The sequence below is a fragment of the Streptomyces malachitofuscus genome (genome assembly GCF_055571035.1).
In genome coordinates this window covers 1-230,686 of sequence record NZ_JBVIGA010000005.1, presented here as the reverse complement: position 1 = coordinate 230,686, position 230,686 = coordinate 1, and the positions used below count along the sequence as shown (strand labels likewise).

Here is a 230,686-nt window from a genome sequence, read left to right as displayed (position 1 = left end):
CGTACCCGGCGAGGTCCTCGGCCGGCCAGCCCAGCTTCAGCAGCGTCTGCTTGATCTGCCCGCGCTCCGAGGGATGCACGACGACGGTGTCCGGGTCGATCCGGGCGCCGACGAGCGGCGCGATCCGCTTCGAGCGCAGCACCTCCTCCAGCACCGGCCGGTCGGTGCTGGTGAGCACCAGTCCGTGCGCCGGGTGCTTGACCAGGCTGAGCCGGCCGTAGCGGTCCATGGTGTCGGCGATGTCGACGAGCAGCGCGTGCGGCACCGGGTAGCGGCTGTACTGCACCAGCGCGTCCACGACCTGCTCGGCGTCGTGCCCGGCCGCCCGCGCGTTCCACAGGCCGAGCGGGGTCACCCGGTAGGTGTGGATGTGCTCGGGCGCACGCTCCAGCTCGGCGAAGGGCGCGATGACCCGGCGGCAGTCGTCGGCCTGCTCGTGGTCGACCTCGAGGAGCAGGGTCTTGTCGGACTGGACGATGAGCGGACCATTCACGCGCGGCTGCCTTTCTGCGGCTCGGCGACGGACGCGGCCGGGCACTGCACGGCCAAACGTCCAGTTTGCCTGATCGCAGGCTTTCGCGGTCCTGAGCGGGCCGCGCTACTTCGGTGCGGCCGGCGTGAGCTTGTTCACCAGCGGTCCCTCCACGGACGGGACGCGCCGGGCCGGCCCCGGGGACGAGGGACCGGCCCGCCGCGAACGAGAAACGAGAAACGGATCAGAACGCGAAACGGATCAGAACGCGAAACGGATCAGAACGCGAAACGGATCAGAACGCGAAACGGTCGGAACGCGAAACGGTCGGAACGCGGAGAACTTCCCTTCTGTCGCGTGCGAACGGGTCACGATGGTCTGCGCGCCCGTTCAGGACACCCGGTGGCTGCCCCACGGCCGGCCGCACCATGCGGAGGCGGCCGGAGCCTCGCTCGTCAGGTGGACATGCCGGGCGTGGCGTGCATGAAGCCCGCCGTACACCCGAACGGGTCAGCTTTCCTCGTCCGCCAGCTCCGCGACCCCCGTGATCCTGTGGAGCGGATACGTACGGACCTCGTCGGCGGTGTGGTCGTACGCCGTGACGAAGCCGCCCTCGACGCGCACCGGCGCGATCACGCGCTGGCTCGCCGCGCCCTCGGCGTTGACGTACCCGATCCACAGGGCCTCGCCGGTGAGGACCGCCGCCTGCATGGTGGCGAGGGTCTCGGCGGCGGTCGTACGGGGCAGTTCGCCACTCCGGCCGGAACGGTCATCGGAGGCCGGTTTGCGCGGGGCGGTGGAGGCGAGATCGCCGGCGCGGATGGCGCGGATCGCCGCCGTCAGCAGGGTGCCGTCGGGGACGGGCGGCCCGTCCGGGACCGGCTCCGGCGGCGTGCGCGGCGGGGTGCGGCGGGCGTCGGCCCGGGCGATCAGGACATCGCCCTCGGCGGACTCGGCGGCCGGTGCGAAGCCCATCGCGCGCAGCCCCTCCAGCAGGCGGGCCGGGTCGGCCTGGGCCGCCAGCACGGTCGGCGCGAGCCGGCGCAGTCCCAGCCCCGCGGCCCGCTTGTCGGCGAGGATCTCGCTGAGCACGGCGTCGTCGTCGCAGCGGACGTACGCGGAGGCGGCGCCCACCCGCAGGTGCCCGTGCCGGCGGGCCACGTCGTCGATCAGATACGCCAGCGGCTGCGGCACCGGCGTACGGGAGTGCGCGGCCAGGAAGGCGTGCAGGTCGGCGGCGGTCCGCCCGGCGTCGAGCGCGCGCCGGACCGAGCCGGGCGTGAACCGGTAGACCGTCGCGCCACCCTTCGATTCCACGTCCGCGAGAACACCCAGCATGTCGGCGAGCGGCCGCTCCAGCGGGCCCGGCGCCACCGCCGTCAGATCGGCCTGGAGCAGGACGTGGTCCAGCGGCTCCGGCAGCAGCGGTGCGAGCAGACGGGCGGCGGCAGCGGCGGCGGTGGCCTGTTCGGCGGGGGAGAGCGGCGCGGGCGGCGGGGCGGGCCGGTGGTGCACGGGCAGCTTGTCGCCGGGCCCCTCGGGCTCCGCCTCCGCCCGCCGGGGCGCGGGCGCGCCGATCAGCGCCCGCCCGTGCGTGGAGAGGGCACCCCGCCCGGTCACCCCCAGCATCTCCGCCTCGGTCAGCGCCCACCGCGCGAGCCGCGCCCGCGGATCGTCGCCGCCGTCCCCCGGATCGCGCCCACCCGGGACACCGGCGTACCCGCCCGTCGAACCACGCCCGCCCGTGCCGGGATACCCGGCGGCAGGGCCGGCAGGCTCACGTCCGCCCGGGCCGGCGCGGTACCCGGCTGCCTCACGCCGGCCCGCGCCCGCGGGTTCCCCCGCCCCGCCCCGGCGGCCGTCCGCCGGCGCACCGGCCCCCGCGCCGCCCCGTCCCGCGCGCGGCGGCCGTTCCCAGGACAGCCGGGCCAGTACCGAGTCACCGGCCGGCGCGGCCCCCTCCGGGAGGGCGGCCAGCAGGGTCAGCACCCGGTGCCGTACCTCCGGTGCCGCCGAGCGGTCCAGGCCCGGCCCCAGTGCCGACAGCGTGTGGTCCTTCGCGTCCCGCCCGCCGACCAGCCCCGCCGTCCGTGTCGCCGCCAGCCACGCCGTGGCCAGCCGCGCCCACCGTTCCTCCGGGGGCTGCTCGCGCCACTCGTCGTACGCGGGCGTCGCCGCGTACCGCTCGTCGTCCCCCACTGCCTTGAGGGCGTGGGAGGTACCCTCACCCCCGTCGGAGGCGACCAGACCGGCCGCGTAGGCCAGTTCGACCCAGAACGCGGCCACCGGCTCGGTCACGTCGAGGGCCACGGCGGTCCGCTTCAGGTCCCGCACGCTCAGCCCGCCGGCCCGCAGCACCGCCGGGCCGCCCTCGTGCCACTCCTTCAGCAGCTCCTCGACCGTCGCCAGCGCCGTGTACGCCTGCCCGGCCGCCGTCGCGTCCACAACCTGTGGACGGTGCGTGGCGGCGGCCTCGACGGGCGGCGGCACCGGCTCCGGCGTCCGGTGCGCCCGCCCCGCCCGCAGCCGCAGCGCCACCTCGCGCGGCAGGACCACCGTCCCCGGCGCCGTCGGCAGCAGCAGCCCCCGGTCCAGCAGCCAGCGCAGCCGGGGCGCGGGATCGGCGGTGACCTGCCCGTACGGCGGGCCCCAGACCAGCCGCTCCAGCACCTCGACGGACTCGGCCGGTGCCTCGTCGAGCAGCGCGGACATCCGCGCGGGATCGTTGAACAGCGCGGTCAGATCGGCCACGGCGGACACCGCGTCGTGCGTGGACGGCAGCCCCGCGGTCACCACGATCTCCTGGATCCGCCCCGGCGACATCCCCGCGGTGGCCTCCCGCACCGTCGGGCCCAGCCCGGTCGGCGACGGGTGCTGCGGCGACGGCGCCAGCAGCTCACGGGCCGTGCGGACCAGCCGCAGCCGGTCGTCACCGCCCCACACCAGGGCCTGTTCGCGCAGCACGGCGAGGGTGTGCGGCAACGCGGCGGAGACGGCCGGGTCACCGTCGTCGCCCGCCAGCAGCCCGAGGAGTTCGTCGTACGTCGCCGGATCCGCGGCCACCGCCAGCGCCTGGGCGGTCTGCAGCGCGAACCGGTCCAGTCGCTCCAGCGCCCGCACGACCGAGGCCCGGGTACCGGCACGGGTGGCGAGCTGGGTGAGATCGGTGGGCACGGGCGTGATGAGATCCGGCCGGCTGCGCAGCAGCGCGGCCAGGGAGACGTCGTCCCGCCCCCGAAGGGCCTCGGCGAGGGATCGGGGGGCCGCCGCGGGATTCTCCTCGGTGCTCATCCGCCTCACGTTAGCGGGTGGGCACGTCCGTGGCGTGGCGGGAGTTGGGTCGGCCGGGCCGCCACGCGGTACCGTCGGGCGACGGTGTCCCAACGCATCCGTCCCGGAGGGGACTTCGTGGGTATCGAGAGTGACCAGGTCGTCTACGAGTATCTGAGCCGCGTCGGCGATGTCGCGCAGCAGCGACAGCTGCCGTCGGCGGCCCGCATGCGGCTGGTCGCCGAACTGCGGGACGAGATCGACCGGCGGCGGGCGAAGGCCGTGGTCGATTCCCCCGCCGCGGTGCGCCGCATCATCTCCCGCATCGGTACGCCGACCGAGGTCGTCTCGGCGGCCGAGGGCACGGCGGCGGGGGGTTCGCCGGGGGAAGGGCCGAAGGGTTCCGCGGCGCCCGCGGCGGTGCCGGTGCAGCGGGAGGGTGAGCAGCGGCCCAAGGGTGTGCTGCGCCGGGTCGTCCCCCGGCCGCGCCCGGCCGAGCCGGCGGGTCCCGCACCGGCCGACGTGCCGTCGCCGCCGCACCGGGCCGGCACCGACGAACTCGGGGACAGTGCCGGGCAGCCCGACTGGTGGCGGGTCGACAACAGTGCCTTCGGCATCGGTGACGACGTGCCGGGCTTCGTGGGGGGTGTGGAGATTCCGGAGCTGCTTCGGGCTCCCGCCCCGGCTGCGGGTCCGGCTGCGGCTCCGGCGACGAAGGAGGAGCCGTCCGAGCCGGACACGTCCGTCGAGGCGGTCGTCGCGGGGGAGGCGGAGGAGGCCGTCGCGCCACGTCGGCGCCTGCTGCGGCTGCCGTCCCGGCGTTGGAGCAATCCTCTGCTGCTGCTGGCCGCCGCGTCGCTGGTCGCGGGGGCCGTGCTCGGCAACTGGTTCGCCCTGATCCTCGGGTGGCTCATCGCGTGGGCCTCGCGTCGGCTGACTCCGGCGGAGTCGAAGTGGGCGGTCGTCGTCATTCCCGGGCTCGCGCTCACGGGTGGGGTGGTCTGGCTGTGGGGAAGGGCGGCGGAGCGGTGGGGTGCGGCGATCGCCGAGGGTGAGATGAACGCGGCGATGGCGGAGACGTGGCCGTGGGTCATTCGGGGGGCGGCGGTTTCGTCCGCGCTGTTTCTTGTGTGGCGGTCCCAGCGGCGGCGCTGACGGGCGTTTGCAGGGGCCCGGTGATGCGGCTTGGACAACTGCGTCGGCGGCTCACGGCGCTGGGGGAGGCACGACTGCCCGCAGCTGCCTGGCTGCACAATGGGGCGCATGGCCTTGATGACCTCGCGCTCGCTCACCGTCGGTTTTGATCTTGACATGACGCTCATCGACTCGCGGCCCGGGATCCGGGACTGCTACCGGGCGCTGGCGGAGCGGACGGGGACGTACATCGACGCCGATCTCGCGGTGAGCCGGCTCGGGCCGCCGCTGGCGGACGAGCTGGCCAACTGGTTCCCGGCCGAGCGGGTCGACGAGGTCGCGGACCTGTACCGGGAGATGTACCCGGAGTACGCCATCACCCCCACGCTCGCCATGCCGGGCGCCCGTGCGGCGATATCGGCCGTCCGGGAAACGGGCGGGCGGGCGATCGTCGTCACGGCGAAGTACGAGCCCAACGCCAAGCTGCACCTGGCCCACCTCGGTATCGAACCGGACGCCGTGATCGGCGGCCTGTGGGCCGAGCAGAAGGCGCTGGCGCTGCGCGAGCACGAGGCCGCCGTCTATGTCGGCGACCACGTGGGCGATGTGCGCGGCGCGCGGGCCGCCGGTGCGCTGTCCGTCGCGGTGGCCGGCGGACCGTGCGACGCGACGGAGCTGCGCGAGGCCGGCGCGGACGTCGTCCTCGCCGATCTGACGGAATTCCCGCGATGGTTTTCGGACTACTGCTCGGACGGCAGCGCGGCGCGCGCCTGACGCCGCCCCGCCGCGGCCGAACGCAGTACCCCCGCGCCGGCCATCAGGAATCCGACGCCCATGAGCATGCTCAATCCGAACATGTACGTCGGAAAGGGCGACGTTCCGAGGAACAGCGGGGCCACAGTGACCAGAGTGGCCACGGCACCGACGAAGAAGACGATGGCACCGGCACGGACCAGACCGTCGCCGGGGGCGGTGGAATTCGCTTGGGTTTTGTCACGCACCGGACCAGGGTAGTTCCCAGCGCGAGAGGAACAACCGGGTGACGTCTTGTCACCGGCCTGAAGACCATTAGCCTTGGTACCGGCGGGTCATCGGGCCCGCCCGAGTGCTATGTAGAGCCGTTTTCAGAAGCAGTTTTCCCGACGAGTACGAGGACGAGGACAGACGTGCCCACCGGCAAGGTCAAGTGGTTCAACAGTGAGAAGGGCTTCGGCTTTCTCTCCCGCGACGACGGCGGCGACGTCTTCGTGCATTCCTCGGTCCTCCCCGCCGGAGTCGAGGCCCTCAAGCCGGGCCAGCGCGTGGAGTTCGGCGTGGTCGCCGGGCAGCGCGGCGACCAGGCCCTGTCCCTGACCATCCTCGACCCGACCCCGTCGGTCGCGGCGGCCCAGCGCAAGAAGCCCGACGAGCTGGCGTCCATCGTCCAGGACCTGACGACCCTTCTGGAGAGCATCACGCCGTCCCTGGAGCGGGGCCGCTACCCCGACCGCGCGGCCGGCAAGAAGATCGCCGGGCTGCTCCGCGCGGTCGCCGACCAGCTGGACGTGTAGGCCTTTCAGGGAAACCGCAGCGCGTCCGGGCCGAGGGGCGGCACCAGTCCCTCGGCCGCCGCGCGCGTGAGCAGCCCCCGTACGGCCGCGTAGCCGTCCTCGCCGAGGCCGGCCGTGAACTCGTTGACGTAGAGCCCGATGTGCTGGTCGGCGACGGCCGGGTCCATCTCCTGCGCGTGCTCCATGACATACGGCCGCGACGCCTCGGGGTCGTCCCACGCCGCCCGTACGGACGTACGAATGGAGTCGGCGAGCCGCGTCAGCGTCTCCTCGCCCAGCGACCGCCTGGCGATGATCGCGCCCAGCGGGATCGGCAGCCCGGTGGTGGCCTCCCAGTGCTCACCCATGTCGGCCAGCTTGTGCAGCCCGTAGCCCTGGTACGTGAAGCGCGCCTCGTGGATCACGAGCCCCGCGTCGACCTTCCCGTCCCGTACGGCGGGCATGATCTCGTGGAACGGCATCACCACGATCTCCCCCACCCCTCCGGGCACCACGTCCGCAGCCCACAGCCGGAACAGCAGATACGCCGTCGACCGCTCGCTGGGCACCGCGACGGTACGGCCGGTCAGGTCCACCCCGGCCTTCCTGGTCAGCACCAGGGGCCCGCAGCCCCGTCCCAGGGCGCCTCCGCAGGGCAGCAGCGCGTACGCGTCGAGCACGTACGGCAGCACCGCGTACGACACCTTCAGCACATCGAGCTCGCCGCGCTCGGCCATGCCGTTGGTGACGTCGATGTCGGCGAAGGTCACGTCGAGGGCGGGCGCGCCGGGGACGCGGCCGTGGGCGAGGGCGTCGAAGACGAAGGTGTCGTTCGGGCAGGGGGAGTAGGCGATCCGCAGCCGCTGCTGCTCGCCGGTGTGCTCACTGGTGGTCATGGTGGATCCAACTCTCCAGGACGGGCGCGAGCTTCCCGAAGCCCTCGGTGAGGGCGCTCAGGGCGTCGCCGATGCGCCAGGCGGCGCGGTCGCGCGGGCCGACGGGGTTCGACACCGCCCGCACCTCCAGCACGGGCCGCCCCTGGGCGACGGCCGCCTCGGCCACGCCGAAGCCCTCCATGCCCTCGGCCAGGGCGCCCGGGTGCCGGGCGCGCAGCGCGGCGGCGCGGTCGGCGGTGCCGGTGACAGTGGAGACGGTGAGGACGGTGCCGGGGCGGGCGCCGGTCACACGGACGGCCTCCCGCACGAGCGACCTCGGGGAGCGATGTGCGACGTGCCCGAAGCCCAGCTCGGTGACGGGGAGGAAGCCGTCCGCCGTCTCGGCGCCGAGATCGGCCACGGCGATCGTGTCGGAGACGACGAGTGAGCCGAGCGGCGCGTCGGGCTGGAACCCGCCGCCGATACCGGCGCACACGACGAGTCCGTAGGGGGTGCCGTCGAGCGCGGCGGCGGTGAGCGCGGTGGCGGTGGAGGCGGCGGCCGCGGCGGGGCCGACACCGGTGGCCAGCAGATCGCACCCGCCGTCCGTGCGGACCAGGCTCACTCCAGGAAGGCGCACCTGCCCGGTGTCCCCGGGGAACGCCTCGGCCACCGCGTCCCGCTCGACGGGGACCGCGGTGGCCACGAGAACGCGTACCGACGACGTGATCAGTCGTCCTGCTTCTTCAGCCGGAACGACCACAGACCCGTGGTCTCGTTCTCGCCCTCCTTGATCGACACCAGGGTCGAGTCGCCCTGGGCGCCGTACTGGGCGTTGAAGAACACGCTGCCCGGGATGGCCTGGTAGGTCTTCTTGCTGGACTCCACCAGCGGCTGACCGTTCATCAGGATGGTCCAGCCCTGGTCGGCGATGTCCGGGTCGACACCGAAGCGCACGGTCTCGGCGGGGTCGACGGTGATCTCGTCGACGCCCTTGTCCTTGAGGCACTTGTTGAGGGCCTCGCTGTTCAGCGCCTCGCCCTCGCCGCCGCAGGTGGCCTCGGAGCTCACCGAGTCACTGCCCACCGTGATGGTGGCCATCGACGTCGGCTTGTCACAGGCGGCCAGGACGAGCAGTCCGGCCGATACGGCGCCGGCGGCGGCGACGGCACGGCGGCGTCGCACAGCGCGGTGTCTCAGAGCGGCTGCGCCGCGGGGCAACGTGGTCATGGCCGAAGGCTATCGGGCAGGTGTGCCACGCTCCCCACGTGGGGTACGGCGTGGCCGGAGCGTTACGCCACTCGCGCCCGCCCTCCGTGCCCCTGCCGGGCCGAGCGGAGCAGCCCGCGCACGGTGGTCAGCCAGCCCGTCGCGACGATCGCCGCGCCCGCGGCCAGCCCCAGGGGCCCGATCAGGGGCATCGCGATGCCGATGGCGCCGCCCAGCACCCACGACATCTGCAGCAGCGTCTCCGACCGGGCGAACGCCGAGGTCCGCACCAGTTCGGGTACGTCCCGCTGGATCAGCGCGTCCAGCGACAGTTTGGCCAGCGCCTGCGCGAACCCGGCGATGGCGGCGAGACACGCCACCACCACCGCGCCGAAGAACGCCGCGGCCACGATCGCCGCGCTCAGCACACAGGCCACCACCGTCACGATGATGATCTCCGGGGCGCGGGACCGCAGCCCCGCCCCCACCGCCGTACCGAGCGCGTTGCCCGTGCCGGCCGCCACACCCACGATGCCGAGCGACACCGCGGCGCTCTGACCGGACATCGGGTGCTCGCGCAGCAGGAACGCCAGGAAGAAGATCAGGAAGCCGGTGAGGCAGCGGATGGAGGCGTTGGCGGCCAGCGCGTGGGTGACGGCCGGGCCGACCGTGCGCAGCCCGGGACGCTTCTCCGTCTTGCGGTGCGGGCCGTGCAGGTGCTGCTCGTCGGCGGCGAGCAGCGCCACGGCCTCCCCCTTGGCGGAGTCGACCTTCGGCGGCAGCCGGAAGGACAGCAGCATCCCCGTCACGAACAGCGCGAACGCCCCGTACAGCGGCCAGCGCGGCCCGATCTGGTGCAGGCCCGCCCCGATGGGCGCGGCGATCCCGGTCGCGAGGAGGCCGCCGAGGGTGACCCGCGAGTTCGCCTTCACCAGGGAGAAGGCGGGCGGCAGCAGCCGTGGCACGACCGCGCTTCTGACCACCCCGTACGCCTTCGAGGCGACCAGGACGCCCAGCGCGGCCGGGTACAGCTCGAGTCCGCCGGTGACGACCGCGCCGGACAGGACGAGCGCGAGCAGCGCCCGGGCGAGCATCGCGCCGGCCATGGCGGCACGGCGGCCGTGCGGCAGCCGGTCCAGGAGGGGGCCGACCACCGGTGCGAGGAGGGTGAACGGTGCCATGGTGATGGCGAGGTACAGGGCGACACGCCCGCGCGCCTCGTCCGTCGGCACGGAGAAGAAGACGGTGGACGCCAGCGCGACGGTGATCATGACGTCGCCGGCACCGTTCACGCCGTGCAGCTCGATCAGCTTGCCGAGCCCGGACTCCCCGGCGCCGTGCGCATGGGTCGCCCGGCGGATTCCGCGGGCGGTCTTCGTCACCGGGAAGCGCAGGGCGCGTCCGCACGCGCGAAGGCGGCCGCCCGCCCGGCCCGTGCCGGGGCGTCGGCCGCTCCCCTTGACCCCTTCCGCCCCACCGGCCCCGGTGGCGCCGTGGGGTGTCCTCGCGGTTGCCACGACGTCATAGTGCCCCGAGAAGGCGGTGCATAGTGCCGTATCCGCCAGGGAGGGCACCCGGGGTGCGGCTGTACGGCGCAACCCCGGGCCGGCCGGCCCGGCCCGGCGGGGGCCGTCGCGGGGCCGTCGGAACACGCCGCGGAAGTGGAGTGCCGTCTCCCGGAAACCGGCGCGCGGAACCCGGGAACCACCGTCGGTGTAGGCCCAGGGCACGCGAGCAGGTAGCGTGCGTATCTCAGCCATCCCGCAGAATGGATGGAGGCGCGCCCGAGCACGTTGTGGCGCGGACGTCGACGCGGTCCCGCTGTCCGCTCCGTCCGCCCCCCGCGCTGGGAGTGGCGCACTCGTGAGACGGCGTAGGAGAGAAGCGATACCTGTGAGCGCAGCGACAACGCGAAGCCGCACCCCCGACCGTCTGTGCGCCGAGGCCGTCGACCTCGCCCGCGCCGCAGCCGAGGAGGCCGCCGCACCCGGGGTCGTGGGGGAGCACGAGGGGCTGCTCTCCGAGGGCGACCGCGTCGTCACGCACTTCTTCGGGTGCCGGGAGCCCGGCTACCGCGGCTGGCGCTGGGCCGTCACCGTCGCCCGCGCCTCCCGCGCCAAGATCGTCACGGTCGACGAGACGGTGCTGCTGCCCGGCCCCGACGCGGTCCTCGCACCGGAGTGGGTGCCGTGGAGCGAGCGGCTGCGCCCAGGCGACATGGGCCCCGGCGACCTCCTCCCCACCGACGCCGAGGACCTCCGGCTGGAACCGGGCTTCTCCGGCGAGGAGGAGCCGCCGCCGAACTCCGCGGTCTCCGAGGAGCTGGCCGACCTGGTGGAGGCGGAGGACGCCGAGGTCACCGCGGGCCCCCCGGCCCACCTCGCGGAGGCCCCGTCCCGCGGCTCGATCGCGGCGGTCGCCGAGGAACTCGGCATGCGCCGCGCCCGGGTGCTGTCGCGCTACGGCCTGCACGCCGCCGCCGACCGCTGGGAGGAGTCGTACGGCGCGAAGACCCCCATGGCGCAGGCGGCCCCGGCCTCCTGCATGTCGTGCGGCTTCCTCGCTCCGATCGGCGGCTCCCTGGGGCAGGCCTTCGGCGTGTGCGCCAACGAGTTCTCCCCGGCCGACGGCCGGGTGGTCTCCCTCGGCTACGGCTGCGGCGGCCACTCCGAGGCCGCGGTCATGCCGAAGCCCCCGCAGCCGGCTCCGCCGGTCGTCGACGAGACCCGGGTCGACCCCTTCCCGCTCCGCCCGTCCGCCGACTCGGGCTCGGTCCCGGCGACGGAGGACGCGTCGTCGGCGGAGCTGGGGCACTCGTAGCGGGCGGCAGGCCGGCCTTTCGGGGCTGCCCTCTCGGGGCTCTCAGGGCTGCTTCTCGATGTCCTTCATCGAGGTCGGGCCCATCTGCCGGGCGCTGGCGTACTCGGGCATCGTCATGGGCTTGTCGAAGAGGAAGAACGACTGGTTCGTCCCCACGGTGAACTCCATGTACGCGCCGGTCGTGGCATCGAAACCGTAGTAGGCGTGGCACATCGAGCCCGCCGAGTACGTGCCGTCCATGCCGGGCTGCGGCAGGACCGCCACGCCGTGGGACGAGGTCTCCATCCGCTCGGTCGGGGTGAGCATCTTGCAGCGGGGGACCGGCAGGCCCTTCATGATGAAGTACCCGTACTCGCCCCTGGCGTTCTGGATGTAGACGTACGAGAGCTTGCCCCGCTTGCCCCAGGTCTCGACCCACTGGTTGATCGCCTCACGGGTCGGCGAGTACTCCATGCGGCCCGCGGGCTGCCGCGCCACGAGTTGGTCGTAGCCGTCCTGCTTGGCCTTGTTCTCCTTGTCCTGACTGGAGTCGTCGGTGCAGGAGGCCAGCCCCAGGCCCAGGGCGAGCACCGAGACGGCTGTCAGGACGACGCGTGGAATCCTGCGCATGATCGGTTGTCCCCTTCCCGGGATCAGTCGGTGCAGGTCGTGCTCTCGGCGGCGGTGTCGAGCCGGTAGGGCAGGCCCTTGTCCCGGAAGGGCGCGCGGTGCTCCTGCGCGGCCTTGGTGTTGTAGTCGTTCACGGACTCGATCCGGGTGGCCCTCAGCGCGGTGATCGACTGGTCGATCTGGTTCCTGCGCGCGTCCGCCGCCGTCCCGCGCTCCTGCTGGAGCACCCGGATCGTCCCTTCGGCGTTCTGCACGGCCTCGCACAGGTCGAAGAACTCCTCGTAGGTGGTGAGGCGGAACGCGCCGGACCCGACGGTCCTCTCCCGCTCCTCGACCTCGCCGCGGAACGGCGCGGTGATCCACCCGGCGCCTCCGAAGACGAACACCCCGGCCACGTAGACGGCCGCCAGACCGACGACCCCGCCGACGGCCCATGCGCCGGTTCGTGCTCCCTGTCGCAGCTGCCCCATGACTTCCCCTTTCTCCGGCGGCCCGCCGGAGACGTGGAACCCTCACTCGGTCATGTGCTTTGTGGAGAATCGTTGAACGATACTCCTGGAGAACAACCCGTCACACCCTCTGTTTTTCGCCAACTTCGCGTCTGCCGCTGCGAGATGTGAGTCGGGGGTCGTGTCGGCGCGGGCGCGTGCGCGGGGCACATGGGTCGGCCGACCGGCCTGAGCAGGGCTTTAACAGTCGCCTCAGGTTCGCTCACTAGGAAGTCGGCATCCAGATAAGCGATGCAACCCCTATGCAGGAGGTCAGTGATGGCAGCTCACACAGCGCCGCCCGGGAGAGCGCCGGCCGGCCGGTTGGCAGGCCGGTGGGTGCCATGGTTGGTGATCGGCCTGTGGCTGGTGCTGGCGGCCGGCATGGTGCCGCTGAGCGGAAAGCTGAGCTCGGTCACCACCGACAGCGCCGTGGACACCCTGCCGGCCGGTGCCGAGTCCACCAAGGTGGCGGCGCTGGACGACCGTCTCCCCGGCGGTGAGGACAGCACGTTCGTCTTCGTGTACCACCGGGCCGACGGCATGACCGACGCCGACCGCGCGACGGTCGAGCGCCACTACGACATGCTGGCCAAGCAGTACCCGCCGAAGGAGAAGGAGGCGGCCGACGAGGACGACGAGGGCTCACCGACGAGCCTCTCCACCGACCGCAAGGCGATGACGTTCACCCTCGACGTGAGCACGGCCTACGGCCCACCGGAGGAGATCGTCGGCCCGTTGCGTGACGCCGCGAAGGACCGCCCCTCCGGCCTGGAACTCGACGTGACCGGCCCGGGCGCGATCGACGGCGACATGGACGCCGTCTTCGACGGCATCGACACACAGGTCCTTCTCACCACCATCGCCGTCGTCACGCTCCTGCTCATCCTCACCTACCGCAGCCCGGTGTTGTGGATCATCCCGCTGGTGACCGTCGGCGCGGCCGCACTGACCTCGATGGGGACCGTCTACCTGCTCGTCAAGGGCTTCGGCATCGTGGTCAACGACCAGAACTCGGCGCTGCTGACGATCCTGGTGTTCGGCGTCGGCACGGACTACGCGCTGTTGCTCATCGCCCGTTATCGGGAGGCACTGCACCACCATGAGAACGTCCGGGTCGCGATGCTCCACGCGCTGCGCAGCGCGGCGCCGGCCATCGTCGCGTCCGCGGCCACCGTCGTCGCCGGCCTGCTCTGCCTGCTCGTCGCGGACCTGAACAGCACCAGCGGCTTGGGCCCGATCGGTGCGGCCGGCGTCCTGTGCGCGCTGGTGGCCATGCTGACGCTGTTCCCGGCGGTGCTCGTGGTGCTCGGCAGGCGGATCTTCTGGCCGGCCATCCCGCGGTTCAGCACGGCCGTGGAGGAGAAGCCGGGGATGTGGGGACGGCTCGGCACCGCCATCAACCGCCGCCGGTGGGCGGCGATGCTCGGCTCGCTCGGAGTCCTCGGCGTGCTCGCCCTCGGGCTGGCGGGCAACAGCGGCGCCCTGCGGGAGCAGGACCAGTTCCTGTCAACACCGGAGTCGGTCACCGGCTTCACCCTTCTCCGCGAACACTTCCCGGAGCTCGGCGGTCAGCCGATGACGGTCTTCACGCGGCCGGCGCACCAGGAGAAGGTGCTCGACGTCGTCAAGGACACCCCAGGCGTGGCCATGGCCGTCCCGGAGGAGACCGTCGGTGGCTGGGCCAACATCTCCGTGTTCCCGAAGGACGCGCCGGACACCGCCGCGGAGTACGACACGATCAAGCGGGTGCGTACCGCCGTGCACACGGTGAACGGGGCGGAGGCGATCGTCGGCGGGCCGAGCGCGGAGAACCTCGACACCGAGGTGACCACCCGGCGTGACGAGAAGCTGGTGATCCCGCTGGTGCTCGTCGTCGTCCTGATCATTCTCGGGCTGCTGCTGCGCGCGATCCTGGCCCCGCTGGTCCTGATGGCCACCGTGATCGTCTCCTTCGCCGCGGCCTTCGGCGGCAGCGTGTTCGTCTTCGACACGATCCTCGGGTTCAAGGGCATCGACTATTCGGTGCCGCTGCTGGCATTCCTGTTCCTGGTGGCGATCGGCGTCGACTACAACATCTTCCTGACCAGCCGGGCCCGGGAGGAGACCATGCGCCTCGGCACCAGAGAAGGCATGCTCAAAGCCCTCTCGGCCACCGGTGGCGTCATCACCTCGGCAGGCGTGGTCCTGGCGGCCACGTTCGGGGTCCTCGTCACACTTCCGCTGGTGATGCTGGTCGAGGTCGGGTTCCTGGTGGCCTTCGGCGTGCTGCTCGACGCCCTGCTGGTGCGGTCGGTCCTGGTACCCGCCCTCACCTTGCTGATCGGACGGCGGATGTGGTGGCCGAGCCGGCTGGCCCGGCCGACGGCGGAGCTGCCGGACGGTCAACAGCCGCTCGTCGACAAGGAGATGTCCACGCTGCAACGGTGAGCGCGGCGGCACGGACGAGATCCGGGACGGGCCCCAGGCCCGTCCCGGATCTTTCTCGTGGGCCCGACGGTCACCGCCCTCTGGTCCGGCGCCACGCGCCGGGGTCGGGACCGGCGCGTCGCGGTGTCCTGCTCCGGTGGTGGGCCGCGCGGGGCCTACCCAGGCCCGCCGTCCTGAGGCCTGCGCGGCACCACCGCCGCTGAGCCCGACGCGTCGCGATGCCCTGCCCCGGCGGTGGGCCGCGCGGGGCCGTCTCCAGGCCCGCCGCCCCACGTCCGGCGCCGTACCGCCGGGGCGGTCAGTGCAGCCCGGCGTCCTCCCCGGCGGTGGGCCGCGCGGGCGGGGCCGCGGCCGGAAGGTCGAGCCGAAGCAGCGCGCCACCGCGTGCGGAGCGGGCGACGGTGGCCCGGCCGCCGTGGGCGTCGACGACCCGCTGCACGATCGACAGTCCCAGACCGGATCCCGGCAACGCCCGGGCGCTGTCGGCACGGTAGAACCGGTCGAACACCCGCGGTACGTCGGCGGCGTCGATGCCCGGCCCGGCGTCGTCGACCTCGAGCACCGCCGAGGCGCCCTCGGCACGCAGCCGGACCTGGACCGGCTGGTCCGCGGGGGACCACTTGCCGGCGTTGTCGATGAGGTTGAGCACCGCTCGCTCGAGCGCAGCGGGACGCCCGCTCACCCACACGGAGTTCACGTCGAGCGCGATCTCGATGTCGGGCACGCGGGAACGCGCCCGGGTCGCGGCGGCCACCACCACGTCGGCGAGGTCGAGCACCTCGGTGCTCTCGTCGCTGACGTCACCGCGCGCCAGGTCGGTCAGCTCGGCGACGAGGGTGCCCAACTCGGCCACCTGGGCGCCGAGATCGTTGAGCAGCCGGGTCCGGCTCTCCGCCGGCAGTGCGCTGTCCAGAGTGCCGCGCCGATCGAGCCGGATCAGCAGCTCGACGTTGAGGCGCAGGCTGGTGAGCGGGGTCTTGAGCTCGTGGGCGGCGTCCTCGGCGAGCAGCCGCTGAGCCTGCCGGGAGTCCCGGAGCGCGGCGAGCATGTCGTTGATCGACTGGATCAGCCGCCGGATCTCCCCACCGCCCTCATTCGGGATGTCGGCGTCGAGATCCCGGGTGTGCGCGACACGTACCGCGGCGGCGGTCAGCCGGTCGATCGGTGTCAGCCCGGTCCGCGCCACGGTCCGCCCGACAAGGGCACCGCCGGCCACGCAGAACAGTCCGATCAGCAACATGCCGAACCCGAGCTCGTTGATCGGGCCGTCGTCGGCGGCGCGGGCCACCTGAACCGCGCCGTCGCCCGCCCGCAGCGTGTAGATGAGGTAGCCCTCTTCGCTGTCGTTCGACTCCATCAGGTCGGCCGACGCGCCCTGCGCGACCCGCCCGGCCTGCTCGCTGACCGGGGGCAGCGAGGGCTGATCGGCCGGTGTCCGGATCGAGCCGTCGGACAGGATGACCCGCACCAGCCGACCGGATCCGGGATACGGCGGTAGCTGGACCTGCGCCGGACCGGCGCGCTCCGCGCTCGCCGCCAGGACGCGGGAGTCTGCGCGCAGCTGATCCTCGACGGTGTCCCGCAGCTCCCAGGCCAGTAGCTCGGTGGCCACCTGGAAGGCCACGAACACGCTGACCGCGATGGCCGTCGCCGCGATCACCGTCAGCCTGGTCCGCAGGGACCGCCGGCGCCACCATCGGGTCAGCCGGCGCGGTTTCCGGCCGGTGTGCCTGCTCACGGAGGAGTCTCCCGCAACGTGTATCCCAGGCCGCGCAGCGTGTAGATCAATCGCGGCTCACCCTCGGCCTCCATCTTGCGGCGCAGGTAGCTCACGTACACCTGGAGGTTGTTGGCGGTGGCGCTCATGTCGAAGCCCCAGACCGCCTCGAACAGCGCGTCGCGGGTCAGGACCCGGGTCGCGTTGCGCATGAGGACCTGCAGGAGGGAGAACTCCGTCCGGGTCAGGCGCAGCGGCCGCCCGCCCCGCCACGCCTCGAACCTGTCGGGATCAAGACGGACGTCGGCGAACGACAGGATCTGCGACTCCTCGTCGGTCGGCGTGCGCCGACGCAGCAGGGCCCGCACCCGGGCCAGCAACTCCTCGGTGGCGAACGGCTTGGGCAGGTAGTCGTCGGCGCCCGCGTCCAGCCCTGTGACCCGGTCGGAGACCTGATCACGGGCGGTCAGCATCAGCACCGGCAGATCCCGGCCCGCGGCCCGCAACCGCCGGCAGGTCTCCAGCCCGCCGAGGCGGGGCATCATCACGTCGAGGATCAGCAGATCCAGCGTGTCACCGTCGGCCCCACCAACCTCGTCGAGCACGGCGAGACCGTTGGCGACGGTGCTGGTGTCGTACCCCTCGACCTGGAGCACCCGCTCCAGCGACTCACGGATGGCCGCTTCATCATCCGCGATCATGATCCGCACGCCGGCCCGCCCCCTTCCAGTGGATGTTTTTGCCGCTCATTGTCCTTGGACAACCTGAGGCCTGCATTAGAGCGTGCCTCCGCTGCACGACGACTCGACCCCGAGCCGGCGCGGGGCCGTCCTCGGGGTCGGGGTGCGTCTGCGGGCGTGCGTCAGAGGTTGACGCCGTTGGCGCGCAGGAACTTCGCCGGGTCCACGGCGGTGCCGTAGTTCGGGGTGGTGCGGATCTCGAAGTGCAGGTGGGGACCGCTGGAGTTGCCGGTGTTGCCGGACAGGGCGATCTTCTGGCCGGTCTTGACGACCTGGCCGACCTTCACGTTGACCGAGGACAGGTGGGCGTACTGGGAGTACGTCTTGTTGCCGTGCTTGATGACGACGGCGTTGCCGTAGGCGGGGCCGTCTCCGGCGCCGTTGCCGCCGGCCTTGACGACGGTGCCGCCGTGGGTGGCGACGACCGGGGTGCCGGTCGGGACGGCGTAGTCCTGGCCGGAGTGCTTGGAGGCCCACATGCCGCCGTTCTGGGCGAAGCTCGCGGACAGCTTGTAGCTCTTCACCGGGGAGACCCAGGACGCCTGCTTCTTCGCGGCGGCGGCCTTGGCGGTCTTCGCGGCCTTCTGGGCCTTGACGGCCTGCGTCTTCGCGGCCTCGGCCTGGGCGGCGGCCTGCGCCTGGACGGCGGTGGCGGTACCGGACACGGCCGTGCTCTCGGCGGCGGCGACCGCGACCCCGGCTCCCAGGACGACCGTGGTGCCCAGTCCGGCGGCCAGGACGGCCGCACGGGTGCGGGTGGCGGACGTACGGGGGAAACGGGACGTGACGCGCTCGAACATCGAAACCTCATGGGGGAGGGGACGGGGGATGCCATCCGGCGGAGCGGGTCCGTGCCGCGATGGCTGTTCCTTGGTAGCCCGCCCCTCCCAAAAGCCGCAAAGGTGTGACCTACGACGAAAGGCCGTAGGTCAGGCATGAGATGCACATCTCTTGACGGAGGGGTCTCTACGGGGTGAAACCCCCCATTTCAAGCTGATCGATCAGAACTATGCGCTAAATGTCCGTTTTGGTGGAGGGTGCTTCACGACTATTCCGGGTAGTACCGGATGTTCCGCCTGTGGAGCATGTCACCGGGAGGCCGGCCCGAATGTGGCCTGCGTCTCCGGAACCCTCGCGCTTTCCCCCTCAGGTCAGGCGAGGAAGTCCACCAGCAGACGGTTCGGCTCGGCCGGCCGCTCCGTGGGGATCGAGTGCTGGGCCCTCCCGCGGGTGCGGTGAGTACGCGGGCCGCCGTCCGGGCGTGCGCGCCCCCTCGTGGCGGAGCGGTACCTTCGACCTCACGCCGATCAGGGCCGATGAGGAGAGTCAACGTGAGCAAGTTCGTGCGGCCCGCCGCCGAGGGTGCCGATCCGTTCGGTACGGCGCGTCTGCGGCGCGGGGTCCTGGACGCCTGGGCCACCAGCCCCGCCCGCTTCCGTGAGGACGCCAACGCCGAGGAGGACCTCGTCCTCGGCGGGTACCGGGACCGTCTCGTCGTCGAGCTCGCGCAGAACGCCGCCGACGCCGCCGCCCGGGCCGGCGTGCCGGGACGGCTCCGGCTCACCCTGCGCGACGGCGTCCTCGTCGCCGCCAACACCGGCGCCCCGCTGGACACGGCCGGCGTCGAGTCGCTGTCCACGCTGCGCGCCTCCGCCAAGCGGGACGAGTCCGAGCGGGCGGTGGGACGGTTCGGGGTCGGGTTCGCCGCCGTCCTCGCCGTCACCGACGAGCCCGCCGTCGTCGGGCGGCACGGCGGGGTGCGGTGGTCGCTGGCCGAGGCCCGGGAGCTCGCCGGGGACACCGCGCGGCACAGTCCCGGCCTGGGGGACGAGATCCGCCGCCGGGACGGACACGTACCGCTGCTCCGGCTGCCCTTCGCCGCCGAGGGCACCGCGCCCGCCCCGTACGACACGGCCGTCATCCTGCCGCTGCGCGACACGGCCGCCGCCGACCTCGCCGAGCGGCTGCTCGAAGCCGTCGACGACGCCCTGCTGCTCGCCCTGCCGGGCCTCCAGGACGTCGTCGTCGAGATCGGCGACGCGGCACCCCGCACCCTGACCCGGCGCGGAGAGGACGGGCTCACCGTCGTCGAGGACTCCCGGGCCGGCGTCACCCGGTGGCGCACCGCCGCCGCGCACGGGCCGCTCACCCCCGACCTGCTCGCCGACCGGCCGGTCGAGGAGCGGCTGCGGCCGCACTGGTCGGTCACCTGGGCCGTGCCCGTGGACGCCGACGGCGCTCCCGCGCGGCCCCGCACCGCCGCCGTCGTGCACGCGCCGACCCCGAGCGACGAGCCCCTCGGCGTGCCCGCCCTGCTCATCGCCTCCCTCCCGCTGGACTCCACCCGCCGGCACGCCGCGCCCGGCCCGCTCACCGACTTCCTCGTGCAGCGCGCCGCCGACGCCTACGCCGGGCTGCTCGCCGACTGGCGTCCGGTGACCGCCGGGATCATCGACCTCGTGCCCGGCCCGCTCGGCAAGGGCGAACTGGACGGGGCCCTGCGCCGGGCCATCCTCGAACGGCTGCCGCGCACCTCGTTCCTGCCGCCGGCGGTACCGCCGCCCGAGCAGGACACCGACTCCGGGCTGCCCGAGTCGCTGCGGCCCCGGGACGCGGAGGTCGCGGAGGGCGCGGGGGCCGACACCGTACGCGTGCTGGCCGAGGTCCTCCCCACGCTGCTGCCCGCCGGCCTGGAACGCCGGGCCGAGCTGCGCACGCTCGGTGTCGCCCGGGTGCCGCTCACCGAGGCGATCGACCGGCTGGCCGGTCTGGAGAAGTCCCCCGACTGGTGGCGGCGGCTGTACGACACCCTCGCCGGAGTCGACCCGGACCGGCTGTCCGGGCTGCCGGTGCCGCTGGCCGGGGAGTCCGCCGAGGGCTTCGGCTCCGGAGCGGCGCGCACCACCATCGGCCCGCGCCAGGTGCTGCTGCCCGGAGCGGAGGCCACCCGGATCGACCCCGAGGTGCTGGCCCGGCTCGGCCTCAAGGTCGCCCACCCGGACGCCGCGCACCCCCTGCTGGAAAAGCTCGGCGCCCTCCCCGCCACCCCGCGCGCGGTCCTCACCACCCCGCAGGTACGGGCCGCCGTCGCCGCCTCCCTGGACGACGAGGGCGGCGTGAACTGGGAGGAGGACGCCCTCGACGCCGAGGAACTCGCCGACACCGTGCTCGGGCTGGTGCGCGACGCCGGACTCGAACCCGGTGACGAGCCGTGGCTCGGCGCCCTCGCCCTCCCCGACGAGGACGGCGAGCTGTCCCCGGCCTGTGAACTCGTCTTCCCCGGCGGCCCCTTCGCGCAGGTCATGCGGGAGGACGAGCTGGCATCCGTGGACGTCGAACTGGCCGGGAAGTGGGGCGAACAGCCGCTCGCCGCGTGCGGGGTGCTGGTGGACTTCGCGCTGATCCGCGCCACGGACGTGGTGCTCGACCCGGACGAACTCGAGCCCCGCGAGGGCGACTTCGCCGAGCCCGACGACCCGGGCCTGCTGGACGCCGTGGACGTGTGGAGCGAGGACGTCCTCGACCGCTTCCCGGACAGTCCCGTCCCGCCGGTCGCCACCGAGATCGTCGCCGTGCGCGACCTCGACCTCGTGGACGACGACCGGTGGCCGCAGGCCCTCGCCCTGCTGTCCCAGCCCCCGCTGCGCGACGCGCTCGTCCAGCCCGTACGGATCCTGCTGCACGACGGCACCCACGAGGTCGTACGGCCGTACACCGCGTGGTGGCTGCGCGGGCACCCGGTGATCGGCGGGCGCCGCCCCGCCGGACTGCGGGCGGCCGGCAGCGACCCGCTGCTGCGGGGCCTGTACGAGGAGGCCGACGCGACCGGGTTCGAGGACGAGCAGGTGCTGCGGGCACTGGGCGTACGCACCTCCGTGGCCGCGCTCCTCGACGAGCCCGGCGGTGCGGCGGAACTGCTCGACCGCCTCGCGGATCCCGACCGCCCGGTCACGGCCGCCCAGTTGCACGGCCTGTACGGGGCGCTGGCGGAGCTGGACCCCGAGCAGGTGACCCTGCCGGACGATCTGCGAGCGGTGGTCGACGGGCGGGTCGAGGTCGTGGACGCGGCGGACGCGGTGGTCGTCGACTCGCCCGATCTGCTGCCGTTCACCTCGGGCGTGCCGCTGCTGCCGGTCCGGCCGGCGCGGGCCGCCGAGCTGGCGGAGCTGTTCCAGGTGCGGCGGCTGAGCGAGTCCGTCACCGGGGAGGTGCACTCCGAGGGCACCGAGCACGACGTGCCGGATGCGGTGCGGGTGCTGCTGGGGGCGGGGACGCCGGCGTCGTACGTGGAGCACGAGGAGCTCGTCGTCGACGGGGTGGAGATCGACTGGCGGCTGACGGACGACGGTGTGCTGCACGCGGCGACGCTGGAGGGGGTGGCGGCGGGGCTGGCGTGGGCGGCGGGGCAGTGGCCGCGGCGCTTCGAGGTGGCGGCGCTGCTGGAGGATCCGTCCCGGACGGAGGAACTGGCCCGCGACCGCTGGTTCGACTGACCCCTCACACCCCGGCCGCGGATGGGTTGTGGCTGGTCGCGCAGTTCCCCGCGCCCCTGGGGCGGGCCTCTTGTGTGTCGGCCGCGGGCCCGTCGTGGCTTGTCGCGCAGTTCCCCGCGCCCCTAGGGGGTTTCGGTGGGCGATGCCTGCAGCACCCGCGTCCCCCTGGGGGCAGGGGCTTGGGTGGGCGGCACCTGCAACTTCCCAGGGGCGCGGGGCCTGTGCGATCAGCCCCACGCACTCGCAGCCGGAGCACGGTGGGTTGGGCCTCTTGGGGGCGCGGGGCCTGTGCGATCAGCCCCACGCACTCGCAGCCGGAGCACGGTGGGTTGGGCCTCTTGGGGGCGCGGGGAACTGCGCGATCAGCCCCACGCACCCGCAGCCGAACTGCGAGCGGGTCGGGCCCGGAACCCCGCCCCGGCCGCCCGCCAAGGGCTACGCCGGGAACCGGCGGTCCACCCACCGCCACAGAACCTCCAGCACCCCCGCCGCACACACCGCGATGCCCGTCGCGACCCACGGCATGGTCATGCCGACCAGCTTCAGCGCGAAGAACTCCTGCAGCCACGGCACCACCAGCACCAGCAGGAACGCCCCGCCCATCGCCGCCACCAGCCCGATCCGCCACCACGTGTACGGCCGGGCGATGATCGCCAGTACCCAGATCGAGATCAGGAACAGCGTCAGCGTCGCCGCGCTCGTCTCCGCGTCCAGCGCGCCCGCGCCCGTGTAGTGCTCCCGGGCGATCAGATACGTCGTGAACGTCGCCGCCGCGGCCAGCACCCCGCCCGGGACGGCGTACCGCATGACCCGCCGTACGAAGTGGGGGCGGGCGCGTTCCTTGTTGGGGGCGAGGGCGAGGAAGAACGCCGGGACGCCGATGGTGAGCGTGGACAGCAGGGTGAGGTGGCGCGGCAGGAAGGGGTACTCCACCTGCGAGAGCACCACCAGCACCGCCAGCAGCACCGAGTACACGGTCTTCACCAGGAACAGCGTCGCGACCCGGGTGATGTTGCCGATCACCCGGCGGCCCTCCGCCACCACCGACGGCAGCGTGGCGAAGCTGTTGTTCAGCAGCACGATCTGGGCGACCGCCCGTGTGGCCTCGGAGCCGGAGCCCATCGCCACACCGATGTCCGCGTCCTTGAGCGCCAGCACGTCGTTCACGCCGTCCCCGGTCATCGCGACGGTGTGCCCGTTGGCCTGGAGCGCGCCCACCATGTTCCGCTTCTGCTGCGGGGTGACCCGTCCGAACACCGTGCCCCGGTCCAGCTCCTCGGCCATGGCGTCCCGGTCGGCGGGCAGCCGGCGCGCGTCCACCGTCGTACCGGACAGGCCCAGCTTGGACGCGACCGCGCCGACCGACACCGCGTTGTCGCCGGAGATGACCTTGGCGCGGACGTCCTGCTCGGCGAAGTAGCGCAGGGTGTCGGCCGCGTCGGGGCGCAGCCGCTGCTCCAGCACCACCAGCGCGGCTGGCCGTACGCCCTCGACGGCGGCGGGGTCGTCGACGTCCACACCGGCCCGGGCGCGGGCGAGCAGCAGGACCCGCAGCCCCTGCTCGTTCATCCGCTCCGTCTCGGCCAGCGCCGGGTCGCCGGGGTCCAGCAGGACGTCGGGAGCGCCCAGCAGCCAGGTGACGGCCCCGGAACCGGCCGTCTCCTCGAACGTCGCGCCGCTGTACTTGCGGGCGGAGGAGAAGGGCAGCGTGTCGGTGAGGCGCCAGTCGGTGGTGTCCGGATACGCGTCGATGATCGCCTGCAGGGAGGCGTTCGGGCGTGGGTCCGCCGAGCCGAGCTCACCCAGCACCCTGCGCAGGTACGCCTCGTCCCCGTCCCCGAGCACCCGCAGCTCGGTGACGTCCATGCCGCCCTCGGTGAGCGTGCCGGTCTTGTCCAGGCAGACCGTGTCGACCCGGGCCAGCCCTTCGATCGCGGGCAGTTCCTGCACCAGGCACTGCTTGCGCCCCAGCCGGATCACGCCGATCGCGAAGGCGACGGAGGTGAGCAGCACCAGCCCCTCGGGGACCATCGGCACGATCCCGCCGACCGTGCGCGCGACGGAGTTCTTCAGCTCGTTGTCCTTGACCACGAGCTGGCTGATGATCAGGCCGATCGCGGTCGGGACCATCATCCACGTCACGTACTTGAGGATCGTGGAGATGCCGCTGCGCAGCTCGGAGTGGACGAGGGTGAAGCGGGACGCCTCCTCGGCGAGCTGCGCCGCGTAGGCCTCGCGCCCCACCCTGGTCGCCTGGAAGGAGCCGCCGCCCGCGACGACGAAGCTGCCGGACATGACCTGGTCCCCTGGCTGCTTGACCACGGGGTCGGCCTCGCCGGTGAGCAGCGACTCGTCGATCTCCAGGCCGTCCGCCTCGACGACCACCCCGTCGACGACGACCTTGTCCCCCGGCCCGATCTCGATCAGGTCGTCCAGCACGATCTCGGAGGTGCCGACCTCCGCCGCCGTCCCGTCCCTGCGCACGGTGGGCCGTACCTCGCCGATCAGGGCGAGGGAGTCGAGGGTCTTCTTGGCCCGCCACTCCTGGACGATGCCGATGCCGGTGTTGGCGAGGATCACGAAGCCGAACAGGCTGTCCTGGATGGGCGCGACGATCAGCATGATCACCCAGAGCACGCCGATGATCGCGTTGAACCGGGTGAAGACGTTGGCGCGGACGATCTCGGTGAGGGAGCGGCTGCTGCGCACCGGCACGTCGTTGACCTGGCCGCGCGCCACCCGCTGAGCCACTTCCGCGCTGGTCAGCCCGGTCGCCGGTGAGGTGACCGTGGCGGGGGGCGCGGCGTCGGGCCGGGCGCCCGCATCGAGATGCGTCATGCATCCGACGGTACGTGCGGATTTGGTGCTTCACCCACCCGAAGGGCGGAAGTTCAGACCTGGGGAGGACGGTGCCGGGCGGCCGTAGTGCCGTGGTCGTACGGCCGTCGTACGGACGGCAGTTGGTGGTCCGGGGGCCTGGCCGTCTCAGTCGGCCGACGGGGCGGGGGAGTGGTCCGGCACGGAGTCGTCGCCCGTCTCCTCGGTCTGGACCCGCTTGAGCGCGGCGTCCCGCCTGCGGACGTACCAGATGCCGATGAAGCCGAGCCCGCCGCCGGCCAGGCAGGTCCACAGCCACCAGGTGTGACCGTGCTCGTCGAACCAGCCGTAGAACGGCAGCTGCACCAGGAACAGGACGAACCAGAGGATCGTGCCGCCGATGATGGTGGCGACCACGGGGCCCTCCAGGGGCTCCGGCGCCTCGTGCTTGGGGGATCCCGAAAAAAGCCCGGCCATGCGGACAAGCTTACGAGGGCGGAGCGGGTGGGGTGCGCCGCACCGGGGCAGCGGCCCGGCCGCACTGTTCTACGCGCGGAGATAGCGTCGACGGCGCTATATGTTCATACTGAATCCGTTTGTCTCTGACCGCTTTCATTCGTAGAAAACACCAAAGGGCTTTGGGGGAAGCCCGCCGGTGATGAGGTCCTCGCATGTCCACGTCGGCCCCCGCCAAGGCCCCCACCCCCGAGCAGCCGGGGTCCGGTGCCGCGTCCGGCGCCCTCGACCGCTACTTCCGGATCACCGAGCGCGGCAGCACCCTGCCCCGTGAGATCCGCGGCGGTTTCGCCACCTTCTTCGCGATGGCCTACATCATCGTGCTGAACCCGATCATCCTGGGCAGCGCGAAGGACATGTACGGCAACCAGCTCGACAACGGTCAGCTGGTCACCGCGACCGCCCTGACCGCGGCGTTCACCACGCTCCTCATGGGTGTCATCGGCAACGTCCCGATCGCGCTGGCCGCGGGCCTCGGGGTGAACTCGGTCGTCGCGCTCCAGCTCGCGCCGCGCATGTCGTGGCCGGACGCCATGGGCATGGTGGTGCTGGCCGGGTTCGTCGTCATGCTGCTGGTCGCCACCGGTCTGCGCGAGCGCGTGATGAACGCCGTCCCGTTCGGGCTGCGCAAGGCCATCGCCATCGGTATCGGCCTGTTCATCATGCTGATCGGGCTGGTCGACGCCGGCTTCGTCTCCCGGATCCCGGACGTCGCCCAGACCACCGTCCCGCTCCAGCTGGGCACCGGCGGCCACCTCAACGGCTGGCCCGTCCTCGTCTTCGTCCTCGGCGTCCTGCTCACGCTGGCGCTGATCGTGCGCAAGGTGCCCGGCGCGATCCTCGTCTCCATCGTGGCGATGACGGTCGTGGCCATGGTCATCGACGCCGTCGCCGACGTCCCCTCCTGGGGGCTCACCACGCCCACGTGGCCCGGCAACCCGGTCGCCACCCCCGACTTCGGTCTGATCGGCGAGGTCAGCCTGTTCGGCGGCTTCGGCAAGGTCGGGATGCTGACCGGTGTGCTGTTCGTCTTCACCGTGCTGCTGTCGTGCTTCTTCGACGCGATGGGCACGATCATGGGCGTCTCGGACGAGGCCAAGCTGACCGACGCGCAGGGCCAGATGCCCGGCATCAACAAGGTGCTGTTCATCGACGGTGTCGCGGTCGCGGCGGGCGGCGCCAGCTCCTCCTCGGCCACCACCGCGTTCGTGGAGTCCACGGCCGGGGTCGGCGAGGGCGCGCGGACCGGCTTCGCCAACGTGGTCACCGGCGGGCTGTTCGCGGTGGCGCTGTTCCTCACGCCCGTCGCCACGATGGTCCCGTCCCAGGCGGCGACCCCCGCGCTGCTCGCGGTGGGCTTCCTGATCCTGGCCGGTTCGGTCAAGGAGATCGACTGGGCCGACTACACGATCGCCATCCCCGCCTTCGTGACGATGGTGATGATGCCGTTCACCTACTCGATCACCAACGGCATCGGCATGGGCTTCATCACCTTCGCGGTGCTGCGCCTGGCGGCCGGCCGCGGCCGGGAGGTCCCGCCGGCGATGTACGCGGTGGCTGCGGTCTTCGCCTTCTACTACCTGATGCCGGCGCTGGGCCTGACCTGATGCGGGCACCGGGCCCGGCCTGATGAGGACACCGGGCCCGACCTGATGCGGCCGCGGGCCCCTCAGGTGACCCCGTAGAACTTCTCCGTCTCCTCGACGGCGGTACGGAACCGCTGGTCGAAGTCATCGCGCATGAGCGTCCGGACGACATAGTCCTGGACGCTCATGCCGCGTTTCGCGGCATGCTCCCGGAGCCGTTCGAGCAGTTCGCGGTCGATGCGCAGGCTGAGCACGTCGGTCCCCATGGGCACGAGCGTTGCCGCACGGCGCGGTGCGGTGGGTCAGGTTTCGCCGACGGATCACTCATATGGGTGATCCCGCGTGACGGCAGTGGCCGGTGTCACGGCGATCGCGCGCGTCCCGGGTGGTATTTAGCGAGAGTAATGAGTTACTCTAAAGAACATGCCGGACTTCAGCCATGGCGACGACGCAGCCGCCGTGAACGCCCTCCGATCCGCCGTGATGCGGCTGTCCCGTCGGCTCAAGCACCAACGCGTCGACGAGTCGCTCAGCCCCACCGAGATGTCGGTGCTCGGCACCCTGGCCCGTTGCGGCCGCGCCACCCCGGGTGAGCTGGCCCGCAAGGAACACGTCCAGCCGCCGTCCATGACCCGCATCGTGGCCCTGCTGGCGGCCAAGGGCCTCGTCCGCCTGGAGCCCCACCCCGACGACCGGCGCCAGAAGGTCGTCACGCAGACCGAGCAGGCCGAGGCGATGCTCGAGGAGAGCCGCCGCAAGCGGAACGCGTTCCTGGCGTCCCTGGTGGAGGACCTCGACGAGGACGAGTGGGCGAAGCTCCGCGCCGCCGCCCCCGTGCTGGAGAAGCTCGCACACATCTGACGCGCACGCATCCGAGGAGATGACCCCCTTTGAGTACGGGATCCGGAGCAGCTTCCGCCCCCGCACCTGAACCCCACGACACCCCGGCCGCCCTCGACACCCCCGCCCGCAGGAACTCGATGTTCTCCTCGCTGAGGGTCAGGAACTACCGCCTGTTCTTCCTCGGCCAGGTCGTCTCCAACATCGGCACCTGGATGCAGCGCATCGCCCAGGACTGGCTCGTGCTCAGCCTCACCGGCTCCTCGGCCGCCGTCGGGATCACCACCGCCCTGCAGTTCCTGCCGATGCTGCTGTTCGGCCTGTACGGCGGCGTCCTCGTCGACCGGCTGCGCAAGCGGTCCACGCTCTTCGTCACCCAGTCCGCGATGGCGCTCACCGCGCTCGCGCTCGCCGTCCTCACCCTGACCGGCCGCGTCGAGGTCTGGCACATCTACGTCGCCGCCTTCGCCCTCGGCCTCGCCACGGTCGTCGACAACCCGGCCCGGCAGGCCTTCGTCTCCGAGCTCGTCGGCCCCGGCCAGCTGCACAACGCGGTCAGCCTGAACTCCGCGAACTTCCAGTCCGCCCGCCTGGTCGGCCCCGCCGTCGCGGGCCTTCTCATCACCGGTGTCGGCACCGGCTGGGCGTTCCTCCTCAACGGCCTGTCCTTCGTCGCACCGCTGGCCGGCCTGCTGATGATGCGCTCCCGCGAGCTGTACGCCGTCGAGCGCGCCCCACGCGGCAAGGGACAGCTCCGGGAGGGCCTGCGCTATGTCGCCGGACGGCCCGAACTGGTCTGGCCCATCGTCCTGGTCGGCTTCATCGGCACGTTCGCCTTCAACTTCCCCGTCTACCTCACGGCCTTCGCCGACGACGTCTTCCACGGCGGCGCGGGCGTCTACAGCATGTTCAACACGCTGATGGCGGTCGGCTCCGTCTCCGGCGCCCTGCTCGCCGCCCGGCGCGGCACGGCCCGGCTGCGGCTGCTGATCCTGGCCGCGCTGGCCTTCGGCACGCTGGAGATCCTCGCCGCCGCCTCGCCGCAGCTGTGGATGTTCGCCCTGCTCATGGTGCCGCTGGGCCTGTTCTCGATGACGGTCAACGTGACCACCAACACCAGTCTCCAGATGGCCACCGACCCGGCGGTGCGCGGCCGCGTCATGGCCCTCTACATGATGGTCTTCCTCGGCGGCTCCCCGGTCGGCGCCCCGATCGTCGGCTGGGTCACCGACACCTACGGCGCCCGCGTCGGCTTCGCGGCCGGCGGCGCGGTCGCGGTCGCCGCGGCGGCCGTCATCGGCCTGATCCTGGCGAGGGTCGGCGGCCTGCGGCTGTCGGTGGCCTGGCACGCGGGCCACCCCCGCATCCGCTTCGTACCACGCGAGCGTCAGAAGGCGCTTGCTCCCGTGGCATGAGGGCCACCGGGCCCCACGGTCAGTCGCGGGGGAACTCGTCCGTCTTGAGGACGAGGCCGACGGACGTCCGCGTCAGGTCGATCTCCTCGCCGAAGCCGAAGCTGATGTCGCCGTGGTAGGTGCCGTCCTTCGGCAGCGTGTGCAGGTGCCATTGGGCGGTGTACGGATCGACGATCGATGTGCCCCCCGACGATCTCGGTCTTGTAACCCTCGGGGATGGGCATCTTCTCCAGCCACTCGAACATCATGTCGAGTGTGAGCTCGTCGCCGCTCTCGGCCATCTCGATCCTGTCTTCGAGGACGGTCATCGTGGCGCTCCTCCTCGGCCGCCACTCGATGTGTACAGCCGCGCAGTACAACGATACGCACGGCGACCAGGGCACGCGTGAGCGTACGCACGTTCCCCTGTGAGACTGGACGTATGAGACTCTTCGCCGCCGTGTTGCCGCCCGAGGACGTGGTCCGGGCGCTCGCTGTCGAGGTGGGGCGGCTGAAGGAACTGCCCGGGGCCGACGGGATGCGGTGGACCGGGCGGGCCGGGTGGCACTTCACGCTCGCCTTCTACGGGGAGGTGGACGACGAGCTGGTGCCGGAGCTCACGGCGCGGCTGGAGCGGGCCGCGGCGCGCACCGCACCGTTCCCGCTGGCGTTGTCCGGTGGCGGTCAGTTCGGGCGGGGCCGGGCGCTGTGGGCCGGTGCGGAAGGGGATCTGCGCACCATGCGGCTGCTGGCCGAGCGGACCGAGGCCGCCGCGCGGAAGGCGGGCGTGCCGATGGACGAGCACCGCCGCTACAAGGCGCACCTGACCGTCGCCCGCAGCCGGGACGCCGTCGACGTACGGCGATATGTGCAGGCCCTTCACGAGTTCCGCAGCCGCACCTGGACCATGGACGAGCTGGTGCTGGTGCGCAGCAGCCTGCCGAGGTCCGGGACACCGGGCGAGCAGCCCCGTTACGAGGCGGTCGCCCGCCGGGCACTGGGCGCGGGCGGTTAGGCTCGACGGCGTGGACCCGAAGACCCGGAACCGGATCATGGCCGGTGCGCTCGTATTGATGTTCGTCGTCGTGGCGCTGGCGGCGGCGCTCGGGAAATAGCGCCGCCGCCGGCCGTCACGGCGTGCCCGGTACTACCAGGCGAACGCCTCCGGCGACGGCCCAGGTCCCGGGAAGATCTCGTCCAGCGAGGTCAGCAGCTCCTCGCTCAGCTCCAGCTCGACCGCCCGCAGCGCGGACGCGAGCTGGGCGGCGGTGCGCGGACCGACGATCGGGCCGGTCACCCCGGGCCGGGTGAGCAGCCAGGCCAGCGCGGCCTCGCCGGGCTCGATGCCGTGCTTGTCGAGCAGGTCCTCGTACGCCTGGATCCGGGCGCGCGCGGCGGGGTCGGCGAGGGTGTCGGCGGCCCGCCCGGAGGCGCGGCGACCGCCCTCGGCCTCCTTCCTGATCACACCGCCCAGCAGACCGCCGTGCAGCGGTGACCACGGGATGACGCCGAGCCCGTAGTCCTGCGCGGCCGGGATGACCTCCATCTCGGCGCGGCGTTCGGCGAGGTTGTACAGGCACTGCTCGCTGACCAGCCCGATGGTCCCGCCGCGGCGGGCGGCGATCTCGTTGGCCTGGGCGATCTTGTAGCCGGGGAAGTTCGAGGAACCGACGTAGAGGATCTTGCCCTGCTGGATCAGGACGTCGATCGCCTGCCAGATCTCCTCGAAGGGAGTGCTCCGGTCGATGTGGTGGAACTGGTAGACGTCGATGTAGTCGGTCCCCAGCCGCTTCAGCGAGGCGTCGACCGCGCGCCGGATGTTCACCGCGGACAGCTTGTCGTGGTTGGGCCAGGCCTCGCCGTCGGCGGCCATGTTCCCGTACACCTTGGTCGCGAGGACCACCTTGTCGCGGCGTTCCCCGCCCTTGGCGAACCAGCTGCCGATGATGCTCTCCGTGCGGCCCTTGTTCTCGCCCCAGCCGTACACGTTGGCGGTGTCGAAGAAGTTGATCCCGGCGTCCAGCGCCGCGTCCATGATGGTGTGGCTGTCGGCCTCGTCGGTCTGCGGACCGAAGTTCATCGTCCCGAGGACGAGGCGGCTGACCTTGAGTCCCGTGCGTCCGAGCTGCGTGTACTTCATGGTCGTCAAGCCAACGGCTTGGAGCGCGCTCTATGCAAGAGGACTCAGTCGTGAGGGAAGCCGTCGGTCTTGAGGACGAGGCCCACATGGGTGGTGGTCATGTCGACCTCCCCGCCGTAGTTGATGGACGTGTCGCTCACGTAGGTGCCGTTCTTGGGGTGGGTGAACAGGCGGCACTTGCGGACGTAGGGATCGGCGATCAGATAGACCGGCACCTCTGCGAGGGCGTACGCGGTCTTCTTGGGGTCATAGTCGTTGCGCGCGGTGTCCTTCGAGATGACCTCGGCGACGAACTCCACATCCTGGTAGCGCCACTTGCCCTTGTCGTCCTTCTGCGCTCCGTCCCTGATCTTCGCCACGTCCGGGCAGAACCCGTTCCGGTAACCGGGAAAGTCGATGCGGACATCCGAGAACAGCCTGGCCTCTCGCCCGAACCGGTCTTCCAGAGCCCAAAGGATCATGCGGATGGTTTCCCAGTGGATGTCCCGCTGCGGTGCCATGTAGACGGCCCCCCCGACGATTTCGACCTTGTATCCCTCGGGGACGGGCATCTTCCCGAGCCGGTCGAACATCTCGTCGAGCTGGCGCGTGTTGTCGCTCTCGGCCATCGCGATCCTGTCGTCAAGGACGGTCATCGTGGCGCTCCTCCCCGGCCGCCCACGGACGAGTGCGGCCGCGCGGTACAACGATACGCACGGTGAGCAGGACACGGGGCCGGGCGCATATGCCAGAACACCCGGGTCGCTACACCGCCCCGTACGGCCCGCCCAGCCCCCACCCGTGCCACATCGCCTCCGCGAACGCCCCCGCGATCTTGTGCTCGCCGGTTTCGTTGGGGTGGGTGCCGTCGTAGGTGTCCGTGTGGAAGTCGTACGACGCCGGTGGCGGGACCAGCAGGAGCGGGGAGTCCGGCTCGTCCAGGTCGGCGGCGGTCTTCGCCAGAAGTTCGTTGAAGTGCGCGACCTGTTCGGCGAAGGGCGCGTCGGCCTCCACCCGGATGTTGCGGATCACCGGCATGACGGCCACGCGGACGCGCGGGTTGGCGGCCCGCGCCCCGGCGACGAACGCGCGGACGTTGTCCGCCGTCTGCTCGGCGTTGGTGTAGAAGCCCAGGTCGATCAAACCCAGCGACACCAGCAGCACATCCGCCCGGCAGCAGCGCACGTGCTCGCCGATCAGCGGCGCCATGTGGTGCCAGCCCTCGCCCCAGCCGGCCAGGTGGCCGCGGGGGAAGTCCGGGTCGGCGTACGCGTACGACGTGGGCGCGTCCGTCGACGGGTCGTGGAGCGTCTCGCGCGGGCCCACCAGCGTGAAGGGGCGGTCGTACGCCGTGCACAAGTGCTGCCACAGCCGGTAGCGCCAGGTGTGTTCACCCGCGCTCCCGATCGTCATCGAGTCACCTACGGGCATGAACCTGAGCACACGATCATCATGGACGATCGGCACGGACACCGCGATGTGAGCCCGGACACCCGCCGTGAAGTGCGCCGGACAATGGCAGTCTTGGGTCATGCGCCGACCTCTCGCCCTGCTCGCCGCCGCCCTTCTCGCACTCACGGGTGCGCTCGCCGTGCCCGCCTCCGCCGCCGACGGCGACGACGGTTTCGCGATCAAGGACCCGCGCATCACCGAGTCCAGCGGGCTCGCCGCCTCCCGTCTGCACCCCGGCGTCCACTGGACGCACAACGACAGCGACGACGGCCCCTACCTCTACGCCGTCGACGGCGCGACCGGCGAGACCGTCGCCCGCCTCACCCTCACCGGCGTGGGTACGCCCAGGGACGTCGAGGCCATCTCGGTCGGACCCGGCAACAAGATCTTCGTCGGGGACATCGGGGACAACCTCGGCGGCTCGTGGCCGTACGTGTGGATCTACGAACTCCCCGAGCCCGAACGGCTTCAGGACGCGACCGTGCGGGCCACGCAGTACGTCGTGAAGTACTCCGACGGGGCCCGGGACGCCGAGTCGATGGTCGTGCACCCGAAGACCGGGCGCGTGTACATCATCGACAAGAAGGAGGAGGGCGGGCACCTGTACGAGGGGCCCGCGAAGCTCTCGGCGGAAGGCGACAACGTGTTCCGGCCGGTCGCCCCCGTCGAGCTGTGGGCCACCGACGCCGCGCTCTCCCCGGACGGCCAGGACCTCGCCGTACGCGGCTACTTCGGGGGCATCCACTACGCCTGGAACGGCGGGAAGCTCCAGCGCAAGGGACGGCTGAGCGTGCCGCTCCAGGGGCAGGGCGAGTCCGTCACCTACTCCGCCGACGGGTCCCGGCTGCTGTTCGGCAGCGAGGGCACGGAGAGCCCGGTCGAGTCCCGGGAGGCTCCCGGCGGCGGGGACGGGGACGAGGGCGCCGGCGGGAGCGGCGCGCGGGCGGAGGGCGGGAAGAACACCGCCGGTGAGGGGGGCGGGGACACCGTCAAGGTCGGCGGCGCCGTCGCGGTGGCCGTCGTCGTCGCGATCCTGTTCGGGCTGACGCGGCGGCGTCGCCGGGGCTGAGCCGGACGCCGTTCAGGCGCCCTCACCCGCCGTCCGCCGGGCGACGAACACCTCCAGGCCGTCCAGGATGCGCTGCAGCCCGAACTCGAAGTGGTCGAAGTCCGGGCCGAAGGTGTCCTCGGAGAGCCCGGCCAGGACGGGGTAGCGCCCGCTGAGCATGGCCTTCTCCAGGGCCGGCCGCTGGGCCTCCCAGAACTGCGCGTCCGTCAGCCCCGAGCTGCGCTCGGCCTCCTCCTGGTACAGCTGGGTACGGGCGGCCCCGACCACATACCCGTCGATCATCATGATCGCCGACAGCAGTTCGGGGTCGGACAGGCCCATCGGCTTGATCCGGGAGAGCACCTTCTCCATGCCGTCCAGGGCGCTCGGGCCGAGGATCGGGCGGGACTGGTTGACCTCCAGCAGCCAGGGGTGGCGCCGGTACAGGGCGAGGGTGGCCCGGCCCAGCGCCTCCAGAGCCGGCCGCCAGCCGCCGTCGCCGAGGTCCGCGGGATTGTCCGAGGCGCGCTGCACCCGGTCCAGCATCAGGTCGAGCAGCTCCGCCTTGCCGGGGACGTAGCGGTACAGGGACATCGTGCCGGTGCCCAGCTCCGTGGCGATCCGGCGCATCGACAGCGCGCCGATCCCGTCGCGGTCGGCGACCTCGACGGCGGCCTCCACGATGCGCTCCAGCGTGAGCCCCGGTTTCGGCCCCCGGCTGGGCCGTGGGCCCGTGTCCCACAGCAGGTCGAGGGTGCGGGCGATGTCGCCGCTGCCGCTGGTCTCCGTACCGCCCGTGCCGCTGCTCATGGGGGCAGTTTAGATCCGCGCCGAAAAACTGAGTACGCTGTACGCGCCATCGGGTACGGTGTACTCAGTTATTGGAAGGGGGACCCATGGAGAACGACGACGGCTGCGCCGTCCGGGCCGAGGGACTGGAGAAGCGCTACGGCGACAAGCGCGCCCTCGACGGCTTCGACCTCACCGTCCGCGAGGGCACCGTGCACGGACTGCTCGGACCGAACGGCGCCGGCAAGACCACCGCCGTGCGCATCCTGTCGACGCTGATCCGGCTCGACGGCGGGCGTGCCGCCGTGGCCGGGCTCGACGTCGCCCGCCGGCCGCGCGAGGTGCGGGCCCGGATCGGCCTCACCGGTCAGTACGCGGCCGTGGACGAGGTGCTCACCGGACGGCAGAACCTGGAGATGTTCGGCAGGCTGTTCCACCTGGGCGCCCGCCACGCCAGGGCGCGGGCCGCCGAGCTGCTGGAGCGGTTCGGCCTGACCGACGCCGCCGACAAGGGCGTCGGCGACTACAGCGGCGGCATGCGGCGCCGCCTCGACCTCGCCGCCTCGATGATCCTCGCGCCGGCGGTGCTGTTCCTCGACGAACCGACGACGGGGCTCGACCCCCGCAGCCGCGGCGAAGTCTGGGAGTCCGTACGGGCGTTGGTGGCCGACGGCACGACCGTGCTGCTGACCACGCAGTATCTGGAGGAGGCCGACCGGCTCGCCTCCCGGATCACCGTCATCGACCAGGGCCGGGCCATCGCCGACGACACCCCGGACGGGCTGAAGAACCTGGTCGGCGGCGACCGCATCGAGGTGGTGGTCGCCGAACGCTCCGAGATCCCGCGCGTGGCGAAGGTCGTCGCCCGGGTCGCCGACGGCGAACCCGAGTCGGACGACACCGAGTTGCGGGTGCACGCGCCCGTGACCGACCGGGTGGCCGCGCTGACGGATGTCGCGCGCACCCTCCAGGACGAGGGCGTACGGATCGAGGACATCGGGCTGCGCAGGCCCAGCCTCGACGACGTGTTCCTGCGCCTGACCGGACACCGCACGGAGAAGAAGGAGGCAGCGGCATGAGCGCGCTCGACCCGGCCGTCCCGGCCCCGCGCGGCCGCGCGTACTGGGCGCTCGCGGACTGCTGGAACATCGTCCGCCGGGGCCTGACCCACTACCAGCGCCAGCCCGTCAACATCGCCTGGCAGCTGGGCTTCCCGATCCTGTCGGTCCTGCTGTACGGCTATGTCTTCGGCAGCGCGATGCAGGTGCCCGGGGGCGGCGACTACAAGGACTTCCTGATGCCGGGCATGTTCGTGATGACCATGGCCTTCGGCTTCATCAACACCGCGACCGTCGTGGTGCACGACTCCACCAAGGGAGTCATCGACCGCTTCCGCTCCATGCCGATGGCCTCCTCGGCGGTGGTGGCGGGCCGCGGGGTGACCGATCTGATCGTCGCCTGCGCCGAGTTGGCCATCCTGGTGCTGACGGCGCTCGCCATGGGCTGGCGCCCGGACGGCGGCTGGGGCTTCCTCGCCGCGTTCGGGCTGCTGCTGTGGCTGCGGTTCGCGCTGATCTGGCTCGGCGTCTGGCTGGGCCTGCTGGTGCCCAACCCGGAGGCCGCCGGCGGCCTGTTCGCGGTCGCGTTCCCGCTGACGATGATCTCCAGCATCTTCGTCGCCCCGCAGCTCATGCCGGACTGGCTGGGCTGGGTGGCGGCCTGGAACCCGATCTCCTCGACGGCCGCCGCGACCCGTGAACTGTTCGGCACCCCGGTCGGCGGCGGCGACTCCTGGGTCGAACAGCACGCCCTGCTGATGGCGGGCGTGTGGCCGGTCGTCCTGACGGCGGTCTTCCTGCCGGTCGCGGTACGCAGGTTCCAGCGGCTCAGCCGGTGAGGCACGCCCCCGGCTGAACGGTTGACACACCGCCCGTCCCGCTCGGCCGGCGGGACGGGCCACAGTCATAGTCCAGTCGCATATTCACTCGACCGGCTGAACCGGTCCTCGTTCCGCGGCGGACCTGACGTAGGTCCAACTACGTTCCGGCATAGGGTCGGTTCACCGCATGACACGTTGCATCAGATCTTCCGCAAGGAGCCGGATCTGTTCGCGCGCCTCTGGGCGAGGGCCCGGCCCGTGAGTACTGGAGGAAGCTGATGGAGGCGTACACCCCGGTCTTCCCAGGCAACGGCACAGTGATGGAAGAAGCGTGGCACAAGGTGCACGCCGACGGCGAGGCGCGGGGCGAGGCCAAGGCCGTGCTTCGGGTGCTTCGCGCGCGAGGTGTCGAGGTCTCCGATGAAGGGCGCCCGGCACCGTCTGCCGGGCGCCCTTCGGCGGTGTGCGGAAGAATCAGAGCTGCTCGATGACGTAGTCGACGCACTTCGTCAGGGCCTCGACGTCCGCCGGGTCGATCGCCGGGAACATCGCGACGCGGAGCTGGTTGCGGCCCAGCTTGCGGTACGGCTCGGTGTCGACGACGCCGTTGGCGCGCAGGACCTTGGCGACGGCGGCGGCGTCGATCTCGTCCGTGAAGTCGATCGTGCCGATGACCTGTGAGCGCTTGGCCGGGTCGGAGACGAACGGGGTGGCGTACTTGGTCTCGTCCGCCCAGGCGTACAGCCGGGTCGAGGAGTCCTTCGTGCGGGCCGTGGACCAGTCGAGGCCGCCCTGGCCGTTGAGCCACTCCAGCTGCTCGTTCAGCAGGAACAGGGTGGCCAGCGCCGGGGTGTTGTACGTCTGGTTCTTGCGGGAGTTGTCGATCGCCGTGGGGAGCGAGAAGAACTCCGGGACGTGGCGGCCGCTCGCGTGGATCCGCTCGGCGCGCTCGATCGCGGCCGGGGAGAAGACGCCGATCCACAGGCCGCCGTCGGAGGCGAAGGACTTCTGCGGGGCGAAGTAGTAGACGTCCGTCTCGGCGATGTCGACCGGGAGGCCGCCCGCGCCGGAGGTGGCGTCCACCAGGACCAGGGCGCCCTCGTCGGCACCGGCCACCCGCCGGATCGGCATGGCGACACCGGTGGAGGTCTCGTTGTGGGTGAGGGCGTAGACGTCCACGCCCGCCTCGGCGGCCGCCTCCGGGTGCGTGCCCGGGTCGGCGGAGATCACGGTGGGCTCGGCGAGCCACGGGGCGAGCTTGGCCGCCTTGGCGAACTTGGAGCTGAACTCACCGAAGCTGAGGTGCTGCGACTTGTTCTCGATCAGACCGTGCGTCGCGATGTCCCAGAACGCGGTGGAGCCGCCGTTGCCGAGGACCACCTCGTATCCCTCGGGGAGGGAGAACAGCTCGGAGATGCCCTCGCGCACCTTGCCGACCAGGTTCTTCACGGGCGCCTGGCGGTGGGAGGTGCCGAGCAGGGACGTGCCGGTCGCGGCCAGGGCGTCCAGCGCCTCCGTCCGCACCTTGGAGGGACCCGCGCCGAAACGACCGTCGGCGGGCTTGATGTCAGCGGGAATCTGGATCTCGGCCACGAACGGAGCCTAGCGGCTGAGGGAAACCCCGGCGAAACATCGTCCGTCCGCTGAGACGGGGGGTGGACGGGCCGGGGGGAGGCCCGTCCACCCCCCGCGCCGCTCACCCGCCGAGCGTCACCGGCAGCTCGAACAGGTCGTTCTGGGTGACCACCGGCTTGTTGCGCAGCTCGCTCGCGGGAACCGCCAGGTCGAGCCGCGGGAAGCGGGCGTACAGGGCGGGGAGCGCCACACCGGCCTCCAGTCGGGACAGCGCCGCGCCGGGGCACACGTGCGGGCCGTGACCGAAGGAGATGTGCCGGTTGGCACTCTCCCGGGTGATGTCGAACTCGCCGGCCGTGGGGCCGTGCGCCTTCTCGTCCCGGCCGATCGCGGCGTACGACACGATCAGCGCGTCCCCGGCCGGCAGGACCTTGTCCCCGACCGGTACGTCCTCCGTCGCGAACCGGATCAGCACATGGGACGTCGGCGTCGAGTGCCGCAGCGTCTCCTCGACCACCGCCGACCAGTCCGCCTTGCCGGAGAGCACCATCTCCCGCTGCTCCGGGTGGGTGGAGAGGTTCACCACCGCGTTGACGATGAGGGAGATCGTCGTCTCGTGACCGGCCGCCACCATCAGCTGCAGCGTGGCGACGATCTCCTCGTCGGTGAGGCTGTCGCCGTCCTCCGACGCCTGGATGAGCGCGGAGGTCAGGTCGTCGCCCGGGTTCTCGCGCTTGCTCGCGACCGTCTCGGCCATGATCCCGGCCAGCTCGGTCAGCGTGGCGATGACCTCCTCCGGCGGGGTCTGCGTGGAGAAGAACTTCTCGAACAGCTCCTTCAGCCGCGGCAGCCGCTCCTCCGCGAGACCCATCAGATCGGCGATGACGTACATCGGCAGCGGGTAGGCGAACACCGCCTTCAGATCGAGCGTGTCACCGGGCTGCGCGGCCACCTGGTCCAGCAGACCCTCGGTCAGCTCCGTGATCCGCTCCCGCATCCGCTCCACCCTGCGGGGCGTGAGCGCCTGCGCGACCAGCGTGCGCAGCCGGCGGTGGTCGGCGCCGTCCACGGTGAGCATCGAGCGGGGCGGGTTGGCCAGCCCGATCAGCGGCCAGTCGGGGGCTATCTCGCCGCGCTGCCAGGCACCCCAGACGTTGATGTCCTTCACCAGCCGCGGGTCGGTGAGCAGCTTCTTCGCCTCGGCGTGGTGCGTGACCGCCCACACCGGTACGCCGCCCGGCAGGGTCACGGCGGCCAGCGGCCCCGCCGCCCGCAGCGCCGCGCTCTCCGCGTCCAGGTCGGAGACGAAGGGGTCGAGAGGGATACGGGTCTGTTCGGTGCCCGTCGTCGTGGTGTCCGTACCAGCCGTCATGCGCGCGTGCCTCCAAGGGCGGGAGTGGGAGTGAAGGTGACCGGGAGCTCGGACAGCCCGCGCAGCCACGGCGAGGGGCGGCGGGTGAGGCTCGCCGCCGGCACCGCGAGGTCGATGTCCGGCAGCCGGTCCAGGACGACCTCGATGCCGGTCCGCGCGATCACCTCGGCGATCTCCTGCGCCGGGAACGGGCAGCGGTGCTCCCCGTGACCGAACGAGAAGTGGGCGCTGTTGCCGCCGGTCAGCGCCGAACCGTCGGTGCGCACCTGGGGATCGGAGTTGGCACCCTGGAGGCCGAGCAGCAGCATGTCACCGCCGCGAATGCGGCGCCCGCCGAGCTGGGTGTCGCGGGACGCCCAGCGGGCGGCCACGTTCTGGGTCGGGGTGTCCTCCCACAGCACCTCGTTCATCGCCTCGGCGATGCTGTTGCGGCCGCCGAACAGGGAGGCGGCGAACCGGCCGTCGGTGAGCATCAGATGCAGCGAGTTGCCCATCCAGTCGGCGGTCGGCTGGTGCCCGGCCGCCATCATCACCATCAGGTCCTGGACGATCTCCTCCTCGGTGAACCCCGAGGCGTCGGCGAGCATCCGGGACGCGACGTCCTCGGCCGGCTCCTTCTTCCGCTCGGCCACCAGCTCCGTCATCGACGTGAACAGATGGATCTGGCCCGCGAGCGCCCGCTCCCGCCCGTCGATCATGTCGTTGAGGGCGGTGACCAGGGCCGGACCCGCCTCGTCGGGGAAGCCGTAGAGCCGCGCCAGCACCCGCACCGGCAGCAGCATCGCGTACTCGCCGATGATGTCGGCGCTCCCCCTGGGGCAGATGGCGTCGATCAGCTCGTCCGCGAACTTCTCGGCGTAGCCGCGCAGTTCGTACGGATCGACCGCCTCCAGCGCGTTCACCAGCATCCCGGCCCGCTCGCGGTGCCGCTCACCGACGGTGTACAGGATCGACGGCTGCCTGCGGCCGATCATCGGCAGCAGCGGCCAGTCGTCGGGGATGTTGTCCCACTGGTTCCACAGCTCGGAGTCGCGGCTGAACAGCACCGGATCGCCGGTGATCTGGTGCAGCTCGCGGTAGCCGAGCACCAGCCAGGCCGGTGCGTCGCCGTCGAGCACCACCGGCACGACGCTGCCGTGCTCGCGCCGCATCTCCCGGTACACCCGGGCCGGGTCGTCCTGGAGCAGGGATCCCTGGAAGCGGACGGCGTTGGGGAGGGAGGCGGGACTCACACCAGCTCCTGACGGGAGGCTCGGGCCGGATCGGCGTACAGGCTCTGGATGTGCTCGACCAGGGTGATCAGCACGATCTTGCTGGACTCCCGGGAGCGCGCGTCGCAGTTCACCAGCGGTACATGGGGGTCGAGGTCGAGGGCCTCGCGGATCTGCTGGGGAGTGAAGGTGGGACCGCCGAAGTCGTTGCAGGCCACGATGAACGGCGTGCCGTGCTTCTCCAGCCGGTCGATGGCGTACCAGGAGTCGTCGATGCGCCGGGTGTCGACCAGCACGACCGCGCCGAGCGTCCCGGAGAACAGCCGGTCCCACAGGAACCAGAAGCGTTCCTGACCGGGCGCGCCGAACAGGTACAGCACGTTGTGCGCGTCCAGGGTGATGCGGCCGAAGTCGAAGGCGACGGTGGTCGCGGTCTTGCCGCGCACGCCGCTGATGTCGTCGACGGCCTCGCCGGCCTGGGTCATCGTCTCCTCGGTGTTGAGGGGACGGATCTCGCTGACCGAGCGGACCATCGTCGTCTTGCCGGCGCCGAAGCCGCCCACGACCACGATCTTCAGGCCGTTGTCGGCCGACGCGCCGAGCGGCGTACGGGTCTCGGCCGTGGGGCGCGTCTCAGAGGTTGCGGAGTCCAACGAGCACCTGCTCCAGGATGTCGGGGTCGGGTACGGCGGCCTTGCGGGGGTGACGGGCGCTGACCCGTCCCGCCGCCAGGAGGTCGGAGAGCAGGATCCGCGTGATGCTGACGGGCAGTTTCAGCTCGGCCGCGATCTCCACGACCGCCGTGGGGCGCTCGGTCAGCCGCAGGATCGCCGTGTGCTCGGACTGCATGCCCGGCACCGGATCGCATTCGGCGACGACCAGGGTCACCAGGTCGAAGGGGTTGTCGGGCCCGGACCGGCTGCGCCCCCCGGTGAGGGTGTACAGCCGGTCGGGGGCGTCGTCCCTGCCGGGCCTGCTCATGAGCTGCGCGGCAGGGCGGTCAGGTGCTCGCCGAGCTGTTCCACGAGTTCGCTCATGTTGTGCCCGATGAGTCCGGCGTCCGCCTCCTCGGTGGTGACCACGGCCAGATGCGCGCCCTGACCGGCCTCCACGATGAACAGCACACCCCCGTAGAACTCGGTCATCGCCGAGCGCACCCCGCCGCTGCCGTCGCCGAACTCGACGGAGGCGCCGTGCGACAGGGACTGGATGCCGGCGGCGATGGCGGCGAGCTGGTCGGCCTGGTCGGCGGAGAGCTCCGGGGTGCGGCACAGTTTCAGGCCGTCACGGGAGAGCACGAGCGCGTGCCGCGCGCCCGGCGTGCGCTCCAACAGGCCCTCAAGCAGCCAGGTGAGCTTCTCGTCGGCGGTCGTCGTGCCGGTCATGAGGTGGTGTCGCCTTCCGGGGTCACGGGGGTGGGCTGTGCTGCGGGGGTCGCTTCGGGGGTGGTGCGGGTGTCGCCCGTGCTCGGGGCGGTCGGTGCGTGCGCGGGAGTACCGGTGTCCGGGGCGGCCTGCGTGTGCGCGGGAGTACCGGTGTCCGGGGCGGCCGTGTCGTCCGAGGTGGGGGCGCGCACGGCCTGGCGGAAGCTGCTGAAGCGGGCGGTGCGGGCTCTTGTCTCCTCGGCCGTGGGAGCGGGCCGGGCGTCGGGGGCGGGGCCGGCGCCCGCACGCGTGCGTTCGGCCTCGGCGAGGGTCCGGCCGCGGCGCCGGCGGGGCAGTACCAGCGGCGGCGCGGGCGCGGAGTCGGGGGACGGGGACTCGTGGGTCGGGACCGGGTCGGGGTCGAGGTCGGCTCCGGCGCGGGCGGCGGCGTAGGAGGGGGCGGGGCGGGTGTTCTCGCGGTGCGCCGGACGGTCGGCGGGCGCGGCGCCACGGGTGGTGCCGCTGCCGTCGCCGTCCCTGTCGTCGTGCGCGGTGGCGTGGCCGGTCTCCGGTTCGGGCCGGCCGGGGGTGAGGGCCGGGTCGGTGTCCGGGCGGTCGTCCGTGTCCGCCGGACCAGCCGGGTCCGCCGGGCTCTCCGGGCCGGCCGGGGGCGTGGACGCCGGTGTGGTGGCGCGGGACGCCGGGGTGGCGGTGCCCGCCGCCGGGGTCGTCGGCGGTGCGTCCGGCGGGACGAGGATGTCCTGCGGGACGAGCACCAGGACCCCCGTGCCGCCGCGGGCCGAGGGACGGTAGGAGACCCGGAGCCCGTACCGCCGGGCCAGCCGGCCGACCACCGCGAGACCGAGGCGGGTGCCGGTCAGGCCCCCGAGCTCGGCGGACTCCCCGGAGACGGCGCGTTCGGCGCGGCGCAGTTGCGCCTCGCCCATGACGAGCCCGCTGTCCTCGACGGACACGATGACCCCGGCCGGGACCTCCTCGACGTACACGTGGACCTCGGCGGTCGGCGGCGAGAAGTTCGCGGCGTTGTCGAGGAGTTCGGCGAGCGCGTGCATCACGCCCTCGGCGGCGTGGCCCGCGACCGCGGCGTCGCTGGCGGAATGCACCCGGACCCGCTGGTAGCCGCTGATCCGGCCCATGGCGCCGCGCAGGATCGACTCCATGGCGATGGGCCTGGCCCAGCGGCGGCCGGAGCGGGCGCCGGTGAGGACGGCGACGGAGTCGGCGAGCCTGCCCGCCTGCGCGGTGCGGTGGTCGAGGTGGAGCAGGTCGGCGAGGACCTCCTCGTCGTGGTGCTTCTCCTCCATCGCGCGCAGGTCGGCGAGCATGCCGGTGGACAGCGCCTGCATCCGCCCGGCCGCGTTGGCGGTCGCCGAGAGGGCGGCGGCGCGGACGCCGTTGGCCTCGCGCAGCTTGGCGGCGAGCCGCTTGTTCTCCCCGGTGAGCCGGACCTGGTCCTGCGCGATGCGGTCGCGCTCGACGTTCAGCCGGTCGCGCTCCTCGGCGTGCTCCCGGGTCAACCGCGCGACGTCGGCGCTGCGCTCGTCGGCCAGACGGCGCAGTTCCCCTTCGTGCCGTTCGGCGGCGCGGGCGAGTTCGGCGGCGTGCTCGTCGGTGAGCCGGGCCTGCTCGTCCGCGTGCTCCTGCGTCAACCGGGCGACAGTGAGGGCGTGTTGTTCGGCGAGGCGGTCGCGCTCCGCGGCCAGGGTCTCGGCGAGGTGGTTACGCTCCTGGTCCAGCTCGGCGGACAACCGGGCGCGTTCACGGGTGAGTTCGCCGGTGAGCCGCTCGTGCTGCCGACGGGACTCCTCCGTCAGCCGGGACCGTTCCTGGAGCAGCCGGCCGACGTCCTCGGTGACGGCCTCCAGCCGCGCCCGTGCCGCACGCGCGGACAGGACGGCGTGCGTGGCCAGGGCGGCGGCCGCGCACAGCAGCACGGCGGCGACCGTCCCGGTGACCGCAACGGCACCGATCGCGGCGTCCGGGACGAGGAAGACGGCGGCGAGAACGGCGAGCGCGCCGACGGCCGCGGTGAGCAGGGGGACGGGCAGCAGACTGCGGGGGGTGGGGCGGTCACCGGGGAGCAGGGGGGAGGTCATCAATCAGGGTCCTCGGTCGGGTCCTCGGTCGGTCCGCGGGCGTGCGCCGTCGTGGCTGCGCGGCCCTCGGGCGGGTTCGATGGGACGCCGGACCTGATTCTGGGGTCGCTTCTCGAACGAGGTCCGACAACTGCGCGCAACTCGCGGTCACTATATGAGAATTCGTGTTCGCCTTGGGAAGATTCAGCTTCCGTTCTGGGCAAATACCGAGATTCCCGGGGCGGCCGGGGGGGCTGCGGGCCGTGCGCGCCGGCGCCGGCGCCCGGCCCCCGGAGGCATCCTGAAGGCATGACGGATCACCGGGAACTGCCGGCCGCACTGCGGGCCGCCGTGCGCGGCGAGGTCGACTTCGGCACGACCGCGCGTGCGCTGACCACGATGGATGCCTCGAACTACCGGCGGGTGCCGCTCGGCGTGGTGGCCCCACGCGACGCCGACGACGTGGCGGCGGTGCTGTCGGTGTGCCGGGCGCACGGCGTTCCCGTGGTGCCGCGCGGCGGCGGTACGTCGATCGCGGGGCAGGCGACCGGCACGGGCGTGGTGCTCGACTTCACACGGCACATGAACCGTCTGCTGTCCCTCGACGCGGAGGCCCGCACGGCCGTGGTCCAGCCGGGGCTGGTCCTCGACCGGCTCCAGGAGGCCGCCGCCCCGCACGGCCTGCGTTTCGGACCGGACCCCTCCACCCACAGCCGCTGCACCCTCGGCGGCATGATCGGCAACAACTCCTGCGGCTCCCACTCGGTGGCCTGGGGCACGACCGCCGACAGTGTGCGCGAACTGTCGGTCGTCACCCCGCGCGGGGACCGGCTGCGCCCGGCACGGGCGTGGGCGGGCGCCCCGGCGGGACTGCGCGAACTCGTCGACGGCGAACTGGCCCGCCTGCGCACGGGCTTCCCCGACCTTCCCCGCCGGATCTCCGGTTACGCGCTGGACGCGCTGCTGCCCGAGAACGGCGCCGATGTCGCGCGCTCCTTCTGCGGCTCGGAGGGCACGCTGGGCGTGCTCACGGAAGCGGTGGTGGATCTCGTACGCGCCCCCCGCGCGCGTGCGCTCGCCGTGCTGGCGTACGCGGACGAGAGCGGGGCCGCGGAGGCGGCGGCGGGGTTGTTGGCGTTCGGCCCACTGACCGTGGAGGGCATGGCGGCGGACCTGGTGCCCGCCCCGTCCACCGGGGGTCTCCCGCGCGGGGGCGCCTGGCTGTTCGTGGAGACCGGCGGCGACACCGGGGCGGAGGCACGCGCGCGTGCGGAGACGATCGTCCGCGCGGCCGACGTCGTGGACTCCCTGATCGTCACCGACCCCGCGCGGCAACGCGCCCTGTGGCGGATCCGCGAGGACGCGAGCGGTACGGCGACGAGGATGCCGGACGGCACGGAGGCCTGGCCCGGCTGGGAGGACTGCGCGGTGCCGCCGGCCCGGCTCGGCGCGTACCTCCGCGACTTCCGGGCGCTCCTGGCCGACCACGGCCTGCGCGGCACCCCCTACGGCCATTTCGGGGACGGCTGCATCCACGTCCGCATCGACTTCGACCTGCTGACCGGCCCGGGCGTCGCCCGCTTCCGGCGCTTCTCGGAGGAACTGGCCGACCTGGTCGTCTCCCACGGCGGCTCGCTCTCCGGCGAACACGGCGACGGACAGGCCCGCGCCGAGCTGCTGCCCCGCATGTACGGCCCGGAGACAGTTGCCCTCTTCGAGCGCGTCAAAGCCGTCTGGGACCCCGACGACCTGCTCAACCCGGGCATGCTGGTCCGCCCGGCCCCCCTGGACGCCGACCTGCGCTTCTCCGTCCTCCCTCGCGAACCGGTGGACGTCGCCTTCGGCTACCCCGCCGACGGCGGCGACTTCTCGGCGGCCGTGCGCCGCTGCGTGGGCGTGGCCAAGTGCCGTACGGCCTCCGTGTCGGGGCCCGCGGTGATGTGCCCGTCGTTCCGCGCGACGGGCGAGGAACAGCACTCCACGCGCGGACGCGCCCGCCTGCTGCACGAGATGCTCGCGGGCGAGCTGGTGACCGACGGCTGGCGCTCGACGGAGGTACGGGACGCCCTGGACCTGTGCCTGTCCTGCAAGGGCTGCCGCTCGGACTGCCCGGTCGAGGTCGACATGGCCACGTACAAGGCGGAGTTCCTCCACCACCACTACGCGGGCCGCCGCCGCCCGGCCGCCCACTACGCGATGGGGTGGCTGCCGGTGTGGCTGAACCTGGTCGCGCGGACGAGGACGGCGGGCGTGCTCAACGCCCTGGCCTCCGTGGGCCCGCTCGCTCGGACCGCCAAGCGACTGGGTGGGATCGCGGGGGAGCGGAAGATCCCCCGGGTGGAGGGAGAGACGTTCACGCGGTGGTGGCGGGGCCGGCGCGTGCCCCCGCGCGGCGACGGCAAGCTGGTCGTCCTCTGGCCCGACACGTTCACGGAGCACCTGTCGCCGTCCGTGGGCCGCGCGGCGGCACGCGTCCTCGAGGCGGCGGGCCTGCGCGTGGCCCTGCCCCCGACCCTGCGGCTCTCCCGCCGCCCGGTGGGCGACGCCCGCTCCCGCTCGGCCCTCTCCCTGCTGACGGCCCGCAGGGCCCGCGTCTGCTGCGGCCTGACCTACATCTCCACCGGCCAGCTGGACCGCGCCCGCGCGGTGCTGCGCCGCACGCTCGACCTCCTCGAACCGGTCCTGGCCACGGACGCCCCCCTGGTCGTCCTGGAACCGAGCTGCGCGGCGACCCTGCGCACGGACGCCCCGGAACTCCTCCACGACGACCCCCGCGCGGCGCGGCTGGCCGCACGGGTCCTCACCTTCGCGGAAACCCTGGAGCGGCACGCCCCGGACTGGACCCCGCCGACCCTGAACCGCCCGGTCACCGGCCAGACCCACTGCCACCAGCACGCGGTACTGGGCGAGGCCGCCGACCGCCGACTGCGTGCGGCGGCGGGCCTCACCGGCGAACTGACGGGCGGCTGCTGCGGCCTGGCCGGCAACTTCGGCTTCGAGAACGGCCACTACGACGTCTCGGCCGCCTGCGCGGAGGACCGGCTCCTGCCGTCGGTACGCGACGCACCGGAGGACGCGGTCGTCCTCGCCGACGGCTTCTCCTGCCGCACGCAACTGGAACAACTGGCCGGCGTACGGGGCCGGCACCTGGCGGAGGTGCTGGCGGCCGCTCTGGACGACTAGACGAGCAGCCGCCGCCCCGGTGTTGTGAACGCGCTCAGTTGAGCCGCCGCAACCTCCCTCCCCGGCTCTCCGCGACCCGCAGCGCGTCCGCGAGGGCGTGGGTGAGGCATTCGGCGAGGTGGCGGAGTTCACCGCGCGGTGTGCCGGGCAGCAGTTCCCGGGCGTGGGCGAGCAGCTCCCGCCCCATCCCGAGCTGCACGGCCTCGGTGGCGTCGGCCAGCCGGGAGACGGTCCCGCCGTGCTCGTCGCTGATCAGGTAGCAGGCCTTGCCGCCGGCTCCGGACCACGGCAGCAGACGCGGTTCGCGCGGTTCGCTCATGCCGCCTGCCTCTCCTGGAACCAGGAGACGGTGACGTACGGGCGTACGGCCACGGTCTCGGCTCCGTCGAGAAGGGTGTGGAGCCCGTACGGGCTGCGGTGGGAGGGGAGAGCCGGTCGGGTCGTCGCCGGTGGACGCGAGGTCGGTGCGACCGGCAGCACCGCGCGGGGGCCGGTACGACGGTGTACCCCGCGCGGGTTCAGCAGCAGGTCCACCCATGCGAGGAGGCGGCCGATAAGGTCGGTCATGTCATCAGCTCCATTGGTCAGCTGGTGGCCACACCCCGGGATGGCGGCATCCATCGCCGGGGCTATTTCACAACCCTACTATGGTCTACTGCGGTATGAGCGGTGTACTGCGTATCGCGCAGGGTGCTGCTGTCAACGCATGGTGGTCCGGTGATGGAGTTTGCTGCCGACATCCCGCGCTGGCGCCAAGTGGCCGAGGTGATTCGCCGCCGTATCGAGGACGGCACCTATCCGCCGCGCACGCGTATCCCGTCCGTCGTGGAGATCACGGCGGAATTCGGCATCGCGGCGGTGACCGCCCAGAAGGTGCACAAGGGTCTGCGCGCGGAAGGGCTCATCTACACGGAACCCGGCCTCGGCTCTTTCGTCGCCCAGCGGCCGGAGACTGCGGCGGAGGAGCACACGAAGTAGGGGTGGAACCGCACGGGGAGCAGGTTTTCCACAGGCCTCCGAGGACCTGCCGGGGCGCCGCTAACGTTGCCGCCCAGCCGGCAACTTCCATACGCCCTCCGAGGGTTCGCCATCACGACGGGCCGGAAAACTCACGCCTTCCGACGCCCCCGAGATCCCTCGCAACCAGAGCGCGTTACGGACGATGCAGGCATATCCACTGTAGCCCCGCGCGCCCTTGCGTGGGGGTCGTTCGCTGACGCAGCCGCAGACTCTGTTCGTGGGCCGGACCGTGGCTGTTGAGCCGCCTCCTGCCGCGTCGGGACACGGTTCAGCCCTGTTGCCTGGGCTTTTGCGCTGAGGCGAAAGGGCGTCGACGGCGTCGTGGACGGTGGGTGAGCATGGCGGCGCACGGACGTGACCGATTCGACGTAGGGGGACCTGTGACATTCCGTTCGACCCGATCCCGCCTGGCCGCCGCCGCCGTGACCACCGTGGTCGCCGGCGCCCTGGCGATCAGCGCCTCGCCGGCATCCGCCAGCATCTCCGACGGATACGTCTCGGGAGGCGGCGACTTCACGAACGACTGGGGGGACGAGGGTGAGATCTCGCAGTCGCGTTACGCCAACTCCAACGCCACCTGTCTGTGGCAGCAGATCCTCTGGGCGGAGGGCGCGGAGGAGAGCAACGGCACTCCGTACGACGCCTCGGACATCGATGGCATGTTCGGCCCGAACACCGCCCACGCGACCAAAGACCTGCAGGAACGCTGGCCCCTGAAGTACGTGGACGGGAAGGTCGGCAACGAGACCTGGGGCTACGCCGACAGCAACCTGTACTTCTACGACTACGCCTACGAATACGCCTTCGGGGGCAAGATCCTGCGCTACTCGGGCGACGCGCGCACCTTCTATCTGGTTCGGGCCGCAAACGGCTCCTACGTGTTCTGGGAGGGCTCGACGAACGACAACGGCAATTACCGGTTCGCCTCGTACACGAGTCGGACCTGCGGCTGACGGCCGTAGGCCGGGGCGGCCCGTCTCTCTCAGAGGGCGGGCCTCACCGGCCGGGGGAGCTTCAGGTCAGGGGACCGTCTCTCCCCGCACCAGCGGGTGGCACACCGGCTGGACGCCCTCCGGGAGGTCGTCCGGGCGGCACCAACGGGCCTCGAGGATCTCGAAGGGATCGAGGCGCAGTTCGCCGCCGAGCAGGCGGGCCTCGTAGGCCACCTCCATGCGGGTGCGGAAACCGCTGTTCAGCATGACGAGGCGGCCCGTCTCGACGTCCAGGCCGGTCTCCTCCTTGACCTCGCGCACCACCGTCGCCCGGAAGTCCTCGCCCTTGCGGGCGAAGCCGCTCGGCAGGCCCCACTGGCGGCCCGGCGGCCACATCCGGTGCCGCAGCAGCAGCACCCTCCCCTCGTCGTCGCGCACCACGCCGGTCACGCCGACCACGAACTTGGCGTGCATCAGCCACATGATGCGGCTCTGTAGCGGGCGCAGGAGTCGCCAGAGACGGACGAGAAGACGTCGCACAGGGCCTCGGATGCTGGGAACGGACAGGGGTGCCACCAGTAAAAACCGTACCCGGTGGGGTCCACGTCGTGGACGGAGTTGACCGAGGCGGCACGCGAGCCTCATCGTCAGGCATATAAACGCTTTACGGTGCTGACTTAGTTCAATACGCTGGACCGGACAGTCCAGCAAGTCGCACACTCGGTACAGCCATGTCTCCGCTCCGACGTCCCTGGAAGGCACCGTGACCACCCCCAGCGCCGCCACCCCGTCCACCGCCTCCGGGGCGGGCCACGCTCCCGCGTCCACGCCGGCCGGCGTTCCGCGAGGCCGGGGTTCCCTGGGGCCCGTCGGGCTGGTCCTCGCCGGCGGGGTCTCCGTGCAGTTCGGCGGGGCGCTGGCGGTGACGCTGATGCCGCGGGCGGGCGCGCTCGGGGTCGTGTCGCTGCGGCTGCTGGTGGCCGCGCTCGTGCTGATCGTGCTGTGCCGGCCCCGGTTGCGCGGGCACTCGCGCGCCGACTGGGGCACGGTGATCGTCTTCGGCGTCGCCATGGCCGCGATGAACGGCCTCTTCTACCAGTCCGTCGCCCGCATTCCACTCGGCCCCGCGGTCACGCTCGAGGTTCTCGGCCCGCTCGCCCTGTCCGTCCTGGCCTCACGGCGGGCGGTCAACATCGTGTGGGCCGCGCTGGCCCTCACCGGCGTGTTCCTCCTGGGCGGAGGAGGCTTCAGCGGCCTCGACCCGCTGGGCGTCGCCTTCGCACTGGGCGCCGGCGCCATGTGGGCGGCGTACATCATCTTCAGCGCGCGTACGGGGCGACGCTTCCCCCAGGCGGACGGGCTCGCCCTCGCGATGGGTGTGGCGGCGATTCTCTTCCTGCCGCTGGGCATCGCCGAGTCCGGTACGAAGCTCCTGGACCCGACCGTCCTCGCCCTGGGCGCCGCGGTCGCGGTGCTGTCCTCGGTGCTCCCGTACACCCTCGAACTCCTCGCCCTGCGCCGCCTGCCCGCCTCCACGTTCGCGATCCTGATGAGCCTGGAACCGGCCCTCGCGGCCACCGCGGGCTTCCTGATCCTCGACCAGGCCCTCTCCACCGCGGAGGCCGCCGCCATCGCCCTGGTCATCGCGGCGAGCATGGGCGCGGTGCGGACGCAGGTGGGGCGAGGGAAGGCCAAGGGGGCGAAGGCTCTCTCCTGACGATCGCCGGGCGTGGCGCGTCAGGACCAGAGTCGCTCACGTCTCTCGAAGGGAAACAGCGCCATGAGCGTGCAGCACGGTGAGAACGTCGGCGATCGTCCGCTCATCCCTCGCCCGGAGCGAACACCGGTGCCCTGCGGTCTGCCTGTACGGTCGTGGCCCCTGGCCTCCTGGCGGCGTACGACAGGGCGAAGGACCAGGCGCTCGCGGAGGCCGTGGAGCACGGCTCACCGGGACCGGTGCACGCCTACCTGAGCCGCTGGGCCGCTCTGATCGAGATCGAACGTCACCCGGCCACCGCCAGGGAGTACCACCGCGCGGAGTACCTCGCCCGAATCGCCACCACGGCGGACGAGGCCCGCCGGCACCTCGGGACGGCGAGTTCCCTCTACCGCGCGGCCGCCAAGGCGTGCACAGGGAGGGCCTGACCGCACGGAGTCGCCTAGAGCCGCACCGAAAGGTTGCCCACAGTGGCCGTTATGGTCAGCTCGCCACCGATGGCGTGGAGGTATGCCGCCATGGTTGAGGTGTCCAAGCGGGCGGTGCCGCGCTCGATCTGACTGACCCGCCCCTGAGTGACGCCCATCGCCGCGGCGACCTGGACCTGGGTGAAGCCTTGCGCCTTGCGCAGCGCGGCCAGTTCGTGCCCGCGCTCCGCGTCGACCATCTCCGCCTTGATGGCGTCGATGCGCTCGCGCTTCTCGGGGGTGATGTCGGCCGTCAGGTCGTCCATGGAACCAAGCTTCATGTTCCCCGTCCTTCCTTCTTCTCCTGCTCCAGCGCCTCAAGGTAGGCCGTGAACCTGTCGTCCGCCTCTTTGATTGCCCGGGGGTACCAGGCCGCCCATTGGCGCCCGGCGGCCTTGTTCCCCGCCACCAGGAAGATCGCCCGCCGCTCGGGATCGAAGACGAACAGCAGCCTGATACTCACCGTTCCGCCGCTGCGTGGGCGTAACTCCCGCATGTTCCGGTAGCGACTTTTCTCGATCGCACCGACTGTTGGCCGGCGCAGCGCGGGCCCCACCTCTTGAAGGCGTTCCAAGGCGGCTATCACGTGCAGATGGCTGTCAGGGTCCTCCTTGGCGAGCGTTTTGATCCAGTCCAGCACATCTTCGAAGAAGCGCAGCTCATAGGGTTCGGCCACAACGAAAAAATTAGCACAGACTAATATTCGCAGGCAAGTGGTCACTTTGCGTCCGGCTTCAGGTTGGCGCCCTGAATCCAGCAAGCACGCTTGCTTGTTTTCGGTACCGCTGCCATGCTCCACGCAACCGCGCCGCACACCGCCGTGTACGTGTCCCGAGGGGAGCGCCTCGTGTCCGATCCGACGCCCGTGATCGACGATCTGCGTGAGGAGAGCGAGGAGCTCGACCGGCTCGTGGCCGGGCTCGGGGACGAGGGGTGGGGGCGGGACACGCCCGCCGCCGGATGGACCGTCGCCCATCAGATCGCCCACCTCGCCTGGACCGACCACTCCGCGCTGCTCGCCGTCACCGACGCGGACGCGTTCCAGGCGCTGGTCGAGCGGGCCCTCACCGCACCCCACACCTTCGTCGACGACGGTGCCGAGGAGTACGCCCGGTCCGCGCCCGCCGAGCTGCTCGCGCGGTGGCGTGAGGGGCGTGCGGCGCTGGAGAAGGCGCTGCGGGAGGCCCCGGCCGGGGCGCGGTTCCCCTGGTACGGGCCGCCCATGTCCGCCGCCTCCATGGCCACCGCCCGTCTCATGGAGACCTGGGCCCACGGACAGGACGTGGCGGACACGATCGGTGTGATGCGGCCACCCAGCGACCGGCTCCGGCATGTGGCCTGGCTCGGGGTGCGCACCCGGGACTTCGCCTACGGCGTGCACGGGCTCACCCCGCCCGCCGAGCCGTTCCGGGTCGAGCTCGCCGCGCCCGGGGGCGGGACCTGGGCGTACGGGCCCGAGGACGCGGCCCAGCGGGTCACCGGGCCCGCGCTCGACTTCTGCCTGCTCGTCACCCAGCGCGCCCACCGCGCGGACCTCGCCCTCACCGCCGACGGCCCCGACGCCGACCGCTGGCTGGACATCGCCCAGGCCTTCGCCGGGCCGGCCGGCGGCGGACGGGAGCCGAAGGAGAGCACCCGGTGACCCTGCGCATCGGCAACTTCTCCGGCTTCTACGGCGACCGCCTCGACGCCCTCCGCGAGATGCTCACCGGCGGCGAGCTCGACGTCCTCACCGGCGACTACCTCGCCGAACTGACCATGCTCATCCTCGCCCGCGACCGGCTCAAGGACCCCTCCGCCGGGTACGCCCGCACCTTCCTGCGCCAACTGGAGGAGTGCCTCGGGCTCGCCCACGAGAAGGGCGTCAGGATCGTCACCAACGCGGGCGGGCTCAACCCGGGCGGCCTCGCCGGCGCCGTACGGGCCCTCGCGGGCCGGCTCGGCATCCCCGTGCGGGTCGCCCATGTCGAGGGCGACGACCTCACCGCGCGGTACCCCGGGAGCCTCGCGGCCCACGCCTACCTCGGCGGCTTCGGCATCGCGGAATGCCTCCGCGCGGGCGCCGACGTGGTCGTCACCGGGCGCGTCACCGACGCCGCCCTCGTCACCGGGCCGGCCGCCGCCCACTTCGGCTGGGCGGCGACGGACCACGACCGGCTCGCGGGAGCCGTCGTCGCCGGGCATGTGCTGGAGTGCGGGACCCAGGCCACCGGCGGGAACTACGCCTTCTTCACCGAACACCCGCCCGGCGCACTCCGCCGGCCCGGCTTCCCCCTCGCCGAGATCCACGCCGACGGCACCAGTGTCATCACCAAGCACCCCGGCACCGGCGGCTTCGTCGACGTCGGCACCGTCACCGCCCAGCTGCTCTACGAGACCGGCGGCGCCCGGTACGCCGGACCGGACGTCACCGCCCGGCTGGACACCGTACGGCTGCGGCAGGACGGGCCCGACCGGGTGCGCGTCGAAGGGGTACGGGGCGAGGCCCCGCCGCCCACGCTGAAGGTCGGGCTCAACCGGCTCGGGGGCTTCCGCAACGAGGTCGTGTTCGTGCTCACCGGGCTCGACATCGAGGCCAAGGCCGCCCTCGTCGAAGAGCAGATGGGCGACGCGCTCGCCAAGTCACCGCCCGCCGAGGTGCGCTGGGAGCTCGCCCGCACCGACCGGCCCGACGCCGACACCGAGGAGACCGCCAGCGCCCTGCTGCGGCTCGTCGTACGGGATCCCTCCCAGGAAGCCGTCGGACGAGTGCTGAGCGGGGCCGCCATCGAGCTGGCGCTGGCCGGCTACCCCGGATTCCACGTCATGGCGCCACCGGGAAAGGGCTCCCCCTATGGGGTCTTCGAGGATGTGTACGTCCCCCATGGCGACGTCGACCATGTGGCCGTCCTCCACGACGGACGCCGTGTCCCCGTGGCCCCGGCCCACGACACCGCCGTACTCGAGGACGTACCGGAGCCCGCCCTCCCCGAGCCGCTGCCCGCCTGCCCCACCACCAGAGCGCCCCTCGGGCTCCTCGCCGGCGCCCGCAGCGGCGACAAGGGCGGGAACGCCAACGTCGGTGTCTGGGTGCGCCAGGACGACGCCTGGCGGTGGCTCGCGCACGAACTCACCGTCGAGCGGTTCCGGGAGCTGATTCCCGAGGCCGCCGCCCTGCCCGTCACCCGGCACGTACTGCCCCGCCTGCGCGCCCTGAACTTCGTCGTCGAGGGCATCCTCGGCGAGGGCGTCGCCGCGCAGGCCCGTTTCGATCCGCAGGCCAAGGCGCTCGGCGAATGGCTGCGCTCCCGGCACCTCGACATCCCGGAGGCCCTCCTGTGACGGTCCTCGAATCCGCCCTGAACACCGCGGACCCGGAGTACCGCGCGAACCGCGACGCCATGCTCGCCAAGCTCGCCGAACTCGACGCCGAGCACGCCAAGGCCCTCGCGGGCGGCGGCGAGAAGTACGTCGAACGGCACCGCAAGCGCGGCAAGCTCCTCGCCCGCGAACGCATCGAACTGCTCCTCGACCCCGACACGCCCTTCCTGGAACTGTCCCCGCTGGCGGGCTGGGGCAGCGAGTACACCGTCGGCGCCTCCCTCGTCACCGGCATCGGCGTCGTCGAGGGCGTGGAGTGCCTCATCACCGCCAACGACCCGACCGTGCGCGGCGGCGCCAGCAACCCGTGGAGCCTGAAGAAGGCCCTGCGCGCCAACGACATCGCGCTCGCCAACCGGCTGCCCTGCATCAGCCTCGTCGAGTCCGGCGGCGCCGACCTGCCCTCCCAAAAGGAGATCTTCATCCCCGGCGGCGCCATCTTCCGGGACCTCACCCGGCTGTCGGCGGCCGGCATCCCCACCGTCGCCGTCGTCTTCGGCAACTCCACCGCGGGCGGCGCGTACATCCCCGGCATGTCCGACCACGTGATCATGGTCAAGGAGCGGGCGAAGGTGTTCCTCGGCGGCCCGCCCCTGGTGAAGATGGCGACGGGGGAGGAGAGCGACGACGAGTCCCTGGGCGGCGCCGAGATGCACGCGCGCGTGTCGGGCCTCGCCGACTACTTCGCCGTCGACGAGCCCGACGCGCTCCGCCAGGCCCGCCGCGTCGTCGCCCGCCTCAACCACCGCAAGGCCTACGACGATCCGGGACCGGCCGCCCCGCCCAAGTACGACGAGGACGAACTCCTCGGCATCGTCCCCGGCGACCTCAAGATCCCCTTCGACCCGCGCGAGGTCGTCGCGCGGATCGTCGACTCCTCCGACTTCGACGAGTTCAAACCCCTTTACGGCACCAGCCTCACCACCGGCTGGGCCGCCCTCCACGGCCACCCCGTCGGCATCCTCGCCAACGCCCAGGGCGTCCTCTTCAGCGAGGAGTCCCAGAAGGCCGCCCAGTTCATCCAGCTCGCCAACCAGCGCGACATCCCCCTGCTCTTCCTGCACAACACCACCGGCTACATGGTCGGCAAGGAGTACGAGCAGGGCGGCATCATCAAGCACGGCGCCATGATGATCAACGCGGTCAGCAACTCCCGCGTCCCCCACCTGTCCGTCCTCATGGGCGCCTCCTACGGCGCCGGCCACTACGGCATGTGCGGCCGCGCCTACGACCCCCGCTTCCTCTTCGCCTGGCCCAGCGCCAAGTCCGCCGTCATGGGCCCGCAGCAGCTCGCCGGCGTGCTGTCCATCGTCGCCCGCCAGTCCGCCGCCGCGAAGGGACGGCCGTACGACGACGAGGCGGACGCGGCCCTGCGCGCCATGGTGGAGCAGCAGATCGAGTCCGAGTCGCTGCCGATGTTCCTCTCCGGACGCCTCTACGACGACGGCGTCATCGACCCGCGCGACACCCGAACCGTCCTCGGCCTGTGCCTGTCCGCGATCCACACCGCCCCCTACGAGGGCGCGCGCGGCGGCTTCGGCGTCTTCCGGATGTGAGGCCCATGATCACGACCCTCCTGGTGGCGAACCGCGGCGAGATCGCCTGCCGTGTCATGCGCACCTGCCGCGCGATGGGCATCCGGACCGTCGCCGTGCACTCGGACCCCGACGCCGGCGCCCTCCACACCCGCGAGGCCGACGCCGCCGTACGCCTGCCGGGGGCGACGCCCGCCGACACCTACCTGCGCGGCGACCTCATCGTGAAGGCCGCCCTCAGCGCCGGAGCCGACGCCGTGCACCCCGGCTACGGCTTCCTCTCCGAGAACCCCGACTTCGCGCGGGCCGTGCAGGACGCCGGCCTGATCTGGATCGGCCCGCCCCCCGAGGCGATCGAGGCGATGGCGTCCAAGACGCGCGCCAAACAGCTCATGGGCATCGAACCCCTGCGCGACGTCACGGAGGCCGACCTGCCCGTCCTGGTGAAGGCGACGGCGGGCGGCGGCGGACGCGGCATGCGCGTCGTACGGCGCCTCGCCGACCTGGACGGCGAACTGGCCGCCGCCCGCGCGGAGGCCGCGAGCGCCTTCGGCGACGGCGAGGTGTTCGTCGAACCGTACGTGGAAGGCGCCCGCCACGTGGAGGTGCAGGTGCTCGCCGACACCCACGACACGCAGTGGGTGCTCGGCACCCGCGACTGCACCCTCCAGCGCCGCCACCAGAAGGTGATCGAGGAGGCCCCGGCGCCCCACCTCGCCCCGGGGGTCACCGAACACCTGTACCACCTCGCCCTACGTGCCGCCCGCGCCGTCGGCTACGTCGGCGCGGGAACCGTCGAGTTCCTCGTCGCCGACGACCGGGTCCACTTCCTGGAGATGAACACCCGCCTTCAGGTGGAACACCCCGTGACGGAGGCGGTGTGCGGCGTCGACCTCGTCGCCGAGCAGATCCGCATCGCCGAGGGCCACGCGCTGGGCGACGGGCCGCCCGCCATCCGCGGACACGCCGTCGAGGCCCGCCTCTACGCCGAGGACCCCGCCCAGGACTGGGCACCGCAGACCGGCAGGCTGCACCGCCTCTCCGTCCCCGACTCCGTACGCCTGGACACCGGCTACACCGACGGCGACGACATCGGCGTCCACTACGACCCCCTGCTCGCCAAGGTCGTCGCCCACGCACCCACCCGCGCGGAGGCGATCCGCAAGCTCGCCTCCGCCCTCGACCGCGCGGTGATCCACGGCCCCCGCACCAACCGGGACCTCCTCGTCCGCTCCCTGCGCCACGAGGAATTCACCGAAGGGCGCATGGACACCGGGTTCTACGACCGGCACCTGCCCGCACTGACCGCCCCCGCCCCCGACCCGCACGCCCCGCTCGCCGCCGCCCTCGCCGACGCCCACGGCCGCTCCCGCTTCGGCGGCTGGCGCAACCTGGCCTCGCAGCCCCAGATCAAGCGGTACCTCATGGACGGCGAGGAGCACGAGGTCCGCTACCGGCACACCCGCGAGGGCCTGGCCGCCGACGGCGTCCAGGTCGTGCACGCCGACGCGGACCTGGTGATCCTCGACGTGGACGGCGTACGACGCCGCTACGAGGTCAGCCGGTACGACGACCGCGTGTACGCGGGCACCACCGCCCTCACCGCCCTGCCCCGCTTCCCCGACCCCACCGCCCAGCACGCCCCCGGCTCCCTCCTCGCCCCCATGCCGGGCACGGTCGTCCGCGTCGCCGAGGGCCTCGAAGAGGGCAGCCACGTGGAAGCTGGACAGCCCCTCCTCTGGCTGGAGGCAATGAAGATGCAACACAAGATCACAGCCCCGGTCACGGGAACACTGACCACCCTCAGCGCCACACCGGGACAGCAAGTGGACCCCGGGACCCTTCTGGCAATCGTGGAAGCAACTCCCTGAGGGGCGCGGGGAACTGCGCGAGGCACCCCGACGAACCCGCACCCTCCCGTCGACCTGAAGTCCCGCCCCCTTAGGAGCCCTCATGCCGTTGATCGAATCAGAAGAGCACAAGGCCCTCCGCGCAGCGGTCGCCGCGTTCGCGAACAACCACCCCCGCGCCACCCACACCACCGACGCCCGCGCCTTCTGGCAGGAAGCAGCCAAGCTCGGCTACATCGGCGTCAACCTGCCGGAGGCATACGGCGGCGGTGGCGGCGGCATCACCGAACTCTCCCTCGTCCTCGAAGAGATGGGCGCCGCCGGCAACCCCCTGCTGATGATGATCGTCTCCCCGGCGATCTGCGGCACCGTCATCTCCCGCTTCGGCACCGAGGCCCAGAAACGCCAGTGGCTGCCCGCCCTCGCCGACGGCAGCCGCCTGATGGCCTTCGGCATCACCGAACCCGACGCCGGCTCCAACTCCCACCGCATCACCACCACCGCCCGGCGCGACCCCGACAGCGGCGACTGGATCCTCACCGGCCGCAAGGTGTTCGTCTCCGGAGTCGACATCGCCGACGCCACCCTCATCGTGGGCCGCACCGCGGACGCCCGCACCGGCAAGCTCAAGCCCTGCCTGTTCATCGTCCCGCGCGACGCCGAGGGCTTCCAGCGCCGCCCCATCGACATGGAACTCAACGCCGTAGAGAAGCAGTTCGAGCTCGTCCTCGACGACGTACGGCTGCCCGCCGACGCCCTCGTCGGCGACGAGGACGCCGGCCTGCTCCAGCTCTTCGCCGGCCTCAACCCCGAACGCATCATGACCGCCGCGTTCGCGATCGGCATGGGCCGCCACGCACTGACCCGCGCCCTCGCCTACGCGCGTGAACGCACCGTCTGGAACGCTCCCATCGGCGCCCACCAGGCGATCGCCCACCCCCTCGCCCAGGCGCACATCGACCTCGAACTCGCCCGCCTGATGATGCAGAAGGCCGCCCACCTCTACGACACCGGCGACGACATCGGCGCGGGCGAGGCCGCCAACATGGCCAAGTACGCGGCCGCCGAAGCCTGCGTCAAGGCCGTCGACCAGGCCGTGCACACCCTCGGCGGCAACGGCCTCACCCGCGAGTACGGGCTCGGCGCGCTGATAACCGCCGCGCGCGTGTCTCGTATTGCTCCGGTGAGCCGGGAGATGATTCTCAACTACGTCTCCCACCAGACCCTGGGCCTGCCCAAGTCGTACTAGGCACCGGCCCCCGGCCGTCTTGGAGGAACCATGTTCCGCAGCGAGTACGCAGACGTCGAACCGGTCGAACTCCCCATCCACGACGCCGTGCTCGGCCGTGCCGCCGAGTTCGGCAGCGCCCCGGCACTGATCGACGGCACCGACGGCACCACCCTCACCTACGAACAGGTCGACCGCTTCCACCGCCGGGTCGCCGCCGCCCTCGCCGAAGCCGGCGTACGCAAGGGGGACGTGCTCGCCCTGCACAGCCCCAACACCATCGCCTTCCCCACCGCGTTCTACGCGGCCACCCGCGCCGGCGCCTCCGTCACCACCGTGCACCCCCTCGCGACCGCCGAGGAGTTCGGCAAACAGCTCAAGGACTCCGCGGCCCGCTGGATCGTCACCGTCTCCCCGCTGCTCGAAACCGCGCGCAGGGCCGCCGAACTCGCGGGCGGCGTCCAGGAGATCTTCGTCTGCGACAGCGCACCCGGACACCGCTCACTGATCGACATGCTGGCCTCCACCGCCCCCGAACCGGCGGTCGACATCGACCCCGCCGAGGACGTCGCCGCACTGCCCTACTCCTCCGGCACCACCGGCATCCCCAAAGGCGTGATGCTCACCCACCGGCAGATCGCCACCAACCTCGCCCAGCTCCAGCCGCTGATCAGCACGGGTCCAGGGGACCGCATCCTCGCCGTCCTGCCGTTCTTCCACATCTACGGACTGACGGCCCTCATGAACGCGCCCCTGCGCCAGGGCGCCACCGTCGTCGTCCTGCCCCGCTTCGACCTGGAAACCTTCCTCGCGGCCATCCAGAACCACCGCATCACCGGCCTCTACGTGGCCCCGCCCATCGTGCTCGCCCTCGCCAAACACCCCCTGGTCGCCCAGTACGACCTGACCTCCCTGCAGCACATCATCAGCGCCGCCGCACCCCTGGACGCAAGCCTCGCCGCCGCCTGCTCCAGGCGGCTCGGACTGCCACCCGTCGGGCAGGCGTACGGCATGACCGAACTGTCGCCGGGCACCCACGTCGTCCCCCTGGACGCCATGAACGACGCACCCCCCGGCACCGTCGGCAAACTCATCGCAGGCACCGAGATGCGGATCGTCTCCCTCGACGACCCCGCCAAGGACCTCGGCCCCGGCGAATCCGGCGAAATACTCATCCGCGGCCCCCAGGTCATGAAGGGCTACCTCGGCCGCCCCGACGCCACCGCCGCCATGATCGACGGTGGGGGAGGCTGGCTGCACACCGGAGACGTCGGCCACGTCGACGACGAAGGCTGGCTCTTCGTCGTCGACCGCGTCAAGGAACTCATCAAGTACAAGGGCTTCCAGGTCGCCCCCGCCGAACTCGAGGCCCTGCTCCTCACCCACCCCGGCATCGCCGACGCCGCCGTCATCGGCGTCTACAACGACGACGGCAACGAAGTCCCGCACGCCTACGTCGTCCGCCAGCCGTCCGCCCCGGACCTCACCGAAGGCGAGATCATGATGTACGTCGCCGAACACGTCGCCCCCTACAAGCGGGTCCGGCACGTCACCTTCATCGACGGCGTCCCCCGCGCCGCCTCCGGGAAGATCCTGCGCCGCGAACTCCGCGCGACGCACAAGGAGCCCTCGTGACCCTGATCGGCCGCACCCGCGCACGGGGCGTCGAAACGCTCACCCTCGACGCCCCGGAACGCCGCAACGCCCTCTCCGCCGCCCTCGTCGGCGAACTGGCCGCCGCGCTCACCGACGCCGGCAAGGACACCGGCGTCCGCGCGGTCGTCCTCACCCACACCGGCACCACCTTCAGCGCGGGCGCCGACCTGCGCGACCCGCCCCCGCCCGGAGCCCTCGTGGACCTCCTGCGGCAGATCGTCGAACTGCCCAAACCCGTCGTCGCGCGGATCACCGGACACGTCCGCGCCGGCGGGCTCGGCCTCCTCGCCGCCTGCGACATCTCCGTCGCCTCGCACACCGCCACCTTCGCCTTCACCGAGGTCCGCATCGGCGTCGCCCCGGCCGTCATCTCCCTGCCGCTGCTGCCCCGCACCGACCCGCGCGCACTCGCCCGCTACTACCTCACCGGCGAACGCCTCGACACCGCCGAAGCAGCCCGCATCGGCCTGCTCACCACCGCCGGCGAGGACGTCGACGACACCCTCGCCCCCATCCTCGACGGCCTGCGCGCATCCGCCCCCGAAGCCCTGGCCGAGACGAAACGGCTGCTCACGGCTAAGGTGCTGGAGACCTTCGACCGGGACGCGGCCGACCTGACCGCGCTCTCGGCCCGCCTCTTCTCCTCCGCCCACGCGCGCGAGGGAATGACGGCCTTCCTCGAACGACGGGATCCGGAATGGGTGGTGTGAGCACGGCCGACCGTGCCGAACGAGTCCCCAAGCAGGACCGCAGCCGGGCCACCCGGCAGCGACTCCTGGAAGCCGCCGTGGCCTGCCTCGCCGAACACGGCTGGGCGGGCTCAACGGTCTCCGTCGTCGCCGAACGCGCCGGCGTCTCCCGCGGAGCCGCCCAGCACCACTTCCCGACCCGCGAGGACCTCTTCACCGCCGCCGTCGAGTACGTCGCCGAAGAACGCTCCACCGCCCTGCGCGCCCTCTTCGCCGACGGCCCCGACGGCCCCGAAGGCGCCGCCGCGAGCGACCGCCGCGCGGTCGTCGCCGCCCTCGTCGACCTCTACACCGGACCCCTCTTCCGCGCGGCACTCCACCTGTGGGTCGCCGCCACCAACGAGGAACAGCTCCGCCCCCGCGTCACCGAACTCGAACTGCGCGTCGGCCGCGAGTCCCACCGCATCGCCGTCGACCTCCTCGGCGCCGACGAATCCCGCCCCGGCGTCCGCGAAACCGTCCAGGGCCTCCTCGACATGGCCCGCGGCCTCGGCCTCGCCAACCTCCTCAGCGACGACACCGCCCGCCGCGAACGGGTCGTGAACCAGTGGGCCGCCCTGCTGGAGCAGGCCCTGCGCTGACCCGCCCCCGGATCACGGAGCGAGCCGCTCCACCCTCCAGCCACCGCCCGCCTCGGCCACGTACCGCAGACGGTCGTGCAGACGGTTCTCCCGGCCCTGCCAGAACTCCACCGACCCCGGCACCACCCGGAAACCGCCCCAGTGCGGCGGCACCGGCACCTGCTCACCCTCCGGATGGCGCGCCGCCAGCCCCGCATAGGACGCGTCCAGCTCCTCACGGCCCGCGATCACCGACGACTGACCACTGGCCCACGCCCCCAGCTGGGAACCGTGCGGACGGGTACGGAAATAGGCCGCCGTCTCGTCCCGCCCCGTACGGTGCGCGACACCGGTCACGATGACCTGCCGCGCCATCGGATGCCACGGGAACAACAAGGACACATGCGGATTCGCGGCCAGGTCACGGCCCTTACGGGACTCATAGTTCGTGTAGAAGACGAAACCCTCGTCGTCGAAGTGCTTCAACAGCACCGTCCGCGAACTCGGCCGCCCCTCCGCGTCCGCCGTCGACACGATCATGGCGTTCGGCTCGAACAGCCCGCCGTCCGTCGCGGCCTGCTTGAACCAGCGCGCGAACTGCTCCACGGGCGTCGCGGCCAGGTCGGTCTCGGCAAGCCCCTCGGTCCGGTACTGCTTGCGCATCGCGGCCAGATGGAAGGGAACGGCATCTCGGTCGGTCACGCCGTCATCCTCCCCCATGCGCACGGCCCCGGGGACAGCGGTGGCCTTCATCACCCCATGGCACTCAGTGCCGCGAACCCTCCCCAAAGATGGCACCCGGGGATATCGTGCAGGCACTGATCCGGTTGGGTGACCGCCAGCCGGGCATCACAGGGATGACGTCCCGGACCGCGAGTCCACGCAGCGTGACCGCGGATCCACCGGACGCACCCGACCGCACCGGCTTGACCGACACATGGTCGTCCCATCCCACAACACCATCTGTCACCCACCTCACGAGGAGCCGCCTGATGTCCGACTTCGTACCCGGGCTCGAAGGAGTCGTCGCGTTCGAGACGGAGATCGCCGAACCGGACAAGGAGGGCGGCGCCCTCCGCTACCGGGGCGTCGACATCGAGGACCTGGTCGGGCACGTCTCCTTCGGCAACGTCTGGGGCCTGCTCGTCGACGGAGCGTTCAACCCGGGCCTGCCGCCCGCGGAACCCTTCCCCATCCCCGTGCACTCCGGTGACATCCGCGTCGACGTCCAGTCCGCCCTCGCCATGCTCGCCCCCGTATGGGGCCTCAAACCGCTCCTCGACATCGATGCCGAACAGGCCCGCGACGACCTCGCACGCGCCGCCGTCATGGCCCTCTCCTACGTCGCCCAGTCCGCGCGCGGCCAGGGCCTGCCCATGGTCCCCCAGCGCGAGATCGACAAGGCCGACTCCATCGTCGAACGCTTCATGATCCGCTGGCGCGGCGAACCCGACCCCCGGCACGTCGCCGCCGTCGACGCCTACTGGACCTCGGCCGCCGAGCACGGCATGAACGCCTCCACCTTCACCGCCCGCGTCATCGCCTCCACGGGCGCGGACGTCGCCGCCGCCCTCTCCGGAGCCGTGGGCGCCATGTCAGGACCCCTGCACGGCGGCGCCCCCTCCCGCGTGCTGCACATGATCGAGGAGATAGAACGCACCGGGGACGCCGAGGCCTACGTCAAGCAGGCCCTCGACAAGGGCGAACGCCTCATGGGCTTCGGCCACCGCGTCTACCGCGCGGAGGACCCCCGCGCCCGCGTCCTGCGGCGCACCGCCCGCGAGCTGGGCGCCCCGCGCTTCGAGGTCGCCGAGGCCTTGGAGAAGGCCGCCCTGGCCGAACTGCACGCCCGCCGCCCCGACCGGGTACTGGCCACCAACGTCGAGTTCTGGGCCGCCATCGTGCTGGACTTCGCCGAGGTCCCGGCGCACATGTTCACCTCGATGTTCACCTGCGCCCGCACCGCCGGCTGGTCGGCCCACATCCTGGAGCAGAAGCGCACCGGCCGCCTGGTCCGCCCGTCGGCCCGCTACGTCGGCCCGGGCACCCGCGACCCACGCGAGATCGAGGGCTACGAGGACATCGCCCGCTGAACACCGGCGGCCCCCTGAAAACGCAGACGACCCGCGAGCCTGGTTCCCCCCTCGGGGGGAGCCGGCCGGACGTTACCGGCGACTCGCGGGTCGGGTGACTGCGTTGGATTAGGCCGGCTGCACGCGTCGCTCGCGCGCTGGCTCGGCACCGCACCGGGTGTGGTGACGGGCCACTAGCCCGCAGCCACCTCCGACGTCCGGTATGCATACATGCTCCGAACCACCTCCTTCCTCGGTAACCCAAACCCTAGGAAGTGCCGGATCCCGAATCAACCGGTTTTCCGAAGGGGTCTTTCCTCAGGAGCCCGTCTGCTTCGTCCAACGGGACCTTGACCGCTCTGCAGTGGACCATGAGGCTGCCGGCCCTCCGACCGGACGGAGTAGTCGTACCCGTCGCCCCGCTGAAGCATCCGCAGGTTCCAGTGGGCGACGTTGAGCCGTCCCATCGGCGTCCTGAGACTGTGCTGGCCTCTCGCACGCACCGAGATGCGTCCCGTCCATGTGCCCGCCCACCGGCCGTTCGGCACACTGGCCCGTACGAGGTCCCCGGTGATGAAACCGAAGTGCTGCTTGGCGCGAGATCTCAGGAGCCGCGGGAATCCGAACCGGTCCGGGGTGGTCCGCGCGTAGGAGCCGCGTCCCGTGGCTCTCACCACGAGGACCTGTGCGGGGAACCGCACGATGGCATCCCCGCGCGCGTGGTCCAGCGGTCCTACGGACAGCGCGTCGAGGGTGTGTGTCTTGCCCAGCCCCATGGCGGTGCGGTTCTCCTTCGTCTCGGTGCCCGGACGACCCTGCAGGGGTTTGCCGAGGGCGCTCAGTGCGTCGATGAGCTGCCAGCGGGTCGCGTTCATGGCGGCGGCGTCGTGGAGTGGCGTTCTCACCTGCTGGAGGATCGTTTCCAGACGGTCGGGACGGTGGACGAGGAAGGTTTCGACGGGGCCGTTGCCTTTGGCCTGGTTGCAGGGGACGCAGGCGAGGACGAGGTTGGAGAGGCGGTTCGAGCCTCCGCGGCTGCGGGGCCGAAGGTGGTCTTTGTTCAGGGGCACGTCGGTGGCGTCGCAGTAGGCGCAGGCGCTGTTCCATTTGGCGTGCAGATAGGCGCGGGCGTCGGTGCCGGCGAGTGGTCCCTGCTGGTACTCGGCCCCTGTGAGGGGTCGGCCCGCGCTCATGGAGTGGGTGTCAAAGGCGACAAGCTCCACGTGAATCTCGGTGACGGGCGCGTAGCGGCACAGGCGTCCGGCCGTGGAGACGGTCGTATCGACGCGGTGGCGCAGGGACGGCGGCAGCCATCCTGTCGGGTGACGTCGGTTGTGTGAGCGTGGTGTGCGATAGCGGGTGTTGGCCGAGCGGCGCCGGTGTCGGTATCCGGCGCGCTGTCGCATGCACAGTCGGATGTGATCGGGGCGGTGGTGGAGCTCGACCGAGATGAGCCCGCGTCGAACGGTCACGATGGTGCCGTGCTCGTTGCGCTCCTTCTTCTCGTCGGTGAGGACGAGGCCGGTGCCTTGGGAGCCGGGGTCGATGCGGAGCTGTACGCCGTCCACGTCCGACTCGGCGAACGTTCGGTCCTTCAGCCGGATGGTGAAGGGCGTCTGTCGGGCGACCACGGCCCGGCTCTGTGCGAGTAGTGCGCGGGCACGGGCGGGGTGGCAGGGCATGAGGGGGTGCCCGTCCTTGCAGAGGACGAAGACCCGGCCTGCGCCGATGCCACCGGGATACGGCGTGCTGTCGTGCGGGGGAGCGTCACCGCTCCCGTTCTCTGCCGCCTGCGCCGCCGTGGCGGTGCTCTTGGCGTGACGCCGACGGGCCCCGGTGCTGTGCCCGTCGGTCTCCCCTCGCCCATGTTCCCTGCCGGTGCCCCGCTCGGTGGCGGGGTGTCCGTGAGCCGTTTCGTCCCTGCTCCCAGGGGTGTCTGCTCCCACGGATTCCAGAGCAGGCTGCTGAGGAAGCACAGCCTGGTGGGTCCGCTCGCCTGCGGGAAACGTAGTCATCGGGGCACCTCCCTGATCCTTCGGATCGTGATGACTGGGGCTGGTCACTCTGCGTCTGCCTCTTGCATGGGCAGGCGTCGGTCCGGGGACCGAGGAGCGAGTGACCTCCCTTCCTCAAGTACGCCGTCGACGCTAGTCGGCTGAGATCTCCCGGATGGCTCGATGCGCTCGAGGTCGTCCCTTCGTGCGAATGTTCCGTTTTCTCGAATGTGCGGCCGATCGTGCTGGTAGTGCCGCGTCAGGCGGTCCTGGAGGTGCCCGGTCGCTCAAGGGCCCGGGGTGGAGGGGGTCAGGGGTGGTTGAGGGTGGTCAGGAAGGGTTCGATGGCGGCGAGCCAGGCTTCGGGCTGGTCGTAGTGGACGAGGTGGCCGGCGTCGGCGACCTCGGCGTACTGGCCGTGGGGGAGGACGCGGACCATTTCCTGGGCCTCGGCGCGGCCGAGTTCGCCGTCGAGGCCGCGGACCACCAGGGCGGGGCACCGCACCTGGGCCAGTTCCTCCCAGTGGGCGTCGTACACCCAGGTCTCGCGGGAGCGGAGCATCTGGTCCGGGTCGAAGACGGGGCGCCAGCCGTCGGGGGACTCGGCCATCACCTCGGCGTAGAACTCGCCGCGGGCGGGGTTGGGCCGCTCGACCCAGGGGTCGTCCTCGCCGAACCACTTGCGTACGTCGGCGAGGGTGGCGAAGGGGACCGGCCAGGCCTTGAACCACTCGGCCCACTCGCGCTGGGAGGCGGCTCCGAGGGCGGAGGCCCGCATGTCGCAGATGATCAGGCCGTTGACCAGGTCGGGGCGCTTGGCGGCGAGTTGCCAGGCGGTCAGGGCGCCCATCGCGTGGCCGATGAGGACGGTGGGTCCGAGGCCGAGCTGCTCGAGGGCGGCCTCGGCGTCGTCGACGTAGGCGTCGCGGGTGAAGGACGCCTTGGAGGGTTTGTCGCTGCGGCCGTGGCCGCGCTGGTCGAGGGCGACCGCGCGGTAGCGCGCGGAGAGCCGGCGGGCGGTGGACGCCCAGTGCGAGGCGCGGCCCATCAGGCCGTGGAGTAACAGCACGCCGGGCGTGTTCGGTGCGGTGGTCGCGGTCGGTTCGGCGCCGTTCTTGGGTGGGTCGCCGAATTCCCAGGCGGCGAGCCGTACGCCGTCCGCCCCGGTCACGTCGATGCGTCGCGCCATGGTCCTGGCACCCCCCAAGCTCGCTGCCTGCCCACTGCCTGTGTCCTGGCTCTGCCCGTTGCCACTGCCCGCAGATTATCGAATGTCTATTCGAAAATACCTTCTTGCCCGGCAACACCCCTCGATCGAGTGACCTCCGTCGGGGATTGATCGCCGCGGCCCAGGGGAGATCTTCAGCGGGAGGCGGACCGCTCGGGGAAACCGGTCCGAGGGGAATGACCCTGAGAGCTCGGGGCTCCGGGTCAGCACAGGGGAGGACAGGCCCCGGCGCCACGCGGCGCCGGGGCTCCTCACGTGGTCACGGCACATCGTCCCGCCCCTCCCCGGCCGGGGTGACATCGCTGTCGGCCCGGCCAAGAGCCCCTCAGGTCATATGCCTCACGCGACAGCCTTGCACGCGTTTCCGGCGAGCGCTGCGATTCGACGTACTGGATCTTCGATTCGGCGCGTTCACACCGGCAGGCGCGAACCGTTCGCCCGGTGCGGTCAGGGCTTGGCGACGAACACGTGCGAGGCCACCTCGTTCTCCAGCTCGGCCGCCTCGCCGCTGCTGCCCACCAGCACCCCGCCCGCCGACTCCGTCACGCTCACCACCGAGCCGGGCTGTACGCCCGCCCGGCGCAGCGTGTACATCAGCTGCGCGTCGGTCTGGATCGGTTCGCCGATCCGGCGCACGACGACCGTCTTGCCCTCGGCGCCCGGGTCGAGGTCGGCCAGGGACACCATGCCCTCGTCGAGGAAGGGGTCGGCGCCGTCCTTCTCGCCCAGTTCCTCGAGCCCGGGGATCGGGTTGCCGTAGGGGGACTCGGTCGGGTGCCGCAGCAGCTCCAGCACGCGGCGCTCGACGGCCTCGCTCATCACGTGCTCCCAGCGGCAGGCCTCGGCGTGGACCTGCTCCCACTCCAGGCCGATCACATCGACCAGGAGGCACTCCGCGAGCCGGTGTTTGCGCATCACACGCGTGGCCAGCCGGCGGCCCTCCTCGGTGAGCTCGAGGTGGCGGTCGGCGGCGACGGACACCAGGCCGTCGCGCTCCATGCGCGCCACCGTCTGGCTGACCGTCGGCCCGCTCTGGTCAAGCCGCTCGGCGATCCGGGCGCGCATGGGGACCACACCTTCCTCCTCCAGCTCGAGGATGGTGCGGAGATACATCTCCGTGGTGTCGATCAGTCCGGACATACATGCCCCTTGATGAGATCTGCGGATTGGCTCTGCCGGAGGCCGGCCTGCTCACCGGCGCGTGCGCTGGCCCAGGACTCAATTCTTACGCATACGGCTGACAACCGGGTCCCGCTGTGGAAACGAGGGGTGCGCACGCCGGAGAACGGGGCCGCCGGGCGCCGTATTGACACGGCACTGGTCCAGACCGCACGGTGATCCGCAACACTTCACCGCGAAGGGATGCCGCATGAGCGACCGCACGCCGGCCGGTCAGTTCCTCGACGCCGCGATCGACCTGCTGCGGCGGATCCGCGACGAGGAGGCCGATGCCGTGGCGGCCGCGGGCGCGATGCTGGCCGACACGGTCGCGGAAGGCGGCCGTCTCTTCGCGTTCGGTGCCGGGCACTCCTCGCTCGCCGCGCAGGACCTCGTGTACCGCGCGGGTGGACTCGCCCTGATGAACCTGCTCGCCGTGCCGGGTGCGGTGGGTGTCGACGTGCGGCCGGCGACGCTGGGCTCCGCCCTGGAGCGTGTCGACGGGCTCGCGGGCGTCGTGCTCGAGTCCTCGCCGCTCCGCGCGGGTGACGCGCTGCTGATCATCTCCCTGTCCGGGCGGAACGCGCTGCCCGTGGAGATGGCCATGAGGGCCCGCGAGCTGGGTGTGCGGGTGATCGGCGTGACGTCGGTGGCGTACGCGGCGCAGACGTCGTCCCGGCATTCGTCGGGGACGTTCCTGAAGGACCACTGTGATCTGGTGCTGGACTCCGGTGTCGCGGTCGGTGACGCGGAGCTGACGCACGACAAGGTGCCCGCGCCGTTCGCTCCGGCGTCGACGGTGGTGACGACGGCGCTGCTGCAGGCGGTGATGGCCACCGCGGCGGCGGGGCTGGCCGACCGCGGGATCGAGCCGCCGTTGCTCCGCTCGGGCAATGTGGACGGCGGTCACGAGTGGAACGCGCGCGTCTTCGAGGAGTACGCGGACCGGATCTTCTACGGCCACTGAGTTCGCCCCCGCTGCCCCTTCCCCGTCCCGACCTCCGGGGGCGCCGGCCCCGGACCCCCGGCTCCTCGAACGCCGGAGGGGCTGACCTGCCGGCCAGGGACGGTCAGTGGTCCGGGCGGGCGAGGGACGCCAGGTCCAGGGATGTGGCGATGTGGACCGCGACGTCTTCCGCGTACATGGCGTCGGAGCGTTCGAACGCGTGACGCCCCGCCCCCCGCAGAAACGTCACAGCACCGAGCGTCCGTCCCCGGCTCCGCAGCACGGTGCACAGCGCGTGCACCGCGTCCGGCGGCCACTGCCGCGCCACCGCCCACGCCCGGGCGTCCTCCGCGGACAGGGAACCCGCCCCGGCCCGCACCGAGCCCGCCCGCTCCACGCACTGCACCGCGGGATGTCCCTCGCCGTACCGCACCGGCAGTCCCGCCCGCCCGTCGATCCTGGTGGGGCCCGGCGCGCCGGACGGTGTCGCGGCGACCCGGACCAGCCGCACCCGGTCCGCGTCGTCCGCACCGTCGGCCACGCGGTCGATCAGCGCGTGGTCGGCGAATCCGGCGAGGGCGAAGTCGAGGTGGACCGTCGCCGCCTCCGCCGGATCCTCGCACTCCGCCGCCGCGCGCGCCGCGCGGTGCAGTTGCTGCGCGCGGAAGCGCAGCAGCGAGGCCTCCTGCTCGCCCTGCCGTGACTCGGTCACGTCCTGGAACAGCCACCCGACGCCGAGCGGCACCGGCTCCTCCGCGAGCGGCGACGCCAGCCGCACGAACCCGCTCCGCCAGCACCGCCGCCGCTCGCCCTCCGGCGTGCGCACGCTCACCCACAGCTCGGCCGGTGCCGGCGGCGCGCCCTCGGCGAGCACATGGGTGAGGGCGCTCTCCAGCTCCTCCACGCCCTGCGCCAGCAGTTCCCCCAGTGGCCGCCCCAGCACGGACGTCCGCCCGGCGCCCAGCGCCCGCGCGGCGTGCGCGTTCACCACCGCGGGCCGCAGATCGGCGTCGACCAGGACGACGCCCCAGCTCGCGTCCTCCAGGAGTGCCTCGCTCAGTGCGATCGACCGCTCCAGATCGATCTGCGCGTGCACCTCGCTGAACGCGCAGTACACGCCCGCCGGTTTGCCGTCGGGTCCGCGCACGGCCGCGGACTGGGTCCGCACCAGCACCCGGCCGCCGTCCTTCGTCAGCAGCGCGAACTCGTTCACCTGTCGACCCGGCGCGTCCATGGCCGACATCAGCCGCGCCTCGACCTCCTCGGCGTCCGCGCGGCGCACGGCCCACCCGGCGAACCCGGCCCGTCCCACGGCCTCGGCCGCGGTCCAGCCGAGGATCCGCTCCGCCTCACGGTTCCAGTGCGTCACCACGCCGTCCGCGTCGAAGGCACACAGGGCGGCGTCCATGCCGTCGAGGAGCGCGGCGAGGAGGTCGGAGCCGTCCGATCCCTCCCGCGCGGGCTCGGGCTCGTCCGGCCCCAGCTCGTCGGTGGCCCCACTGCGCCGGGAAGCACTCACCTGAACCCCCTGCAGGCTGCGTCCGCACGTACGGCACGACGGTTCTCTCACTTGCAATCATTCAACTTGAACGTGACTCAGCGCACATCGGCTTCTCGACAAGATTGAGGGAATTGTTGTACGAGAGAGCCGCGTCACCCCGTTCACATGGGAAAAGGCGCCGGCCGAGGCGTTCGCCGGGCGTCGCTGCCGCCGGGCAGAACATACCGCTCGACCTCGTCGGGCAGGGCGGCCGCTCAGCCCCGGCTGACCGCCGTGATGATCTCCGGCAGCCGCCGGGCCGTCTGCGGTGCGGCCAGGCGCAGTCCCAGCAGGGTCAGGACGGCCCCGTAGGCCGTGCCGACCGGCAGCAGCAGCCAGAGCAGGTCCTGGCCGGCGGCGTCGACGTTCAGCCAGATCGTGAGGGCGACGACGGGGACGCACAGCACCGCCGCCGCGACCATTCCGCCGAAGATCGAGATCCAGGCCAGGCCGACCTGGCCGGGGGCGACGTTCTTGTAGCCCTCCTGCGGGATGGAGTACGGGAACCGGGCCGAGGTCCACGCGCCCGTCGCGAGCATCGCGCCGAGCAGGGCGAAGGACAGGCCGAGGGCCTCCGGCAGCCGCGCCCAGTCGTCCAGCACGGCCGTCGTCAGCACGGTGACGAGCGCGGAGTAGGGCAGGGTGACCAGCAGCAGGGTCAGTGCGCGGGCGCGCAGTTCGACGTACGCGTCCCGGGTGGAGGAGATGGTCATCGCGACCATCCAGAACGCGGAGGTGTCCTGCCCGAACTGGTTGTACATCATGATGCCGAGCATTCCGGCGGCGAAGCAGGCGATGTACACCGAGCCGGTGCCCTGCCAGGCGTTGAACACCGGCACGATCAGTCCGATCGCCAGCGAGGTGACCCAGGCGGTCTTGGTCTTCGGGTCGCGCCAGATGTAGAGCAGGCTGCGCTGCACGGCCGTACCGGTGCGGCCCGGGGGCAGCAGCCGGGCGAGCCCGGTCGACGACCGTTCGCGGACCGCCGCGTCGCCCGCCTGGAGGGTGGAACCGTCCGGGGAGGTCATCAGCCGCGTCAGCGACCGCGACCACAGCACCAGCAGCACCGCCAACGCCGCCGCGCTCGCCGCCAGTTGAGCCGCCGCGACCCCGTACGACCCCTCACCGGCCGCGTGCACCGCGCCGAGCGCCGACGCCGGCGGGAACCAGCGCAGCACGTCCGCCACCGGGGCCAGCTGCTCCAGGCCGGACGAACCCAGGCGCCGCACCCCGAAGTTGACCACCTGCGCGCCGACGGCGATCACCAGTCCGCTGAGCACCGCGAGGTCCCGGCCCTTGCGGCTCGTCAGCAGCCGTACGTTGGCCGTGGCGACCGCCCGGGCCAGCGCCACGCACACCAGCAGCGCCAGTGGCACGGCGGGCACGCCCACGGCGAACGCCGCCCCGCCGTGGGCGACGGCGATCACCGAACCGGTGAGCAGGCACAGTGTGAACAGCGGCCCGATGCCGATCAGCGAGGCCGCGAGCAGGGCCCGCACCAGGGCCCGCGGCCGCAGCGGCAGCATCACCAGCCGGGTCGGATCGAGGGTCTCGTCGCCGCCGGGGAAGAACAGCGGCATCACCGCCCAGCCCAGCGCCAGCACCGCCACGACAAGGACGACCAGCGACTCGACGTGGTCGTACCCGCGCAGCGCGATCAGCCCGACCAGCTGGAGCGCGGCGACGAGCAGGGCGGCGACGGCGGAGGCGATGTACGCCGCTCTGCGGCCGCCGGACTGCCGCAGGCCGTTGCGCAGCAGGGACAGCTTCAGCCGTACGAAGACGGCGGTGACCGCGGCCCCGCTCACCGGGAGCCGCCGCCCAGCCAGTCGAGGCCGGAGCCGGCGTCGCGGCTGTCGGCGCCGACGAGTTCCAGGAACGCCCGCTGGAGCGAGGGCGCGTCGCCGCGCACCTCGGCGAGGGGGCCGTGGGCGCGGATGCGGCCGGCGGCCATCACCGCCACCCAGTCGCACAGCGACTCGACGAGCTCCATGACGTGGGAGGAGAACACCACCGTGGCGCCGGACGCCGTGTACCGCTCCAGCACGCCCCGGATGGTCTGCGCGGAGACCGGGTCGACGCCTTCGAACGGCTCGTCGAGGAAGAGGACTTCGGGGTTGTGCAGCAGGGCGGCGGCGAGGCCGGTCTTCTTGCGCATGCCGGTCGAGTAGTCGACGACGAGCTTGTGCTGGGCACCGGCGAGGTCGAGGACGTCCAGCAGCTGGGTGGCCCGCCGGTCGACCTCGTCACCGGGCAGACCCCGCAGCCGCCCCGTGTAGGCGAGCAGTTCACGCCCCGACAGCCGCTCGAAGAGCCGCAGCCCCTCCGGCAGCACCCCGATCCGGGCCTTGACCTCGACCGGGTCCCGCCACACGTCGTGCCCGACGACCTCGACGGTCCCCTGATCCGGCCGCAGCAGCCCGGTCACCATGGACAACGTGGTGGTCTTCCCCGCGCCGTTGGGGCCGACCAGCCCGATGAACCGCCCGGCGGGCAGCTCCAGATCGATCCCGCCCACGGCGACCTGCTGTCCGAACCGCTTCCAGAGCCCCTGCACACGTACGGCAACAGTTCCCACCACGACTCCCTCCGCCGGCTGGAAGCGTAGGGCACGTCGGCGGGCGCGCCGCCCCTACCGGTCCCTGCCGCAGGCGTAGGCCAGCGGCGACACCAACTCCTCGGCGTCCGGCAGCCATCGGTTGACCGGGGTGGGCCGGCAGGCCCACTGCACGGCCCCGCGGCATCCGAACCGGGTGGGCGGGGCGGCCACGTACGCGCCCTCCCCGAGGACCGTCAGGTCCAGCGACGCCACCGTCCACCCCAGCCTGCGCACCAGGTCGGGAACCTTCGCTGCCGCCCCCGGCAGCACGAAGAACTCCATCCGCCGGTCCGGTGTGAGCGTCACGGGACCCAGCGTCAGCTCCATGCGCTCCATCCGCGCGAGCGCCAGGAAGCCGGCCGTCTCGGGCACGGAGATCGCGTCGAAGGTCCGCCCGGTGGGCAGCAGGATCGAGGCGGCCGGCTGCTTCTGCCACATCCGCCGGGCGACGGTGGCGCTGCCGGTCGCCTGGGCCGCCCAGTCAGGGCGTGCCGGGTGCGCGCCGGGGGCCGGGCACGCCGCGACACCGCACGAGCAGCCGTGCACCCCGTCCACGACCTCCAGCCAGGTGCCCGGGAACACGTCCCAGTGCCGTTCCTCCGCGTAGCGAACGGCGGTGTCCAGCAGCGATTCCCCGCGCTGCTTCGGGATCTGTACGGCGTCGGCGCCCGCGATCGTCTCTTCCACGATGAACACAACTACGGCCGTCACCAGGGGTTACGCCCGCCCGTGTGCGCGGGGGAGGAGCATCGGTTCCGTCTTTGGGGCGCATGGGTGCATCCGTGGGGGCGCGCGCGAGGATCCGCGTCCGCGCATGGGTAGCCAGGAGAGGGGCCGGCAACAGCCGTTACCCCGGCAATCCTCACATGCTTCGCATTGTCGGCACGTCGGCGGGGCATTGATCTTCACGGCCGGTTCTTCTCGCCGGGACGTGAGAAGTACGGCCGCGGAAGAACGTCAACCCGGTGCGTGGGCAGGCACCGCAGCCTCAGGGGGTACGCCATGGCCGCAAGGCCTCTCGTCGCGCGGCAGCCGAACGAACGGCTGCAGGCGCTCATCCAGGAAGCCGGATGCTCCAACGCCGGGCTGGCCCGCAGGGTCAACATGTGCGGCGCCGAGCACGGCCTCGATCTGCGCTACGACAAGACGTCGGTGGCGCGCTGGCTGCGCGGGCAGCAGCCGCGGGGGCGGGCACCGGCGATCATCGCGGAGGCCCTGGGCCGCAAGCTGGGCCGTACGGTCACCATCGACGAGATCGGCATGGCCAACGGCAAGAACCTCGCGTCGGGTGTCGGTCTCCAGTTCTCGCCGACGGTACTGGGGGCCATCGAGCAGGTCTGCGAGCTGTGGCGCAGCGACGTGGGGCGGCGGGACTTCCTGTCCGGCTCCTCCGTGGCGGCGTCCGCGCTGGTGGAGCCGAGCCGCGACTGGCTGATCTCCGGACCGGACGGGCAGGTGGCGCGTTCCGCGGGCCCGCGCGTGGGCCAGTCCGACGTCGCGGCGGTGCGGTCGATGACGCAGGCGCTGGTCGACCTGGACCACCAGTACGGCAGCGGGCATGTGCGCCCGGTCGTGGTGCATTACCTCAACAGCGTGGTCTCGGGGATGCTGGCGGGTTCGTACCGGGAGGCCGTGGGCCGGGACCTGTTCGCCGCGGTCGCGCGGCTGACCGAGCTGGCCGGGTACATGGCCGTGGACACCGGGCAGCCGGGGCTCGCGCAGCGCTACTACATCCAGGCGCTGCGGCTGGCGCAGGCGGCGGGCGACCGCGGTTACGGCGGGTATGTGCTCGCCGCCTCCATGAGCCATCTCGCGGCGCAGCTCGGGAACCCGCGCGAGATCGCGCAGTTGGCGCGGGCGGCGCAGGAGGGCGCGCGGGGGCGCGTGACGCCCCGCGCGGAGTCGATGTTCCTCGCGGCGGAGGCGCGCGGGCACGCGCTGATGGGCGACGCGCACGCCGCGCAGGCGGCTGCGGGGCGGGCCGTGGGCGCCATGGAGGCCGCCGATCCCGCCTCGGGCGACGACCCGGCGTGGATCGCGCACTTCGACGAGGCGTATCTGGCCGACGAGTTGGCGCACTGCCACCGGGACCTCGGACAGGCAGAGGCCGCCGGGCGGTGCGCCCGCCAGTCCCTGGAGGGGCATCCCGAGTCGCGGGCCCGGCGGCGGGCGATCGGCTATGTGCTGCTGGCCACGGCCCAGGTGCAGCAGCGCGAGATCGAACAGGCCTGCAGCACGGGCCTGAAGGCGGCCGGGCTGCTCCACGGGCTCCGGTCCAACCGGGGCGCCGAGTATCTGGAGGACCTCCAGCAGCGTCTGGAGCCGTACCGGGAGGAGCCGGTGGTACGGGAGTTCGGGGCGCGCATGGAGCTCCAGGCGGCGGCGTGACGCCGGTGAGCGGCCGGGGCGACGGGGGAGGAGGGGATGGGGGAGGAGGCGGCGTAACCAGCTGGCGGTGACCTGGTTTTGTTACCGCGCTCACAGGGCATGAGGTCGGGTTCTGTGCTGCGTGGCACCGGGCTCCGGGGACCCGGTAGCGTGAGCCGACGATTCACAAGGTCCCCCATTGGTAGGAGTCCCGGTGACGCAGAGTGGACAGGGCGAGGAGCCCTCGGCGCGCCCCGCGCGCGAAGGCATCGTGCTGCCCTCCGACGGTGGTGAGCCCCTGCTGCCGGGCATGACGGCCGGACCGGTCGCGCCGGGCGGCGGCGCGGAGGGCCGGCCCTCCGCCGGAGGCTTCCCCGCCTCGGCCCCGCCCGGCGGCCAGACCTGGGGCACGCCGTGGGGCCCCGACCAGCAGAACCCGGGACCGCCGGCGGGCCAGGACTGGACGTCCCCGTCCGACGGCGGCCCGTGGGGCACGCCCGAAGGGTCCTCCTGGGACGACCGGAACGCTCCCCGGGGCGGCGCCCAGGGCGCCGGCCCGCTGCCGCCCGAGAACGCCCCGGCCCGGCCCGACCCGGGCTACGGCACCCACCCGGGCGCGGACCCCTCGTCGGCCGGGCATGGTTCCGGCGGTGCGTACGGCGCCGATGCCTCGTCTCTGGGGCATGGTGCGGGCGGTGCGTACGGCGCCGGTCCTTCGTCGGCCGGGCATGGTTCCGGCGGCTCGTACGGCGCCGGTCCTTCGTCCGTCGGGCATGGTTCCGGCGGTGCGTACGGCGCCGATGCCTCGTCTCTGGGGCATGGTGCGGGCGGTGCGTACGGCGCCGGTCCTTCGTCCGTCGGGCACGGTTCCGGCGGCTCGTACGGCGCGGACGCGTCGGCCGGGCACGGCGGGCACCCCCCGTACGGTTCCGGCGCCGGTTACGGTGACCGGCCCGGCGGGCACGGCGCTTCGGCCCCGCTGCCGCCTGGCGCCGACCACTCCGGCCACGGCCCGCACGGCGCCGGACACGGCGCTCCCGCCCCGCACGCGTACGGCTCCCCGGCCGGTGGCGTGCCCGACGGGCCGGAGGGGGCCACCCAGTTCCTGCCGCCGGTGCCCGCGGGCGGCGCCGACGAGGGGGCGACGCAGTACATACCCCCGGTGGGCCCGGGCGCGCTGCCGCCCGAGATGCCCGCCACGCACGACTCCGAGGCCACCCGGTACCTGGGGCTCCCTCCGCAGGACGCACCCGGCGCGGGCACCCCGGACGCCGAGGCCACGCAGTACATCGCCCCCGTGACCGACCAGCCCCCCGGGCAGCCGTACGGCGCCCCCGCCCCGCCGGCCGGCGAGGGCAACCGGCAGCCCCCCGCCGAGTTCGACAACCTCTTCCGCAGTGACGACGGCGGCCCGGCCGGGTCCACCCAGCAGCTTCCGCGCGTGGAGTACGGCGGGCCCGCGCCGGCCGCACCCGCCCCGCGCCCGGCCGCACCGGCCGGCAGCGGCAGGGGCGGACGCGGCGGCGGCTCCGGCACCCGCATACCGGTCATCGCGGCGGTGGGCATCGGCATCGCCGTCCTCGGCGTCGGCGCGGGCGCCCTGCTCGGCAGCGGCGGCGGTGACGACGACAGCGGCAACCAGACCGTGTCCGCCACCGCGCCCGCGACCGAGGAGGCGTCTCCCTCGCCGTCCGTGGACCCCGCCCGTGAGCAGGCCGTGGAGCTGGACAAGCTGCTGGCCGACAGCGGTGCCAGCCGCACCGCCGTGATCAACGCGGTCGCCGATGTGAAGGCCTGCCGCGACCTCGGCGCGGCCGCCAAGGACCTGCGGGACGCGGCCGGGCAGCGCAGCCGGCTGGTGACCGACCTCTCCGCCCTCTCCGTGGACAAGCTGCCGGAGCACCAGGCCCTGACCAGCGCCCTCACCAAGGCGTGGCAGGCGTCCGCCTCGGCCGACAACCACTACGCGGCCTGGGCCGACCAGGTGGCCGGTGCCAAGGGCAAGTTCTGCAAGAAGGGTCAGGCCCGCGCGACCAAGCAGACCCAGGCGGGCAACCGGGCCAGCGGCACCGCGACCACGGAGAAGGGCAGGGCGGCGCAGCTGTGGAACACGATCGCCAAGCAGTACGGCCTGACCGAACGGCAGCCGACCCAGCTCTGACCGGCCCCGGAGGGCCGGCGGCCGTCACAGGTCCGCGTTCCGCAGGGTCTTCGTCACATCGGTGAAGCCCTTGCGGGCCGCGACCAGCCGGCCGTTCTCGACCACCTGCAGGGTCACGTGCGCGTTGACCAGCCGGGGGAAGCCGACGGCGGCCAGCTCGTCCTGGAACTTCCACTGCAGGGTGGGTGTGAGCCCGCCCGTGTCGGCCTTCAGCCCGCCGTCCAGCGCCCCGCTCACCGTGTCGGCGGTCACCGCGCCGTCGCCGAGCGACTCGACGGCCTGACGGAACACGGTGTAGGCGATCCACGTGGTCTGCACCCCGGCGTCGGCCGGGTCGATCCGGTTGTCGCCGAACGCCTCCTGCTCGATCACCTTCTTCATCCCGTTCCAGCGGGCGTCGTTCGCCGCCGGGTACCAGCCGGTGACGTACGAGCCCTCGTACGGCCCCGACGCCCCGCCGGACGCGTCCACGGTCGTCTGGTCGACGCTGCCCAGCACGGTCGCCGTGCGCACGTCGGGGTGGTCGGCGCGGGCCCGCCGGAAGGAGTCCATGAAGATGCCCGTGCGGTCGCCGAGCGCGGGTACGACACAGCCCTGCTCGCCGGGGACGGCGGTCGCCCGCCGCAGGGCACGGTCCACCTGGTGCTGGTAGGAGGTGGCGGTCTCCGCGGCGCGCTGGTCGCCGGTGGACTCGTGCCCGCCCGCCCGCAGGCCCGAGTCGAGCAGCGGGGGCAGCTGGTCGCCCGCGATGCTGTCGGGCCGGATCAGGGTGACCGGACCGCAGGTGTCGGCGAGGGTGCGGCCCAGCCCGGCCAGCAGCGCCGGCTGGCCTCCGTTGACGGGGTAGGACAGAGGGCTGGTGAACTCGTCGTTGGTGATGCCGTAGCCGCCGATGTACGGGATGCCGGCGCTCTCCAGGGTGGGCAGGAACGCGTCGGCGTACTGGCTGTAGGAGCCGACGACCGCGACGGCCTCCTCCTCGACGGCGCGCCGGGCGCACCGCGAGGCGGTCACGGCGTCGTTCTTCTCGTTGCAGGTCAGCACGTTCAGCCGGCGCCCGTCGATACCGCCCTGAGCGTTGATCCAGCGGGCGTACGCCTGGGCGAACGCGGGCATTCCGGGCTTGTTGGTGGCACCGGTGTTCTCGGGCGCCCAGGTCATCACGGTGATGGTGTCGTCCCCGGAGCCCCCCGTGGCACCGGGGACGATCCCGCACCCGGCGGCGAGCGACGCGCACGCCGCCAGGGCGCCCGCGGTCAGGGCGCTGGCCCGGACGGGCCGGGTGAGGAGGCGGGGGAGGAAGGTGCTGCGGGTCTGTCGCCTGCCGGTCATGCTCCCGCACGATTCCGCCACACGGCCAACCGCCGAGTGACCTTGGGTCAACGCATGGTGACGGGGAGGTGAATTGCGGGGTCCCCTGCCGCCCGTGGGACACGGAAACGTACGATCGACGACCGTGCAAGGTTCGGAGAACTCTTCCCGTCGCGGCCGTCGCTCCTCCACCATGGGCGGCATGCCACTCAACGACATGCCATGGTGGCGCTGGCGCAGCAATGTGCGCTCCGCGCTGCACATGCTCTCCGACCCGGGTTTCCAGCGGGACGTCTGGCTGGCCGGCGTGCCCGGCTACGGGGACGTCACCGACGCCGTCTACCGGCTGGTCGAGGACACCTGGCTGGACAACTGGTCCGCCGAGAAGTACGTCGGAACGATCTTCCGCGACTCCCAGGAGGCGGCGCTCGTCGACACCGCGGTGCTGCGCGTGCTGCGGATCATGCACCAGGTCGGGCCCGACGCGCCGGTGACCGCGTACCTCGAGAACGAGGGATGGCCGGAGGCGGTGCGGGCCGCGAGGGACGCCCATGTGCGGATGGCGACCAGCGACGGCGAGGACCCCGACGCCCCGCCGAGCACCCTCGAGGTGCTGCGGATCCTGACCCGGTCCGCCTAGCGGGACGGTCGGCCGGGCGCGACGCCGCGTGTGGGACCCTTTTCTGCATGAGCGAGCAGTCCACCCGAGCCGCGGCACCGGCCGACCAGTACGTTCTCACCCTGTTCTGCCCCGACAAGCAGGGCATCGTGCACGCCGTGTCGAGCTATCTGTTCATGACCGGCTGCAACATCGAGGACAGTCAGCAGTTCGGTGACCACGACACGGGACTGTTCTTCATGCGCGTCCACTTCTCCGCGGACGCCCCGGTGACCGTGGAGAAGCTGCGGGCGAGCTTCGCCGCGATCGGTGACTCCTTCCAGATGGACTGGCAGATCAACCGGGCCGACGAGAAGATGCGGATCCTGCTCATGGTCAGCAGGTTCGGGCACTGTCTGAACGACCTGCTGTTCCGCGCGCGGACCGGGGCACTGCCCGTGGAGATCGCCGGAGTGGTGTCCAATCACACCGATTTCGCCGAGCTGGTGGCTTCGTACAACATTCCCTTCCACCACATTCCGGTGCCGAAGGACGGCAAGCCGGAGGCCGAGGCCAGGCTGCTGGAGATCGTGCGCGAGGAGAAGGTCGAACTCGTCGTCCTCGCCCGCTACATGCAGGTGCTCTCCGACGACCTGTGCAAGCAGCTCTCCGGGCGGATCATCAACATCCACCACTCCTTCCTGCCGAGCTTCAAGGGCGCGAAGCCGTACCACCAGGCGCACATGCGGGGCGTGAAGCTCATCGGCGCGACCGCGCACTATGTCACCGCCGACCTCGACGAGGGCCCGATCATCGAGCAGGAGGTCGAGCGGGTGGGCCACGACGTCACCCCCGAGGGGCTGGTCGCGGTCGGGCGGGACGTGGAGTGCCAGGCGCTGGCGCGGGCGGTGAAGTGGCACGCGGAGCGGAGGATTCTGCTCAACGGCCGCAGGACTGTGGTTTTCGCGTAGGGGCCGGGGGTTCTGTTTCGTCGGCGGCTGCGGGCAGTCGGTGGCTGGTCGCGCCCACGCGGCGGAGCCGCACATCGATACAGCCCCGCGCCCCTGAGGTGGGTTCACTGGACCCACGTGAAAGGGGCGCGGGGAACTGCGCGAACGGCTCCCACCGGCCCGCAGCCGCCGACGAAACGCAACCCCCTACATACGGCTCATGCTCGCCGCGGCGAACAGCACGTCCCTGATCGCCTCGCGGTCACCGACCTGACCCGCCGCCGCCTCCCGCGGAGCGACATGGCCCGCCGCGAGCCTGCAGAACTCCGCGCCGTCGAGGGCGACATGGGCCACCTCGTGCTCGGCGGAGCCCTTCGCCGCGGGTGAGTCCAGCGGGATCAGCCACTCCCCGCCCCCGGATCCCTCGATCTCCAGCCGCAGGCTGCGTCCGGGCTCGCCTGCGGCGACCAGACGGCGTTCGACGGGGGCGGCCAGTCCGTGCAGCCGACGGTGTTCCAGCACGGCGGGGAGCATCCGTGCGGCGAGGTCGACCATGCGGTGCAGATGCCGTCCGGAGGGCGGCTCGTAGGGGTAGTCCACCGCCTCGGCGATGTCCTCCGCGTGCACCCAGCACTCGAAGGCGCGGTCCAGCATCGCGTCGTGCAGCGGCAGTTCGAAGTCGCCGTACGGCACGGTCATCCGCCCGGTCCCGCTGCCCGTGAACGACACCGTCCGTACGAGCGCGTGGCTCTGCTCGCGCCAGGGCCCGCGGACGGAGCGGGTGGGCGGGAAGTGGGCGGCCCGCCAGTAGGCCTCGGTCCGGTCCGACGGGGTGGGCCGGGCGGGTGCGACGTCACCGAGCGGGTCGTCCAGGCCGAGGGCGACCGCGACCAGCCCGTCGACCGTCAGCAGATGCGCGATCACCCCGGCGACGGTGGTGCGGCGGGTGCTCGCCTCGTCGGCTTCGTACCAGCGCAGCCGCACCGGCGCGTGCCACTCGGAGTCGCCGAAGTCCTGGAGCAGCGCGTCCAGCCGCGCGCTCTCGGCGTCGTAGCCGGCCGCCCACTCCGGTACGGGGATGCGCGCCGGGCGCCGTTCCAGACAGGAGTCGAGGACGCGGGAGCGCAGGCCGGGGTCCAGGTCGAGGCTCTCGGGCCGGTGGAGCAGGCCGACCGCCTCGCGCAACCGCAGCGCCTCGTCCGCGCAGGGTCCGCAGTCGCCCAGGTGCTCCTCCACGGCCTCCGCCTCCGCGGGCGCGCACGCGGCCAGTGCCCAGGCGCCCAGCAGCGACTTCAACACCTGGTGCTCCAGCACGAGGGTCGTACCGTCCGGCCCGTTCGCGGCGCGGTGCTCGTCGGTCACGCGGCACCCCCGATTCCGGGCGGGGCGCCCGGGGCCTCGGTGTCGTGGGCGGTGGCCAGCAGCTGCAGGCCGAGGCGGAGCCGGCGGCGGGCCTCGTCGTCGGTGACGCCGAGATCGACGGCGGTCTGGTGGTAGTCCCGGCGCTGGAAGTAGGCCAGTTCGAGGGCGGCCCGCAGGGGCGCCGGCATGGACTGGACGATGTAGTCGGCGCGGGCGGCCACCGAGGCGTGCCGCACCTTGCGCTCCAATTCCTCCGGGGTGCCGAGGCCGCCCCGGGCGAGCGCCGCGGTCTCGGTGGTGCGCAGCCGCTGCACGGCCAGCCGGTTGGTCAGCGCGGCGAGCCAGCTGCGCAGCGTGCCCTGCTTGGGATCGTAGGAGTCCGGGTGCTCCCAGACGTGTGCGAAGACGTCGCGGGTGATGCCGTCGGCCGCGTGTTCGTCGCCGACGACGCGGTGGGCGAGGCCGTGGACGAGGGAGGCGAACCGGTCGTAGAGCTCTCCGAGCGCGGCCGCCTCCCCGCGCGCCAGCCGCTGCTGCATCTTGCGGTCCCAGCGGGGCGGTACGTCCCTTTTCGGCATGCGGCCCCTCACCCCCTGTTCCTCCCCCGGAACCCCGGGCCGGTCGGTGCGCGGGGTCGGCGTGTGGCCGGCGACCCCATGAATGTAGTCGGCATGAACGAGGGCGCACGCCCCTTTATGGCAATGTGCGCCCCCGACGGAGCCGCAGGTGGTATGGGGCCGCCGGGGCACGTCGGACGTGGTTCGGGCCACGCCTACCCCTCCTCACGCCGATCGGAACCGATCGAATCGGATCGAAGACGACTAGAACAAGCCCTTTCTGTTCGGAAATCGTTTCCGGGGCCGTGTTTCAGGGAACGGCCGGTGGGCAGCCGCGCTGCAAGGAAGCGTAGGTACTGCTTCCGTTTTCGTGAGCGAGGGGCGTGGTGGTGACCTTCAAAGTGACCGATCAAGAGCACGGCGAGTGGGCCGTGCTCCGGGTGTCGGGCGAGCTGGATCTGGTGACGTCCCCGGTGCTGCGCCAGCGGGTGCACGACGTGGTGGCCGAGGGCCGGCACAGCCTCGTCCTCGATCTCTCCGAGGTGTGGTTCTGCGACTCCAGCGGGGTGGGCGTGCTCATAGCCTCCCGCCGTCTGCTGCGCTCCTGTCAGGGCAGCCTGCGGCTGATCCTCCCCGCGCGGGGGGCCGCCGACGGCAGCCACGTCAACAAGGTGCTCGGCGCCCTCGGTGTCCGCCGCCTCTTCGAGATCCACCCGGACGTCCCGTCCGCGGTCGACGAGGACTCCCGTCCGCTGTCGGCCTGATCCCCGCCGGCCGGCCGGCGCGCGCCGGGGCACCGCTCACACGTGTCACACGGTTGTCCCGTTATTCCCCCGGTCTTGGTCCAGGCGCCGTTTTCGGGCTCCCCGACGGCCTCCCACCACGTACGCTCCCTGCGAGACGACCCCACTGACCTAAGGCGGCCTGAAAGAGACATGGTCACCAGCGAGTACGAGCGCAGGATCGCGGCACGGTTCGCCCTCTTCGACCAGGACGGCAACGGTTACATCGACCGCGAGGACTTCAGCGGAGCGGCCAAGGCGCTGCTCGCCGAGTTCGGCACCGCCGCCCGCTCCGACCGGGGCCAGGCCCTGTACATCGGCGCCGAGGCGTTCTGGCAGGGCATGGCGGGCATCGCGGACCGGGACGGCGACCAGCGCATCACGCGCGAGGAGTTCGTGAACGGCGCCGTCAAGCGGCTGCGGGACAACCCGGACCGGTTCGCCGAGATCGCCCGTCCCTTCCTGCACGCGGTGCTCGCCGTCGCCGACACCGCCGGCGACGACGCGGTCGGCGTCGAGAACACCGCCCGCGTGCTCAAGGTGCTCGGCCTCGCCGAGGACCTCGCCGCGACGGTCGCCGCCACGCTGGACACCGACGGCGACGGCAGGATCGACGAGGAGGAGATCGTCCGGGCCTTCGCCCGCTACTTCACCGTCCCCGAGTGACGCGCCCCGCGAGGATGTCGCGGATCGTGGCATTTCCGTGATCACGGAGCGTTGAGGCGGACTTTGTGTCCTTCGCGTGACTCGTCACGGCCCGGAGTCGGACGTCCGCTCCGGTACCTTGTGTGGGATGCGAGTCGTTGTGAGCACGCACCGCGGCGGAGTCGCCCCCGAGGCGACTCCGTCTCCGCTGGTGCCTGCGGTTGCTCGCCGGGTGTCCGGGCCTTCTGCCGACGCCTGTTCGACCTCCCGCCGCGAGCGTCGCACAGTATGCCGCACGGGTACTCCTTCGCGCTGGAATATGCCCGAAGCGCTTGTTGGCGTGACTGTACGTCAACCATGCTGTCCCATAAGGGATTCACGTTCCGTGACTCCTGCCCGGGCCATTGTTCTGGCCATGCAGAAAATGGCTACGATCGTGGCTCTCGTGAGGCGCGAGTCCAAGTGTCCGCCGGTTCGGATGGTGTGAGCGGTGCAGGTGCTTCAAGTGCAGTTGGAGATCCGGCCCGACCCCGCTGAGGTGGGACGGGCCCGGCGGTGGGCACGCTCACGGCTGGCCGGGTCCGGCATAGGGGTCGACGAACCACTGGCCGAGACGCTGATCCTGCTCGTCTCGGAGCTCGTCACCAACGCCGTGGTGCACACCGGCTGTCCGGCCGTGCTGCGGCTCTCCCTGCCGGACGCGGAGGCGGCCGAGGAGGCCATCGTCCGCCTGGAGGTGGCCGACCGCAGCGACCGGGCACCGGTGCCGCGCTGCGTGGACGGCGAGTCGACCGGCGGGCGCGGGCTCGCCCTTGTGGACGGCCTGGCCGACCGCTGGGGCTGGAGCGCCGAGGGTGCCGGCAAGCGCATCTGGTGCGAGCTGGACCGCTGCGTGGGGGGATCCGAGGCCGCGCCGGCCTGTGGCGGGGGAGTCACGGCGTACGACGGGCTGGCCTACGAGGCGGTGTGAGTACACCCCGGTGTACGGGGGCACGGTGAGCCGGCCGTGCGGGGTGACGGCCGGGCCGGTGCGCCGGGTGTGCTTCCGTGCGCGGTCCCCGCAAACAGGGCGTATGTCGCATCCAGCCCCTTCTCACCCGAATCGGTGTTGACGCGTCGTGACCGGTTGATCACGCTGTTCGTCAGCGATTCGCCGCGAGGGGACGACGAGGGCCCGACGACGGGAGCCCTCGGCGAGTGTGGGTCGTGATGCGGCGTCGGTCCCCCCGGGGCCGGGGGGAACCCGGACGGGGCGCCGGAGCCGAAGAGCGGTGCGGCGCTGCCGTGCTCGGGGTGGACAGCGCCGCACCGCCACAGGGTCGCCCCGGTTGTCCACAGGGTGTGGACAATTATCCGCTCATCCCGCGGCTATCCGCTCATCTCGTGGCCGACGCCGCCACCGGCCCGTCCTGCCGCCCCCCGGCCGCCCGGAAGGTCCGCCGGTACGCCGTCGGGGTCACCCCCAGCGCCGCCTGGAGGTGCTGCCGCATCGACTGCGCCGTCCCGAACCCGGCGTCCCGCGCCACCTGGTCCACGGAGAGATCGGTGGACTCCAGCAGCTGCCGGGCCCGTTCCACCCGCTGGCGCGTCAGCCACTGCCCCGGACTCACCCCGGCCTCCTCCCGGAAACGGCGGGTGAAGGTGCGGACCGACATCGCCTCCCGCGCGGCCAGGTCCCGCAGCTGGATCGGCTCGTGCAGCCGGCCGAGGGCCCATGCGCGGGCGGCGCTCGTCGACGCCTGCTGCGCGTCGGGCACCGGCCGCTGGATGTACTGCGCCTGCCCGCCGTCCCGGTGCGGCGGCACGACCGTCCGCCGGGCCACGTCGTTGGCCACCTCGGCGCCGTGGTCGCGCCGCACCATGTGCAGGCACAGGTCGATCCCGGCCGCGACGCCCGCCGACGTCAGGATGTCGCCGTCGTCGATGTACAGCACGTCCGGGTCGACCTCGACGCGCGGGAAGAGCCGCTGGAGGCGCTCGGCGTCCGCCCAGTGCGTGGTCGCGCGGCGCCCGTCGAGGTGGCCAGCGGCGGCGAGGACGTAGACACCGGTGCAGATGGACGCGATCCGGGTGCCGGGCCGGATCAGGGCGAGGGCGGCGGCCAGTTCGCCGGTCAGCTCGCCGCGCTCGTAGACCGGGCCGAGTTCGTAGGAGGCCGGGATGATCACCGTGTCGGCGGTGGCGAGGGCCTCGGGGCCGTGGGCGACGTCGATCGTGAAGTCGGCGTCGGTCTCGACCGGGCCGGGTGGCCGGACCGAGCAGGTGACGACCTCGTACAGCCGCCGCCCCCTGCCGTCACGCGGGCGGCCGAAGATGCGGTGCGGAATGCCCGTCTCGAAGGGCAGCAGGCCGTCGAGGGCGAGCACGACGACCCGGTGGGGCCGGACGTCGCCGGACGGGGGCGCGGACGGGGGCGCGGACTGGACCGGATCCATGGCCCGATCCTAGCGAATGCTGTCCTTCGGGCCACTCGATGTGAGGGCCCGCCGCACCGGAAGCTCTATGGCGTGACCCAGACAAGCGAGACAGCCGCCGTCGTGGAGCCGCCCGCGGGCGGCCGCAAGCCCGCCCGCACCCGTGTGCACCGCGCGTGGTTCGTCGCCGCCGTCACGTTCGTGACGATCATCGGCGCCGCCGCCTTCCGTTCCGTGCCGGGCCTGTTCATCGACCCGCTGCACGAGGAGTTCGGCTGGTCGCGCGGCACGATCGGCGCGGCGGTCTCCGTGAACCTCGCGCTGTACGGGCTCACCGCGCCCTTCGCGGCCGCGCTGATGGACCGGTACGGCATCCGCCGGGTGGTCGCGGCCGCCCTCACCGTGATCGCGCTCGGCTCGGGCCTGACGGTGTGGATGACCGCGGCCTGGCAACTGATGCTGTGCTGGGGCCTGCTGGTCGGTCTCGGCTCCGGTTCGATGGCGCTGGCCTTCGCCGCGACCGTCACCAACCGCTGGTTCACCGAACGCCGGGGCCTGGTCACCGGCATCCTCACCGCCGCGTCCGCCTCCGGGCAGCTGATCTTCCTGCCCGTGCTGTCCTGGATCGTCGACCGGCACGACTGGCGCCCGGCGGCCGTCACCGTGGCCCTCGCCGCCCTCGCGGTGGTTCCCTTCGTCTGGCTGCTGCTGCACGACCACCCGGCCGACGTGGGGCAGAAGCCGTACGGGGCCAAGGAGTTCGTGCCCAAGCCCGCACCCGTGCCGGGGGCCGCCCGGCGGGCGGTGACCGTGCTGTTCTCGGCGGTGCGGACCGGGCCCTTCTGGCTGCTCGCCGGCACCTTCGCGATCTGCGGTGCCTCGACGAACGGGCTGATCCAGACCCACTTCGTGCCGGCCTCCCACGACCACGGTATGCCGATCACCACCGCGGCGTCGCTGCTGGCCGTCATCGGGGTCTTCGACGTCGTCGGAACGGTGGCCTCGGGGTGGTTCACCGACCGGTTCGACTCACGGCGGCTGCTGGCCGTGTACTACGCGCTGCGCGGGGTCTCGCTGCTGTTCCTGCCGCTGCTGCTGGGGCCGAGCGTGCATCCGCCGATGCTGTTCTTCATCGTGTTCTACGGGCTGGACTGGGTCGCCACCGTGCCGCCGACGCTGGCGCTGTGCCGGGAGCACTACGGGGACGACAGCCCGATCGTCTTCGGCTGGGTGCTCGCCTCCCATCAGGTGGGGGCGGCCGTGGTGGCCTTCGCGGGCGGTGTCGCCCGGGACGTGTTCGGGTCGTACGACGTGGTCTGGTACGCGTCGGGCGCGCTGTGCGCGGCGGCGGCGCTGATGGCGCTGGTGATCAGGAAGCGGCCGGCCGCGCCGCTCGCGGTGGCGTGACCGGTCGCGCTCACCTCCGCGTGACCGGTCGCGCTCACATCCGGGGGAGGCGGGAGGCCTCTCCCGTGCGGGCGATCGCCTTCGCCATGCGCTGTGCGTCCAGGGCCAGTTCACGGAGGTTGCCGCTGATCGGGTTCGTGTACCCCGTGAAGTGCAGGCCCGGAGCATGGGGCGCGGTACGGGGGCCGTGGACCACGGGTCTGCCGCGCTCGTCGAGGACGTCGAGTCCGCCGACCAGCTTCTCCAGCCCTCGCGTGTAACCCGTGGCCGCGACGACCACCTCCGGAGCGATGCGCTCACCGTCCGCCAGGACGACCCGCCCCTCCTCGAACCCCTCCACCGCCGCGACGACCTCGACCGTCCCCTTGCGTACGGCGTCGATCAGACCGACGTCCTGCACGGGGATGGCCCCCTCCCGCACCCGGGTGTAGAGACCCGCGTCGGGCCGGGGCAGACCCTGCGCCGACAGGTCCGGCAGCGCCACCCGCGCCTGGACCCGGGACAGCCGGTCGACGAGACCGACCGGCAGCCGCCGCACCAGGATCCCCGAGTACTGCGCGGGCCACCCCGCGGTCGAGCGGCGCACGATGTGCGGCGGGGTGCGCACCGCCAGCCGTACGCGCGAGGCGCCGCCCTCCACGAGGTCCACGGCGATCTCGGCACCCGTGTTGCCGACGCCCACGACGAGCACGTCCCGGCCGGCGTAGGGCTTCGGCTCGCGGTAGGCGGACGCGTGCAGGAACTCACCGGTGTACGTGTCCCGTCCGGGCCAGTCGGGGACGCGCGGGGTGTGGTTGTAGCCCGTGGCGACGACGACCGCCGCGCCGGTCAGCTCCCGGCCCCCGGTGGCGTGCAGCAGCCAGCCCCTGTGGTCGGGGGCGCGCTCGATCCGGGAGACCTCGACACCGGTGACGATCTCCAGACGGTGGTGCTCGGCGTACTTCTCCAGGTACCGGACCACGTCGTCCCGGGCCACCCACCGCCCGAACCGGCGCGGCATCGGGAGCCCGGGCAGGGCGGACATCCGCCGGGTGGTGTGCAGGCGCAGCCGGTCGTAGTGGCGCCGCCAGGAGTCGCCGACGTGGTCGGACCGTTCCAGGACGACGGCCCGTATTCCCCGCGCGCGCAGGGCGTGTGCGGCGGCCAGTCCGCCCGGTCCGCCGCCGATGACGTAGACGGGGCGGTCCGCCGGGGTCGGTGCGGTGGGCTGCGCGGATGCGGAGGATCCGGGGGCGTCGGACGGGTCGGAGACGTCGGTCATGAGCGCGAGCGTAATCCGGCACCTGGTTGATGGGTATCGGTCAAGACCGGAATTGGTTGCGGATCGATCACGCCTGTGGGAATCGCGCGCTTGCATGTGCGGCGGGGGGCGGCGTGAGACGCGCCGTGCGCCGACGTCTCCCCCCGGAGGCTCCGCCCCGGACCCCCGGCCCTTGCCCACCCACCACCCGACTCGGTGGGGTGAGAGGTGGGCGTCTCCTGGGCGCTCTGCCCCCCGGACCCCCGGGGCTTGTGTCCGCCCGCCACCCGGCTCGGTGGGTTGGGAGGCGGGCGTCTTTCAGGGGCTTCGTCCCGGGCCTTCGGTCTGTGTCCGCCCATGACCTGGCTCGGGTGGGTCGAGAGGTGGGCGTCTCCGGGGGGCTCTGCCCCCCGGACCCCCGGGGCTTGTGTCCGCCCGCCACCCGGCTCGGTGGGTTGGGAGGTGGCTCCTTCCAAGGGCTCCGCCCTCGGGCGTCCCCGGGGCTCCGGGGTGGTCCCGGGCTCAGGGCCACAGCAGGTCCCTCGTCCAGGCCTCCGCCTCCCGCCGGTAGCGCAGGCGGATGTGGCGGCGGTCGGGGTCGCCCTGGAAGAACTCCACCTCGTCCGGGCGGAGGCGGTACATGGTCCAGGACGGGGCCGGGGTATCCGGCGCGCCGCGGGCCTGCTGCCAGGCGGCTTCCGAGGCGTGGGCCAGTTCCTCCGGCGAGGCGAGGACCTCGCTCTGCCGGCCGGTCAGGGCGGCGGCCAGCGCCCCGGTGGAGCGGGCGTGCAGGTCCGCCTGGGCCTCCTCGGCCGGGGCGACGCCGACGGGCCCGCGCACACGTACCTGGCGGCCCAGCACCGGCCAGTAGAAGGCCAGCGCGGCGTACGGGCGGCCGGCGAGGTGGCCGCCCTTGCGGCTGTGCGCGTGGGTCGCGAAGGACCAGCCCTTCTCGTCCGCGCCGCGCAGCATCACGATCCGCACGTCCGGCAGGCCCTCCGCGTCCGCCGTTGCCAGCGACATGGTGTGCGGCTCGGCCTGCCCGGCCACCGCCGCCTCCGCCAGCCACCGGGCGAACAGCGGCAGCGGCGCGGCGGGCGCGGCGTCCGGATCGAGGGGCGGCAGGTCGGTGACCGCCGGGTCCCACACCCGCAGGGACCTCAGCAGCTCGTGGAGATCGGGTTCCATGCCGCGATTGTCGTGCGTCCGGCCCGGTCAGATCGACCCGAGGTCCGAGGACACCCACCGCTCGGGCCGCATCCGCACGATGACCTGCTCGCCGTGGTTCTTCCAGGCGAAGTCGACGTACCCCTCGACCTTGTCGGCCGGCAGATAGCGGGCGGAGATCTCCCGGAGCAGCTCGATCGTGGCCGGGGTGGTGTCGATCACCGGGCCCTCGACGGAGACGTAGCGGATCGTGGGTTCGAGGCGGTCCACCAGGAGCGAGAACCGTCCCGCCGCGCCGATCAGCCGGTTCTTGCGCGAGTCGAGGCCGGTGATGATCCACACGTCGCCGCCGGGCGCGTACTGGTACCAGATCGGCACGGTGAGCGGGGCGCGGCCGTCCCCCGCGTCCACCGCGAGCGCGGCGACATGGGGTTCGGCCAGGAAGGCCTCACGCTCTTCGCGGTTCAGGGCCATGGCGGGTTCCTCCTGCGACGTCTGCGTCGGGTGCTCGGGCATGCGCTTCCGCCGACTCCAACACCGGCCGGGCGGCGGCATGTTCCTCCGCACGTCCCGGGCGACGCGACGGGCGGCGGTCCACCGAGTGGGCCGCCGCCCGTATGACAGGAATCGCGGGTGCGCGCGGGACGTGTGCGCCGTCGGCCGGCTACTTCGTCGGCTTTCTGCCGGTGACCCCCAGGTGCACCAACAGCGCCAGGTTGGGTTTGAGCTCCGCCTGCTTCACGCCCCAGGAGGAGAAACCTTTCTGGTGTGAGGCGACGGCCGCGAGCATGGCGACCAGGGAGCCCGCGATCGCGCCGGGGTTCACGTCCTTGTCGATCCGTCCCTTGGCCTGCAACTCGGCGACGGAGTCGGCCAGTGAGGTGTTCACCGAGTTCAGGACCTTCATGCGGATCTTGTAGAAACGCTTGTCGCCCTCGGCCGCGCCGAGGTCCACGACCCGCAGGATCGCGTCGTGGCGCCGCCAGAACTCCAGGAAGCCGTCGACGAGTTCCTGGGCGGTCTGCCAGCCGGCCCGCCCGGCCCAGGAGCGGCCCTCCACCAGTTCCGTCAACCCGCCGCTCTCGGCCGCCATTTCCTCGGCGAGCTCCAGAACGGCGCCCTCGACGTCCGGGAAGTACTGGTAGAAGGTCGCCGGCGAAGTCCCCGCGCGGCGGGCCACATCGATGACTTTGACATCCCGGTAGGGGGAGGAGCTGAGCATCTCGCTGAGGCAGTCGAGCAGCTTCTGCCGGGTCGCCTGCCCACGCCGGCCGGCCACGCGGCCGTCGACGGTACGCACTTGTCCTGTCATGCCGTCAGCTTACCGACGGGTGATCCGAGCGCGATTCGGCCGACTGCAAATGGGGTGCGCGGGTGCGGGAACGCTGGTGTGCCTGGTCTGCGGGGTGCGGCCGGCGCCGTTAGTTTGGCGGCATGGCCGAAAACAGGGCATCGGAGTACTCGGAGGGCACCCCGTGCTGGGTGGACGCGCAGCTTCCCGACGTGGCGGCGGGCAAGCGGTTCTACGGTGAGCTCTTCGGGTGGACCTTCGAGGATCAGCCGCAGGGCGGCGTGCGGGCGCTGAAGGACGGGGATCCCGTCGCCTCCCTGGCGCACAAGACGGACGGCCGGCTGCCCACGGTGTGGACGGTGTCCTTCGCCACCCCGGACGCCGAGGCGCTGTGCGGGCGGATCCGCGCGGGCGGCGGGCAGGTCGTCTCCCCGCCACTGCCCTTCGGCGACCTGGGCCTCACGGCGCTGGTCACCGACCCCGAGGGCGCCGTGTTCGCCCTGTGGCAGGGGGCGCGGACCCCCGGCTTCGGCCGCCGGCACGAGCCGGGCACCTTCACCTGGGTGCAGCTCTACACCCGGGACACGGAGACCGCGAACACCTTCTACGGCGACCTCTTCCACGACGCCCTGTTCGGCCCGGACGCGGACCCCGACTTCGGCCGGGCGCCGGTGTCCGACGTCTTCGCCGCCGAGATGCCGCCCCACTTCCTCGTCCACTTCGCCGTCGAGGACCTTCAGGCCGGTCTGGCGGAGGTGGCCCGGCTCGGCGGGAGGGTGCAGGTTCCGCCCTTCGAGACGTCCTACGGCACGGCGGCCGTGGTCACCGACAATCAGGGGGCGTCCTTCGCGCTGCTGCGCCGTTGAGCCATTTCCGCCCCTCGTTTCGTATGTCAACCTGGACACCCGATTTGTCGGCCGGTTCGCAACCGGGGCGCCGGACAGGAAGAATCGGGGTGCGTGCCGCCACGGCGGTGCGGTGGTGAGACGCTGCACTACGGTCGCGCACAGGTGGCGGCGCGACGCGTACGGGGAGGTGGCAGGCAAGTGGTGGATCAGCTGACGCAGCACGATCCGCGGCGTATCGGGCCGTTCGAGGTGCTGGGGCGGCTGGGAGCCGGCGGCATGGGGCTGGTCTATCTCGCGCGCTCGGCGTCCGGCCGGCGGGTGGCGATCAAGACGGTGCGGACCGAACTGGCCGAGGACCAGCTCTTCCGTGTCCGCTTCACGCGCGAGGTGGAGGCGGCCCGCGCGGTCTCCGGTTTCTACACGGCGGCCGTCGTGGACGCCGACCCGCGCGCCGCCGTGCCGTGGCTGGCCACCGCGTACGTCCCCGCGCCCTCGCTCGAGGAGATAGTGAACGAGTGCGGGCCGCTGCCGGCCCAGGCGGTGCGCTGGCTCGCGGCGGGCGTCGCGGAGGCGCTCCAGTCGATCCACGGCGCCGGACTGGTCCACCGCGACCTCAAGCCCTCCAACGTCCTCGTCGTCGAGGACGGCCCCCGGGTGATCGACTTCGGTATCGCGTCCGGCGTCTCGAACACCCGTCTGACGATGACGAACGTCGCCGTCGGCACCCCCGCCTACATGTCCCCGGAGCAGGCCAAGGACTCCCGCAGCGTCACCGGTGCCAGCGACGTCTTCTCGCTCGGCTCGATGCTGGTCTTCGCCGCCACCGGCCACCCGCCCTTCCACGGCGCCAACCCGGTCGAGACCGTCTTCATGCTGCTGCGTGAGGGCCCGGACCTCGACGGCCTCCCGGAGGAGCTGCGTCCGCTCATCGAGGCCTGTATGCAGATGGAGGCCACGGCCCGGCCCAACCCCGCCGACCTCCAGGCCCAGCTCGCCCCGCACCTCTTCGGTTCCGGGTCCGACGACAGCGGTACGGCGTCGGCCTGGCTGCCCGAGCGGGCGGTGAGCCTGATCGAGGCCCGCCGCGGCGGACGCCCGGCGCCCAAGCCCGCGCACGGGTCCGGCCGCAGCGCCGGCGGCGCCCGTCCCCACGTGCCGCCCCCGCCCCCGCACGACCCCGTCGTCCCGCCGCCCCCGTCCAGGCCCGGGCCGGTCCCGGTGGGCGCCCCCGACACCGGCCCGGTACGGCTGGCCGGCGCCATGGTCCCCATCGGCCCCGGCCCGCGCGTCGCCGACGCGCGCGCGGCCGCCGCCAAGGCACCGCCGCCCGCGGCCGCCCTGGCCGCCAGCTGGTCCAAGCCCCGCCCCGGCGTCAACGGCGCCGACCCTGCCGTACCGGCGCCCGCCGCGGCGCCGGAGCACCCCAGCGGCTGGCGTCCGTGGCGCTTCCGCATGTCCAACGACGTCTGGGGCACCCCGGCCGTCGACGGCGACCTCGTCTACGTGACCTCCTTCGAGGTGCACGCCCTGGACGTCGCCACCGGGCGGCGCCGCTTCAAGACCCGGGACGTCGCCTGGTCGATGGCGGTCGCCGACGGCCGTATCCACGCCTCCGACGGCCCCACCCTCTTCGCCCTCGACGCCCGTGAGGGCGGCGACCTGTGGCGGCTGTCCACGGACGCCTGGGTGTACTCCCTCAAGGCCGACCGCGGCACCGTCGTCACCGGCACCCGCGGCGGCGGCGTCCAGGCGTGGGAGGCGTCGACCGGGCAGAAGCTGTGGGAGGTCACCGGCTGCCAGACCGACTTCGAGTCCCCGGAGGCCGGACCGTCCGTCCACGACGGCACCGTCTACGTCTGGCAGGACGCCCGGCTGCGGGCCCTGGACGCCCGCACCGGCGACGAGCGCTGGTCGTACCCCATCGGCGACGCGGCCTCGTGCGGCGGCGTGCCGGTCCGCCTCACCCACGCCCCCGACGGATACGTCTACGTCTCCGCCGGCACCCGCGTCCTCGCCCTGGAGGCCGCCTCCGGGCACGTCCGCTGGCACTTCGAGGCCCCGGCGGTCTTCCTGTGCCCGCCCACCTTCGTCCCGGGCCCCGCGGTGACCGGCGGCGGGGTGTACCTCGCCGACTACCTCGGCACGGTCTACGCCCTCGACGCCACCGACGGCCGCGACCGCTGGCGCATCGCCACCGAGTCCCGCGCCTCGATCGAACCGGTCCTGGTCGCCGCCGGCCACGTCCACGTGGGCAGTGGCAAGGGGCTGTACACCCTGGACGCGGTGACGGGCACGCCCAAGTGGCGCTTCCAGTCCGGCGGCGAGATCGTCGGCGCCCCCGCGGTGGCCGAGGGCCGCATCCACTTCGGCTCCAGCGACCACCTGCTGTACACCCTGAAGGCCGACGACGGCCGCCTGAGATGGAAGCTGGCGACCGGCGGCGAGATCACCGGCTCCCCGGTGGTCCGGGACGGCGTGGTGTACGCGTGCAGCAAGGACCGCTGTGTGTACGCGCTGGACGCGGAGAAGGGAACCGGCACGGCCCGCACCGCATAGGCGGGACGGCCGTCGTGCCGGTCGCACGGAAGGGGCGTCGGACGGCGGCCGCCGCTGTGGGGAGCGGCCCGGTCACCGCTCTCAGGGCAGACGCTACGCCGGGTACGCGACGGTCGCCAGATGGTGTCATGCTCATGACATAAGGCTCGCCGGCGCCCGCCGGCCTCCGGACACACGTCGGCCGCGACGGCTTCCCCTCCGAGCCGTCGCGGCCGATCCCCGTGCGGGAAGGACGGCTACTTGCCGCCGTCGAGGTCCAGGGCCGGCGGAGCCGGTGCGTGGTTGTCCATCGTGCGGATGTCGCCGTCCGCCGGCGGGGCCGGTGCGTGGTTGTCCATCGTGCGGATGTCGCCGTCCGCCGGCGGGGCGGGCGCGTGGTTGTCCATCGTGGTGATCTCTTCGTCCTGCTTCTTCTCGGCGTCGCTCATGTGGGCCTCTCCCCGTGTGCGAGTGATGTCTCGGGTCGTCCTCGTCCGGCAACTCCCCCGCGGGCCGCCGGACGAGGACGGTGCGGGACTCACCCTAGGAGGAGAGCCCCGCCGACCCGTCTGCCCCCCGACACGACGGATCGGTGGGCACACCCTTGCAGGGAGCCATAAACGTTCGCTGAACGTCCTGGAAAGGGGCTGCTCAGGCCGCGGATGCCGGACTGATCCGGGCCCGTACCCCGTCGGCCTCCGCAGCGCCGGTCTGCTCGTACAAGGCCAGGGCCTCACGCCAGCAGGCCCGCGCACGGTCCACCTGGGCCAGCGCGTCGAGCGACTCACCCAGCGTCGTCAGGACGTTGGCCCGCATCCGGTCGCCGCCGATGCAGCCGACGGCGAGCGCCTGCTCGGCGTGCTGAGCCGCACTGGCGGGCAGCCGGGCGGCCAAGTAGGCCTGGGCGATGCGGAAGTGGGTCGTTCCCTCCCAGAGCCGCTGCCGGTTCGTCCGGAAGATCCGCAGCGCCTCGGTGAGTTCCGTGAGTGCCTCGGTGGCCCGCCCGGCCGCGGTGTGGGCCAGCCCCAGGGCATAACGGGCGTTGGCGAGGCGGAGCGTCAGTCCCAGCCGGTCGTAGATGCGGATGCCCTCCTGCGCGAGCCGTATGGCATGCGCGGTGTTGCCCATGGCCAGGTGGACGCGGGAGAGGTTGCACAGGGCGCTCGCCTCGAGGGGGGCGTTGCCGTCGCTCCGCGAGCCGTCGATGGCCGCCAGGAGGTGTTCCTCCGCGTCGCTGTTGCGCCCCTGGATCAACGCGATGATGCCGCGGTCGTTGCCGGCCCAGTAGAGCGGGATGAAGTCCCCGGCCGCCTGTGCCAGCTCAACGGCCCGGCTCGCCTCCTCCTCGGCCTCGTCGTACCGGCCGGCGACCAGGTGCACATTGATCAGTGCCGTACGCGCTCTTCCTTCGGCCCTGCGGTCCCCTGCCGCCTGTGCCGCCTTCACGGCGGCGACCACGGCGGATTCGTACTGCTTGGAGTTGGCTCCCGATTCGCCCAGGTCCTTGGCGGCCCACAACAGGTCGATGCCACGGCGCAGCCGGCTGCCCGAGCAGGCCTGCCGTGCGCTGGAGAGAAGGGGGTTGGCCTCCGAGTACAGCCAGTCGAGGGCGTCCTGCCGTTCGCCGAACCGCAGTCCGTCGTACCGGGTCGGTTCGAGGCCGTCGATGAGCCGGTCGCCCGGACGCTCGACCGCGTACACCCCCGCCGTCGTCGCCAGATAGAAGTCCAGCAACCGGGACAGCGCCGACTCCCTCTCGGCCGGCGGCTGTTCGTCCCGTTCGGCGCACGCACGCGCGTAGAGCCGCACCAGATCATGGAAGCGGTACCGGCCCGGCGCCGCCGACTCCAGCAGGGACGTGTCGACCAGGGACTCCAGCAGGTCCTCCGTGTCCTCCGGAGGGAGGTCCAGCACCGCCGCCGCGGCGGCGAGGGAGATGTCCGGGCCGTCCGCGAGCCCCAGCAGGCGGAAGGCGCGGGCCTGGGCGGGCTCCAGCTGCCCGTAGCCCAGCTCGAACGTGGCCTTGACGGCCAGGTCGCCCGCCTGGAGTTCGTCCAGACGGCGGCGTTCGTCGGCGAGCTTGGCCGCCAGGACCGAGACCGTCCACGTCCTCCTCGCCGCCAGGCGGGACGCGGCGATGCGGATCGCCAGCGGCAGGAAACCGCACGCCGCCACGACGTCCAGGGCCGCCTCGCGCTCCGCGGCGACACGCTCCTCGCCGACGATCTTCGTGAAGAGCGCCAGTGCCTCCTCCGGCGACATCACGTCCAGGTCGACCAGATGGGCCCCGGCCAGATCCACCATCCGCACCCGGGAGGTCACCAGCGCCGCGCAGCCCTCCGTACCGGGCAGCAGGGGGCGCACCTGCGCCGCGTCGCGCGCGTTGTCCAGCAGGACCAGGACCCTGCGGCCGTCCAGGGCCGAGCGGTACAGGGCCGCCCGCTCCTCCAGGGTGTCCGGGATCGCCGAGTCCGCCGTGCCGAGGGCGCGCAGGAAGGAGCCCAGGACCGTCTCCGGTTCCGCGGCCCGCGCACCGGCGCCCTGGAGGTCGACGTAGAGCTGGCCGTCGGGGAAGGCCGTGCGGGCCTGGTGGGCCACGTGGACCGCGAGGGTCGTCTTGCCGACGCCGCCGATGCCGGCCAGCGCCGACACCGCCATCACCCGGCCCTCGTCGCCGGACGCCGACGCCAGTACGTCGCTGAGCTCCCGTACGAAGGACGCGCGGCCGGTGAAGTCCGGCACCGTCGCCGGGAGCTGGGCGGGGCGGACGGGAGCCGCCGACGGCTCCGCGATCGGGGCGGACGGCTCCGCCAGGCCCGGGTCGGCCCGCAGGATGCGCTGCTGGAGTTCCTGGAGTCCCGGGCGCGGGTCCACGCCCAGTTCGTCGGCGAGCAGGCGGCGGGTGTCCGCGTACACCGCGAGGGCCTCCGCCTGGCGGCCGCTGCGGTAGAGGGCGAGCATCAGCAGCTCGCGCAGGCGCTCACGCAGCGGGTGCGCGGCCGTGAGCGCCGTGAGCTCCGAGACCGCCTCGGCGTGGCAGCCCTGCTCGAGGTCCATGTCCAGGCGGGATTCCAGGAGTTGGAGACGCCACTCCTCCAGGCGGACCCGCTGGGCCTCCGCATAGGGGCCCGGCACCGCCGCCAGTGTCTCGCCGTCCCAGAGGGCCAGGGCGCGGTTGAGCACGTCGCGCGCGTGGCACAGGTCCCCGGTGTTGCGGGCCTTCTCCGCCTCCGCCGCCAGCTCCTGCGCCGCCGCCAGGTCCAGCGCCCGGTCGCCGAGCCCGCGCACCGCGTAGCCGCCGGACTCGCTGACCAGGACCCCGGGATCCAGTGCCTTCCGCAGCCGGGAGGCGTAGGTGCGCACCGCCGCCAGCGCCTGCGACGGCGGCTCCTCGCCCCACAGGGCGTCGATCAGCTCGGCCGCCGTGGCCGTACGGCCCTCGCGGAGCAACAGAGCGGCGAGCAGAGCGCGTTGCTGGGGGCTGCCGGTGGCGACCGGCTCGTCGTCGCGCCAGGCGCGCACCGGGCCGAGCACGGCGAAACGCAGCGCCCCCGGCTCCGCCGAGGAGCCAGGACGCGGCTGCTCCGGCCCTCGCGGTACACCGTCCATGCCGTCCCCCCTGTGCATCCTGAGCAACTACGCCAGTTTGCCTTCTCCTGACCGAATGCGTCAGCTCTGCGAGACGCCGATCACACGGGGAGCGGCGGGCCCCCACCGAGCCCACACATCTTCGTCCTCAACCGTCCAGATCCACCCGCACCGTCAGCAACCCCGCCCCGAAGGCCCGTACGGCCAGGCTGTTGAAGCGGGGCAGCGTGCGCAGCCGGGCCACGGGGCCGTCGTCGGGCAGCAGATGGGCGGTCCCGGTGTGCCAGCGGCCCCGGATGCGCACCCGCACCCGGGGGTCGGCCTTGATGTTGCGCACGTACTGCGACCGTTCGCCGAACTCCGACACCAGCCAGAACGAGTCGCCGACCCGCCGCCCGCCCACCGGAGTCGGCCGGGGGAGCCCGGAGACCCGTCCCGTGGTCTCGAGCAGGGTCTGGAACGGCAGCCGGCGCAGGACCGGGTTCCCGATCCGGCGCTGGAAGGCGGTGGCGGCGCGGTACTTGCGTTCGGCGTGAGAAGTCATGGTGCGCCGAGCCTACCGGCGGCCCAGGAAGACCGGGTTGGTGAAGGCGGCCAGGGCTCCGGGCAGCGGCCCGGCGGCCGCCTCGTGCCGCAACTCGGCGCGCACATAGGCGGCGTACGACGGTGTGGTCCGCCACTCCACCACCCCGGCGCCCGACACCGGCAACGGGGAGGTGGTGTGCAGTACGCCCTGGTCGGTCACCAGCCGGACCGTGCAGCGCGGGGCGCCGGTGACCTCCAGACGGACGGTGACCGGGGTGTCCTGGTCCACCCGCAGGCGCTCGCCGATGCCGGCGTGCCCGCCGCGCCCGCCGGACGCGGTGAGGGCGAGCGAGACGGCGGCGGACTCGGCGACGTAGGAACGGCCCGCGCGGATGCCGTCCAGGACCGCCTCGCGGGTCAGGCCGTCGGCGAGGACGACGGTCTGCGGGCGGCCGACGACGTCCGGGTCGCGGTGGGCGTCGCTGCCGCCCATCGCCGGGATCCAGCCGCGCCCGTCCCGCACGGACGCCACGAGCATGCCGTCCCAGTCGGCCAGCGCCACCTCGTCGTCGGGCGTGTAGGGGCCGTTCCACACCTCCACCGCGTCCACATCGCCGAAGCCGAACTTCCAGGTGCAGCCGATGCAGGTGGCGTGCGGGTGCGCCGGGACGACCAGGCCGCCCGCGCGGCGGATGTGGCGGGCGAACCGGCCGAAGCGGTTGTCACGGGCGCGGTAGCGCCAGTCGACGAAGGTGCCGGGGTCCGTGCCGATCGCCACCACGTGCCCGTTGCGGGTGGTGACCTCCTCGCCGAGCAGCACCAGCAGGTCGTCCCCGGCGGCGTCGGCCCAATGGGCGTGCGCGGAGTGGGTGTTGTGCTCGCTGCTGTTGATGAAGTCGAGGCCGGCCGCGCGGGCGAGCGCGGCGATCTCGGCGGGGGTGCGGCGCCCGTCGGAGTACCAGGAGTGCAGATGGCAGTCGCCCCGGTACCAGGCCCGCCCCCGCCCCTTCGCCCGCTCCGGCGGGTACACGGGCCGCACCGCCCGGCCCGGCTCCCCGTACGTCAGCGTCACGGTGACCTCGTACGACAGTCCCTGCGGGGCCACCGTGTACGGGCCCAGCGCGATGTGCCAGGTGCCCTCGCGCACCGGGCCGGGGAGGTAGCCGGGGGTGGCGTCGTCGGCGCGCAGGAAGAACTCCGTGCGCGCCCCGCCCGACCAGCCCCTGAAGCCCCGGCCGCCGAGCTCGGTGCCGCGTTCGTCGAAGATGCCGATGTCGAGGGCGTTTCCGGTGGTGCCGGCCGGCACGGTGGGCCGGTCGTAGGTGTAGGCGACCTTGATCTCGCGGACGCCGTCCGGCACCTCGACCGGGACGTACACGAAGTCGGGGGCGCCCGGGGAGAGGGTCCCGCGCACCGTCCTCGTCTGCCGGCGGCCGCCCTCCGCCGCGGATGCGAAGCTCACGCTCCCCCACGTGAGCGCGGCGGCGGCGCCCGTCAGGAAGACGGCGCGCCGCCCGATTCCGGCCTGATGCTCCTCGCACATGCTGCTGCTCCCAGGGTGTCGGTGATGACAGGGCTTGGGTGGTGCAGGGGTGGTGCGGTGCAACCTTTGTATTGAGCAGTGAACTCCCTTGGAAGGGAAGGGAATCAGCAGATATCGGGGTGGCGCGCCTGGCCAATGCCGACCGGTCGGTATGGACAGGAGGGGCCGGCCCGGGTATGCATGGGGCGTCGTCCGCGTACGAAAGGCCGCCCATGCGCATCGCCGTCACGATCTTCCTCACCGACGAGACGATCACCCCCGTCCGGCTCGCCCGTGAGCTGGAGCAGCGGGGATTCGCCGGGCTGTACCTGCCCGAGCACACGCACATCCCCGTCGAGCGGACCAGCCCGTACCCGGCGGGCGGGGAACTGCCGCGGGAGTACGGCCGCACGCTGGACCCCTTCGTCGCGCTCGGGCAGGCCGCTGCCGTCACCGAGCGGCTCGGGCTGGGCACCGGCATCACCCTCGCCGCGCAGCACGACCCGATCGACCTGGCCAAGCAGGTCGCGACCCTGGACCACCTCTCCGGCGGACGGTTCACGCTCGGCCTCGGGTTCGGCTGGAACGTGGAGGAGGCCGCCGACCACGGGGTCACATGGCGTACCCGGCGCGAGCTGGTGCGTGACCGGATGGGCCTGATGCGGGCGCTGTGGTCGGAGGAACCGACCGCGTACGAGGGCGAGTTCGGGAGTGTACGGGCGAGCTTCGCGCACCCCAAGCCGGTGCAGAAGCCGCGCGGTCCGGTGGTCGGCCCGCGCACACTGGTCGGCGGGGCGGCCGGGCCGAAGCTGTTCGCGCACATCTGCGAGTACGCCGACGGCTGGCTGCCGATCGGCGGGCGGGGACTGACCGAGTCGCTGCCCCTGCTGCGCACCGCCTGGGCCGGCGCGGGCCGCGACCCGGGCGCCCTCCAGGTCGTGCCGTACGCCGTCCTGCCCAGCGCGGGGAAGCTGGCGCACTTCGCGGAGCTGGGCATCGAGGAGGTCGTGGTGCAGCTGCCCCCGGAGGGGGAGGCGGAGGTGCTGCGGGCGCTGGACGCCGTCCAGCCGTTCGTGGACGGCCAGGGGTCCTGATCATCCCGAACGTATGCTCAAAGGATGACGACTTCCGCGACCACCGGAACCGGCGGCCCGACCGAGAACTCCCTGCGCCGCGCCCTCAGACGCGCCCGGGACGGCGTCTCCCTGGACGCCGCCGAGGCGGCGGTGCTGCTCCAGGCGCGCGGTGAGCACCTGCGGGACCTCTCCGCGTCGGCCGCCCGGGTCCGGGACGCGGGCCTGGAGGCGGCCGGCCGGCCCGGGGTCATCACCTACTCGAAGAGCGTCTTCGTCCCGCTGACCCGGCTGTGCCGGGACAAGTGCCACTACTGCACGTTCGTCACCGTGCCCGGCAAGCTGCGCCGGGCCGGGCACGGGATGTTCATGTCGCCGGACGAGGTGCTGGACATCGCCCGCAAGGGTGCCGCCCTCGGTTGCAAGGAAGCCCTCATCACCCTGGGCGACAAGCCCGAGGACCGCTGGCCCGAGGCGCGCGAGTGGCTCGACGCGCACGGCTACGACGACACGATCGCCTACGTCCGCGCGATCTCGATCCGCATCCTGGAGGAGACCGGCCTCCTCCCGCACCTCAACCCGGGCGTCATGACCTGGACGGACTTCCAGCGCCTGAAGCCGGTCGCGCCGTCGATGGGCATGATGCTGGAGACCACCGCGACCCGCCTGTGGTCCGAGCCCGGCGGCCCCCACCACGGCTCCCCGGACAAGGAGCCGGCCGTGCGGCTCCGGGTCCTGGAGGACGCGGGCCGCTCCTCGGTGCCCTTCACCTCCGGCATCCTCATCGGCATCGGCGAGACGTACGAGGAGCGGGCCGAGTCCCTCTTCGCGCTGCGGAAGATCGCCCGCGCCCACCACGGCATCCAGGAACTGATCATCCAGAACTTCCGCGCCAAGCCGGACACCGCGATGCGCGGCATGCCGGACGCGGAGCTGGACGAGCTGGTCGCCACGGTCGCCGTGGCCCGGCACGTCCTCGGCCCGTCCGCCTGCCTCCAGGCCCCGCCCAACCTGGTCGACTCCGAGTACGAGCGGCTGATCGCGGCCGGCATCGACGACTGGGGCGGCGTCTCCCCGCTCACCATCGACCACGTCAACCCCGAGCGCCCGTGGCCGCAGATCGAGGAACTGGCCGAGCGGTCCCGGGCGGCCGGGTTCGAGCTGCGCGAACGCCTCTGCGTCTACCCGGAGTTCGTCCGGCGCGGCGAGCCCTGGCTGGACCCGCGGCTGCGCCCGCACGTGGCCGCCCTCGCCGATCCGGAGACCGGACTCGCGCGCCCGGACGCGCTTGTCGAGGGGCTGCCCTGGCAGGAGCCGGACGAGGCGTTCACCGCGGCCGGCCGCACCGACCTGCACCGCACCATCGACACCGAGGGACGCACCGCCGACCGCCGCGACGACTTCGACGAGGTGTACGGCGACTGGGACGCCCTGCGCGAGGCCGCCGCCCCCGGCATGGTCCCCGAGCGCATCGACACCGATGTGCGCGAGGCCCTGCGCACGGCGGCCGACGACCCGACGCGGCTGACCGACGCGGAGGCGCTCGCGCTGCTGCACGCCGACGGTCCGGCGCTGGACGCGCTGTGCCGGGTGGCGGACGACGTGCGCAGGTCGGCGGTGGGCGACGACGTGACGTACATCGTCACCCGCAACATCAACTTCACCAACGTCTGCTACACCGGCTGCCGTTTCTGCGCCTTCGCCCAGCGCCGCACGGACGCCGACGCCTACACGCTCTCGCTCGACCAGGTCGCCGACCGCGCCCAGCAGGCCTGGGACGTGGGCGCGGTGGAGGTCTGCATGCAGGGCGGGATCCACCCGGACCTGCCCGGGACGGCGTACTTCGACATCGCCAAGGCGGTCAAGGAACGCGTCCCCGGCATGCATGTGCACGCCTTCTCCCCGATGGAGGTGGTGAACGGCGCGAGCCGCACCGGCCTGTCGATCCGGGAGTGGCTGACGGCCGCGAAGGAGGCCGGGCTCGACACCATCCCCGGCACGGCGGCGGAGATCCTCGACGACGAGGTCCGCTGGATCCTGACCAAGGGCAAACTGCCGGCGGCCACCTGGATCGAGGTGGTGACCACGGCCCACGAGCTGGGCATCCGCTCCTCGTCCACGATGATGTACGGCCATGTCGACCAGCCGCGCCACTGGCTGGGCCATCTGCGGACCCTGGCGGACATCCAGCGGCGGACGGGCGGCTTCACGGAGTTCGTGACCCTGCCCTTCGTGCACACCAACGCCCCCGTCTACCTGGCCGGGATCGCCCGCCCGGGCCCGACGGTCCGCGACAACCGCGCGGTCACGGCGATGGCGAGGCTGCTGCTGCACCCCTGGATCCCCAACATCCAGACGAGCTGGGTGAAACTGGGCGCGGAGGGCGCGGCGGAGATGCTCCGCTCCGGGGCGAACGATCTGGGCGGCACGCTGATGGAGGAGACGATCTCGCGCATGGCGGGCTCGTCCTACGGCTCCTACAAGTCGGTCAGGGACCTGATAGCGGTGGCGGAGGCGGCGGGCCGCCCGGCGAGGCCGCGCACCACGCTGTACGGCGAGGTCCCGGAGGAACGCCGCCGTGCCGCGGAGGCCTCGGACGGCCATCTGCCGGAGCTGTTGCCGGTCCTGGACTGAGACGGGCCCCGGCGACGCCGGCGGTAGGATGATCCGACGCGCGTTCGGGACCCGTAGCTGAGGAGATGCGTACCGGTGTCTGCCCGTCTTCCTTCGTGGGCCTGGGTGACCGGGCTGACCACGGGGGCGATAGCCGTGGTGGCGGCGCTGGCCGTCCAGGCGGACCAGGGGACGAAGCCCACCGCGGCCACCAGCCGGCCGAGCGCGTCGGCCACGGCGGACGCCAAGCCGTCCGCCGGGCCGGAGGAGAAGAAGCCGGCGGCGGTCCCCGCGGACTCGGGCACCGGCCGCCGGATCGTCTACTCCCTCGGGCAGAAGCGCGTCTGGCTGGTCGACGCCAGCGACGCGCCCCGCCGCTCCTTCGTGGTCTGGCCGGGCACCGTCTCCCCGGACCCCGGCAGCTACGCGATCGGCACCCGCACCGAGGCCACGACGGGCAGCGACGGCGTCCCGGTGGAGCACATCGTCTACTTCGCCGCGAAGTCCGGCATCTCCGTGGCCTTCTCCAACGCGGTCGACGGCTCCTCGCCCCCGCCCCCGGCCCCGGACGCGAAAACCGGCGGAATCCGCGTGTCCAAGGCCGACGGCAAGGCCCTGTGGACCTTCGCCACGGCGGGCACGACGGTACGGGTGGTCGAGTAACCGGGCGCCTCAGACCTTCGCGGCCCCTACGCGTGGATGCTGGGCCGTGAGCAGGCCGATGTCCTCTGCGTGCGGGGGAACTTCGACGGAGTTCGCCGTGACGGCTGACAGGGGGCCGAGGAGCGTCGGAACGACAACCGGCGCATTCCGTCGTGACGCCCCTCGGTCATGGGCCCGCCCGCTCCACGCGGTCGCGCCGATCGTCGAGGACGACAGTCAGGTCGGGCCAGTGCTCGGACCACCGCGCCAGATCGTCCGTGGTCAAGGACCATCCCGGGCGCAGGGCCCGGTCCGGCAGGAAGCGGACGCAGGTCCCGGTGGTCCCGTCGGTCTCGCTGGGCTCCAGATCGGTGACCGGGACGCCGTGCTCATAGCGCTGGGTCCAGGATCCGTTGATGCGGCGGTTGGTATGGATCAGCCACTCGCTCAGCGCCGCGACGACGGACATGCCGCGACGCGGATGTCCGTCCGGTAGCCGTTGCGTCTCCGGGAGATCGAAGAACCGAAGGTCCTTCGTGGCCATGACGGGCTTCTTCACCACCCGGCCGTGCTCGTCGGTCCGGGTGTCGGTGCCCCGGCCGTCGTCCTTCACCGACACGGAGCCGTCGGTGTGCAACGTGATCACGCAGCGTCCGCCGCCCCGGCTCGCCGCCTCGTCAGCGGCATAGGCAATGACCTCCAGAACAAGGTGTCCCGGCCCGCCCGGAGCGAACTCCGCGGGCTTCCGGCGGATCCGGCGGAGATGGTCCGCGTCCACGGTGCCGTGCCAGTCGTGCGTGGTGTTGACCCAAGAAGCCCGTGATCCATCCATCCGGCCAGTATCCGTCGGGGATCTCGTTCAGGCGGCCGCGATCACGGGCCGGTCCTTGGGCCGCTGCCGGGGCAGTTCGGCGTGCCGTACCGCGTCGGAGGCCAAGGCGATGGCCCCGCCCAGGCCGCCGAAGACCCCGCACGCGACGAACACCGGGGCGGCGCCCCAGGCTCCGATGGCGGCACCGACCAGCGGATAGCTGAGGGGGGCGAGACCGACCATGGTGAGCATGACGACGGAGGTGACCCGGCCGAGACAGGCCGGGTCCGCCGCCGTCTGGATGAGGGCGTTGTCCAGACCGCCGAAGACTCCCGCACACAGTCCGATGACCGCGGCCAGCACCACGGCGAGCCACAGGGCAGGCACCAGGGCGATCGTGGCCGCACCCGCGCAGGCCACGAGCAGCGTCCCCGCCATCATCAGGCCGGCCCGGGGCAGCCAGCCGGCGATCGCCAGCAGCGCGGCGCCGGCCGCAGCACCGGCACCGAAGCCGCCGACGATCCAGCCGTAGCCGGCCGGGCCCCAGCCGCGCTCGGCGTTGAGGAGCACCATGCCGACGTTGAGGGTGCCGGTGAGGCCGAGTTCGCAGACGGCGCCGGCGACGACGAGCGGGCCGATGAGGCGGTGGCGGCGGATGTAGCGCAGGCCGTCGAGCAGGTCCTGCCGCGCGCTGCCGGGCTCCGGCCGTACCGCGTCGGGCGCCCCGAGGGGCCGTATCCGTAGCGTCAGCAGCAGGGGCAGGGACAGGGCGATGAGCAGTCCGGCGACGGTGAAGGCGGCCGCGGGTCCGCCCAGTCCCATGGCCAGGCCGCCGATCGGCGGGCCCGCGATCTGGCCGAGACGCATCGACAGCGAACGCATGCCGGTGACCCGGGCCAGCTGGTCAGGGGCGGTGATCCGGGGCGGGAGAGCACCGACAGCGGGTACGAACAGCGCGTCCACGGCGCCGAAGACGAGCGCCACCGCGACCAGGATCCACAAGGCCGGAGCCGTCAGCGCGATACCGGCGGCCACCGCCAGGATGAGGAGACAGCGCAGCGCGTCGCTGCCGAGAATCACCCGGCGGGGGTCGAACCGGTCGGCCACCACACCCCCACCGAGCATCAGCAGCGCTCGTGGTACCGCCCCGGCGGCCATCACGAGGCCGACTTCGGTAGGACCGGCGGCCTTCTGGGCGGACCAGGCCAGGGCGACGAAGTACACGCTGTCGCCCATGAGGGAGACGGTGTAGGCGGTGAGCCAGCGCAGCACATTGCCGTCGCGGTGGGCCGGTGTGGAGGCGGGTCCGGGCAGGGCTGTCTCCGAGGTGGTGGCCATCGTGGGCTCCAGTACGTCGTGGATGCGGCCGGGTCAGGGCCGGAAGGGAAAGCCGTAGAGGTGCACGGACACGTGCTCGCGGCCCTCGGTGTCGTCGGCCGCCTTGGCGGCCCTGCCGCGCTCCCGCCAGCGCCGGGCCAGCGCCTCGAGTTCATCGCTCATCTCGGCGAGTTCGGCCGGGGTGAGGTCGAGCAGCCACTCGGAGCTGAAGGACGCATCGGTCCACGCCTTCCCCCAGGCGGACTTCTGGTCGAGATACGTGCGGTACTGGGCGACTCGGGTGTCGAAGATCCCTCGGGTCACCGCGCCGACGACGGCGGCGCCCTCGGGTGTGTCCGCGAAGTCCGAGTCGCGGAAGCCCCAGCCCTCCTCGGATGCCACCTGCCACCACCGCTCACGGCCGTCGGAGCCCTGGCCGCTGGCCTGGCTCACGAACCCGTGCTCGGCCAGCTTGCGCAAGTGGTAGCTGACCAGCGACGGCGTCTCGTCGACATGCTCGGCGAGCTGAGAAGCGGTCGCGGTGCCCGCCGCGTACAGCAGCCGGTACAGCTGCATCCGCAGTGGATTCATGACCGCCCTCAACCGTGACAGGTCGGTGATCTGCTCGGGCCTGTGCTTCGGTCGCATGCCCTCACCGTAGGTCTGAAGCGAAAACTTCGCAATATTCGCTTCATAAGTGGGCGCCGACCGGCGCCCGCGCGTCCGTGCGCCCAATCAGGTTCTGATGCTCCTCGACCCACTGATACCGACCGCTTCCGATCAATCGGGTCACATTCCGCATACCGATCCGCCCCCTGAACCGACCGTCCTCGTTCGATTACAGTGCTGGGCGTTGTACGTACGGACGGCGCCCGGGAGGTCATGGTGGCTGGTACGGCCGGGCCCGTGTGGGGGCGCCGTGAGCAGCAGGACTTCCGCAGCCGGGTGCGCGGCACACTGCTCGGGGTGGCCGTCGGGGACGCGCTGGGCGCGCCCGTGGACGGCATGGCGGTCGACGGGATCCGTGAGGCGCACGGCGCGGAGGGCGTCACCGACCTCGCCTCCGCATACGGCCGGCGCGGCGCCGTCACCCACCACACCCAGCTCACCCTGTTCTCCGTGGACGGGCTGATCCGAGCCCAGGTGCGGCGCGACACCGGTGCCTGGCACCCGCCGACCGATCTGCACCGGGCGTATCTGCGCTGGGCCACCACCCAGCGGGACTGGGGCCCGGACGAACGGCGCAAGGAGGACGGCTGGCTGGCGCGCGAGGAATGGCTGTACGCCCGCCGGGACCCCGCGCGCACACTGCTGCTCGGGCTCGGCGACGAGACCATGGGGACGCCGGACGCGCCGAAGAACCCCGGTGAGGCCGGGCCGGAGGCCGCCGCCCGGTCCGCGCCCTTCGGGCTGCTCGTCGGCTGGGAGCCGCAGCTCGTCGCGCAGCTCGCGGTGGAGTGCGCGGCCCAGACCCACGGCCATCCGGTCGCCTGCCTCGCGGCGGGCGCGTACGCCGTGATCGTGCACGCGCTGGCCCGCGGCGAGAGCGTGGACACGGCGGTGCAGCGCACGCTCGCCCTGCTGGCCGCGCGGCCGGGTCACCAGCCGGTGTCGGACGCGCTCCAGCACGCGCTGGGCGCCGTACGGCAGGGGATGCCCACTTCGGAACGGGTGACGGAGCTGGTCGGGAAGGCCACCGCCGAGGGGCTGGTCGCCGCCGCGGTGTACTGCGCGCTGGTGGGGGAGGACGTACGGCACGGGCTGTGCCTGGCGGTGAACCACGACGGGCCCAGCGCGGCGGCCGGTGCGCTGACCGGCGGGCTGCTCGGCGCCCTGCACGGCGAGACCGCCCTCCCGCCCGCCTGGCTGGCCGAGCTGGAGGGCCGCCCCACGATCCTGGAGCTCGCCGACGACTTCGCGATGGAGATGACCCAGGGACCCGCGCTGCACGGTCCGGCGGGTTCTTCGCCGGCGTGGCTGACGCGGTACCCGCGCGGCGCCTGAGCCGGGTTTCCTTCGCCCCCGCCGCCCCTTCCCGTCCCGTCCCTGGGGGCTGCGCCCCCAGACCCCCATTCGCGCAGTTCCCCGCGCCCCTTAGGGGCGCGGGGAACTGCGCGAGCCACCACCCACCCACCCGCGCGTTCGGGGTCGAAGGGGCAGCGCCCCTTGTGGACGGGACGGGAAGGGGCGGCGGGGGCGGAAACTACGCCTGATCCCGCACCGGCGCGGTGGATGGCAGCGCCACCGCAGCACCGTCGTCGTCCGTGTTGACGCGCTCGATGATCGCCATCCGCCCGGGCGTGTCCTCCGGCTTCACGTAGCCGATCACCACGTACAGGACCAGCGAGACCGCCAGCGGTATCGAGACCTGGTACTCCAGCGGCACCCCGCCCTCGACCGCCCAGTTGATCGGGTAGTTCACCAGCCAGAACGCCACCAGCCCCAGCGCCCAGCTGGTCAGCGCCGCCGTCGGACCGGACCGCCGGAACGGCCGCAGCAGTCCCAGCATCATCGGGATCGCGATCGGTCCCATCAGACCGGCCACCCACTTGATGACGACCGTGATGATGTCCTTGAAGGTCGGCGAGTCGACCTGCGTCGCCACCGCCATGGACAGACCGAGGAACACCACCGTCGTCACGCGGGCCGCGATCAGACCGGACCGCTCGCCCCACATCCGCGCCTTCGCGGACAGCACCGGCGCCACGTCACGGGTGAACACCGCCGCGATGGCGTTGGCGTCCGAGGAGCACATGGCCATCGTGTGGGAGAAGAAGCCGACGATGACCAGGCCCAGCAGCCCGTGCGGCAGCAGCTGCTCGGTCATCAGGGCGTAGGAGTCGGAGCCGTCCGCCTTCTGGGACTCCACCAGCAGCGGCGACATCCACATCGGGAAGAACAGGATCACCGGCCAGACCAGCCACAGCACCGCCGACAGCCGGGCCGAGCGCTCCGCCTGGCGGGCGTCGGGGGTGGCCATGTAGCGCTGGGCCTGGTTGAGCATGCCGCCGTTGTACTCGAACAGCTTGATGAAGAGGAACGCCAGCAGGAAGACCGTGCCGTACGGTCCGACCAGCGGTTCGCCGTGGCCCTGGAGCTCCGGCTCGTCCCACGCGCCGAAGAAGCCGCCGTGGTCGCCGAGCTCGAGGACCACCGCGACGAACATGGCGACACCGGCCAGCAGCTGGATGATGAACTGTCCGAGTTCGGTCAGCGCGTCCGCCCACAGGCCGCCGATGGTGCAGTAGATCGCCGTGACGACGCCGGTGATGAGGATGCCCTGGTTGAGCGAGACGCCGGTGAACACCGACAGCAGGGTGGCGATCGCGGCCCACTTCGCGCCCACGTCCACGATCTTCAGCAGCATGCCGGACCAGGCCAGCGCCTGCTGGGTCTTCAGGTCGTAGCGGTTCTTCAGGTACTCCAGCGGTGAGGCCACATGGAGCCGGGAGCGCAGCCGGTTGATGCGCGGGGCGAACAGCTTCGAGCCGATGGCGATGCCGAAGGCGATCGGGAACGACCAGGTGACGAAGGACGTGACGCCGTAGGTGTAGGCGATGCCCGCGTACCCGGTGAACATCACCGCGCTGTAGCCCGACATGTGGTGGGAGATGCCGGAGAGCCACCAGGGCATCTTGCCGCCGGCCGTGAAGAAGTCGCTGACGTTGTCCACCCGTTTGTGCGACCAGACACCGATGGCGACCATCACGGCGAAGTAGCCGATGAGAACCGCCCAGTCGAGACCGTTCATGTCCCCCCTTTCCAGGGTCCGCCTTGTGAACACCACTCAGCTGGTTGGCACTTCGCCTGAGCGGGGTAGGGACGTGGAGGGCCGCGAAGTGCCCGCTCATCGTGGGCGGGGTGGCGCGGGCACGACAAGAAAGCGTCGAGTCAAGAGCAGGCAAAAACGTTCGTATGGCTGAATGACGTTCATGTGGGCGAACTTACGAGAGGCGTGTCGGATCGGTCCGACCGCTGTCGGGTCACCGGGTCAGCGCAGTTCCTGCGGGCAGGGCGTGCCCCGCTGCCCCCACTTGTACGGAGCCGCCAGGCGGTACGTCCCGGGCTCCGGCGCGAGCAGCATCGTCCACTGGTCGCCGTTCGCGTCCTCCTCCGTCTCCATCAGACAGCCGTGGACGTTGTCGTACGTCCTCGGCTCACCCTCCGGACGGTTCTCGGACTCCTCCGTCTCCCGCGGAGGCTCCAGCGCCGAGCCCTCGGCGTCGACGAGGCCGAGCCACGGGGAGTAGGGGACCCGGATCAGGATCCGGCCCGCCTTCTCCACCCGCAGCGTCCACTCGCCCTGCTCGGCCCGCTCCACCACGGTGTTCGGCTCCGCCAGCGGGGTCGGTGCCTCCACCTCGAACAGCTGCCAGTTGGCGTCGCCCCAGATCTGCGTCAGATAGGGCAGCCCGCGCTGCACCAGCTCCCGCTCCCGCTGGCCGCCGTCACCGTCCGGCTCGTCCTTCGGCAGCACCACGAAGTGCACGCCCCAGCGCTTCAGCCACTCGCGGTAGTTCGCCGAGTTGAGGGTGTCGTCGTAGAAGAGCGGGTTGCGCTCCATGTCGGCCTGCCGGTTCCAGCCCCGGGCCAGATTGACGTACGGGGCCAGGGCGGACGCCTCGCGGTGCGAGCGGGCCGGGACGACCTCCACGCGGCCCCGCTCGGCGCCGACCTCCTGGAGCTCGTTCACCAGCGGCGCCAATTCGCGCGCCCAGGAGGCACGGGGAGTGGTGTGCACGACGTCGTCGACCGACTTGAAGCCGATCCAGCCGAAGAACCCGACGACGGCGACGACGAGCACGTACCACTTGCGGGACTTCGGCACCGTGAACGGCAGCGCCGCCACCAGCACCACACCGCCGAACAGCATCGCCAGCCGCGTCATGTTCGAGCCGATCTGCGAACTGATCAGCCAGACCAGCACGATCCCCAGCCCGTACACGGCGGCCGTGATCCGTACGGTCCTCCACTCGGCCGGCACCAGCAGGTACACCAGGACGGAGTACAGCAGCGGCAGCACCACCGAGCCGATGCCCATCGGCTGCGTCCCCGAGAACGGGAACAGCCAGGCCGACACCGCCACCACCGCGCTCGGCGCCACGCCCAGCGCCCACGCCCCCGGCCGGCGCTTCTGCAGGAACAGCGCCACCGCCACCAGGCCCACGAACAGCCCCGCGACCGGCGAGGCCATCGTGGCCAGCGCCGCCAGCGGGGCCGCGCACAGGGCCTTCGCCCAGCGCTTGTAACGCCATCGGTGGGGCCAGCAGAAGACGACCGCGACCGCGCCCAGCGCGAACATCGTGCCCAGCCCGTACGTCACCCGCCCCGAGGCGGCGTTGCACAGCAGCGCGAACACGCCGGTGAGCGCGGCCCACAGGGGGTTGCGCACCTCCCGGCTGCGCATGAGCACCAGCGTCAGCAGCCCGGCCGACACCGTCCCCGCGATCATCATCGTCGTCCGCACCCCGAGCACGGACATCAGATAAGGCGACACCACGCTGTACGACACCGGGTGCATCCCGCCGTACCAGGCGAGGTTGTACGCGGAGTCCGGGTGCCGGCCGACGAACTCGGCCCACGCGTCCTGCGCCGCGAGATCGCCGCCGCTGTTGGCGAACGTGAAGAACCAGACGATGTGCAGCAGGCCGGCGAGAGCGGTGACGGACAGCACGGGGTGCCGGAGCATGCGGGCGCGCACGGCGAGGACGGCCGCCATGGGGGCCATGGGGGCCTTCGGGGCGCCGGCGGTGTCACCGGCGGTGTCACCGGAGGAACCGGCGGGGTCGCCGGAGGCGCCGGTGGTGTCCTCGGCATCCTCGGCGGGACGCTGTGTTCCGGACACGGGTATTCGCGGACCGGGTCCCGGACCGGGATCGGCGTCGTCGGCGCGTGTCGGCTCCGCTGTGGCCACCTGAAGGCACTCCCCGTGTCCGTTCCTTGTCCGTTTTGCTGCCCGTTTCGTGACGCTAGCACGCACCCCGCAGGCCGTCGCCCGGGTGGGCGTGGGCCCGCGGGGTGCGGGTGCGCTGCGCCGTTTCCCGCTCAGGCGATACGGGTCAGCTTGTCCGTGAAGCCGGGCTCCACGAGGTCCTCCTGGAGGGCGACCGGGACCTTGACGGCACTGCTGGTGCCGTCGCCCACGGTGAGCGTGCCCACCTTCGTGCCGGCCTTCGCCCGGTGCGGCACCTCGTCCGCGGCGAACGTCAGCTTCACCGACAGGCCCGCCCAGCCGACGGCCTTGACGTCCTCGGTGACGACCACCGGCGTACGGCCGCCCAGACCGTCGTCCACGTACCCGACGACCTCCCCCTTCTTCATGATCGTCGCCGCCTCCAGAGCACCCTGCGCGGCACGGATCAGCTCGTCGCCTGCGGTGAGGGCGGCGGACAGGATGGTGTTGTCCTTGCCGCCCGCGGGCTGGCGCACGACGGCGCCGACGATGGTGCGGGTCTCCCCGTCGACGTCCTTCTTCGCGGCGAACACGAGGTTGCCGAGCGCGGAGGTGGTGGTGCCGGTCTTGATGCCGACGACGTTGTTGTGGCCGACCAACTGGTTCCAGTTGGAGTGATTGGTGCCCTTGTAGTCGTCGTACGACATCATCGCGGCGACCTCGCGGAACGCGGGCTGCTTCATGGCTTCCCTGGCCAGCTTCACCTGGTCCACGGCCGTGCTCACGGTGGTGTCGTTCAGACCCGAGGGGTCGGTGTACGTCGTGTTGGTCATGCCGAGGTCCGCCGCGGCCTTGTTCATCTTCTCGACGAACGCCTTCTCGGACCCCGCGTCCCAGCGGGCCAGCAGCCGCGCCACGTTGTTCGCGGACGCGATCAGGATGGCCTCGACCGCCTCCCGCTGGGAGATCTCGTCGCCCGCGGTGACGTCGACGGTCGACTCCTGGCCGGCGTCGGACTGCTTCTCGGCGAGCTCGTCGATCTTGAGCATCGGGCCCTCGGCGCCGCTCTTGAGCGGGTGGTCGCGCAGGATCACGTACGCCGTCATGACCTTGGCGACACTGGCGATCGGTACGGGCTTCTGCTCGCCGGACGAGCCGAACGTGCCGATCCCCTGCACGTCGAGCGCCGCCTGACCGGCCGCCGGCCACGGAATCTCGGGCTTGCCGCCCTCGAAGGTGTAGCTGTCCCGGGCGGTGAGTTCCAGCGCAGGGGCGGGCAGCGGGCGGACGTTCTGCGCGATCGCGAAGGCGATCACCAGCAGCAGGACCAGCGGCGTCCAGATCTTGACCCGTCGCACGGCCGTCCGCAGCGGTGTCTGCGGGGGCGGCGGCGTGTTGGTGAGCTCGGCCAGCAGGTCCAGCGGCGGCTTGGGCGGCAGGGGCTGCTGCGTCGTCCGCTCCGGCCCGACCTGCGGGAGCGAGGTGGTGGCCTCGGCGGCCGGAGGCGGCACGGCGCCCGGGGGCTTGCGCACGGCCGGGTCGTCGAGTCCCTTCAGCGCGACGAACTTGCTGGTCCGCTCGGCCTCGTTCTCCGTGGCGCCCTGCTCCCCGGACCGGGCGCCCGCGTCACCGAGCTTGAGCATGGTGGTGGGCTGGTCGACGGAACGCTGCCGGGTCCGGAAGACGGCGGTGGGGTGATCGACGGCGGGGGGCGAACCGCCGCCGTCGCCGTCCTTGGACGGGCCCGCGTCGCCGCCGGTCGGCGCCGGGGCGTCGCCGTCCCCGGCGTCCTGGCCGTCACCGCCGGACCCGGACGCGGTGCCCGCGTCACCGGCGTCCGGTGCGTCGTCCTGACGGGTGGTCGCGGCACCGGTGTCCTCGGCGTCGTCCGGGGCCGCGTCGGCCTCGGCCTCGGGCCGGTCCTCCGGCACGGACGCGGATCCGGCGACGGGGGCGTCGCCCGTGTCCGGGGCGTCGTCCGCGCGGGCGGTGGGGGTGTCGTCGGCGTCCGGGGCGTGGTCCTGACGGGTGGTCGCGGCACCGGTGTCCTCGGCGTCGTCCGCGCGGGCGGTGCCCGCGTCATCGGCGTCCGGGGGGCTGTCCGCGCGGGCGGTTTCGGTGTCGTCGGAGGCGGTGGCCGTGTCGGCGTCCGCCGCTGCGTCCGCGCGGCCGTCCTCGTCGCCCGCCGGGGCGGCGGACGCCCCGGCCCCGGACGAGTCGTGCGCCCCCTCGCCGGAGCCGTCGTCGGTGTCACCCGTGGGCGGGTCCGTGAGGGCGCTGGAGGCGTCCTCGGCGTCCTCCCCGGCGCGGGACGCGCCGTCGGCGGCGGTTTCCTCTTCCCCGGCTTCCCTGGCGTCGGAGGCGCCGCGGGGGGCCGGGTCGGTGTCGGTGTCCGCGGAGGCGTCACCCGGGGCCGGCTTCCCGCCGGTGTCCGTGGAGGTGTCGTCACAGGCGGTGTCCGTGCCGGCGTCCTCGTCGGCCTTCGGGGAGGCCCCGTCCGCCCCGGGGGAGGACGCGTCGGCGTCGTCCTCGTCCGGCTCCGCCGAGCGGACCCACGTGGCGACCGCCTCGCGCAGCCGGGCGTCACCCCCGTGGGGCTCGCCCTCCTCCGCGGAGGACGCGTCGGCGCGCACCGAGAGCACCCGGGTGGCCGTGTCGGCGGGCCGGCGGGGCTCCGGGGGCTCGGCCTCGCGGGCCACCGCCAAGCGGGGATCCCGCTTCCCGGGAACCGGACCCGCGCTCCCCGACGTCGGTTCTGCCGACGACTCGCGCTGCTTCGACCTGTCGGGGGACTCGCCCGCCACCGATGCCTCCTCCATGCGCCGCACGCACCGCGTGCGCCATCCGAACCGTGAACCGCCCGCCCGCGACAGCACTCCACCGCGCTGTCCGAACCATGTACCAGTGTCCTGTGTGCGGGCTTACCCCACGCGGTAGACGAGAACGACATACCTACCGGTTCCACTACGAACCGGTCACGCACCCTCGACAGACCAATGTGAGAGGGGTCACCCTGTCATTCATCCACGCGGGGAGGCATGGATGGGCAGGAGCCGCAGAACACTTCCGGAGGAGCTTCTGCTGCTGGCACTGGACCCGGCCACGGGTACCACTGCACAGCCGCAGTCGCTCGACCTCGGTCTGGCCGGAGCACAGCTAGTGGAGCTGGCGCTGGCCGGACGGATAGCCCCAGACGGGGATCGTATCGCCGTGGTGGTGCCACGGCCGACTGGAGACCCAACACTGGACTGCGCGTTGGAGTTGCTGCGGAGGCGCGGCGCTCCTGTGCGGGCGGTCCACTGGATCGGCGGGCCGCGTCTCGGGCTCCGCCAGACCTACCTCTCGCATCTGGAGCGGTGCGGCATGGTGCATGCCGTGGCCGGACAGATGTGCGGGGTGCTGCCGACGACTCGCTACCAGGCGACGGACACCGAGATCAGCCGGGAGATCAGGGCCCGGCTGGACTCCGCGATCCGCACCGGCGTCCCGCCGGACCCGCGGACCGCGGCGCTCGCCGCACTGGCGCACGCGGTGGGCCTCGGCAAGCACCTGTACCCGGGGAACGAGGGACGCTCCTCGCGCTCCCGGTTGCGGGATCTGATCCGGCACGACCCGATGGGCGGGCTCGTCGCGCATGCCGTGATGGACGTCCAGAACGGTGCGGCGGCCCAGCCGCGCCGCAGCTCCGCACCGGCGGGCCGGCAGGTCGCCGGCGGCAGGGGCGCGACGGAACCCGCCCGAGGCGTTCCGGCGCAACCACGCCGCGGATCCATGGCACGCGCCGTGGCCCACTGAGCCGTCACGTCCCCCCAGGGCCGAACGGCACGGCACGCCACGGATCCACGGCACCGCAGGACCCGGTCACGGGAGCCGCTGTCCGAGCGGGGCGGAGAGAACACACGGGCTCTCTCCGCCCCGCTCGGCGCGCCCCCGTCCGGCCCCAACACCCGCCACCGGTACCTGAAGTGGCGTGTACCCGTCGTATATCCACCGTTTCCCAGCGGTAGGAAGCACCTTGGTGGCAGTCTGCTCATCAGCAGACACGCAAAGTGGCAAGTACGAGGCACGCAGCCGGAGGTGCACGTCCCGTGGCGTCCAATGTCAATCCCACCGTCAGGCGGCGCCGACTCGGCCAGGAGCTGCGCAGGCTCCGTGAGCTCAAGGGCATGACGGCCGAGGAGGTGGCGGAGCGGCTGCTGGTGTCGCAGTCGAAGATCAGCCGCCTGGAGAACGGCCGGCGCAGCATCAGCCAGCGCGATGTGCGCGACCTGTGCGGGGTGTACGAGGTCGAGGACCAGCGGATCGTCGAGTCGCTGATGCAGATGGCCAAGGACTCCCGGCAGCAGGGCTGGTGGCACGCGTTCGGCGACATCCCGTACAGCGTCTACATCGGCCTGGAGACGGACGCGGAGTCGCTGCGCGTCTACGAACCCCAGATCATCACCGGGCTGTTGCAGACCCGCGCTTACGCGGAGGCGATCGTGCAGGGCGGTTCGCCGGAGTCGTCCGAGCAGGAGAACGACAAGCGGGTCGAGGTCCGGCTGCGCAGGCAGAGCCGTATCACCGCGGACAAGGACCCGCTGCGGCTGTGGATCGTGCTGGACGAGGCGGCGCTGCACCGGGTCGTGGGGAGCAGGCAGGTCATGCGGGAACAGCTCGAGCACGTCATGGAGCTGTCCCAGCTGCCGCACGTCACCGTGCAGGTGCTGCCGTTCGAGGTCGGCGCGCACGCCGGCATCAACGGCCAGTACTCGATCCTGGAGTTCGCCGACGCGGCCGATTCGAGCGTGGTGTACATCGAGGGCGTCACCAGCGACCTGTACCTGGAGAAGCCGCACGACGTGCAGAAGTACACGGTGATGTACGAGCATCTGCGGGCGCAGTCGCTGAACGTGGAACAGTCCCGTCAGCTGGTGGAACGCCTCGCGAAGGACTACGCACGCTGAGTCGTGGTCAGTTGTGGGGCGGAACCCTACACCGCAAGGATGTTGGGCGGTAAGTCCCACCTGGAATATGCCACCCGGTCGAGTGAACGACTGCTCCGGAAGAAGAGGGTGACGAGTAGCGTCGATCACGCCAACCAGCAGCGAGGGTTGGCGAAATCCGTTCTGCGGTCCACGCCGGATGCGCAGGTCGGTGACAGCAACTCAGCATCTGGCTACGGAGCGAACATGGCAATTCGTCTGGGCACCACGGAAACGTGGACGACGTCCTCCTACACCAACAACAACGGCGCGTGCGTGATGGTCAGGTCGACCACCGAGGCGGCGCTGGAACTCGGGGACACCAAGGTTCCCGAGGGTCCGAAGCTGGCCTTCCCCGCGGACGCGTGGAGCGCCTTCGTGGCCTCGGTCAAGGACTGACCCCGCACCGTCGCAGGCACCACCGACAGGGCCCTCTCGACCAGTTCGCCGTCCTAGCCGAGAGGGCTCGGCCGGTGTCCGGCCGGGTCAGCCCCCGGCGGGCGGCCCCACCGGGAAGGCCACGTCGCACACCGGGTCGTCGGGACCCGCGGCAGGCCAGTCCCCGAAGTACACCTCCCGGCAGGGGCCCGTCGGCGTCAGCCCCTGCGTCGTCATCCACGCCTCCACCGCCTCGAACGCGGCCAGGATCTGCGGATGCGCCACCTGCGCCTTGGTGATCCGGGTGCGGGCCAGCCGCAGCGCCGGCTCCACCCGCACCTTCGTCCCGAAGGCCCTGCCCGGCCCGTCCGCCCACGCGCGTGCCGCCGCCTCGTCGGCGACCGGCACGCACGCCTCCGCGGGGCCGTCGCTCTCCATGGACACCTCGGCGTGGTACGCCACGAACGGAGTCCCCGCCACGCCGCCGCACTCCCCGGCCGCCTCCACCAGCCGGCCCAGCGACGCCCCGATCCACGCCGGCAGCTCCTCCGGCGTCACATGCCGTGACTCGGTGATCAGCACCTGCGCCGGCACGTCCACCGTGTCGACCACGAACTTCCCGTACATCTCGGAGCTCCTCCCCGACAGCCGTCCACGGAGGTACTCGGCGAGCGTCCGCTGCCCGGCGTGCCGTGCCTCGACGTCCGCCCAGTACGCGGCGAGCCGCTCGGCCCGCGCCGTACCGTCGCCCGCGTCGAGCACCTCGGCGATCCGGGCGAGCGGCATGTCCAGCTGGCGCAACAGCGCCACCAGCCGGGCCCGTTCGATCTGACCGGCCCGGTAGAAGCGGTAACCGGTGGCCTCGTCGACCCGCGCCGGGGCCAGCAGCCCCAGCCGGCCGTACAGCCGCAGCGCCTTGGCCGACAGCCGGGCCCGCGCCGCGAACGCCCCGATGGAGAGCAGTTCCTCGTCCACGCCGCCATCCTCCGTCACCGGGCGGCTCTTCCGCCCGGCGGGAGGAACGCTCGTCCCTGCCCCAGGGGCAAGGTCAACGGTCAGCCGATCGCCTTCTCCACCGCCGCCACGAGCTCCGCCGACTCCGGCTCGGTCTGCGGCGAGAAGCGGGCGACGACCTCGCCGTCCCGCCCGATCAGGAACTTCTCGAAGTTCCAGCGGATGTCCCCGCTGTGCCCCTCGGCGTCGGCGTGACCGACCAGCCGCTCGTAGAGCGCGTGCCGGCCCTCCCCGTTGACCTCCACCTTCTCGGTCATCGGGAAGGTCACGCCGTACGTCGCCGAACAGAACTCGGCGATCTCCTCCGCGCTGCCCGGCTCCTGACCGAGGAACTGGTTGCAGGGCACGCCGAGCACGGTGAAGCCCCGCTCCGCGTACTGCTCGTGCAGCCGCTCAAGACCGGCGTACTGCGGGGTCAGCCCGCACTTGGAGGCCACGTTCACGACGAGCACGGCCCGGCCCGCGTACTGGGCGAGGTCCGCCGGACCGCCGTTCAGGGCGCCGATCTCGACGTCGAGGGGAGAAGTGCCGTTGTTCGCTTCAGTCGTCATGAGCCGACCCTAGCCCCGGACCACGGTCCTTCCCCGACCGGCCCGGCCTCGGCGAGGACCTCCCCGGCCGCCGTCCGCACGTACAGCACCGACCGGCCCGCCCTGCCGCACCGCTCCACGAGCCCCGCGTCCAGCAGCACCCGCAGATGCCGGCCGACCGAGCCCAGCCCCTGCCCGGTCACCGCGACGAGATGGCTGGTGCTCATCGGGGAGCCGAGCAGCAGCAGCACCCGCGCCCGCGCGGTCCCGAGCAGCGCGCCCAGGCCCGCCGGCACCCGTCCCTGGTCGCGGTCGCCGGCCAGCGCGCCCGCGCACGGGTACACGAGCGCGTACCGTCGCGTCCCCTCCGACGACACCCAGCCCACCCGCTGCGCGGTCACCGGCACGAACAGCAGCTCGGCCCCGGAGATCTCACGCGGCGGCAGCTCGTGCGCGTTGACCTGGAGCCGGTTGCCGCCGAGCCAGCGTGTCCCCGGCCGCAGCGCGTCCAGCACCGTCGCCCAGCCGCCCCGGCCCACCTGCGCCACCCGGGCCACCACATCGGCCTCCAGGACCCGCCGGCGCCGCGCCCAGGAGGGGCGTACGGCGTCCTCCCAGACGTGGGTGAGCAGGTCCGCGGCGCGTTCCGCCAGGTCGTCGCGGTCCAGCGGGGCGGGGAGCGGGCCGCCCAGGGAGACCCGCAGCTGCGCGCGGGCGTCGGCGGGCGGCACCGTACGCACCCGCGCGACCTCCTCCTCGAAGCTCTCGTCACCTCGCGGCGTGACGGTCAGGAAGTCCGCGATCCACACCGTCCCGAGCGCGGACGGCACGAGCAGGGCGGTCACCGGATCGGCGGCCAGCCGTGCCCGGTAGGCGGGTAGATGGGCGTCGAGCCACGCCCGCTCGCCGGGGTGCGCGGCCCGTGCCGCGTGCAGCAGCCGCAGGCTCGCGAAGGTCTCGGCGAGCGGCGAGAGCACGAACCGGCTCCCGGCGAGGGTGTCCGCACTGATCTGCCACCAGCCCACGACCGTCCGCCTCCCCGACCTTTCGCCCCGGCGCGAAACATTAACGACCGCCCCCGCGCCCTCCAAAGACTCCGCGCATGCGCAGCTACCGGGACCTCTTCCGCACCCCCGAGTTCACCCCGCTCCTCCTCGCCGCCTCCGCTCACACCATGGCCCGTACGACGAGCGGCCTGGCCCTGGCCACCCTCGTCCACCGGGAGACCGCCTCACCCCTGCTGTCCGCGCTGAGCATGTTCGGCCCGTCCCTCGCGCACGTCCTCGGCGCCACGCTGTTCATGTCGGCCGCCGACCGCCTCCCGCCCCGGGCCACCATGACCGGCACGGCGCTCGCCTTCGCCGCCGCCACCGCCGCGCTCGCCCTGCCCGGTCTGCCCGTCACCGCGGTGTTCGCGATCCTCCTCCTCACCGGGCTGGTGGCATCGGTGGGTGGGGGAGTCGGCTGGGGCCTGCTGAACGAGATCCTCCCCGGGGACGGCTATCTCCTGGGCCGCTCGGCCTTCAACATGATGAACGGCGTGCTGCAGATCACCGGCTTCGCGACGGGCGGAGTCCTGGTCGCACTCCTCTCCCCGCGCCCGACGCTGCTGGCGGCGGCGGCCCTGTACCTCACGGCGGCGCTCGTCGCCCGCCTCGGCCTGACCCGCCGCCCGCCGCGCGCCGCCGGCCGGCCCTCCGTACGGGCCACCTGGGCGGCCAATGCCCGGCTCTGGTCGTCCCCGCCCCGCCGCCATGTCTACCTCGGCCTGTGGATCCCCAACGGCCTGGTCGTCGGCTGCGAGTCCCTCTACGTGTCCTACGCCCCCGACGCCGCCGGCACCCTCTTCGCCTGCGCGGCCGTGGGCATGCTCGCCGGTGACGTGGCGGTGGGCCGGCTGATCCCGCCCGGCCGCCGCCGACGGCTGGCCACCCCGCTCCTGCTGCTCCTCGCCACGCCGTACCTGCTCTTCGTCCTCCACCCGCCCCTGCCCGTGGCCGCCGCCCTGGCCGCCGTGGCCTCCGCCGGCTTCGGGGCGAGCCTGGTGCAGCAGGAGCGCCTGATGAGCCTCACCCCGCCGGAGCTCTCCGGCCACGCCCTCGGCCTGCACTCCTCCGGCATGCTCACGATGCAGGGCACCGGCGCGGCCCTGGCCGGCGGCCTCGCCGAGCTCACCTCGCCCCCGGCCGCGATGACCACCCTGGCCCTGGCGTCGTCCGCGGTGACGCTGCTCCTCGCCGCCACCGCGCCGGGACGCCGTCCGGCGTGAGCCACCCCCACCGCTCCTACCGGTCCTCCTCCGGAGCCTCCCCCTCCAGCAGCCGCTCCGCGATGTCGTCCGCCCACGTCTGGGCCCAGCGGCGGAGGTCCTCGATCGCCGGGGCGTCCAGGCCGTGGGCGCGGAACCCGCCGTCGTCGAGCCATTCCGTGCCGGTCAGGCGGGACTGGAGCTCGGCGAGGTCGAAGGTGTCGGGCGCGTGCCGCCGGCCGAGCTCCTCCAGCTCCGGAGGGCTCCACCGGTCCGCCACCGCGTGGACGTCGACGAGGTCACGGGGCAGGCCCCGGTCCGCGAGCGCGCGTACGGTCGTACCGGTCAGATCCTCCAGGGAGAGCGCCGGACCGGCCTCCGTCTCCACCGCCGGCCGCCACAGCACCTCCTTGCGGAGATCCACCTGCCACCGAGCCCCCGACGCGGGGTCCCCGACGACCAGCCGTGCCGCCAGCGGATCGACGAGCGGCTCCTCGACCGCCCACCCCCGCCGCTCCAGCCCCGCCCGCACACCGCCGGCGATCTCCGCCATGTCCGCGGGATGCTCGGTGGCCAGGTCCATCCCGCGGCTGATCCGGGCCGCCACCAGCCCGTGCGCCCGCACGGCGTCCCCACCGGCCAGCACCAGGGCGTACGGCGCCCCGACGGCCAGCACGTCACCCGCCAGCCGCCCACGCACGGCGTCCGCATCCACGCCGACCGGGGGTGAGGTCATACGCCGATTATCGCCGCCGGTGGCGTCCGCGCAGGAGCGACGACTGGCGGGCGGACCGGATCGGGGCCGCACCGGCGGGGAGAACCCCACGGTGATGCGGCGGCTGACGGCGGGGTTCGCGGTGATCGGGGACGTCCAGTTCCTGCCCGGATACTCGGTTCTCCTCGCGGACGATCCAGGGGCGCGGCGGCTGTCGGAGCTGCCGAGAGCGAAGCGGCTGTCGTTCCTGGCCGACGTGGACCTGCTCGGCGAGGCGGTCGAGCGGGCCTGCCGACGGCTGGACCCCGCCTTCCGGCGGGTCAACCTCGAGATCCTGGGCACCACGGACCCGTTTCTGCACGCGCACGTCCGGCCGCGCTTCGACTGGGAGCCTGCCGGCCTGGTGGGCCACCCGGTCTGGCTGTACCCGCGTGACCGGTGCAGCGACGAGCGCCACCGTCCCGGCCCGCGGCACGACCCACTGCGGGCGGCGATCGGCGACGAACCGGACCGGCTGCGCGCCACGTCCGTATGACGGGCGCCGCGGCTCCGTCGCTCAGTCCCCCCGTACGACGAAGTACTGGTCGCGGGTGTCCGCGCAGGGTTCCTGGACGGCTTCGACACCCTCGGCCGCGTCGCGGCCGGCGGTGCCGACGCACTGGCCGTGCCGCTCCGTACGGAACCGGAAGCCGGAGCCGTCCGGGGCGGGCTCCACACGGAACAGGGTCGCCCCGGTGCAGTCGTCGCGCGGCTCGATCATGCCCTTGACAGGCCCACCGTCCATGACGGTCAGACAGCCCTTGCCCATCTCCGGGTGGTGCCACTGGACGCGGTACCGGCCCTCACCGGCCGGTTCGAGGTAGGTGCGCGGCACCGGAGCCTGCGCACACGGGAGGTGCACGGCCACGGCGCTGCCGTAGGCGCCGGCCCGGTCCCGTCCGTCGGTGAGGCACAGGTCGGTCTCGCCGGCGGGGCGGATGGTGACCCAGCCGTCGGTGGGGGTCCGCTCCGTGTCGGTCCCCGGACCGTCGGGCAGCAGACCCCACACGCCGACGGCGAGCAGCGGAAGCGCGAGCGCGGACGCGATCACCGTCAGGAGCCGGTGGTCGCGCCGTTGTGGCGCGGGCTCCTCCGGCGAGGGCGAGGGCGAGTCCGGCGGCGAGTCCGGGGGCGGGTCCGCGGGTTCGGCGGGAACCGGCCGCGGCCCCGCCGCGGCGATCCGCTCCCTCGCCTCCAGCCAGGCGTCGACCCGCTCCCCGTCCCCGCAGGCGCGTACGAACGCCGCCAGGACCTCGGGCCGCGGCAGCCCGGGGCGCCTGAGGACGTCGGCCAGCGTGCTGCGCGCGAGCACCTCGCCGTTGCGGGCGGCCTGCTCCTCCAGCTCGCGGTACGTCAGCCCCGACAGCTTCTTGAGCTGTTTCATCGACTCGACGAAACCGGCGGCGTCCCGTGCCGCGTAAGGAGACAGCTCACGCAGGTTCCCCATGGACGCCATCTTGCGGCGGTCGTTGCACGGAGAGCAACGGCGAAATCCGCCATGCCACGGGCGTCCCGCGCGGGTCAGGCGGCCCAGCTTCCGTTGGACAGGGCGTCCGAGCGGAAGTGGAAGTAGAACTGTGTGCCGTCGGGGACGCCGTACTCGATCACGTTCCACTCACCGCCCCGGGCGAGCGTGTAGCCCGAGGGGCAGTCGCTGCCACCGGAGGCCGTTTCGAAGCACACCATGACGTAACGGTTGGTCCTGGGCTTGATGTTGATGTCGGCGCAGTTGCCCGACGTCACGAACAACCGGCCGGCCGGGACGTCGGCGATCCCGGCCGCCTTGGAGTAGTTCTTCGCGCTCCCGTAGCAGGAGGCGGCCCGTTCCTCGCCGGCCTGGGCGGCCGGGGCGAGGGTGACCACCCCGGCGAGCAGCGAGGCGGCCAGGGTGCCGTAGGCGAGGCGCTTGCGGATGGTCACGGTGGTCCCTCTCGACGTCGGAGGGCGCCGCCGTACCCGGTACGGACGGGCGACGCCTGCGGCCTGCGCACCGGACGCGGGCTCGGGACCGTGAACTCCCCCGTCGCCACGGCCCCTTGCCCGGCCGGCCGTCACCAAGACTCCCGACACCGGCCGGCGGGATCAACACCGGCCGGCTGTCCCGGACAGCGCCGGGCTGTCCGGGCAGGTCGGAGCCGTGCCACCGCCCTGTCCGGGACAGCGCGCCCGTGACCGTCAGACTGCCGTCGTGTCCTTCACGTACGGCGGTTGCGTCGCCGGCACCGGCGCCACCGCCGGTCCTCCTTCACCGAGCCCGAACCGGGCGTGGAACCGGCGCAGGAACGGCGGCGCGTACCAGGCCCGGCGGCCCAGCAGGCGCATCGCGGCGGGGACGAGCACACCGCGTACCGCGAGAGCGTCGATGAGGATGGCAAGCCCGCTGCCCAGGCCGAACATCTGCATGAAGCTGATCTCCGCGGTGCCGAAGGCGAAGAAGCTCACCGCGAGCAGGAAGGCCGCCGCGCTGACGATGCGTCCGGTGTGCCCGAGCCCGTCGGCCACCGCGGACACGTTGTCCTGGCCCAGGTCGTGGAGTTCCTTGATGCGGCTGGTCACGAACACCTCGTAGTCCATCGACAGGCCGAAGGCGATGCAGAACATCAGCACCGTCATCGACATCTCCATCGGCTGGGCCGTGAAGCCGAGCAGGGAGGAGAGGTTGCCGTCCTGGAAGATCCAGGTCATGACGCCGAGGGTGGCCGCCAGGCTGACGACGTTGAGGACCAGCGCCCGCAGAGGCTGCACGACACTGCCGGTGAACAGGAAGAGCAGCACGAAGGTGGTGAGGACGATCAGGCCCACGGCGAAGGGCAGCCGGTCGCCGATGGAGTCCCTGGTGTCGACCAACTGGGCGTCGGTTCCGCCCACCAAGGGCTGTGTCCCCGCGGGCGGGGCGACCTCCCTCACCTCCTCGACCAGGTTCTGGGCCGCGTCCGACCTCGGCGTCAGGGTGCTCACCACGGTGATCCGCTGGGCGTCGGGCCGGCCGAGGGCCGGGTGGGCGCCGCCGGTTTCCGTGGGGTTCCCCTCGGCGTAGGTGCCCGTGCTGGTCTCGACCCGCAGGACCCCTGTGAGCCGGGACAGTTCGGCCGCGTACGACTCCAACGGGCCCTTGTCCACGACCTCGTCGATGACGATGTGCAGCGCGGAGTCGTCGCGGCCGGTGAAGTTCTCCCGCAGTGCCGTGGCGACCTGGCGGCTCCCGGCGTCCTCGGGCAGTACGCGTTCGTCCGAGGTGCCGAAGGTGATGCCCAGCAGTGGGGCCGCCGCCAGCAGCAGGACGGCGAGCGCGGGCAGCGCGGTCAGCGCCGGCCGCCGCATCACGGTGCGGGCCAGCCGCCCCCACATCGGCGCCCGGGCGTCGGCGCGCCCCCGCTTCACCCACGGAAGCCGGCCGCTGTTGACGCGGTGACCCAGCACGACGAGCAGGGCCGGCATCACGAACAGCGTGCCGAGGGCCGCGACGGCCACGACACCGACCCCGGCGAAGCCGAAGGAGCGGAGGAAGTACTGCGGGAACACCAGCAGCGCCCCGAGCGCCGCCGCCACGGTCGCGGCGGAGAAGGCGACGGTGCGTCCCGCGGTGTTCACCGTGCGCCGCACGGCGTCGTCCACGCTCGCGCCCGTCGCGAGCTGCTCGCGGAAGCGGCTGACCATCAACAGCGCGTAGTCGATGCCCAGTCCGAGGCCCAGGGCCGTGGTGAGGTTGGTCGCGGTGTCGGCGACGTCGGTGACTTCGGCGAGGAGGGAGAGCTGGGCGAACGAACCGAGCACGGCGATGACGGCGACGGCCAGCGGCAGCAGGGCCGCGACCAGGCTGCCGAACACGAACAGCAGCAGGAGCAGGGTCAGCGGTATGGCGATGGCCTCGGCCAGGATCAGATCGTCGACCACCTGCGTCGACAGGTCGCTGCCCACGGCCGCGCCGCCCCCGGCCCGGACGGTGAGCCCGCCCTCGCGGGTGCCGGTGTAGGTGTCGATCAGTTCCGTGGCGTTCTTCCGCTGCTGCGTCTCGTCACCCGTCACATGGGCCAGCACCATGGCCTCGCCGCCGTCCCGGGACAGCAGTCCGGGGCTGCCCGTCTCCCAGTAGGAGACGACGTTGGTGAGTCCCTTCTCCTCCTTCAGCGCGGCGACCAGCGCCTCCGCGCTCCGCCTCGCGGCGGGTGCGTCGACACGGCCGTCAAAGGCGCGGACCAGCAGGACGAGGTTCGTCTCCCCGCCGAACTTCTCGTCGATGACCTTCGCCGCCCGGGTGGACGGGGAAGCGGGATCGTCGAAGCCGCCGCCGAGCAGCTTGCTGAACGCGCCCGCGCCCACCACGCCCATGAGCGCCACCGCCACGACGGTCACGACGAGTACCAGCCGGGACCGGCGTATCGCCAATTCGGCCAAACGTTCGAACACGTCACATCTCCTTCTGCGTCCACAAGGGTGGGTGGGAGCGACGCGTGTCCGCCGGGCGCACAGAGGGGCCGGCGCAGTGCTCCGCGGAGCCCTCGTCCCTTCGGAGCGGGTGCGGTGCCGCACGCTTCGTCGCCGGGAGCGACGCTAGTCAGGCGGCAGATATTTGAGCAGCAGGAGATTTTTCTGACACTGTCAGATGTTTCTGTCGCCATGCAAGGGAATGTGACATTCCGTCGCCTGATGCGTCGTAGGCTCTGCCGCATGCCCGCAGACGTACACATGACCGCCGCGCCGCTCTCCCTGCGACAGCGGCGCCGGGCCGTCGCCACCCGGGAGATCGTGGACGCCGCCGAGCGCCACCTCGACGCGCACGGACCCGGAGCCCTGTCCCTGCGCGCCGTCGCCCGCAGCCTCGGCATGACCGTCCAGGCCCTCTACCACTACTTCCCGAACCGGGACGCCCTCGTCACCGTCCTCATCGCCAAGGCGTACGACGACATGGCCGACGCCGTGCAGACCGCCGTCGACACCGTCGCCGGCGAGTCGGCCGTGCCGCGCTTCGTCACGGCGGCCGAGGGCTACCGCCGCTGGGCCGTCGACCACCCGGAACGGTTCCAGCTCCTGTACGGCACGCCGCTGCGGGACTACGAGGCACCCGCGGGGGGCCCCACCACCCGGGCCATGCGCAGGATGGGCGCGCTCTTCCGGCACGAACTGTTCGGCGGCTTCACCACCGAGCAGCTCGCCGCGGCCGACACCCACGCCCTCTCGCCCGCGCTCCGCACCCGACTGGAGTTCCTGCCGGCGGACGACGACGGCACCGAAGCCCTGCCGCCCGCCGCGACCATGCTGCTCCTGAGCGGGTGGGGACACATGCACGGCCTGGTCGTCCTCGAGGTGTTCGGGCACACCTCTTTCATCGGCGGCGATCACCAGGCCGAGATCTTCCGCGTGTCGATGCACCACCTGCTCACGGAGATCCACAGCCGGATCCCCGCGGCACCGCCCGGTGTCGGTGCCTGTCCCTGAACCCCAGGCCAGTCCGTCGGGCTGTCACGGTCGGGCCTGTCCCGTTTGTCGCGACTCGTGTGGGCACTCAGTGTGGAACCGATGAGCCGGTGAGAGGAGTCCCGATGACAACCGTCTTCGTGCGGGGAGGTCGGCGCGCTTTCGCGGCGGCCGCTCTTGCGATCGCGGTGACCGCGGGTGGATGCGGGGGTGATGACTTCTCTCTGCCGGAGTGGGACGCGCCAGGGCAGAACGCCCGCGTCGGCGACCTCATGATCCGGTACGCGCATGTGGCTGAACCGCGGGGTGAGCCGTGGCAGGCCGGCGACGATGTTCCGGCATATGTGTGGCTCTACAACAAGGGTGGCGAAACTGACAGGCTCGTGGGGGCGAGCACGCCGAACGCAGCCTCGGTGGACATCGTCGACTCTGACGGCAAACCGCTCGCGGACGGTGTGGACCTGCCCGCGAACCAGCTCGTGGAGCTGGAGCCGAACGCATCCCACCTGGTGCTGCGGGATGTGCGCGAAACGATCAGGGGTGGCGACTTCATGAAGTTCACCATGCGGTTCGACCAGGCCGGATCGGTTACCTTCAATATCCAGTCGCAGATCCCCGCCTATGACGAGAGCCCCTCCACCGCTCATTGAGTCAACGCATCGCTTGTCGGCGGCCGGGCGGGCTGCTGCAGACCGGCAGTGCCGGGACGATCAGTCGCATGGAGCTTCGCGGGAGGCCGACGGTCCGCCGGTGACCCGGTGGACCGCGGCGGACGGGAACAGGGCCTGGCTGCCGACGACGTGCGAGTCGCCGTAGAAAGAGTGCAGGACCGCCGTCTCGTGGGCACGGGCGAGGACGAGTCCCTCGGCCACCTGGCGCGCGTAGCGCATGGAGCCGGCGAGCTCAGGGGTGATCGAGTCCGCGGAGAGCAGCCGGGCATGCGCGTCGCGCAGCAGTGCGTCGGGGGTCGAGTGATCCGCATTCATTCCGCCGACCCTACGGAAGCGGCACGGGGCCCGACGATCCGCCCTGACCTGGTTGAATCCCGCATCATCCTCCGTACGTCCGGAGGGATCCGCTCCACCACGGGAGCAGAATCGAAACCATGGCAACACGCGGCACACTCCGGATCCACCTCGGCGCGGCACCGGGCGTCGGCAAGACCTACGCCATGCTGTCCGAGGCGCACCGGCGGGTGGAACGTGGCACCGACTGCGTGATCGGCTTCGTGGAGCACCACGACCGGCCCCGCACCCGGGCGCTGCTGGAGGGCCTGGAGGAGGTGCCGCGCAGACGGCTCGAGCATCGGCGGGCCTTCCGCACGGAGATGGACCTGGACGCGGTGCTGGCCCGGCGCCCCGAGGTCGTCCTCGTCGACGAGCTCGCCCACACCAACGTCCCGGGCTCCCGCCACACCAAGCGCTGGCAGGACGTGGAGGAGCTGCTCGCGGCCGGGATCGACGTGATCTCCACCGTCGACATCCAGCACCTGGAGTCGCTCGGCGACGTCGTCGAGTCCATCACGGGCGTGCGCCAGCAGGAGACCGTGCCGGACGAGGTGGTGCGCCGGGCCGAACAGGTCGAGCTGGTCGACATGACCCCCGAGGCGCTGCGCCGCCGGATCGCCCACGGCAACGTCCACCGGCCCGACGAGGTCGACGCGGCCCTGTCCAACTACTTCCGCCCCGGCAATCTCACCGCCCTGCGCGAGCTGGCCCTGCTCTGGGTGGCGGACCGGGTCGACGAGCACCTCCAGCAGTACCGCAGTGAGCACGGGGTCCGCGCGATCTGGGGCTCGCGCGAGCGGATCGTGGTCGGCCTGACCGGAGGACCCGAGGGCCGGACGCTGATACGGCGGGCGGTGCGCCTCGCCGAGAAGGGCGCCGGAGGCGAGGTCCTCGCGCTCTACGTCGCCCGCAGCGACGGACTGACCGCCGCCTCGCCCGGGGAACTGGCCGTCCAGCGCACGCTGGTGGAGGACCTGGGCGGCAGCTTCCACCACGTGGTCGGCGACGACATCCCGACCGCGCTGCTGGAGTTCGCCCGCGGGGTGAACGCCACCCAGATAGTGCTCGGCGCCTCCCGGCGCAAGGGCTGGCAGTACGTGCTCGGCCCCGGCGTGGGCGCCACCGTGGCCCGTGACTCCGGGCCCGACCTGGACGTCCACCTCATCACGCACGACGAGGTGGGCAAGGGCCGCGGCCTGCCGGCCGCCCGGGGCGCGGAACTGGGCCGGTCCCGTGTCGCGGCCGGCTGGCTGGTCGGTGTGCTCGGGCCCGTCCTGCTGACCCTGCTGCTGCGCACCGCCCTGCCCGATGTGGGCCTGGCCAACGACATGCTGCTGTTCCTCGCCCTCACGGTGGCGGCGGCGCTGCTGGGCGGCATGCTCCCGTCCCTCGCCTCCGCCGTGGTGGGGACGCTGCTGATCAACTGGTACTTCGCGCCGCCGGTGCGGACCTTCACCATCGCCGCACCCCAGAACATCGTCGCCCTCGTGGTCTTCGTGGGGGTCGCCGCCTCCGTGGCCTCCGTGGTGGGCCTCGCGGCACGCCGTACCGACCAGGCGGCCCGGCTGCGCGCCGAGGCGGAGACCCTGTCCTTCCTCGCCGGGAACGTCCTGCGGGGCGAGACCAGTCTGGAGGAGCTGCTGGAACGCGTCCGCGGAACCTTCGCCGTGGACTCCGCGGCCCTGCTGGAGCGGGAGCACGACAAGGCGCCCTGGACCTGCGCCGGCGGCGTCGGCGCGGTGTCCGCCGTGGCACGGCCCGAGGACGCCGACGTGGTCGTGCCGGTGGGCGACGACATGGTGCTCGCGCTCTTCGGCCGGGTGCTGCCCGCCTCCGACCGCCGTGTCCTGGCCGCGTTCGCGGCGCAGGCCGCCGTCGTCCTGGACCGCAGGCGGCTGAAGTCCCAGGCCGACCGGGCCAGGGAACTCGCCGAGGGCAACCGCATCCGCACCGCCCTGCTCGCCGCGGTCAGCCACGATCTGCGCACCCCGCTCGCCGGGATCAAGGCGTCCGTGTCGTCGCTGCGCTCGGACGACGTGGAGTGGTCGGAGGAGGACCGGGCCGAGCTCCTGGAGGCGATCGAGGAAGGCGCCGACCGCCTCGACCACCTGGTCGGCAACCTGCTCGACATGTCCCGCCTGCAGACCCGGACCGTCACGCCGCTGATCCGGGAGGTGGACCTGGACGAGGTCGTTCCGCTCGCACTGGGCGGGGTCCCGGAACCGGGATCCGCCGTCGTCCTGGACATCCCCGAGAGCCTGCCCATGGTGGCGACGGACAAGGGGCTGCTCGAGCGGGTGGTCGCCAACGTCGTGGAGAACGCCGTGAAGTACAGCCCCGACGAGGAGCCGGTCCTGGTCGCGGCCAGCACGCTCGCCGACCGGGTGGAACTGCGTGTGGTGGACCGGGGGCCCGGCGTTCCCGACGAGGTCAAGGAGCGCATCTTCTTCCCGTTCCAGCGGCACGGCGACGCCCCGCGGGGCGACGGGGTCGGCCTCGGCCTGGCGGTCGCCCGCGGTTTCGCCGAGGCCATGGGCAGCACCCTGCAGGCCGAGGACACCCCCGGTGGCGGCCTCACCATGGTCCTCAGCCTCCCCGCCGCCGCCGGAGGCGGCCCGTCCGGTCCGGCTACGCGCGCCAGTGGCCGCGGCGAAGCAGAACGGCCAGGGGAACGATCTCGATACGGCCGAGGAACATGAGAGCGGAGAGGATCACCTTCGACGGCCCCCCGAGCGGCGCGTACGACCCGTACGGGCCGAGCTCGCCGAACGCCGGGCCGACGTTGCCGAGGCACGCCGCCGCGGCGCCGAGCGCCGTGAGCACACCGGTGCCGGCGGTCCGCGCCTCCGCGTCGAGGGCGAGGCCGAACGTCCCGAGCGCGAGCGATCACCGTGCACTCGTGCGTCTCGGCGAGCGACTTGACCACCGTGTGCCCGACCTGGTCCACACCGACCACGACGGCCCGCATACCGGCATCGTGGCAGCACGCACGTCCCGGATCGCCGTCCTCACTCACGCGTAAGGGTGGAGAACCGTTCGCCCGCACGGCGCAAAACCTGTAGCGGCCGATGTAGACATGCGGCCGTGAAGGGGTTAGTGTCTCTTCTGTCGACAGGAACATCCGTGAGGCGTGGCAGACACGAACTGCCCGCGTGAAGAACTCATGTGGGCACGGCGGTGGAGTGACGGGGCCGGAGCAGGTTGAGGGTCCCCTCGCTGACCGCCGTGCCCGGCGGTCCCCTCCAGGACCGTCGGCAGGACGCAGGATCCGCAGTATCAAGAGATGCGAAACAGAAGGAAGAAGGAGGCGAACGCCATCAGGATCGCCCGGTCGGGAACGGCCCGCCCGGGTACCGCAGGCCCCGGAACGGAAGGTGGTCACACGGTCACGCATCCGCGATCCCCGCACTCTCCGCCCACTTCACGGGGCGGACGCGGAAACAGAAGGCCGGCAGTGCAGTAAGCCGGTGGATGGTGTTACAAATCCCTCGGGGCCTTGGTGCCGTACGGCACCAAGGCCCCTCGACGCATTGCCCACGCATTCCCATCAGAGGTGCAGATGACCGCAGACACACCGCTCGACCGCATCGACGACGACGACTACCCCGCGTACACCATGGGGCGAGCCGCGGAGATGCTGGGTACGACACCCGCTTTCCTGAGGGCTCTCGGCGAGGCCCGGCTGATCACGCCCCTGAGGTCCGAGGGCGGCCACCGCCGCTACTCCCGCTACCAGCTGCGTATCGCGGCCCGCGCCCGTGAGCTGGTCGACCAGGGAACCTCCATCGAGGCGGCTTGCCGGATCATCATTCTCGAGGACCAACTCGAAGAGGCCCGGCGCATCAACGAGGAACTGCGGGCGCGATAATTTTGGGGTCCGTCCTCCCAAGAGCGTTCCGGACCGTGGTGTGCCGGGTCCGGGCGACCGGAAAAAGGCGGGACGGACGTCCTGATCGGGACGGGTGAAGAGACGTGTGACAGGGTGCGATTCCCAGGACGGGAAAGAGTGGAAAAGCCGCCCGAGAACAAGAGCGGCCGGGGCCCGCACCCCAAAGGATGCGAGCCCCGGCCGCGCGGTGCGCCTGGGTACGGCTGTCAGGCGGGAACGATGTTCTCGGCCGTCGGGCCCTTCTGGCCCTGCGCGATGTCGAAGGACACCTTCTGGCCCTCGAGCAGCTCACGGAAGCCCTGGGCGGCGATGTTCGAGTAGTGGGCGAACACGTCGGCGCCGCCACCGTCCTGCTCGATGAAGCCGAAGCCCTTTTCCGCGTTGAACCACTTCACGGTTCCAGTAGCCATGTCATTTCTCCTTAGGGGCAGTGCGTCGGAATCCGCACCGTGCGGACACCGTGTCGCCGCGATGATCACCCCGTCCGGAAAAGAACCGGAAATGCGCAAGAACGCCGGTGACATGAAGCCGACCGAAGTTCTTGAAGTTTCGGGAACCACAACTGCAACTTCCATCGACAGTAGCACGCCGCGCTGCCGTGTGTGGTGTGCGGAATTACGCTCGGTTCGCTGCCGCAAGGAAACTGTTCGCGCGTCGGATTCAATTCTTACCCCGCGCATGCAGATACAGGTACTTCAGGAGTAGAAGAGGTCCTTCTCCGGGGTGATGCGGCGTCCGTTCCGGCCGGGGGAACCTGGGCGCCAGGACCGGCGGCACGAGGGAAGGCAGCATGGAAGCGATCAAGGAACCCGACTGGAACACCGTGGGCATCCTGGGGTCCGCCCGGGGTGCCGCGGGGGCGACCGGCGGGGAAGCCGTCGGCACCGACCATCTGCTCGCCGCCATCACCGCGGCCAAGGGGCCCGCGCGCGAGGCGCTCGCGAACGCCGGGGCGACCAGGACCGTGGTGGGGGCCGTACTGCGGGACCTGGCGGACCGGAAGACCGCGGCCGGCGGCGACGACGACGTCGAGAACGACGTCGCCGCCCAGGAGGTGCTGGGGGACGACGGGACCGCGGCATACGCCTGACGGGCGCCGCGGCCCGGGCCCTGACCGCGGCGATGCGACGGGCGGAACGGGAGGGCGCGGCCACGTTCGGCGCCGTCCACCTGCTGCCGGAGCTGCTGGAGGGCGCCCCGGCCCCCGACACCCGGTACGCCGGCAGCGAGCGGCTGGCCCGCATGGGCCTCGACCACGCCACGGTCCACAGCGCACTGACCGGTGACCGGGTCCCCCTGACGCCCGACCCCCGCCCCGTCGAGCAGTACCTCGACGAAGCCGCGAGCCCGAACGCGTCCCGTCGAGCGGGCACTTCGCCGACCGACCCGGGCACCGGCCCTCTGGTCGAACTCCTCCTGACGGAACGCACCCGCGCCCGCCAACTGGTCGAGGCGCTGACGGCCACTCCCGGTCACTGAAGCCGGATCACGGCACGAAAGGGCGTACGAAAACTCCTGTGCGTCGGCTCGCACAGCTCTGCGATCATCCCCGCATGGAGCACCGTCTCGACTCGCTGGTCATCCGGCACACCCACCGCCTTCCCCTCCCCGACGGACCCGCCGGGGAAGGAGCCACCGCCGCGCGACAGTTCGACGCCGCGCTGACGACCGTGGGCTTCAAGCTCTCGGCCGAGCTGCTGGAGCGGCTGTCGGGCCTGTCGGAGACCACGGTCGTGCACACCGCAGAGCGCACGCTGCGCACCGTGAGCGAGATGGTGGGCGACCACGTCCGGCACAACGCGTACTTCATCGACTTCCCGGCGAACGTGCCCGGCACCGAGGAATTCTGGATGCGGTGTGTGGCGCAGGCGCTCGGCGACGACACCTCCCGCGAGAACGTGCTGACGCAGCTGGCGCACGGGGTGCTGGACCTGCTCAGCCTTCCCGCGTACGGCCGTTACCGGCACACCTACGAGGAGATGCTCGCGGCGCAGGACGAGCTGATCGCCTCGGCGGGCGACCGGGTGACCGTCCTGCACCTCGGCCGGGACCTGGACGACGAACTCACCGATCTGTACCTGTCCCTGGCGGGCAGCACGACCCCTCTGGGCGAGGACCACCTGCGCGATCTCAGGACCCTCGCCGAGCGATGCGCCACGGGCCCCCAGCCGGAGTCGATCCCCGTCCGGGAGAACCGGGCGGTCGTCAACGAGGCCCGTCTCGCCGTCGGTGCCGACCTGCTGCTGGACACCGTGACCGACGTGCTGCGTCTGGCCTGCGCCCTGTCGGGCGGCGACGTGACGCTCCAGGAGCCGACCCGGTTCCGGGCGCTGTCGCGGCCGGTGCGCCGGGCGCTGCTCGCGGGACTCGACGCTGTGGTCGCGGCGAAGCCGGCGAAGCTCGCCGACGTGCACGCGCACCGGGAGCCCTTCAAACGGCTCGGTGAGCGTCTCCACCCCCACGAGTACCCGCACCGGCCGCACGCCGCCGAGGTGTTCGCCGTCGCGCGGGGGGAGAAGGAGGCGCGCTCCTTCGACAGCCGCGTCGAGCAGCTGCTCGACGCGTTCGACGTCCCCGGTGCGGTGACCCTGCTGAAGTCCGCCCCCGGGAAGCTGTTCCGCGCCCTGGACGTCCTGCTGCGCATCGCCGCCGACCAGGAGGAGCGGAACCTGGTGGTGGCCGCCGCGACGGAGGTCGCTCCCCAGGTTTCCGGCCGGGTCGTCCTCTCGGCCCGTGAGCACTTCCGCAACCGGGAGCGGGAGACGGCCGAACCCCGCACCTTCGTCAACCGCCGGGGCCGCGCCTGGGTGACCCAGGACGCCCGGCCCCCGGTACCGGCCGCCGACCGGGACCGTCTGAACGCCGCCCTCGACGCCGAGATACGCCGCCGGCTCCCGGCACCGGACCGGCTGCTGGTCGACCCCGACGTCCTCGACGTCGCGCTCCCGCTCAGCGGCAGGGCGACGGCGGCGGGACTCGGCGTACTCCCGCGGGGTTCGGTCTCGAAGGTCGACGGCGAACTGCTGCGCTTCTTCGTGTACTGGAAGCAGACGGAGCACCGCACCGACTACGACCTGTCGGCCCTGCTCCTGCACAGCGACTACAGCACCGACTCCTGGCTCTCCTACACGGCCCTCACCGCCGTGGGGGGCGAGCACTCGGGCGACATCACCGACGCGCCCGACGGGGCGTCGGAGTTCATCAACCTCTCCCTGGACCGGGTGCGCAGCACGTTCATCGTGCCGCAGGTCAACATCTACTCGGGCGAGAACTTCGAGGAGGCCGAGGAGTCGTTCTTCGGGTTCATGCTGCGCGAGGACGAGCAGGCGGGCCGCCCGTTCGAGCCGCGCACGGTGCGGATGAAGTCGGAGCTGCGCGGGGTGGGCCGGGTGGCGCTGCCCCTGGTCTTCCAGCGCGGGGACGACGGCACGTGGCGTGCGAAGTGGCTGCACCTGTACCTGAACGGCATCCCGACGGCCAACCGGGTCGAGGAGAACCAGGTGTCGGTGTCCAAGCTGGTGCGTGCTCTCGTGGAGCGCGAGCAGCTGACGATCGGATACCTGATCGGCCTGATGCCCCGCGACATCACGGCCGTGGACCTGTGGGACGGTGAGCGGGTCCCGGACGAGCCCGTGCTGTACATCGGTCTCGAACGCCCCGAGGGACTGCACCCGGACTCCCAGGTCATCACCCTCGAAAACCTGCGCGACGTGATCCCGGGCTGAGTGCTAGCGTGATCCACGGCGAGGCCATGAAGGGGCTTCCTTCTCATTCACTCCAAATGAACTCGAGTCCGTTCGCTCTCCTCGCCTCCGACGCCGCTCCGGGCGGCGCCCGCGCCCCCGGCGCGAGCACCGCCCGAGCCGCTCAGCGCCCCAGCTTCCAGCCGGTCAGCAGCACCGGTGCCCCCTCGCGGGCCGAGCGGCCGCTCCCGAGGCCGAGCATGAACAGTGTTTGTTTCTCAGCTCTTTGACGGTGCATCGGCACGCGTTCCCCGGCCCTGAAGCCGCCCGTACGGATACGGTGAGTTCCAGCGATCCGCGCCGATCGGCGGAACGACATCAGGGGGACGGGATGGCTGACGGGCCGCTTCTCGCGGAGCTCTACTTCGGCCGCGAGGACGCAGAACGGGACGTGACCGACGGGCTGCTCCTGCGCGGGGCGTTCCTGCCCACGGCCGCGTACCGCGGGGCGGTCGGCGGACGCAAGATGCTGATCATCGGGCGGAAGGGCTCCGGCAAGAGCGCGATCTGCATGCAGGTGCTCGCGGAGGCCACGCACTCGCACGGAAAGGTCCTCATCACCCCGGACGAGACGGCGGGCGACGAGATCCGGCGGTTCGACCTCCAGGGACTGCCCGGGGACTCGGCCAGGGCGCTGATCTGGCGGTACGTCTTCGCCGTGCACACGGCCCGCCACCTGGTGGCGCACGCCAAGGAGGAACACGGCCGCAGGCCCGGCTCGGTCAAGGCGCTCGCCCGCTTCCTGAAGCAGAACGACGAACTGTCCACCGGACGGTTGGGGGACCGGCTCGCACAGGGCGCGAAGGGCCTGCAGACATCGCTCTCCCTGGAGGCGTTCGGTGTCAAGGCGGGCATGGACCTGGCGCACTCGCCGTCCGAGGGCGCACGGGCGTTGCGTCAGCTCGACGTGGTCGAACAGGGCGTGGTGCGCGCCCTGGCCGACCTGGGATGCGAGGGCACCCACGGGCCCCTGTTACTGATGGTGGACCAGCTGGAGCAGGTGTGGTCGGCGGAGCCCGACAGCAACTCGCTGGTGATCGGACTGCTGCTGGCCGCGAAGCACGCCGCGGGCCTCTACGCCCGGTCGGTGCGGCCGCTGCTGTTCCTCCGCGCGGACATCTACGACTCGCTCTCGTTCGGGGAGGGCGACAAGTTCCACGGTGACGAACTGCGGATCGCCTGGACGGAACAGTCCCTCCGCGACCTGGCGCTGGCCCGCGCCCGCGCCTCCGCCGGCGCCGACCTCGGCGAGGAGCAGCTGTGGCGGGAGGTCTTCCCCGAGCGCGTACGGGGCGAGGCGACCGCGTCCTTCCTGTTCCGCCGCTGTCTGCCGCGGCCCCGCGACGCCATCCAGTTCCTCAACCTGTGCCAGGAGACGGCCTCGCTGATCAACGGCCGGGATCGGATCACGGAGGAGGACGTCCTCCAGGCGAGCCGCCAGTTCTCCGCGTGGAAGCTCAACGACCTCACCCTGGAGTACCTGGTCGCGCACCCCTTCCTCAAGCGCCTCTTCCCGCTGTTCCAGAACACCGGATACCGGGTGACCAGGGCGGCCCTCACCACCCGCTTCGACGCGGCCGCCGAGACACTGCACCGGCTGTTCCCCGCGTACGCCGACGCGCTGACCCCCGCCGGCGTCATCGACGTCCTGTACGGGGTGGGGTTCCTCGGCGTACGGCGCGGGAACGACGTGGTGTTCGCCGGCGGCGACGACCTCCCGGTCCAGCCGCACGAGACGCAGTTCGTCGTCCACCCGTGCTTCCGCGAGGCGCTCGGGGCCACCAGCGCGGTCGATCTGCGCCCCTACGAGCCGTCCTCGGCGGGCGTCCGCATCGTCACGGGCGCCCTCAGCCCCGCCGCTCCGGGAACCACCGCGGTCACCCGTGACGTCCAGCTCGTACGTGAGCTCACCCGTTCCTGCCACGCCGTCCTCGGCCAGGCCGGCCGTGCGGTGGGACTGGCGCAGGACGTCAGGAACGAGATCACCGACCGGATGGAGCGGGTACGGGACGACGCGAACGGCATTCTCACGGATGCCGGCTCCGTCGACGTGCACGACCACCTCCTCACCGTGGCCCACTACTTCGCCGGACTCGCCGCCCAGCTGCTGGACAGCGGTCTGGACGGCACGGCCGGTGCCGAGGGCGTCGGGCACCGCATCGAGGAAGAGTCCCGGCGTCTGCGCCGGCTGGCGGGCGGCTCCTACGGAAGCTCGGGCGACTCGGCGGGTTCCTGAACCGCCCGGCCGCGGGAGAAGACCACGTAAGGATTTACCGGACCGGCCCCCGTTCCACGGTGGCCGACGGTCGGTGATGGAGGCAACGGGTGCAGGGCGTACTGCTCGCCGAGCGGTTCCGGATCAGCGAGCGTCTCGGATCGGGCGGCATGGGCGAGGTGTGGTCCGCCGAGGACGAGCGCATGGGGCGCACCGTGGCCGTCAAGCTCGTCCAGGCCCTGCGCGTGGAGGAGAGCGAGACACAGGCCAGGTTCCAGCGCGAGGTCCGGCTCGCGGCGCGGCTCTCCCACCAGAACATCGTCACCGTGCACGACTGGGGCGAGGAGATCCTCGGCGGGCGCCGCACCCTGTACGTCGTGATGGAGCGCGTGCCCGGCGCCTCGCTCCGCCGGCGGCTGGACGAGGACGCCCCGCCCTCCTGGCCGGCCGCCGTGGGATGGGCCCGGCAGATCACCCAGGCCCTCCACGTCGCCCACGGCCGGGGCGTGATCCACCGGGACATCAAACCCGCCAACGTCCTGCTCACCCCCGACGGCACCATCAAGGTCCTCGACTTCGGCGTGGCCAAGTTCGTCGGCGACACCCTGAGCACCCACGAACTGACCGTCACCGGAGCCCTGATCGGCTCCCCTCCCTACATGTCCCCGGAACAGGCCGAGGGGGACCGGGAGGTGGATCACCGCAGCGACCTCTACTCCCTCGGCTGTCTCCTCTACCACGCGGTGACCGGCGAACCCCCCTTCACCGCCAGGAACCCGCTGGCGATCCTCCGCATGCAGGTGGACAAGGCCCCGGTGCCACCCGCCGACCGCTCCCCGGACCTGCCCCGCTCCCTGAGCGACCTCATCATGAGCCTGCTCGAGAAGCGGCCCGAGAACCGCCCGGCGCACGCCGCCGACGTACACGCCACCCTGAGCACCCTGCTGGTCGACCACGTGGTCACGCTGCCCGAGGAGAACCCTCTGGACATCGTCCGGCTCGGCCACACCGACCCGCTCGCCGGACGCATCCTGGAGAGGGCCTGGCAGATCTGGCGATCGACGGAACGGCACAGCACCGCCCTGCGCGAGGAAACCGACAGATGGCGAGCCGAGGCGGAGCAGACGCTGCGCCGGGCCCGCGTGGACGCCGAGCGGCTGCTGAACGCGGCGTCCGCGCAGGCGCAGGAGGCCACCGACCACGCCGAGCGGCTGCGGACGTCCACGCTCACCGAGTCGCAGACGGCGCGCCGCCAGGTCGGAGAACTCACGGTGGCCGCCGAGCAGCGCATGGCGGAGGCGGAGCGGATGCTCGCCGAGGCGAAGGAGGCCGCCGCCAAGGCGCTCGCCGCCGACGAGGCCCGTACCCGCACCGCCAAGGCCCAGGTGGCCCGGCTGGTCAGCGAGGCCACCAAAGAGGCCGAGTTCACCAGGACGGACGCCGAGGAACTGGTCGCCGCCGCTCGCGCCGAGGCCGAGCGGATCCGCAGGGAGGCCGTGGAGGAGGCCGAGCGGCTGCGCGCGGAGGCACACCACAGCATGCAGAGGCTTGATGACACGGCGGCGGACGACACCGCGGAGTACCGCGCCAAGACGTTCGACTTGCAGCGGGAGGCGCTCCGGCTGCGCGACGAAGCCGTGGGCTTGCGCGCCGACGCGGCCGCCGAGGCCGAGAAGATCCGCACGGAGGCCCGCAAGGAGGCCGTGGCACAGATCGAGGAGGCGGCGAAAGCCGCGGAGGAGCTGCTCAACAGAGCGAGGGCCGAAGCCTCCGCAATCCGCAGTGAGGCGTCCGAGGAGAGCGCGCGGCTACGCGCCGAGGCGGAGCGGCTGACGTCGGAGGCGCAGGACAGCGCCGACCGGATGCGTGCGGCGGCGCAGGCCGCCGCCGAGCGGATCGGTACGGAGGCGTCCGAAACGCTGGCCGCCGCGCAGGAGGAGGCGGCCCGGCGGCGGCGCGAGGCCGAGGCACTTCTCGACACCGCTCGGCAGGAACTCGACCAGGAGCGCGAACAGGCGCGTTCGTGACCAACAGCCCTGCGTTTTGCGCACTCCCCCTGCGACGTCACCGCCCCGTCCCCCACAGGGTCGGCGCGGTGCATAGAATCCGATCCCATGCCGAAGCCTGACGAGCTGATCGTTGACATCGCCGCCCGCGTGGAGTCCGGGCAGAGCACCCAGATGTCCCTGACCGTGGTCATCGGTGGTGCCGTCATCACCGGTCGCCTGGCCCCCGAAGCCGTGTGGAGGCAGCGGGTGTCGGAGGTACTGACCGACTCCGCCCAGCTGAGCGAGTTCTCCACCGTCTTCGACAACACCGCGAAGACCGACGGACCACCCACGCACCTCCACTTCCACGTCGCCCGGATCCTCCAGGGCACGGTGGGCGTCCCCGCGACGGGCGGGATGTACCGCGTCGCGATCGAGGACGTCAGCGCCTGGACCGTGGGCGACTTCAGCTACTCCGACAACTGACGGAGCGCGCCCGCCCCTCGCCCGACGAACCGCCGTGGGCCCCGGAGCACCCCGCTCCGGGGCCCACGGCGCGATTCCCCGACGTCCCGCCGACCCGCCACCGTCGGATTCGCCAGTTCTGGCGTGAACGGATCGGGCCGACCCTCCGTATGCTTATCCGATCGAGGCGCGTATCCGGATGAATCCCTCGATCTTCATGGGTTTGTGCATACGGGTCGCGCGTGCCGCGGCCACGGGGGGATGTGAGCGACCATGGTGACGGCGAGTAACGCGGTGCGCAGAGGCAGCGTGCTTCCGGTGGACGCGGCGCGCTGGGCGATGTGGACCTTCGTCATCGTCAACGCGGTGATCGTCGAGGCGCTGTTCCTCAGTGCCGGTTCGGGCAAGAACGGGGTGCTCACCGTCGCCAAGTTCTTCGGACTGCACGCGGCCCTGCTGATGCTGTTCCAACTGCTGCTGGTGGCCCGGATTCCGTGGCTGGACCGCCGTATCGGGATGGACCGGCTCACGGTGTGGCACCGCTGGGTCGGTTTCACCCTGCTCTGGACGGTCCTCACGCACGCGACGCTGGTGGTGCTCGGCTACGCGACACTCGACGACACGTCCATGGGGAAGACGTTCGTCGCGCTGAGCGGGGTGCCGGCCTCCCTGCTGGGCATGCTCGCCGCGGCCGTCATCGTCGTGATCGCCGCGATGTCCACCCGGCCCCTGCGGCGGCGGCTGCGGTACGAGGTCTGGCACGGTCTGCACCTGCTGCTCTACGTGGCCCTGGGGCTGGCGTTCGTCCACCAGCTGCAGGAGACCACCACGTTCACGTCCTCCGCGTTCGCCACGGCCTACTGGTGGATCCTGTGGCTGTTCGCCTTCGGCGCCCTGCTGACCGGACGCCTCGTCATACCACTGTGGCGCAACGCCTACCATCGGTTCCAGGTGGCGGTCGTGGTACCGGAGTCGGACAACGTGGTCTCCGTGTACGTCACCGGCCGACGCCTCGACAAGTTCCCCGCCCGGGCGGGCCAGTTCTGCATCTGGCGGTTCCCCGGGCACAACCACTGGTGGCTGGCCAACCCCTTCTCCCTGTCCGCGGCGCCGGGTGTGCAGGGGCTGCGCCTCACCGCCAAGGCGGCGGGCAGCACCAGCGCCGGCCTGCGGAACGTCCCGGTCGGCAGCCGTGCCTTCGTCGAGGGACCGTACGGGGCTTTCACCTCGTTGCACCGGACCCGGCCCGGCGTCCTGCTGATCGCCGGCGGCGTGGGGATCACGCCCGTGCGGGCCATGCTGGAGGAGGCGGCCGGCGACGTCGTCGTCCTGTACCGGGTGCGCAGCGAGGCCGACGCCGTGCTGCTGAACGAGGTGCGCCACCTGATCGCGCTACGGGGCGGCCGCCTGCATCTGCTCACCGGCCGGACCGGCGAGCACGGCACTCCACCGCCGTTCGGCCCGGACAGCCTGCGCCACCTGGTCCCCGACATCACCGAACGTGACGTGTACGTCTGCGGCCCGCCCGCCATGACCGGGGCCGTGCTCTCCGGCCTGCGGGACCTGCAGGTGCCCGCGCGGCAGGTGCACGCCGAGAAGTTCGGGATGGCCTGAACCGGGAAGGGGCCCGACGTCCGGACCCGCGCGCAGGGAGCCACCGCACGCCGCGGCGCCGTGTCCTGCCGGCTCGACCGGGTGCCGTGCTGTGACGGGCACCTCGGCCGCCACCGACGTACCACCGGCCCGGTACGACGACCTGCGGGCCCTGGTGATCAACTGCACTCTCGAACGCTCGCCGGAGACGAGCAACACCCCCGCAGCAACTCCGCCTCCGTCACCGTCGGGCGCGCCGACGGAGGCGACCTGTATGTCACGACCTCATGGTTCGACCTGGACCACCACGACCGCGCCGCCCAGCCTCTCGCAGGCGCCGTCTTCCGCTCCCTGCCCGGCGTCACAGGCTCTCCCTCACCACCGTTCTCGGGCCTGCCGTCGCTACCCGGCCTCGGCCACGGCGCGCCAGTCCGTCAGCCAGAACAAGCCGCGACGGCCGTCCCGTGACGACGATGCCTGGGCACTGTCAGGAGGATCAGGCCGGGCGGCCCACCGGCGCTGAATCGCTGTAGCGGCCCGCCGGACAGGGAGCCGGGCGGAACAGGTTGGGTCCGCCGATAAATACCTCGACATCGGTCGCAGTCATCGGGGACGCTTCGCGCGATGACCAGAATCGACGACACCCCGCCCGCGTGGGACGAGCGCACCCAGCTCACCACGTTCCTCGACTACGCACGTGACACCGCCCGCGCCAAGTGCGAGGGCGTCTCTGCGGAGAACGCACGCAAGGCGCTCCTGCCGGGCTCACCGTTGATGACCATGAGCGGAGTGATCAACCACCTCCGCTGGGTCGAGTACTACTGGTTCCAAGTGGTCTTCCTCGGCGAGGAAGACCGGGGCCCCTGGACCGAGGAGGACCCCGACCGCGAGATGCGTATCGCCGTCGACTTCCCCCTCACGCAGTTGCTCGACGAATACGCTGAACAGAGCGCCCACTACCGCGAACTGGTCGCGGGGAACGGCCTGGACAAGCGTGCCCAGCGAGCCATCCGCAACGGCCTCCATGTCGACCTGCGCTGGATCCTCCTCCATCTCACCGAGGAGACGGCCCGCCACAACGGCCACCTGGACATCCTGCGCGAGATGCTTGACGGCACGACCGGCGACTAGATCCGGCACGTTCCTTCGCTTGTAGATCGTCTTGTCGATGCCTGCGGCGGCAGAAGACGCGAGGTGTCGACCCCTCTCCGAGCGCCGCGAGCAGCCGTCCGGACGAACGCGTCGTCGCCGTGACGCTGTCGCCACGCTCCAGCAGTTGCCGGACCAGGTGCAGCCCCAGGCCGCGAGAGGTACCCGTCACGAACCAGATGGCAGACCGGTCAGTGGGAAAAGTCATGATCGTTTCCTTGCGCGGTCAGCGGAATGGAATGCGTGGCCGGCAGGAAATGCCTGCCGGGCACGTATCCAGGTCGTCCCCTGGCGTGTTGGTATCCCCCCGGACGGCCGCGTGCGACCGACTCCGGTCTGCGCCGTGAGGAGGTCGCGCATGGCGGGCGTGGCGCCCCGCACGGAAGCACGACCTGGCCGGTGTGCGGCCTGGTCGACAGGCCTCGGCCCCGAAAGATCGATCACCACCCGGCGTTGCTCAACTCCGGCTCGCACGGATGTGCCCGTGGTGCGGACGCTCGTCGCATGCGCCCAGGAGATCCGGCCGCTGCTGCAACCCGATGCCGGCCGGGCGCAGACGGAGTGATCATGACGGTCAGTGGTGGAAGCGCGTCGTCTCCAGCATGGGCTCACGACCGACGTTGACCGCGTTGATCGGGGCGTCGGGGTCGGCGTAACCGAACGAGATACCCAGCAACAGCTTCCCACCGGTGATGCCGAGCGTGTCGCGGATGGTTTCGCTGTAGAAGCTCAGCACCCCCTGGGGACAGCTCGCCACGCCGTGGGCCGCCAGGGCGAGCAGCAGTGTCTGCGCGTACATGCCGACATCCGCGGTCAGCCTCGGGTTCGCCGACTCCGGCGCGTACAGCAGCGCGACGTGCGGTGCGTCGTAGAAGCTGAGGCTCTTGAGGTCGTAGTCGGTGCGCAGGTCCTCGTCACCGCGGCCGATGCCGAGAGCGCTGTAGACCGCGGCGCCGAAAGCGGCTCGGCGGCGCTGGTGGACCGGCGAGTAGATGCTCTCGTCGTAGGGGATGTCCAGCGTCCGCCGACCGGCCTGGTGGGCGGCCACCAGTGCGTCGGCGAGCTTGTCCCGCGCGGTACCACTGACCACCTCGACCTGCCAGGGCTGCGCGTTGGCGTTCGACGGAGCAGAACCGGCCAGGCCGAAGACGGTCTCGATGGTCTTCGGCGGGACGGGGTCCGGCAGGAACGCCCTCGTGGCGCGCCGCTCCCGGATCAGCTGCCCCACGGCCTCGGCGATCTCGATGGTCATCGGTGTCACTCCTTAAGTACACGATCACGTTTACTTAGGTGACTGTAGCTGACCCGGTCCGCCACGTAAACGCTGACGTACACTTGAGGGCATGAGCGCAGAACCGGTGCGCCGGGCCGGGCGAGGTGGACGTGAACGCGTACTGACCGCCGCGAGCAGCCTGTTCGCCCGGCGCGGCATCGCAGCGACCACGATGGAGGACATCGCCGCCGAGGCCCCCGTCTCCAAACGGACCCTCTACGCGCACTTCCCCGCGAAAGAGGACCTGGTCCTCGCACAGCTCGAGCACGTCCTCGGATCGGGCTACACCCTGCTCGAGACCCTGACGCGCACCGATGTCCCGCCCAGGGACAGGATTCTCGCGATGTTCACCCTGCAGCGGTGGCCGGACGGTGTCGTGCATGGCTGCCCGTTCATCCACGCCGCAACCGAGCACCCGGACCCCGCCAGCCGGGTGCACGCCTTCGCCCGCGAGCAGAAGATCCTCATGCTCACCCTGGTGACCGGTCTCGTGGCCGAGCTCGGCATCGACGACCCGGAGGCGCTCGCCGAGCAACTCGTCACCCTCGCCGACGGCGCGGTCAGCCGCGCCATGGTCCTGAACGACCCCGACTACGGCCGGCACGCCCGCGCAGCCGCCGAGACCCTTCTCGACCACGCGCCACGCCGCCCTGGCGACGCGTAGGCACAACTGTCGGTCCCACGTCACCCGGCGGTATCGCAGCGGCGAGCGACTCCTGGCCGTGCGGCGGGAATTGAGGGGGGTGGGGGAGACCTCACTCAGCCCACGCGGCCGGGGCCGACCTGAAGGACATCCAGGAGATGCTCGGCCACTCCTCGATCATCATCACGGCCGACACTTGCACGAGCCTGCTCCCCGAAGCGGACCTGGCGATCGCCGAGGCCGCAGCCCGGCTCGTCCCACGCGCCCGCGCCACCTCCGAGAACACAGCACCCGAAGCGGAGCCCGAGCCCGACGACGCGCAGCATCCCGGCCCGGAGTCCGTGCCGGATGATGCTGATCCGTTGGGAGGAATTCCGGAGATCAACTCTCCGTCCGCTTACGCACCGCTCACGCAAACGGCCCCGGACGAGGCGTCCGAGGCCGAGTAGAAGCCCTCCCTGGGGAAGAATCCCCAGGTCAGAGCAGTAACGCGTTGTGCCCCCGGCAGGATTCGAACCTGCGACACCCGCTTTAGGAGAGCGGTGCTCTATCCCCTGAGCTACGAAGGCGGGGATCTGTCTGAAAACGTGTCTGAAGTTAGTGCCCGAGTGGTGCGGGCGTCGGACACGTTCCCAACAGTGGTGTGGTTGCAGGGCTGGCCTGCAGCTGTGCAACCACCCATAGTGTAGCGGCTGGCGCTGCGACGGCCGGAAGGTTGGTCGTCTTGGCTGCGGGTGGTAGGTCAGATCGGGGGGTTGGCCTCGGTGCGGAAGGCTCCGGGACGGGCGCCAGGCCCGGGGGGATGGGGTCAGGCAGCGAGATCGAACGGCCTCTGGCCCAGGGCCCGGGTGATGGAGTTGTTGACCCAGGCGTGGCCGATGTAGCTCAGGGGGCCGGCGTTGGCGCCGTGGGCGGCGGCGCGCTCGTGTGGTTACTCTCAGGTGTTCGGCCCGGTTGCAGCGCTGCTATTGCTGGACGGATCGATTTCACGGTCCTCTTTGGTTTCATCCACGCGAATACGCAATTCGCGGTTGCCGCGGGAGCAGGGGATGACGAGGCGGTGATGGATGCGGCTCTTCTCCCACTTTCGGCGTTCCAGCTATTTTGACGGGAAGGGGTGTGTAGTGGGTCTCGCCGTCTACGGTCAAGCGGCGCTCGCAAACCCGTCCCTCTGCGGTGTAGAGGTGAAGCGGCGCCATCGGGTGGACCCAGATGCCAGCTACACCACCGAAGGCGGGGGCCGGAGGGGCTACGGAAACAAGCTTCTCTCCCTCGCCGTCCGCGTGGCCCGCACCCCCTGAACGCACACCGGGCACCTTGCTGGATCCAGCTTCCGCGTGACCTTGATTCCGCCATCATTCCCATGACGAGGGCTTGGCGGCTCCACAGCCGGGCCTGAACGAGGGACGTGATCCGGGGGGTCGATCAGCGGAGTCTGCGGCGGAGTCGGGAGCCGGTGCCAGCGGCATGTGATCCGACGACGGTGTTCTCGCAGGCGAGCGGCGAGGAAGGACAGGGACCGACTGGACACGTCCAGCCCGCACGGGTGGAGGGGCGGGCGCCGGCTACCGGCTCCGCAACCGCCTCGCCGCCCTTCAGGGGAACGAGCAGGTGGCCTGACCCGGTACGGCCAGAACGACACGTCTATGCGTACTCCTCACGACATGCACAGGGATACGCGGACAGGCGGGCGCGTTGACCGGGCTCCAGTAGTGCTCCGTCCAGTGGCCGGGCCGCGCCGAGTCCTCGATGTCGTAGCGGAGCAGCGCCATGGTGTCGCGCTCGCCGGTGCCGCGACACGGAGCATCGACGCCTGGGTCTCCCGCGTGCCGGCCGCGGACGGTTCGTTGGGGTCTCGGAGAAGACGTCGAGGATGTAGCGGCTCAGCAGCTGCTCGCGGGTGCGTCCGGCCGGCCTCGGGAAGTCGTCGTCGGCGTCGGCGTGGACCAGGTCGGGGGTGAGCAGCGCCACCATGCAGGGGAGGGCTCGGAAGACCGCCACGTAGTCGATCCGGGGTGGCTCACGACCCGCCTGCCTCCACGCCGAGCATCCTTGTGCTGTTCCACGATCGGAGCGAACCAGCCGCGGGGCCTGGGCGCCGCACCCGCCGAAAAGATCATTGACAGAGGGGAACTGAACATAGCAGTATCCAGATTGTCGGATGCGAATTGTCTGACGACTGCACGCACAAGCTCACGGGAGTATGCATGCGTCACAGGGACCACCCGGCTCCAGTTTGCTCCGTGTTATCCGAGGATGTCCGAGATGAGTCCGGGCACTCAAACGGCACGCAGCTGGTTGCTTTCCAGGGCAAGCCTTTCGAAGATCGTTTCGCACCAGCAGGATACGCCCGCCTCGAAACGGCGGAGAAGCTGATCAGAACCCCCTCCGAGTGGTATTCAGTGCAGCGCCCGTGAGGGCCCTGTGTCGCCGTTGACGTCGTGGCAGGCCGAGGGGATGAGCCTTTCTCGCCGAGCCGTCGTGGCTGCGTGATCGTTCAGGTATGTGGCTGAGGTTGAGACCAAACCCCGGCGGGGCTTGAGCGTGGCTCTGGATAGTAAATTCGCGCGCTCGCAGCCAGGGGAGACCGCGGATGACCTTGTTGAATGCCTGTATCGATGATTTCCCTGCTTACGTGTTCCTGACCGGACAGCGGAAGCCGTCTCCCACGTTCTCGTAGCCGAGGTCCATCCAGGTTGAGATGGTCGAGTCGGCCGCCTCGGCCCGCTTCGGCGCGGCGTCCAGGCCGGCGCTCCTGTCATCAGGGCTGTCCGGCTTTCGTTCAGGTACGTCAGGCCTCTCCGCTGGATCTTGCTTTCGCGAGATCACTCCTGCCGGGGGCCTTACGCCTGCCCGCACTTGAGGCTGCCCGACCCGGCTGCGCCATCCGCACGATGCGATCACGCTCGGTGAGCATCGGTTACCGGGAGGCGCTCAATTTCTGGTGCAGTCAAGCCTGCCCACAGCGGTTCGGTGGGTGGACGCGGATCCTGTAGTTGAAAATTCTATGAAAGGACTCAGCAATAGTGTCGTTACAGAGCATGCCGACTCCCGGCAGCGATGTCGGCGCCATCATCAGGAACGCACGGAACGAAAGTGGGCTCAGTCAGCGCGTCGTGGCGCACAGAGCCGGAATCAGTCTCAGAGCGCTCCGCGAGATCGAGCAGGGCAGAGTCCGCTCGCCGAGAAAGAGTTCGCTACGGGGGCTGATGGAGGTGCTCGGCCTGGCGGATCATCCTGACCTGGCCAGTGACCCCATGCCTGTGCGGAGCGAATCGCATGCGGAGGGCGAGCCTCTGGTTCTTCGTGTTCTGGGCAGCCTCTCCGCTTTCCGTGGTCAGGCCAGAATCCCGCTGGGAACCCCAAAGCAACAGGCGCTGCTGGGTCTGCTCGCACTACGCGCCAATGAAACGGCCGAGCGCGACGAGATCGTCAATTTCCTGTGGGGCGACGACATACCGGACTCCTTCGATCAGCTGGTCCACACATATGTGTACCGAATACGGTTGATTCTGAAGGCTCATGACTCCGCCCAGGACGGTGGCATGGCGCTACTGCGCCGGGCCTCTGGGTACGAGCTTCAGATCAACGATGACCAGCTGGATCTGCTCGGGTTTCGGAGTTTGAGCGCGAAGGCGCAGCAGGCTCGGAACGCCAACGACGGAATGAGGGAATTTTCCCTGCTGGGTGACATGTTGTCGCTGTGGCGGGGGAATGTACTCGAGGGGGCGTCGCCGAGTTTATGTTCTCATCCGGTGGCCATTAATTCCTCCGCTCAGCGGATCGGCTCCGCCTTGCGTTTTGCCGAGCTCGGAATTTCGCTGGAGGAGTACGGGGAAGTCATAGACAAGATAGGCCCAGTCGCACTGGGCAGCCCTTTACATGAGGGACTCCACGCCAGTCTCATCACGGCACTTGCAGGAGCAGGTCAGCGAGCGGAGGCGCTTGAGCTGTTCACTACGATCGACATGAGGCTGCGCAGGCAGAGTGGTATTGGAGCGGGAGCCCAGCTCCGCGAAGCGCAGGATTCCATACTGGGCGCCGACAGCGATCCCGGTGTTACAGCACCGCCGGTGCCCGATCTGACGCTCGCGGACATATCTCGGCTTCCTTATGCAGCCGGTACCTTTGTGGACCGCCCCGAGTTGCATCGAACAGTGGAGTGCCTGTCACGTAGCGGGGGAGCAGGCGGGCCCGAGGCGTCGTCCGCGTCCGTCGTTGCTCTCTACGGGCCGGCCGGTGCGGGGAAGTCTGCTACCGCTACACGGGCGGTGAGTTTCCTGCGGCTGCACTTCCGCGACGGTGTCTTCCGGGCGGAGATGGCATCGGGGAGCCCGGAGGAGATCCACGTTCTGCTTGACAGTTTCTTGAGGACGATGGGCGTCCCGGCGCGTGCGGTCCCGATCGGTGGCAGCGAGCGTGTGGAGATGTACCAGGCTCTCCTCCGGAAGCGCCGTGTCCTGGTGGTCCTCGACAATGTGACCGACGAGCAGTCCATTCGCCCGCTGCTGCCTTCCGGGACGACGAGCGCGCTCCTGGTCACGAGCCGAACCCCGTTGTCAGTTCTGGGGGACGGAGTCCGCCACATCAGAATCCCGACCCTCCGAAGGCGCCAGTCGCTGGAACTACTGGCCAATCTCATCGGTGAGGCCAGGGTGTTGCAGGAACGCGAAGCCGCGAACCGGCTGGCACTACTCTGCGGTGATCTGCCCTTGGCGGTGCGCATCGCCGGACTGCGTCTGGCTGCGAGGCCGAGCTGGGAAATAGCCAGCTTTGCGGAGCACCTGAGCAATGAGGAGCGCCGACTGCCGGAACTCGCTCTCGGTGACGTGCGCGTCCGGGACCGGCTCGATTCGGTGTTGCTGTCGCTCGCCCCACGTCTGCGGCAGGCACTGCAGGAACTTGCCGAGGAAACCGTCCCCTTCACGCTGACGAGGGCTGCCGACCGGCTGCAGTGTCCAACCCGGGAAGCGCAAGACCTGCTGGAGACCCTCGTCAACGAACAGGTGCTCGAACGCCTACCCGGGCGGGGCAGCGAGTACTCGTTTCTTCCCTTGACTCGTGTCCATTTAAGGGCACATCGGCCCGCGCACGCGCCTCCCAAGGTGAACAGCAGGCCCCGCCAGCGCAGATCACATATGCGCTATGCGTTTGTCGGACCCGGACAGGGTGGCACTGAGCTTGATCCCTGACCTTTCCGCTGTTTCAAGCGGGCGTTTTCCGTGAGGGCCCGGCCCGTGTCACGAAAAGTGTGAGGTCGGCTCGAGGTGCCCTGCTGCCATCGGGGGGCGCCCGAGTCGCGCCCCCCGAGCCAGGCCGACAGGTGGGATGACTGCGCGTTGAAGTCCAGGCCGACAGCGCACGGCGCCGGCTCATTCCGGCAGGACAAAGCCGGATTCATACGCGGTGATGACCGCCTGCGTGCGGTCCCGCACGCCCAACTTGGCCAGCATGGAACGGACATGAGACTTGACTGTCTCGGTACTCACCACCAACTCGACGGCGATCTCCGCGTTCGACAACCCTCGCGCCATCAGCCTCAACACCGTCGACTCGCGTTCGGTGAGTGCCGCGCGCTCCATCTTCGAACGGGTGTCAGGGTTGCCGTATCGGGCGGCCAGTGACCGCATTGAAGCGGGGAACAACAGGGAATCACCGCCCACCACGACGCGTACGGCATGAACGATCTCGGCCGGCCGTGACCGCTTCAGCAGGAACCCGTCGGCGCCTGCCTGCAGCGCCTGATAGACGTACTCGTCATTCTCGAAGGTCGTCACTACCAGAATCTTGGGAGACGGGTCCACACTGCGCAGCACCTGCCGCGTGGCCTCGATCCCGTCCAGCAACGGCATCCGCACGTCCATGGCCACCACATCGGGACGCAGCTGTCGCACCAGCGGCACCACGGCCGCCCCGTCGCCCGCCTCGCCCACCACGTCGATGTCGGGCTGTGCTTCGAGTACGGCGCGCAAACCGGCGCGTACGAGGGGTTCGTCGTCAGCGAGAAGCACAGTGATCGACATCCGGCAAGAGTAGGTCATCCGATGGGCAGCCGCACCATGAGCCGCCACTCGCCTTCGTCAGCCGCCGCGTGAACCTTTCCGCCCAGCAGGGCGACGCGCTCCCGGATTCCCTGCAGCCCGGACCCCGATCCTGGCTGCGCGTCGCCCAAGGGGTTCTTCAGATCGAGTTCGAGCTGCCTGTCCGTCACGGCGATACGGACCCGTACCGGCCGGTTCTCCGCATGGCGCAGGGCGTTGGTGAGGCCTTCCTGGAGGATCCGGTAGCCCTCTCGGGAGACCGGGCCGGGAAGTCGGCCGACCGGCCCCAGAATCTCGGCGTGCACCTCGGTGCCCGTGGCGCGAGCCGACTCCAGGAGCTTCTCCGCCTCATCGAGCAGTGGCCGTGAGGCTGCAGTCTGGCCCTGCTCTCGCAACCCCCGCAACACCCGGTCCAGGTCCTCCAGCGCCGTCCGACCGGTCTCCTCGATGGCCGACAACGCCCGGGCCGTGAAGTCGGGATGCCCGGCCGACTGCGCCGCCCCGGCCTGCACCACCACGATGGTCAGCGCATGGCCGATGGAGTCGTGAAGCTCACGAGCGACGCGGTTGCCTTCCATCAGGCGCTCGGTGAGTTCTTCCAGCGCGGCCATGCGTTCGGCCGGAGATGGACCGAGCAGCCGTCCGGCGGCCACTGCCATCAAGGAGCCGGCACCGCACACCACGGCGAACAGGACGATCAGGGGCAGCGGGACGAGCAGTGCGTAGACCCAGGCGGGGCCGCTGAACGGTACCAAGAGGTCCGCCCCGTTGTGCTGGCCGCTCGCTCCGCCGACCAGGGCGAGACAGGACTCGACGCACTCAGCCGTCACGAGGGCGACGGCGCAGCCCACTTCGAGCCTGAGTACCAGCCACAGGGCCGTGCGCATCCGGTCGCGCCAGGATGCCGACGGCTGTGCGGCAATGCCGATCTTGCCGCGGTTGTCGTCCTTGACGCGGGCGTGCGGACCGGGTACCAGCATGATCCGGGCCTGTACGTCCTCGATCTGTCGCACGGAGGGAATGAGGGCCGCTGTCAGCAGGAGCGGGACGGGGACCAGCGGCACCAGTGCCCAATCCCTCGCGGACATTCCGTCATTGATCCCCGGCCAAAGGATGGCACAGACCAGGGCGGCCACAGCACCCACGAGCATGTGCAGCCAACGGGTGTAGGTGACTGCACGGGTAAGTGGATGAAAGAGCCACGCCATAGGGGCATCGTGCCAGAGCACACGCGCCGCGGACGTCGATCGTGAGGGTTCTCTCGCGAAAGGGGGAAATCTCCCTCCAGCGAGGGAGGAGAAGCCCACCCGGGAGGGATGTGGCGCTGCCGGGACCAGTGCAGGCTCGTTTCCATGACCGGTATCGAAGTCCTTGAACTCACCAAGGAGTACGGCGCCTTCCGGGCCGTCGACCATCTGACATTCATGGTCCGCCCCGGGCAGGTCACCGGATTCCTGGGGCCCAACGGAGCGGGAAAGTCGACCACCCTGCGGCTCGTTCTCGGCCTCGGCCGTCCGACTTCCGGATCGGCACTGATCGGCGGGAAGGCATTCACGACTCTGAAAGAGCCGATGCGTCAGGTGGGTGCGCTGCTCGACGCGCAATCCGCCCATGGATCGCGCATTGCACGTGACCACCTGCTGGCGCTCGCGCTGAGCAATCGCATCGAGACCCGGCGCGTGGACGAGGTCCTGGAGGAAGTGGGTCTTTCGCACGTCGCCAAACGACGCATCGGTACCTATTCGCTCGGTATGCGGCAGCGTCTCGGCATCGCCGCGGCACTGCTCGGCGATCCCGAGGTGCTGATTCTCGACGAGCCGTCGAACGGCCTGGACCCCGAAGGAATTGTCTGGATCCGTGCTCTGATGCGACGGCTCGCTCGCGAGGGGCGCACCGTCCTGGTCTCCAGCCATCTGATGAACGAGACCGCATCCTTCGCAGATCACCTGGTCGTCCTCGACCGGGGACGCCTGCTCGCGGACGCCGCGATGCAGGACTTCATCCGCGCGCATGTGACGCCGAGCGTGCGGGTGCGCACCTCGGACGAGGCTCTTCTTCGCTCCGTACTCGCCGAGAACGGATACGAGCCGGTGCCGGACAACAACGGGGGCTGGACCGTCCACGACGCACGCCTCGAGGACATCGGGCCCATCACCGCGGGGGCCGGCGTCCCCGTCCTTGAACTCTCGTCCCAGGAGGCAACGTTGGAAGCGGCGTACTTCGCGTTGATCGCGAACGAGGCAGGCCGCGCCTCGTACGAGACCCCGGTCGCATCCGCGCAGGGAGCCCGATGATGGCGTTCTCCCCGGTGTTCCACTCCGAGTGGGTCAAGATCAGGTCGCTGCGCGGCACCCTGGGTTCGCTGATCGCCGTGTTCGGGCTCACACTGGCCCTTTCCGCGCTGGTCTTCGCGACCATCGGCCAGTCCGAGGCGGACAGTCCCGACTTCGACCCGGTGTTCATGGCTTTCTACGCGCTCAACTTCGGCCAGATCGCGGCCATCTACTTCGGCACCGCCGCGTTCTCCTCCGAGTACCGGAACAGGGCCCTGCAGGTCTCGCTCTCCGCGGTGCCGAACCGGGACCAGTTCTACTGGGCCAAGATGGCGAGCATCGGTTTGCCGGTGCTGGTCGTGGGACTGGTCACCAGCTTCTCCGCCTTCCTGACGAGCCAGGCCTTCATGGGGGAGTACGCCATCGGCCTGGGTGAGCCGGGCGCCCTGCGCGCGTGCGTCGGCGCCGGCGTCTATCTGGCTCTGATGACGCTGTTCGCGGCCGGGCTGACCGCCGTACTGCGCAGCGGGCTGATCGCGCTCAGCATCATCATCCCGTTCATGCTGGTCGTGTCCTTCGTCGTCGGCGACCTGTCGGCCGGGATCGCCGAGTACCTGCCGGACCGCGCGGGGCAGCAGGTACTCCGGCAGAACACCGAGGGAGGCCTCGCTCCCTGGACCGGGCTCGCCGTCACGGCGGCGTGGGCGGCAGCGTCCGTGCTGGCCGGGTGGTGGTGCGTGCGTCGGCGCGATGTCTGACCCGAGTCGGTGGAGCGGCCGCCCGCTCCACCGACCGCCCGGAGGGAACGGCGGATCACCGGGGCAGTGAGATGCCCCGCCCGGCCTCGATCGCGCGGGCGTGGACCGCCGCGGCGAGGGCGATGTCGTGAACCCCCATGCCGAACGGGTTGACCACGGTGCGGTCGTGCTCGCCGACGGGCAGGGGGACGGAGCCGCTGAACAGGCCGGGAAGATCCGCGTCGACGGCCCTGCCGCCGCTGGGTGCGGGCTCGCCCGGTCCACTGACCAGGTCGGCCCGCGCGAGGACGCCCAGGAGCCGGTGCTCGTCGGCGGCCACCAGGTCCCAGTCGTCGACGAAGAGGTGCTCACAGCCCAGCAGCAGACTCTTGGCCGCGTCGTCGAGGGAGACGTTGACGAAGATCCCCCCGGCGGGCAGCCAGTCGAGTTCCACGTAGGGCTTGGTCGTCGTGGTCACCGCGATCGTCAGCCGAGCGCGCTCGACCGCGTCCTTGGCATGGTCCACCACGGTCACGGCGGCCTGCGGGTCCTCCGCCCGGACGGCGTCGGCGAACTCCTCGGCGCGGATGCGCTCGCGGTCGTACGCGAAGACCTCGCCCACACCGGGAAAGAGCGAGGTCAGCAGTTCGTGGTGCACTCTGGCCTGCAGGCCGCACCCGAGGAAGGCCACGTTCTCGACCCCCTCCCGCCCCCGGATGGCGCGTACCGCGGCCATCGACACCCCGGCGGTCCGCAGCGCGCTGATGCGTCCGCCTTCCATGACGCACACCGGCTGCGCCGTCTCGGGATCGTTGAGGACGATCAGGCCCGCCGCACGCGGCAGCCCGTACCGGTGGTTGCCGAGCGACGCGTTGATGATTTTGCAGCCGTAGCCGTCGCCGGACCAGGCGGGAAGAATGAGGCTGCGGGCGGAGTCCCCCGCCGTCGTCGTCCAGCGGAGGGCGGCCTCGGGGGTCACGCCGGCCTCACCCCGGCGGACCGCCAGCAGTGTCTCCTGGACGAGGTCGATGACCGGAAGGTCCGCGCACAGCCGCGCGACCTCGGCGCTGTCGAGGTAGCGGATCGGTGCGGAGGGCGTTGTGGTCATACGTGGGCTCGCTCTCTCGGCAGGGTCTCGTCGGGTTGTGCGAGGTCCAGAAGGTCCAGAGCCTCGGCGATGTTCTCGTCCGCCCTGCCGGGCCCGGCAGGCCCCGCGGTGCGCAGCTGTGTGTACTTCTCCGCGCTGTCGGGGCACACGCAGACGAGTTCCCGTGCCGTCGGATCGCCGACGGCCCGCAGAACCGAGGCGAGCACCACGGCTCCCGCGCTGCCGCCCAGGGATATTCCGCTCCGCTTCCGGATCCGGGCACAGGCCTCGGCGGCGTCGGCGTCCCGGAGACGGACCACGTCGTCCCAGTGGTGCCGTTCGATGAACTCGGATCGCCGTCCGGAACCGAACCCGGCCAGCTTGAACGGGCGGTCGGCCGCGGTCCCGCCCAGAGCGGCCGAGCCGACGGCGTCGACCGCGATGATCCTGGTGGCCGCCAGATGCCTGCGGAAGTACCGGGAGATCCCGGCGAGCGTCCCGCCGGTCGACACGGCGACCGCCACCGTGTCCCAGCCCTCCTCGGGCGCGGCCCTGGCCAGCTCGGGTGCTGTCTGCGACTCGTGCACACCGGGGTTGGCCGGGTTCGTGTACTGGTTGGTCCATACGGCCGTGGGGTCCTGGGCGAGGATCTCCTCGACCAGGGCCAGTCGCGCGTCGATCGTTCTGCCTCCCGAGACCTCCGGGGCGGTGATCACCTCAGCCCCGTAGGCCGCCATCTGATCGATGCTGCTGCGGGGGGTACTGGACTCGACGACGAGCGTGCACCGGTATCCGCGCGTGGCGCACAGTCCCGCCAGGGCCAGTCCGAGATTGCCCGACGTGGACTCGACCACCTTGCTCCCCGGCACAAGTTCGCCGCTCGCCTCGAGCGAGGCCAGCAATGCCTGTGCGGTCCGGGCCTTGATGGATCCGTAGGGATTTCCCGCCTCCAGCTTCAGCCAGAGCCTTACCGACCGGTCACTGAGCCGGATCCGCAGCGGTCTCAGAGGGGTGCTGCCGATGCGGGCCGACTCTCTCCCGCCTTCGTGAGCGGATGCGGCTTCCACCATGCCATTCAGTCCTCGGGGCTCGCGATGTGCAGCTGATTGAGTCGGGCACCATGGAGCAGTGAAATGATTCCGAGGTAAGGCGTCCGAGTGCCCACGGCCGCCACATGGAAACCCGGTGTTCACCCTACGGAAATGTGGCCCGATGTGCGGGCGATAACCGCCGGAAGTGGCCCTGTTGATTGCGGTGCAGGACCAGCATCCCGTGGTACGGCAATTTTGCTCCGGGTCTATGTGTTCCATCGTCACTGTCTGCCGATACCGGCAGAGTTACTCTACGCGCAGTGCACCGGCCCGCCTGGAGGCAGTCTGAATTAACAACTGCCGCAAGGCTTTTGCTGATGACGCCCCACCGAACACCGGCTATGCTCCGGCAACAGAAATGGGCGAGGTCTTCGTTATCGGAGGGAGAGGCATCAGTGATACCAGCCGTGCCGGTGCGACGTACTGCGGACGCCTGGCTCAAGCGGTACCGGCCGGTACGTGCTCCGCGGCTGCGCCTGATCTGTTTTCCGCACGCCGGCGGGTCCGCCGGTGTCTTCCGGCGGTGGCCCGAGATGGTGCCACCGGACGTGGAAGTGGTCGCCGTCCAGTACCCCGGCCGGCAGGAGCGTTTCGACGAGCCGTGCACGGACGACATGACCTCGCTCGCCGACCAGATCACCGACGCGGTGACCTCGGTGCTCGAGCGGCCTGTCGCCCTCTTCGGCCACAGCATGGGAGCGGCGGTCGCCTACGAGGTGACCAGGCGTCTGGAGGCCCGCCATTTGGCCTGGCCCGTGCACCTGTTCGTCTCCGGGAGCGTGTCACCGCTGGAGCCCCGGCATCGGCGGGACCTGCATCTGCGGGACGACGAGGGCATGCTGGAGGGGCTCACGGAACTGGGTGGCATGGACGACGCGGTGCTGGAGGACCCGGAGCTGCTGCGCCTGGTGCTTCCCTGCGTCCGAGCTGATCTGCGGCTGATCGAGACCTACCGGCCGGTCCGCCTGCCCGCCGTGTCCACTCCGGTGACGGCCTACGCGGGTGACGCCGACGCCCATGTGCCGCGGGACGGGGCGGCCGCGTGGGACAACCTCACTTCCGCCGAATTCAATCTGCGCATTTTCCCGGGTGGGCACTTCTATCTGGTGGGTCAGGGGCGGGAAGTCGTCGGTGACGTCTGCGCGCGTCTGGCCCTGCGGTAGTTCGCCACGAGAGACAGGGGTCTCATAGTGCACGACGACGGTGAAGAGACAGCGATCCGAACGCGCAAGATCATGGTCGATGTCCTGGGCCTTCGCCTGAATCCAGAAGACATCCGCGACGATATGTCGCTCTATTCGCCACGGATTCAGCTCGACTCCCTCAGTATGCTTCAGTTGCTGCTCGCCGTGGAGGGCGAGTTCGATGTGCAACTGGATGACGAGGATGTCATGGAGGCCGACCTCCGAACGGTCGGAGATCTCATGCAGCTGCTTCGCCGAAGCATTCGTGACAAGTCGCCCGAGGGTTCCGCATGAAGGCGCAACGGAATCGGTTCCTGCTGGACGAGAGTGATACCCCGACCCACTGGTACAACATCCTCGCGGATGTCGATGTCCAGGAATCCGATGTACGCCGGCTCCGTCCCGTCGGGGAGTCGGAGGAACCCCGTTCGAACGGGATGGCGCTCAATCTTCCGCTGTCCATGTACCGGGGCAGCGTCGGACGTGAACGCTTCGTCCGGATTCCCGACGAGGTGCGCGAGCAGTATCAGCGCTGGCGCCCGACGCCTCTGGTGCGCGCCCACCGGCTCGAACAGGCCCTGGACACGCCCGCTCACATCTACTACAAGTACGAGGGCGCCAACGCGTCGGGCAGCCACAAGCTGAACACCGCCGTTGCGCAGGCCTACTTCTACCGCAAGGCCGGAGTGGAGGAACTGTCCACCGGTTCCGGCGCCGGGCAGTGGGGCACGGCTCTGTCCATGGCCTGCCAGATGTACGGTCTGGCCCTCACCGTGTTCATGGTCCGCGTCAGCCACGACCAGAAGCCCTACCGGCGGGTGCTGATGGAGCTGCACGGGGCCCGCGTGCTCGCCAGCCCCAGTGCGACCACCGAGGCCGGAAAAGAACTCCTCGCCGAGCGGCCGGACAGCCACGGAAGCCTGGCCATCGCCAACGCCGAGGCACTGGAGTACGCCCGAACCGTACCCAGCGGACGCTTCGCGGTGGGAAGCGGCGAGAACCATGTGCTGCTCCATCAGACCGTGATCGGTGAGGAGGCACTGCTCCAGATGAAGCGCGCCGGGGAGTTCCCCGACGTCGTCATCGGCGCCATGGGGGCAGGGAGCAACTTCGCGGGCCTGGCCTTCCCGTTCCACCGGGAGAAGCTGCGCGAGGGAACACACACCAGATTGGTGGCCGTCGAACCCGAGGCGTGCCCCAAGATGACGCGTGGGCGCTACGCCTGGGACTACAACGACCTTTCCGGCAGCACCCCCATGACGAAGATGTACACCCTCGGCCACACCTTCGCCGCGCCAGGAGTGCACGCGGGCGGACTTCGCTACCACGGGGCGGCACCCCTGGTCAGCGCCCTGTACGACCGTGGACTCCTGGAGGCGGTCAGCTACGGGCAGAAGGCCGTGTTCGAAGCAGGCGCCCTGTTCGCGCGTACCGAGCAGGTGATCCCGGCACCCGAGTCCGCCCACGCGGTCCGGTGCGCGATCGACGAGGCGGTCAAGGCCCGCGCCGAGCGCAGGAACACGGTCATCCTGCTCAATGTCAGCGGGCACGGGCTCCTGGACCTCTCCGCGTACCAGCAGTTCCTGGCGGGGGACCTGGAGGACCACGCGGTCTCCGACGAACAGATCGCCGCCTCGTTGGCGGCGCTGCCGGACCAGGCGCCGGCGGGGGTGTCCTCGTGAACCTCGACTGGACGCGGGAACAGGCCGAGCTGCACGAGGACATGCGGCTTCTGGGCGCCACCGAACTGGGTCAGGACCTGGAGGAACGGGACAGGGCCCAGCGCCTTCAGGAGGGCGACTGGAAACGCTGCGCGGACGCCGGCGTGCTCGCTCTCCCCCTGCCCAAGGAGTACGGCGGCGCCGAGCGGGACGCGCTGACCTGCGCCATCGCCATGGAAGGGCTCGGCGCCGGCTGCCCCGACAACGGTCTGCTGATCAGTCTGGGCGCCCATCTGTGGGCGGTCGCGCTTCCCCTCATGGTGTTCGGCACGGACGAACAGAAGCGGCGTTATCTGACCGGGCTCGGTGACGGCTCCCTGATCGGCGCTCACGCGATCACGGAAGCGGGGTCCGGCTCCGACGCCACAGCCGTGGCCATGACGGCGACCCGGGACGGTGAGCGGTACCTCCTCAACGGCAGCAAACGGTTCATCACCAACGCTCCGATCGCCGATGTCTTCGTCGTTCACGCCACGGTCGACCTCGAGCTCGGTTTCACCGGCGTCACCGCGTTCCTCGTGGAACGGGACCAGCCGGGGGTGTCGGTGGACACGCGGTTCGAGAAGTCCGGGCTGCGTACCTCACCATGGGGTGAACTCACTCTGGAGAACTGCTCGGTTCCGGTCTCCAGACGGCTGGGTGCCGAGAAACAGGGCTCGCGGATACTGGCCACCACGATGGCCTGGGAGCGGGCCCTGATCCTCGCTCCCCTGCTGGGCACCATGCGGCGCCAGATCGACGAGTGCATCGAGTACGCGCACAGCCGCACACAGTTCGGCCAGCCGATCGGCCGCTTCCAGTCCGTGTCGAACCGCATCGTGGACATGTGGGTACGCCTGGAGCAGGCCCGGCTGCTGACTTACCAGGCCGGCTGGGACCTCGCCAAATCCGGGTCGTCCCGCTATGCCGAGGCTGCCCAGATGCAGGTCAGTGAGGCAGCCGTGGCCACCTTCCAGGACGCGATGCAGGTGTTCGGCGCACTCGGCTACACCAAGGAGCGGGACGCGGAGAGGAACCTGCGCGACGCTCTCGGCGTCCGTATCTCCTCCGGGACCACGGACGTCCAACGCCTCGTGATGGCCGAACGACTGGGCATCACCAGGCGCGCGGGACGACCCGGGACAGGGACGGGAGGCCGGGCCGTTGCCCACGCTCGCTGACCAGCTGGCACACACGGCGGCGACTCGGCCCACGGCCGAGGCGGTACGTCTTGGGGGCACCTCGATCGACTACGCCGAACTGGACCGGGCCAGCGGCGCGCTGGCCCGCACCCTGAGCGAGGCCGGTCTGCGCCCCGGTCACCGGGCTGCCGTGTGGCTGGACAAGTCGATCGAGGCCGTTGTCGCGATCCACGCGATACTCAAGGCCGGTGCCGCCTACGTGCCGGTGGACCCCATGGCTCCGCCCGTCCGGGTCGGTTACATGCTGACGGACTGCGCGGCGGCCTGCCTGATCACCGACATGGACCGGCTGCGCCTGCTCCACGAGGACGGCGTGGGCGCGGTGAGCGGTCTCACGGCCGCAGTCGTGGTCGGTGAGCCGTACGAGGAGCCGGCGGCCGGGCCCGGCACCCGATGGACCAGCTGGGACAAGGCCGTCGCCGGGACCGTGTCTCCCGGCGAGCGCTCGCCCGACGTGGCGCCCACCGATCTCGCCTACGTGCTCTACACGTCGGGATCGACCGGTGTCCCCAAGGGCGTCATGCTGTCCCACCGCAACGCGACCGCTTTCGTCGACTGGGCCGCCGCGGAGTTCGGTGTCGGCCCGGAGGACCGGATCGCCTCGCACGCACCCCTGCACTTCGACCTGTCGGTCTTCGACGTGTTCGCCGCGGCACGCACCGGGGCCTGTCTCGTCCTGGTCCCGGAGAGCAAGCGAGCGTCCGGGGCGGCGCTGAACCGCCTGGTGGCCGAGGAGCGGATCAGCGTCTGGTACTCGGTCCCCGGTGCGCTGGTCCGGATGCTCGACGCGAAGAACCACGCCCTGCTGGGATCGTCCGCGCTGCGTACCGTGCTCTTCGCGGGTGAGGTCTTCCCCGTCAAGCATCTGCGACGGCTGAGCGAGGCGATCCCGGGCGTACACCTGTGCAACCTGTACGGACCCACGGAGACGAACGTCTGCACCTTCCACCGCGTCACCGACGAGGACCTGACCCCCGAGCGGACGACACCGCCTCCCATCGGGCGGCCCTGCCCGTACGCGTCGGCGCACCTCGTCGACGAGGACGGGCGGCCGGTCCCGCTCGCCCCCGGAGCGGAAGGCGAGCTGTGCATCGGCGGCGACTCGGTGATGCTCGGCTACTGGGGCGCACCGGCGGACCCGAACCCGGTGGGGAGCGCGCCCGTCCACCGGACGGGAGACATCGTCCGGTTCGACCCGGACCGCGGATACGTCTTCCTCGGCCGTCGCGACCACATGGTGAAGGTCCGTGGCTACCGGATCGAGCTGGAGGACGTCGAGGCGGCGCTTTTGAAGTACGAGGCCGTGCACGAGGCCGCCTGCGTCGTGGCGGGCGCCGGTGACGACGAGACACGGCTGGAGGCATACGTCGTGCCCGCGGACGGCGCCCCCGCCTCGCCCGCGGAGCTGCGCCGGCACTGCCTGGCGGTACTGCCGCGCTACATGGTCCCGGCCGACTTCCATCTGGTGGACGCGCTGCCGCGGACGTCCACGGGCAAGACCGACCGCAGGGCCCTCACCGCCGCGGCCGGCACCGGCAAGGGGGTGTCGTGCCCGCCCGCGTCCTGACCCCTCGCTGGCACAGCCGGGCACTCGGCCGCGACAAACGGGTCAACGTCCTTCTCCCGGAGGGCTGTACGGCACAAGGGCCGCGGTATCCGGTTCTCTACCTGCTGCACGGATACGGAGCCGGCCGGGACACCTGGCTGCGGCGGACTCGCCTGCTCGACGCCCTCAAGGGCTTCCGGCTGATCGTCGTACTCCCCGAGAGCGGACGCAGATGGTTCATCAACGACCACGCGGGACTCCGGTACGAGGACTACCTGGTTCACGACCTGGTGCCCGCGGTGGACGAGCACTTCCCGACTCTGGCCGACCGCTCGGCACGGGCGATCGGAGGCTTCTCCATGGGAGGCGCGGCCGCCATGTTCCTGGCACTGCGGCACCGGGATCTGTTCGCGGCGGTCGCCTCCTACGCCGGCGCCTTCGAGGCGCCGCACCGAACCGGTGACCCGTACGCCGCCCATCGGGGAGAGCCGGACTTCGTCATGCCGACGGTGGAGAGCCACGAGCGGGTGTGGGGTCCCCCGGGCAGTGCGACGCGCCGGCGCTACGACCCGTACCAGCTGATCGAGGCGCCGGGCACGGCGGCTGTCCCCGCCTTCCACCTGGACGTCGGCACGCAGGACCACGAGCGGATGGTGCGGATGAGCCGGGCGGTGCGCGAGGCGCTGGACCGGCGTGGCTGGCACCCGGAGTACCACGAACGACCAGGTGGTCACGACTGGGAGTACGTCGAGGCCGCGTTGCCCGCGTCGCTGGAGTTCCTGTCCAGGAACCTCACCGGCGTGGCCGAGGAGGACGTCGCACCCCGCCCGTGACAACGACCAAGGAGGAAGAAGTGGTGAACTCAGAGCGGTCCTGGCGGCCCGCGGTGGTGGATCCGCAGAGCGCGGACTGCCCGGCCGGCCCGGAAGGACTGAGCCAGTACCTGGGCAGAACGGACGTGGGCGAACTGCTCGCCCGGGAGAAGGCCGTGGTCTTCCGCGGGTTCGGCGTGTCGGCCGACTCCTACGACAGCGTGGCGGCCGAACTCCTCCCGAACCGGCTCGCCTACGTCCACGGCAACTCACCGCGGACCAAGGTGGGCCGCAACCTGTACACCTCCACGGAGTACCCGCCCGAGTTCGTCATCAGCATGCACAACGAGATGTCGTACGCCCACAAGTGGCCCACGCGTATCCTGTTCCTGTGCGATCAGGCACCGGCCACCGGGGGCGCGACACCCGTGGTGGACGGGCAGGAGTGGCTGGAGGCCCTCGACCCCGAGGTGCGCACCGCGTTCGCCTCCGGCGTCCGGTACACCCAGAACCTGCACGACGGCATGGGCTTCGGCAAGAGCTGGCAGCAGACGTTCGAGACCGAGGACCGTGGTGAGGTCGAGGCCTTCCTCGACGGGGCGGAAACCGAGTGGCAGTGGCGGCCGGACGGGACCCTGTGGGTCAGCCAGGTGCGGCAGGCGACCCTGAAGCATCCCGTGACGGGGACCGAAGTGTGGTTCAACCAGGCGGACCAGTGGCACCCGGCGGGCCTCGGCGAGGACGCCGCCGCGCTGGCGGACGTGGTGCCCGAGGACGAGCTTCCGCAGAACGCGACGTTCGCCGACGGCAGCCCCATTCCGGGCGAGTACATCACCCACGTCCAGGAGACCGGGATGCGTCTGGCGGTGGACGTCGACTGGCGCGTCGGCGACCTCCTGCTGGTGGACAACATCGCGGCAGGACACGGGCGCCGTCCGTTCACCGGTCGACGCCGGATCCTGGTGGCGATGTCGGACGAAGCCGCCTGAACGACCAGCCGGCCGACACGCGTGTCACCCCCGAGGGGGTGACACGCGTGCGTTCATGAGCTGGTGAGCGGACGTCGGTCCGCCGCCACGCGCTCCAGTTCCGCCACCGCCTCGGTCACATCGGGAAGCGCGAGCATCCGGCGCTGGGCACGGCGTGTCCGGTGGGCGACGGCCTCGTCCCGAAGCACCCGCTCGCAGGTCTTCGCGACGTCGTCCGCGGTCACATCCGGTACCCGCGCACCCAGCGCCAGCTCCTCGACGCGCTCGGCATTGCGCGGCTGATCGCCGAAGACCGGCAGAACCGCCATCGGCACCCCCGCCGCCACAGCCTCCCGGACACTGTTGTAGCCGCCATGGGTCAGCAGCAGTTGGGCGCACCGCAGCAGCAGTGGCTGATCGATGGACTCGACCAGGTGCACATGGTCGCTGCGGTCCTCGTCCCGCACCGGGACACCACCGGTGGCGACCACAGCGACGCAGTCCAGCTCGGCGAGACCGGCCACCATGGCGCCCAGGACGGCCTGCGGATTGTGCTTGCGCCACCGCTCCTCGGGCATGTTCATCCGCCTGTTCTTGAACAGGGGGAGCGCGGTACCGATGGCGGCGAGCACGAGCGGTTTGTTCGTGGGCAGGTCGGCCACCCACGACGGCAGTGAACCGTGCCGGGAAACCGTCGCGGGCTGCTGGTACGCGAAGGTTCCGGGGGTGGGATTGGCGATGAACGAGTACTCGGGCGGCATACAGTCCAGACGCCCGTAACGGAAGATCGCGTACGGATCGTCCCGCGTGGGGATCCCCACTTCGGTGCGCCGATCGTTCATGGGTTTCAGGATGATGGCGGGGTCGAAGACGTTCCCGCTTCCCGAGGGCACCGAGATGTGCGGTATTCCCAGGGTGTCCCCGACCATCGTGGCCGCGAACTCGGTGCCGTCCCTCAGGAACAGTTGCGGGCGGAATTCCCGCGCGATGGGCTCCAGTACGCGATACGCCTCGCTGAGCACGGGGCCGGTGCGCGACGCCGTGCCCGGCGAGGGGAGCACGCCCCGCACCGGAAGGGACTCGCCGGCGAAGACATGGGCCAGCTCAGGGAGGGTCACGATGAGCACCTCGTGTCCCGCCTGGGCGCATGCGCGGGCCAGCGGGAGCATGGCCCGCGCATGGGAAACCTTTCCGATGACGGTGCACAGCACACGCATAAGGGTCTCTCCTGGATTCGCAAGCGACGGTGGTCAATTATCGGTCGGCAGATTCTTCCGTACCGGGCCTGCGGCGGAAAGGGGCAGAACAGCGTACAGCCGCTGTCCAGCCCTACCTCACCCCCACCGGGATAGCGTTCCCTCGATTAGGTGGAGCTGTCCGGTGAGGGAGTCATGGAGCGTTCTCAGACATCCGCTGACGATGCACAGATACTTCCGCTGACCGGTGCGCAAGAAGGCATCTGGTATGCGCAGCAGGTGGAGCCGGATCTCCCTATATTCAGGGCCGCTGATTACCTGGAGATTCGCGGCCGGATCGATCCCGAATTGTTTGAGCGGGCTTTGCGGCAGACGATTTCGGAGGCCGATTCCCTGCATGTGCGGTTCCTCGACACCGAGGAGGGGCCCCGACAGCTGGTGGACCCCGAGCCCGCCTGGTCGTTCCATGTCCTCGACGTGTCCGGTGAGGCGGATCCCCGCGCCGCCGCAGAGGAGTGGATACGGAACGAGACCCACCGGCCGATCGATCTCACCCGCTCGCCGCTGTTCACGCACGCCCTCTTCCGGGTCGAGCCGGAACGCTGGTTCTGGTTCTACAGCTACCACCACATCCTGCTCGACGCCGTGGGCGTGGCCCTGCTCGTGGACCGCACCTCACACCTGTACCTGGCGCTCGCTCAGGGAGCGGCCCACGAACCGCCGCCCTTCGAACCGGTCAGGACACTGCTCGACGAGGAGACCGCCTACCGGTCGTCGGCGGAGTTCACCGAGGACCGGGACTACTGGCTGGCCCGCTTCGCCGATCGGCCCGAACCCGTGTGGCTGTCCGAGTACCCGCTGCCGCCGACGGTACGGGTCGCCCACCGCAGCGACTCGCTGTCCGAAGAGCAGCGCGACGAAGTGGCCGCGGCAGCGGCCGAGTTGGGCGTGGGCAGATCACGGCTGATCATCGCGGCCACGGTCGCCTACATCCACCGGCTGACCGGACGCACGGACATCGTCCTGGGTCTGCCGGTGGCGGCCAGGTCCGGCGAGCGGTCCCGTAAGGTGCCCGGTCTGACAGCCAACGTGGTGCCGCTCAGAGTCCAGGTGGACTCCGCCACGACGGCGGGAGAGCTCCTGGAGCGGACGCGCCGAGCGCTGCGCGAGGCCGTGGGACATCAGCGTTACCGGGGCGAGGACATCAGGCGTGAGCTGTCCATGCACCAGCGGGCCGGCTTCGGACCCATGATCAACGTCATTCCCTATGAGTACGGCACGAGTTTCGCGGGCCACCCGGCCCAGGTGCACAACGTGTCGCTGCGCCAGATGGAAGACCTGGTCATCCTCGTGTTCGACCGGCCGGACGGCAGTGACATCACGGTCGACTTCAACGCCCACACCGATCTGTACAGCGATCCGGAACTGACCGGCCACCACCGCCGCTACCTCTCCTTCCTCGCCCGGATGGCCCGTGCCTTCCGGCAGCCCGGGACGCTCGTGGGACACATCGGCCTGCTGAGCGGCACAGAGGCCGAGGCGGCCGTTTCCCGCCCGGACGCCGACGCCGCGCCGGAGCCCGGAGCTCCGTTGCCCGGGCTCTTCGAGCGACAGGCGCGCACCACCCCCGAGTCCATCGCGGTGGAGTCCGAAGGAACCGAGATCGGCTACGCCGAACTCAACCACCGGGCCAACCGACTCGCTCGCCTGCTGATCTCGCGGGGCATCGGTCCCGAGAGCCGGGTCGCGATCCTGCTGCCCCGGTCCGCCGAATTCGTCGTCGCCGTGCTCGGCGTGCTGAAGGCAGGCGCCGCGTTCGTCTCCATCGATCCGGACTACCCGAGGGCACGTGTCGACCTCATCCTGGAGGACGCCGAGCCCGGATGCGTGCTGGTGCGGTCGGAAACGGCACCCCTCGCCCGGAGTCAGGGCCGGCGGCTGATCGTCCTGGACGACCCCGGCACGGTGACCGACCTCCAGACGCGTGCCCCGCACGACGTGACCGACGCGGAACGGACGGCCCGGCTGGACAGCGCCCATCCCGCGTACGTCGTCTACACCTCGGGCTCCACCGGCCGGCCCAAGGGCGTGGTGGTCTCGCACGCCGGCATCCACGGCCTGTCGACGGTCGGCGTGGAGCGCATGCGGGTCCGCCCGGACAGCCGGGTGCTGCAGTTCGCGGCCATGGGATTCGACGTGATCGTGCCGGAGCTGTGCATGGCACTGCTGTCCGGAGCGACGCTGGTACTGGCCCCGGGGGAGCGGCTGATGCCCGGCGACGCGCTCGCCGAGTTCACCCGTGAGGCCCGTATCACCCATGCGCTCATGCCGCCGTCCTCGCTGGCCGTGATGGACGCCGAACGCGATCTGCCCAAGGACATGACCATCACCGTGGCCGGCGAGGCCTGCCCCGCGGACCTCGCCGACCGCTGGTCGCGGGGACGGCTGTTCCTCAACGCCTACGGCCCCACGGAAACCACCGTGGGCGCCACGGTCAGCCGACCGCACACCGGGCACAGCGAACCGCCGATCGGCGAGGCCATCCCCGGTGTCCGGGTGTACGTACTGGACTCGTCCCTGCAGCCGCTGCCGCCCGGAGTCACCGGCGAGCTGTACATCGCGGGACCCGCACTCGCCCGCGGCTACCTCGGACGTCCCGGGCTGACCGGCGAGAGGTTCGTCGCCCATCCCTTCGGGCTGCGCGGCGAGCGCATGTACCGCACCGGCGACCTGGTCCGGCAGCGTCCCGACGGCCAGCTGCACTTCGTCGGGCGCGCGGACGAACAGGTCAAGATCCGCGGCCACCGCGTCGAACTCGGCGAGGTGGAGGCCGCCGTCCGCGCCCTGCCCGCCGTCGACAGGGCCGTCGTCGTGGCCCGGCCGGACCCGGGCGGGCAGTCGGTGCTCGCGGCGTACGTCGTGCCGGCCGCCGAGGCCGCCTTCGACGCCGCGGCGATACGGGAGGAACTGGTCGCGAAACTGCCCGCGTTCCTCGTGCCCGCGACCGTCACCGCCATCGACGACATCCCCGTCACCCCCCACGGCAAGATCGACCGCCGGGCTCTGCCCGAACCCGAGTTCCTCGGGCGGCGGAACGCCCGGCCGCCCCGTACGGAACAGGAACGCGTGCTGCGCGCGCTGTTCGCGGACGTCCTGGGCCTCGCCGACGTCTCCTCCGTCGGTATCGACGACGACTTCTTCGCCCTGGGAGGGCACTCGCTGCTCGCCGCCCGGCTGGCCCGGAGGATCGGCGCCGAACTCGGCACCGAGTGCGGGATCCAAACGGTGTTCGCCACACCCACCGTGCGTGGCCTGGCCGGCTCGCTGTCGGCCCGGGCCACGGCCACACGCCCCGTCCTCGCCCGGGTCCCCCGTACCGGAGAGCTCAAGCCCTCCTACGCGCAGGAGCGGCTGTGGTTCCTCAACGCGCTGGAGGGCCCCAGCGCCGCGTACAACGTGCCGGTGGCCTTCAGCGTGGACGGCCGGCTGGACCGCGCCGCCCTGCGGTCGGCCCTCGCCGACCTGACCGATCGGCACGAGATCCTGCGCACCGTCCACCGCGACGTCGACGGCCGCCTGGTCCAGCACATCCTCGAACCCGGTCGGGCAGCGGAACTCAGCGTTGTGCCCACCGACGAGCAGGAGCTGCGCGGCAGCCTCGCCGCGGCCGTGGCCGAGCCGATCGACTTCGTCAGCGGGCCACCGCTGCGCGTCACCCTGTTCGCCGTGGCCGAGGACCGGCATGTGCTGCTGCTCCTGCTGCACCACGTCGCCGCGGACGCCGAATCGATCGGCCCCCTGGTCGGCGACCTGCTGGCCGCCTACCGCGACCGGTGCGCCGGACACGCTCCCCGACTCGCGCCGCTGCCCGTCCAGTACGCCGACTTCGCGGCCTGGCAGCGGCGCATGCTGGGCGACGAGGACGACCCGGCGAGCGAGGCCGCACGGCAACTCGCCTACTGGAAGCAGACCCTGGCCGGGCTTCCCGACCAGCTCGATCTGCCCTTCGACCGCCCGCACCCGGCCGGAACCGGACCGGCCCCCGCCGGACTCGTCACCGCCGAGCTCGACCCGGCCCTCCACCGGCGGATCGTCGAGCTGGCCAGGGACGGCGACGCCACCACCTTCATGGTGTTCAACGCCGTCCTCGCGGCACTGCTGACCCGGCTGGGGGCGGGCGAGGACATCGCCGTGGGCGTACCCGTCGCCGGGCGCCCCGACGACGCGCTGGAGAACCTGGTCGGTCTCTTCGCCAACACCCTGGTGCTGCGCACGGACACCGGTGGCGACCCCGGCTTCCGGGACCTGCTGGCCCGGGTCCGCACGGCCGCGCCGGCCGCGTTCGCGCACCAGGACCTGCCCTTCGAGCGGCTCGTCGAGGTGCTCAACCCGCCGCGGTCGATGTCCCGGCATCCGCTCTTCCAGGTCATGCTGTCGATGGACAGCTCCCGCCGCACACCTCCTGCCGTGCCGGGGCTGGAACTCCGACCCGTCGTCGTGCCGACGGGGGCGGCCAAGTTCGACCTGTCGTGGAACATCAGGGAGTCCTTCACCCCCGGGGGCCAGGGCGCCGGGGTGCAGATCGCGCTGGAATACCGGGCCGACGTCTTCGACGAGTCCACGGCGCAGGCCGTACTGGACCGGTTCGGGCGCCTGCTGACGGCCGTACTGGACGACCCGGACACCGCCGTCACGGCGGTCGGGCTCCTCACCGAGGAGGAGACACGGCGCCTGTCGGCCTGGAACGACACGGTGGCCGCCGAGTCACTGGACGACGTCGTGGGCCGGGTCCGGTCGATCGCCGCCGAACGGCCGTCCGCCGTGGCGGTCACCGACGATGAGGGCGACCTCACCTACGAGCAACTCGTCGCCGACGTCGCCGCCCTGGCGGACCGACTGGCGCGGCAGGGCGCCGGACCGGACGGGATCGTCGCGGTGCTCGCCGACCGCGGCCGGTACGCCGTGACGGCGTTCCTGGCAGCTCTGGCCACGGGCGCCGCGTACCTGCCGCTGGACACCCGGGCGCCGGTGGCCCGCTCGGCGGCCCTGGTCACCGATGCCGGAGCGCGGTGGCTCCTGGCCGGCACCCAGCACCAGGAACCGGCCGCGGACGTGGCCGCCGCGGCCGACGGCGCCGTCGACGTCGTACCGCTCGGCGGCGCGGCCGGGCGGGAACCGGGCGACCGTACACCGCCCCCCGCACCGCGAGCCGACCAGCTGGCCTACGTCATCTACACCTCGGGCTCCACCGGCCGCCCCAAAGGGGCCATGGTCCACCACCGGGGCATGAACAACCACCTGCTGGCCAAGACCGAGGACCTCGGTCTCACCGCCGACGACGCCGTGCTCTCCAACGCCCCGCTGACCTTCGACGTGTCCGTGTGGCAGATGATCAGCGCCCTGGTCGTGGGAGGGCGGACCGTGGCCGTAGGATCGCGCACCGCGGCCGACCCGGCCGGGCTGTTCCGCCACGCCGATCGGGAACGCCTCACCGTCGTGGAGGTCGTCCCCTCCCTGCTGCGCGCCGCCCTCGACGGCTGGGAGCAGGACACCGAACTGCCGGACCTCCGGTCGCTGCGATGGCTGGTGGTCACCGGTGAGGAACTGCCGGCCGACCTGGTCCGGCGCTGGTTCGCGCTGTTCCCGGCCGTTCCCCTGGTCAACGCCTACGGGCCGACCGAGTGCTCGGACGACGTGACGCACGCCGTGATCGACGACGCGTCGGCCGCCGTCGCGGAGACGAGGTCGCCCATCGGACGGGCGATCCGCAACACCCGCCTGTTCGTGCTCGACGACCGGCTCATGCCGGTGCCGGTGGGCGTCGAGGGCGATCTGTATGTCGCGGGCACCGGCGTGGGCCGGGGGTATCTGCGCGATCCGGCCAAGACCGCCCACACGTTCGTCGCCGACCCTTTCGCCGCCGACGGCAGCCGGCTCTACCGGACCGGGGACCGGGCCCGTCACCGCCCCGACGGGCAACTGGAGTTCCTCGGCCGCCGGGACGCACAGGTCAAGATCCGCGGACAGCGCATCGAGCTGGGCGAGGTCGAGGCCCATCTGCGGGCCCTGCCCGGCGTGCGGGACGCGGTGGCGTCGGTGCTGCCGGGACCGAACTCCGAACCCCGTCTTGTGGCCCATGTGGTGGGTGACAAGGCCGCCCACACGTTGCACGAGGAACTGTCCGCCGTGCTTCCCGGCCATCTGGTTCCCGCGGCGTTCGTCGCCGTGGACGCGATACCGCTGACACCGAACGGCAAGATCGACCGCAAGGCGCTGCCCGCCCCCGAGTACACCGGCGAAGCCGGCCGCGAGCCGCGCACACCGCACGAGGAGATCGTGGCCGGACTGTTCGCGGAGCTCCTGGGACTCGACCAGGTGGGAGCCGACGACAACTTCTTCGGCCTGGGCGGGCACTCGCTCCTCGTCACCCGTCTCGTCTCCCGGCTGCGGTCGGTGCTCGGCGTGGAGGTGTCCGTCCAGACGGTCTTCGAGTCGCCCACCGTCGCCGGACTCGCCAGGAGGTTCGCCTCCGCCGGTACGGCCCGGGGCCCCCTCGTTCCCCAGGACAGGCCGGACACGCTGCCGTTGTCGTACGCCCAGCGGGGGCTGTGGTTCATCAACCGGCTGGACGCGACCGCGGGCATGTACAACATCCCGCTGGTGGTACGGCTGTCCGGAACGCTCGACGTGACGGCGCTGGAGCAGGCGCTGGCACACGTGGTCGACCGGCACGAGACCCTGCGCTCGGTCTTCCCCGGGACCGACGGCGTTCCCGCCCAGGTCGTCCTCGACCCCGCTGAGGCCAGGCCCCGCCTGGACGTCGTTCAGGCCGGGTCCAGCGACCCCTACGAGCTCGTCGCCGAGGCGGCCGGCCAGGGCTTCGACCTCACCACACAGGTGCCCTTCCGAGCCCGCCTCCTGGTGGTCGCCCCGGACGAGCACATCCTCGTGCTCGTCGCACACCACATCGTCAGCGACGGCTGGTCGACCGCGCCCTTGGCACGCGACCTGTCGCTGGCCTACCAGGCCGCCCTGTGCGGCGAGCGGCCCGAGTGGTCGCCGCTGCGGGTCCAGTACGCCGACTACACCCTGTGGCAGCGGCAGCTCCTCGGGGAGGAGACGGACCCGGAGAGCACCATCTCCCGCCAGACGGCCTACTGGCAGCAGGCGCTGCGGGACCTTCCGGAAGAGCTGCGCCTGCCCACCGACCGTCCTCGGCCCGCCGTGCCCACCCACAGCGGCGGCGGCATCCTGTTCACGCTGGAGCCGGAACTCCATCGCGGACTGCTGGCGCTCGCCCGCGAGCACGGCGCCACCCTCTTCATGGTGCTGCACGCGGCTCTGGCGGCGCTGCTCACCCGGCTCGGGGCCGGCACGGACATCCCCGTCGGCGGTTCCGTGGCAGGACGTACCGACCCGGAGCTGGACCCGCTGGTCGGATTCTTCGTCAACTCCCTCGTCCTGCGCGTGGACACGGACGGAGACCCGTCCTTCCGCGACCTGCTGGAGCGGGTCCGGCGTACGGACATCGCCGCGTTCGGCAACCAGGACGTGCCGTTCGAGAGGCTGGTGGAGGTCGTCAACCCGCGGCGTGCCCTGGCCCGCCACCCGCTGTTCCAGACCAAGCTGGTGCTGCAGGACGCGGCCGGCCCCGACGTGCGCTTCCCCGGACTGCACGCCGCGGTCTGGGACCTGGAACCGGAGATGGCCAAGTTCGACCTGCTCTTCACCCTGACGGAGCAGTTCGGAACCGAAGGCGAACCGGTCGGTATCGCCGCCGCCACGACATACTCCGCCGACCTGTTCGACCGGTCCACGGCCGAGACACTCGTCGCACGCTTCGTGCGGCTGCTCTCGGCGGCCCTGCGCACCCCCGAGCTGCCCCTCAGCCGCCTGGATCTGCTGGGCGCGGACGAACGCCGGGAACTGCTGGTGGCCCGCAACGCCACGACCCGCCCGGAACCCGGCACGACCCTCCCCGCGCTCTTCGAGCGGCAGGTCGCGCGCACGCCGCACGCACCGGCCGTCGTCAAGGGCGGCCTCACCCTCACCTACGCCGAACTCAACGACCGGGCCAACCGGTTGGCCCGGCTGCTGCTGCACGACGGCGTGACGTCCGGAACCCTGGTGGCGCCGGCCCTGCACCGGTCGGCCGACGCCGTGGTGGCGATGCTGGCGGTGGGCAAGGCGGGCGCCGCCTATCTGCCGCTCGACCCGGACCAGCCCGGTGACCGGGTCCGGCAACTGCTCGACGACGCGCGGCCGGCCCTGGTCCTCACCACGCGGAGCGTCCGGCACGACATGGCGCCGCACCCGTCGGCCCGGACGCTGGTCCTCGACGACCCGGACACCGAGGCCCGGCTGGCACAGCAGCCGGGGCACGATCTGAGCGACGACGAACGCACCGGCCCGGCCTCGCCCCGGGACGCCGCCTATGTCATCTACACCTCCGGCTCGACCGGCCGCCCCAAGGGCGTGGTGGTGGAGCAACGGTCCCTGGCCGACTACGTACTGCACTGCGTCGCCTCGTACCCGGGCCTCGCCGGACGGACGCTGCTGCACTCCCCGCTCTCGTTCGACCTCGGACTGACCGGCCTGTACGGCAGCCTGCTGGCCGGCGGCTGCCTGTACGTGGCCGACCTCGACGAGCGGCTCTCGGTGCCCGGCGGCCTGACGTTCGCGAAGGTCACCCCCAGCCATCTGCCCCTGCTCGACGCCCTGGCCGACTCCTGCGTCCCCACGGCACAGCTGGTCGTCGGCGGCGAGGCCCTGCACGGCGCACAACTCGCCGCGCTGCGCTCCCGGCAGCCCGGGCTGGAGGTGGTCAACCACTACGGGCCGACCGAGACCACCGTCGGCTGCCTCGACCACCGCATCCCGGCGGCGGCCGAAGCACCGGACGGGCCCGTCCCGCTGGGGCGGCCGATGGCCAACACCCGGGTGTACGTGCTGGACGCCGCGCTGCAGCCGGTCCCGGACGGCGTGGCCGGAGAACTGTACGTCGCGGGAACAGGAGTGGCCCGCGGCTACCTCAACCGGCCCGGGGCGACCGCGGAACGCTTCCTGGCCGACCCCTACGGCCCGCCCGGATCCCGTATGTACCGGACGGGAGACCGGGTCCGCTGGACCACCGCGGGACCCCTGGAGTTCCTCGGCCGCACCGACGACCAGGTCAAGCTGCGCGGGTTCCGGATCGAACCCGGCGAGATCGAGCACACGCTGCGTTCGGAGTTCCCCGGAGTGCGGCAGGCGGTTTGCGTCGTACGCCAGGACCGGGCCGGTGACCGGCGGCTCGTGGCCTATGTCACCTCGGACGCCGAGACCCCCGACACGATCCGTGCGCGCCTCGCCCAGTCGCTGCCCGAGTACATGGTGCCCTCCGCGGTCGTCGTGCTGGACCGGCTGCCGGTCACGGCCAACGGCAAGACGGACGTCGCCGCACTGCCGGCCCCCGAGGCGACCGGCGGCCAGGCCGTCCGGGCCCCGCGCACCCCGCAGGAGGAGATCCTGTGCGGCCTGTTCGCCGAGGTGCTCGGACTGCCGCAGGTCGGCGTGGACGACGACTTCTTCGAGCTCGGCGGTCACTCGCTGCTGGCCATGCGGCTGCTGAGCCGGATCGCCACCGCACTCGGCGCCCGCGTCGGGGTCAAGGCGCTGTTCGACGCCCCGACCGTCGCCGGGATCGCCGCGCGGCTGTCCGACTCCGGCAGCGACCGGCCCCCGCTGGTCCCGGCCGACCGGCCGGACCGGGTGCCGCTGTCCTACGCACAGCGGCGCCTGTGGCTCCTCAACCGCATCGAGGGACCGAGCGCCACCTACAACGTGCCGCTCGTTGCGCGTCTCACCGGTGACCTCGACCGCGCGGCGCTGGCGGCCGCCCTGCACGACGTCGTCGGCCGGCACGAGAGCCTGCGCACGGTCTTTCCCGAGACGGACGGCGTGCCCCGGCAAGAGATCCTTCCCCCGGGCACCGCCGCACCGCTGTTCGAGGAGCAGCGCGTGCCCGCAGGAAAGCTCGACGAGGCCATCACCGAGACGGTCCTGCGCGGTTTCGACCTGAGCACACAACTCCCGGTGCGGGCCCGACTGCTCGTCCCGGACGACCCGACGAGCGGTGCGGCACACGACCGCGGGGAAGACACCGCGGTCCTCGTCATCGTGCTCCACCACATCGCCAGCGACGGATGGTCGCTCGGTCCTCTGCTGCGCGACCTGTCGCAGGCGTACACCGCGCGCCACGACGGCCGGGCACCGCGCTGGGCGCCGCTGCCGGCGCAGTACGCGGACTACACGCTCTGGCAGCGCCGGGTCCTGGGCGACGAGAGCGATCCGGACAGCCTGCAGTCCCGTCAACTCGTCTACTGGACCGCCGCGCTCGACGGCCTGCCGGAGGAACTGGACCTGCCCACGGACCGCCCGCGGCCCCAGACCGCGAGCTCCCGGGGAGACGCGGTCTCGTTCTCACTCGACGCCGACACCCACGACGCCCTGCGGGCACTGGCCACCGCGAGCGGTGTCAGCGTCTTCATGGTGTTCCAGGCGGCGCTGGCGGCGCTGCTGACCCGGTCGGGTGCGGGCACGGACATTCCGATCGGGGCTCCGATCGCGGGCCGTACCGATGACGCGCTGGAGGACCTGGTCGGGTTCTTCGTCAACACGCTGGTGCTGCGTACCGACACCTCGGGCGATCCGACCTTCCGTGAGCTGCTGGCCCGGGTCCGGGAGACCGACCTCGCCGCCTACGCCCACCAGGAACTGCCCTTCGAGCGGCTGGTGGAGGCGATCAACCCCGCACGGTCCCTGTCCCGCCACCCGCTGTTCCAGACCATGCTGGTGCTCCACCAGGGCGACGAGCCGGAGTTCCCGCTCCCCGGACTCCGCACGCGGGCGGAGAACCCCGAGGCCCATGTGGCCAAGTTCGACCTCTCGTTCACTCTCCGGGAACGGCGTACCGAGGACGGCGCTCAGGACGGGATCACCGGAAAGATCGAGTACTCCGTGGACCTGTTCGACCGGTCGTCGGTGGAGTCGTTGGTGGCTGGGTTCGTGCGGTTGTTGGGATGTGTGGTCGCGGATCCGGGTGTGCGGGTCGCGGATGTGGTGTTGGTGGGGGAGGGGGATCGGAAGGAGCTGCTGGCGGCGTCCACCGGTGTGGTGCGGGCGGTGCCGGATGCGCTGGTGCATGAGTTGTTCGAGGAGCGTGCGGCGGGTGCGCCGGATGCACCGGCGGTCTCCGACGGCGGGCGTGAGTGGTCGTACGGGGAGGTGAACGCGCGGGCGAACCGACTGGCGCGGTTGTTGGTGGCGCGGGGTGTGGGGCCGGAGTCGTTGGTGGCGTTGGCGGTGCCGCGGTCGGTGGAGATGGTGGTCGCGGTGCTGGCGGTGTTGAAGGCGGGTGGGGCGTATCTGCCGGTGGACACGGCGTATCCGCGGCAGCGGATCGGCTCCCTGCTGGGTGATGCGTCTCCGGTGTTGGCGGTGACGGTGTCGGAGACGGTGGAGGTGTTGCCCGAGGCGGTGGCGAGCCGGTGCGTGGTGCTGGACGAGGCCGGGACCGTGGCGGAGCTGGCCGGTCTCGCGGAGGGGGACCTGGCCGCCGGTGAGGTGCCGGGTCGGCCGAGCAGTGGCAGTGCGGCGTATGTGATGTACACGTCGGGGTCGACGGGGCGGCCCAAGGGTGTGGTCGTGGAGCACCGGTCGGTGGTGAATCTGGTGCTGGCGCGGATCGGCCCGTATGGGATGGGGCCGGGTAGCCGGGCGTTGCAGTTCGCGTCGTTGGGTTTTGACGCGGCGGTGTCGGAGGTGTTCACGCCGTTGGCGGCGGGGGCGTGTCTGGTGTTGGGGCCGGCGGACATGCTGGTTGCGGTGGGGGAGCTGCCGGGGTTGCTGACGGGGTTGGGGGTGACGCATGCGACGTTGCCGCCGGCGGTGGTGGATCAGCTGCCGGTGGGTGCTCTGGCGGGTGTGGTGACGTTGGTGGTCGCGGGCGAGGCGGCGCCGCCGGGGCTGGTGGCGCGGTGGGCGTCGGGCCGGCGGATGTTCAACGCGTACGGGCCGACGGAGACGACGGTGTCGTGCACGATGGCGGGTCCGTTGCCGGCGCGCGAGGGCGTGCCGCCGATCGGTCGTCCGCTGCCGAATGTGCGCGGGTATGTGCTGGACGAGCGGTTGCGTCTGGTGCCGCGCGGGGTGCCGGGGGAGTTGTATGTGGCGGGTGCGGGGGTGGCTCGGGGGTACCTGGGCCGGTGCGCGCTGACCGCTGAGCGGTTCGTCGCCGACCCCTTCGGTGCCGTGGGTGAGCGGATGTACCGGACGGGGGATGTGGTGCGGTGGCGCCACGACGGGGAGCTGGAGTACCTCGGCCGCTCCGATGACCAGGTGAGCATCCGTGGTTTCCGGATCGAGCCGGGCGAGGTGGAGGCGGCTCTGGCGGCCGCGCCGGGAATCGCTCAGGCGGTGGTGGTGGTGCGTGCGGACCGCCCCGGCATCCGGCGGCTCGTGGGCTATCTGGTGCCCGCGCGGGGCGTGGACGTGGAGGTGGCGGCAGTGCGGGCGCATGTGCGGTCGGTCCTGCCCTCCCACCTGGTGCCTGCGGCACTGGTCGTCCTCGACACGATCCCACTGACCGTCAACGGCAAGATCGACAAGGCCGCGCTTCCGGCGCCCGAGACGGCGCCCGAAGCCGGGCGTCCCCCGCGGAACGCACGGGAGGACATCCTGTGCGAGCTGTTCGCCGATCTGCTGGCGGTGTCCGACGTCACGATCGACGACAACTTCTTCGCCCTCGGCGGCGACAGCATCGTCTCCATCCAGCTGGTCAGCCGCGCCCGGACGGCCGGCCTCGTGTTCACGCCGAAGGACGTGTTCCAGCACCAGACGGTCGTCGAACTCGCCGCCGTCGCCACGCAGGAGACGCCCGGTGCGTCCGGTGCCGCACTGACCTCGCACGCCGAGGGCACCGGCTCCGTACCGGCCACGCCGATCATGGAGTGGCTGCGGGAGCTGGGCGGCCCGGTCGAAGGGTTCAACCAGTCCGTGCTGCTGCGGGTACCGGCAGGACTGACACTGGAGTCGCTGGTCACGGCCGTGCAGGCGGTGCTCGACCGGCACGACATGCTGCGCTCACGGCTGGACCGGTCCGGTCTTCCGCAGTGGAGGCTGGAGGTCCCGCCCACCGACGGGACGGGTGCGCGGTCCTGCGTACGACGCGTCGATGTGTCCGAGTACGAGGCCGGCACACCGGTCACGGTGATCGAGGAGCACGGTGAGGCGGCCCGCGGCGAACTCGACCCGGAGGCCGGGGCCATGGTGCGGGCCGTCTGGTTCGACGCGGGCCCGCAGCGCCCCGGACGGCTGCTGCTGGTGATCCACCACCTGGTCGTGGACGGGGTGTCCTGGCGGATCCTCGTCCCCGATCTGATGGAGGCGTGGCTCGCCGCCGCGCAGGGGCACCCCTTCACCCTGGAGCCCGTGCGCACCTCGTTCCGCGCCTGGGCCGAGTCGAACACCGACCGGGCGTGCGCCGCGGAGACCGAGGCCGAACTGCCGCTGTGGCAGGAGATGACGGCCGGACAGGATGCACCGCTGGCCATCCGGCCGCTCGACCCGGCGAAGGACGTCCGAGTCACGGCCACGCGTCATACGACCGTTCTGTCCGCCGAGCGCACGGCCGCCCTGCTGACCACCGTCCCGGCGGCCTCGGGCGCCAGGACCGACGAGGTGCTGCTGACGGCGCTGGCGCTCGCGCTCGCCGAATGGCGGCGGCACCGCGGCACCGGCACGGGCAGCAAGGTGCTGCTGCACCTGGAGGGGCACGGCCGGGACGAGACCGGAGCGGCCGACCTGACCCGTACGGTCGGCTGGTTCACCGCGATGTGCCCCCTGCGGCTCGATCCCGGAGTGCGGTGGCACGAGCTCCGTGCCGGTGGCCCTGCCGCCGGGACCGCACTGCGGCGGGTCGGCGAACAGGTCCGCGCCCTCCCCTCCAAGGGGCAGACGTACGGTCTGCTGCGCCATCTGAACGCCGCCACCGCCAGCACACTCGCCGCCGCACCCGTACCGCAGATCGCCTTCAACTACCTCGGCCGGGCGAGGGCGGGCGACACCGGGACCAGCGGCTGGGCCGTGGCACCCGAGAACGTCCACATCCCCGCCATGGACGCCGGGATGCCCTTCGCCCACTGCCTGGAGCTGAACGTCATCGCCCGCGACACCGAGGACGGCCCGCAGCTGACCGCCACCTGGTCCTGGCCCGGGAACCTCTTCGACGCGGGGGAGATTTCCACGCTGACCGAGCTGTGGATCGAAGCACTGGACGCGCTGACGGCCCACGCCGACAGCGGCGACGACCCGGCCGCCTCCACGCCGTCCGACCTCGTACTGGTGGACCTCCTCCAGGACGACATCGACGAACTTGAATCCGACTGGAGGATGTGACGTGACGCGGACAGGCCGACCGGCACCGAGGCGCACCGGGTTCGAGGACGTGCTGCCCCTTTCGCCGTTGCAGGAAGGGCTGTTGTTCCACGCCTTGTACGACGGCGAGGGCGAGGACGTCTACACCTGCCAGTTCATGATGGATCTGTCCGGACCGCTGGACGCCGGCCGTATGCGTGAGGCCCTGGCCGGCCTGCTGCGCCGGCACGCCAACCTCAGGGCCGGATTCCGGATGGTGCGGTCGGGCAAGCCGGTGCAGTTCATTCCGGCCGGAGCCGACACACCCCGGTGGCGGGAGTCCGACATCAGCGGCCTGGACGGACAGGAGCACGACGCCGAACTCGACCGTCTTGCCGACGACGAGCGTGCCGAGCGGTTCGACCTGGGCCGGCCGCCGCTGCTGCGCGCCCTGCTCATCCGCCGTGACGAGCACCTCCACCGACTGGTGATCACCCATCACCACATCCTGCTCGACGGCTGGTCGATGCCCGTGCTGCTGCGGGAACTCTTCGAGTTCTACGCGGGCCACGAGCACCGGCTGCCTCCCGTCACGCCCTACCGGCGCTACCTGGAGTGGCTGGCGGCCCAGGACCGTTCCGTGACCGAGGACGTCTGGCGGCGCGAGCTGGACGGCGTGACCGAGCCCACGACACTGGCCCCGGTGCCGCCACCCCGTGAACCGCGGATGCCGGAACGTGTGGAGAACACGTTGTCCGCCGAGCTCAGCGCGGACGTGCGGCGGCTCGCCACCCGCCACTCCGTGACCCTGAACACGGTGGTGCAGCTCAGCTGGGCCGTGCTGCTGGAGAGACTCACCGGGCGCGACGACGTCGTGTTCGGTACGACCGTCTCCGGCCGCCCCGCGGACGTGCCCGGCGTCGAGTCGATGGTGGGGCTCTTCATCAACACCGTGCCGGTCCGTGTCCGGCTGGACGGCTCGCAGACCTGGGCCGACTCGCTGGTCCGGCTGCAGCACGCCCAGTCGGAGCTGGCCGCCCACCAGTATCTGGGCCTCAGCGACATCCAGGCCCTCGCGGGAGCGGGGCACCTCTTCGACACGGCGATGCTGGTCCAGAACTACCCGGTGGGTCCCGGCACGTCCGCGGAGCTGCCCTTGGGACTGCGACTGGCCGGTGGCAAGGCCCGCGACGCCACCCACTATCCCCTGACGCTCGTCGTGTCGACCGCGGCGGAGGGACGGCTGCACCTGCGCCTGGACTTCCGCCCCGACTGTTTCGACCGCGCGGCCGCCGAGTCGGTGCTGCGGCGCCTGCTGCGGCTGCTGGAAGGAGCGGTGTCCGGCCCCGGCCGGCCGCTCGACGAGACCGGCATCCTGGACGCGGACGAGCGGGAGCAACTGCTGACCCGCTGGAACGACACCGCGCGGGAGGTGCCCGCAGCTCTGTCGGCCGAGTCGTTCGCCGAACAGGCGGCCCGCACCCCCGAGGCGACCGCCGTGATCGCGGGTGACGCCACCGTCTCCTACGCGGATCTGAACGCGCGCGTCAATGGTCTGGCGCGGGTACTGGGGGAGCACGGTGTCGGGCCGGAGTCCGTGGTGGCCGTCGCCGTTCCTCGCTCCGTCGACACTGTCGTCGCCATGCTGGCGGTGTCCCGGACCGGCGCGGCGTTCCTCCCCGTGGATGTCGGCTTCCCCGCGGACCGTATCGCGTTCATGCTGGCGGACGCCTGTCCCGCGGTGATGGTGACGACCGGGGACACGCTCGCGGGGCTTCCGGACGAAGGACGGCAAACGCCGGTGGTCCTGGTGGACCGGACGCCCGCGGACGCCGAGGACTGGACCGGACGGCGGAACGTAGCCGCCGAGCATCCCGCGTACGTTCTTTACACGTCCGGATCGACGGGCCGCCCCAAGGGCGTGGTGATCTCTCACGGCGCTCTGCGGAACTTCCTGGGCTCGATGCGGGAGGACGTGCCGCTGACTGCTGCCGACCGCTGGCTGGCCGTGACGACGTTCGGATTCGACATCTCCCTGCTGGAGGTGTTTCTGCCCCTGCTGTCCGGGGCGGCGGTGGTGCTCGCCGAGCGTGATGAAGCACGTGACCCGGCCGCGCTGTCCCGTCTGCTGACGTCGCATGCCGTGACGGTGATGCAGGCGACGCCCAGCATGTGGCGCGAGGTGGTGGGGCAACTGCCCTCTCTTGTGCCGGATCTGCGGGTACTGGTCGGGGGCGAGGCGCTGGACGCCGCACTGGCCGGTGCGCTCACCGGGTCCGGGGCATCGGTGCTGAACATGTACGGCCCGACCGAGACGACCATTTGGTCCACCAGTGCCCGCGTCGGGCCGTCGGGTGAGACGCCGATCGGGCGTCCGCTGGCGAACACGCAGGTGTATGTGCTGGATGCGGCTCTGCGGCCCGTCCCGGCCGGTGTGGCCGGTGAGTTGTACATCGCGGGTGAGGGGGTGGCTCGTGGGTATCTGGGGCGTTCGGCCCTGACGGCTGAGCGTTTTGTGGCTTGTCCGTTCGGTGGTGCGGGGGCGCGGATGTATCGCACCGGGGACGTGGTGCGGTGGCGTGCGGATGGTGTGCTGGAGTTCGTGGGGCGGGCGGATGCCCAGGTGAAGGTGCGGGGTTTCCGGATCGAGCTGGGTGAGGTCGAGGCCGTGCTGGCCGCACACCCCGATGTGGGTCAGGCCGTGGCGGTGGTGCGGGAGGACGTGCCCGGCGACCGGCGGCTGGTGGGGTATGTGGTGCCGGCCGTGGACGCGGTGGTCGATGTCGCGGCGGTGCGTGCCCATGCGGGGTCGGTGGTGCCGGAGTACATGGTTCCGTCCGCGGTGGTGGTGCTGGACGCGTTGCCGTTGACGCCGAACGGGAAGCTGGACCGGCGGGCGTTGCCGGCGCCGGAGGTGTCGGCGGGCACCGGACGCGGACCCAGGACACCGCAGGAGGAGATCCTGTGCGGGCTGTTCGCCGAGGTGCTCGGTGTGGGCCGGGTCGGGATCGATGACAGCTTCTTCGATCTCGGTGGTCATTCCCTGCTCGCCACGCGGCTGGTGTCGCGGGTGCGGTCGGCGCTGGGAGTGGAGCTGCCGGTGCGTGCGTTGTTCGAGGCGCCCACCGTGGCGGGTCTGGCGCGGCAGTTGCGGGCGGCGTCGTCCGCGCGTCCGCCGCTGACCCGGCGTACCCGCCCCGACGTCCTGCCCCTGTCGTACGCGCAGCGCCGCCTGTGGTTCATCAACCAGCTGGACACCACGGCCCACCTGTACAACATCTCCCTCTCGCTGCGGCTGCGGGGCGAGCTGGACCGGGCGGCGCTGGAGGAGGCGCTGGCCGATGTGGTCGCCCGGCACGAGAGCCTGCGCACCGTGTTCCCCGAGACCGAGGGGCAGCCGTACCAGGTCGTACTCGACCCCGCCACCGGCGGGAAGAACGTCCTGCGGACGGAGGGGACCACCGAGGAACGAGTCGGCGACGCGGTCGCGGCGGCCGCCCGAAAGGGTTTCGACGTCAGGAACGACATCCCGCTCCGCGTCACCCTGCTTCGGACGGGCCCGGCGGAGCACGTCCTGGTGCTGGTACTGCATCACATCGCGGGTGACGCGTGGTCGCTGGGTCCGTTGGCTGCGGACCTGGGGGCCGCGTACGCGGCGCGGTGCCGTGGCGAAGCCCCTGGCTGGGCGCCGCTGCCGGTGCAGTACGCGGACTACACGCTCTGGCAGCGCGAGGTCCTGGGCGAGGCGGGTGACGCGGACAGCGAGCTGTCCCGGCAACTCGCCTACTGGAAGAAGACGCTGGAAGACCTGCCGGAGGAGCTGGAGCTGCCCCGGGACCGGCCGCGCCCCGCCGACGGGACGCACCGCGGCAGCCGTGTCCGATTCGCGCTCGACGCCGGACTGCACCGCCGACTGCTGCAGCTCTCCCGGCGCAGCGGCGCGAGCCTGTTCATGGTGCTCCAGGCGGGGCTCGCCGCCCTGCTGACCCGGCTGGGCGCGGGCACCGACATCCCCATCGGCACTCCGATCGCCGGACGGTCCGACGACGCCCTCGAGGAACTGATCGGCTTCTTCGTCAACGAACTGGTGCTGCGCACCGACACCTCGGGCGACCCGACCTTCCGGGAACTGCTGGGGCGCGTACGGGAGACCGACCTCGACGCCTACGCCCACCAGGACGTGCCCTTCGAGCGGCTGGTGGAGGAGCTGAACCCCGCCCGTTCCCTGGCCCGCCACCCGCTGTTCCAGGTCTGCCTGGCCCTGCAGAACGTGGGCCGGGCCGAAGCCGTTCTGCCCGGGATCGACATCACGACGGAGCCCAAGGAGAGCGACCTGGCACGGTTCGACCTGTCGTTCGCGCTGAGCGAGCGTCACACCGATGACGGGCAGCCCGGCGGACTCGACGCCCAAGCCGACTACTCGACGGACCTGTTCGACCAGTCGACGGTTGAGGCGCTGGTCGCGCGCTTCGTCAGGCTGCTGGAGGCGGTCACGGCCGATCCGGACAACTCGATCGGCGATGTCGACATCCTGACGGCCGAGGAGCGGGACCATCTGCTGGCCGCCGGGAGAGGCGCCGCGAGAACCCGCCCGGCCGACCTGCTCCTGCCGGTGATGGTCGAGGCGCAGGTGAAGCTGACACCGGATCGACCGGCCGTGGTGTCGGGGGACGAGCAGCTGTCGTACGAGGAGCTCAACGCGCGGGCCAACCGGTTGGCACGGCTGCTTCTCCAGCGGGGTGCGGGGCCGGAGTCGCTGGTGGCGCTGGCCGTACCGCCGTCGCCGGACATGGTGGTGGCGGTCCTCGCCGTACTGAAGTCGGGGGCGGCCTACCTGCCGATCGATCTCGACTATCCGGCCGAGCGGGTGGCGCATATGCTGGCCGACGCCGCTCCGGTGCTGGTGGCCACAGTGCGGGACGCGGTCGCGCAACTGCCCGCGACCACGGGGCAGCCGGTGCTGGTGCTGGACGACACGGACGTCGTCGCGGACCTCGCCGGCCGGGAGCCGCGGAACCTGGACGAGAACGAGCGGACCCTGCGGCCGGGGCAGCCCGCCTACGTCATCTACACGTCCGGATCGACCGGAACCCCGAAGGGTGTCACCGTCCAACACGGCAGCCTGGCGGACTACGTGGCGACCGCGGCCGAGGAGTACCAGGGCGTGACGGGACAGGTGCTGCTGCACTCGTCCGTCTCGTTCGACACCACGGTGACCTCGCTGCACGTTCCCCTGACGACCGGAGGCCGTGTCCGCGTCGGCCGGCTCACCCACGGCGGCCCGCACGATGCGCTCACCTTGCTGAAGGTGACGCCCAGCCACCTGGACATGCTGGCGCCTGCGCGTGGTCAGGCGCCGAGTACCGTCCGGGACCTTCTGATCGCCGGTGAGGCGCTGACGTCCCAGGCGGTCGAGCCATGGCGTGCGGCTCATCCGTCGTCGACCGTCTTCAACGTCTACGGGCCCACCGAGACGGCGGTCAGCGCCGTCCAGCACCGGATCGACCCCGGAGCCCCGCTGCCGTCGGGCGGGGTGCCGATCGGCCGTCCGCTGGCGAACACACGGGTGTACGTGCTGAACGCGCGGCTCGGTCTGGTGCCGACCGGTGTGGTCGGTGAGCTGTACATCGCGGGTGAGGGGGTGGCTCGTGGGTATCTGGGGCGTTCGGGGCTGACGGCTGAGCGTTTTGTGGCTTGTCCGTTCGGTGGTGCGGGGGCGCGGATGTATCGCACCGGGGATCTGGTGCGGTGGCGTGCGGATGGTGTGCTGGAGTTCGTGGGGCGGGCGGATGCCCAGGTGAAGGTGCGGGGTTTCCGGATCGAGCTGGGTGAGGTCGAGGCCGTGCTGGCCGCACACCCCGATGTGGGTCAGGCCGTGGCGGTGGTGCGGGAGGACGTGCCGGGCGACCGGCGGCTGGTGGGGTATGTCGTACCGGCCGTGGACGCGGTGGTCGACGAGGGTGTGGTGCGCCGGTCGGTGGCGTCGGCGGTGCCGGAGTACATGGTGCCGTCCGCGGTGGTGGTGCTCGACGCGTTGCCGTTGACGCCGAACGGGAAGCTGGACCGGCGGGCGCTGCCGGCGCCGGAGGTGTCGGCGGGCACCGGACGCGGACCCAGGACACCGCAGGAGGAGATCCTGTGCGGGCTGTTCGCCGAAGTGCTCGGTGTGGGCCGGGTGGGGATCGACGACAACTTCTTCGAACTCGGCGGCCACTCCCTCCTCGCCACCCGGCTGCTCAGCCGCATCCGGTCCGTGCTCTCGGCACAACCCGGGATCCGGGCACTCTTCGAGGCACCGACCGTCGCCGGGCTCGCCGCCCGCCTGGACAAGAACGCCGCCACCCGCCCCGGTCCCGTCCCGGCCCCCCGGCCGGAGCACATGCCGCTGTCGTACGCGCAGCGCCGCCTGTGGTTCATCAACCAGCTCGACACCACCGCGGCCGCCTACAACATCCCGCTGGTGCTGCGGCTGCGGGGCGAGCTGGACCGGGCGGCGCTGGAGGAGGCGCTGGCCGACGTGGTCGCCCGGCACGAGAGCCTGCGCACCGTGTTCCCCGAGACCGACGGAGAACCGTGGCAGCAGGTGCTCGCTCCGCGGCACGCCACGATCGACCTGCCCGTACTCGAGGTGGACGCGCGGAACACGGACGAGGTGATCGCCGATCTCGCCGGTCAAGGGTACGACCTGACGCGGGACCTCCCCCTGCGGGCATGGCTGCTGAGGCTCGGCCCGGCCGAGCATGTCCTGGTGGGGCTGCTGCATCACATCGCGGGTGACGCGTGGTCGCTGGGTCCGCTGGCTGCGGACCTGGGGGCCGCGTACGCGGCGCGGTGCCGTGGCGAAGCCCCTGGCTGGGCGCCGCTGCCGGTGCAGTACGCGGACTACACGCTCTGGCAGCGCGAGGTCCTGGGCGAGGCGGGTGACGCGGACAGCGAGCTGTCCCGGCAACTCGCCTACTGGAAGGAGACGCTGGAAGACCTGCCGGAGGAGCTGGAGCTGCCCCGGGACCGGCCGCGCCCCGCCGAGGGGGCGCACCGGGGAGCGAGACTGCCGTTCTCGATCGACTCCCATCTGCACCGCCAGTTGCAGGCGCTGGCCACCAGGACCGGCACCAGCCTGTTCATGGTGCTGCAGGCGGGGCTCGCCGCACTGCTGACCCGGATGGGTGCGGGCACCGACATCCCTGTCGGCGCGCCGATCGCCGGGCGCACCGACAACGCCCTCGACCGCCTGGTGGGACTGTTCCTCAACACCCTGGTCCTGCGCACCGACACGGCCGGTGACCCGACCTTCCGGGAACTGCTGGGGCGCGTGCGGGAGACCGATCTGGGTGCCTACGCGAACCAGGACGTGCCGTTCGAGCGGCTGGTGGAGGAGCTGAGTCCCGCCCGCTCGGTGTCCCGCCACCCGCTGTTCCAGGTCTGCCTGGCCCTGCACAACACCGATCAGGCGACCCTCGACCTGCCGGGGCTCGGGGTGTCCGCGGAACCCGGCGGGCAGGGACGATGGGCCAAGTTCGACCTCTCCTTCGCCCTGACCGAGCGCCGTTCCGTGGCCGGCGGCCCGGACGGCCTCGACGGTCTCGTCGAGTACGCGACAGCCATGTTCGACCGGGAGACCGTCGAGACGCTGAGTATCCGCCTGGTGCGTCTGCTGACGGCGGTCGCCACGGACCCGGACGTCCCGATCGGCCGGATCGATGTCCTGGGCACCGCCGAGCGACGCCGTCTCCTGGTGCAGTGGAACGACACCGCGCGGGAGGTGCCCGCGGCGGTGCTGCAGGAGGCGTTCGAGCACCGGGCGGCCATGACACCGGGCGCCCTCGCGTTGATCTTCAAGGGCGAACGGCTGGACTACCAGCAGCTGAACGAACGTGCGAACCAGCTCGCCAGGCACCTGGTCGGCCTGGGCGCCGGCCCCGAGCGGCTGGTGGCCGTCGCCCTGCCGCGGTCCACCGAACTGGTCGTGGCCCTGCTGGCGATTCTGAAGTCGGGAGCGGGCTACGTGCCCCTCGACCCGGACTACCCCGCCGACCGCATCGCCTACCTGCTCCAGGACGCGCGACCGGCCCTGACCGTCACCGACAGCACGACCGCGGCCCAGCTCTCCGAGGCGCTCGGTGACACGAAGACGCTGCTCATCGACCAGCCGGAGACCCTGACGACCCTGCAGACACTTCCCACGGGGAACGTCACGGACGCCGAACGCGCCGGAGTGCTCTCTCCCCGGCACCCGGCCTACGTCATCTACACCTCCGGCTCCACCGGTCGGCCCAAGGGTGTCGCCGTCCCGCACTCCGCCGTCGACAACCGGCTGCGCTGGATGCAGGCCGAGTACGGGCTCGATCCCGGCGACCGTGTGCTCCAGAAGACACCGAGCGGGTTCGATGTTTCGGTGTGGGAGCTGTTCTGGCCGTTGCGCGAGGGCGCCACGCTGGTCGTTGCCGATCCGGGCGGGCACCAGGACCCGGCGTATCTGGCCCGGACCATCCGCGAACAGGAGGTCGACGTCTGCCACTTCGTGCCGTCGATGCTCCGGAGCTTCCTGGCGGCACCGGAGGCCGCGGGCTGCGAGCAGGCTCTCAAGCGGGTGTTCTCCAGTGGCGAGGCCCTGCCGCGGGAGACCGCCGAGGAGTTCCACGGGGTGCTGCCCGGGGTGTCGCTGCACAACCTCTACGGCCCGACCGAGGCGGCCGTGGAGGTGACATACCACCCCTGCGAGCCCGGCGCGTCGGGGCCGGTGCCGATCGGCCGGCCGGTGTGGAACACACAGGTGTACGTCATGGACGCGGCGCTGGAGCCGTGCCCGGCCGGCGTGCCCGGAGAGCTGTACCTCGCCGGCGTGCAGCTGGCGTACGGCTACCTCGGCCGCGCGGCCCTGACGGCTGAGCGTTTTGTGGCTTGTCCGTTCGGTGGTGCGGGAGCGCGGATGTATCGCACCGGGGACGTGGTGCGGTGGCGTGCGGATGGTGTGCTGGAGTTCGTGGGGCGGGCGGATGCCCAGGTGAAGGTGCGGGGTTTCCGGATCGAGCTGGGTGAGGTCGAGGCCGTGCTGGCCGCACACCCCGGTGTGGGTCAGGCCGTGGCGGTGGTGCGGGAGGATGTGCCGGGCGATCGGCGGCTGGTGGGGTATGTGGTGCCGGCCGTGGGCGCGGTGGTCGATGTCGCGGCGGTGCGTGCCGATGCGGGGTCGGTGGTGCCGGAGTACATGGTTCCGTCCGCGGTGGTGGTGCTGGACGCGTTGCCGTTGACGCCGAACGGGAAGCTGGACCGGCGGGCGTTGCCGGCGCCGGAGGTGTCGGCGGGCACCGGACGCGGGCCCAGGACACCGCAGGAGGAGATCCTGTGCGGGCTGTTCGCCGAGGTGCTCGGTGTGGGCCGGGTCGGGATCGATGACAGCTTCTTCGATCTCGGTGGTCATTCCCTGCTCGCCACGCGGCTGGTGTCGCGGGTGCGGTCGGCGCTGGGAGTGGAGCTGCCGGTGCGTGCGTTGTTCGAGGCGCCCACCGTGGCGGGTCTGGCGCGGCAGTTGCGGGCGGCGTCGTCCGCGCGTCCGCCGCTGACCCGGCGTACCCGCCCCGACGTCCTGCCCCTGTCGTTGCCGCAGCGTCGGCTCTGGGCCCTCCAGCGGCTGGAGGAAAGGGGAGCGCTGTACAGCCTGCCCCTGGTGACCCGGCTGCGGGGCGAGCTGGACCGGGCGGCGCTGGAGGAGGCGCTGGCCGACGTGGTCGCCCGGCACGAGAGCCTGCGCACCGTGTTCCCCGAGCTCGACGGAGAGCCGCGCCAGATGGTCCTCGACCCGCGGCAGGCCCGTCCGCGGCTGCACGTGGTCGAAGCCGCCGAGGCCGACGTGGACGATGTCCTCGCCGCCATGCGGTCGGAGGGATTCTCACTGGAGACGGACCCGCCGCTGCGTGTCACCCTGCTGGTGCGCTCCCCCGACGAGCATGTCCTGGTGGGGCTGCTGCATCACATCGCGGGTGACGGGTGGTCGCTGGGTCCGCTGGCTGCGGACCTGGGGGCCGCGTACGCGGCGCGGTGCCGTGGCGAAGCCCCTGGCTGGGCGCCGCTGCCGGTGCAGTACGCGGACTACACGCTCTGGCAGCGCGAGGTCCTGGGCGAGGCGGGTGACGCGGACAGTGAGCTGTCCCGTCAACTCGCCTACTGGAAGAAGGCACTGGCCGGTATCCCCGACCGCCTCGCCCTGCCCGCGGACTTCCCGCGGCCCGCCGAGCAGAGCCACCGCGGGGGCATGGTGTCCTTCGAACTGCCGGAGGACCTGCACGAAGGCCTGGAGGCCCTGGCCAAGTCCACCGGCTCGACACTGTTCATGGTGTTCCAGGCGGCGCTGGCGGCGCTGCTGACCCGGTCGGGTGCGGGCACGGACATTCCGATCGGGGCTCCGATCGCCGGTCGTACCGATGACGCGCTGGAGGATCTGGTCGGGTTCTTCGTCAACACGCTGGTGCTGCGTACCGACACCTCGGGCGATCCGACCTTCCGTGAGCTGCTGGCCCGGGTCCGGGAGACCGACCTCGCCGCCTACGCCCACCAGGACGTGCCGTTCGAGCGCGTGGTGGACGCGGTCAACCCCACCAGGTCGCTGGCACACCATCCGCTGTTCCAGGTGCTGCTGACACTCAACTCGTTCGCCCGTCCCGAGCCCGTGGCGGGTGGCCTGACCACCGAGCGCGTGACCGACGGCCCGCTGCCGGCGGGACCGGACGGGGCGAAGTTCGACCTGATCGTACGGCTGTCGGAGCGGCGTTCCGCGGACGGGAACGGTCTGTCGGGCGTCGCGGGATCCATCGCCTACGCGGAGGACCTGTTCGACCGGTCGACGGTGCGGGGCATGGCGGCGTGTTTTGTGCGGTTGCTGGAGGCCGCCGTCGCCGATCCGCTGCAGAGGGTCGCGGAGTTGGCCATGGTGGGTGAGTCGGAGCGGCGAGAGCTGCTGGCCGCGTCGACCGGTCCCTCGCAGGTGACGACGGATGCCCTGGTGCACGAACTGTTCGAAGCCCGGGTGGCCGCTCAGCCCGGCGCTCCGGCGGTGGAGCACGGTGGCACCGTCGTGACCTACACGGAGCTCAACGCGCGGGCGAACCGTTTGGCGCGGCTGCTGGTGGAGCGGGGTGCGGGTCCCGAGTCGCTGGTGGCGCTGGCCGTGCCGCGGTCGGTGGAGATGGTGGTGGCAGTGCTCGCCGTGCTGAAGTCGGGGGCGGCGTACCTGCCGATCGACACCGAGTACCCGGCGAAGCGCATCGCCCACGTGCTCTCGGACGCCCGCCCGGCGCTGATCGTGACGGTGGCGGACATGCGGGAGCGGCTGCCCGGTGATGTCGCGGATCGGCTGATACCGCTGGACTGCGCCGAGACCCTGGTGCAACTGGCGCGCTGCTCGGACACCGACCTGGCTCCGCACGAGCTGACGGCCCGGCCGACCGGCCGTACACCGGCATACGTGATCTACACCTCCGGGTCGACAGGCAGACCCAAGGGGGTCGTCGTGGAGCACCGCGGCATTCCCAACCTCGTCCTCGCCCGGATCGGTCCCTACGGGATGGGGCCCGGCAGCCGTGCCCTGCAGTTCGCCTCGCTCGGCTTCGACGCCGCGGTCTCCGAGATCTGTACTCCGCTCGTGTCGGGCGCCTGTCTCGTCCTCGGCCCGGCCGACATGCTCGCCGAAGTGGCCGAGCTGCCCGATCTGCTGGGCGGGCTCGGTGTGACGCATGCGACGCTGCCTCCGGCCGTGCTCGAACAACTGCCGGTGAACAGCCTTCCGGGGGTGCGCACACTGGTGATCGCCGGCGAGGCGGCGGCGCCGGGCGTGGTGGCGAGGTGGGCGTCGGGTCGGCGGATGTTCAACGCCTACGGGCCGACGGAGACGACGGTGTCGTGCACGATGGCGGGGCCGCTCCCGGCCCGGGACGGTGTGCCGCCGGTCGGCCGTCCGCTGCCGAACGTGCGGACGTACGTGCTCGACGACCGGCTGCGACCGGCGCCGCGCGGAGTGCCGGGCGAGCTGTACGTGGCGGGCGCCGGTGTGGCCCGGGGGTATCTCGGGCAGCCCTCGCTCACCGCGGCACGATTCGTGGCCGACCCGTTCGGTCCGCCCGGAGCCAGGATGTACCGCACGGGGGACGTTGTCCGCCTGCGGCACGACGGTGAGCTCGAGTACCTCGCACGCTCCGACAACCAGGTGAACATCCGGGGCTTCCGCATCGAGCTTGGTGAGGTGGAGGCGGCCCTGGCCGCCGCGCCCGGTGTCGCGCACGGAGTCGTGGTGCTGCGCGAGGACCGTCCCGGCATCCGTCAGCTGGTGGGATACCTGGTGGCCTCCGCGAGCGCGCCCCCTGACCTCACAGCGGTACGCACACACGTGCGATCCGTCCTGCCCTCCCACATGGTGCCCTCGGCGCTGGTGGTGCTCGATGCCCTCCCGCTGACGGTGAACGGGAAGGTGGACAGGGCCGTGCTGCCCGCACCCGTGGCGCCGGCGACCGCGCACCCCTCGCCCATGCCCACCCACGCAGACCCGGAGCACATACTCCGCCGGCTGATCGGAGAGGTACTCGGGCTCGGACGCGTCGGGGCCGACGACAACTTCTTCGCCCTCGGCGGCGACAGCATCAACGCCATCCAGCTGGTCGGCCGTGCCCGAGACGCCGGACTCGTGTTCACGCCGCGCGACATCTTCCGCCATCAGACCGTCGCCGAACTCGTGCCGGTGGTCCGGACGACCTCGGCACGGACACCCGCCACCGCGGACGACGGCACGGGCGCCGTCCCGGCCACTCCCATCGTGCGCTGGCTGTACCAGTTGGACGGGCCGTACCAGGGGCTGAACCAGTCCGCACTGCTGCGGGTGCCGCCCGCGCTGGGCGAGGACCGGCTCATGCGCGCCGTCCAGGCCGTGCTCGACCACCACGACATCCTGCGGTCCCGGCTGGTGAGTGCCGCGCCAGGACTGCCCTGGAGCCTCGACGTCCGCCCCCGAGGCAGTGCCGACGCACGCGTGTGCGTCACTCGGGTCGAACTGCCCGCGACGGCGGACGACACCGACCCCGCGGTCACGGACGCCGTGGCCGAACACGGCGAGGCCGCGCGCCGCGGGCTGGACCCGGACAACGGCCGCATGGTCCAGGTCGTCTGGTTCGACCGCGGTCCCGCAGCCCCGGGCCTGCTGCTGATCGTCGCCCATCACCTGGTCGTGGACGGGGTGTCCTGGCGCATCCTGCTCCCCGATCTCGCCGTGGCCTGGCAGGCCGCGGCACAGGGAGACCAGGCACCGCTCGCACCGGTGGCTACCTCGTTCCGCCGCTGGGCCCGGACACTCGTCGCCGAGGCGCAGAGCCCCGAGCGCCTTGCCGAGCTCCCCCTGTGGCGCGGGATTCTTGAGAAACCCGAACCGCCGCTCGGGTCGAGTCCGTTGGACCCGGCCCGGGACACACGCGAGACAGCTGTCAACCTCACGGACGTTCTCTCCGCCGCCGACACCTCGGCACTGCTCACGGCGGTGCCGGCACGGTTCGGTACCCGGATCAACGAGGTGCTGCTGGCCGGTCTGGCACTGGCCGTCCCACGATGGCGGCGGCCCCAGGCTCCCGCCCGTGACCAGGACGGCGACCACTCGGTCCTGGTCACGATGGAGGGACACGGCCGTGAGGAGATCGAGGAGGGCGTCGACCTGACCCGCACGGTCGGCTGGTTCACCAGCCGCTTCCCGGTACGGCTGGACGCGGGCCCGATCGCCCCGGACACCGGCATCACCGGGAGCAGGGTGTGCGCCGACGCGCTGAAGCGGGTCAAGGAGCAACTGCGGGAGCTCCCGGACAACGGGCTGGGCTACGGCCTGCTGCGCCACCTCCACCCCGACACCGGCGCGCTCCTCGCCGGGCTCCCCGGCCCACAGATCGGTTTCAACTACCTGGGCCGGGCCGGCATGGGCACCGGGGACCCCTCCTTGGGGGACGGGCCGGTCCCCGGCTGGTCGAGCGCTTCTGATCTCAAGGTGTCGCTGCGCTCCTCCGATCCCGCGCTGCCGTTCGCGCACCCTCTGGAGATCACCGCTGTCACCCGTGACCACCCGGACGGGCCGCGCCTGCACGTGACCTGTTCCTGGCCCGACGCCCTCTTCGACGAGGACGAGATCCGGGAACTGCTGGACCGGTGGTTCGAGGCCCTGGCCGCACTGGCCCGTACGGGGCGGGAGACGGACTCCGGCAGCTGTCCCGAGCTCAGCCCGGCGGATCTGACCCTTTCGGGAGTGACGCAGGAGGAGATCGACGCGCTGGAGGCGCGACCGGCCGGCCTGGCCGACGTCTGGCCGCTGACTCCCCTTCAGGAAGGGATGGTCTACCACTCCCTGGAGGCGGACGCCGGACCCGACGTCTACCACATCCAGCTGGCACTGGACCTGGAAGGAACGCTCGACACCACGGCCCTGCGCGCCGCCGGCCAGGCCCTGCTGGAGCGCCACCCCAATCTGCGGGTGGCCTTCTGGAACCGGCCCTCGGGACAGACGGTGCAGTGCGTACCCCGCTCGGTACGACTGAACTGGGAGGAAGCCGATCTGTCCGGCCTCGGTGAAACCGAGGCCCGCACCCGCGCCGACGACCTCACCCAGCAGTCGCGCACACGGCGGTTCGTGCTCGACGTGCCCCCGCTGATGAGGTTCCTGCTCATCCGGTACGGCGGCGACCGGTACCGCCTGGTGATGACGATGCATCACACGCTGCTGGACGGCTGGTCGATGCCGCTGCTGCTCCAGGAACTCATCGCCCTGTACGACAAGGGCGGTGACGGAGCGTCGCTCGCGGACCCCGTCCCGTTCCGGGACTACCTGCGCTGGCTGTCCGCATGGGACCGCCAGGCCGCAGAGCGGGCGTGGAGCACCGTGCTGGAGGGGGTGGAGGAACCGACGCTCCTGGCCGGAGACCGTTCCCGTTCCCGAGCGGCGCTGCCGGAGCGGATCGTGCACGATCTGTCCCCCGAACTCGTCGCGGCCCTGAGCGCACGGGCGGCGCAGGCCGGCGTCACCCTCAACACGGTGATGCAGACGGCCTGGGCGCTCCTTCTGGGCCGCCGGCTCGGCAGTGGCGACGTGCTCTTCGGAACCACGGTCTCCGGACGTCCGCCGCAGTTCCCGGGTGCGGACCGGATGATCGGCTTTCTGATCAACACCGTGCCGGTACGGGTCCGGATCGATCCGTTCGAAAGCTGGACGCGGGCGCTCACCCGGATCCAGGACGAGTGGGCGTCCCTCAGCGACCATCACTATCTGAGCCTGGCCGCCATCCAGCGGCTCACCGGACTGCGCACGCTGTTCGACACGGTGCTCGTCTTCGAGAACTACCCCCTGCCCGCCGACGGCGCCCGTGCCTCACAGGGGCTGCGCTCCACCGCCGTCCAGGGCCGGGACGCCTCGCACTATCCGCTGCTCCTCGCCGTAGCGGCACGGGACGGAAGGATACGGCTGCGGATCGACTACCGGCCCGACCTCATCGGTGAGCGGACGGCGGACGAGGTACTGGCGGAGTTCACCGCCCTGCTGGAGTCCGTCGCCGCCGATCCCTCCCAGGCAGTGGGCCGTGTCCGGCCGACCGGCCCGGACAGCGGACACCGGCGGACCGCGGTGGCGCCCGTGCTCTGCGGACAGGACGCCGGCGCCGCCGCTCCCGGCACCGTTCACGAACGGCTCGCCCTGCGGGCCGCGGCGACCCCGGACGCCGTGGCCCTCTCCTCGGGCCGGACCCGTCTGACCATCCGGGAGCTGGACGAACGGGCCACCGCGCTCGCGGCGCTGCTGCTCGATTCGGGTGTCTCGCCCGAGGACCGGGTCGGGATCCTGCTGGACCGCTCCCCGGACCTGATGGTGTCGGCACTGGCCGTACTGAAGGCGGGCGCCGCCTATGTGATGCTGGACCCCGCGCACCCCGAACTCCGGCTGCGGGCGCTCCTGGCCGATGCCGGGGCTCCGGTGCTGCTGACCGACTCGGGCAGGGCGTCCGCCTGGGCGGCCGTGCCGGACGGCCCGGCGTGCGTGGTCGCCGTCGACACCGATGTCCGCCCCGGCGGGCCCGTCCGCACCGACGTGCCGGTCGCCGTCGCGGCCGACCAACTGGCGTGCGTGATCTACACCTCCGGCTCCACGGGAACCGCCAAGGGCGTCGCCCTCACCCACCGCGACATCGTGGACCTGGCGGACGAACCGACCTGGCGCGACATGTCAGGGGAGCGGATGCTGTTCCACTCCCCGCAGGCCTGGGACGCCTCGATGCTGGAGTTGTGGATTCCGCTGCTCAACCAGGGCGAGGGGGTGATCGCACCACCGGGAAGGACGGACCTGGCCCGCCTCGCCGAGCTCCTGGTGGAGGAGAGGATCACCAGGCTGTGGCTGTCCGCCGGCCTCTTCCGGGTGCTCGCCGAGGAGGACCCGGCCTGCTTCGCCGGACTTCGCGAGCTGTGGACCGGAGGCGATGTGGTCCCGGCCGACGCGGTGCGCAAGGTGCGCCGTGCCGCGCCCGGCACCGTCGTGGTGAACGGCTACGGTCCCACCGAGACCACGGTGTTCGCCACGCACCACATCATGCGCCCGGGAGACGCGGTGCCGGACACCGTGCCGATCGGTGTGCCTCTCGCGGGCAACCGGGTGTACGTCCTGTCGGCGGGGCTGGACCCGGCTCCGGTCGGTGTGCCCGGTGAGATGTATGTGGCCGGCGCCGGGCTTGCCCGCGGCTACGACAACGCCGCCGCGATGACCGCGCAGGTCTTCGTCGCCGATCCGTTCGGCCCGCCCGGCTCCAGGATGTATCGCACCGGGGACCTCGGGCGGCTCCGCCCGGACGGCACGCTCGAGTTCCTCGGCCGCACCGACCACCAGGTCAAACTCCGCGGGTTCCGGATCGAGCCCGGCGAGGTCGAGGCGGCACTCGCCCGCTTCCCTGGGGTCGCCCAAGCGGTCGCCCTGGTCCGGGAGGACCCGACCGGAGAGAAGCGGCTGTACGGCTACGTGGTCATGGGTCCCGGCAGGCCCGCACCGGAGCCCGGCGCACTGCACGACCACATGGCGGCCCTCGTGCCGGAGCACATGGTCCCCCACGTGTTCCTCACCCTGGACACGCTGCCGCTGACCGCGCACGGCAAGCTCGACCGGGCGGCCCTGCCGTCGCCCGAGGTGGCGGCGGGCACCGGACGCGGGCCCAGGACACCGCAGGAGGAACTCCTGTGCGGGCTGTTCGCCGAGACCCTGAGCCTTCCCGAGGTCGGCATCGACGACAACTTCTTCACCCGCGGCGGAGACTCGCTGCTGGCGGCGCGGCTGGTCAGCCGCATCCGGGCACTGTTCGGCGTGCCGCTGGGTGTCCAGGAGCTGTTCCGGGCACCGACCGTCACCGGCATGGCGGCGGCCCTGGAACACGGGGCCGGCCCCGGCACGGACAACGCGCTGGGCGTGCTGCTGCCTCTGCGAGCCGGCGGCAGCCGACCGCCGGTGTTCTGCTTCCACGCCGCCGGCGGACTCAGCTGGCGTTACACGGGCCTGCTGCGGCACCTTCCGCCCGACCGGCCGCTGTACGGCCTGCAGGCGCGCGTCCTGCAGACGCCCGACCACCGGCCCGCGGACATCGACGAGATGGCCGCGGACTACCTGACAGAGATCCGCGCGGTCCAGCCGACCGGGCCGTACCACCTCGTCGGCTGGTCGCTGGGCGGACTGGTCGCCCAGGCGGCCGCCGTACAGCTGCAGGAGGCCGGCGAGGAGGTCGCGCTCCTCGCCGTGCTCGACTCCTACCCCGCCGCCGACGGAGTGGCGGCACCCGTTCCCGCCGAGCACCAGCTCCTGGCCGGGCTCCTCGAGGCCATCGGCACCGGTGACGGAGACAGCGGGCCCGAGGGCGCGGGGACCCGACCTGAGCCGACCCGGGAGACGGCGGCGGAACTGCTGAGGGGACACGGCGGCCCGCTGGCGCCGCTGCTGGCCGACCGGCTGGACTCCCTGGCCACCGCCTACCGGACCGCAGTCGAGCTGCGGGGGCGCTTCGCCCCCCGCGTCTTCAGGGGCTCGCTGCTGCTCTTCGTCGCGGGGGAGGACGCCGATCAGGCAGAGCGGAAGGCCGCTCGCTGGCACCCCTATGTCGACGGATCCGTGGTGGCGCACGCGGTGGCAGGACGCCACGAGGACATGCTGACGCCCGGCCCGCTGGCCGTGATCGGCGAAGCACTGGCCCACCGGCTGGAACGATCACCTGATTCCGGTCGGCGCGACCAAGAAAAGAGCGACAGCTGAAAAGCCGTTGCAGAGAACAAAGTCGAAGAGAACAAAGTCGCACAGAGCAAAGGGGAAATATATGTCCAACCCGTTCGACAACCCGGAAGGCCGCTTTCTCGTCCTCGTGAACGACGAGGGGCAGCATTCGCTCTGGCCCAGCTTCGCCGAAGTTCCGGCGGGGTGGGAAGTGGCGCTTTCCGAGGACAGTCGGCAGGCATGCATGGAATACATCGAGGCGAATTGGACCGACATGCGGCCCAGGACTCTCGTCCGGCAGATGGAAAGCTGACGGCGGGCACAGCGCGGGGCGTGCCCGACGACACGCCCCGCACTGTCACCGTCGTGTGGGGGAACGCCTCTCGCGGTGAGCGGTACGCGGCCCACCGGGCCCTGATCCACACCGCGGCGGACATGACCGGCGGTCCCGCCCACGCCATCCGGCTCAGGCACCGGCCCGACGGCCGTCCCTTCCTGACCGGGCCGGCGAGCGGACTCCAGGTGAGCGTCAGCCACAGCACAGGGGTATTCGCCGTCGCGCTGAGCGCCTTCGCGCCGGTCGGGGTCGACGTGGAAACCGTCCGCTCCGTGCCGGCCGAGGCGCTCGCCCGGCGCTGGCTGGACGCGTCCGCCGCCGAAGCGGTCGCTCTCGCTCCACCGGCCGGCAGGACGGAGACGTTCTTCCTGCTGTGGACCCAGAAGGAGGCGGCAGGCAAGGCCCACGGGTCGGGCCTGCGACACGGCGGCCTCACCCGGAGGGTCGCCGCCCCTCCCGCCGCGGAGCACGGCAGCGGACCACCACCGGGCCGGCTGTCCCTCACCGCACTTCCGGGAGCCCCGCACACGAGCTGCGGGACGACGTCCGTCGGCTCCGGCCGGTACATCCTCGCCGTCGCGGTCCTGGCTGCCCCCACCGGCCTGGTCGGTGTCGAGCTGCGGACCGCCACGGAACGACAACACTAAGGAGGACAGCAGGTGGCGGCCTCGGTCACCGTTGCCGACGAGCAGGCCCGGGAGGGCTGGCCGCGTCGCCTGAGCCGGTACTGCCTGCGGCACCGCGGCACCCTGACGACCGCGGTCCTCGCCGCGTGCGGCGGCAGTGTGGTGGCTGCGGTCGTGCCCTGGGTGACCAAGGTGATCGTCGACGACGTCATCGTGCGGCAGACCCGCGAAGCGGCTCCCTGGACGGCACTGTTCCTGGTCGCGGCCGTGGTCGCGTACGCCCTGGCGTATCTGCGCCGCCTGTGCGCGGGCAAGCTCGCGGCCGACGTACAGCACGACATGCGGACGGAGATGTTCCGCTCGTTGACGCGCCTGGACGCCGGGCAGCGGGACGCACTCGGGCCGGGCCATCTCGCCAGCCGGCTGACCAGCGACATGAACATGGTGTTCGGACTGCTCTCCAACATGCCGCTGGCCCTCGCGAACATCATGGCCGCACTGGCGTCGGTCGTCATGATGACGCTGCTCTCCCCGGCACTGACGCTGGTGGCGCTTGCTGTGCTTCCCGTCCTGTGGTTCGTCTCCCGGCGCAGCAGAAGCCTCATCGGCCCCGCCGCCCGGCAGGTGCAGCGGGAGGTCGCGGCCGTCGCCGGGATCGTGGAGAGCTCCATCGCCGGCATCCGCGTGGTCAAGGCGTTCGGCCAGGAACAGCGGGAGATGGACCGGCTGACCCGGGCCGGTACCCGGCTGTTCGCACGCCGGCTGCGCGCGGTCCGGCTGAACGCCCGTTTCAACCCCGCGCTGCAGGCCGTTCCCGCGCTGGGACAGATCGGCATCCTGGGCTTCGGCGGCTGGCTGGCCACCCGCGGGCAGCTCAGCCTGGGTACGTTCCTGTCCTTCTTCACCTACCTCACCACTCTCGCCGGTTCGCTGCGCATGCTGTCGTCGTTCCTGCTCGTGGGCCAGCAGTCCGGAGCGGGCATCGAGCGCGTACTGGAATGGACCGACGCCACGGCCTCCATGACCGAGGGGACCGTACGGCTGCCGCCCGGCCCTCCACCCGCCGTGGAGTTCGACCACGTCACCTTCGGGTACAAAGCCGGGCGCGCCGTGCTGAACGATGTCTGCCTGCGCATCGCGCCGGGCGAGACCGTCGCTGTCGTCGGCCCGCCCGGCGCGGGCAAATCCGCCCTCGCCCAGCTCCCGCTGCGCTTCCACGACGTCAGCGGCGGGACCGTACGCGTCGACGGGTACGACGTCCGTGACCTCACCTTCCACTCGCTGCGCGGTGCCGTCGGATTCGTCCCCGAGGAGACCCTGTTGTTCTCCGGCACCATCCGGGACAACATCGCGTTCGGGCGTCCGGACGCCGATGACGCCGAGATCCGTTCCGCGGCCCGGACCGCCTGGGCGGACGGGTTCATCGAGGCACTGCCGCACGGCTACGACACGCGTGTCGGCGAACGCGGTCTGACCCTCTCCGGCGGCCAGCGCCAGCGCGTCGCACTCGCCCGCGCGCTGCTCAACCGCCCCCGGCTGCTGATCCTGGACGACGCCACGTCCGCGGTGGACGCCCGGGTCGAGGCGCATGTCCACGAGGGCCTGCGCGAGGTCATGAAAGGGTGTACGACCCTGATCGTCGCCCGCCGGGCATCCACCCTCGCCCTGGCCGACCGCGTCGCCGTACTCGACGCGGGCGGTCTGCTCGACAGCGGCACGCACGACGAACTCCGGCAGCGCTGCCCGCTGTATCGCGACATCCTGCGGGAAGCCGACCGCGACCCGGACACCGCACGGGCCGTGGCGCCGGCGGCCGGGCCCGGACGGCGCTCCGCCAAGCCGCCGCCCACCGTGGCGGGGGACAGGACGCACGACGGGACGCACATCGAGGAGGACCCCCGAGTCGACGCGGTGGCCCAGGCCCGGGAACCGGCGGGTGAGTTCGGGCTGCGCGACCTGCTGCGCGGGTTCCGGCTCCCGCTCGCCTGGGGGCTGGCACTTGTCGTCGGAGGAACCTGCGCGGGGCTGACCCTGCCCTTTGTGCTCCGGCGCGGCGTCGAGGGCGGCGTACAGGGCATGGCGACCAGTACGGTGTGGGCCGCCTGTTGTGCCGCACTGGCCGTCATCGCGGCGCAGTGGGCCGCACAGCACGGGGCGATCAGGGTGCTGGGGCGCACCGGCGAGCGGATTCTGTACGCGCTGCGGGTACGTGTCTTCGCCCATCTGCACCGCCTGGGGCTGGACCACTACGAACGTGAGGCGGCAGGCCGGACCCTGACCCGGATGACCACGGACGTCGACTCCCTGTCGGCCTTCCTGCAGACCGGACTGGTGCGTCTGATGGTCAGTCTGCTGACGCTGGCGGGTGTCCTGGTCGCGCTGCTCGTCGCCGACGCCCGGCTCCTGCTGGTCCTCCTGGCGGCGTTGCCGCCCCTGCTGGTGGCGACCCTGCTGTTCCGCGGGAAGTCGGCGCGGACCTATGAGCAGGCCAGGCACACCACCGCCGTCGTGACGGCCACCTTCCAGGAGCACATGGCGGGCATGCGTCTGGTCCAGGCGTTCCGCCGCGAGGAGACCAGCGCACTGCGGCTGGCCCGGGAGAGCGACGATCACCGAAGGGCACGTACGAGAAGCCAGTTCCTGACGGCCCTGTACTTCCCCGGCATCCAGTTCGCCGCGTCCGTGGTCACCGCCCTGGTCCTCGTCGTCGGCGGACAGCGGGTGACCGAGGGCACCATGGCAGTCGGCACCCTGGTGGCCTACCTGCTGTATCTCAACCTGTTCTTCACCCCGCTGCAGGAGATCTCCCAGCTCTTCGACGGCTACCAGATGGCGCGGGTCTCCCTCACCGCCATCCGGGGTTTCCTCCAGATCCCCCCGGGCACACCGCAGCCGGCCGCCCCGCGCGCGGTGGAACAGGTGCGCGGCGACATCCGCTTCGAGGACGTGTATCACCGCTACGACAGCGCCACGCAGGCCCTCAGCGGCATAGACCTGCATATCCGGCCGGGCGAGAGAGTCGCCTTCGTCGGCGAGACGGGGGCCGGCAAATCCACCCTGGTCAAACTGCTGGCCCGTTTCCAGGACCCGACCCGCGGAACCATCCTCGTCGACGGCACCGACATCCGCCTACTGGACCTCAGAGCGTTCCGGCGGCGCCTGGGCATCGTGCCCCAGGAGCCGTACCTCTTCCAGGGAACCGTGCGTGACGCCATCGCCTACGGGCGGCCCGGGGCGAGCGACGACGAGGTGGTCGCGGCGGCCCGGCAGGTGGGAGCCCACGACATGATCGCCGGGCTCGACTTGGGCTACCGGCACCCGGTCACCGAAGGCGGCCACAACCTCTCCTCCGGCCAGCGGCAGCTGATCGCACTGGCCAGAGCCGAACTGGTCCGGCCCGACGTCCTCCTGCTCGACGAGGCCACCGCCGCCCTGGACTCAACGAGTGAGTCCCTGGTGAACCGGGCCGCCCTGACCCACGGTGGCACCCGCCGGACGACGCTGATCGTCGCGCACCGGCTCAGCGTGGCCGCGCGGGCCGACCGGGTGGTCGTACTGCACGACGGCCGGGTGTGCGAGGACGGGACCCACGAGGAACTGCTGGCGCTCGGCGGCGTGTACGCCCGGCTCTGGCAGGCGTACGACGGACCGTCCGCGAACACGGAATTCCGACGGTCTTCGCCGGTTCTGGAAGAGTGATGCGGCAGCTTTCTCGGGACAGGAGAGGCAGATGTGTGTCCAGGGCAGGTTCAGCCTGCTCCAGTGGGGGCGTGGATATTATCCACAGGTGCTTTTGAGGGATGCCCAGTGGGTTCCCGGTGCTTTTCGGAGAGAACCCACCGGAGCGTGGGTGAGGAAGAATTCGCCCTTTTTGGAAACTGATTCCTGCGCGAACCCGAATGAGGGAAGGACTGGGTCATGACGAATTCCCCGGCCGAGAGGTCAGTCATCTCCCAGCGGTCGGCCGGAGTGGCGGACAGCGGTCTGACCGAGGTGTTCATGCTGGCGCGGTCCCTCGACGCCGTCGACCTGGCGATCGGCACCCCCGGCCATCCCGAGGCTCCTGCGGACATGATCGAAGAGGCGGCCCGCGCCATGCGCGCCGGGCACAACCAGTACGAACACCCCATGGGCGACGCGCTGCTGCGCCGCCGCATCGCCGAATCGCTGAGCGCCGTCACCGACCCCGACACCGAGATCACCATCACCGCCGGCGCCACCGAGGCTCTCTACATCGCCCTGCTGGCGAGCGTCGACCCCGGTGACGAGGTCGTCCTGTTCACCCCGGGCTTCGACCAGTTCGCCGCCGCGATCAGGCTGGTGGGCGCCGTCCCCCGGTACGTGCCGCTCCACGCGCCCGAATGGCGCTTCGATCCCGCGGACCTGGCCGCCGCCTTCGGCCCCAGGACCCGGGCCATCCTGCTCAACACGCCGAGCAACCCGACAGGCAGGGTCCTCACCCGCGAAGAGCTCGATGTCATCGCCGAGTTGTGTGAGCGGTGGAACGTCACCGCCATCTGCGACGAGGTGTACAGCAACTTCGTCTTCGACGGCCGCCGGCATGTCTCGGTGGCCGACGTCCCCGGCCTCGCCGAGCGCAGCGTGGTCGTCGGCTCGCTGTCCAAGAGCCATGCGGTGAGCGGCTGGCGGCTCGGCTTCCTGCGCGCCGACCCCGTGCGCACCGGGGCGTTCCGCCGCGTGCACACACTGACCACACTCGGCACCGCGGCTCCGTTGCAGGTGGCCGCCGGGCGGGCCGACTGGGCGGACCAGAAGGAAGCGTCGGCGCAGATGGAGCGTCGGCGTGATCTCACCCAGGACATCTTCTCCCGCGTGGGCATGAAGTTCGCTCCCGTCGAGGGAGGCGTCTTCCTGTTCGCGGACATCAGCCCGATCACCGGGGGCCGCACGGACAGCCTGACGTTCGTCCGGGAACTGCTGGACCGCAGCGGTGTGCTGCTGACTCCCGGATTCCCCTTCTTCTCCGGCCCGGACCTCGGAGCGCAGTACGTCCGTGTCGCGTTCAACCGGCGCACGGAGACCCTACGTGAGGCCGAGCGCCGGCTCATGGCCGCCTGAACGCCGACTACCTCGGGGAGCACACGCATGGCACACGTCACCGGCGCCTGGCCGGGGCCCCTCCCGGACTTCCTGCGGCAGTCCGGGGACCAGGGCGTCGTACCGGTCGTCACCCCGACCGGGGACAAGCTCTGGCTCGTGTGCCACCACGCCCTTGCCCGGCAGGTGCTGAGCGACAGAAGGTTCAGCCGAGCCGAGGCGGTGAAACCGCACGCCCCGCAGGCCAACGACGCACAGCCGGCTCCCGACTCCATGATGAGCATGGACGGAACGGATCACGCCCGGCTGCGGCGCGTCGTGTCCGGCGCGTTCTCCACCGGGCGGGTCGCGGGCATGGCGCCGTACATCGAGCAGCTGACCGACCGGCACCTGGACACCGTCGCCGCGCTCGGGCCGGGGACCGATCTGATCAGCGAACTCGCCAACCCCCTCCCCCTGCAGGTCCTGTGCTCCCTGCTGGGTGTTCCGCCCGAGGACAGCCATCAGTTCCGGGGCTGGGTCGAGGTGCTCTTCGACATCAGTGCCAGCACCCCGCAGGTGAAGGCCCGGCGCCGCCTGGAACTCGCCGCCTACATGGCGGACCTGATCGCGCACAAGCGCCGACAGCCCGCGGACGATCTGCTCACCTCCATGATCGGGGCGCACGACCGCGGCGAGTTGTCCATGGCGGAACTGCTCACGCTGGGCCTGACCCTGCTGATGGCCGGCTACGAGACCACGGTCGGCCAGATCGGACTGTCGGTCCTGCACCTGCTGACCCAGCCGGGCGCGTACGAGGAACTGCGCGGCAACCCGGACCGGCTGGCCCCCACGGTCGAGGAACTCCTGCGTCTCACCCCGGCCACCCCGCTCAGCTTCACGCGTGTCGCCACCGAGACCGTACCGCTCGGGGACGTCACCGTGCAGGCCGGAGAGGGCGTCATGGTCTCGTTGCTGCACGGGAACCGGGACGCCCGAACCTTCACGGAACCAGGGCAACTGGCCGTCGAGGGCCGGGACGCGGTCCACCTCACCTTCGGACACGGTGTGCACCGCTGCCTCGGCGCACCGCTGGCCAGGCTCCAGTTGCGGATCGTGCTGGACCGGCTGTCGCAGCGGTTCCCGACGCTGCGCCTTGCTTCCGGGCCGAACCCGTTCGCCTGGAAGGACGGACAGGGCACCCGCGGGCTCTCCCGGTTGCTCGTGGACTGGTAGGGCCCCGGCGACGGCCACGCCCCCTGGGAGCAGGACCCATCGTCAACGCATCTGATCCGAAGTGAGGAACCGCGTGTCTGTCGACAAGGCCCAGCGCCAGGAGACCGAGCAGGTGACCGCACCGGGTTCGTTCCGCAGCGAGTGGACCCCCTGGATCTTCTCCGGCGACACCACGGCCGCCGTGCGCGCACAGGCCGGACGGATGCTCGGCCACCTCGCCCGGAGCGAGGACACCGTCGGCAGTCTCGGGCTCGCCCTGGCCGGGGCCCATGACCCGTCCCGGGTGCGCTCGGTGGTGCTGGCCGGGACCCGCGAGGAGTGCGCGACCGAACTGTCCGCGCTCGCCGCGGACCGCACCACGGCATTCCAGATCAACGGCACGGCTCGCAGATGTGAACGGACCGTGTTCGTCTTTCCCGGTGTGGGATGCCAGTGGGTCGGCATGGCCGCCGATCTGCTCGACTGCTCGGACGTCTTCCGGACCGCCGTCGATGCGTGCGCCGAGGCGCTCGCGCCCCATGTCGACTGGTCGCTCGAACAGGTGCTGCGGGCGGCACCCGGCGCCCCGTCCCTGGACCGTGAGGATGTGGCGCAGCCCGCCATGTTCGCCGTCATGGTGGGGCTTGCCGACGTCCTGCGTTCGTTCGGCGTCCGGCCGGCGGCGGTGGCCGGCCACAGCAACGGCGAGATCGCCGCGTCCGTCGTCTCGGGAGGCCTGTCCCTCGAGGACGGGGCCCGGGTCGTGGCGCTGTGGAGCAAGGCGCAGATACCGCTCGTCGGCAACGGCGCGATGATCTCGGTCCCGCTGCCGGCGGCATCCCTCGAACCGCTGCTGGCCCGGTGGCAGGGGCAGCTGGCGCTCGCCGCGGTCAACGGGCCGCGCTCGGTGGTGCTGTCCGGCGACCGGGACGTCATCGACCGGCTGCTGGAAGAGTTCACCGCCGAAGGAGTCAGGGCCAAGCGCATCCCCATCACCGTGGCAGGCCACTCCCCGCAGATGGAGCGACTGCGCGAGGAAGTGCTGACCGCGCTCGCCCCCCTGCGGCCGCGCACCGGGACTGTGCCCTTCCACTCCAGCGTGACGGGCGGGCTCCTGGACACCCGGTCCCTGGACGCCGGCTACTGGTACCGCAACATGCGGGACACCATCCGGTTCGACCAGGTCACCCGCTCGCTGGCCGACCACGACAGCTTCGTCGAGATCAGCCCCCACCCCGTGCTGACCATGGCTCTCGGGCAGACACTCGACGAGGCGGAATCGGACGCCGTCGTCGTCGGCACCCTGCGCCGCGGTGACAGCGGTCCACGCCGCGTCCTGACCTGCCTTGCCGAACTGCACTGCGCCGGCACGGCCGTCGACTGGACCCCGGCCTTCCCGCCGGACGCGGCGGCCGTACCCCTGCCCCTGGACGAACCGGGACCGGTGCGGCACCCCGACGGGCCACCGCCCCACGACCCGCCGGTCGAAGACGCCGCCGCCTCCCTGATGGACCTCGTGCTCGGCGAACTCTCCCTCGTCCTGGGCCGTGACCGGCGCGACATCCCGCCGTCGGAGGCCTTCTGGGACCTGGGCATCGACTCGGCGATCGCGGTGGAACTGCGCGGGAGGCTGGCCGCCGCCACCGGAATGCGGCTGCCCACCGGGCTGCTCTTCGACTACCCCACACCGGAACGCCTCGTGGCCCGCCTCGCCACCGAGCAGGCCGGCGACGCCCCCGCCCAGGAGTCCTCCCGGCGCCGGGCCGCGGCCCCCGACGAACCCGTCGCGATCATCTCCATGGCCTGCCGTTATCCGGGCGAGGTGAACTCGCCCGAGGACCTGTGGCAACTGCTCCTGAACGAACGGGACGCGATCTCGGCCTTCCCCGGCAACCGCGGCTGGCCCGCCGACAATCGGGAGGACGCGGCCCCCGCGTACCGCAGGGAAGGCGGGTTCCTGCACGACGCCGACCGCTTCGACGCCGCGTTCTTCGGCATCGCTCCCCGCGAGGCAGCGGCCATGGACCCACAGCAACGGCTGGTGCTCGAGACCGTGTGGGAGGCCGTCGAGCGGGCGGGCCTCGATCCGGCGCGGCTGCACGGCAGCGCGACCGGGGTCTACCTGGGTGCGATGGCGCAGGACTACGGCCCGAGGCTGCACGAGGCGGACGACTCGGCACGCGGACACCTGATCACCGGCACGGCCACCTCTGTGGCCTCGGGCCGGATCTCGTACACCCTCGGCCTGGAAGGCCCCGCCCTCACCGTGGACACCGCGTGCTCCTCCTCGCTGGTGGCGCTGCACCTGGCCGCGCAGGCGCTGCGCCAGGGGGAGTGCGAGCTCGCCCTGGCGGGCGGAGTCACCGTGATGGCGACTCCCGGCCAGTTCACGGAGTTCGCCCGCCAGGGCGGCCTCGCCGCGGACGGGCGCTGCAAGCCGTTCTCCGATGCCGCGGACGGCACCTCCTGGGGCGAGGGCGTCGGAGTGCTGATGCTGGAGCGGCTGTCGGACGCACGGCGCAACGGCCACCGGGTGCTGTCGGTGATCCGCGGTTCCGCGGTGAACCAGGACGGCGCCTCGAACGGTCTGAGCGCGCCGAACGGCCCCTCGCAGCGACGCGTGATCCAGGCGGCGCTGGCGAGCGCGGGCCTCGGCCCGCAGGACGTGGACGCGGTCGAGGCACACGGCACGGGGACAGAGCTGGGCGACCCGATCGAGGCCGAGGCACTGATCGCCGCGTACGGACAGGACCGCCCCGAGGACCGTCCCCTGTGGCTGGGCTCGGTCAAGTCGAACATCGGGCACACCCAGGCCGCCGCCGGTGTCGCGGGCGTGATCAAGATGGTGCTGGCGATGCGCCATGGAACGCTGCCCGCCACGCTGCACACCGACGTCCCCTCCTCCCGGGTCGACTGGGACGCGGGCGCGGTACGGCTGCTGACCCGGCCGCGGAACTGGCCCGAGACGGACCGCCCCCGCCGGGCGGCGGTGTCGTCCTTCGGCATCAGCGGTACGAACGCGCACCTGATCCTGGAGGACGTGCCACAGGGGCCCACCGAGACGCCCGACGCCGCCGGGCCGGCCGAGCCCCGTGACCGGCTGCCGCTCGTCCCGTGGGTGGTGACGGGCCGAACCGAGTCCGCGCTGCGGGCCCAGGCGAGCCGGCTGCTGGCACACATCGAGACACGGCCCGGGACCGATCCGTACGGCATCGGCCTGTCCCTGGCGACCACCCGCACCGCCTTCGAACACCGCGCCGTGCTGCTCGGCGCGGGTCTGCCCGAACTGACCGCCGCGCTGTCCCGGGTGGCGGACGGAACCCTCGGACCCGACGTCCGGACGGGAACGGGCCGCACCGGCGGCAGGACCGCGTTCCTGTTCGCGGGCCAGGGTGCCCAGCGGCTGCGGATGGGAGAGGAACTGTGCGCGGCCTTCCCCGTCTTCGCGGAAGTCTTCGACGCGGTCTGTGCCCATGTCCCGGGCCTGCGGGACGTCGTCTTCGGCCACGACGCGGAGGCGCTGAACCGTACGGAGTACGCCCAGCCGGCCCTGTTCGCCTTCGAAGTCGCCCTGTACCGCCTCCTGGAGTCGTGGGGCGTCGTCCCCGACCTCCTCACGGGGCACTCCGTCGGTGAACTGGCCGCCGCGCACGTCGCCGGGGTGCTGTCCCTGGAGGACGCGTCGAAGCTGGTCGCGGCCCGCGGCCAACTCATGCAGCGACTCCGCCCGGCCGGCGCGATGTTCGCGCTGCGCGCTACCGAGGAGGAGGTGCTGCCGCTGCTGCGGGGGCACGAGGCCGAGGTGGGCATCGCCGCTCTCAACGGTCCCGCCGCGACCGTCGTCTCAGGATCGGAGGCGTCCGTCGCCGCCGTCGCCGCGCGAGCCGGGTCCCTGGGCCACCGGGCCACCCGGCTGCGCGTCAGCCACGCCTTCCACTCCCCGCTGATGGAACCGATGCTGGAGGAGTTCCGCGCGGTGGCCGAAAGCCTCAGCTATCACCCGCCGCGGACAGCGGTGATCTCCGCTGCGACCGGTGAACCGGCCGGGGCCGACCAGCTCACCGATCCCGACTACTGGGTGCGGCACATCCGCGGCACGGTCCGCTTCCACGACGCTGTCTGCCGCCTGGAAGAGCTCAGGACGACCCGTTACGTGGAGATCGGCCCCGACGGCACCCTCACCGCCATGGCCGAGGCGTGCCTCACCGACACGGCGGACACCCTCCTCGTCCCCGCCGTACGCAGGGACCGCCCGGAGGCCCGCGGCGTCCTGACCGCGCTGGGCGACCTGATCGCGCATGGTGTCGTACCGGACTGGCGCGCCCTGTTCCCCGGTGAGGCACCGGTCGAGCTGCCCACCTACCCCTTCCAGCGGGACCGGCACTGGCTGACGGACACCCACTCGAACCGGGATGTGACCGCGGCCGGACTCGACCCCGCCGGGCATCCGCTGCTGGGCGCCACCGTCAGCTCCGCGGACTCCGGCGAGGTCCTGTTCACCGGACGCCTGTCGCTGCGCAGCCATCCCTGGCTCGCCGAACACTCCGTCCTCGGACGGGCGGTCATGCCCGCCACCGGCTACCTCGAACTCGCCCTGCACGCGGGCGAGCGCACCGGCTGCGGTCATGTCGCCGAACTCGTGCTGCACAGCCCGCTCGTCATCCCCGAGGACGGTGACGTACGGATCCAGCTCACCGTCGGCGCTCCGGACGCGTCGGGCGGCCGCGTCCTGCGCGTGCACTCACGGCCCGCCGACACCGACGCGCCATGGCGGCAGCACGCCCAGGGTGTGCTCGCCGCCGAGGCGCCGCCGGCCACGAGCGACCCGGTCGCCTGGCCTCCGCCGGGCGCGCGGGAGATCCCGGCGTCCGGCCGCTACGAGCGGTTCTCCGCCGAAGGCCTGGACTACGGGCCGGCCTTCCAGGGCCTGGGCACCGTCTGGCGTCTCGGAGCCGAACTCCTCGCCGAGATCACCCTGCCCGAGGCGCACCACCACGAGGCGGGCCGCTTCGGGCTCCACCCCGCGGCCCTCGACGCCGCCGTGCAGCTCTTCCTCGTCGACGGCATCGACACGGCGAACGGAACCGGTGCGACCAGCGTCGGCGGGGACTCCTCGACGCCACGGCTGCCGTTCTCCTTCAGCGGCGTCACCCTGCACGCCTCGGGTGCCACGTCCCTGCGTGTCAGGTGGACGCCGACCGGCGCCGACACCGCCTCGCTCGCCGTCAGTGACCCCACCGGGGCCCCCGTACTGACGCTGGACTCGGTGGCGCTCCTGCAGCTGCCGGCCGGACAGATCACCGCTCGGCCGGCTCCCGCCGACCGCGCCGGCCTGTGGCGCGTGGACTGGCAGCGGGTACCGGACGCTACGGGGAAGCGCCCGGCCGGCCGGTGGGCCGTACTCGGCTCCGACCCCCTCGACCTGGCCGAAGCACTCGCCGGCGGCGGTGTCACCGTCGACGCCCACCGGGACGCCGACGCCCTGAGCGCCGCCCTGGACGCCGGACAAGAGGCCCCCGACGTGCTGGCTCTCGTGCACGCCGAACACGAGGGCGACGCAGCCGGCCCGGACGCGGCCCACACCGCGGTTCGGGCGGCACTGGACCTGGTCCGGCGATGCCTCCGGGACGAACGCCTGGCCAGGACGTGCGTCATCCTGGTCACCACCGGCGCGGTCGCCGTCCTTCCCGATGAGGATGTACCCGACCTCACGGGCGCCGCCGTGCGCGGGCTGATGCTCAGCGCCCACAACGAACACCCCGGCCGGTTCGCCCTGCTGGACGCCGGGGCCCAGGACACGGACACCTTCCGACTGGCCGAGGCGGCCCGGGCCGCCGCCGGCGGCGCACGGGCCCTGGCCCTGCGCGACGGGCAGCTGTACACGCCGCGCCTGGAGCGCACCCCACCCGCCGAGGGCGGTACCGAGGCCTTCGCCGCCGACGGCACGGTGCTGATCACCGGCGGGACCGGCGCCCTGGGCCGGCTGGTCGCCCGGCACCTGGTCACCCGGCACGGAGTACGGCAGCTGCTGCTGGCGAGCCGTCAGGGCCAGGCCGCCGAGGGCGCGGCCGAACTGGCCGCCGAACTCGCTGCGTCAGGTGCCCGCGTCACGATCGCCGCCTGCGACGTCGCCGACCGGTCCGCGCTGGAGCGGTTGCTGGCGGCCGTACCGGACGAGCATCCGCTGACCGCCGTGATCCACACCGCCGGAGTGCTGGACGACGCCACCCTGCACAACCTCACACCCCGGAGCATCGACGCGGTACTGCGCCCCAAGACGGACGCCGCCTGGCACCTGCACGAACTCACCCGAAACACGCCGCTGTCGGCCTTCGTGCTGTTCTCCTCCGTCGCCGGCGCCGCCGGAAGCCCCGGCCAGGCCAACTACGCGGCCGCGAACTCCTACCTCGACGCCCTCGCCCACCACCGCAGGGCCCGCGACCTGCCCGCCACCTCCCTGGCCTGGGGACTGTGGGAGACGGAACGGGGCATGGGCGGCTCGCCGGCCGAAGCCGACCTGGCCAGATGGGCCCGCACAGGGGTGCTGCCGTTGTCGGCCGAGGAAGGCATGGAACTCCTCGACGCGGCCCTGACCTCGGGCCGGCCGATGCTCGTGCCGGCGCGGTGGAACCTGCCCGCGCTGCGCGACCCCCAGCACACCGATTCCGTGCCCGCGCTGCTGCGCTCCCTCGTCCCCCCGCAGCGCCGCCGTGCGGCCGCTCCCGGTGCGTCCGGCACCGACGCCTCGGCATGGGCGCACCGTATGGCCGCACTGCCGCCGGCCGAGCGCCGGCGCACGGTGGCCGCACTGGTCCGGTCGGTCTCCGCCTCGGTCCTCGCGCTGGACGGTCCCTCGTCGGTCGCGGAGAACACGGCGTTCAAGGCCCTGGGCTTCGACTCCCTGGCAGCGTTGGAGCTGCGCGGCCGCATCCAGTCGGCCACCGGCGTCCGACTGTCGGCAGCCGCTGTCTTCGACCACCCCACACCGGCCGATCTGACCGACCGGCTGCTGGCCGAGGTCACACGGAGGTCACCGTCCGCCGACACCGCCGCCGCCACGGACGGGACGGCCACCCGGGCCGGGGACGGCCAGGACGATCCGGTGGTGCTGGTCGGTATGGCCTGCCGCTATCCGGGCGGCGTCCGCACTCCGCAGGAACTGTGGGAGCTGGTCACCGCCGGTGTGGACGCCATCGGCCCCTTCCCCGGCAACCGGGGCTGGAACATCGACGAACTGTACGATCCCCGCCCGGGGCGCCCCGGCAAGACGTACACCCGGCACGGCGGATTCCTCTACGACGCCGACCGGTTCGACGCGGACTTCTTCGGCATCAGCCCCCGCGAAGCCGAAGCGATGGACCCCCAGCAGCGGCTGCTGTTGGAGACGAGCTGGGAAGCGATCGAGAACGCGGGCATCGCCCCCACCACGCTGCGCTCGACCCGGACCGGGGTCTTCAGCGGGGTCATGTACAGCGACTACAGCTCGAACCTGAACACGGGAAGCGCACTGAGCGTGGTCTCCGGGCGGGTGTCGTACACCCTGGGACTGCAGGGCCCCGCGATCACCGTGGACACCGCCTGCTCCTCCTCCCTGGTGGCGCTGCACCTGGCCGCGCAGGCGCTGCGGCAGCAAGAGTGCGATCTCGCACTGGCCGGCGGGGTGACGGTGATGACGACCCCCGAGCTCTTCGTCGAGTTCAGCAGGCAGCGCGGGCTGGCCGCGGACGGGCACTGCCGGCCGTTCGACGACTCGGCCAGTGGGACGGCGTGGGCCGAGGGGGCCGGGGTGGTGCTGCTGGAGCGGCTGTCCGACGCCCGGCGCAACGGCCATCGGGTGCTCGCCGTTCTCCGCGGCTCGGCCGTCAACCAGGACGGCGCCAGCAACGGCCTGTCCGCCCCCAACGGCCCCTCCCAGGAACGGGTCATCCAGGACGCCCTGGCCGCGGCCCGCCTCAGCGCCGCCGACATCGACGCCGTCGAGGCCCACGGCACCGGAACCAGGCTCGGCGACCCCATCGAGGCACAGGCCCTTCTCCACACCTACGGCACAGAGCGTGACGTCCCGCTGTACCTGGGCACCCTGAAGTCCAACATCGGCCACGCCCAGGCCGCCGCGGGCATCGGCGGCGTCATCAAGACGGTCCTGGCCCTGGAGCACGGCCTCCTTCCGCAGACCCTCCACGTCACCCGCCCCACCACACATGTCGACTGGACCGACGGCATACAGCTCCTCACCCGCACCACCCCGTGGCCCGATTCCGGTCGCCCCCGCCGTGCCGGCGTCTCCTCGTTCGGCATCAGCGGCACCAACGCCCACGTCATCCTCGAACAGGCCCCCGAGCCCGAGCCGTCGGCCACACCCCGGGTAGCCGGGGCGCCCGCCCTGCTGCCCTGGGTGGTCACCGCCCGGGGCACCACGGCACTGCGCGACCAGGCCCGACGTCTGCTGCCCCTGGCGACCGCCGCCGTCGGCGCCGACGCCGGCCCGGCATCCCTCGACCTCGGGTACTCGCTGGCCACCACCCGGTCCCCGCTCACCGACCGGGCCGTCGTCCTCGGCGCCGGACCGGAGGAACTGCTCGGCGGACTCGAGGCGCTGGAGCAGGGCGCGACGGCACCGAACCTGGTGACCGGCCGCGCGCGGGACGCGGGCCACACCGCCTTCCTCTTCACCGGGCAGGGGTCTCAGCGCCCCCGTATGGGCGCCGAACTGTACGGGACCCAGCCGGTGTTCGCGGCGGCACTGGACGCCGTATGCGAGCGCCTCGACCCGCACCTGGACGTGCCGCTGCGGGAACTGCTCCTCGCACCGGAGGGCAGTGAGAGAGCCGCGCTGCTGGACCGCACGCGGTACACCCAGCCCGCCCTGTTCGCCCTGGAGGTGGCCCTGTACAGGCTCCTGGAGTCGTACGGAGTCGTCCCGGACTTCCTCATCGGGCACTCCGTCGGGGAGCTGGCCGCGGCCCACGTCGCAGGTGTCCTCGGCCTCGACGACGCGTGCACGCTGGTGGCGGCCCGCGGGCGGCTGATGCAGTCCGCGCCGGCGGGTGGCGCGATGGCGGCGATCCAGGCCACCGAGGAGGAGGTGGCGCCCACTCTGACGGAGCAGGCCGTCATCGCCGCGGTCAACGGCCCGGACGCGGTGGTGATCTCCGGTGACGAACAGGCCGTGGAGAAGGCGGCGGCGCGCTGGGAGAGCGCCGGGCGGCGGGTCAAGCGGCTGCGCGTCAGCCACGCCTTCCACTCCCCGCATCTGGACGGCGTTCTCGACGAGTTGCGCGAGGTGGCGTCCGGCATCGCCTACTCGGTCCCGCGGATCCCCGTCATCTCCTGCGTCACCGGCCGGCAGGCCGACGCCGGGGAACTGGCCGACCCGCAGTACTGGGTCCGGCAGTCACGCGAGACCGTCCGCTTCTTCGACGGCACCCGCTTCCTCGCCGGCCAGGGGGTGACCACCTGGCTGGAGCTCGGACCGGACGCGGTCCTCAGCGCCACCGTCCAGTCGTGGCAGGCCGGCCCGGCCGAGGGGACACCGGTCGCGGCGGCCCCACTGCTGCGTCGCGGCCGCGACGAGACACGGACCTTCCTGGAGGCGCTGGCCCTGGCCTACGTCGGCGGAGTGGCCGTCGACTGGAAGGGCTTCTTCCCCGGCGGACGGACCGTGGCCCTGCCCACCTACGCCTACCAGCGCGAGCGTTACTGGCAGAGCCCCCGGACCGGCAGACCGGCGGCCGGAGCTCATCCACTGCTGGATCACACCGTCGAACTGGCGGGCGACCAGGGCTGGGTGTTCTCCGGGCGGCTCGATCCCGGCAGCCGGCCCTGGCTCACCGAGCACACCATCATGGGCCGGTCGCTGCTGCCCGGCGCGGCCGTCGCCGAGCTGGCCCTGTACGCGGCACGCGAGACCGGCTGCGCGGGCGTGGCCGAGCTGACTCTGGAACAGCCCCTGCCCGTGGCCGGGGACACCGCGATCCAGCTCATGGTGACCGCCCCCGCCGAGGACGGCACCCGCTCCTTCACCCTGCACTCGCGCCACGGGAGCACCCCCGAGGCGCGGTGGACCCGCCATGCCTCCGGTCTCCTGCGAACGGACAAGGCGGTCGACGACACGGCGGGCGCCGCAGCGTTCCCCCCATGGCCGCCCGCCGGGGCCACCCCCCTCGCCGTCGACGGCCTCTACGCCACGCTGGCCGGGTCCGGCTATGAGTACGGTCCCGCCTTCCAGGGGCTGCGTGCCGCCTGGCGGCGCGGGCAGGACGTGTACGCGGAGATCGCTCTGCCCGAACAGGCCCATGACGAGGGCTTCCTGCTGCACCCGGCGGCGCTGGACGCCGCGCTGCACGCCGCTCTCATCCGGGACGGTGACGAGGACGCCCGGCTCGTCGTGCCGTTCTCGTGGAGCGACCTGACCCTGCACGAGTCCGGCGCGACCGCGCTGCGGGCGCGCCTGAGCCCGGGCGACGGTGACACCTGCTCGGTGCTCGTCGCCGACGACACCGGCGCGGTGGTGTTCCGTGCCGGGGCACTGGCACTGCGAGAGCTCCCGGCGGATCCGGCCGGCGCCGATGGCGCGGCCCTGCTCGTCACGGAGTGGGTGCGAAGGGACCCACCGCCGGACACCCCGGTCGGGCCGTGGGCCGTCGTGGGCCCGGGCGGCACCCCGATGACGGAGTCGGTACGCGCCACCGGAGCGGCCGTACGCGCCTACCGCGACCTGGCCGAACTCGGGCGGGCGCTGGACGACGGCGCCGAGGCGCCCGCCGTGGTCGTCGCCGCCTCGGCCTGGCCCTCCGCAGCCGCCCCCGGGTCAGCGGCCGGAGCCGTTCTGCATCTCCTGCAGTCCTGGCTCGCCGACGAACGCCTTGAGGACGCCCGGCTCGTCCTGCCCACCGAGGGCGCTGTCGCGGTCACCGACGCCGAGCGTCAGGACCTCGCCGGGGCGGCCGTGTGGGGGCTGGTCCGCTGTGCCCAGGCGGAACGGCCCGGGGCGTTCACCCTGGTCGACACGGACGGCCGGCCGGAGTCCGTCCGCGCCCTGGTTCCGGCCCTGGCCTCGGAAGAACCCCAACTGGCCGTCCGGGCGGGGCGGATGTGGATCCCGGAACTGCGGCGGCCGTCCGCCGCCGCGGCCCCCGAGCCGCTCGCCGTGCCCTTCGACGAGCACAGCCACGTCCTGATCACCGGCGGCCTCGGGACCCTCGGCCGCCTGGTGGCCCGCCATCTGGCGGAGCACTACGGCGTACGGCGCCTGCTGCTGACCGGTCGCCGTGGCATGGACACACCTGGTGTCGAAGGGTTCCTCGCCGGCCTGGCCCGGGCGGACGTGGAGGTGACGGTCGCCGCGTGCGACGTGGGGGACCGCGCGGCCGTGGCAGCCCTCCTGGCCGCCGTACCGGAGGACAGGCCGCTGACCGGTGTGGTGCACGCGGCCGGAACACTGGACGACGCGGTCGTCGAGCGGCTCACACCCAAGCGGCTGGCGAGGGTGCTGCGTCCCAAGGCCGAGGCCGCCGTTCATCTCCATGAGCTCACCCGGCACCTGGACCTGTCGGCGTTCGTGCTGTTCTCCTCGCTTGCCGGCGTCCTGGGCTCGGCGGGCCAGGCGAACTACGCGGCCGCCAACGCCGTACTCGACGCCCTGGCCCGGCAGCGGCACGCCGAGGGGCTGCCCGCGCTGTCCGTGGCGTGGGGCCTGTGGGCGGACGAGAGCGCGATGTCCGCGTCCCTGGGCGAGGCGGATCTACGGCGGATGGCCCGCTTGGGCATCGGAGCGCTCTCGGCGGAGGAGGGCCTCGCGCTGTTCGACACGGCCGTCACCTCCGGCCTGCCGGTGCCGGCCGCCATCCGGCTGGCACTCGGGGAGGCGGACTCGGACGCGGTGCCGGCACCGCTGCGTGCCCTGCTGCCCCCCGCTCACCGGGGGCCGGCGCACGGCCCGGACCCGGCCGTCGGGCTGCGCGACCTGCTGGCTCGGGCGCCCCGGCACGAACATCGTCACCTGCTCCTCGAAGCCGTACGGTCCCAGGTGGCCGCCGTCCTGGGGCACGCCACCCCCGATCGGGTGACAGCCGACCGCCAGTTCCAGGACCTCGGCTTCGACTCCCTGACGGCGGTCGAACTGCGCAACCGGCTCAGCTCGGCCGCGGGAGTCAGACTGCCGCTCACCCTGATCTTCGATCACCCCACCCCGTCAGCGGTGGCGGACCGGCTGGCCGACCTGGTGGCAGGGCCCGACGCGCGGGGCCCTCGCGGCACACCCGACGCCGCCGCCGGCCCCACGGTCGGCGAGAGCGCACTGGACACGATGACCACCGACGATCTGGTCCGCCTGGCACTCGGCGGCGGCGAGTCCTGACCCGTCCCGGCGGGGACACACGGAGAGAGCACACGATGCCGTCCACACCACCCCAAGAAGTCGTCGAGGCGCTGCGAGCCGCCCTCAAGGAGAACGAACGCCTCCGAGCAGTCAACCACCAGCTCACGAACAGCGAACACGAGCCGATCGCCATCGTCGGGATGGCATGCCGCTACCCCGGCCAGGTCGCCTCTCCGCAGGATCTGTGGCGGCTGGTCACCGACGAGGTGGACGCGATCGGCCCGTTCCCCACCGAGCGCGGCTGGGACCTGACCACCCTGTACGACCCGGACCCCGACACCCCCCGCACCTCGTATGTCAAGGAGGGCGGCTTCCTCCACGACGCCACCCGCTTCGACGCCGAGTTCTTCGGCATATCGCCGCGCGAGGCAGACGCGGTCGACCCGCAGCAGCGGCTGCTCCTGGAGACGGCGTGGGAGGCGTTCGAGCACGCCGGCATCACTCCGGGGTCGGTGCGCGGCAGCCGCACCGGTGTGTTCGTGGGCGTCATGTACGCGGACTACCTGTCCCGTCTGACCCCGGCACCGGCCGAACTGGAGGGATTCCTGGCCACCGGGGGCGCCGGGAGCGTGGCGTCCGGCCGTATCGCCTACGCCCTCGGACTGCAGGGCCCCGCCGTCACCCTGGACACCGCCTGCTCCTCCTCCCTGGTGAGCCTGCACCTGGCGTGCTCGGCGCTGCGGCGGGGCGAGTGTTCGCTGGCCCTGGCCGGCGGAGCGACGGTCATGGCCACACCGCTGCCCTTCGTGGAGTTCAGCAGACAGCGCGGGCTCGCCCCGGACGGCCGCTGCAAGGCGTTCTCCGCCTCCGCGGACGGCACCGGCTGGTCCGAGGGCGCCGGGATGCTGCTGGTCGAACGGCTCAGCGACGCCCGGCGCCTGGGTCATCCCGTACTGGCCGTGATCCGTGGCTCCGCGGTCAACCAGGACGGGGCGAGCAACGGCCTGACGGCGCCCAACGGCCCGTCCCAGGAGCAACTGATCCAGCAGGCGCTGGCCGACGCCGGTCTGTCCGCCGCCGACGTGGACGCCGTCGAGGCACACGGCACGGGCACCACGCTGGGCGACCCGATCGAAGCGCAGTCCCTCCTCGCCACCTACGGCCGCACCCGCTCCGCGGGCGATCGGCTGCACCTGGGCTCCGTCAAGTCGAACATCGGGCACACGCAGGCCGCGGCGGGCGCCGCCGGGATCATCAAGATGACCATGGCGCTGCGGCACGGCGTCCTTCCCCGGACTCTGCACGTGGCGGAGCCCACGCCCCATGTGGACTGGTCCGACGGCACCGTCGCGCTGCTCACCGAGACGATCCCGTGGCCCGATCACGGCCGCCCGCGGCGCGCCGCTGTCTCCTCCTTCGGCATCAGCGGCACCAACGCCCACATCATCCTGGAGCAGGCCACCGAACCCGCGCCCGAGCCCCGGTCCGGAAAGGCGCAGCCGCTGCCCCTGGTGCCGTGTCTGCTGTCCGCGAGCAGTGATCACGCGCTGCGCGCCCAGGCGGACCGGTTGCACCGGCACCTGACGGGCGCCGCCGAGGCGACGACCGCCGAGCTCGGCGACATCGGCTTCTCCCTCGCCACCACACGCGAGCACCTGCCCCACCGCGCGGCGCTGCTCGCCGAGGACCGGCGGGCCCTGCTCGACGCGGTGCGCGCGCTGGCCGACGGAACCCCGCCCGTGGATCTCGTCCAGGGCACGGCGGCCGAGGGACGGACCGCCTTCCTCTTCGCCGGACAGGGTGCGCAACGGTCCGGGATGGGGCGTGACCTCCACCGCACGTTCCCGGCCTACGCCGAAGCCTTCGACGCCGTGTGCGCCGTGGTGGACCGTCACCTGGAACGGCCGCTGAAGGACGTGGTGCACGCGGCCGCCGACGCTCCCGGTGCCGCGCTGCTGGACCGGACCGAGTACACCCAGCCGGCGCTGTTCACCTTCGAGGTCGCGCTGTACCGGCTCCTCGAGGCCTGGGACATCCGGCCCGACGCGGTGCTCGGACACTCGGTCGGCGCACTCGCCGCCGCCCATGTCGCCGGTGTGCTCTCCCTGGAGGACGCCGCCGAACTCGCCGTGGCCCGGGGCCGGCTCATGCAGCGGCTGCCCGGCGGGGGCGCGATGGTTGCCCTGCGCGCCGACGAGGCAGAGGCCGCCGCCCTGATCGGCGGACTCGAGGACCGGATCTCCGTGGCCGCGGTCAACGGGCCCGCCGCCACCGTGCTCTCCGGCGACCGGGACGCGCTCAGCACCTGCGTACGGCCCTTCGAGGCGGCCGGCGGGAAGGCCACCTGGCTGCCCGTCAGCCATGCCTTCCACTCGCCGCTGATGGAACCGGCCCTGGACGACCTGCGGGCCGTCGCCGAGCGCCTCACCTACCAGGACCCGCGGCTGACCGTCGTATCGGATCTGACCGGCCGGCCGGTGACCGGGAAGGAGCTCGGGGACCCCGAGTACTGGGTCCGGCACGCGCGCAGCACGGTGCGCTTCCAGGACGGTGTGGACACCCTCGCGGAGCTGGGCTGCACCCGGTTCGTGGAACTGGGGCCGGCCGGCGACCTGACGTCCCTGGCCGACGACTGCCTCGCCGCGACCGGCGGCCCACGACGGACCCGCCGCGAGGCGATACCGGTACTGCGGCGGAACCAGCCGGAGGCCCGGGCCCTGATGAGCGCCGTCTCCCGGCTCCACGTCTGCGGCACCGCGGTCGACTGGGCCGCGGTGTTCGCGGACCGGGACGCCCGCCGGGTCGAGCTGCCGACCTACGGATTCCAGCGCCGCACCCACTGGCCCGAACCGGCGTCGGCCGCCGGCGATGTGAGCTCGGCCGGACTCACCCGCTGCGACCACCCCGTGCTGACCGCGGTCACCGAACTACCCGAGACCGGGGGGCTGTTGCTGAGCGGGACCCTGTCCCAGGCGACCCATGCGTGGCTGAGCGGGCACCAGGTCGCGGGGGAGACGCTGCTGCCCGGCACCGCCCTGCTCGATCTGGCGGTGTGCGCGGCCCGCGTGGGGGACGCCGGGGAGGTGGAGGAACTGGTCCTGGAAGCCCCGCTGACCGTCGCGCGGGACGCCCGGATCGAGGTGCGGGTGTCGCTGGCGGCCCCTGACGCCGACGGCCGCCGAGCGGTCGCGGTCCACTCGCGCCGGGCGGGCCGGGACGGCACCGGGACCTGGCAGCGCAACGCCCATGGCACGATCACTCGTCAGCAGCAGCACCCGGCGGCCGACTTGACGACCTGGCCCCCGCCGGCCGCCCACCCGGTGGCCACGCCCCCCGGCGACCTCTACATGGAACTGGCCGCGAGGGGCCTGGAGTACGGGCCCGGCTTCCGCGGCGTACGGGCGATGTGGCGGCGCGACAGGGAGATCTTCGCCGAGATCGCGCTGCCCGGCTCCGACGACCAGGGCCCCGGCGGCCACTGGCTGCACCCGGCCCTGCTGGACGCCGCGCTGCACCCGATCGCTCTCGCCGCCCCGGCGGACGACGCCAAAGATGCGGGCTCCCGGGTGCCGCACGTCTGGTCCCATGTACGGGTCCACGGCCCGGGCGGCGAGGCGCTTCGGGTGCGGCTGGCACCGGCGGGAACCGACGCGTACTGCGTCGACCTGGCCGATCCGACCGGACGACCGGTGGCCTCCATCGGTTCGCTGGCGCTGCGGCCGATCCCCGCCCGGCACGGAGGCGGGCCGCCCGACGGCCTGTTGCGGCCCGCGTGGGAACAACTGCCCGGGCTGCCCGCCGCCCCCCGCACCGACCGATGGGTGCTCGTGGGCCCGGACGGCCCGGACGGCACGGGGCTCGGCCGGCGAACCCACGCCGACCCGGCCGGCCTGGCCAAGGCGCTGGACGCGGGTGAGCGGGCGCCCGAAGCGATCGTGCTGCCCTGCCCGCTCGCCGAAGGCGGCGCCGCGGACGCCGCCACCGTACGGGAAACCTTGCTCGGGGTCCTGACCATGGTGCAGCGGCTCCTCGGCGACGACCGGCTGACCGGCACCCGCCTGGTGGTGCTCACCCGCGGTGCCGTCACCGTGGGCGCGGAACAGCACGGCGGCGCGCTCGCCCACCGGGCCGTGTGGGGGTTGCTGCGCTCGGCCCAGGTCGAGCAGCCGGGCCGCTTCGTCGTGGTCGACGAGGACGGGACACCGGGCTCGTGGCAGGCCCTGGCGGCGGCCGTCGCGACCGGCGAACCACAGCTCGCACTGCGCGGCGGCACCGCGTACCGCCCGTCCCTCACGGCCGGGGCAGCGGACGACGAGCTGACCCCGCCGCCCGGGGCGCCCGACTGGCATCTCGACTACGTCGCGAAGGAGACGTTCACCGGGTTGTCCCTGAAGCCGTGGCCACAGGCAGCTGCTCCGCTGGGGCCGGGCCAGGTCCGGGTGCGCATGCGTGCCGCAGGTCTGAACTTCCGCGACGTCCTGCTGTGTCTGGGCGTGATCCCGCCCTCCGTCGACGGGCACGCCGACGACGCGGGACAGGGCGGCGAGGGCGCGGGAGTCGTCCTGGAAGTCGCCCCGGACGTCACGGACCTGGGTCCCGGTGACCGGGTGATGGGTCTCTTCAACGGCATCGGACCGGTCTCGGTGACCGACCGCCGGCTGGTGTGCCCGATCCCGGCGGGCTGCTCCTTCCGCCAGGCGGCAGGTATCCCCGTCACCTATCTCACCGCCTACTACGGCCTGGTCGACCTGGCGGGCCTGCGACAGGGCGAATCCGTGCTGATCCACGCCGGGACCGGCGGGGTCGGTACCGCCGCCGTCCAGCTCGCCCGCCACCTGGGCGCCGAGGTGTTCGCCACGGCGAGCCCCGCCAAGTGGGATGTCCTGCGCGCCGCCGGTCTGCCCGACGAACGCGTCGCCTCCTCCCGCGACCTTGACTTCGAGCAGCGCTTCCTGCGGAGCACCGGCGGCGCCGGCGTCGACGTGGTGCTCAACTCCCTCGCCGGGGAGTACACCGACGCCTCGCTGCGGCTGCTGCCGCGCGGCGGGCGGTTCCTGGAGATGGGCAAGACCGACCGGCGGGACGCCGCGGACGTGGCCCTTCACCACCCCGGCGTCGCCTACCACGCCTACGACGTGCGCGATCCCGGCCCCGAACGCATCCAGGAGATCCTGACCGTCCTGCGGGAGATGTTCCAGCAGGGCACGCTCACCCCACCGCCGACCTCCTCCTGGCCCATCCACCGCGCTCCCGAGGCGTTCCGGTATCTCGGCGAGGCCCGGCAGGTCGGCAAGGTCGTGCTGGACCTGCCGGACGACGACGAACTGTGGGACGTCGGCCGGGCCGTGCTGATCACCGGCGGGCTGGGCTGGCTCGGCCGGCTCACCGCTCGGCACCTGGTGACCCGGCACGGAGTGCGGCACCTTGTCCTCATGGGCCGCGGCGCTCCCGGCGACGACGCGGCCCGGGACATCGCCGAACTCCGGGACCTCGGCGCCGAGGTCCGCACCGTGTCCTGCGACGTGGCCGACCGTGACGCGCTGGCCGCCGCCCTCGCGTCGCTGGCCCGCGACGACGTCCGCCTCGGTGGGGTGGTGCACGCGGCGGGCGCGCTGGACGACGGACTGCTGACGTCGCTGAATCCCCAGCGGCTGGACCGGATCCTGCGCCCCAAGGTCGACGGGGCCCTCAACCTGCACGAACTCACGTCGCCCCTCGGACTCTCCGCGTTCGTCGTCTTCTCCTCGCTCGCCGGCACCGTCGGCTCTCCGGGCCAGTCCGGATACGCCGCCGGCAACGCCTTCCTCGACGGACTCATGGAGTGGCGGCGTTCGGCCGGCCTCCCCGGCATCTCGCTCGTGTGGGGCCTGTGGGAGGGGACCGGAGGCATGGGCGCCGGACTGACCGGCCCGGACCTGGCCCGCATGGCCCGCGCGGGGGTGACACCACTGCGCCCCGAGCAGGGCCTCGCCCTGCTGGACGCGGCGGTCCGCCGCGGCCTGCCGGTGAGCGTGGCCGTGGGAGGGAACCTCCGGCCGTCGGCGAGCGGGGCGGCGGCACCGGTCCCCGCCGGGCATCCGGTCCCTGCCGGACAGCCGGCCGTCGCAGGGGCGCCGCCCGGGGCGGACGCCGGGACCGGTGACCTGCTCCTGGACACGGTGCTGCGGGAGGTCGCGGCCGTACTCGGGCATCCCTCCGCCGCCGCGGTGGACCCGGACGGCGTCTTCGCCGACCTCGGCTTCGACTCGCTGACCGCTGTGGAGCTGCGCAACCGGCTCGCCGCGGCCACCGGGGTCCGCCTCCCCGCCACCTTCGTCTTCGACTGGCCGACCCCGGCGGACGTCACGGAACGGCTGCGCGAGGAACTCAAGGACCCCGAGACGGAGACCATGCCCCTGGCCCTGCTCGACGGGATCGGCCGACTGGAGACCGCGGTCGCCGAAGCCTCCCTGGGGGACGCCCAGCGGGCCGCCGTGCGCGACCGGCTGCGCGGTCTGCTGACCAAACTGAGCCCGACGACGGAGGATGACGCAGCGTGGTCATGAACGGGATCCGTACGTTCCAGGACCGGGACGGCACGGCACGCCTGGTGTGCTTCCCGCACGCGGGCGGAAGCGCGAGCGCGTTCGCCGCGCTGTCGGCGGCTCTGCCTGACGACATCGAACTGCACGCCGTGCAGTACCCGGGCCGACAGGACCGGCGAGGCGAGCCGTGCGCCGAAGCCATCGAGGAGTTGGCGGCCGGGGCGGTCGCGGCCCTCGCCGGACACGACGACCGGCCGCTGTTCCTGCTCGGCCAGAGCATGGGCGCTCTCGTGGCCTTCGAGACGGCCCGTCGGCTCCGCGAAGGGGGAGCAGTCACCCGGCTCTTCGTCTCGGCCGCCCGCCCTCCCTCGGTGGACTGGGGGGAGCCCGACCTGGACGAACTCGCCGACGAGCAGATCGTGGGCGAGCTGCGGCGGCTCGGAGGGATACCGGAACCGGTGCTCACCGACCCCGAGTTCATCGCCGAGGCGCTGCGGCTGTTGCGCGCCGACGTCCGTGCGCTGCGCCGCTATCGCTGTCGTGACGGTGAGGCCGTGGCCGCTGCCCTCACCGTCGTCGTCGGATCCGGCGACCCGAAGAACTCCGTCGCGCAGATGCGGGACTGGGCGGGGCACACCACCGGCCGGCACACCGTGGAGACCCTGGACGGAGGCCACTTCGCCCTGACGGAACGTACAGCCGAGGCGGCGGCGCTGCTGACCCGCCACATCCGCGCGGACATCGCCGGGCACGCGGACGGCGAAGGACGTACGAGCGGTGCCGCGCCCGCGGACCTGGTACGGGAGATCCTGGTGGCCGGAGTGAGCGGCCGGCGCCCGCCGCTGCCCACCGACCTGACGGCGCTGGAGGACGTCGCACGCACCAAGCTGACGCCGGACGCCTTCGCCTACGTGGCCGGAGCGGCGGGCAGCGGCGCCACCGGCCGCGCCAACCGCGCGGCGTTCGACCAACGGCGGCTGGTACCTCGGATGCTGTGCGGCACCGCCCGCCGTGACCTCACGGTCAGCCTGGCCGGACAGCGGCTCCCCGCACCGGTCCTGCTGGCGCCCGTGGCCGCGCAGGCGGTGGTGCACCCCGAGGGGGAGCTCGCCACCGCCCGGGCCGCGGCCGAGGTCGGCCTGCCCTTCGTGCTGTCCACCTTCTCCGCACACTCCCTCGAGGAGGTGGCCGGGCAGTCCGGCCAGGTGCCACGCTGGTTCCAGCTGTACCTGCCCTCGGACCGGGCGGTCGCCGAGTCCCTGGTCCGCCGGGCCGAGGCCGCCGGTTACACCGCCCTGGTGGTCACGGTGGACGCCCCCTATCTGGGCTACCGCCCGATGGAACTCGACCACGCCTACTCCCCGTTCCTGCGCGGCACCGGAATCACCAACTTCACCACGGATCCCGCGTTCCGTGCCGGGCTGCCCGACGACGCCGATCCCGCGGCGACGGTCCGGCGCTGGGCGGAGATCTCCATCGACCCGACCGCCACCTGGGACGGGCTGTCATGGCTGCGCGAGGTGACCGATCTGCCGGTGTTCGTCAAGGGCGTCCTGCATCCGGACGATGCCCGGCTGGCGGTGGAGTACGGGGCGCACGGCCTGGTCGTCTCCAACCACGGCGGGCGTCAGCTCGACGGCAGCACGGCCGCCCTGGACGCGCTGGTCGCGGTACGTGCCGCCGTGGCCGAGCGGGTGCCGGTGCTGCTGGACTCCGGCGTGCGCTCCGGCACCGACGTGGTCAAGGCCCTGGCCCTGGGCGCGGACGCCGTCCTGATCGGCCGGCCCTACGTGTACGGACTCGGACTGTCCGGGCAGCGGGGGGTCGAGCACGTCCTGCGGTGCCTGCTGGCAGATCTCGACCTGGCGCTGGCCCTCACCGGATGCGCGTCCTTGGCCGACATCACACCGAGCTTGATCACGGACGGACGATTCCGCCCCTCCACGGCGGATTGAGGAGCCTGACATGTCACTTTCCGAAGCGGTACGTGCGGGCGCGTCGCCGGAGGAACTGGCCTCCACCGACCCGCCCGCCGAATTCCTCGCCGCGCACCTGCGGGTTGAGGACGAGAAGGCGTTCGAGGGCATCGACGGCGACCGCGATGTGCGCAAGACCCTCCACGTGGGCCCGGTTCCCCTGCCCGAGCTGGCGCCCGACGAGGTGCTGATCGCCGTCATGGCCAGCTCCATCAACTACAACACGGTCTGGTCGGCGACCTTCGAACCCATGTCGACCTTCGGCTTCCTCAAGGCGTACGGACGGCAGGGCGGCTGGGCGACCCGGCACGACCAGCCCTTCCACGTCCTGGGGTCGGACGCCGCGGGCGTGATCGTGCGAGCGGGCAGCGGAGTACGGCGCTGGCGGGTCGGCGACCATGTGATGGTCAACGGCGCCTGCGTCGAGGACCAGGAAGCCTCGGTCCAGGCCGACGGGATGCTCAGCGAGAACCAGCTCGCCTGGGGCTATGAGACGAACTACGGCGGCCTGGCCGAGTACACCATCGCCCGGGCCAGCCAGCTCATACCCAAGCCGGCCCACCTGACCTGGGAGGAGGCCGCCTCCACGCCCGCCTGCGCCGGCACCGCGTACCGGATGCTGGTGAGCGACCGCGGCGCCCGGATGAAGCAGGGCGACGTCGTCCTCATCTGGGGCGCCTCCGGTGGCCTCGGTGCCTACGCCGTCCAGTTGGTGAAGAACGGCGGTGGAACAGCCGTCGGCGTGGTGGGGTCCGAGCGGAAGGCGGAGGCCGCCCGCGCCCTCGGCTGCGATCTGGTGATCAACCGCGCGGAGATCGGCATCGGCGAGGACACCGGCGATGATCCTGCGGTGGCGGTGGAGCAGGGCAAACAGCTGGGCCGGCTGATCAGACAGGGAGTGGGAGAGGACCCCCACATCGCGTTCGACCACGTGGGCCGGTCCACCTTCGGCATCTCGGTGTTCGTGCTGCGGCGCGGCGGGGCCGTGGTGACCTGTGGATCGAGCACCGGCTACCAGCACCAGTTCGACAACCGCTACCTGTGGATGCGGCTCAAGCGCATCATCGGCAGCCACGTCGCCAACCTGCAGGAACAGGTCGACTGCGCACGGCTGTTCGACCAGGGCGGCATCGTGCCCGCGCTGACGTCCCTGTATCCGCTGCGGGAGATCGGCGAGGCGACCCGGTTGGTCCAGCTCAACGAGCACATCGGCAAGGTGGGCGTGCTCTGCCTGGCCGACCGCCCCGGGCTGGGCGTGACCGACCCTCAGCGACGCGACCGGATCGGCGAGGATCGGCTCACGCTGATGCGCAGATACGCCTCCGACGACGTGCGAGAGAGGTGACGGGACCATGCACAGCGGGACAAGCGCGGCGGTCACCGTTCTGGGCACCGGTCTCCACCTGCCCGAACAGACGGTGACCAATGACGACATGGCGGCCCGGGTGCCCGGCGCCTCGGCCGACTGGATCGCCGACCGCACCGGCATCCTCGAGCGGCGCTACGCCGCACCCGGCGAAGCCGCCTCCGACCTGGCCGTCCACGCCGCCCGCAGGGCACTGGACCAGGCCGGTGTCGACGCCGACGAACTCGACTTCGTCATCGTCTCCACCACGACCGGGGACGCACTCGTACCGGCCACCTCCAGCCTGGTGCAGCACGCGCTCGGCGCCCATCGGGCCGCCTGCTTCGACGTGAACATCGGCTGCACCGGCTTCGTGACCGCACTGTCCATCGCCCGGGCGTACGTGACCCTGCGCAGGGCGACCAAGGTGCTGATCGTCGGCACCGACGTCTGGAGCCGCTTCGTCGACTTCGAGGACCGGGCGACCAGCGTGCTCTTCGGCGACGGCGCCGGTGCCGCGGTCATCGGTGCCCCGCCCGGCACCGGCGACGCCGAAGGCCGTGGACTGCTCGACGTGGCACTGGTGAGCCATGGCGCGGAGCACGGGCTGATCACCCTGCCCGCGGGTGGCAGCCGGTGTCCGGCATCGGCCGGGACGGTCACGGACGGCGGCCACCTGCTGCGGATGCAGGGCCGGGCGGTACGCAGCTTCGTACTGGACAACGTGCCCGGCCTCCTCACCGGGCTGCTGAAGCGATGCGGCTACGAACCCACCGATGTGGATCACTTCGTACCCCACCAGGCCAATGGGCGCATGGTGACGGAACTCGCCCAGGCAGCCGGCCTGGAGCGGGCGCAGACCCACCTGCCACTGCGGTACAGCGGCAACATCGGCTCCGCCTCGGTGCCCGTCGCCCTCGACACCGCCAACCGCTCCGGGGCGCTGCGCGAGGGCGACCTGGTGCTGCTCGCCGGCTTCGGCGCCGGCATGGCGGCCGGTGCCGCACTGATGAGGTGGACCGGCACGGAGGGGAGAGCGCGATGACCGGAGCCGTGCACAGGGTCGGCGTGGTGGGCTGCGGGACCATGGGCGCCGGGATCGCCGAGGTGAGCCTGCGCGCCGGCCTCGACGTACGGGTTCTGGTCTCCGCACCGGACCGCGTCGAGGGCGCGGAACGCCGCCTCGCCGCCGCGTTCGAACGGGCCGTCACCAAAGGCCGTATGACCCCTCAGGAGCGCGAGGACGCCGCCGGCCGGCTGCGGATCACGGCGGACGTCGCCGACCTCGCCGACCGGCAGCTCGTCGTGGAAGCGGTGGCCGAGGACCTGGACGGCAAACGCCAGGTCTTCAAGGCGCTCGACGACCAACTCGCGGACCCGGCTGCCGTGCTGGCGTCCACCACCTCCAGCTTGCTGGTCGTCGACCTGGCCGACGCGACCAGCAGACCCGAGTCCGTCGTCGGGTTGCACTTCTTCAACCCGGTCCCGGCGATGCCTCTGGTCGAGCTGGTCCTGACGGACCGCACCGCGGAAGGGAGCGCGGCGGCAGCCGAGGCGTACGCCGTGGACGCGCTGGGCAAGGAGGTCATCCGCACCCGGGACCGCTGCGGTTTCGTGGTCAACGCGCTGCTCGTGCCCTACCTCATGGCAGCAGTCCGCATGTACGACCAGGGTGTGGCCGACGCCGAGGACATCGACCGCGGCATGACGCTGGGCTGCGGGTACCCGATGGGCCCGCTCGCCCTTCTCGATATGGTCGGTATCGACACCATCACCGCTGTGGCGCACAGTATGCGGGAGAACGGCACCGACCTGATCATCGAAGTGCCCCCACTGCTCCCCCGGATGGTCCAGGAGGGCCGGCTCGGCCGCAAAACGGGCCACGGCTTCTACCGCTACGACGAACCCTCGTGCTGATCCTGGGCGAGTGCCCCCGGCAGGAAGCGCCTGGGGAAACCGGAGCCAGGGAGGCGGAAACCGACCAGCAGACCGCTGGCGGTCGCCGCCGCCTCGCGAGCCGGCGCCCCAGGAAGACGCCCGCCCCGTCGATGCTGATCACCGTGTCCCCGCATGTGCCGATGCGGGCCGGCCTCAAGGGCGGGGGCCGTTCTTGCGCAGCCACGTTGTGCAGACCTGCCGCCCGCGAACGGCCGGGCAATGCGCCCGGCCGGACGGTGGTCGGACCTCTGAGCAGCGTCTCCGACGGCACCCGTCGGACCCGGTGACACCTCCTCATGTTGTTGTCAAGCCGCAGGGGTGATGGGAGTTGGGGGTTGATAGCTCTGCCGGTCACGGATCATGGCGAAC

At 71.9% G+C, this 230,686-nt stretch carries 157 protein-coding genes, 1 tRNA gene and 6 pseudogenes (1 of these 164 cut by a window edge); 89 read left to right on the top strand and 75 right to left on the bottom strand.

Going from position 1 to position 230,686, the window contains the following annotated elements; genetic code table 11:
• Nucleotides 1–493, bottom strand: partial view of a DNA repair helicase XPB gene (locus ACZ44S_RS09420; RefSeq protein WP_466926344.1) — the 5' end (the start) only. 1,151 nt of this gene lie to the left of the window's left edge; 493 of the gene's 1,644 nt are visible here — the first part of the coding sequence; it begins with the start codon at nt 491–493; its stop codon lies beyond the left edge, outside the window.
• A 489-nt stretch (nt 494–982) separates the two neighbouring features.
• Nucleotides 983–3,763, bottom strand: a complete 2,781-nt coding sequence (locus ACZ44S_RS09415; protein ID WP_466926340.1) for a helicase-associated domain-containing protein — start codon at nt 3,761–3,763, stop codon at nt 983–985.
• 117 nt (nt 3,764–3,880) lie between these two features.
• Here ACZ44S_RS09415 and ACZ44S_RS09410 point away from each other — a divergent pair, with 117 nt between their 5' ends.
• Together ACZ44S_RS09410 and ACZ44S_RS09405 are read left to right on the top strand one after the other, a co-directional pair.
• On the top strand, nt 3,881–4,897 hold the full coding sequence (locus ACZ44S_RS09410; protein ID WP_466926338.1) for a hypothetical protein: 1,017 nt from the start codon (nt 3,881–3,883) through the stop codon (nt 4,895–4,897).
• A 108-nt stretch (nt 4,898–5,005) separates the two neighbouring features.
• Complete coding sequence (locus ACZ44S_RS09405; RefSeq protein WP_466926335.1) at nt 5,006–5,650, top strand: HAD family hydrolase; 645 nt, start codon at nt 5,006–5,008, stop codon at nt 5,648–5,650.
• Here ACZ44S_RS09405 and ACZ44S_RS09400 read toward each other — a convergent pair.
• Nucleotides 5,617–5,877, bottom strand: a complete 261-nt coding sequence (locus ACZ44S_RS09400; RefSeq protein WP_190166413.1) for a hypothetical protein — start codon at nt 5,875–5,877, stop codon at nt 5,617–5,619. The two genes, ACZ44S_RS09405 and ACZ44S_RS09400, sit on opposite strands and share 34 nt — an antisense overlap.
• Before the next feature lie 165 nt (nt 5,878–6,042).
• On the opposite strand from ACZ44S_RS09400, the gene ACZ44S_RS09395 reads away from it, so the two are divergent.
• Nucleotides 6,043–6,426, top strand: a complete 384-nt coding sequence (locus tag ACZ44S_RS09395; RefSeq protein WP_125505689.1) for a cold-shock protein — start codon at nt 6,043–6,045, stop codon at nt 6,424–6,426.
• Between the two features lie 5 nt (nt 6,427–6,431).
• Here the strand turns inward: ACZ44S_RS09395 and ACZ44S_RS09390 are convergent, their stop codons facing one another.
• The 4 genes from ACZ44S_RS09390 to ACZ44S_RS09375 all read right to left on the bottom strand — a co-directional run bounded on the left by ACZ44S_RS09390 (nt 6,432) and on the right by ACZ44S_RS09375 (nt 10,006).
• Entirely contained in the window at nt 6,432–7,301 is an 870-nt protein-coding gene (locus ACZ44S_RS09390) for a 1,4-dihydroxy-6-naphthoate synthase (RefSeq protein ID WP_466926331.1), read from the bottom strand.
• The gene (locus ACZ44S_RS09385) at nt 7,288–8,043 is read right to left on the bottom strand and encodes a futalosine hydrolase (RefSeq protein WP_466926329.1); all 756 of its coding nucleotides are present in this window, start codon (nt 8,041–8,043) and stop codon (nt 7,288–7,290) included. The genes ACZ44S_RS09390 and ACZ44S_RS09385 overlap by 14 nt, the downstream gene beginning before the upstream one ends.
• The gene (locus ACZ44S_RS09380; protein WP_466926326.1) at nt 8,010–8,510 is read right to left on the bottom strand and encodes a DUF2771 domain-containing protein; all 501 of its coding nucleotides are present in this window, start codon (nt 8,508–8,510) and stop codon (nt 8,010–8,012) included. The genes ACZ44S_RS09385 and ACZ44S_RS09380 overlap by 34 nt, the downstream gene beginning before the upstream one ends.
• A 62-nt stretch (nt 8,511–8,572) precedes the next feature.
• Nucleotides 8,573–10,006 carry an MFS transporter gene (locus ACZ44S_RS09375; RefSeq protein WP_466926323.1) on the bottom strand — a complete coding sequence of 478 codons (1,434 nt, stop codon included), beginning with the start codon at nt 10,004–10,006 and terminating at the stop codon, nt 8,573–8,575.
• Between the two features lie 376 nt (nt 10,007–10,382).
• On the opposite strand from ACZ44S_RS09375, the gene ACZ44S_RS09370 reads away from it, so the two are divergent.
• On the top strand, nt 10,383–11,309 hold the full coding sequence (locus ACZ44S_RS09370; RefSeq protein ID WP_466926320.1) for a DUF3027 domain-containing protein: 927 nt from the start codon (nt 10,383–10,385) through the stop codon (nt 11,307–11,309).
• Between the two features lie 42 nt (nt 11,310–11,351).
• Here ACZ44S_RS09370 and ACZ44S_RS09365 read toward each other — a convergent pair whose 3' ends face one another.
• A complete protein-coding gene (locus ACZ44S_RS09365) occupies nt 11,352–11,918 on the bottom strand; it encodes a hypothetical protein (protein WP_466926317.1) in 567 nt (188 codons plus the stop codon).
• A 23-nt stretch (nt 11,919–11,941) separates the two neighbouring features.
• The gene (locus tag ACZ44S_RS09360) at nt 11,942–12,388 is read right to left on the bottom strand and encodes a hypothetical protein (RefSeq protein WP_466926314.1); all 447 of its coding nucleotides are present in this window, start codon (nt 12,386–12,388) and stop codon (nt 11,942–11,944) included.
• 297 nt (nt 12,389–12,685) lie between these two features.
• Between ACZ44S_RS09360 and ACZ44S_RS09355 the strand changes: the two genes are divergently transcribed.
• Nucleotides 12,686–14,836: an MMPL family transporter gene (locus tag ACZ44S_RS09355; protein WP_466926311.1), complete on the top strand. Its 2,151-nt coding sequence runs from the start codon at nt 12,686–12,688 to the stop codon at nt 14,834–14,836.
• 298 nt (nt 14,837–15,134) lie between these two features.
• Here the strand turns inward: ACZ44S_RS09355 and ACZ44S_RS09350 are convergent, their stop codons facing one another.
• The 3 genes from ACZ44S_RS09350 to ACZ44S_RS09340 form a co-directional block, all read right to left on the bottom strand.
• Nucleotides 15,135–16,574 carry a HAMP domain-containing sensor histidine kinase gene (locus ACZ44S_RS09350; protein ID WP_466926308.1) on the bottom strand — a complete coding sequence of 480 codons (1,440 nt, stop codon included), beginning with the start codon at nt 16,572–16,574 and terminating at the stop codon, nt 15,135–15,137.
• The gene (locus ACZ44S_RS09345) at nt 16,571–17,263 is read right to left on the bottom strand and encodes a response regulator transcription factor (RefSeq protein ID WP_466926305.1); all 693 of its coding nucleotides are present in this window, start codon (nt 17,261–17,263) and stop codon (nt 16,571–16,573) included. The genes ACZ44S_RS09350 and ACZ44S_RS09345 overlap by 4 nt, the downstream gene beginning before the upstream one ends.
• 152 nt (nt 17,264–17,415) lie before the next feature.
• Nucleotides 17,416–18,093 (bottom strand): M23 family metallopeptidase, encoded by a 678-nt coding sequence (locus ACZ44S_RS09340; protein WP_466926302.1) that lies wholly within the window; start codon nt 18,091–18,093, stop codon nt 17,416–17,418.
• A gap of 531 nt (nt 18,094–18,624) precedes the next feature.
• Between ACZ44S_RS09340 and ACZ44S_RS09335 the strand changes: the two genes are divergently transcribed.
• On the top strand, nt 18,625–21,786 hold the full coding sequence (locus tag ACZ44S_RS09335; RefSeq protein ID WP_466926299.1) for a sacsin N-terminal ATP-binding-like domain-containing protein: 3,162 nt from the start codon (nt 18,625–18,627) through the stop codon (nt 21,784–21,786).
• Nucleotides 21,787–22,221: 435 nt separating this feature from the next.
• Here the strand turns inward: ACZ44S_RS09335 and ACZ44S_RS09330 are convergent, their stop codons facing one another.
• Complete coding sequence (locus ACZ44S_RS09330; RefSeq protein WP_466926296.1) at nt 22,222–24,624, bottom strand: HAD-IC family P-type ATPase; 2,403 nt, start codon at nt 24,622–24,624, stop codon at nt 22,222–22,224.
• Nucleotides 24,625–24,771: 147 nt separating this feature from the next.
• Nucleotides 24,772–25,080, bottom strand: a complete 309-nt coding sequence (locus ACZ44S_RS09325; RefSeq protein WP_466926294.1) for a DUF2530 domain-containing protein — start codon at nt 25,078–25,080, stop codon at nt 24,772–24,774.
• Nucleotides 25,081–25,274: 194 nt separating this feature from the next.
• Between ACZ44S_RS09325 and ACZ44S_RS09320 the strand changes: the two genes are divergently transcribed.
• On the top strand, nt 25,275–26,726 hold the full coding sequence (locus ACZ44S_RS09320; RefSeq protein WP_466926291.1) for an NCS2 family permease: 1,452 nt from the start codon (nt 25,275–25,277) through the stop codon (nt 26,724–26,726).
• Nucleotides 26,727–26,788: 62 nt separating this feature from the next.
• On the opposite strand, the gene ACZ44S_RS09315 is transcribed toward ACZ44S_RS09320, so the two are convergent.
• Entirely contained in the window at nt 26,789–26,971 is a 183-nt protein-coding gene (locus ACZ44S_RS09315; RefSeq protein ID WP_190165409.1) for a ribbon-helix-helix protein, CopG family, read from the bottom strand.
• Nucleotides 26,972–27,128: 157 nt separating this feature from the next.
• On the opposite strand from ACZ44S_RS09315, the gene ACZ44S_RS09310 reads away from it, so the two are divergent.
• From ACZ44S_RS09310 to thpR, 4 genes are all read left to right on the top strand, one after another.
• Nucleotides 27,129–27,566, top strand: coding sequence for a MarR family winged helix-turn-helix transcriptional regulator (locus tag ACZ44S_RS09310; RefSeq protein WP_466926288.1), 438 nt, complete (start codon nt 27,129–27,131; stop codon nt 27,564–27,566).
• Between the two features lie 29 nt (nt 27,567–27,595).
• The gene (locus ACZ44S_RS09305; protein ID WP_466926285.1) at nt 27,596–28,960 is read left to right on the top strand and encodes an MFS transporter; all 1,365 of its coding nucleotides are present in this window, start codon (nt 27,596–27,598) and stop codon (nt 28,958–28,960) included.
• Nucleotides 28,961–29,176: 216 nt separating this feature from the next.
• Nucleotides 29,177–29,371 carry a hypothetical protein gene (locus tag ACZ44S_RS09300; RefSeq protein ID WP_466926283.1) on the top strand — a complete coding sequence of 65 codons (195 nt, stop codon included), beginning with the start codon at nt 29,177–29,179 and terminating at the stop codon, nt 29,369–29,371.
• A gap of 10 nt (nt 29,372–29,381) precedes the next feature.
• On the top strand, nt 29,382–29,954 hold the full coding sequence (thpR, locus tag ACZ44S_RS09295; RefSeq protein WP_466926281.1) for an RNA 2',3'-cyclic phosphodiesterase: 573 nt from the start codon (nt 29,382–29,384) through the stop codon (nt 29,952–29,954).
• 132 nt (nt 29,955–30,086) lie between these two features.
• On the opposite strand, the gene ACZ44S_RS09290 is transcribed toward thpR, so the two are convergent.
• The 3 genes from ACZ44S_RS09290 to ACZ44S_RS09280 all read right to left on the bottom strand — a co-directional run bounded on the left by ACZ44S_RS09290 (nt 30,087) and on the right by ACZ44S_RS09280 (nt 32,471).
• A complete protein-coding gene (locus ACZ44S_RS09290; RefSeq protein WP_466926278.1) occupies nt 30,087–31,079 on the bottom strand; it encodes an aldo/keto reductase in 993 nt (330 codons plus the stop codon).
• Nucleotides 31,080–31,123: 44 nt separating this feature from the next.
• Entirely contained in the window at nt 31,124–31,714 is a 591-nt protein-coding gene (locus ACZ44S_RS09285; protein ID WP_466926275.1) for a Uma2 family endonuclease, read from the bottom strand.
• A 109-nt stretch (nt 31,715–31,823) separates the two neighbouring features.
• A complete protein-coding gene (locus ACZ44S_RS09280) occupies nt 31,824–32,471 on the bottom strand; it encodes a GDSL-type esterase/lipase family protein (protein WP_466926272.1) in 648 nt (215 codons plus the stop codon).
• Nucleotides 32,472–32,589: 118 nt separating this feature from the next.
• On the opposite strand from ACZ44S_RS09280, the gene ACZ44S_RS09275 reads away from it, so the two are divergent.
• Entirely contained in the window at nt 32,590–33,579 is a 990-nt protein-coding gene (locus tag ACZ44S_RS09275; protein WP_466926269.1) for a WD40 repeat domain-containing protein, read from the top strand.
• Between the two features lie 12 nt (nt 33,580–33,591).
• Here ACZ44S_RS09275 and ACZ44S_RS09270 read toward each other — a convergent pair whose 3' ends face one another.
• On the bottom strand, nt 33,592–34,368 hold the full coding sequence (locus tag ACZ44S_RS09270; RefSeq protein WP_466926266.1) for a TetR/AcrR family transcriptional regulator: 777 nt from the start codon (nt 34,366–34,368) through the stop codon (nt 33,592–33,594).
• A gap of 86 nt (nt 34,369–34,454) precedes the next feature.
• Between ACZ44S_RS09270 and ACZ44S_RS09265 the strand changes: the two genes are divergently transcribed.
• Nucleotides 34,455–35,426, top strand: a complete 972-nt coding sequence (locus ACZ44S_RS09265) for an ATP-binding cassette domain-containing protein (protein ID WP_466926264.1) — start codon at nt 34,455–34,457, stop codon at nt 35,424–35,426.
• The gene (locus ACZ44S_RS09260; protein WP_466926261.1) at nt 35,423–36,244 is read left to right on the top strand and encodes an ABC transporter permease; all 822 of its coding nucleotides are present in this window, start codon (nt 35,423–35,425) and stop codon (nt 36,242–36,244) included. The genes ACZ44S_RS09265 and ACZ44S_RS09260 overlap by 4 nt, the downstream gene beginning before the upstream one ends.
• A gap of 456 nt (nt 36,245–36,700) precedes the next feature.
• Here the strand turns inward: ACZ44S_RS09260 and serC are convergent, their stop codons facing one another.
• The 7 genes from serC to ACZ44S_RS09225 all read right to left on the bottom strand — a co-directional run bounded on the left by serC (nt 36,701) and on the right by ACZ44S_RS09225 (nt 43,865).
• Nucleotides 36,701–37,819, bottom strand: coding sequence for a phosphoserine transaminase (gene serC, locus ACZ44S_RS09255; RefSeq protein WP_466926258.1), 1,119 nt, complete (start codon nt 37,817–37,819; stop codon nt 36,701–36,703).
• Between the two features lie 103 nt (nt 37,820–37,922).
• On the bottom strand, nt 37,923–39,173 hold the full coding sequence (locus tag ACZ44S_RS09250; protein WP_466926255.1) for a cytochrome P450 family protein: 1,251 nt from the start codon (nt 39,171–39,173) through the stop codon (nt 37,923–37,925).
• Nucleotides 39,170–40,405 carry a cytochrome P450 gene (locus ACZ44S_RS09245; protein ID WP_466926252.1) on the bottom strand — a complete coding sequence of 412 codons (1,236 nt, stop codon included), beginning with the start codon at nt 40,403–40,405 and terminating at the stop codon, nt 39,170–39,172. The genes ACZ44S_RS09250 and ACZ44S_RS09245 overlap by 4 nt, the downstream gene beginning before the upstream one ends.
• Entirely contained in the window at nt 40,402–41,037 is a 636-nt protein-coding gene (locus tag ACZ44S_RS09240; RefSeq protein ID WP_466926249.1) for a GTP-binding protein, read from the bottom strand. The genes ACZ44S_RS09245 and ACZ44S_RS09240 overlap by 4 nt, the downstream gene beginning before the upstream one ends.
• Nucleotides 41,018–41,365 (bottom strand): DUF742 domain-containing protein, encoded by a 348-nt coding sequence (locus tag ACZ44S_RS09235; RefSeq protein WP_190165393.1) that lies wholly within the window; start codon nt 41,363–41,365, stop codon nt 41,018–41,020. Before ACZ44S_RS09235 ends, ACZ44S_RS09240 begins: the two co-directional genes overlap by 20 nt.
• The gene (locus ACZ44S_RS09230; protein ID WP_466926245.1) at nt 41,362–41,769 is read right to left on the bottom strand and encodes a roadblock/LC7 domain-containing protein; all 408 of its coding nucleotides are present in this window, start codon (nt 41,767–41,769) and stop codon (nt 41,362–41,364) included. Before ACZ44S_RS09230 ends, ACZ44S_RS09235 begins: the two co-directional genes overlap by 4 nt.
• Entirely contained in the window at nt 41,766–43,865 is a 2,100-nt protein-coding gene (locus ACZ44S_RS09225) for a sensor histidine kinase (RefSeq protein WP_466926244.1), read from the bottom strand. Before ACZ44S_RS09225 ends, ACZ44S_RS09230 begins: the two co-directional genes overlap by 4 nt.
• Nucleotides 43,866–44,153: 288 nt before the next feature.
• Here ACZ44S_RS09225 and ACZ44S_RS09220 point away from each other — a divergent pair, with 288 nt between their 5' ends.
• Complete coding sequence (locus ACZ44S_RS09220) at nt 44,154–47,027, top strand: FAD-binding and (Fe-S)-binding domain-containing protein (protein ID WP_466926241.1); 2,874 nt, start codon at nt 44,154–44,156, stop codon at nt 47,025–47,027.
• Nucleotides 47,028–47,061: 34 nt separating this feature from the next.
• On the opposite strand, the gene ACZ44S_RS09215 is transcribed toward ACZ44S_RS09220, so the two are convergent.
• Both ACZ44S_RS09215 and ACZ44S_RS09210 read right to left on the bottom strand, forming a co-directional pair.
• A complete protein-coding gene (locus tag ACZ44S_RS09215; protein WP_466926239.1) occupies nt 47,062–47,346 on the bottom strand; it encodes a hypothetical protein in 285 nt (94 codons plus the stop codon).
• A complete protein-coding gene (locus tag ACZ44S_RS09210; protein WP_466926237.1) occupies nt 47,343–47,594 on the bottom strand; it encodes a hypothetical protein in 252 nt (83 codons plus the stop codon). The genes ACZ44S_RS09215 and ACZ44S_RS09210 overlap by 4 nt, the downstream gene beginning before the upstream one ends.
• 153 nt (nt 47,595–47,747) lie before the next feature.
• On the opposite strand from ACZ44S_RS09210, the gene ACZ44S_RS09205 reads away from it, so the two are divergent.
• Both ACZ44S_RS09205 and ACZ44S_RS09200 read left to right on the top strand, forming a co-directional pair.
• Nucleotides 47,748–48,005, top strand: a complete 258-nt coding sequence (locus ACZ44S_RS09205; RefSeq protein ID WP_466926686.1) for a GntR family transcriptional regulator — start codon at nt 47,748–47,750, stop codon at nt 48,003–48,005.
• A 422-nt stretch (nt 48,006–48,427) separates the two neighbouring features.
• Nucleotides 48,428–49,000: a peptidoglycan-binding domain-containing protein gene (locus ACZ44S_RS09200; RefSeq protein ID WP_466926235.1), complete on the top strand. Its 573-nt coding sequence runs from the start codon at nt 48,428–48,430 to the stop codon at nt 48,998–49,000.
• 66 nt (nt 49,001–49,066) lie between these two features.
• Here ACZ44S_RS09200 and ACZ44S_RS09195 read toward each other — a convergent pair whose 3' ends face one another.
• Complete coding sequence (locus tag ACZ44S_RS09195; protein WP_466926233.1) at nt 49,067–49,519, bottom strand: NUDIX hydrolase; 453 nt, start codon at nt 49,517–49,519, stop codon at nt 49,067–49,069.
• A gap of 223 nt (nt 49,520–49,742) precedes the next feature.
• Between ACZ44S_RS09195 and ACZ44S_RS09190 the strand changes: the two genes are divergently transcribed.
• Nucleotides 49,743–50,696, top strand: coding sequence for an EamA family transporter (locus ACZ44S_RS09190; RefSeq protein ID WP_466926231.1), 954 nt, complete (start codon nt 49,743–49,745; stop codon nt 50,694–50,696).
• Nucleotides 50,697–50,851: 155 nt separating this feature from the next.
• Nucleotides 50,852–51,124 (top strand): hypothetical protein, encoded by a 273-nt coding sequence (locus ACZ44S_RS09185; RefSeq protein WP_466926229.1) that lies wholly within the window; start codon nt 50,852–50,854, stop codon nt 51,122–51,124.
• A 14-nt stretch (nt 51,125–51,138) separates the two neighbouring features.
• On the opposite strand, the gene ACZ44S_RS09180 is transcribed toward ACZ44S_RS09185, so the two are convergent.
• Together ACZ44S_RS09180 and ACZ44S_RS09175 are read right to left on the bottom strand one after the other, a co-directional pair.
• The gene (locus ACZ44S_RS09180; protein ID WP_466926227.1) at nt 51,139–51,444 is read right to left on the bottom strand and encodes a helix-turn-helix domain-containing protein; all 306 of its coding nucleotides are present in this window, start codon (nt 51,442–51,444) and stop codon (nt 51,139–51,141) included.
• The gene (locus tag ACZ44S_RS09175; RefSeq protein WP_365422743.1) at nt 51,441–51,839 is read right to left on the bottom strand and encodes a type II toxin-antitoxin system RelE/ParE family toxin; all 399 of its coding nucleotides are present in this window, start codon (nt 51,837–51,839) and stop codon (nt 51,441–51,443) included. The genes ACZ44S_RS09180 and ACZ44S_RS09175 overlap by 4 nt, the downstream gene beginning before the upstream one ends.
• A gap of 171 nt (nt 51,840–52,010) precedes the next feature.
• On the opposite strand from ACZ44S_RS09175, the gene ACZ44S_RS09170 reads away from it, so the two are divergent.
• From ACZ44S_RS09170 to ACZ44S_RS09135, 8 genes are all read left to right on the top strand, one after another.
• On the top strand, nt 52,011–52,805 hold the full coding sequence (locus tag ACZ44S_RS09170; RefSeq protein ID WP_466926224.1) for a TIGR03084 family metal-binding protein: 795 nt from the start codon (nt 52,011–52,013) through the stop codon (nt 52,803–52,805).
• Nucleotides 52,802–54,484 (top strand): acyclic terpene utilization AtuA family protein, encoded by a 1,683-nt coding sequence (locus ACZ44S_RS09165; RefSeq protein WP_466926221.1) that lies wholly within the window; start codon nt 52,802–52,804, stop codon nt 54,482–54,484. The genes ACZ44S_RS09170 and ACZ44S_RS09165 overlap by 4 nt, the downstream gene beginning before the upstream one ends.
• Nucleotides 54,481–56,079: an acyl-CoA carboxylase subunit beta gene (locus ACZ44S_RS09160; RefSeq protein WP_466926218.1), complete on the top strand. Its 1,599-nt coding sequence runs from the start codon at nt 54,481–54,483 to the stop codon at nt 56,077–56,079. Before ACZ44S_RS09165 ends, ACZ44S_RS09160 begins: the two co-directional genes overlap by 4 nt.
• Nucleotides 56,080–56,084: 5 nt before the next feature.
• Nucleotides 56,085–57,929 carry an acetyl/propionyl/methylcrotonyl-CoA carboxylase subunit alpha gene (locus ACZ44S_RS09155; protein ID WP_466926215.1) on the top strand — a complete coding sequence of 615 codons (1,845 nt, stop codon included), beginning with the start codon at nt 56,085–56,087 and terminating at the stop codon, nt 57,927–57,929.
• Nucleotides 57,930–58,011: 82 nt separating this feature from the next.
• On the top strand, nt 58,012–59,157 hold the full coding sequence (locus ACZ44S_RS09150; RefSeq protein ID WP_466926212.1) for an acyl-CoA dehydrogenase family protein: 1,146 nt from the start codon (nt 58,012–58,014) through the stop codon (nt 59,155–59,157).
• Nucleotides 59,158–59,187: 30 nt separating this feature from the next.
• The gene (locus ACZ44S_RS09145) at nt 59,188–60,771 is read left to right on the top strand and encodes a 4-coumarate--CoA ligase family protein (protein ID WP_466926209.1); all 1,584 of its coding nucleotides are present in this window, start codon (nt 59,188–59,190) and stop codon (nt 60,769–60,771) included.
• Entirely contained in the window at nt 60,768–61,502 is a 735-nt protein-coding gene (locus ACZ44S_RS09140; protein ID WP_466926206.1) for an enoyl-CoA hydratase family protein, read from the top strand. Before ACZ44S_RS09145 ends, ACZ44S_RS09140 begins: the two co-directional genes overlap by 4 nt.
• The gene (locus ACZ44S_RS09135) at nt 61,490–62,122 is read left to right on the top strand and encodes a TetR/AcrR family transcriptional regulator (protein ID WP_466926204.1); all 633 of its coding nucleotides are present in this window, start codon (nt 61,490–61,492) and stop codon (nt 62,120–62,122) included. The genes ACZ44S_RS09140 and ACZ44S_RS09135 overlap by 13 nt, the downstream gene beginning before the upstream one ends.
• A 12-nt stretch (nt 62,123–62,134) precedes the next feature.
• On the opposite strand, the gene pdxH is transcribed toward ACZ44S_RS09135, so the two are convergent.
• Nucleotides 62,135–62,821 carry a pyridoxamine 5'-phosphate oxidase gene (gene pdxH / locus ACZ44S_RS09130; RefSeq protein ID WP_466926684.1) on the bottom strand — a complete coding sequence of 229 codons (687 nt, stop codon included), beginning with the start codon at nt 62,819–62,821 and terminating at the stop codon, nt 62,135–62,137.
• 272 nt (nt 62,822–63,093) lie between these two features.
• Between pdxH and ACZ44S_RS09125 the strand changes: the two genes are divergently transcribed.
• Nucleotides 63,094–64,194: a citrate synthase 2 gene (locus ACZ44S_RS09125; RefSeq protein WP_466926201.1), complete on the top strand. Its 1,101-nt coding sequence runs from the start codon at nt 63,094–63,096 to the stop codon at nt 64,192–64,194.
• Nucleotides 64,195–64,463: 269 nt separating this feature from the next.
• Here ACZ44S_RS09125 and iscB read toward each other — a convergent pair whose 3' ends face one another.
• From iscB to ACZ44S_RS09110, 3 genes are all read right to left on the bottom strand, one after another.
• A complete protein-coding gene (gene iscB / locus ACZ44S_RS09120; protein WP_466926682.1) occupies nt 64,464–65,903 on the bottom strand; it encodes an RNA-guided endonuclease IscB in 1,440 nt (479 codons plus the stop codon).
• Between the two features lie 574 nt (nt 65,904–66,477).
• Entirely contained in the window at nt 66,478–67,356 is an 879-nt protein-coding gene (locus ACZ44S_RS09115) for an alpha/beta fold hydrolase (protein WP_466926198.1), read from the bottom strand.
• Between the two features lie 486 nt (nt 67,357–67,842).
• Complete coding sequence (locus tag ACZ44S_RS09110; protein ID WP_190165372.1) at nt 67,843–68,535, bottom strand: metal-dependent transcriptional regulator; 693 nt, start codon at nt 68,533–68,535, stop codon at nt 67,843–67,845.
• Nucleotides 68,536–68,764: 229 nt separating this feature from the next.
• Between ACZ44S_RS09110 and ACZ44S_RS09105 the strand changes: the two genes are divergently transcribed.
• Nucleotides 68,765–69,520 carry an SIS domain-containing protein gene (locus ACZ44S_RS09105; protein ID WP_466926195.1) on the top strand — a complete coding sequence of 252 codons (756 nt, stop codon included), beginning with the start codon at nt 68,765–68,767 and terminating at the stop codon, nt 69,518–69,520.
• 103 nt (nt 69,521–69,623) lie between these two features.
• On the opposite strand, the gene ACZ44S_RS09100 is transcribed toward ACZ44S_RS09105, so the two are convergent.
• The 4 genes from ACZ44S_RS09100 to ACZ44S_RS09085 form a co-directional block, all read right to left on the bottom strand.
• On the bottom strand, nt 69,624–71,018 hold the full coding sequence (locus tag ACZ44S_RS09100; RefSeq protein ID WP_466926192.1) for a PAS domain-containing protein: 1,395 nt from the start codon (nt 71,016–71,018) through the stop codon (nt 69,624–69,626).
• Between the two features lie 236 nt (nt 71,019–71,254).
• Complete coding sequence (locus ACZ44S_RS09095) at nt 71,255–72,847, bottom strand: transporter (RefSeq protein WP_466926189.1); 1,593 nt, start codon at nt 72,845–72,847, stop codon at nt 71,255–71,257.
• Nucleotides 72,844–73,620: an ABC transporter ATP-binding protein gene (locus ACZ44S_RS09090; RefSeq protein WP_466926187.1), complete on the bottom strand. Its 777-nt coding sequence runs from the start codon at nt 73,618–73,620 to the stop codon at nt 72,844–72,846. Before ACZ44S_RS09090 ends, ACZ44S_RS09095 begins: the two co-directional genes overlap by 4 nt.
• 51 nt (nt 73,621–73,671) lie before the next feature.
• Nucleotides 73,672–74,334: a bifunctional DNA primase/polymerase gene (locus tag ACZ44S_RS09085; protein WP_466926184.1), complete on the bottom strand. Its 663-nt coding sequence runs from the start codon at nt 74,332–74,334 to the stop codon at nt 73,672–73,674.
• A 306-nt stretch (nt 74,335–74,640) separates the two neighbouring features.
• Here ACZ44S_RS09085 and ACZ44S_RS09080 point away from each other — a divergent pair, with 306 nt between their 5' ends.
• Both ACZ44S_RS09080 and ACZ44S_RS09075 read left to right on the top strand, forming a co-directional pair.
• A complete protein-coding gene (locus tag ACZ44S_RS09080; RefSeq protein WP_466926181.1) occupies nt 74,641–76,026 on the top strand; it encodes a transcriptional regulator in 1,386 nt (461 codons plus the stop codon).
• 193 nt (nt 76,027–76,219) lie between these two features.
• Nucleotides 76,220–78,166: a hypothetical protein gene (locus tag ACZ44S_RS09075; protein ID WP_466926178.1), complete on the top strand. Its 1,947-nt coding sequence runs from the start codon at nt 76,220–76,222 to the stop codon at nt 78,164–78,166.
• A 24-nt stretch (nt 78,167–78,190) separates the two neighbouring features.
• Here ACZ44S_RS09075 and ACZ44S_RS09070 read toward each other — a convergent pair whose 3' ends face one another.
• A complete protein-coding gene (locus ACZ44S_RS09070) occupies nt 78,191–79,498 on the bottom strand; it encodes an ABC transporter substrate-binding protein (protein WP_466926175.1) in 1,308 nt (435 codons plus the stop codon).
• A 181-nt stretch (nt 79,499–79,679) separates the two neighbouring features.
• On the opposite strand from ACZ44S_RS09070, the gene ACZ44S_RS09065 reads away from it, so the two are divergent.
• The gene (locus ACZ44S_RS09065) at nt 79,680–80,117 is read left to right on the top strand and encodes an SCO4402 family protein (protein ID WP_466926172.1); all 438 of its coding nucleotides are present in this window, start codon (nt 79,680–79,682) and stop codon (nt 80,115–80,117) included.
• Nucleotides 80,118–80,164: 47 nt separating this feature from the next.
• Entirely contained in the window at nt 80,165–81,046 is an 882-nt protein-coding gene (gene purU / locus ACZ44S_RS09060; RefSeq protein WP_466926169.1) for a formyltetrahydrofolate deformylase, read from the top strand.
• 186 nt (nt 81,047–81,232) lie between these two features.
• On the opposite strand, the gene ACZ44S_RS09055 is transcribed toward purU, so the two are convergent.
• Together ACZ44S_RS09055 and ACZ44S_RS09050 are read right to left on the bottom strand one after the other, a co-directional pair.
• The gene (locus tag ACZ44S_RS09055; protein WP_466926166.1) at nt 81,233–82,387 is read right to left on the bottom strand and encodes a maleylpyruvate isomerase N-terminal domain-containing protein; all 1,155 of its coding nucleotides are present in this window, start codon (nt 82,385–82,387) and stop codon (nt 81,233–81,235) included.
• Nucleotides 82,384–82,965 carry a sigma-70 family RNA polymerase sigma factor gene (locus tag ACZ44S_RS09050; RefSeq protein WP_466926163.1) on the bottom strand — a complete coding sequence of 194 codons (582 nt, stop codon included), beginning with the start codon at nt 82,963–82,965 and terminating at the stop codon, nt 82,384–82,386. Before ACZ44S_RS09050 ends, ACZ44S_RS09055 begins: the two co-directional genes overlap by 4 nt.
• A gap of 362 nt (nt 82,966–83,327) precedes the next feature.
• Here ACZ44S_RS09050 and ACZ44S_RS09045 point away from each other — a divergent pair, with 362 nt between their 5' ends.
• From ACZ44S_RS09045 to ACZ44S_RS09035, 3 genes are all read left to right on the top strand, one after another.
• Nucleotides 83,328–83,708 carry an STAS domain-containing protein gene (locus tag ACZ44S_RS09045; protein ID WP_466926161.1) on the top strand — a complete coding sequence of 127 codons (381 nt, stop codon included), beginning with the start codon at nt 83,328–83,330 and terminating at the stop codon, nt 83,706–83,708.
• 171 nt (nt 83,709–83,879) lie between these two features.
• Nucleotides 83,880–84,392 (top strand): EF-hand domain-containing protein, encoded by a 513-nt coding sequence (locus ACZ44S_RS09040; protein WP_466926158.1) that lies wholly within the window; start codon nt 83,880–83,882, stop codon nt 84,390–84,392.
• Nucleotides 84,393–84,876: 484 nt separating this feature from the next.
• The gene (locus tag ACZ44S_RS09035) at nt 84,877–85,341 is read left to right on the top strand and encodes an ATP-binding protein (RefSeq protein ID WP_466926679.1); all 465 of its coding nucleotides are present in this window, start codon (nt 84,877–84,879) and stop codon (nt 85,339–85,341) included.
• 406 nt (nt 85,342–85,747) lie between these two features.
• On the opposite strand, the gene ACZ44S_RS09030 is transcribed toward ACZ44S_RS09035, so the two are convergent.
• Complete coding sequence (locus ACZ44S_RS09030) at nt 85,748–86,806, bottom strand: GlxA family transcriptional regulator (RefSeq protein WP_466926156.1); 1,059 nt, start codon at nt 86,804–86,806, stop codon at nt 85,748–85,750.
• Nucleotides 86,807–86,878: 72 nt separating this feature from the next.
• On the opposite strand from ACZ44S_RS09030, the gene ACZ44S_RS09025 reads away from it, so the two are divergent.
• Nucleotides 86,879–88,192, top strand: coding sequence for an MFS transporter (locus ACZ44S_RS09025; RefSeq protein WP_466926154.1), 1,314 nt, complete (start codon nt 86,879–86,881; stop codon nt 88,190–88,192).
• Nucleotides 88,193–88,226: 34 nt separating this feature from the next.
• Here ACZ44S_RS09025 and ACZ44S_RS09020 read toward each other — a convergent pair whose 3' ends face one another.
• From ACZ44S_RS09020 to ACZ44S_RS09005, 4 genes are all read right to left on the bottom strand, one after another.
• Complete coding sequence (locus tag ACZ44S_RS09020) at nt 88,227–89,453, bottom strand: flavin-containing monooxygenase (protein ID WP_466926153.1); 1,227 nt, start codon at nt 89,451–89,453, stop codon at nt 88,227–88,229.
• A 501-nt stretch (nt 89,454–89,954) separates the two neighbouring features.
• Nucleotides 89,955–90,620: a pyridoxine/pyridoxamine 5'-phosphate oxidase gene (locus tag ACZ44S_RS09015; protein ID WP_466926151.1), complete on the bottom strand. Its 666-nt coding sequence runs from the start codon at nt 90,618–90,620 to the stop codon at nt 89,955–89,957.
• A 27-nt stretch (nt 90,621–90,647) separates the two neighbouring features.
• The gene (locus ACZ44S_RS09010; protein ID WP_466926676.1) at nt 90,648–91,073 is read right to left on the bottom strand and encodes a pyridoxamine 5'-phosphate oxidase family protein; all 426 of its coding nucleotides are present in this window, start codon (nt 91,071–91,073) and stop codon (nt 90,648–90,650) included.
• A gap of 190 nt (nt 91,074–91,263) precedes the next feature.
• The gene (locus ACZ44S_RS09005; RefSeq protein ID WP_466926673.1) at nt 91,264–91,899 is read right to left on the bottom strand and encodes a TetR family transcriptional regulator; all 636 of its coding nucleotides are present in this window, start codon (nt 91,897–91,899) and stop codon (nt 91,264–91,266) included.
• A 134-nt stretch (nt 91,900–92,033) separates the two neighbouring features.
• Here ACZ44S_RS09005 and kbpA point away from each other — a divergent pair, with 134 nt between their 5' ends.
• Nucleotides 92,034–92,756, top strand: a complete 723-nt coding sequence (gene kbpA, locus ACZ44S_RS09000; RefSeq protein ID WP_466926148.1) for an AfsK-binding protein KbpA — start codon at nt 92,034–92,036, stop codon at nt 92,754–92,756.
• A gap of 180 nt (nt 92,757–92,936) precedes the next feature.
• On the top strand, nt 92,937–95,294 hold the full coding sequence (afsK, locus tag ACZ44S_RS08995) for a protein serine/threonine kinase AfsK (RefSeq protein ID WP_466926146.1): 2,358 nt from the start codon (nt 92,937–92,939) through the stop codon (nt 95,292–95,294).
• 236 nt (nt 95,295–95,530) lie between these two features.
• On the opposite strand, the gene afsS is transcribed toward afsK, so the two are convergent.
• From afsS to ACZ44S_RS08975, 4 genes are all read right to left on the bottom strand, one after another.
• Nucleotides 95,531–95,722 carry a regulatory protein AfsS gene (afsS, locus tag ACZ44S_RS08990; RefSeq protein ID WP_466926144.1) on the bottom strand — a complete coding sequence of 64 codons (192 nt, stop codon included), beginning with the start codon at nt 95,720–95,722 and terminating at the stop codon, nt 95,531–95,533.
• 202 nt (nt 95,723–95,924) lie between these two features.
• Entirely contained in the window at nt 95,925–98,882 is a 2,958-nt protein-coding gene (gene afsR / locus ACZ44S_RS08985) for an SARP-family global regulator AfsR (protein ID WP_466926141.1), read from the bottom strand.
• 127 nt (nt 98,883–99,009) lie between these two features.
• The gene (locus ACZ44S_RS08980; protein WP_466926138.1) at nt 99,010–99,405 is read right to left on the bottom strand and encodes a nitroreductase/quinone reductase family protein; all 396 of its coding nucleotides are present in this window, start codon (nt 99,403–99,405) and stop codon (nt 99,010–99,012) included.
• A gap of 12 nt (nt 99,406–99,417) precedes the next feature.
• Nucleotides 99,418–100,929, bottom strand: a complete 1,512-nt coding sequence (locus ACZ44S_RS08975) for a CehA/McbA family metallohydrolase (RefSeq protein WP_466926137.1) — start codon at nt 100,927–100,929, stop codon at nt 99,418–99,420.
• A gap of 212 nt (nt 100,930–101,141) precedes the next feature.
• Here ACZ44S_RS08975 and ACZ44S_RS08970 point away from each other — a divergent pair, with 212 nt between their 5' ends.
• The 3 genes from ACZ44S_RS08970 to ACZ44S_RS08960 all read left to right on the top strand — a co-directional run bounded on the left by ACZ44S_RS08970 (nt 101,142) and on the right by ACZ44S_RS08960 (nt 105,257).
• Nucleotides 101,142–102,002, top strand: a complete 861-nt coding sequence (locus ACZ44S_RS08970; protein WP_466926134.1) for an LLM class F420-dependent oxidoreductase — start codon at nt 101,142–101,144, stop codon at nt 102,000–102,002.
• Between the two features lie 24 nt (nt 102,003–102,026).
• The gene (locus ACZ44S_RS08965; RefSeq protein WP_466926131.1) at nt 102,027–104,615 is read left to right on the top strand and encodes a bifunctional FO biosynthesis protein CofGH; all 2,589 of its coding nucleotides are present in this window, start codon (nt 102,027–102,029) and stop codon (nt 104,613–104,615) included.
• A gap of 75 nt (nt 104,616–104,690) precedes the next feature.
• Nucleotides 104,691–105,257, top strand: a complete 567-nt coding sequence (locus ACZ44S_RS08960; protein ID WP_466926129.1) for a hypothetical protein — start codon at nt 104,691–104,693, stop codon at nt 105,255–105,257.
• Between the two features lie 166 nt (nt 105,258–105,423).
• Here the strand turns inward: ACZ44S_RS08960 and ACZ44S_RS08955 are convergent, their stop codons facing one another.
• From ACZ44S_RS08955 to ACZ44S_RS08945, 3 genes are read right to left on the bottom strand one after another with little or no spacing between them, the layout of a single operon-like run.
• Nucleotides 105,424–106,068, bottom strand: a complete 645-nt coding sequence (locus ACZ44S_RS08955) for an ATP-binding protein (RefSeq protein ID WP_466926127.1) — start codon at nt 106,066–106,068, stop codon at nt 105,424–105,426.
• A 27-nt stretch (nt 106,069–106,095) separates the two neighbouring features.
• The gene (locus ACZ44S_RS08950) at nt 106,096–107,385 is read right to left on the bottom strand and encodes an MFS transporter (protein ID WP_466926125.1); all 1,290 of its coding nucleotides are present in this window, start codon (nt 107,383–107,385) and stop codon (nt 106,096–106,098) included.
• 33 nt (nt 107,386–107,418) lie between these two features.
• Complete coding sequence (locus tag ACZ44S_RS08945) at nt 107,419–108,012, bottom strand: helix-turn-helix domain-containing protein (RefSeq protein ID WP_466926122.1); 594 nt, start codon at nt 108,010–108,012, stop codon at nt 107,419–107,421.
• 237 nt (nt 108,013–108,249) lie between these two features.
• Here ACZ44S_RS08945 and ACZ44S_RS08940 point away from each other — a divergent pair, with 237 nt between their 5' ends.
• Nucleotides 108,250–109,368, top strand: coding sequence for an ADP-ribosylglycohydrolase family protein (locus tag ACZ44S_RS08940; protein ID WP_466926671.1), 1,119 nt, complete (start codon nt 108,250–108,252; stop codon nt 109,366–109,368).
• 199 nt (nt 109,369–109,567) lie between these two features.
• Here ACZ44S_RS08940 and ACZ44S_RS08935 read toward each other — a convergent pair whose 3' ends face one another.
• From ACZ44S_RS08935 to ACZ44S_RS08925, 3 genes are all read right to left on the bottom strand, one after another.
• The gene (locus ACZ44S_RS08935; protein WP_466926120.1) at nt 109,568–111,115 is read right to left on the bottom strand and encodes a sodium:solute symporter family protein; all 1,548 of its coding nucleotides are present in this window, start codon (nt 111,113–111,115) and stop codon (nt 109,568–109,570) included.
• A 240-nt stretch (nt 111,116–111,355) separates the two neighbouring features.
• The gene (locus tag ACZ44S_RS08930) at nt 111,356–113,278 is read right to left on the bottom strand and encodes an MFS transporter (RefSeq protein WP_466926119.1); all 1,923 of its coding nucleotides are present in this window, start codon (nt 113,276–113,278) and stop codon (nt 111,356–111,358) included.
• Nucleotides 113,279–113,409: 131 nt separating this feature from the next.
• Complete coding sequence (locus tag ACZ44S_RS08925; protein WP_466926116.1) at nt 113,410–116,076, bottom strand: D-alanyl-D-alanine carboxypeptidase; 2,667 nt, start codon at nt 116,074–116,076, stop codon at nt 113,410–113,412.
• A gap of 223 nt (nt 116,077–116,299) precedes the next feature.
• On the opposite strand from ACZ44S_RS08925, the gene ACZ44S_RS08920 reads away from it, so the two are divergent.
• From ACZ44S_RS08920 to ACZ44S_RS08910, 3 genes are all read left to right on the top strand, one after another.
• The gene (locus ACZ44S_RS08920; protein WP_466926113.1) at nt 116,300–117,052 is read left to right on the top strand and encodes a GOLPH3/VPS74 family protein; all 753 of its coding nucleotides are present in this window, start codon (nt 116,300–116,302) and stop codon (nt 117,050–117,052) included.
• Between the two features lie 293 nt (nt 117,053–117,345).
• Complete coding sequence (locus ACZ44S_RS08915; RefSeq protein WP_190165336.1) at nt 117,346–118,203, top strand: helix-turn-helix domain-containing protein; 858 nt, start codon at nt 117,346–117,348, stop codon at nt 118,201–118,203.
• 225 nt (nt 118,204–118,428) lie between these two features.
• Nucleotides 118,429–118,620 (top strand): DUF397 domain-containing protein, encoded by a 192-nt coding sequence (locus ACZ44S_RS08910; protein WP_149548727.1) that lies wholly within the window; start codon nt 118,429–118,431, stop codon nt 118,618–118,620.
• An 87-nt stretch (nt 118,621–118,707) separates the two neighbouring features.
• Here the strand turns inward: ACZ44S_RS08910 and ACZ44S_RS08905 are convergent, their stop codons facing one another.
• From ACZ44S_RS08905 to ACZ44S_RS08895, 3 genes are all read right to left on the bottom strand, one after another.
• Entirely contained in the window at nt 118,708–119,592 is an 885-nt protein-coding gene (locus tag ACZ44S_RS08905; protein WP_466926109.1) for a MerR family transcriptional regulator, read from the bottom strand.
• A 62-nt stretch (nt 119,593–119,654) separates the two neighbouring features.
• A complete protein-coding gene (locus tag ACZ44S_RS08900; protein WP_466926107.1) occupies nt 119,655–120,164 on the bottom strand; it encodes a glutathione peroxidase in 510 nt (169 codons plus the stop codon).
• Nucleotides 120,161–121,168, bottom strand: a complete 1,008-nt coding sequence (locus ACZ44S_RS08895; protein ID WP_466926105.1) for an ArsR/SmtB family transcription factor — start codon at nt 121,166–121,168, stop codon at nt 120,161–120,163. Before ACZ44S_RS08895 ends, ACZ44S_RS08900 begins: the two co-directional genes overlap by 4 nt.
• Nucleotides 121,169–121,245: 77 nt before the next feature.
• Between ACZ44S_RS08895 and ACZ44S_RS08890 the strand changes: the two genes are divergently transcribed.
• Entirely contained in the window at nt 121,246–122,412 is a 1,167-nt protein-coding gene (locus ACZ44S_RS08890; RefSeq protein ID WP_466926103.1) for an MFS transporter, read from the top strand.
• A gap of 16 nt (nt 122,413–122,428) precedes the next feature.
• On the opposite strand, the gene ACZ44S_RS08885 is transcribed toward ACZ44S_RS08890, so the two are convergent.
• Nucleotides 122,429–123,127, bottom strand: a complete 699-nt coding sequence (locus ACZ44S_RS08885) for a nucleotidyl transferase AbiEii/AbiGii toxin family protein (RefSeq protein ID WP_466926100.1) — start codon at nt 123,125–123,127, stop codon at nt 122,429–122,431.
• On the opposite strand from ACZ44S_RS08885, the pseudogene ACZ44S_RS08880 reads away from it, so the two are divergent.
• A pseudogene (locus ACZ44S_RS08880) lies at nt 123,118–123,641 on the top strand (diadenosine tetraphosphate hydrolase). The gene ACZ44S_RS08885 and the pseudogene ACZ44S_RS08880 sit on opposite strands and share 10 nt — an antisense overlap.
• 21 nt (nt 123,642–123,662) lie before the next feature.
• Here ACZ44S_RS08880 and ACZ44S_RS08875 read toward each other — a convergent pair.
• The 3 genes from ACZ44S_RS08875 to ACZ44S_RS08865 all read right to left on the bottom strand — a co-directional run bounded on the left by ACZ44S_RS08875 (nt 123,663) and on the right by ACZ44S_RS08865 (nt 127,552).
• Complete coding sequence (locus ACZ44S_RS08875; protein WP_466926097.1) at nt 123,663–124,592, bottom strand: RICIN domain-containing protein; 930 nt, start codon at nt 124,590–124,592, stop codon at nt 123,663–123,665.
• Nucleotides 124,593–124,666: 74 nt separating this feature from the next.
• On the bottom strand, nt 124,667–125,065 hold the full coding sequence (locus ACZ44S_RS08870) for a hypothetical protein (RefSeq protein WP_466926095.1): 399 nt from the start codon (nt 125,063–125,065) through the stop codon (nt 124,667–124,669).
• A gap of 255 nt (nt 125,066–125,320) precedes the next feature.
• Complete coding sequence (locus ACZ44S_RS08865; RefSeq protein WP_466926092.1) at nt 125,321–127,552, bottom strand: MMPL family transporter; 2,232 nt, start codon at nt 127,550–127,552, stop codon at nt 125,321–125,323.
• Between the two features lie 261 nt (nt 127,553–127,813).
• Between ACZ44S_RS08865 and ACZ44S_RS08860 the strand changes: the two genes are divergently transcribed.
• Both ACZ44S_RS08860 and ACZ44S_RS08855 read left to right on the top strand, forming a co-directional pair.
• Complete coding sequence (locus tag ACZ44S_RS08860) at nt 127,814–128,581, top strand: TetR/AcrR family transcriptional regulator (protein ID WP_466926089.1); 768 nt, start codon at nt 127,814–127,816, stop codon at nt 128,579–128,581.
• Between the two features lie 104 nt (nt 128,582–128,685).
• Nucleotides 128,686–129,210: a copper chaperone PCu(A)C gene (locus ACZ44S_RS08855; protein WP_466926087.1), complete on the top strand. Its 525-nt coding sequence runs from the start codon at nt 128,686–128,688 to the stop codon at nt 129,208–129,210.
• Between the two features lie 60 nt (nt 129,211–129,270).
• On the opposite strand, the gene ACZ44S_RS08850 is transcribed toward ACZ44S_RS08855, so the two are convergent.
• Nucleotides 129,271–129,546, bottom strand: a complete 276-nt coding sequence (locus ACZ44S_RS08850; protein WP_466926084.1) for a hypothetical protein — start codon at nt 129,544–129,546, stop codon at nt 129,271–129,273.
• A gap of 119 nt (nt 129,547–129,665) precedes the next feature.
• Between ACZ44S_RS08850 and ACZ44S_RS08845 the strand changes: the two genes are divergently transcribed.
• Nucleotides 129,666–132,266: a sensor histidine kinase gene (locus tag ACZ44S_RS08845; RefSeq protein WP_466926081.1), complete on the top strand. Its 2,601-nt coding sequence runs from the start codon at nt 129,666–129,668 to the stop codon at nt 132,264–132,266.
• On the opposite strand, the gene ACZ44S_RS08840 is transcribed toward ACZ44S_RS08845, so the two are convergent.
• Complete coding sequence (locus tag ACZ44S_RS08840) at nt 132,196–132,390, bottom strand: potassium transporter TrkG (RefSeq protein ID WP_466926078.1); 195 nt, start codon at nt 132,388–132,390, stop codon at nt 132,196–132,198. The genes ACZ44S_RS08845 and ACZ44S_RS08840 overlap by 71 nt on opposite strands.
• A 736-nt stretch (nt 132,391–133,126) precedes the next feature.
• Here ACZ44S_RS08840 and ACZ44S_RS08835 point away from each other — a divergent pair.
• Nucleotides 133,127–133,435, top strand: a complete 309-nt coding sequence (locus tag ACZ44S_RS08835) for a MerR family transcriptional regulator (protein ID WP_361027813.1) — start codon at nt 133,127–133,129, stop codon at nt 133,433–133,435.
• Between the two features lie 227 nt (nt 133,436–133,662).
• On the opposite strand, the gene ACZ44S_RS08830 is transcribed toward ACZ44S_RS08835, so the two are convergent.
• Nucleotides 133,663–133,866 carry a cold-shock protein gene (locus tag ACZ44S_RS08830; RefSeq protein ID WP_004986771.1) on the bottom strand — a complete coding sequence of 68 codons (204 nt, stop codon included), beginning with the start codon at nt 133,864–133,866 and terminating at the stop codon, nt 133,663–133,665.
• Between the two features lie 380 nt (nt 133,867–134,246).
• Here ACZ44S_RS08830 and ACZ44S_RS08825 point away from each other — a divergent pair, with 380 nt between their 5' ends.
• The 9 genes and pseudogenes from ACZ44S_RS08825 (at nt 134,247) to ACZ44S_RS08785 (ending at nt 144,591) form a co-directional block, all read left to right on the top strand.
• The gene (locus ACZ44S_RS08825; RefSeq protein ID WP_466926075.1) at nt 134,247–134,546 is read left to right on the top strand and encodes a hypothetical protein; all 300 of its coding nucleotides are present in this window, start codon (nt 134,247–134,249) and stop codon (nt 134,544–134,546) included.
• 32 nt (nt 134,547–134,578) lie between these two features.
• On the top strand, nt 134,579–134,935 hold the full coding sequence (locus ACZ44S_RS08820) for a hypothetical protein (protein WP_466926072.1): 357 nt from the start codon (nt 134,579–134,581) through the stop codon (nt 134,933–134,935).
• Nucleotides 134,936–135,009: 74 nt separating this feature from the next.
• Nucleotides 135,010–137,181 (top strand): TerD family protein, encoded by a 2,172-nt coding sequence (locus ACZ44S_RS08815; protein WP_466926070.1) that lies wholly within the window; start codon nt 135,010–135,012, stop codon nt 137,179–137,181.
• 349 nt (nt 137,182–137,530) lie between these two features.
• Nucleotides 137,531–139,435, top strand: coding sequence for a P-loop ATPase, Sll1717 family (locus ACZ44S_RS08810; protein ID WP_466926068.1), 1,905 nt, complete (start codon nt 137,531–137,533; stop codon nt 139,433–139,435).
• Between the two features lie 89 nt (nt 139,436–139,524).
• Nucleotides 139,525–140,313 (top strand): annotated as a pseudogene (locus ACZ44S_RS08805) (serine/threonine-protein kinase); the annotation flags it as partial.
• A gap of 156 nt (nt 140,314–140,469) precedes the next feature.
• Nucleotides 140,470–141,435: pseudogene (locus tag ACZ44S_RS08800) on the top strand (hypothetical protein); the annotation flags it as partial.
• Between the two features lie 93 nt (nt 141,436–141,528).
• Nucleotides 141,529–141,888, top strand: coding sequence for a hypothetical protein (locus ACZ44S_RS08795; protein WP_466926066.1), 360 nt, complete (start codon nt 141,529–141,531; stop codon nt 141,886–141,888).
• Nucleotides 141,889–142,140: 252 nt separating this feature from the next.
• Nucleotides 142,141–143,481, top strand: coding sequence for a ferredoxin reductase family protein (locus tag ACZ44S_RS08790; RefSeq protein ID WP_466926064.1), 1,341 nt, complete (start codon nt 142,141–142,143; stop codon nt 143,479–143,481).
• Between the two features lie 603 nt (nt 143,482–144,084).
• Nucleotides 144,085–144,591, top strand: a complete 507-nt coding sequence (locus tag ACZ44S_RS08785) for a DinB family protein (RefSeq protein WP_466926062.1) — start codon at nt 144,085–144,087, stop codon at nt 144,589–144,591.
• Between the two features lie 592 nt (nt 144,592–145,183).
• Here ACZ44S_RS08785 and ACZ44S_RS08780 read toward each other — a convergent pair.
• Nucleotides 145,184–145,861 carry a nitroreductase gene (locus tag ACZ44S_RS08780; RefSeq protein WP_466926061.1) on the bottom strand — a complete coding sequence of 226 codons (678 nt, stop codon included), beginning with the start codon at nt 145,859–145,861 and terminating at the stop codon, nt 145,184–145,186.
• 91 nt (nt 145,862–145,952) lie between these two features.
• On the opposite strand from ACZ44S_RS08780, the gene ACZ44S_RS08775 reads away from it, so the two are divergent.
• Both ACZ44S_RS08775 and ACZ44S_RS08770 read left to right on the top strand, forming a co-directional pair.
• Nucleotides 145,953–146,546: a TetR/AcrR family transcriptional regulator gene (locus ACZ44S_RS08775; protein ID WP_466926059.1), complete on the top strand. Its 594-nt coding sequence runs from the start codon at nt 145,953–145,955 to the stop codon at nt 146,544–146,546.
• A 137-nt stretch (nt 146,547–146,683) separates the two neighbouring features.
• Nucleotides 146,684–146,974 carry a hypothetical protein gene (locus ACZ44S_RS08770; RefSeq protein ID WP_466926056.1) on the top strand — a complete coding sequence of 97 codons (291 nt, stop codon included), beginning with the start codon at nt 146,684–146,686 and terminating at the stop codon, nt 146,972–146,974.
• A 47-nt stretch (nt 146,975–147,021) separates the two neighbouring features.
• Here ACZ44S_RS08770 and ACZ44S_RS08765 read toward each other — a convergent pair.
• A tRNA-Arg gene (locus ACZ44S_RS08765) sits at nt 147,022–147,094 on the bottom strand.
• A 302-nt stretch (nt 147,095–147,396) separates the two neighbouring features.
• Here ACZ44S_RS08765 and ACZ44S_RS08760 point away from each other — a divergent pair.
• Complete coding sequence (locus tag ACZ44S_RS08760; protein ID WP_466926053.1) at nt 147,397–147,633, top strand: hypothetical protein; 237 nt, start codon at nt 147,397–147,399, stop codon at nt 147,631–147,633.
• 580 nt (nt 147,634–148,213) lie between these two features.
• On the opposite strand, the pseudogene ACZ44S_RS08755 reads toward ACZ44S_RS08760, so the two are convergent.
• Nucleotides 148,214–148,499 (bottom strand): annotated as a pseudogene (locus ACZ44S_RS08755) (protein phosphatase); the annotation flags it as partial.
• Between the two features lie 1,067 nt (nt 148,500–149,566).
• On the opposite strand from ACZ44S_RS08755, the gene ACZ44S_RS08750 reads away from it, so the two are divergent.
• On the top strand, nt 149,567–151,717 hold the full coding sequence (locus ACZ44S_RS08750; protein ID WP_466926051.1) for a BTAD domain-containing putative transcriptional regulator: 2,151 nt from the start codon (nt 149,567–149,569) through the stop codon (nt 151,715–151,717).
• A 180-nt stretch (nt 151,718–151,897) separates the two neighbouring features.
• Here ACZ44S_RS08750 and ACZ44S_RS08745 read toward each other — a convergent pair whose 3' ends face one another.
• Complete coding sequence (locus ACZ44S_RS08745; protein WP_466926049.1) at nt 151,898–152,548, bottom strand: response regulator transcription factor; 651 nt, start codon at nt 152,546–152,548, stop codon at nt 151,898–151,900.
• A 14-nt stretch (nt 152,549–152,562) separates the two neighbouring features.
• Nucleotides 152,563–153,654, bottom strand: a complete 1,092-nt coding sequence (locus ACZ44S_RS08740) for a sensor histidine kinase (RefSeq protein ID WP_466926047.1) — start codon at nt 153,652–153,654, stop codon at nt 152,563–152,565.
• A gap of 264 nt (nt 153,655–153,918) precedes the next feature.
• Between ACZ44S_RS08740 and ACZ44S_RS08735 the strand changes: the two genes are divergently transcribed.
• On the top strand, nt 153,919–154,860 hold the full coding sequence (locus ACZ44S_RS08735; RefSeq protein WP_466926044.1) for an ATP-binding cassette domain-containing protein: 942 nt from the start codon (nt 153,919–153,921) through the stop codon (nt 154,858–154,860).
• Nucleotides 154,860–155,597, top strand: a complete 738-nt coding sequence (locus tag ACZ44S_RS08730; protein WP_466926668.1) for an ABC transporter permease — start codon at nt 154,860–154,862, stop codon at nt 155,595–155,597. The genes ACZ44S_RS08735 and ACZ44S_RS08730 overlap by 1 nt, the downstream gene beginning before the upstream one ends.
• A 55-nt stretch (nt 155,598–155,652) precedes the next feature.
• Here the strand turns inward: ACZ44S_RS08730 and ACZ44S_RS08725 are convergent, their stop codons facing one another.
• Both ACZ44S_RS08725 and ACZ44S_RS08720 read right to left on the bottom strand, forming a co-directional pair.
• Complete coding sequence (locus ACZ44S_RS08725; RefSeq protein WP_466926042.1) at nt 155,653–156,684, bottom strand: ornithine cyclodeaminase; 1,032 nt, start codon at nt 156,682–156,684, stop codon at nt 155,653–155,655.
• On the bottom strand, nt 156,681–157,733 hold the full coding sequence (locus ACZ44S_RS08720) for a cysteine synthase family protein (protein WP_466926040.1): 1,053 nt from the start codon (nt 157,731–157,733) through the stop codon (nt 156,681–156,683). The genes ACZ44S_RS08725 and ACZ44S_RS08720 overlap by 4 nt, the downstream gene beginning before the upstream one ends.
• 434 nt (nt 157,734–158,167) lie before the next feature.
• On the opposite strand from ACZ44S_RS08720, the gene ACZ44S_RS08715 reads away from it, so the two are divergent.
• From ACZ44S_RS08715 to ACZ44S_RS08685, 7 genes are read left to right on the top strand one after another with little or no spacing between them, the layout of a single operon-like run.
• Complete coding sequence (locus ACZ44S_RS08715) at nt 158,168–158,917, top strand: thioesterase II family protein (RefSeq protein ID WP_466926037.1); 750 nt, start codon at nt 158,168–158,170, stop codon at nt 158,915–158,917.
• Between the two features lie 27 nt (nt 158,918–158,944).
• Nucleotides 158,945–159,232, top strand: coding sequence for an acyl carrier protein (locus ACZ44S_RS08710; RefSeq protein ID WP_466926035.1), 288 nt, complete (start codon nt 158,945–158,947; stop codon nt 159,230–159,232).
• Nucleotides 159,229–160,620, top strand: a complete 1,392-nt coding sequence (locus ACZ44S_RS08705; protein WP_466926033.1) for a TrpB-like pyridoxal phosphate-dependent enzyme — start codon at nt 159,229–159,231, stop codon at nt 160,618–160,620. The genes ACZ44S_RS08710 and ACZ44S_RS08705 overlap by 4 nt, the downstream gene beginning before the upstream one ends.
• Nucleotides 160,617–161,819, top strand: a complete 1,203-nt coding sequence (locus ACZ44S_RS08700) for an acyl-CoA dehydrogenase family protein (RefSeq protein WP_466926031.1) — start codon at nt 160,617–160,619, stop codon at nt 161,817–161,819. Before ACZ44S_RS08705 ends, ACZ44S_RS08700 begins: the two co-directional genes overlap by 4 nt.
• Nucleotides 161,803–163,407 carry an amino acid adenylation domain-containing protein gene (locus tag ACZ44S_RS08695; protein ID WP_466926030.1) on the top strand — a complete coding sequence of 535 codons (1,605 nt, stop codon included), beginning with the start codon at nt 161,803–161,805 and terminating at the stop codon, nt 163,405–163,407. Before ACZ44S_RS08700 ends, ACZ44S_RS08695 begins: the two co-directional genes overlap by 17 nt.
• On the top strand, nt 163,389–164,219 hold the full coding sequence (locus ACZ44S_RS08690; protein ID WP_466926028.1) for an alpha/beta hydrolase: 831 nt from the start codon (nt 163,389–163,391) through the stop codon (nt 164,217–164,219). Before ACZ44S_RS08695 ends, ACZ44S_RS08690 begins: the two co-directional genes overlap by 19 nt.
• A gap of 20 nt (nt 164,220–164,239) precedes the next feature.
• Nucleotides 164,240–165,187, top strand: coding sequence for a TauD/TfdA family dioxygenase (locus ACZ44S_RS08685; protein WP_466926026.1), 948 nt, complete (start codon nt 164,240–164,242; stop codon nt 165,185–165,187).
• A gap of 53 nt (nt 165,188–165,240) precedes the next feature.
• On the opposite strand, the gene ACZ44S_RS08680 is transcribed toward ACZ44S_RS08685, so the two are convergent.
• The gene (locus tag ACZ44S_RS08680) at nt 165,241–166,284 is read right to left on the bottom strand and encodes a glycosyltransferase (RefSeq protein WP_466926023.1); all 1,044 of its coding nucleotides are present in this window, start codon (nt 166,282–166,284) and stop codon (nt 165,241–165,243) included.
• Between the two features lie 273 nt (nt 166,285–166,557).
• On the opposite strand from ACZ44S_RS08680, the gene ACZ44S_RS08675 reads away from it, so the two are divergent.
• The 15 genes and pseudogenes from ACZ44S_RS08675 to ACZ44S_RS08605 all read left to right on the top strand — a co-directional run bounded on the left by ACZ44S_RS08675 (nt 166,558) and on the right by ACZ44S_RS08605 (nt 230,296).
• On the top strand, nt 166,558–180,798 hold the full coding sequence (locus ACZ44S_RS08675) for an amino acid adenylation domain-containing protein (RefSeq protein ID WP_466926022.1): 14,241 nt from the start codon (nt 166,558–166,560) through the stop codon (nt 180,796–180,798).
• Between the two features lies 1 nt (nt 180,799).
• Complete coding sequence (locus ACZ44S_RS08670) at nt 180,800–199,042, top strand: non-ribosomal peptide synthase/polyketide synthase (protein ID WP_466926020.1); 18,243 nt, start codon at nt 180,800–180,802, stop codon at nt 199,040–199,042.
• Between the two features lie 61 nt (nt 199,043–199,103).
• Nucleotides 199,104–199,313 carry an MbtH family protein gene (locus tag ACZ44S_RS08665; RefSeq protein WP_466926017.1) on the top strand — a complete coding sequence of 70 codons (210 nt, stop codon included), beginning with the start codon at nt 199,104–199,106 and terminating at the stop codon, nt 199,311–199,313.
• A 20-nt stretch (nt 199,314–199,333) separates the two neighbouring features.
• The gene (locus tag ACZ44S_RS08660; protein ID WP_466926015.1) at nt 199,334–199,984 is read left to right on the top strand and encodes a 4'-phosphopantetheinyl transferase family protein; all 651 of its coding nucleotides are present in this window, start codon (nt 199,334–199,336) and stop codon (nt 199,982–199,984) included.
• Nucleotides 199,985–199,996: 12 nt separating this feature from the next.
• Complete coding sequence (locus ACZ44S_RS08655; RefSeq protein WP_466926014.1) at nt 199,997–203,662, top strand: ABC transporter ATP-binding protein; 3,666 nt, start codon at nt 199,997–199,999, stop codon at nt 203,660–203,662.
• Between the two features lie 219 nt (nt 203,663–203,881).
• Nucleotides 203,882–205,042, top strand: a complete 1,161-nt coding sequence (locus tag ACZ44S_RS08650) for a pyridoxal phosphate-dependent aminotransferase (RefSeq protein ID WP_466926011.1) — start codon at nt 203,882–203,884, stop codon at nt 205,040–205,042.
• A gap of 27 nt (nt 205,043–205,069) precedes the next feature.
• Entirely contained in the window at nt 205,070–206,236 is a 1,167-nt protein-coding gene (locus ACZ44S_RS08645) for a cytochrome P450 (RefSeq protein WP_466926008.1), read from the top strand.
• A 73-nt stretch (nt 206,237–206,309) separates the two neighbouring features.
• Nucleotides 206,310–218,573 carry an SDR family NAD(P)-dependent oxidoreductase gene (locus ACZ44S_RS08640; protein ID WP_466926006.1) on the top strand — a complete coding sequence of 4,088 codons (12,264 nt, stop codon included), beginning with the start codon at nt 206,310–206,312 and terminating at the stop codon, nt 218,571–218,573.
• Nucleotides 218,570–222,259 (top strand): annotated as a pseudogene (locus tag ACZ44S_RS08635) (type I polyketide synthase); the annotation flags it as partial. The gene ACZ44S_RS08640 and the pseudogene ACZ44S_RS08635, both read left to right, overlap by 4 nt.
• Before the next feature lie 96 nt (nt 222,260–222,355).
• Nucleotides 222,356–225,079 (top strand): SDR family NAD(P)-dependent oxidoreductase, encoded by a 2,724-nt coding sequence (locus tag ACZ44S_RS08630; protein ID WP_466926666.1) that lies wholly within the window; start codon nt 222,356–222,358, stop codon nt 225,077–225,079.
• Nucleotides 225,076–225,744 (top strand): annotated as a pseudogene (locus ACZ44S_RS08625) (thioesterase II family protein); the annotation flags it as partial. The gene ACZ44S_RS08630 and the pseudogene ACZ44S_RS08625, both read left to right, overlap by 4 nt.
• 108 nt (nt 225,745–225,852) lie before the next feature.
• Nucleotides 225,853–227,013 carry an alpha-hydroxy-acid oxidizing protein gene (locus tag ACZ44S_RS08620; protein WP_466926664.1) on the top strand — a complete coding sequence of 387 codons (1,161 nt, stop codon included), beginning with the start codon at nt 225,853–225,855 and terminating at the stop codon, nt 227,011–227,013.
• Between the two features lie 10 nt (nt 227,014–227,023).
• Nucleotides 227,024–228,379, top strand: coding sequence for a crotonyl-CoA carboxylase/reductase (ccrA, locus tag ACZ44S_RS08615; protein ID WP_466926004.1), 1,356 nt, complete (start codon nt 227,024–227,026; stop codon nt 228,377–228,379).
• 7 nt (nt 228,380–228,386) lie between these two features.
• Nucleotides 228,387–229,424 (top strand): 3-oxoacyl-ACP synthase III family protein, encoded by a 1,038-nt coding sequence (locus ACZ44S_RS08610; protein ID WP_466926001.1) that lies wholly within the window; start codon nt 228,387–228,389, stop codon nt 229,422–229,424.
• The gene (locus tag ACZ44S_RS08605; protein ID WP_466925999.1) at nt 229,421–230,296 is read left to right on the top strand and encodes a 3-hydroxybutyryl-CoA dehydrogenase; all 876 of its coding nucleotides are present in this window, start codon (nt 229,421–229,423) and stop codon (nt 230,294–230,296) included. The genes ACZ44S_RS08610 and ACZ44S_RS08605 overlap by 4 nt, the downstream gene beginning before the upstream one ends.
• Nucleotides 230,297–230,686 lie beyond the last annotated feature (390 nt).

What these genes read in the sequence shown, in the direction of transcription:
- ACZ44S_RS08610 (WP_466926001.1), top strand. Translation starts at nt 228,387, where the DNA reads ATGCACAGCGGGACAAGCGCGGCGGTCACCGTTCTGGGCACCGGTCTC.
- ACZ44S_RS09065 (WP_466926172.1), top strand. Translation starts at nt 79,680, where the DNA reads ATGCCACTCAACGACATGCCATGGTGGCGCTGGCGCAGCAATGTGCGC.
- ACZ44S_RS09260 (WP_466926261.1), top strand. Translation starts at nt 35,423, where the DNA reads ATGAGCGCGCTCGACCCGGCCGTCCCGGCCCCGCGCGGCCGCGCGTAC.
- ACZ44S_RS09280 (WP_466926272.1), bottom strand. Translation starts at nt 32,471, where the DNA reads ATGACGATCGGGAGCGCGGGTGAACACACCTGGCGCTACCGGCTGTGG.
- ACZ44S_RS08910 (WP_149548727.1), top strand. Translation starts at nt 118,429, where the DNA reads ATGGCAATTCGTCTGGGCACCACGGAAACGTGGACGACGTCCTCCTAC.
- ACZ44S_RS08770 (WP_466926056.1), top strand. Translation starts at nt 146,684, where the DNA reads ATGCTCGGCCACTCCTCGATCATCATCACGGCCGACACTTGCACGAGC.
- ACZ44S_RS09215 (WP_466926239.1), bottom strand. Translation starts at nt 47,346, where the DNA reads ATGAGCGAACCGCGCGAACCGCGTCTGCTGCCGTGGTCCGGAGCCGGC.
- ACZ44S_RS08950 (WP_466926125.1), bottom strand. Translation starts at nt 107,385, where the DNA reads ATGGCCACCACCTCGGAGACAGCCCTGCCCGGACCCGCCTCCACACCG.
- ACZ44S_RS08860 (WP_466926089.1), top strand. Translation starts at nt 127,814, where the DNA reads ATGCCCGCAGACGTACACATGACCGCCGCGCCGCTCTCCCTGCGACAG.
- ACZ44S_RS09155 (WP_466926215.1), top strand. Translation starts at nt 56,085, where the DNA reads ATGATCACGACCCTCCTGGTGGCGAACCGCGGCGAGATCGCCTGCCGT.
- ACZ44S_RS08810 (WP_466926068.1), top strand. Translation starts at nt 137,531, where the DNA reads ATGGCTGACGGGCCGCTTCTCGCGGAGCTCTACTTCGGCCGCGAGGAC.
- ACZ44S_RS08705 (WP_466926033.1), top strand. Translation starts at nt 159,229, where the DNA reads ATGAAGGCGCAACGGAATCGGTTCCTGCTGGACGAGAGTGATACCCCG.
- ACZ44S_RS09115 (WP_466926198.1), bottom strand. Translation starts at nt 67,356, where the DNA reads ATGGCGCGACGCATCGACGTGACCGGGGCGGACGGCGTACGGCTCGCC.
- ACZ44S_RS08980 (WP_466926138.1), bottom strand. Translation starts at nt 99,405, where the DNA reads ATGACTTCTCACGCCGAACGCAAGTACCGCGCCGCCACCGCCTTCCAG.
- ACZ44S_RS09325 (WP_466926294.1), bottom strand. Translation starts at nt 25,080, where the DNA reads ATGGCCGGGCTTTTTTCGGGATCCCCCAAGCACGAGGCGCCGGAGCCC.
- ACZ44S_RS08935 (WP_466926120.1), bottom strand. Translation starts at nt 111,115, where the DNA reads ATGAACGGTCTCGACTGGGCGGTTCTCATCGGCTACTTCGCCGTGATG.
- ACZ44S_RS09275 (WP_466926269.1), top strand. Translation starts at nt 32,590, where the DNA reads ATGCGCCGACCTCTCGCCCTGCTCGCCGCCGCCCTTCTCGCACTCACG.
- ACZ44S_RS09270 (WP_466926266.1), bottom strand. Translation starts at nt 34,368, where the DNA reads ATGAGCAGCGGCACGGGCGGTACGGAGACCAGCGGCAGCGGCGACATC.
- ACZ44S_RS08720 (WP_466926040.1), bottom strand. Translation starts at nt 157,733, where the DNA reads ATGGTGGAAGCCGCATCCGCTCACGAAGGCGGGAGAGAGTCGGCCCGC.
- ACZ44S_RS09330 (WP_466926296.1), bottom strand. Translation starts at nt 24,624, where the DNA reads ATGACGCATCTCGATGCGGGCGCCCGGCCCGACGCCGCGCCCCCCGCC.
- ACZ44S_RS09105 (WP_466926195.1), top strand. Translation starts at nt 68,765, where the DNA reads ATGAGCGACCGCACGCCGGCCGGTCAGTTCCTCGACGCCGCGATCGAC.
- purU (WP_466926169.1), top strand. Translation starts at nt 80,165, where the DNA reads ATGAGCGAGCAGTCCACCCGAGCCGCGGCACCGGCCGACCAGTACGTT.
- ACZ44S_RS09355 (WP_466926311.1), top strand. Translation starts at nt 12,686, where the DNA reads ATGGCAGCTCACACAGCGCCGCCCGGGAGAGCGCCGGCCGGCCGGTTG.
- ACZ44S_RS09015 (WP_466926151.1), bottom strand. Translation starts at nt 90,620, where the DNA reads ATGGAACCCGATCTCCACGAGCTGCTGAGGTCCCTGCGGGTGTGGGAC.
- ACZ44S_RS09285 (WP_466926275.1), bottom strand. Translation starts at nt 31,714, where the DNA reads ATGACCGTCCTTGACGACAGGATCGCGATGGCCGAGAGCGACAACACG.
- ACZ44S_RS09290 (WP_466926278.1), bottom strand. Translation starts at nt 31,079, where the DNA reads ATGAAGTACACGCAGCTCGGACGCACGGGACTCAAGGTCAGCCGCCTC.
- ACZ44S_RS09040 (WP_466926158.1), top strand. Translation starts at nt 83,880, where the DNA reads ATGGTCACCAGCGAGTACGAGCGCAGGATCGCGGCACGGTTCGCCCTC.
- ACZ44S_RS09340 (WP_466926302.1), bottom strand. Translation starts at nt 18,093, where the DNA reads ATGTTCGAGCGCGTCACGTCCCGTTTCCCCCGTACGTCCGCCACCCGC.
- ACZ44S_RS09300 (WP_466926283.1), top strand. Translation starts at nt 29,177, where the DNA reads ATGGGCATCTTCTCCAGCCACTCGAACATCATGTCGAGTGTGAGCTCG.
- ACZ44S_RS08725 (WP_466926042.1), bottom strand. Translation starts at nt 156,684, where the DNA reads ATGACCACAACGCCCTCCGCACCGATCCGCTACCTCGACAGCGCCGAG.
- ACZ44S_RS08875 (WP_466926097.1), bottom strand. Translation starts at nt 124,592, where the DNA reads ATGGGGAACCTGCGTGAGCTGTCTCCTTACGCGGCACGGGACGCCGCC.
- ACZ44S_RS09125 (WP_466926201.1), top strand. Translation starts at nt 63,094, where the DNA reads ATGTCCGACTTCGTACCCGGGCTCGAAGGAGTCGTCGCGTTCGAGACG.
- ACZ44S_RS08815 (WP_466926070.1), top strand. Translation starts at nt 135,010, where the DNA reads ATGGAGCACCGTCTCGACTCGCTGGTCATCCGGCACACCCACCGCCTT.
- ACZ44S_RS09180 (WP_466926227.1), bottom strand. Translation starts at nt 51,444, where the DNA reads ATGAAGCTTGGTTCCATGGACGACCTGACGGCCGACATCACCCCCGAG.
- ACZ44S_RS08605 (WP_466925999.1), top strand. Translation starts at nt 229,421, where the DNA reads ATGACCGGAGCCGTGCACAGGGTCGGCGTGGTGGGCTGCGGGACCATG.
- ACZ44S_RS09150 (WP_466926212.1), top strand. Translation starts at nt 58,012, where the DNA reads ATGCCGTTGATCGAATCAGAAGAGCACAAGGCCCTCCGCGCAGCGGTC.
- ACZ44S_RS08975 (WP_466926137.1), bottom strand. Translation starts at nt 100,929, where the DNA reads ATGTGCGAGGAGCATCAGGCCGGAATCGGGCGGCGCGCCGTCTTCCTG.
- ACZ44S_RS09145 (WP_466926209.1), top strand. Translation starts at nt 59,188, where the DNA reads ATGTTCCGCAGCGAGTACGCAGACGTCGAACCGGTCGAACTCCCCATC.
- ACZ44S_RS08890 (WP_466926103.1), top strand. Translation starts at nt 121,246, where the DNA reads ATGCGCAGCTACCGGGACCTCTTCCGCACCCCCGAGTTCACCCCGCTC.
- ACZ44S_RS08965 (WP_466926131.1), top strand. Translation starts at nt 102,027, where the DNA reads ATGACGACTTCCGCGACCACCGGAACCGGCGGCCCGACCGAGAACTCC.
- ACZ44S_RS08920 (WP_466926113.1), top strand. Translation starts at nt 116,300, where the DNA reads ATGGGCAGGAGCCGCAGAACACTTCCGGAGGAGCTTCTGCTGCTGGCA.
- ACZ44S_RS09310 (WP_466926288.1), top strand. Translation starts at nt 27,129, where the DNA reads ATGCCGGACTTCAGCCATGGCGACGACGCAGCCGCCGTGAACGCCCTC.
- ACZ44S_RS08650 (WP_466926011.1), top strand. Translation starts at nt 203,882, where the DNA reads ATGACGAATTCCCCGGCCGAGAGGTCAGTCATCTCCCAGCGGTCGGCC.
- ACZ44S_RS08955 (WP_466926127.1), bottom strand. Translation starts at nt 106,068, where the DNA reads ATGGATGGATCACGGGCTTCTTGGGTCAACACCACGCACGACTGGCAC.
- ACZ44S_RS08970 (WP_466926134.1), top strand. Translation starts at nt 101,142, where the DNA reads ATGCGCATCGCCGTCACGATCTTCCTCACCGACGAGACGATCACCCCC.
- ACZ44S_RS08750 (WP_466926051.1), top strand. Translation starts at nt 149,567, where the DNA reads ATGCCGACTCCCGGCAGCGATGTCGGCGCCATCATCAGGAACGCACGG.
- ACZ44S_RS08735 (WP_466926044.1), top strand. Translation starts at nt 153,919, where the DNA reads ATGACCGGTATCGAAGTCCTTGAACTCACCAAGGAGTACGGCGCCTTC.
- ACZ44S_RS08885 (WP_466926100.1), bottom strand. Translation starts at nt 123,127, where the DNA reads ATGACCTCACCCCCGGTCGGCGTGGATGCGGACGCCGTGCGTGGGCGG.
- ACZ44S_RS08780 (WP_466926061.1), bottom strand. Translation starts at nt 145,861, where the DNA reads ATGACCATCGAGATCGCCGAGGCCGTGGGGCAGCTGATCCGGGAGCGG.
- ACZ44S_RS09405 (WP_466926335.1), top strand. Translation starts at nt 5,006, where the DNA reads ATGGCCTTGATGACCTCGCGCTCGCTCACCGTCGGTTTTGATCTTGAC.
- ACZ44S_RS09210 (WP_466926237.1), bottom strand. Translation starts at nt 47,594, where the DNA reads ATGACCGACCTTATCGGCCGCCTCCTCGCATGGGTGGACCTGCTGCTG.
- afsS (WP_466926144.1), bottom strand. Translation starts at nt 95,722, where the DNA reads ATGAGCGACGCCGAGAAGAAGCAGGACGAAGAGATCACCACGATGGAC.
- ACZ44S_RS08820 (WP_466926072.1), top strand. Translation starts at nt 134,579, where the DNA reads ATGCGACGGGCGGAACGGGAGGGCGCGGCCACGTTCGGCGCCGTCCAC.
- ACZ44S_RS08850 (WP_466926084.1), bottom strand. Translation starts at nt 129,546, where the DNA reads ATGAATGCGGATCACTCGACCCCCGACGCACTGCTGCGCGACGCGCAT.
- ACZ44S_RS08740 (WP_466926047.1), bottom strand. Translation starts at nt 153,654, where the DNA reads ATGTCCGCGAGGGATTGGGCACTGGTGCCGCTGGTCCCCGTCCCGCTC.
- ACZ44S_RS09360 (WP_466926314.1), bottom strand. Translation starts at nt 12,388, where the DNA reads ATGGGGCAGCTGCGACAGGGAGCACGAACCGGCGCATGGGCCGTCGGC.
- ACZ44S_RS08830 (WP_004986771.1), bottom strand. Translation starts at nt 133,866, where the DNA reads ATGGCTACTGGAACCGTGAAGTGGTTCAACGCGGAAAAGGGCTTCGGC.
- ACZ44S_RS09135 (WP_466926204.1), top strand. Translation starts at nt 61,490, where the DNA reads ATGGGTGGTGTGAGCACGGCCGACCGTGCCGAACGAGTCCCCAAGCAG.
- ACZ44S_RS09380 (WP_466926326.1), bottom strand. Translation starts at nt 8,510, where the DNA reads ATGACCACGTTGCCCCGCGGCGCAGCCGCTCTGAGACACCGCGCTGTG.
- ACZ44S_RS08835 (WP_361027813.1), top strand. Translation starts at nt 133,127, where the DNA reads ATGACCGCAGACACACCGCTCGACCGCATCGACGACGACGACTACCCC.
- ACZ44S_RS09220 (WP_466926241.1), top strand. Translation starts at nt 44,154, where the DNA reads ATGACGGATCACCGGGAACTGCCGGCCGCACTGCGGGCCGCCGTGCGC.
- ccrA (WP_466926004.1), top strand. Translation starts at nt 227,024, where the DNA reads ATGTCACTTTCCGAAGCGGTACGTGCGGGCGCGTCGCCGGAGGAACTG.
- ACZ44S_RS08945 (WP_466926122.1), bottom strand. Translation starts at nt 108,012, where the DNA reads ATGCGACCGAAGCACAGGCCCGAGCAGATCACCGACCTGTCACGGTTG.
- ACZ44S_RS08925 (WP_466926116.1), bottom strand. Translation starts at nt 116,076, where the DNA reads ATGGAGGAGGCATCGGTGGCGGGCGAGTCCCCCGACAGGTCGAAGCAG.
- ACZ44S_RS08775 (WP_466926059.1), top strand. Translation starts at nt 145,953, where the DNA reads ATGAGCGCAGAACCGGTGCGCCGGGCCGGGCGAGGTGGACGTGAACGC.
- ACZ44S_RS09235 (WP_190165393.1), bottom strand. Translation starts at nt 41,365, where the DNA reads ATGAGCAGGCCCGGCAGGGACGACGCCCCCGACCGGCTGTACACCCTC.
- ACZ44S_RS08745 (WP_466926049.1), bottom strand. Translation starts at nt 152,548, where the DNA reads ATGTCGATCACTGTGCTTCTCGCTGACGACGAACCCCTCGTACGCGCC.
- ACZ44S_RS09080 (WP_466926181.1), top strand. Translation starts at nt 74,641, where the DNA reads ATGGCCGCAAGGCCTCTCGTCGCGCGGCAGCCGAACGAACGGCTGCAG.
- ACZ44S_RS08790 (WP_466926064.1), top strand. Translation starts at nt 142,141, where the DNA reads ATGGTGACGGCGAGTAACGCGGTGCGCAGAGGCAGCGTGCTTCCGGTG.
- thpR (WP_466926281.1), top strand. Translation starts at nt 29,382, where the DNA reads ATGAGACTCTTCGCCGCCGTGTTGCCGCCCGAGGACGTGGTCCGGGCG.
- pdxH (WP_466926684.1), bottom strand. Translation starts at nt 62,821, where the DNA reads ATGGGGGAGGATGACGGCGTGACCGACCGAGATGCCGTTCCCTTCCAT.
- ACZ44S_RS09030 (WP_466926156.1), bottom strand. Translation starts at nt 86,806, where the DNA reads ATGGATCCGGTCCAGTCCGCGCCCCCGTCCGCGCCCCCGTCCGGCGAC.
- ACZ44S_RS09010 (WP_466926676.1), bottom strand. Translation starts at nt 91,073, where the DNA reads ATGGCCCTGAACCGCGAAGAGCGTGAGGCCTTCCTGGCCGAACCCCAT.
- ACZ44S_RS09265 (WP_466926264.1), top strand. Translation starts at nt 34,455, where the DNA reads ATGGAGAACGACGACGGCTGCGCCGTCCGGGCCGAGGGACTGGAGAAG.
- ACZ44S_RS08795 (WP_466926066.1), top strand. Translation starts at nt 141,529, where the DNA reads ATGCCGAAGCCTGACGAGCTGATCGTTGACATCGCCGCCCGCGTGGAG.
- ACZ44S_RS09225 (WP_466926244.1), bottom strand. Translation starts at nt 43,865, where the DNA reads ATGACCTCCCCCCTGCTCCCCGGTGACCGCCCCACCCCCCGCAGTCTG.
- ACZ44S_RS08900 (WP_466926107.1), bottom strand. Translation starts at nt 120,164, where the DNA reads ATGACGACTGAAGCGAACAACGGCACTTCTCCCCTCGACGTCGAGATC.
- ACZ44S_RS08785 (WP_466926062.1), top strand. Translation starts at nt 144,085, where the DNA reads ATGACCAGAATCGACGACACCCCGCCCGCGTGGGACGAGCGCACCCAG.
- ACZ44S_RS08855 (WP_466926087.1), top strand. Translation starts at nt 128,686, where the DNA reads ATGACAACCGTCTTCGTGCGGGGAGGTCGGCGCGCTTTCGCGGCGGCC.
- ACZ44S_RS09390 (WP_466926331.1), bottom strand. Translation starts at nt 7,301, where the DNA reads ATGACCACCAGTGAGCACACCGGCGAGCAGCAGCGGCTGCGGATCGCC.
- ACZ44S_RS08730 (WP_466926668.1), top strand. Translation starts at nt 154,860, where the DNA reads ATGGCGTTCTCCCCGGTGTTCCACTCCGAGTGGGTCAAGATCAGGTCG.
- ACZ44S_RS09415 (WP_466926340.1), bottom strand. Translation starts at nt 3,763, where the DNA reads ATGAGCACCGAGGAGAATCCCGCGGCGGCCCCCCGATCCCTCGCCGAG.
- kbpA (WP_466926148.1), top strand. Translation starts at nt 92,034, where the DNA reads ATGGCCGAAAACAGGGCATCGGAGTACTCGGAGGGCACCCCGTGCTGG.
- ACZ44S_RS09230 (WP_466926245.1), bottom strand. Translation starts at nt 41,769, where the DNA reads ATGACCGGCACGACGACCGCCGACGAGAAGCTCACCTGGCTGCTTGAG.
- ACZ44S_RS09050 (WP_466926163.1), bottom strand. Translation starts at nt 82,965, where the DNA reads ATGCCGAAAAGGGACGTACCGCCCCGCTGGGACCGCAAGATGCAGCAG.
- ACZ44S_RS09205 (WP_466926686.1), top strand. Translation starts at nt 47,748, where the DNA reads ATGGAGTTTGCTGCCGACATCCCGCGCTGGCGCCAAGTGGCCGAGGTG.
- ACZ44S_RS09320 (WP_466926291.1), top strand. Translation starts at nt 25,275, where the DNA reads ATGTCCACGTCGGCCCCCGCCAAGGCCCCCACCCCCGAGCAGCCGGGG.
- ACZ44S_RS08825 (WP_466926075.1), top strand. Translation starts at nt 134,247, where the DNA reads ATGGAAGCGATCAAGGAACCCGACTGGAACACCGTGGGCATCCTGGGG.
- ACZ44S_RS09365 (WP_466926317.1), bottom strand. Translation starts at nt 11,918, where the DNA reads ATGCGCAGGATTCCACGCGTCGTCCTGACAGCCGTCTCGGTGCTCGCC.
- ACZ44S_RS08675 (WP_466926022.1), top strand. Translation starts at nt 166,558, where the DNA reads ATGGAGCGTTCTCAGACATCCGCTGACGATGCACAGATACTTCCGCTG.
- ACZ44S_RS09110 (WP_190165372.1), bottom strand. Translation starts at nt 68,535, where the DNA reads ATGTCCGGACTGATCGACACCACGGAGATGTATCTCCGCACCATCCTC.
- ACZ44S_RS09315 (WP_190165409.1), bottom strand. Translation starts at nt 26,971, where the DNA reads ATGGGGACCGACGTGCTCAGCCTGCGCATCGACCGCGAACTGCTCGAA.
- ACZ44S_RS08845 (WP_466926081.1), top strand. Translation starts at nt 129,666, where the DNA reads ATGGCAACACGCGGCACACTCCGGATCCACCTCGGCGCGGCACCGGGC.
- ACZ44S_RS09070 (WP_466926175.1), bottom strand. Translation starts at nt 79,498, where the DNA reads ATGACCGGCAGGCGACAGACCCGCAGCACCTTCCTCCCCCGCCTCCTC.
- ACZ44S_RS09250 (WP_466926255.1), bottom strand. Translation starts at nt 39,173, where the DNA reads ATGACGGCTGGTACGGACACCACGACGACGGGCACCGAACAGACCCGT.
- ACZ44S_RS08645 (WP_466926008.1), top strand. Translation starts at nt 205,070, where the DNA reads ATGGCACACGTCACCGGCGCCTGGCCGGGGCCCCTCCCGGACTTCCTG.
- afsR (WP_466926141.1), bottom strand. Translation starts at nt 98,882, where the DNA reads ATGGACGGTGTACCGCGAGGGCCGGAGCAGCCGCGTCCTGGCTCCTCG.
- ACZ44S_RS09020 (WP_466926153.1), bottom strand. Translation starts at nt 89,453, where the DNA reads ATGACCGACGTCTCCGACCCGTCCGACGCCCCCGGATCCTCCGCATCC.
- ACZ44S_RS08665 (WP_466926017.1), top strand. Translation starts at nt 199,104, where the DNA reads ATGTCCAACCCGTTCGACAACCCGGAAGGCCGCTTTCTCGTCCTCGTG.